Genomic DNA, 230,686 nt, shown 5'->3' with positions numbered 1-230,686 from the left:
GGTGGACAGCTTATAGAAGGAGCAAAAACAGGAAACTATGAACTAATTACAGAAACTGCAAAGAAATTTGTTGAAAAGGTAAGAGCCGCTAGAAATTAATATTAAAGGAGGTGTGCTTATGGCAAAGAAAGTAGTAACTATGGGCGAATTATTATTAAGGCTTACTACACCTGGCCATAGTAGATTTGCTCAAGCTAAGTCTTTTGATGCAATATATGGAGGAGCAGAAGCTAATATAGCAGTCTTTTTAGCTAATATGGGTATGGAGTCATATTTTCTAACTAAACTTCCAGATAATGAAATCGGAGATAGCGCTTTAAATTTTGTAAGAAATTATGGAGTAAAGACAGATTATATTGCCAGAGGCGGAGATAGAATAGGTATATATTTCCTTGAAAAAGGCACATCTGTTAGGCCATCTAGAGTTGTATATGATAGAAAATATTCTGCAATTTGTGATATAGATGTAAATGATATAGATTTTGAAGAAGTATTTAAAGATGCAGAATGGTTTCATCTTTCTGGTATAACTCCAGCACTTGGAGAAAAGTGTATACTATTGGTGGAAAAAGCTGTTGAGTATGCTAAGAAAAAAGGTGTACATATAAGTGTAGATCTGAATTATAGAGCTAAACTTTGGAGTTATGATAAATTTGAAAGTGTAATTTCAAGATTTATAAATGATATTGATGTTTGTTTTGGATGGCTAAGTAGTGAAGAAGAAGGCGGTAAACACGAGATCGCTGACTTTGCAAAACAAGGAGTAGATTTAGAAAAATTCAAAAAGACATTTTCAAATATGAAAAAAAGGTTTAATATAAAGTATATGGTAACTACTTTAAGAGAAAATTATTCAGCAGATAATAATGCACTTTCTGCTTTGATTTACAACGGAGAGGAATTATATCAATCCAATAAGTACGATTTTACAATACAAGATAGGGTTGGTACAGGAGATGCCTTTGCTGCTGGGTTAATTTATAAATTAGCTAATGGAGTAGATTACAAAGATGCTTTAGAATTTGGAGTTGCATCAGGTGTATTTAAGCACACTATAGAGGGAGACTTTAATATTTGTACAGAAGATGAGATAATGGCTCTTGTAAAAGGAAATACTTCTGGCAGCGTTCAAAGATAATTTTGTTATATAGATTTTAATATAAGTAATCTTTAAAGAAATAACTAGTCAATAGACTGATATATTTTGAAGTATACTGTGTTAATAGGTTCTGACCATAGAACCACTATGGTCAGAACCTATTGCATTGAATGATATAAAATATAAGTGACATTTTTGATTTATTATTTATTTTCAGATGTTTAGGTAGGAGATTTTTATGAAAGATGGTAGGACTAGCGATAAGGTATTGGAAAAAATAGAAGAAAAAATATTTAGTGGTGAATGGAAATCTGGACAAAAAATTATGTCCGAAACTCAACTTGCAAAAGAATTAGATGTAAGTAGAGTTTCTGTAAGGGAAGCCTTGGAAAAATTAGTAACATTAAATATTATAAATAAGAAGCAAGGTGGAGGTACTTTTGTAAATGATTTAACTCCTTTAATATATTTGAATGGCCTAATTCCTATGCTCATTTTGGATATGGATAGTTATGTAGATATACTAGAGTTTAGATTAATTACTGAGCCTGAATCAGCTAGATTTTGTGCTGAGAGATGTGGCGATGATTTAATAAAGGAGTTGGAAGCATGTTACGAAAATATGGTCATGTATAAAGATGATATTAATAAGTTTACAGAAGAGGATCTTAAATTCCATACTAAAATTTCTGAGGGTACTAATAACTCATTAATTATCAAAGTAAATAAATTATTGAGAAATGTACTTAAATACCATCAAAAGCTTTTATATGAAAATCTCGGACCAAAGGGCGGAGTTACGGAGCATAAGCTTATTTTGGAGTCAATAAAGAATAGAGATTCAGAACTTGCGGCCATTTATGCAAGAAGGCATGCACAAAGAACTTTAAATGATTTAAAGAAAAATAAATTTAATATATTATGAAAATGAAAACAATAATGAAACATCCTTATAGTATTAATTACACTATAAGGATGTTTTGTTATATGGAACTAATTTCTGTAATATGAAAAAATATATTGACTAAAGATTATTTCAAGGGTATCATATAAATGAACTTGTAATACAAATTATCTGTTATATAACAAAAATATGACAAAATAATACTTAATATATGGGTAAAATGATGATTTTATAATAAAAACTATTAAAAGTTGTATTATAAGTAATGAGATGGAGGTGATTTTTCATGTTTAAAAATAAGGGAAAAGGTTTAGAAAATATTTAATACTATAATATACACTTGAAAATTGACAATCTCAAAGAATAAGACAATTCAAATAGTAATATAAAATCATTTAGAAAATGGACATGCTAAAAGTATTTGCTTGTATTTTTATTAGTTAATAAAATAACAATATGTGTAAGTTGTAATTAAAATTATACCATTATTTAATATTAGCTAATGGTTGATGTTTAAATAAAATAGTTGTTTTATTAATGAAGATAATTGAGTGCAACATATATAAAGAAATACATTATAAGTTTAGACAAAGACTGTTTTCACATATTTAATACTAAGCATTAGATACATATGAGGCAAACATTATTTTATACGTGCATATTTGCATGCTTTTATACAATTTTGTTAGAGAATGCCTATGATAAAAGAAATTTAAAAACTAATGAATTATTTTTGGAGGGATAATTATGCCGTTATTAATAGTAGTTATCGGAGTAATATTGTTATTATTACTTATGATAAGGTTTAAATTAAATGCTTTTATATCGTTAATTATTGTAGCTTTATTTGTTGGAATATTAGAGGGAATGCCTGCAGTTAAAGTAGTAAATTCAGTGCAAAATGGTGTTGGTAGTACCTTGGGACATTTATCCTTAGTTATAGGCTTTGGAGCAATGTTTGGAAAAATTATAGCAGATTCTGGTGCAGCGCAAAGAATTTCTAGAAGTCTTATAAATAAGTTTGGAGTAAAGAGAATACAGTGGGCAGTTGTTCTTACAGGATTTATTATAGGAATAGCTATGTTTTATGAAGTAGGATTTGTATTACTTATACCAATAGCAGTTTCTATTGCAGAATATACTGAATTGCCACTTATATATATAGGATTGCCTATGGCAGTTGCACTATCTGTTACATATGGATTTTTGCCACCTAACCCAGGGCCTATAGCAATAGGAACTATATATGGGGCAAGTGTCAGTTCAATTTTGATTTATGGTCTTATAATAGCCATACCTACAGTAATAGTTGCTGGTCCTGTTTTAGGCAAATTTGTAAAAATAAAAGGTAGTAAGCCAAGTGGTGGTTTGTTTAAGGGAAAAATTATTGATGAAAAGGATATGCCAAGTTTTTCAACTAGTGTCTTAACAGCTATAATTCCTCCTATATTGATGGCAGTTGCAGCTATAGGTGAAATTGTTATACCTAAGACATGGCCTATAAAAAACTTTCTAGAGTTTATAGGTAGTCCAGTTATGGCTATGCTTATATCTGTTATAGTAGCTATGTTTACCTTGGGTTTAATGAGAGGTAAAAAAATGGAAGAGCTAATGAAAGATATAGCTGAGTCAGCAAGCGGTATTGCTATGATACTATTGATAATAGGAGGCGGTGGTGCCCTAAAGCAGGTGCTTATAGATAGTGGAGTAGGCAATTATATAACTAGTATAATGGCAGGAAGTAATATATCACCGCTGATCTTAGCATGGACTATTGCAGCTGTATTACGACTTGCTTTAGGTTCAGCTACTGTAGCATCTTTGACTACAGCGGGACTTGTATTACCACTTGTTGCTGCATCACATGTTAATCCAGCCTTAATGGTATTAGCAACAGGTTCAGGCAGCGTTATATTTTCCCATGTAAACGATCCGGGATTTTGGATGTTCAAGGAATATTTTGGTCTTAGTATAGGAGAAACAATAAAGTCTTGGTCAGTTGCTGAAACTGTAATTTCTGTTATGGGTTTAATAGGTGTATTGATTTTAAATGCTATATAAAAGCATTTATGATATGAGATAAATAGTCGGATAAATATTTATCCGATGACTATCCACTCTAATACTACCATCTTCTTCAAAGTGGTAGTAAAGAGTGGCTACGTCCCTGGATAACGACTTCTAAGCATCAGATGGAATAAAAACTCCACCTGATGCTTAGAATTCTGTTTATATTATTGTTGAAGTGAATATTTAAAATAATAAATTAGAATTTGCTATTATAAAATTAAAAAATTAGATGTATTCTATATAAAAATTAATTATAAAAACTTAAAGAAACATATTGACTAAAAAACGTTTACAGAGTATTATATAAGTAAAGTTGTAATACAAATTAGTTGTTATATGACTGCAATACGTAAAAGAATTAATTATATGTTTAGAATAATGACCTTAATAGTATAGAAATTTTGCAGATTGTAATACAAATAATTATTAAACATGAGGTGATTTAAATGTTAAAAAGTCAGGAAATAAGACAAAAGGCTCCAGAAATTGATTCATTAAGACTTGGATCAGGTTGGAAGGTTGAAGATCTTTCCAAACCACAAATAATAGTTGAGAGTAGTTATGGACATAGTCATCCAGGCAGTGCTCATTTAGATTCTCTAGTAAATGAAGTATTCGATAGTATCTATGAAAACGGTGGTAGAGGTGCTAAGTTTTTCGCTACAGATATATGTGATGGAGAGGCTCAAGGACATGATGGTATGAATTACTCACTTCCATCTAGAGATATAATGGCAAGTTTAATAGAAATACATGTTCAGGCTACCCCTTATGATGCAGGTGTATTTACAACAAGCTGTGATAAAGCTGTTCCAGCACATTTAATGGCTATTGCCAGATTAAATATGCCAGCTATATTTCTACCAGGTGGATGTATGGGACCTGGACCTAATCTTTTAACTCTTGAACAGATTGGTAAATATGATGCTCAATATAAAAGAGGAGAAATAACTGAAGAACAATATAGATACTATAAGCATAATGCCTGTCCTACTTGTGGTGCCTGTTCGTTTATGGGAACTGCAGCAACAATGCAGGTTATGGCAGAAGCATTAGGTATAGCGCTACCAGCAACAGCATTGATTCCAACTACTTTTGATGATTTAAAAGGAGCTGCAATAAAAGCTGGAAAGCAAGTATTTAAATTAATAGAGAAGAACATAAGACCTTCAGATATAATGACTAAAGATGCTTTTGAAAATGCAATTATGGTACATGCTGCTATTGCAGGTTCAAGTAATACATTAATTCATATGCCAGCTATAGCTCATGAATTAGGTATAGAAATAGAACCAGAACTATTTGATGAAATTCATAAAAAGGTTCCATATATTCTTAATATAAGACCAAGTGGATTTTATCCAGGATCATATTTCTGGAATGCAGGTGGAGTACCAGCAATAATGGAAGAAATTAAAGAGTTTTTACACTTAGATGTAATGACCGTTACAGGTAAGACTTTAGGTGAAAACTTAGAAGATATAAAGAAAAGCGGATATTATGAAGAACATGCTAAGCTTATTGAAAAGCTTGGAGTTAAAAAAGAAGATGTAATAAAGACAAAGGAAGACCCAATACAAAAACAAGGAGCAATAGCTATTCTTAAAGGAAATTTAGCCCCAGGAGGAGCTGTAGTAAAGCATTCAGCTGTATCTAAAAAATTAATGAAGGTAGTTTTAAAGGCTAGAGTTTTTGATTGTGAAGAAGATGCTATAAATGCAGTATTAACTAAAGCTGTAAAACCTGGTGATGCTGTATTTGTAAGATATGAAGGACCTAAGGGATCTGGAATGCCAGAAATGTTCTATACTACAGAAGCAATTGCATCAGATGCAGAATTAGTAGAATCTATAGCTCTTATTACAGATGGAAGATTTTCTGGAGCAACTAGAGGACCAGCTATAGGACATGTTTCGCCAGAAGCAAGTGAAGGTGGACCAATAGCATTTGTTGAAGAGGGAGATCTTATAAAAATAGATATACCTGAAAGAAGCCTAGATATAATAGGTGTAGCTGGTGAAGAAAAAACACCACAAGAAATTGATGATATATTAAAAGCAAGAAAAGAAAAATGGGTAAAACCAGCGCCTAGATTTACTAAAGGTGTTTTGGGAATATATACAAAATGTGCAGTATCACCAATGAAAGGTGGATACATGGAGTAAATCTGTATATAAAATTTGATTAAGAGCTTGATTTAATTCTAAATTCGGTAAGTAATTTTTCAGACATTAATATCTCTATAATTCTTTCTAAAATTTTTTAGAGAAGAGTTTAGCCTAATTAACGGTTGATTTACTTACCGAATTTAATTTAAGCTTCATTGAAAATGTTTACTTAAAAATTTTATTATATAAATTAAAAATTATTCAGGGGGGATTTTTATGCCATTATTTATTGTACTCATAGGTGTTATATTATTATTAGTACTTATGATTAAGTTTAAGTTAAACGGTTTCATATCATTGATTTTTGTAGCCTTAGTTGTTGGAATCGCTGAAGGAATGTCACCGGCTAAAACCGTAACTTCCATACAAAATGGTGTTGGAAGTACATTAGGGAGCTTAGCATTAATTTTAGGTTTTGGAGCTATGTTTGGAAAACTCATAGCAGACTCAGGAGCAGCCCAGAGAATTTCAAGAAGTCTTATAAACAAATTTGGTATAAAAAGAATACAATGGGCAGTTGTACTTACAGGATTTATTGTAGGAATAGCTATGTTCTATGAAGTTGGATTTGTACTGCTTATACCATTAGTATTTACTATTGCTGAATTTGCTGAGTTACCACTTTTATACATAGGAATTCCTATGGCAGCAGCACTTTCTGTTACACATGGATTTTTACCACCTCATCCAGGCCCAGTAGCGATAGCTACTATATACGGGGCAAGTGTAAGTATGACCTTAATTTATGGAATTATAATAGCTATACCAACAGTAATAGTTGCTGGTCCATTCTTAACTAAATTTGTAAAAGGCTTTGATCATAATGCAAATAGTAAGCTATTTAAAACAGAAATTGTTAGTGAAGAAGAAATGCCAAGTTTTTCAACTAGTGTCTTAACAGCTATCATTCCTCCTATATTAATGGCATTTTCCGCTATATGTGAGATGACATTGGCAAAGACTTCACAATTAAGGCAGTTTGCAGAATTCGTGGGAAGTCCTTTAATGGCAATGTTTATATCTATAGTAGTTGCCATATTTACCTTGGGAATAATGAGAGGTAAAAAGATGGAAAATGTAATGAAAAGCGTAGCCGAGGCTGCCAGTGGAATAGCTATGATATTATTAATAGTAGCAGGAGGTGGTGCTTTAAAACAAGTTCTTATAGACAGTGGAGTTGGTAAATATATAGCTACAATCATGGCGGGAACAAATATATCACCTTTAATTTTAGCATGGACAATAGCAGCTATATTGCGTTTATCCTTGGGGTCAGCAACAGTTGCAGCTATGACTACTGCAGGCATAGTATTACCTATGATTTCTTCATCAAGTGTAAATCCAGCATTAATGGTGTTGGCAACAGGTGCAGGTAGCCTTATATTCTCTCATGTAAACGATCCAGGCTTTTGGATGTTTAAAGAATATTTTGGACTTAGTATTGGAGAGACAATAAAGTCCTGGTCAGTTATGGAAACAATAATTTCAGTTATGGGTTTAATAGGGGTATTGATTATAAATGTAATAATATAGATAGATATGAAACAACCTAGGGTATAAACACTCTAGGTTGTTATTTTTTATATAACTTTTCAATAATCGTCCTTTGGTAGTGAAGCATTCTAAGGAATTTTACTGCATTCTACTTTTCAAAATACATTTTTTAAATTTATAATCAAAAATCATTCCACGCTTATTTAGGAAAGTTAAACCATTCGTCAGCTAATAGTGCATACTCATATGTGTCACTCCAAATGGGCTTTCTTTCTTCATCATACTTAAAAAATATGTTGTTTAGCAAATGTCCTTCTTTTCGCATTGCTAATCGTTCTAACAATTTCCAGGATGCTATGTTTTTAGGATTACACATAGCAACTATTCTGCGTGCATTTAGCTGCTTAAATCCATAATTTAAAATCTCTTTGCAGCTTTCTGTAGCATAACCTTTTCCATAATATTCAGGATTAAAAACATAACCTATTTCCCATGTAAGAAATTCTTTAGGCTCTTGCTGCTGAAAATACACATTACCTATTAATTTATTATTCTCTTTTAAGCAAACAGCCCAAAAAGCATTTTGCTGTGAACGTCTTAGTGCTTCTTGTTTACATTGGTCTTCATTGTAAATATAATATGGCTCATCCTTAACCACTGATTCCTGAGAAAGATATTCATATAAATCCTTCCAATCATCTGCCTTAAAATTTCTAATAAAAAGTCTTTCTGTTTCCATTAATGTCATATTATAACCACTCCTCTTGTTTAATAGGAGGAATAGATGAATTATATATTTATTCCTCCACTTTAGTCGGAGAACCACCTCATAATTTTATTCATAAAAACCACCCCTTTCTTACTGTATTTGTTAAACTATACCGACAATAGTTAACTATTTCCATTATAGATTATGGTTTTAGTCTTGTACATATAAAACTAGTAACTGGCAGTTAGATTTTGTTTTATAAAATTACCATTGTATATTCTTTATCATTTCTATGCTAAGGATTGGATTGTAAGTTATGTTAAAGGTGCAGCAAGGATTGATGATGTAATATTATTCCAAATACTTTTAAACCATTGAAATATCTGATATAATAAAAGGAAATGCATGCTTCCGTAGCACAGCTGGTAGTGCAACTGATTCGTAATCAGTAGGTCGCAAGTTCAAATCTTGTCGGGAGCACCATAAAACCCTTGATAACACTGAATTTCAAGGGCTTTTATATTTCTTCGGAATTGTTTAAAAAGTTGGTTTGTTGGCAAATATAATTAGAAAATAACTTTTCAATAGATATTATACTAAGAATTTGCCATGTAAAGTAAGAGGAAATGTGAGGAAAGAAAGTCATAAGAAATGATAATAACAAAAGAGATGATAAACATACTAATCAATAATATGGTATCATCTTATATATAATTAATACGGACTAGTAAGATTATGCGAACGTTATTAGGAATAGGAGTAGAAAAATGAAAATAGTTTCAGAAGATAGAAAATCATTTATCGAGATAGTATTTATTGAATCTGAAAAAGAAAGAATGCCAAGTATTAAAGTATCTGTATCTATTCAAAATGAGGCATTTGCAGGAGCACTTAACTCTACTTGGATCGAAATTGATGAATTAAATAAATTTCTATTAAACATGGATGAAATAGATATTAAAAGAAGTGGTAAAGCCCATTTATGTAGTATGAGTCCATGTGAATTTATATTAGATTTTGAGACGTTTGATAAATTAGGTCATATAAAGGTTGTATATTCAATAACAAAACTCATAAGTTATCCTTTTTTTAGAGAACTATCTTTGAATGGAGGATTTGATATTGGCCTAAGCGAGTTTTCAAACATTGTAAAGTCATTTAGAAAGTTAATAAGTGAGTAGAGTTAGTTCGTAAAGTTCTAATATTGTTCATCAACTAAAAAAGGCAGTACTGCCTTTTTTTATTCCTACTTTGCCCCTGATTACACGGATGCTCCCATTACCCCATGTTATCATTATTGTACTAGCCATTTAAGGCGTAATTATTTCCAGTGAATAATCTTTTGTGCGTTATATATAGAACGAAAACTTATTACATTTTAAGAGATGTGGAAAAGTGATGGAATGGGTGTTTTGTGCAATGAAATTAGTAAATAAAATAATGTTAATTTATTAAACCGTAAATTTTTCGTAATAAATAATGAAATACAGTAAAAAATTCTGTGAAAAGCATAATAAAAAATAAATTATACATAAGTTTCAGAGAATATTGAAAAAAACCGTTTAATAATATAGTATGTATTCATACTATATTATTAAAAAACACATAAATGAATATTAAAAAATTAAAAATATACATATAAAAATATGAGTTTCTTAAATTGATAGGGGGTAAGTTAAATGAAAAATTTAGGATATTACAATGGAGAGTATGATTTGATTGAGAGCATGAAAATACCGATGAATGATCGTGTATGTTATTTTGGTGATGGAGTTTATGATGCTACTTATAGTAGAAATCACAACATATTTGCATTAGATGAGCATATTGATCGTTTTTTTAACAGTGCTGGTTTATTACAAATTAAAATTCCATATACAAAGGATGAACTAAAAGCTTTGCTTAAGGAAATGGTTAAAAAAGTTGACTCTGGAGAGCAATTTGTATATTGGCAAGTTACAAGAGGAACGGGTATGCGTAATCATGCTTTCCCAGGGGAAGATGTAAAGGCAAATATTTGGATTATATTAAAGCCATTAGAAATAAAGGATATGTCACAAAAAATAAAATTAATAACTTTAGAAGATACTAGATTTTTACATTGCAATATAAAAACTTTGAATCTATTACCAAATGTAATTGCAGCACAGAAGACTGAAGAAGCTGGATGTCAAGAAGGGATATTTCATAGAGGTGATAGAGTAACTGAATGTGCACATAGCAATGTATCTATTATAAAAGATGGTATTTTTAAAACAGCCCCAGCAGATAATTTGATTTTACCAGGTATAGCAAGAGCACATATTATAAAAATGTGTAAGAAATTTGATATTCCTGTAAATGAAACACCATTTACTTTAAAAGAATTAATGGATGCAGACGAAGTTATAGTTACAAGTTCAGGTCAATTTTGTATGGTTGCATGTGAAATAGATGGAAAACCTGTAGGTGGAAGAGCATCAGAAATTGTTAAGAAATTGCAAGATGCATTACTGGATGAGTTTTTAGAAGAAACAAAGTAAATTTGGGGGGGAGTATATGAATCAAGAAGAGTTAACAATATTAAATATAGGAGAAAATTTAGATAACATAATGAATTTAGATCCAAGAGGATATAGAGTATGTAGAATTTTATATAGTGCGGCAAGAGAGTATACTAAAGAACCTTTGGTAATGAATAGTTTTAGGTACTCTCAATAAAAGTCTTATAAATAGCTAATTTATAAGTAATTTTCAGTTCCAAAAGTATTACTAAAAACAAAGTACCAAAACAATTCTAATATATCCTTTATGATACTTATGTTTGGATATTATTGGCTTAACGTGGTTTTAAGTCGGAAATGTTGGCGACACCTCAATAAGTTTGAACTAAAAATTATGATTATACTTTGTATTAATATGCGTCAGCTAGATCATTTCTACATTTTAACACATCATTCTGTATAATCTGTAACACTTTTTCAGGCTCTTCAAATATTGGAGTGTGGGCAGATTCCTTAAAAAGATAGAATCCCTTTACAGGTGCACTAATTTTTTTAAGGTAAGCTTCTGACATTGAATAGTTTACTGTATAATCATATATTCCTGAAAAAAAATATACTGGAATATCAAGTTTGGTTATAGAGTTTCTTAAATCCGTCTTGTAAAGTTCATCTCTTAAAACAGTAGAATTTGAAAATGCTTTTCCAATCCATATATTTATTTTTTCTCTCAGAGTATATTCCCTATTTAGCATAACTGGCATAAAAATTCCGGTGACTACTGAGTTCATTTTATGTGTCGTACCAATTCCGGATCTATGCATCACATCATCCCTTATTTTATTGTATGCATCTGGCAAATAATCCATTGTTTCAATAGGTGTTGATTCAAGCTTTTTTATAGTTTTTTCATCTCCTATTCCCTTGTAATAATTAAGCATATACTTATATGCAATTTTTTCCGATTCCATTTGATTTGATATTTGTCCCACGCCGATATAAGCTTTGTATAGATCAGGTGATTTTGCTGCTGCCTGTATAGCTATGTATGATCCCCAAGAGTGTCCCATAAGGTATATTTTATCCTGTCCAAAATGTTTACGTAGATATTTTGTTATTTCTATTGTATCATCCACAAACTGTTTTGTTGTCATTGCTTTTGCTGAGATATTACTACTATAGGATAAACCTGCGCCACGCTGATCCCACCATACAACTGTAAAATATTCCTCAAGTCCAGTAGGATATGTTTTGGTTAGTGGATATTCAGGCATACCAGGACCTCCATGAACAAAGAGCAGTACTGGATTTGATTTATTCTTACTTTTAATAACCATTCCCATCCTTACTCCATTTATCTTGACATAAACTTTTTCTGAAATACTACCTTTTATTACATTTCCGTTTTTATCTGTCAACGGTTCCATTTTTCCAGGACTTTGTATTAACAAAATAACTACAAGAGCAATTAGGATGCCTAAGGTAATTGAAAAAACTAAAATCAATATTATTTTTCCAACCTTTAATGCTGGAACTTGACTAAAAGAAATGTTTTTTATGTATTTTTTCATTTTCACTGTTCCTTTCAATTTTATTAATTGTTTAACTACATCCTAACAGTCTCACATATCACATACAATAGCAGTTGTCATGTCCTACAAATACACTGTCATAACTTACAAAAGCCACCTTATGGTAGCTTTTTACTATTACCCTCTATGATTCATGTTTTTCTCTGTTCTTTCTCTCTGCTAATTTTTTATTTATATAATCAGCATCCTTTCTTACACCTACCAAGCGCAGTAAATATCCAACTGCATATACCGGAATTGTATATATAAATACAAACCATTCCATTCCTTTAAAATACCAATTGAATTTAATCCCAAAAGCAAAAAATAGAAGTACTACGACTACATATTCAGCAAGTATGGAAATCACAGGCCTATTATCTAATAATAATCTAATCAAAATCTGTACTAGACATATTACAGAAGCATAAATTACAATAGATCCAATGACTTTAAAGTTTCTCCATAACCCATAAAAAAAAGCATCAATGCAAAACACCCAAAATATAATAAGCATACTGACTGCAAGACTTGAAATAATATATTCTCTGAAAATTTTACTTTTACTCCTCATAATGTTCAGTCTCCCCATCCAAGAATTTTTTAACTGCTGGAATATAGGTTCTTGTAATAATAACATTTTCACCATTAATCAGTGTTGCTTTCAACCGACTATTAAAAAGTGTTGTTACACTATCTAGTACATCAATATTCAAAATACATGATTTATTTATTTGAACAAAACCGAATTCCTTCAATTCATCAATTAACTGATATAGTTTTTTGATACTTCTAAAAACCTGATCTTTTGTATAAATAAAAGTTTTTCGTTCGATACTTTCAATATAAAAAATATCATAAATATTGAGGACTATATTTTTTCCGTTATCACTTCCAACTATTTTCACATCCACACTTTTAATTCTCTGTATAAGCTGCTCTACTTGTGCATTCATAACTGGGTACCTAATTTGTACTTCTAGATTACTCTCCTCATCTTCTACAAGTATTATATCCACTGATGTACTCCTTTCTCATTAATTCATTTTAATTCATTCTCCAGGTTGCCTACAAGGAATGTATACCTTGTGTAAAATTATAAGTTTAGCTTAACTAATAAATAGATTGTACTATCATATTCCATAAAATAGTTGCTTTTTATAGATATTCTCAACATTGCTGTTATTGCTAAATTCTTCTATTACTTTATATAGCGTTGGCTTGGTAATATCAAACATGCTGCATATATCTTTAATAGAGTTTTTCTTCTCCTGATATAGGTCAAAGATGGTTTTCTTTTTAATTGGGTAGACACCGAAATAAGTGTAAAAACCGGCAACTTCATGGTATTTTTTAATATTATTACCAGTTTTATTAGTTGATTAATTTGATTCATATTCTTTAACTCTTCTATAAAAAGTATTACTTTTCATAGAAACAAGCTCCATAGCTTTTACTGCAGTTATTTCACCTTGTTTCCACTGAGTATAAACATTTTTAAAATTTTCATCTATTGGGGTTTTTCTTCTACCAAACTTAATACCTTTTTTAATAGCAGTTTTAATACCTTCTTCCTGTCTTTCTTTTATTCTTTTACGCTCATCTTCTGCCATATAACTTAGAAGTTGTAAAATTAAATCAGAAATTAAATTTTCTAATCCGTTCATGTCCTTATACTTTCTTGTATCTAACAAAGGCATATCTAAAACTACTATATTTATTTTTTAGTTTTTATAAGCTCTCACCATTCATCTAAGATCATTTGTTTATTTCTTCCCAATCTATCCAGAGACTTAATATACAAAATATCTTCGTCTCTAAACATTCGTTTCATTAATTGATATTCAGGTCTTTTAAAGTCTTTACCACTAGCTTTCTCAATAAAAATATATTCATTTTCTATTCCAAGCTCTTTAGCTGACGCAATTTGTCTATCTAAAGATTGATCCTTACTACTAACCCTTGCATAAAAAAACTTCTCATTTTATGGCTCCTTATGTAATAGTTATATAATAGTTATAAATTTGTTTCAAAAAGTATACTTCTTGACATAGTCTTATATTTATATTTTTTAGTGAGACAATAAAAAAATTATTCTTTGATTCCAATTCTTATATGTTTTAAATTATCTGTAAAAGAATTTAAGCTTTCACAGTCCAAAGATCCTAGTAGTCTGCTTAATAAAGCGAAATGCTTTGGACAAAGCTCATCCATAAGTTTTACGCCCTTTTCGGTTATTTTAATTGTCAGCATTCTCCCATCAGAAGGATGTTTACATCTTTCTACAAGCATATCTTTTTCTAGACCATCTAAAAGTCCACTAATTGTTGCTCTTGTAACATTTAATTCGTTGCTTAATTCAGATGGTATTAATTGATGATTATCCTTGTTGTACAAAGTCATAAGTACAGAAAATTTGCCATCAGATACCCCATATTTTTGAAATTGACTATCAACTATCTTTAAAATTTCATCTGTAGTTCTAATTAAATATAAACATGCCTGAATAGCATTTATATTTAAAGGTTTATTTTTATTAGAGTACTTTAGTAAATCTTCTTTTTTTGGTATATCTTTTAAATCGAAATTAAAGTTTCCCATAATATCCTCCACAAAAAAATATATTGACAAAATTAATTAGCCGCCTTATTATTATAATAAATTAATAATTTGTTTTTGTCTATATTTTTTTGATCATTTAGTTAGGTGCCTTACTATATGTTTATTAGCTGCAAATATAATAATTTGTTTTAGTAAAGATTCTTAAATAAACGAAAGGAATGATAAAATTATGAAAATGTTAGCAATAAATGCAAGTCATAGAGGAGAAAAAGGATTTACTCAGTTTTTAATCAATCAAATTAGAAGTGGAGTTATTGATGCAGGATCTGAATTTGAAACAATAGTTCTTAATAAATATAAAATTAATCAATGTTTAGGTTGTGAATTGTGCCACACAGAAAAAAGTTACTTGAAGTGTATTTATGAAGATAAAGATGACATGAAAGGTATTTTGGAGAAGATGTCTAAGTCAGATATTATTATATATGCTACACCTATTCATGTTTTCAATATGTCGGGATTAATGAAAAACTTTATTGATAGGTTTAACTCTACAGGGGATATAAGCAAGGTTACTGTATCTAAAAAGGGAATATTTTTTCATCACATAAATGCCAATATTTGCTCGAAACCTTTTGTTTTATTGACTAGTTGTGGAAACATTGAAAATGAAGCATCAAAAAGCTTAGTATATTATTTTAAAACTTTTTCTAAATTTATGGATGCACCAATGGTTGGTGTCCTTGTAAGAAAGTCTAGCTTTTTATTAAGAAATATGGATGAAAAATCAATTCCTAAAAAAGCTATAATACTTAATGCGTTTCGTGAAGCTGGAAGAGATTTAGCTACAAGAGGCACAATCAGTAAAAAAAGCAAAAAGTATGCTGAATTAAATATTCTACAATTTCCTCTTTTAATAAAACTTTTAATGAAGATAAGACCTTTAAAGTCAACACTTGTTAAAAGTGGATTGATTAAATTAAAATGAGCAATAAATCTGTAAAATAAGAAATTATAGACATCAAATGATTTCCATATATCTATACTTTTCTTATTTTACGGTACATTACTTACAGCGGGTAATTGCATTTAAATATGTAATATATTTAAATTTTCGCTTTGTGAAAATGTAAAACCGACTATGATTAAAAAGGAGAAGAAAGCTATGATTGAAGAGAGCATGCAACTCCAAGGAATTCATCACTTGAAATTTACTGTCTCAGACCTTGAGAATAGTCAATCATTTTATGAGAGGGCTATAGGCGCACGACGCATCACAGCTTATGATCATCGCCATAGTGATGGTTCGCTCTACGCTATAATTTTGGAAATACCAGGCTTAGGTACATTACTAGAGCTCAGACTTAACCCAAGTCGTGCCAAGAAAGATTGTGGATTGGATCCAATAACGATAGCTGTAAAAGATAGAACTGCATTGGAGAGTTGGATTGAACATTTTGATACAGTTGATATCGAGCATTCATCGATTCTCACTGCACTCATAAGCTGGCTAGTTGTGTTCGAGGATCCTGATGGGCGCCGATTGAGACTTTGTACACTAGAGACACACAGCCCTGAAATACTATCAGACGAGACATCCTCTTGGCTAATAGAGACATTAACCGATAAATAATTTTCTCAATAATAAAAATTTGTAATATTAGCCTAACTTTAACTTCCAAGTTTCTATTTTAATTCAATCCATTGTAATATGACTGTTGCAAATAACAATCCTAATATACTTTTTAAATCTATTTTTATCACTTTTTTATTATAAAATATTTTATAATTATTTACTAATTATGTATAAAAAAATCATACTATACTATTCATTAAGTAGTAAATGGCGTATTTGGTAGGATTGGAAAGTCTTGAAAGTGTTAACTCTGCACAATCACAATTCTGTGGAATTGGAAATATAAAAATAATATTATTTCATATAATTAATAAATTTTATAAAGGTGGTATTTTAATGTCTAAAAACTCAAGTAACAACAAATTATCTAAGTTTCTGATGAATATAATTATCGCTTTCGGAGGTGCTCTGGCAATTATACTGATTTTAACCTTTGGTAATTTCTGGCCTTCTGTGAAAATGAATCCTAAGAATCTTCCCATAGGAATAGTATCCCTCGATAAAGACATCAGCCATCCACAGGAAAGCAATATTGGTAAGAGTTTTGTTGATGAGATAGACGGGAGTGGTTCTGACGCAGTAGAATGGAAAGTTTATGACAATAAAGATTCCGCTGTGAATGCAGCAAACAACAAAGATATATATGCTTATATCGTAATTCCAAGTGATTTTACATCCTCACTAATGGCCCATATATCCGGAAGCAATTCGGTTCCAGTTATAAAGACTTATGTTAATGAAGGAATGAATTATTCAGGCGTATTGGCAGCTCAAAATATACTGAATGCAGTGACTGCAAAGATGCAGAGTGGGATTCAAACTCAGATGTTAAGTATGGCAACGCAGAAGGGCAGTGCAATACCAACCAATATGACAAAAAATTTACAAACACCTTTTACTGTAGAAAATGTGAAGGCTCATACTATCGGAGACGGTGGCTCTGGCAGTATTCCAATGATGCTTTCCGTATTTTTGTGGATGGGCAGCTTAATTAGTATGTTGATGATTTGGAGAGGAGCAAGAAAAATTGAAAATAGAAAGGAAGCTGTTCTCTTTCAAGTGCTTTCAGGCATCATAGTTTCTGTGCTTTTTAGCTTTATAGATTTGTTTATAGTTGGAAATATTATGGAACTAACTGTATATAACTACTGGTCTCTTTTCGAATTTGCATTTATTGTGGGACTTTCATTTTATCTTTTACAAAGTACTGTTCTAAACTGGGTTGGAATGAAGGGATGGCTTATACTTATATTAATATGGCTGTTCGGCATGCCTGCTGTAAATCTACCAGTTCAATTCTTAAATAATTTTACTAAATATGCTGTGTATAGTTGGTCACCTTACCGTTTTTCATCTGAAATATTTAGAGATATAATGTATTATAATTCTAAAGCTGATTTTTCAAGTATGGCTTACATTATTATAATATCAGGATTAGTTTTCCTTATTCTTTTAATGCTTTCCATGTTTAAGGTTGATAAAAATATGAAGAGTGATGATAGGAATGAGGTTTCTTCCGAAGTTTCTTAAGAGAAGCATATAATCCATAATGTGGCCTATTTTTACATGTATGTCGGCTGTACCCGGTTCTAAGAAGTTTGTATTAAGCAAAAATAATATATGTTAATAATAAAATTTCACGGGTAAAATGACGGGTATTGTGACGGGAAAACACAATTATTTAGTTTTGATTGATTAATAATGGATGAAAAGTTATAGGTTATAAACCGATATAAACAAAGGGTTTATGGCATTGAAATAAATTTATTAAAACACATAAAAATTAATGTTAACTGATTCGTAATCAGTAGGTCGCAAGTTCAAATCTTGTCGGGAGCACCATAGATAAACCATGTAATATCAATAGATTACGAGGTTTTTAATTGTATTTAGAATACCACAGGTTTTACGGGTGGTGATGATTTAAATTTACAAAATATAGTTGACAAAGTTAAAATTTTTAATTACAATATAAAACATACTATACAAATAGTAATACTATATATAGATTATCAAATACGATGACGAGAAGAGTAACTTATTGGTGACGTGAAGAGAGGTTTTCATATGGTGTAAGAAAACTAAGGAGGAAATAAGTGAATTGCATCTTTGAGTATTGAATTCGAAATAGTCTTATGGCCATGCATAGGAAACTAAGAGTAGAATTCATCAGGTACGCCTGTTATAGCGTTGAGACATTTATGTGTCAAACATACTTATATTAAATTAAGAATGATAAATAGAGTGGAACAGTGGAAGTTTACTTCTGCCTCTGTATTAGAGGCAGGAGTTTTTTTATTTCAAAACTGAGGAGTTATGAATATGTTATTTAGGAGGTTATATGGAGATAAACAATATTTTTGATTTAGTTAGTATATTTGTAAAAGCTTCACTGGTAACAATAGAGGTGGCATTTTTATCTATTATAATAGCTTTTATTATAGGATTAATATGTAGCATAGCTTTATTTTATAAAATACCTGTATTAAAAACTATTATCTACATTTATGTTGAATTTTTTAGGAATACACCTTCATTAATACAAGCTTACTTTATTTTTTTCGGGTTACCTAAAATATTTGTGCGGTTAGATAGTTTTGTTTGTTCTGTAATAGTGCTTTCTCTCTTAGGAGGTGCATACATGTGTGAAGCTATTTATTCTGGTATAAAAGCAATTTCAAAAAATCAAAAAGAACTTGCAATGGCAATAGGGTTATCAAAATTTGATACTATAAGATATCTTATTTTGCCTCAATCAATTTCCATTTCCATTGCTGCTATAAACAACAATGCTATATTTTTAACTAAAGAAGTTTCTGCTATGAAAATAATTTTGCTGCCAGAAATAGTTTATCAAGCTTTTGCTATTATAAGTTTACGCTCAGACTTGATTATTCCTGTTATTATAATGATGATTATTTCTTATTTAGTTATTTTAATACCAATGTCTTATGTGTTTTCTATAGTAGAAAGGAAGGTGCGCTTTGCAGAATTTGGGCATTGATTATATAATAAAAGCTTTTCCAAGGATAATAGGTGGTTTTGTCTTAACTATAAAAATATGTATTATTGCTTTAATACTATCTATTTTTTTAGGATTTATAATTGGTGTAATTATGACTTCTAAAAATAAAATAATTAATGTTGTATTAAGAATATTATTAGAAGCATTTAGATTAATTCACCCTATAATTTGGTTGTTTGTATTCTTTTTCGGCGTGTCTTATATTTTTAATGTACAAACTGATAATATAGTTGTATCAATTGTAGTTTTCACATTGTGGGGTACATTTGAAATAGGTGATTTAGTAAGAAGTTATATAAAAAGTTTACCGATAAGTCAGTTTGAATCAAGTGTTGCTTTAGGATTTACAAAAATGCAAATGTATTTATATATACTTTTGCCACAAATAATAATAAGAATTACACCATCTATAGTTAATTTGGCAACTCGTCTTATAAAAACTACTACCTTAGTTTTTTTAATAGGTGTTCCAGAGGTATTAAAAGTTTCTCAAAACATTATACAGGTGGTATATAACAACAATCCTAATAGTTATATATCTTTAACTATGTACTTTTTCCTACTAATTATTTACTTTATTATTTGTTATCCTTTAGCATTATTTTCAAAATATTTAGAGAAAAAAGTTTCAATATTATAAAAAGAATTTTTACATAAGGGGAAAAGATATGCTGTTAAGAGTAAAAAATCTAAAAAAATCGTTTAAAGAGAATACTGTGCTTAATGATTTTAGTTATGATGTAGAAAAAGGCGAAGTAATTGCTATATTAGGTCGTTCTGGTTGTGGGAAATCAACACTTTTGAGATGTATTAATGGATTAGAACAAATTGATGGTGGAGAAATATATTTAAATGAAACCTTAATTACAAAACCTAATGCTAAATATAAACATTGGAGCGAAATAAGAAAAAAAATAGGAATGGTATTTCAAAGCTATGATCTTTTTCCACATATGAATGTTTTAAATAATATTATTTTAGGTCCTATGAAGGTAGAAAAAAGAAGTAAAGAGGATGCTACAGAAGAGGCTTTAAAACTTTTAGAAAGAGTAGGTTTATTAGAAAAAAAATTAGCTTATCCTAGAGAACTATCTGGTGGACAAAAACAAAGAATAGCTATTTGCAGGGCTCTTTGCATGAATCCTGAAATAATATTGTTTGATGAGGTTACTGCTGCATTAGATCCAGAAATGGTAAGAGAAGTTTTAGATGTAATTAAAGGACTAAGAAAGCAAGGGCTTACTATGCTTGTGGTTACACATGAAATGGCATTTGCAGAAAAAGTAGCTGATAAAATAATATTTATGGAAAATGGAAAAATTATAGAAATGAATACACCAGATAAATTCTTTCATTCTCCAAGTACTGTTGAAGCAAGAAGATTTTTAAATTTATCTGATGACTATTTACTGTAATAATGTAATAAAATATTTTTAATATTTTATATAAAATTTATAATTGAGGAGAGAATAAAATGAAAAAAATTTTAATGACAATTTGTCTTGTATTGTTAGTAGGACTAACAGGTTGTTCTTCAAATCCAAGCAAAAAAATAAATGCTGCACCTGGTTCATTAGAGGCAATTAAGAATGCAGGTACAATAAAAATAGGTATTTTTTCAGATGATGCACCTTTCTGCTATCAAGACGCTGATGGAAGTTTTAAAGGCTATGATGTAGAACTTGGTAAAAGAATTGCAAAGGAATTGATTGGCGATGAAAATAAAATCACTTGGGTAGTTATGAACCCAGCTAACAGAATACCTTATTTGCAAACAGGTAAAGTAGACTTAATGCTTGCAGATTTTACAGTTACAGATGATAGAGCTAAAAGTGTAGATTTTACATTACCTTATGAAAAAGTTTCTATAGGTGTGGTTTCTAGTGAAAAAGCACCTATAAATTCTGTAGATGATTTAAAGGGTAAAACATTAGCTGTTAATACAGGAACCACAGCAGATGGATATTTTTCTAAAAATTCCCCAGATGTAAAATTGTTAAAGATAGATGCAATTACTGATGGTTATCAAGCTTTAGTTTCTGGTAGAGCAAGTGCTTTTGCACAAGATAATACATTACTACTTTCATGGGCAAAAAAGAATCCAGGTTATGTAGTTGGTATAAAAGAATTAGGCAATAAAGATTATATAGCTGGTGCTGTTAAAAAGGGAAATAAAGAATTATTAGACTATGTAAATGGTTTAATTAAAGGTAAATTAAACGATGAACAATTCTTCCATAAAGATTTTGATAATACATTAAAGTCAAGTTTCCCAGCAGATTTTACTGCTGATCAAATTGTAGTCGAAGGTGGAAAAACAAAATAAATAAAAATAAATAATACAAATTTTGTATTTAGGTTCTGTAGAAAAAATTGTGTAAACCCAATAAAGAGTACTCCTTCTTGGCAATAATTCAGAAAGGCTAAACACCAAATTATTACAAGGAGGAGTTTCTTTATGTCGAATTTATCTAGTTATAATAATATAATTTCATGATACCAGATATAACGTTAATGAGTGTAAGTGCTTATAGAATATAACAATATATAACTATAAATAATCCAGTAAAAACTACTTTCTAGGATTCGTAATCAGTAGGTCGCAAGTTCAAATCTTGTCAGGAGCACCAGTAAAATACAAGGGTTACAAGTTATAATAACTTGTAACCCTTGTATTTTTATTATATATTTTATTATAGTATTATTAGTATTTAGTACTTTTACACTTAAAGGCAATACTCTCTTACTATTCTATAAACATAATAGATATATTTACATAGTATTCCAAATATTAGTTGATAATACATAAAATTTATTATACTATTTATGTATTAGATAATTGAAGTGTTAATTCAACATTGTAATATAAAGCGTACTTAATGGCTATTTCCTGCAGTTTGCATAAAGTAGCGATTACCAATTAAAATATTTCTTTTCTACACAACTCCGGAAGTAAGACTTGGCGAATGCAGTTTATATTTTATTTTTTTTGGTTAAAGTACCAACCTATGTTTCGGGTAGTTTTTATATATAGCATGAATGTAATTGAACATTAATGAATAATATATTATGAAAACAGTTTACCAATTTAAGTAAGCCCCAATATAGGAGGTATAAAATAAATGAGTTACACTAATCCATATGGCCAACCACAAGGAATTGCGATACGTAATACAAATAAATTAAGGGAGATATTAATAGCTGAAATTGATGCGATAAACGGTTACGCTGACCATATTGCAAATTCAAACATGGAAGACATTAATGCAGCTTGGAAAAGTATCATGGGAGATGAAAAAAAACACTATGGTATGATTCTTTCATTGCTTCGTAAATATGACCCATTACAATATCAAGCATATAAAGATCATATTGGCAATAAATTAGGCCCTAAGTCACCTATGCAAACATATACACCAAACTACGATAAACAGATAATCTTAAATAATGTAAGAGACGACATAAAAGGCGAATTTGAAGCTGTTATCCTATATGAACAGCAGTTAGCTAGTATCCCCTATAATGATGTCCGTTATGCATTGTATTCAATAATTAATGAAGAAAAGGGGCATGCCGAGCATTTAACACAGCTATTATTAAAATATGATACAGATAAATATAACGGTCTTGAATAAAAAAAATATTAAATTATTACCATTTTTTTCGTTAACTTGCCGGTGATATATTTTTATAATTTGATAAATTGATCAAAGCGTTGATATTTCGGGTTTTTCTTTATACGTACTACAGAAAGTAAATACTATATTATGGAAACTCACTTTTACTATCTAACAAGGATTCTTATACTACCCTTATATACAACAAGAAACTTTTATTTATATATATAGTCATTTCTATGTAAACAACGTATATATTGCTTATTTACTTGTTAATGATTATAACTATAGATACATTACGTAATACTTTTGGTTATCATGCATATCAAAATGGTACATCTTTGGAGTTACTTATGGATATATTCAATCATTGTTCAAAATCTCAAACTTTAAGATATATAGTAATTATAGAAGAGCAGAAGAAAGAAGTTTTTTTGCAGTCCAATTTAGGTTAAAAAATAAAGACAAAGTAAAAATGTTTTTTTATTTTACTTTGTCTTTATTTTAATGATAATTATATTAATTATTTATGATAAAAAATCAAATTTCAATGGGCTTCTCTCTACTAATCTAGGATAATTATATTTTGGGTAGCCTACCATAACAGCTCCAGTTATTTTTTTACCTTTAGGTATATTAAATAACTCAAGCATTGGAGAATTGTCTTTAAGAGCAATCCTTTCAAATACACCTGCCCAGCATGAGCCTAATCCAAGAGTTGGTGCATACAGCTCCATATATGCCAGTGAAAAAATGGTGTTTTCTCTCCCTCTTGGGAAATCTGCATCCGCAATTGCCAGAACAAGACTAGGTGCTCCTCTTAAAATAGTATCTACTCCCTTTTCAGTATACCCTTTAATAAAATCATCAAATTTTTCACTCAAAACTTTATCATTTTTTAATTCCTCGGCAGTAATTTTAACAGCTTTATCAAGTATTTTTCTATCATCTATGATAATATAGGATACGCCTTGTAGATTATGTCCACTAGGAGCAAAATGGGCAATATTAACAAGCTCTACTAACTTTTCTCTTGGAACTGAAGTTTCTTTATAAGATCGTATTGAACGTCTTGAACGAAGAAAATTTTCTGCTTCTTCAGGACTTAATTTTGGAAACTTTTTTGATTGACTAAGGGTGTTTTTACATTATCCATAGCTTCTCTTGGACAGACAGCTACACAATGCCCACAGGCAATACATTTTTCGGGGCAAATATCTTCTGGGCCATTTTCCCCAATTCTCAATACTTGCACGGGGCACTCCTTTACACAAATTCCGCATTTGATACATTTCTCTTTATCTACATTTATTAAATTCATTTTCTTATTCCTCCCAATAATAATCTCTGATGAAATTTAAATCAATAAAATTATTTTGCAGTTTTATGAACAATAGCTGCTATAATTTGAGTTGCTATTCCAAAAATACAAACTCCATACCATCCAAAGTGTGCGTAACTATAAGATCCTAGAAAAGAACCCAATGCTCCTCCTAGAAAAAAGCTTACCATATACACAGTATTAATTCTGTTACGCATTTCTTCATTTAAAGAATGCACTCTGGTTTGATTGGAAACATTACCTGATTGGGCTCCTAAATCAAGTAATATAACTCCTAAAATCAATCCCCATACTTTAAATCCAAATAGAAGAAAGAATATATAAGAAATTATTATAACAACTAAACATATTCCTATAACAAATCTAGAACCTTTCTTATCAGCCGTTTTTCCAACTAAAGGAGCTGCCAAAGCACCGCTGACTCCAACTAATCCAAATAAACCCGCTGCCTGGGGGCCCATGTTGTAATGAGAGCTTCCAAGTAAAAATATAAGTGATGTCCAGAATGCACTGAAAGCTGCAAACATCAGGGCTCCATTAATAGAAGCTTCTCTTAAAACAGGTTCCTTTTTTATTAAATGAAACATTGATTTTAATAATTCAGTATATTTAATGTTAGAAACAGGTTTACTTACTGGTATTAGTTTTCTTAAAGCTATCATAAGAATTATCATCATAATTGCTGCAATAATATATACTATTCTCCATCCTAAGTATCCACCCAAAATACCGCTAAAAGTACGTGATACTAATATACCAATTAATAAACCACTCATTACTGTGCCTATTATTTTACCTCTCTCCTTTGGATCTGATAACTGAGCAGCCAAAGGTATAATAAGCTGAGGAATAATTGAAGTAAATCCAACTGCAAAAGAAGAAATTATAACCATTAATATATTATGAGAGAAAAACATACTTATAAGAGATAGTATTGAAAATAAAAGCATTATAGTTATTAAATTTCTTCTTTCTTTTATGTCTCCAAGGGGTAATATAAATATCATCCCAACTGCATATCCTATTTGTGTAAGCATTGCTGCAAAGCCCACACTAGTTTCACTGACATTAAATGTCTTAGCTATATCTGCCAGCAATGGCTGTATATAATATAAGTTTGCTACAGTGAGCCCACAAGCTATAGCCATAACCATAATCAATAAATTATTTAGTACAGGTTTATTTTCCACAAAATTATTATTTAAGCTTTCCATAATACTCCACCCCTTTAACGAATAAAATTAGTAAATATTTTTGTTTCCATTTCAGGCTTCTTTACAATTCCTTCACCATTTTCAATAAGCTTCATAAGCCATGCCATATTTTTACCAAGTATCCTCATTATTTGAATCCCTTCTTCATCCTGCATTGCCTCCCCTGGTGCTGTCCCGTTAATAACATTCCAATAATTTGAAGTTGGTATAAGCATTTCAGAATGATTAATATAGTTATTTAACTGATCGAAGGTTGGAATTCCACCTGCACGTCTTACTGCTACAACTGCTGCACCAACCTTATGTCTTAACATGCTATCATTGGCTTCTGCCACACGAAAAGCTCTATCTAAAAATGATTTCATTGCTCCAGCAATGGATGAATAGTGAACAGGGGACCCTAAAATTATTCCATCAGCTTCTTTCATCTTTTCAATCCATTCATTAACTGGATCAGTAGTAATAACACACTTTCCATTTTTATTTTTTGTACAATTTTTACAAGCAATACATCCTCTAATAGACTTATTTCCTACATGAATTATTTCTGTTTCTATACCTTCTTTTTCAAGTTCATCAATAACTATTTTTATTCCATGATAGGTATTTCCTGCTTTAGCAGGACTTCCATTAAAAGCTACAACTTTCATTAAAAATTCCTCCCTTTATAACCTTGATTTTTTTACACTATAATAATTTCAATTTCCTGTAGACAATACTAAACGTATAGTTTATATATATAATATACTAAACGTTTAGTATTGTAAAGTATATTTTTTTGTTTTTTTAATATATAATATACGTATAGTTTTAAAATACATTTTTAATATAACAGGAGGTATAATTTACAATGGATAAAAAATTAGGACGCCCTCGTAGTGAAAAAACAAAAACAGATATTCTTAATGCGTCATATGATTTATTAATAGAAAATGGATTTGGAGCAGTAACCGTTGAAAAGATTGCTGAAAGAGCTGGAGTTAGCAAAGCTACTATTTATAAATGGTGGCCAAATAAAGCTGCTGTTGTTATAGATGGTTTCTTAAATGCTACTAATGTGAAGCTTCCAATACCTGATACAGGGTCAACTATTGATGATATGTTCATTCAAGTCAATAATTTTGTAAAATTTCTAATGAGCAGAAAGGGAAATGTAATTACTGAAATAATAGCTGAAGGACAGTTTGATCCAAAGCTCGCTGATATATATCGTAAAGCATATTTTAAGCCTCGCCGAAGTATTTCAAAACAAATTTTAGAGCGTGGAATTTCAAGAGGAGAATTAAGAAAAGACCTGAATATGGAATTAAGTATTGATTTAATTTGGGGGCCTGTATTCTATAGATTATTGATAACTGGAGAAGTACTTGATGATATTTTTGTAAGAAACTTGATAAACTATGTATTTGAAGGAATCAAGATAAATTCTTAGAAAAGCTAAAAAGGTTCAATGTAAGCCAAGTAAACCAAATAAATAGCATAAACAATTATAAATATTTAATTAAATAACCAAAATATATAAAAGAATAGGCTATCTGTACAGCAATTGATGAGCAATCTTTTTATATTGTTCATTAACTAAAAAAGCAGTTAAGCCTTTTTTTATTAATACCTTTAGTATGTATATTGGCAATACTATTACATGTAAAGAGAGTTCTGATTTTAAAAGAAATACTTAATGATTTATAATGCTGGAAAATAAGTTCTTTTGCTATAAATTTTCTCCTAATCCAAACAATTGTTGACTCATTAAAATAAATTTTTGCACAGATGGAGACAGCCCTTCACTATTAAAAATTCCCATAATAAGAGGTTCACAACCACTTTTGGGCATGATAAATGGAATATCTGAGAATTCTGAAATGGGAATTGATTGAAGTTCTAGCAGCGGATGATTTTTTGGTAAAACTGCAAAGATTTTGTCCTTGGTTAAAGGAATTATGTTATTAGATTTTTCTAATTTGGCTGTAAAACTTATGTCAATAACTCCATTGGAAAGCCATTCTGAAACTTCTTGATTATCCCCATCAAATAGTAGAATATCTATACCAGAATATTGTTTTTTAAATCTAGAAATTATTTTGGGTAGCAAGCGAGCAGTAGCACTTGGGAAACTGCCAATTCTAATAGTTCCTATATCAAGACCTTTTTCCATAGCTGCTGCCTGTTTAATTTGAGATACCTCTTTTAAAATATTTCTAGCTGCTATTAAAACACGTGCCCCAAAATCAGATACCATTACTCCCTGTTTTTTATCACGTATAATCAATGGCAAACCAAGTTCCTCTTCCATAAGTGCAATAGAATGACTAACAGCAGATTGACTCATATGTAGTTCTTCTCCAGCTTTTGTAAAACTTCTATTTTCAATGACCTTAATAAAGACTTCTATTTGAGAAAGTGCCATGAATTTCACCTCATGTATAGTATAAATATTATCAATTTTATTTATTATGTATTATAACATATAATTTAGATATGATCATAATTGATAAAAAAATTTAAGATAATTAACGATTATGATCATCTTATAATGGAATTAAACAAGGAGGTATTTTATGCTTGGTAAATTACTGAAAGAAGGAAATAATAAGCTGGCTGAAAAAGGCATAGGTATTAAGAGTGGTGCAGAAACTGGCAATGTAATAAGGATAAACTTCTTATGATGATGATTGAAAAGAGCAAAATAAAAAGAAATAAAATGTGATAAATTTATTAAAAATCTTTTGTAGAATATAAAAGATTTATTGACAAAATTATTATACCAACATATAATAAACATATTGGTATAATGGGGCATTCATAATTGTTAACCAGAAAACTGGAGACTAGATTCTCACTAAATTTGACTTAGTGAGGTTTCTAGTTTTTTTATTTTTAGAATAAAGTATTGTTATCCCATAAAAAATACTAACTATATAATGTAAAGGTTTTACATTAAACATATTAAAAATAGTATATTGGGAAATAAATTACAGATTTTTAATTTAGTTAAAGACTATAAATTGGGGGGATATGTAAATGACATATATTGAAAGGCCTAGGTTTTCCTGTGCTCTTGGTGGTGCTTTAAGTACTATTAGTGCATTACCAAGAGTAGTTCCAATAGTTCATGCTACATCCGGGTGTGGAGCAAATCTTTTTGGTGCATATATGGGAGGCAGCGGATTTTGGGGATCGGGATACTGTGGAGGCAGTTCAGTGCCTACTTCAGGTATAACTGAAAATGATATTGTGTTTGGAGGATCTTCCAGATTAAATGAGCAGATAGAAACCACTCTGGAAATGATTGATGCAGATTTATTTTTAGTGACAACTGGATGTATGACAGAAATAATTGGAGACGATGTGGAAGCAGTTCTTAGAAATTTTAAAGATTCAAAAATTCCTATATTATCAATAGAAACAGGGGGATTTAGAGGAAATTCATATAATGGGTATGAAGGAGTATTAGAAAAATTATTTAATGACTACTCAAATGAAAACACAAAGAAAAGAAAAAATTTAGTAAATATTTTTGGATTAATTCCAGCTAGTGATCCTTTTTTTAGAGGGGATTTAGTTGAAATTAAAAGATTATTAGAGAAGCTGGGACTAGAAGTAAATACTTTTTTTACTAATGATCAAACCATAAATAATTTAAGAAATGCATCAGGAGCATTATTAAATATTGTTTTATCAAGGACCTATGGAATTAGTGTTGCAGAAAGTTTTAAGGAAAAGCATGGCATACCTTATTATGTTAGTGAGATTCCAATAGGCCCCACAGCTACAGCAGAATTTTTAAGAGATATTTCTAAGCTATTAGAGATAGATAATAAAAAAGTGGAAGCTTTAATAAAGCAGGAAAATGAAAATTATTATAAGTATATTGAAAGAATATCGGATGTATATGCAGATTCGGATTTTCAACATTATGCTATAGTTGTAGGAAATGCAAATAATACCCTATCAATAACAAAATTTTTATATGAAGATTTGGGATGGATACCTAAATTTTCAGTAATAACAGATGAACTTGATGATAATCAGAAAGCAGTTTTAAATGATAGATTTGAAAAGCTTAATGTTGATAAAGAAATTAAATTAATATATCAAACAGATGCTTCAAAAATTGAAGAGCATTTAACAAATATTATTGAAGTGCAAAAATCTGAAAAATACCATGATGCTCTTTCACCTCTATTTATACTAGGTAGTTCTTGGGAAAAAGATTTTGCTAATAAAGTTGGTGCAAAAATATTAAGTGTAAGTTATCCAATATTAAATAGAGCAATATTAGACAGAGGATACGCAGGATATAATGGCGGGCTGCATTTAGTGGAAGATTTATTAGATGTTATCTTTACAGGGAGGTAGATTAAATGAGCTATTTTGATAATAAAGTTGCTCCTAAACGTGAACATAGATTGAATTTTGTGGGGAGTGCCTTTGGTGGCAGCACTTGTGAATTATTAGGTTGTGCTAAAGAGGGGTGCTTAAAGAATAAAAAAAGAAGTTTTTCTCAGGCAACTGCCTGTCAGCTAGGTTTAGTACTGGGAATGGCTCTTACAATGCCAGATACTATATTTATAATTCATGGTCCTGTAGGTTGTGGATCACAAATTCATTCATCGGATTTTCAAGTTAGGTCTGGAACAAAAGCTAGGGGTGGAGTTCCTAAGCCTTTAATATGGTTATCTACTAATCTCAATGAGAAAGATGTTATTAATGGAGGAGAAGCTAAACTGAGAGAAACCATATTGGAGGCTGATAAACGTTATAAACCAATAGCCATTATTGTTATGAATACCTGTTCACCAAGTATGATTGGTGATGATATTGATGAGGTGGTAAGAAGTACACAAGAGACTGTGAATGCAAAAATAATGCCAATGCACTGTGAGGGAATTAAATCTCAAGTAGTTGCTAACGCCTATGATACTTATTACCATGGAGTGGGTAGAAATTTGGATTTGTCTCCAAATTTATTAGATAATACAAAAGGAAACAGTGGAAAGTTCCAATTGGAAGAAATTAATTATAAAAAATCTAAAATTGTTAACCTATTCAATTTTGGTTCTCTGACCTATCCTGACGAGGTAGAGACCATAAGATTATTAGAGACATTAGGTCTTAAAGTAAGGGTTTTTCCGAATTTTGCTCATCCTAATGATTTTAGAAAATTGTCAGAAGCAGCTTTAAATATAAGTCTTTGTAATGTTCACGATGACTACTTTTTAACGTTTTTAAAGGAGAGGTTTGGTACTCCATATTTTATTCACAATATGCCTGTGGGTATAAAAAATACAAGTGAATGGTTTATAGAGGTGGCAAAACAGCTGAATTTAGAAGAAAAAGCAAAAGAAGTAATTGCTGCAGAGGAACAAGAAGTTTTTTCAGCAATAGAGCCTTTTAGAAAAGTTTTAAAAGGGAAAAGAGTGCTGATAACTGGAGGTATAATAAGGGTAGTATCTGATGCTATGCTTCTTGATGAATTAGGCTGTGAGGTCATAGCAGTTAGAGCCCACCATTATGACAGTTTAAGTACTGAACTTTATACAAAATTTAATGAGAAATTTCCATCGGTAGATGTAAGTGTAGCACCAAATCAAGCTTTTGAGTTAATTAATATAATAAATAGAGACAAACCAGATATATGTCTAACTCATGCAGGAGCCGGGGTATGGGTATCTAAGCTTGGAGTGCCATCCTTACCTCTATTTGGAGGATCATTTAATTATTTTGGATATAAAGGTGCTTTTGAAGTAGCAAGAAGGATGACAAGATTATTAAAAAATTCTTCTTTTCAGCATAGACTATCTGAGAATACAAGTTTACCTTATAAAAAAGAATGGTATGATAAAAATCCATTTGCATATATAAAAGACTAAACAATTAAATTAAATATGAGCATATATGCAATTCCAAATAATATTGAAACTATTATTATATCAATATTAAAATAAATTTGTTTTTTCACAGTATCACCTCATTATAATATAAGTATTTACAAAATATGGAATGAATATTCAAAAATTTTATGGAATAATTAATAGCTGAAGTCTTGTTCAGTAAATTTTATTTATAAAAAATTCACTTGACACTGGAACTAATGTTCTATATAATTATGGTATAAATTTACATTTATAAAACTTAATGGGGTGGTTTTACGGATACTATGGTATTGACAGAAAAACAATTAAAAGGGTTGAAATTAATACAAGAATACATGGATAAGCATAAATATGCTCCAACAGTGAGGGAACTGGGAGAAAAGATTGGATTAAGTTCTGCTAAATTAGTGCATTCATTTGTAAAAGATATTGAGGCAAAAGGATACATTTCCAGTGTAAACGGGTGCCCTACAACAATTCAAATATTAAAACGTATATAAATAAAAAACCAAGTTGATTTATTTTTGCTTGGTTTTATTTTTTTGAAGTTTAATCCAATTAACTTATGTAAAGTCATTATTACCTATATCATTTAATGTCATGAATTAGATATAGGAATTAGTTATTGAATTCTATTAAATAAATGTGTAAAATCAAAATAGACAAGATTTATGTAATAAAATTATATTTATTGAAAAATAGTGTCGTAAATATAAACCTTCAAAATCGTATATAAGTTGTGATTAAATTTGGAAGAAAAATCAAAGCAAATGGATGAAATAAAAAAATATTATATTTAATATGGGTATATCCATTAATAATGAGGTATCCTTAAAGCAAGTATTGGATATAATAATTGAGATGACAAAAAATACTAATACTGTTTTTAATGTAACAAAAATATATTATTAGCATTTTATTAAATAGTTAAAAAATAAAGGAAAACTTGTTAAAATTAACAATAAAAATCAATAGGATTCAAATTTTTATAAAAAAATATGATTAAATTTGATCATATGTGTTGTTTATTGATTGATTTTGTATTATGATAATTGTATGACAATCATAAAAACAATAGTAAAGGTTGTGAATAAAAAATGATATATACAGTGACTTTTAATCCAGCAATAGATTATGTCATAAATGTAAATGACTTCAAACCAGGAAAGGTTAATAGAGTGGTCAGCGAAGAGAAGTTTGCTGGTGGAAAAGGTATAAATGTCTCAAGAGTGTTAAATAACTTTGGAATAAAAAGTAAGGCCCTAGGTTTTATTGGAGGTTTTACAGGTAAATTTATAATTGATTCCTTAGAAGCTCAAGGTGTAGATACTGATTTTATACAGGTTTCAGGTGACACAAGAATAAATGTTAAGCTTAAATCAAATGAAGAAACAGAAATTAACGGCGGTGGACCAGGCATAACTGAAGCAGATCTTGAAAAACTATTTAAAATAATTAGTAAATTAGGTAGTGATGATTATTTGGTGTTATCTGGGAATGTACAAAGTTCAGTACCGAGAGATATATATTCTGTACTTCAGGAAAAATGTGCATCTAATAAGGTTAAGGTTATTGTTGATACTACAGGGGATGCTTTGGTTGCTACATTAAAAAATAAACCATTTTTAATAAAACCTAATAATCATGAATTAGGTGAAATATTTAACGTAGTTCTTGATAAAAAAGACGATATTATAAAATATGCCCAAAAGCTTAGAGAAATGGGTGCTGAAAATGTAATTATTTCTATGGCAGAAAAAGGAGCACTTTTAATTACTGATAATGGAGTTTATCATGCTTCACCAGCTAAAGGAACTGTACAAAATTCAGTAGGAGCAGGAGACTCGGTAATTGCAGGTTTTCTAGCAAATTATTCTAAAAATCCAGATATAATAGAATCATTTAGATGGGGTGCAACTTCTGGAAGTGCAACGGCATTTTCAAAAGACTTATGTAAAAAAGAAGATGTAGAACATTATTTACCGCAAGTAATCGTAACCAAGTTATCATAATTTTCTATAGAGCAAATTATAAAAATACTTTATGGATAAAGGATTTTTATAATTTTAAGTATTTGTGTAAACCTTTTATGGACAATGTAGTTAATTTGGTGAAAATAATGTAGTAATAATTTTAATATATCTTAATCCATTATTCTTTTCTCATTATATAAAAGTATACAAAGAATTGAAGAGAATAATGTTTATATATTAATTATATAATATGGTTAAACCACAGAAAGTTATAGACTAATTTTCACTATACCATCTATAGTGGCTTCAATGTGAAATCTTGGCAATACATAGTATATATCTTTTATTAAATATACTTTTTGTGAGGTAATCATAATATGGGAGGAAGAAAATGAAAATTACAGAACTTTTAAAGAAAGACACTATCATTCTAGATCTTAAAGCTAGTTCAAAAGCAGAAGTAATTGACGAATTAGTAAATAAGCTCGATAGTGCTGGGAGATTAAACAATAAAGAAGACTATAAAAATGCTATTTTAAAAAGAGAATCAGAATTTTCAACAGGTATTGGAGATGGAATAGCTATACCACATGCTAAAACAGCAGCAGTAAAGACACCAGCCCTTGCTTTTGGCCGATCTATTAAAGGTATAGATTATGATTCCCTAGATGGAAGCCCAGCTAATATATTTTTTATGATTGCAGCAAGTGAAGGGGCTAACAATACCCATTTAGAAACATTATCAAGATTGTCCACAATGCTTATGAATCCAGATTTCAAGGCAAAGCTTCTTGAAGTTAAGTCAGAGGATGAGGTTTTAAGTCTAATTGATAGTGAAGAGGAAGAAAAATTAGAAGAAGAAAGTTCAGAAGGTTCTGTTGTAGAAGAATCAGAAGGATCTAAAGGTTTAGTATTAGCTGTAACTGCTTGCCCTACAGGTATAGCACATACTTATATGGCAGCAGATGCCTTGAAAAATAAGGCTAAAGAAATGGGAGTAGACATAAAAGTAGAAACCAATGGTTCTACAGGTGTAAAAAACAGATTGACAGAGGACGAGATAAATAGGGCTTCTGGTATAATTGTAGCAGCAGATAAAAAAGTTGAAATGGCTAGATTTAATGGTAAAAAGGTAATTCAGGTTCCTGTAGTCCAGGGAATAAAAAGACCTGAAGAACTTATAACACAAGCACTAAATGGAGATGCGCCAGTATATAAACATGAAGGCGGCGGTGATAAATCATCATCTTCTGGTGGTGAAAAGGGTGGTTTCTATAAACATCTTATGAACGGTGTTTCAAATATGCTTCCCTTTGTTGTAGGTGGAGGTATACTAATAGCTATATCCTTTATGTTCGGAATAAAAGCTTATGATCCTAAGGATCCAAGTTATAATTATATAGCAAAATTACTTCATGATATTGGTGCTACGAATTCATTTGCACTTATGGTGCCTGTACTTGCAGGTTTTATCGGTATGAGTATAGCAGATAGACCTGGATTTGCACCGGCAATGGTGGGTGGTTTTATTGCAGCTAACAATGGTGCAGGATTTATAGGCGGATTAATTGCAGGTTTCTTAGGTGGTTATGTAGTAGTGTTACTTAAAAAGCTATTTGCAAAATTACCTCAGTCCCTTGATGGTATAAAACCGGTTTTAATTTATCCACTGCTTGGAATACTTATTACTGGTGCCATAATGTTTATAGTAATAATAGCTCCTGTAACAGCGTTTAACCTATGGTTACAGCATGTATTGAGTTCTATGGGAACAGCTAATAGAGTTTTACTTGGTTTAGTTTTAGGTGGAATGGAAGCTATTGATATGGGTGGTCCAATAAACAAAGCAGCCTTTACTTTTGGTATTCTTATGATAAGTGCTGGTAACTATCATCCACATGCTGCTGTTATGGCCGGTGGAATGGTACCTCCTCTTGGAATTGCATTGGCTACTACCTTCTTTAAAAATAGATTTACTAGGCAGGAAAGAGATTCTGGTTTGACTTGTTATATAATGGGATTATGTTTCATAACAGAAGGAGCAATACCTTTTGCGGCAGCAGACCCTGCTAGAGTAATACCAGCATCAATTGTTGGATCAGCAGTAGCTGGTGGACTTTCACTATTATTTAACATAGGCTTGCCAGCACCGCATGGTGGAATATTCGTAGTTGGAATAGTAAATGGAAATCCGCTGCTTTATATTCTATCTATTGCAATTGGTGCTGTAGTAACTTGCTTGTTACTTGGAATATTAAAAAAGCCTATCAAAACTGATGAAGTTGAAGCATAGTAAAAATTTTATATACAATCAATGGATCTTATTTAGTGGGAGAGCTTGCATTCCTACTAAGTTTAGATGAATTATCCTGTGACGTGCCGCTGCTATTTTTGGCTTTAGAAGCGGAGTAGTACAGTTGCTAATATGGAAAGAATAAAAGAAACCGTACAGAGATTTAATTTATATAAGTCTCTGTACGGTCTCTTTTTTAAAATTAAAACTATGCTATAATAATGGAAAAGTGATATGTAAGAGGTGATATATTATGGAACTTATACGCAAAGATCCCTATTATATTAAAAATATAAAAAATCCATCGGAGGAGATTCAGCTAGAAGCAGTTAAGGATAACGGAAATGTATTGAAATTTATAGAAAACCCATCTGTAACTGTTCAGTGGACAGCTCTTAAGAACAATGTATGGGTTATTGAATATATAAAAAATCCAACAGAGGAAATGAGTATATTTGCTGTAGAGGGTGCCTGGAATACCATTAAATTTATAAAAAGTCCCTCAGATAAAGTTTTAAAAAAAGCTGTATCAATAAAGGGATGGGCCCTTCAATATATAAAAAATTCAACAGAGGAAATTAAGGAAATTGCAGTAAAAAAAGATTGGGATGCCATAAAGTATATAAAAAGTCCATCGGAGAGAATTCAGTTAATAGCAGTTTCAAAATATTTTGGAGCATTAAAATATATAGATAATCCTACGATGCAGGTAAAAAGGAAGGCCATAGTTGAAAATGCGGAAGCTATTAATTATATAGAAAATATAAATGAAGATGGTATGAAAATCTTTTTAGAGGATAATGTGGATATAATTAAATATGTAGGAAGCAGAATTGATGTAGAATGGGCAAAAGAAATTCTTAAAAATAAATTTAAAAGCGAAAATATAGATAGAGAATATGTTTTAAAATTTATCAATTGTGATGTACTAACTATAGATAAATTAAGTTTTATCCATGATTATGGCAGCGAAAAGGCAAAAAGAATTTTTGTTGACTATAAGTTATCGTATTAAGGAGAATTAGCATGAATTTTAATGATGCATTAAAGTGTGTAGAATTGGTTATAGAAAGTGGTGCAGTTCCGCTGCTTATAGGAGAAAGTGGTATAGGTAAGACTACTATTGTAAAGAATTTATGTAAAAGTAATAATTATTATAATATTAATATAGATGGAAATATGTTAAAAGAGGGTGAAATAGGGGGACTTCCTACAGTGGAAGATTATTTAGTACATGTAAATGGAGGAGATATTAAACTTAAGAGAACTGTTTATGCTGTTCATATAAAGCTTCAAGAAATAGAAAGAGTTTTAAGTAAAGATCCAGGTAGAACCATAATATTGTTTATAGATGAAATAAATCGCTGTGAGCACAGTGTACAACAGGAACTTATGAATATAATACTTAATAGAGAAATAAACGGTTTTAAAATACCTGATCAGGTAAAAGTAGTAGCCGCTATGAATCCTTCTAACAAGTATGGAGAATACAATAATACTGATTATCAGGTAATAGATATGGATGCAGCCCAGGAAGATCGTTTTACCTGGATAGAAGTAGAATCTGACACAAAAGCCTGGATTAGTTGGGGAATGGAAAAGGTAGGGGAGACTACAAATATTCATGAGGATATACTTAATTTTGTTTCTACTTTCCCTGAATATCTACATACTCCTAGTTCGGTAGAAATGGTTAAAGCAACGCCAAGAAGTTGGGAAAGGGTATCAAATGTATACAGAATATATTTGAATAAAGGTGAAAAGATACCTAAAAATATTATTTATAATGTGATAAAAGGTAATGTGGGAAGCAGTATAGCGCAGGAATTTATGAATTTTATAAATAACAATAAAAGGTCTCTTATCACTGCCGAGCAAATATTTTTAGAAAGTACACTTAAGTCAGAAATTATAGAGGAAATAAAGAAAGAAAATCACTCAAGGTTATATTTAATAGCTAAAAATGTTTTTCAACATATAAAGAATAGTAATAATAAAATACAGGAGATAGATATATTTTCTAAATTGCTTCAGTACTATCCAGCAGATTTAAAATTAGCTATAATGAAAGAGCTAAAAGAAAGCTATGCAGATAATATTTATGAAGACTTTTTAATGAATAAAAATTTTATCGAAGGCTTTTTTTCTATATATGGTGATTTTAAGGAGTAGGGGGATATGGAAGAAAATAATTTTGAAATATTAAGAAAGCGACTGTATGGAGAAACACAGACAGGGGAATATAATTCGGAAAAATTTAATAAAGATTTTTTAGAATTAATAGAAATGTGCAATTTATCGCTTATGAAGGATGAAGATAATTTTTTTGGATTATTTCTTATTCAATGCAAACGGGAAATAAATTTTAAGCTTTCCACTGCTGTAGAAACAAAGTTATCTGGTACTTATTTTTCCATGTATTTTAATCCAATTATGTTTTTAGAATGTACTTTAAAGGAAATGAAAGCTCTCATTAAACATGAGGTATATCATATCATGAGTAAGCACTATGAAAGAGCAAAAAATTTAAAATACAAATATAGTCAGCTTGCCATTAATCTTGCAATGGATATATCTATAAATCAGTATTTAATGTATTTACCTTCTTGGTCAGCAAAACTTGAAAATGTGAAATTAGCTTATAATATAGATCTTGAAGAAGAACAGACCATGGAGCAGTATGCAGCTAAAATACAAGCGGCTCTAGATAAGAAAATTAAAAAAGATAATAAATCTGAGCAGGATTTTTCAAAGGTGCATGAAATTTGGGAAGATATGAATGAAGATGTCAATATAGAACAAATGGATGAAATAATAAAAAAAACGGCAGCTAATGCTTACAGAGGCAAAATACCTGAAAGTATAGATATTCTTATGAAGTCCCTTAATAAGGTTCCAGAAATAAGCTGGAAGGATTATCTTAGGAGAAGTATTGGTGTAATTCCAGCAGGTCATAAAAAAACTATAACAAGAAGAGATAGAAGACAGCCTGAGAGATTAGATTTAAGAGGAAAATTATCAAATAGGATAGTAAAAATTTTAATAGCCATTGACATTAGTGGAAGTATGTCTGATAAGGAAATAGAAAATTCAATGACAGAAATTTTTTCAATAGTTAAAAATTATCCTTTTGATATATTCATAATAGAATGTGATAGTGAAATAAGAAGAATATATAAAGTAAAGAGTATAAAAGATGTGAAAGAAAAGGTTAATACTAAAGGAGGAACTAAGTTTTCGCCAGTATTTCAATATATATATGATAAAAGACTTAAGGATTATGTTCTAATTTTTTTTACAGATGGGTTAGGAGAAAAAGAACTTAAAATTTTACCCTATAATTATAATACCATTTGGGTACTAACAGGAACGGATCAAGAGCTTTCTATTGAAAAACAAATAGGAATAGTAGTTAAATTAAGTAATTCAATAGATAAAAAAGAGACAGCTAATGGATATGATCTTATTCGAGAGGCTATGAGAGATACAAGAAGTGAATGGGCTAAATAATAACTTGTCCAATATAAAATCCCCCTATAATATTACAGGGGGATTTTATATTGGACAAGTTATGTCTAACTTAAAGTTAGATTAATCATTCTTTAATTCAGCCATACAATTTTTGCAAATATTTTTTCCTCTGTAATTTATAACATCTCTTGCATCTCCACAGAAAATACAAGCTGGTTGATACTTTTTAAGGATTATATGTTCACCTTCTACATATATCTCTAGAGCATCTTTTTCACCTATTTCTAATGTTCTTCTTAATTCTATTGGAATAACTACTCTACCTAATTCATCTACTTTTCTTACAACTCCTGTTGACTTCATCACAAGATCCTCCTTAAATAACAAAAATCGACTTATTAACTAATTAAATGATATCAAGCATTAAGTATAAAGTCAAGTAATTTTTGATGGAAAGTATAAATGTATAATAAATAATTTAGAATTTCTTTAAATCACTCGATAGTTTTCGACAAATATATAGTATATCATAATAAATAAGTCGATAATATGAATAAAGATCTATTATTATTAGTGCTATAATATATAATGAAAGATTTTTATTAGTTGGAGGTATAAAAATGAAGGTAATAGACTTTCACTGTGATACTATCTCAAAACTTATGGATAACAGAGAAATGTCAGAACTAAAGTCAAATAATTTTAGCATAGATATTGAAAAATTAAAAAATGGAGATAATTTAGCTCAGTTTTTTGCTCTGTTTTTAAATTTAAAACACGTGAAAGACCCTTTAGAGTATTGTCTTAGTATGTTAGATAAGCTTTATATGGAGATGAAAAAAAATGAGGATTCAATAGCTCTTGTAAAATCCTATGATGAATTAATAAATAATAAGAAGAAAAATAAATTATCTGCATTTTTAACCATAGAGGAAGGTGGAGTTTTAAAAGGTGAACTCTATAACCTGAGAAATTTTTATAGGTTAGGGGTAAGGCTTATGACTTTGACCTGGAACTATCCCAATGAAATAGGATTTCCAAATTCTAAAAAAGAGTATATGGGAAAAGGATTAACAAATTTTGGTTACCAAGTCATAGAGGAAATGAATAGACTTCATATGATTATCGATGTATCACATCTTTCTGATAAAGGATTTTATGATGTATTGAGGTTATCTAAGAGACCTTTTGTTGCATCTCATTCTAATTCAAGATTTATAACCGCTCATCCAAGAAATTTAACAGATTCTATGATAAAAGAGTTATCAAATATAGGTGGAATCATGGGCATAAATTTTTATAATAGATTTTTAGGAGAAAGTAGTATTAGTAAAATTGACGATATGCTCCTTCATATAAAACACATTTATAATGTAGGGGGAATAGACGTAATAGCGTTGGGTAGTGATTTTGATGGAATAGAATGTGAAGTTGAAATCAAAGATACATCAGAGATGTATAAACTTCAAGATAAGCTTAAAAAAAGCGGCTTTAGTGAAGATAATATAGAAAAGATATTTTATAAAAATGCTTTAAGAATTATAAAAGACATTTAGTTTGCAAGATAATCGTTGTAGTAACTTCACTAAATAGCTTTCATAGGCTGATGTTCTTACAAATATAATAATTAAAGCTTATAGATGATTTCATGAATTTTTCCATCAATTTAAGATTAATAGAAAACTAATTAGAAAAATTTATAAAAAGTGCTTGATTAATAATAATAATTATTATATAATAATAACTGTTGGCGATGAAATTGCCATTTGAACTTAATAAAAATTAAATAAAATATAAATAGAATTTTAGGAGGAATTTGTTATGAAAAAATTTGTTTGTTCAGTTTGTGGATACGTATTTGAAGGAGCTGAAGCTCCAGAAAAATGCCCTCAATGTGGTGCAGGAAGAGATAAATTTATAGAAAAAACTGATGATAAAGAAGAATGGGCAGATGAACATAAAATTGGAATTGCAGCTGGCGTAGATGCAGAAGTAGTAGAAGGTTTAAGAGCTAATTTTACTGGTGAATGTACAGAAGTAGGTATGTACCTTGCTATGAGCCGTCAAGCTGATAGAGAAGGATATCCTGAAATAGCAGAAGCTTATAAGAGAATAGCTTTTGAAGAAGCAGAGCATGCATCTAAGTTTGCAGAACTTCTTGGAGAAGTTGTAGGAGCTGATACTAAAAAGAATCTTGAAGTCAGAGTAGAAGCAGAATATGGTGCTTGCAAAGGTAAAAAAGAATTAGCAACTTTAGCTAAGAAGCTTAATTATGATGCTATTCATGACACTGTACATGAAATGTGTAAGGATGAAGCTCGTCACGGAAAAGCTTTTAAAGGATTATTAAACAGATATTTTAAATAAAAATAAAAAATGGCTTTCTCAATTAAAGAGGAGGCCATTTTTTTATTTTCAGATGTTTAAGGAATCTTTAAAGAAACAACTAGCATCTTTGTCCTGTTATTTTTTTAATATCCAATACGAACTATATAATTTAAGCTTGTATTAATATTCGTAAGTTGTATTGACTAGTTTACATTGCTCTGCTAATATGTTAAAGGGAGGGATATGAGTTGAAAAATAATTATGACCTTGTTATAGTAGGCGCTGGTCCCGCAGGGATTTTTACAGCAATTGAAATTACAAAAATCAAACCAGAATTAAGTGTTTTAATAATTGATAGAGGAAGAAGTATTGAAAAGAGAGTTTGTCCTGCGAGAAAGACTGGTAAATGTGTAAACTGTAATCCTTGTGGCATAACCTTTGGCTGGTCAGGGGCAGGTGCTTTTTCCGATGGTAAACTATCCTTAAGCCCAGAAGTTGGTGGAAGAATTTTAGACTATTACTCAGAAGAAGAAGCTCAAAAATTAATAAATTATTGTGATGATATATATCTAAAATTTGGTGCTAGTAAGACTGTTTACGGATTAAATACTGAGAGAGTAGATGAGATAAAATATGAAGCTAGTAAACATAATATTCGTCTTATTGAGTGTCCTGTAAGACATTTAGGTACTGAACTGGCATATGAAGTTTTGAAAAAAATGTACCTACACCTTATGGAAAATACTAATACTGAATTTGAAGAGCTAACAGAAGCCACAGATATAATAGTTGAAAACGGTAAGGTTAAGGGAATAAATATAAAAAATAAATCCGTAGAATTTAAAATTGAAACTAAAAACTTAGTTGTTGCGCCTGGTAGAGGTGGGGCAGAGTGGCTTACAAAGGAAGCAAAAAATCTTAATATAAAGACTACGAATAACGCTGTTGATATAGGAGTAAGAGTTGAAGTACCAAACTCAATTATGGATCATTTAACTAAAGATTTATATGAAGCAAAACTTGTTTATTATTCGGATACCTTTGGAAATAAAGTTAGAACTTTTTGTATGAATCCTGGTGGAGTAGTGTCAGAAGAGCATTACGATGAAGGAATGGCAGTAGTTAATGGCCATAGTTATGGAGAAAAGGAATTAAGGACAAATAATACTAATTTTGCTATGCTTGTTTCTACTACTTTTACTGAACCCTTCAATCAGCCAATAGACTATGGTCAATATATTGCAAAGCTTGGTAATATGCTAACTGGCGGAGGAATAATGGTTCAAAGACTTGGTGATTTGTTAATGGGAAGAAGAACAAGTGAATCGAGGCTTAAAAAATCAACAACTATACCAACTATGAAATCAGCAGTACCTGGTGATTTAAGTTTTGTGCTTCCACAAAGGCACTTAACTTCAATAGTAGAAGCTTTAAAAGCTTTTGATAAAATTGCACCAGGCTTATATAGTAAAAATACTCTTTTATATGGAGTTGAAGTAAAATTTTATTCAAGTAAGTTTGAAACAAATGATAAATTTGAGACACAAATAAAAAATTTATATACTATAGGTGATGGAGCTGGAATTACAAGAGGGCTTATGCAGGCATCCGTTACAGGTGTTATAGTTGCTAGAAATATAGCAAAACAGAGTTAAATATTTAACCCAAGGGGAAAGTGAGGAATTATTATGTCAGCATTTATTGTTTTAGGAGCTCAATGGGGAGACGAAGGTAAAGGTAAGATGACAGACTATCTTGCAGAGGAAGCAGATGTAGTTGTTAGATTTCAAGGTGGAAATAATGCAGGTCATACTGTTGAAGTAGGAGATAAGCAGTATAAACTTCATCTTATACCATCAGGTATATTATATGAAGATAAGCTTAATGTTATTGGCAATGGTGTAGTTTTAGACCCTAAAGCTATGTTTGAAGAAATAGAATATCTTGAAAATTTGGGAGTTAAGGTTACCCCTGAAAAATTATTAATTAGTGACAGAGCACAGCTTATAATGCCTTATCATAGAGCTTTAGATGGTGCTAAAGAAAAAGTAAGAGGTAAAAATGACATAGGTACCACAGGAAAGGGAATAGGCCCTTGTTATACAGATAAAGCTGAGAGAAGTGGAATAAGGGTATGCGACTTAATGCACAAAGAAGTATTTAAAGAAAAACTTAAAGAAAATATAGCTGATAAAAATGCTGTTCTATCTAAAATATACGATATGGATACCTTTGACTTTGATGCTATATATGAACAATACATAAATTATGCAGATAGAATGAAAGCCTTTGTAGCTGATGCTTCTGTAAGAGTGTACAATGAGATAAAACAAGGCAAAAAAGTGCTTTTTGAAGGAGCTCAGGGAAATCTATTGGATATAGACTATGGAACATATCCATTTGTTACATCTTCCAGCACAATTGCTGGGGGAGTATGTACTGGAGCAGGTATAGGACCTACTATGATTAATAGCGCTATAGGAATTGCCAAGGCATATACAACAAGAGTAGGAAAAGGTCCTTTCCCTACAGAGCTTTTTGACTCTATGGGAGAACATATAAGAGATAAAGGTCATGAATATGGTGTAACTACAGGTAGAGCTAGAAGATGTGGATGGCTTGATACTGTAATTCTAAAATCTGCAGCAAGAGTTTCAGGGCTTACGAGTTTTGCGGTAACTAAGATAGATACTTTGGCTGGAATAGATAAAATAAAAGTATGTGTTGGATATGAAATTAATGGTGAAATTATAGATTATGTACCAGCAAGTCTTGAAGATTTAGCTATTTGTAAACCTATATATGAAGAATTTGATGGTTGGGATAACAGCATAGAAATTGCAAGAACCTATGATGAGATTCCTGATAATGCTAAAATTTACCTAAAGAGAATAGAAGAACTAACAGATACAAAAATTTCCATAGTTTCAGTGGGACCAAGAAGAGATCAAACTATTGTAGTTAGTGAAATATAATTGTATAATATTTATATATTATAATTAATACTAATAAGAATGTACTTTATTAGTATATTAAATATGTTATAATAAGAATACTAATTATATATGAGAAGAGAGGTATGTATTATGGAAATTAATAAAGATACAACTATAGGCGAAGTAGTAAGAACTTATCCTGAAAAGGCACAGGTATTAATGAGTTTTGGTATGGGCTGTATAGGATGTCCATCATCTCAAGGAGAAACATTAGAACAAGCTGCATTAGTTCATGCGTTAGATTTAGATGATTTATTATTAGCATTAAACAAATAAATTTATAAACATAAATTTTAGATGATATAGGCGCTGAGTTTATCTTAAATTCAGTGCTTATTTTTAATTATTTCTAGATTTAGTGTATTTTTTACAATAATTATCCAGTATACTGGTTTTGGACTATATATTCTGTGTTGATGTAGGCTTATAATATAAGTATAAAATGTTACAAATCTTCAATTTATTTTGATATAAATTATCTGCAGCATTTTCAATTTATTTTGTGGGGGGTAAATAATGTGAAAAATATATTTTATGAAGAATCTTATAAAGTTCGTCATTATGAAGCAGATAGAAATGGAAGGGCCTTTATTGCAACTTTTGTAAATTATTTTGAAGATTTATCACTAAATCATTCTGAAAGCTTAGGCATGGGGATAGAATATCTCTTGGAAAACAATATAGCTTGGGTTGTGTATAAATGGGATATAAGTATAAGTAAATATGCTAGGCTTGGTGAAGAATTAAGGATACGAACTTGGGCACATTCAGTGAGGCGGTTTTATGCTTATAGAAAATTTGAAATTATAAATTCTTTAGGAGAAATAATAGTTACAGCTAATTCATTGTGGTTTATGATAAATATGAAGAGAAGAAGGCCTTGTAAAATACAAGGGGAAATAATAGAAAGATTTGGGCTTACTGAAAAGGATAATACTCCAATTGAGTTTGAAAAACTAAAGGAACCTACTAATATTACTGATGAAAAAACTTTTTTTGTCAGATATAGTGATATAGATACAAATAAGCATGTAAATAATGTTAAGTATGTATCCTGGGCATTAGAAACAATTCCAAAAGAAATAATTAATAACTATAAGTTAAAGCAATTAAGAATAGACTATGATAAAGAGACTGCTTATGGAGAGGCTGTTAAAGTTTTGGGAGAAACTATAGAAATTGATAATGGATATATAGTCTATAATTCTCTTTTAAATTCTAATGGTGAAAGATTGAATTTGGTAAAAACTGTATGGAGTAAATAGAAAATATAGATTATAACCAAGGATTATATCTAAAATTTTTAATTTTTAATTTAGAAAATAATATAAAAATTTTAAAATATAAGTATATATGTTGTAATAAGTTATCTTCACTAATAAAATAGTATTTTATTTAAATATTATTCACTACCTATTATCAATTGAAGTATGATTCTAATTGCAACCTATATTACAATATTCATTGTACAAAGAGTAGATTAGAAGTTATGGATTTGAAATGACAAAGGGAGAGAAAGAATTTTGAAACATGATATTATTATAGTTGGTGGTGGTGCTTCTGGAATTATGGCAGCGATTACTGCTAAAGACCTAGGAAAAGATGTGGCAATTTTAGAACGAAATGATAGAATAGGGAAAAAGTTGCTGACTACAGGAAATGGAAGATGCAACATAACTAATAGGTGTATTGATTATTCAAGATATCATAGCAATAATGATGGCTTTTTTAACTTTGCTCTAAATAATTTTGACTATAGGAATTCAGAATTGTTTTTTAATTCCATAGGATTACATCTTACGCTCTTAGATGAGGGTAAAATGTATCCCATGTCTCTTCAGGCATCTTCAGTTTTAGATACAATTAGACTGGCACTAGAGGAACGAGGTATACCTGTATATTTAAATAACAAGGTTAAAGATATTAAAATAAAGAACTCAGAATTTCATATTTCCACAGATGATAAAGAAGAAAGTTTTCAGTGTAATAAATTAATACTGGCTACTGGTGGAAAGGCTGCACCTAAAACAGGATCGGACGGCATTGGTTATTTTATTGCAAAATCTTTTGGACATATGATAATTAATCCTATTCCAGCCCTGGTACAATTAAAGCTTAAATATAAAAATCTAAAGGCATTATCTGGCATTAAATTTAATGGATACTGTGAAGTATTAGTAAAGGGAGAAGTAAAAAGAAGAGAATTTGGAGAAATTCTATTTACTGACTATGGCATATCGGGGCCACCTATATTGCAACTAAGTAGCATTGCAGCAAAAGCCCTTCAGCAGGGAAAGAATGCAGATATACGAATTGATATGATGCCTCAATATAAAATGAAGGAGCTTATAGATTTTTTAGAAAATCATTGGGGAATATTTAGCTATAGAACTGTGTTTAATTCACTTATAGGAATTATTAATAAGAAAATGATTCCTATAATTTTAAAGGAAGCTGAATTAGATAACATGCATAAGCTCTGTTTAGAATTAAGTTGGAAAGAAAAGAAAAATATTTATAATTTTCTAAAAAACTGGACTTTTCAGGTTATAGATACAAATTCCTTTTCTAATGCTCAAGTTACTGCTGGAGGAGTTGATACTAAATACGTGGAAACTGAAACTATGAAATCAAAAATTATAGATAATTTATATTTTTGTGGAGAAATATTGGACGTAGATGGTGATTGTGGAGGTTTTAATCTTCAGTGGGCCTGGAGTTCAGGATATATTGCAGGAAAGAGCGCAGCAGATACTTAACTTAAATTCGTAATTTGAAGATATACAAAAAATTTTTTGGCAAAATAATATAAGCTACAGAGTATTTATAAATTAAATATTTATACAAAAAGCTATGAATATACAATTTATAAATTGTATATTACAAATTGTAGATGCTTAAATGTTATAAGGATATTTATATTTGTTTAGCTTATAATAATACTAAATAAATAATTTGTAATTTAGCTTACAATAATTACAGTTTTTTATAAACAGATTTCTAAGTATCGGTATTTATGATACTTACTAACAGAGTTCTAAGTATCAGTATTTTTGATACTTATAAATCGTTGTCCTTTAGGGTAAATCGTTATCCAGGGACGTAGCCACTCTTTACTCCCACTTTGAAGGAAAGTGATGGGAGTATTAGAGGGGATAGTCATCGGATAAGATAGCATGGTTACAATTGTATATTAGGAGGGCTGATATTTATGAAAGCTGAGGAATTAATGAAATATAAGAATTGGGTTGTAGTGGGCGATGTTTCAAATAGCATAAAGTATGCTTATAAAATATTACAAGAATTAAAACAGAAGGGATATAATGCATCTGGTGTTAATCCTAGAGGCAAATCGGAAGATGTATATATAAATCTAAAAGATGTTAATTATAAAATAGATGTTGTAGATTTATGTATAAATCCTGTAATGGGTATTGGAATGCTGAAAGAAGTAAGAGATTTAAATATAGATAAGATACTCATCCAGCCAGGTGCGGGAAGTAATGAAATATTAGATTATTGTAGAAAAAATGGTATTGCAGCAATAGAAGGCTGCGCATTAGTAGAACTTTCACGTAAGTTAAATAATTAGATAGTTGATAGCAATATATTTCAAGATAAGATGTATCAGAAGGTATAGGATTATGAGTACATTAAGGATGAATTCAAGAATATAAGAAACCTAGAAGAAACTGCTTTGATAAATTTGGAAGTCATTGATATATTGAGATAATATATGACATTTTATTTTTATTATTTTAAGAAATATTAAAAAATACGAAAATTTATGTTGACATTAAACGGTTTTTTTTGTATCATATTTATTGTTGGGTCGCGAGATCTGGCAATAAAATTTAATAAGGCCCCTTGGTCAAGCGGTTAAGACACCACCCTTTCACGGTGGTATCATGGGTTCAAGTCCCGTAGGGGTCACCATTTTGTGGGCGTTTAGCTCAGCTGGGAGAGCATCTGCCTTACAAGCAGAGGGTCACAGGTTCGAGCCCTGTAATGCCCACCACAAAATATGGCCTGGTAGCTCAGCTGGTTAGAGTGCTGGCCTGTCACGCCAGAGGTCGAGGGTTCGATCCCCTTCCAGGTCGCCATATTTTTAAGCTGGCATAGCTCAATTGGTAGAGCAACTGACTTGTAATCAGTAGGTTATGGGTTCAATTCCTATTGCCAGCACCAAAACTTCTTAGATTATTTCTAAGGAGTTTTTTTGTTATATAAAGAGATTAAAGTAAAAAACAAATAATTAGAACTTACATGGAAAAATCATCATATAGAATAAGGAACATTGGAGTTATTTAGAAGAGTGGTTTAACTAATAATTTAAGAAAGTTGCGAACTAACTTGAGGGTTTGTTCATTAAGCAGTGAAATCTTTAACGTGGCTTCGCTAGTTAAAAGTGATAGATTTGGCTAAAGCCAAAAGTGAAGGATATTTTTTCGACCTTTCTCTACGAAAAAATTTTAAAATAAAAAATAATTAGCCTTTCATAATAATTAAATTTTTAGTTACAAAGCTTTTTCACAGCACATCGGAGAAAAAGCATCCTTCACTATTCACCACGTGAATTCTTTCACTTTTAATCGAGGCGAAGCCAAGATTAAATCTTTCACCTTGACACTTCAGCGGCAATCTTTCACTTTTTCACCGCGTAAGCCGGGTGAAAAGCTTTCACTTGTCAATGCTCAAAAATTATCATGTATTATCTTAACTAACCTTATAGTTACTTCGTCTTTTTTTACAATTGCTAATTGAAATAAATATACTATTGGGATATTATCTTTGTTTTGAAAAATTAATTTTCACTCTTATATCTTCACCATAAAATTTAAAAAGATTGAAATTACCGAATAATCTCGACGTAATTCTCTCTGAATATGTCCTAGAAAGTTTCTCTAAAGAATAATTAGAAGAAATAAGCATTTTTTTATTTATTAATAGTCTTTTATTTAAAAGATTGAACAATTCTGTAGAGGAAAAGTCTGTTATTTGTTCTGTACCTAAATCATCCAATATCAATAGATCACAATTTAACAGTAAGTCTTCTAGAGTAGAATTATTTTCAAATTTAATTTGCTTTAGTTCCTGAATGAGATCATCAGCAGTTCGATAAATAACCAAAAAGCCTCTATCTAATAAATCTTTGGCAATACAATTAGATAAAAATGTCTTACCAGTACCGGAATTGCCATAAAAAAGTAAATTAGTATTTGAAGCTGAAAAATTTTTTATGTAATCCATAATAAATGGTATTATTTTTTCTTCTATATTTTTTCGTGGACTTTTTGGTTCTTCACCTGTTCTGCTGGAGGAATAATAATTTATATTGAAATGTTCAAAATTATTATCTTTTAATATAAGATCCAAATGAGAATCTTTATAATATAGTTTAACAAGCTTTTGCTTATAACAAACGCATCTTGTAGATCCAATATAACCTGTATCCTTGCATTTGTTGCATTTATAACGGCGAGAAACGTAATCTATAGGATAACCGTTGGATGCCAGAAGCTCAGACTTTTTTATTCTGAGATCTGTAATTTTTTCTCTAAGTTCTTTTAGATGTTGTTCTCTATTATCTACATCTTTAAAAGATATAACTGATAAATTTATGCAAAGTGTAGCTATCTGACGTTCTATATTTGAAACATCCGGAAGTTTTTCTGAAATTTCCAATTTCCTTTTTTTTAATGCTGCATCTTCATTTTCTTGTATACGAGAATAGATTTTAGCTATTTCTTCCTTATATCCTCTAATCATTCTTATCCCATCCTAATAATTTCTTTTCAAGTTCGTCATAATCATAGGACCTTTGTTCATAATTATTGAAATTAGTTTTTGGTCCTGAATTTGAAGCTGATTTTTTAAATTTAGTTTTCTTAAAATCTTTGGTATCTATATCTTCAATAGTTTTAATTCCATCTTTAAACCAATTACTTAAAATAGCATCTATATATTTAAAATCTGCTTTGTTTATTCGCGAAAAAGTGATGTCACAAGCTCTATAAATAACATCTAAAGAAAATTTATATGAATTTATCCACTTTTCCAATATTTGTTGTTGAGGTTTCATAATTTCTGCATCTTTAATTCCTAGATAAGATAATATTTTTCTTATTTTTATCCATTTGTCTTCATGCTTTTTTATATAAGTTTGTGCATTTTCTATAGTATTAATTTTAGCATCATGCCAGGATATGGCAATTCTTTCTATATATCTATAGTCGGTTTTACCTTTAGATGTACAGTACTCAATGAGCAGAAGAATTAATTCAGGTGGAAAACTGAAGTCATTTATCCAACTGATATACATTTTCATTTCTTTAGTTGAAAGTGGTCTAGCAACAAGATTTTCGATATCTTGAAGCATATCTTTAGTAGAATTATTATCCAGTTCTTTTAATAAATCTATATTCTCATTTTTATCTAAAGTAGGTTCATCTAAATCCAAAAAGTCTATATTAAAATTGCCTAAGTTATCTATTGGAACAAGTCTTACTACACCCTCATCGTTCCAATAATTCCAGGCATTCATTAAATCTGTTTCAAGAAGATGAAGAGTTCCGGCAAACATTGCGGAATTTACACCAGGTTCTCCAGATATACAATATTTTATTCCTAAAAGATATACTTTTACATACTCGCCTCTTGCTTTAGGCATGTACTTATCTATAAATACATTACTTATAGGCGTATAGTTATTTACTTTGTTTTTAAACATAAAAGTACTCACAATACCACCGCCTTTCAAAATTAATTATACAATATATAGTATCACTTATATTTATTATAACAAAATATTGAATCGAATTTAATATTTAAACATAAAAATTATGTTAACAAACCAATCATATTATAATCTACAGTTAAAAGCAATAATAAAGTTTTTACTAATTATAACCATTAATTACTAAAAATTTCAATGTCATACCATTTCACAAAAGAAGTACACGAGATAAAAATTGGCTATTATATGTTGTAAAAAATTTATGTAGAGAATGATATAAACTGCATAATGGAAAATTATTTGCAGTTCACTTTTAAATATAATATTTTAAAGATGTAGTGTGAAAATATATTTAAATATTATATTTTTTATAAAATATGTCAATAATATCTTAATGCGAGAGGAGAGATTGCTTTGAAATTAAAAAATAAACATAGAACTGTTGTAAAGGGGTTAATACTTATAATTTCTACTATTAGCTTTTGTGTATTTAGTTATTGCAGGACTATGGCCTTTGAAAATACTACTAATGTTTCATTTAATCAGGTAGAGAAAACAAATAATATTTCTACTGAAAAGAATAGTAGTGCAAAGAATATAAATGATAAGAATAAGAGTACAAGTAAAAATGAAAAAGAAATTCCTAAAGATAATATAGAAGCTGCGAAGGAATCTAAGGTAAAAGAAATAACTAAAGTGTCAAATTCAGATAAAGCAAAGGCTAAAAGTGAATCCAAACCGACACCAACAAATGTTAAAGGAAATACAAAGTCTGCTGCTAAAGTATCAGTTAACAATATTAAAGGTCAGGAAGTAGCTGTAAGTTCTCATGAAGTAGCAGGAAATAATAGACAGCAGGCAGCACTTCTTGTATTACCAGCCAATGGTAGAATAAGTTCCTTTTTTGGATACAGAAAGGTAAAACTAAATGATGGAACTGTGGAAGCAGGTATTCACGAAGGTATAGATATAGCCGTACCTTTAGGGACCAAAATAGGAGCTGCTATGAGTGGTGAGGTCGAATTTGTAGGAGTACAAGAAGGTTATGGGAATGTAATAATATTAAGGCACGCTGGAGGGCTGGAGACTGTTTATGCTCACTGCAGCAAGATTGAAGTAAACAAAGGAGATAAGGTGAATACTGGAGATGAAATAGGAAAGGCTGGTAGTACGGGTAGAAGCACAGGACCTCATATACATTTTGAGGTTAGATTAAATGGAACGGCTGTAGATCCATTTAAATATTTAAATAATAATGTTGTGCATAGATAATTCCAAAAGGCTAAGTAGAATATTGTGTATATATTTATGATATAATTATATGTAAATATATGCACAGTTTTATTTTTTGCAAAAACTGTAATCTAAAAGATGGGGTGAGAAAATGAGAGCTGAAATTTTATCGGTGGGAACAGAATTGCTTTTAGGAGATATATTAAATACTAATGCTCAATATATCTCTAGAGAATTGGCCAATTTAGGTATTAATGTATATTATCAAACGGTAGTTGGAGATAATCCAGAAAGATTAAAGAATGCATATAATTTTGCACTAAGCAGAGCTGATATTGTAATTACAACTGGAGGACTTGGACCAACAAAAGACGATTTAACAAAGGAAATAGCAGCAGAATATTTCAATAAGAAATTAATTTTAGATAATAAGTCTCTAGAAGAAATTTTAACTTTTTTCAAGAAGATAAATAGAGAAGTTAGTGAAAATAATAGAAAACAGGCATATTTTCCAGAGGGATGTATTATTCTAAAAAATAATAACGGAACAGCACCAGGATGTATTATAGAAGAAAATAATAAAATAGCCATATTGCTTCCAGGACCGCCAAAAGAGATGGTACCAATGTTAAATGAAGGAGTAATACCTTACTTAAAAAAATTCCAAGATGGAACTCTTATATCCAAGGTTTTAAGGATAACAGGTATAGGTGAGAGTAGTGTTGATAATTTAATAGGATATATAATAGATAGGCAGACAAATCCTACAGTGGCACCTTATGCAAAGGACAATGAGGTAACTTTAAGGCTTACTGCCAAAGCTAACAGTGAGGAAGATGCATATAAACTAATTGTACCAGTTGAGAAGGAGATAAGAGATAAATTAGGGGATATAAATGTTTATGGAGTAGAGAATGAATCTGTAGAAGAAATAGTGGCTAAACTACTTATAGAAAATAAACTTACTATAGCTACAGCTGAATCTTGTACAGGTGGGCTTTTAGCAGGAAAATTAATCAATTATCCTGGCGTATCTTCTGTTTTTCTTGAGGGAGTTGTAACTTATAGCAATATTGCAAAAATTAATAGATTAAAAGTTAAAGAGGATACCCTAAATAAATTTGGCGCTGTTAGTAGTGAATGTGCAGCGGAAATGGCAGAGGGAATAGCAAAAGCAGCAAGTACTAATATAGGAGTTTCCACTACTGGGATTGCAGGGCCTGGTGGTGGTACTGATGAGAAACCAGTAGGACTTGTTTATGCTGGAATTTACATAAATGGCGTAGTAAAAACAAAGCAGTTAAACCTGGTGGGTAACAGACAAAAGATTAGAGATAGAGCTGTAGCTTCTACTTTAGATTGGCTTAGAAGGGAATTAATTGCTTATTTAAATAAAGACAGTAACTAACTAAAAATTACTTTTCTATAACATATTAAAAGACTTCTTAGATTAAAACTTTTTTAATCTAAGAAGTCTTTTAATATGAATGAATTAGCAGCATAATAAAATTAAAAATTATAATTATAATCTAGGAAGCAGGTAATTTATTTAAGATATTTTATTTGTTTTCCGTATATAAGATATATTTGATAATATTTTTTTTGCTATTTCTGGCTTGTTCATTGTATATATATGAATTCCATCTGCACCATAGGAAAGAAGATCTATTATCTGCTCTGTAGCATAGGCAATGCCAGCTTCTTTTAGTGCTTCTGGATTATATTCATATTTGGTTAATATTCTTATAAATTTATCAGGTAAATTTGCCCCACATAGGGAGATCATTTTTAATAACTGATTTTTATTTGTTACAGGCATTATACCTATAGATATAGGTATATTTATATTAAATTCTTTAATTTTTTCATTGAAATCATAAAAATATTCGTTATCAAAAAATAGTTGTGTAATCAAAAATTCAGCACCCATGGACACCTTTTGTTTAAGGTGTAATAAATTCTCTCTAATGCTTTTACATTCTATATGACCCTCAGGATAGCAGGCAGCACCAATAGAAAAACTTTGCTTTGTCTTGATATGATTTATGAGATCACTTGCATATTTATATTCAAGCTTATTCTGTTTATAAGATTCAGATGGAAAATCTCCTCTGAGGGCTAGAATATTATTTATATTATTTTCCTTTAAATTATTTAGTGTATTTTCTATATCATTTTTAGTTGAAGTAATACAAGTAAGGTGAGCTAAAGCTTCTATATTATATTTATTTTTAATAATTGAAGCAATTTCCATAGTTTTATTATCATTAGATCCGCCAGCTCCATAAGTTACACTTATAAAATCAGGTTCTAAACTGGATAATATATCTATTGTATTATATATACTTTCTATATTAGTTTCCTTTCTAGGAGGAAAAATTTCAAAAGAAATCAAAGGTATTTCCTTATTGTACATATCTTTTATTTTCATAAAAAGCACTGCCTTTCTAAAATAAATTCTTCTATAATTGATATTAAAATAATTAGTTATGTATGAATAGCTATTCAGATTATAGCAAAATTAGTTACCTAATTAAAATTAATTAAGGACTGTCTTTCTTTTAGAAAAACAGTCCTGTTAAACTTTAAAAACCATTTTCCTATCTTTCACAACACATAAGTCTGCAGGAATTAACACGACTACATCACAGATGTCAGTTGTTGGGTTTCATAGGGCCAATCCCTCCACCTCTCCAGATAAGAACGTTTAATATATATTTGAAGATACTTTACTTAAGATAATATTAATATAAGGATTAAGTTATGTCAATGGATGCTAGTAAACAGTATATAGTGGGCAACTATTATATAGAAAGTATATTTAAAGTGTAAGTTTTTATCTCTTAGTAATATCATAAATTTAGTTTACAGTGTCAAAATAAAACAAAAGGTTAGAAATAATAAAGAAAACCTAAAAATTTATTTTCATAAACTTAGAATAAATATTGAGGATAAGCTCATATAATTGTAGGGATAAGTTTTGCTTGGAGGAATTACTATGGTTTGTCCTAATTTAGAAACATGTCCTTTTATTAATAATTCAGATGAGAAGCTTAAGGATGATATTATTAAATATAAGAGTAAGTTTTGTAATGCAGATTATGAAAAGTGTGCCAGGTTTATTCTTAGTAATACTACAGTGGAAGTTCCAATTGATTTGGCTCCAGATGAAATAAAGCGCTTGGAAAGACTTATGAAAACATAATACTTAGACAAATCTAAGCCTAATTATAGTTGTAAAAGATATAAATATAATAATATTTTTAGAGGAGTGAATAGCAATTGGTTAAAAATGATAATTTTGCTGTGACTAGTATGATTCTAGGTATAATAAGTGTAATTTTTGATTTAATTCCTGGAATTAATTTTCTAGGAATAATACTAGCTATATTAGCAATTGTTTTTGCAGTTATAGGCAAAAATAAAATCAAAAACTCTAATGGTGAGCTTAATGGTAATGGTATGGCTACTACAGGACTAGTTCTAGGAATTATAGCTGTTGTATTATTTATATTGTTTTTAGTGGCTTGTGGAGCATTAATTGGAGCCACATCAAGTACAAATTATTAATTAAGAAAATAATATTTTTTCAAGATGAAAGATTAATATGCTATAAATGTTGCAACATTGTTATTTTTAGTTAAATCTCTTCTGCGTAGCTGTTATTGATTTAATTTACAATTAAGATATATATTAAAATTTTTATTGAGGGATTTGTTACAAAAACTTATATAATGAAAATTAGCACTATGGAAATCTATTGAAGAACAATAGATTTCCATAGTGCTTTTCTTATTTTAAGATAATATTTTGTTGTAATTTATTCATAACTTAATGCATCTATTGGGTTTAATTTTGATGCTTTGTTTGCAGGGTATAGGCCAAATACCACACCAACAGTTACAGAGAAAGCAAAAGCAGCTAATATTACTGTTCCGGATAATTGTATTGCAGTATGGTTATAGGTTTTTAATAATTGGCCGCCGCCAATGCCAATCAATACACCAATTATACCACCAATACCGCTTATGAACACTGCTTCAATGAGGAATTGTAAAAGTATGGCTTTCCTCTTAGCACCTAATGCTTTTCTAATACCGATTTCTCGGGTACGTTCCATAACAGACACCAGCATGATGTTCATAATACCAATACCACCAACTACTAGAGAAATAGCTGCTACACCTGAAAGCATATTAGTCATACTTTGCTGTGTAGAGGTTGCTGTTTGAAGTAAACTGGTTTCATTCATTACTCTAAAATATTTATTTGTAGCTGTAGTACTTGAACTAATTGGCAGACTATATTTTTTGTCTAGAAAAATTTGAAGATAAGACATGGCATTATCTACAGAGCTAGAACTTGATGCCTGGACGTAAAAGGTCTTTACTTGTGTTGTTTTTAAAAGCCTTTGTGCTGTTGTAAGAGGAAGTAATATTGTATTATCTGACGAACCAGCAGAACTTGTTCCCATTGAGGTTAAAACACCAACTATATTAAAATCTACACCGTTCACGCTTATTGTTTGTCCTACAACATTAGTAGTGTTAAAAAGTGAAGTAGCAACCTCTGTGCCAACTACAGCTGAGTGATACCTGTTGTCTAAATCTGACTGATTTATAAATCTTCCGCTTTCAACTGACATATTTCTAATTGTTGCAAAATTTGGCTCTACAGCTTGAGCAGAAGTACTAGTAGTTTGATCATTAGCTGCAAGGTTAACATTTTGGGTTAATGTTGGAGATATATCTGCAATTCCAGGTTTAGTTTTAAGTTGATCTAATTCCTTAGTTGTAACAGGCTCATTTCTATTCCCAACAACACTTACAGTTATAAGATTAGTACCCATGCTTTGTATGGAGTCTTGAACCTGTTTAGTAGTCCCTTGGCCCATGGCAACAAGAATTATAACTGAAGCTATACCTATAATTATACCAAGCATAGTAAGAATAGATCTTATTTTATTACCAATGATAGATTTGATAGCCATTTTAAATAGCTGAATTACCTTCATTTACATATTCCTCCCATCATCAGAAATTATGTGACCATCCTTTACTTGTATTCTTCTTTCTGCTTTTTCGGCTATAGCAAGATCATGAGTTATTAATACAATTGTTCTTCCAGTTTTATGGAGATCCTGTAATAATGCAAGGACTTCTTTACCAGTTTTACTGTCCAAAGCTCCTGTAGGTTCATCTGCCATTATTAATGAGGGGTTAGTGGCAAGAGCTCTTGCTATGGATACTCTTTGCTGCTGACCACCAGAAAGCTCAGTAGGTTTATGATGAGTACGCGTTGATAAACCTACTTGTTCCAAGGCATCAATTACTCTCTGTTTTCTCTCTCCTGAATTTAGACCCAAATAAATTAGTGGTATTTCCACATTTTCGTAAACATTTAGTTTTGTAAGTAAATTGTATCTTTGAAATATAAAGCCTATTTTTTCGTTTCGTATTTCAGCAAGTTGATCATCATTTAAGCTTTCAACGGGTTTACCATCTAATATATAATTTCCCTGAGTAGGTACATCAAGACAGCCTAAAATATTCATCAATGTGGATTTTCCAGAGCCTGATGGACCAACGATAGCAGCAAATTCTCCATCTTTTATACTTAGAGAAATATTATCTAGTGCGTAAACTTTCTCTTTGCCCATTGTGTAAATTTTACTGAGATTTTTTACTTCAATCATTTATAGTTTCCTCCATAATTAATTTTTATCTAATAACTAGCCGCAGAATGCAAGCTTCTAAAAGTTAGAGATAACAGCGGACGTTCCTAGATAATTACTCTTAGATTTCAGATAGAGTAAAGTTCTACCTGTCTAAGAATTCTGGTTATGAGGTAAATATACTAATTTCCAGAACGGCCACCACCACCGGAGCCACTGCCGCCGCCGAAGCTGCCGCCACCACCGCCGAAACTGCCACTGCCGCCGCCGAAGCCGCCACCACCGCCAGATCTACCTTGTGAGCCTGAGCCACTAGAAGATATATTTGGTAGCTGAACTAAGACTTTTTGACCTTCTTGAAGACCACTTGTTATTTCCACATCGTTTTGGTTTTCTATTCCAGTTTCAATTTCAACAAGTTTTCCACCAGAGGAGGAAGCTCTATTGCCGCCACTATAAGATCCACTTTGCCCGTTTCCACCTCGTTGTCCACCGTTTCCACCGCTTCCACCATTTCCACTGTATCCATTGCCCTGACGGCTACTTCCTGAACTATTAGATGTGCCAGAAGCGCTTGAGGTAGGTTCCATGACATATTTTTTACCATTTCTGGTTTGTATAGCTTCAGTAGGAACCATTAGTACATTATCTTTATTTTGTACTTGTATATTTACATTACCATTCATGCCAATTTTTATTCCAGATGGATTATCTATGGTAACCACTACATTATAAGTAGTTACATTGTTTGAAGTTTGTCCTGTATAAGCAATGCTAGCTACTGAGCCTGTAAATGTTTTGCCCTGTATATCGTCAAAAGTAATATCAGCTTTTTGTCCAAGCTGTATCTTGTTTATATCAAGCTCATCCACTGCTACGTTTAATTGAAGATGATTAGTATCTTGTACTGTTGCTATGGTTTTACCACTTTGAACTGTATCACCATTTTGATTATTAAGAGCTACTACAGTACCACTTATTGGTACTGTTAAATTTAGATTATTTTTAGTTGTAATATCGTTATTTAAAGTATTTTGAAGCTGTTGAATAGTTGTATTCTGATTATTTATATTTTGAGTTTTTGTAGCATTATCATTACTCAGAGAATTTTGTAATTGTTGAATAGTTATATTTTGATTATCTATGTCTGATTGTTTAGTCATTTGAGAAAGCTGTGTTTGTGCTTGAGTAAGCTTTAATTGATCAGTTTGTGCCTGATAATTTGCCTGGTTGGTTATTTGAGTAAGCTGTTGTTGTGCTTGAGTAAGTTTCATTTGGTCAGTTTGTACCTGATTGTTTATACTTGAATCATTTACGTATCCCAAGGAGTCCCCTTGTTTTACAACACTTCCAAGTTGTATCGGAAAATTAGTTAAGGTACCATTCCCACTAGCTACAATATCTTTTGATGATGATGAAACCACTGTTCCCGTACCTGGAACGCCTACAGAAAGAGAACCTTTTGTTGCAGTCATTGTTATAAATCTGCTCTGGCTAGTAGTTTTGCTATTAGAATATTTGCTATAGGCATAGTAAGAACCACCAGAAATTATAGCTACAACTACTATTGGTATAATTAATTTTTTTAATGAAGTCCTATTCATTTTTTATTTCCCCCCTGGATTTTATGTTTTTATATATTGGAGTGTAATAAATTTACATTAGTAAAACAATAAGTCTATATTATAGGTGCATTGTTACAATTTCATGACAATATTATTAATAGATTATTATTTAAAAATATTTTTTGTTGTACTTGTTTTATTATGAAATATATCTATTAATAAATTGTAATTACTAAAGATAGGTCTTTGTTATGATATAATGTATAAGGATAAAGAAAAATAATAAATTTATAGAATACTTATAGGAATTAGTAGGAAAAAGTATTTACTTGAATTGGAAAATGTATAATTGTAAAAACATATTTTAACATTCTATCTTGACGAAATAGTACTTTTTATATATACTTTGATTATCAAAGTATATAATAATGAATATAAATATTTAACTATACAGAAAAGGAAGAGATAAGTATGAAATTACCTCCTTTGATAATAGGAGATTTAAAAGCTGATATCCCAATAGTACAAGGAGGAATGGGCGTTGGTATATCACGTTCCAGATTAGCTGGTACTGTTGCTAGTTGTGGTGCTGTTGGAGTTATTTCATCAGTACAGATTGGTTTTGATGAACCAGATTTTGAAACTAATACATTAGAAGCAAATGAAAGAGCTTTAAGAAAGCATATTAGAAAGGCAAGGGAAATTAGTCCAAAGGGAATAATAGGACTAAATCATATGGTTGCAATAAACGATTATGATATTTTGGCAAAAGTTGCAGTAGAGGAAGGCATAGATTTAATAATATCAGGGGCAGGACTTCCTATGACGTTGCCGGGGATTGTTGAAGGTTCTAATACTAAAATTGCTCCGGTAGTTTCATCTGGAAAAGCTGCAAAGGTCATCTGTAAAATGTGGGATAAAAAACATAATAGAATACCTGATTTAATTGTAGTTGAAGGTCCCAATGCCGGTGGACACCTTGGCTTTTCCATAGAAGAACTTAAGGATGAAAAGAATATAGATTTAGGAGAAATATTACAATCTGTAATAGAAGCAGTAAAGCCTTTTGAAGATAAATACAAAAGAAAGATACCTGTAATTTGTGCAGGTGGAATATATTCAGGAGAAGATATTGCAAAGTATATAAAATTAGGAGCAGCGGGAGTGGATATTGCTACTAGATTTATAGCTACAGAAGAATGTGATGCACATATAAAATATAAGCAGGCTTTTATTGATTGCAAAGAGGAAGATATTGAACTTGTAATTAGTCCTGTAGGAATGCCTGGAAGAGCTATAAGAAATCCATTTATTGAAAGAATAAAAAAACAGAATGAACCAATAACGAAATGTTATAACTGCTTAAAACCATGTAATCCTAAAAATACCCCATATTGTATATCAAAGGCCCTTATAAATGCTGTAAATGGTGACATTGATAATGGCCTATTATTTACAGGCAGCAATGCTTATAAAATAAATAAGATTGTTACAGTAAAAGAACTTTTGGATGAACTTGTATCTGAATGCGAAAAATATCTGGAATAGTTGACAAGTCAAGCTTGCTACACTATATTTTGACTGTTAAAGTAGGTAACAATAAAAATTATTTAAAAAGCGGTGATATAGTTGGATAAGACGTTAACTGTGATGAATGAATTAATGGTAGATATCTTTAACGGTATACTAACTATAGAGCAAACGGCGTTGAAAGAGGGGTCATTTAAAGATATATCAGTTACAGAGATACATACTATAGAAGCTATAGGCATGTATACAGCAAGAACTATGTCTGAAGTAGCTTTAGATCTGGGAATTACTGTAGGAACACTTACCAAAGCTATAGGTAATTTGGTAAGAAAAGGTTATGTACAGAGAGAGAGATCTCAGGAAGACAGAAGAGTAGTTAGAATTACATTGACTAAAAGAGGAAAGCTTGCTTATAGAATTCATGCAAAATTTCATAGAGATATGATTAAGGAAATAGTAAAGGGAATGAGTAATTCAGAAGAGGAACTTCTAATAAATGCTTTAGAGAAAATTAATTACTGTTTTAAGGATAAATACAAAATAGAGGTAAGGGCCAATAGGGAGTGATTATGTGAAGAGTGTTAAGATAATAGGGACTGGAAGCTATGCACCTAGTAAGATAGTAACAAATTCCGATCTCTCAAAAATAGTTGATACCAACGATGAATGGATTTCTAGTAGAACAGGAATAAGAGAAAGAAGAATAACAACTGGAGAGGATACATCAGTATTGTCTACAAAAGCGGCATTAGAAGCTATAAAGAATGCCAATATAGATCCTTTAGACATAGATTTGATAGTTGTAGGAACTGCTTCACCAGATAAATTTATACCTTCAACTGCATGCCTTGTTCAGGCTGAAATAGGTGCAGAGAATGCAACTTGTTTTGATATAAGTGCTGCTTGTACAGGATTTATTTATGCTCTAAATATAGGAACTCAGTTTATAAAAACTGGTCAGTGTAAAACTGCGCTAGTAATTGGGGCAGAAGTACTCTCTAAGATTGTGGATTGGTCGGACAGAAGTACCTGTGTCTTATTTGGTGATGGAGCAGGTGCAGCTATACTCCAAAGTTCCCATGATGAAAATGGGATATTATCAATATATACAGGCTCTGATGGAAGAAATGCAGCAGAGTTTTTAGGTTGTTCAGCGGTTCCAGTTAGAAATCCCTTTATTAAATCAGCAGAAAAACAGGAGAGCCTAGTTACTATGAATGGGAAAGATATATTTAGATTTGGTACTAAAATTATACCTAAGTGTATAGAAGAGGTTTTCAAAGAACAAGATTGTACCATTGAAGATATTAAATATATTGTACCACATCAAGCTAATATGAGAATTATAGATTCTGCAGCCAAAAGGTTAGAAATTGATAGTGATAAATTTTATATGAATTTAGATAGATATGGCAATACATCTGCGGCAAGCATACCACTTGCTCTTAATGAGATGGCAAGAAATGGACTCCTTCATAGAGGAGATAAAATTATTTTAGTTGGTTTTGGCGGTGGTCTAACCTTTGGAGCAGCACTTATAGAATGGATGATTGATTAAACGGAAGAAAATTATTAAGGTCAGATACAGAGGTTAGATATTTATTGAGGATAATCAATTTAAATTTTGATCTTTATATCTGACCTATTAACATAACAGCTATAAAAATGAAAATATTTATATAATATGAGGAGGATATCATGATTAAATCCGTATTTTGTGAAATGGCAGGAATAGAGTATCCTATTATTCAGGGTGCTATGGCATGGATTGCAGACAGCTCATTAGCAGCAGCAGTATCAAACGCTGGAGGACTTGGTGTTATTGCAGGGGCTAATGCTCCAGTAGATTATATAAGAGGTGAAATTAGGAAAACTAAAGAACTGACAGATAAGCCTTTTGGAGTTAATATAATGCTTTTAAGTGAAAATGCTGAAGAACTTGCAAAAATGGTCTGTGAAGAAGGGGTTAAGGTTGTCACTACAGGGGCTGGAAATCCAGGAAAGTATATTGAAATGTGGAAATCTTATGGAATCAAGGTTATACCGGTAGTAGCATCTGTTGCCCTTGCTAAAAGAATGGAGAGAAGTGGAGTAGATGCAGTTATAGCTGAGGGCTGTGAGTCTGGAGGACATGTTGGAGAACTTACTACTATGACCTTAGTACCGCAGGTAGTAGATGCAGTTAATATTCCAGTAATTGCGGCTGGTGGTGTTGGAGATGGAAGAGGTGTTGCTGCTGCATTTATGCTTGGAGCTGTAGGAGTACAAGTTGGGACGAGATTTTTAGTAGCTAATGAGTGCACAGTACATGAAAATTACAAGGAAAAAGTTATAAAGGCAAAGGATATTGATTCAGTAGTTACAGGGAGACCTACTGGCCATCCTGTGAGGGTTTTACGTAATAAGCTAACTAGACAATTTCAGATTCTTGAAAAAGAGGGAGCTGGAATTGAGAAATACGAGGAATTAGGGAGAGGAGCTCTTCCTAAAGCTGTAAAAGATGGAGATATAAATATGGGGTCTATTATGGCTGGACAGATAGCAGGACTTGTATGTAAAAAGCAGAATTGTAGGGATATAATAAAAGAAATGTTTGCAGAAGCAGATAAGACATTAGAAAATATTAAGATATTATAGATAAGCATTTTAAAGAAATGGAGAAGTATTATGGGAAAAATAGCATTTTTGTTTTCTGGTCAAGGTTCACAATATGTAGGTATGGGAAAGGAACTTTATGACAGTTTTAAAGAGAGTAAAAATATATTTGATGAAGCAGATAAAGCATTAGAGTTCAAAATAAGCGATCTTTGTTTTCAGGGTAATAAGGAAGAATTAGATAAAACTGAAAATACTCAACCTGCTATTTTGACAACCAGTATAGCTGCACTTAAAGCCCTGGAGACTAAGGGGATAAAAGCTGACATTGCAGCAGGACTAAGTTTAGGAGAGTACTCTGCCCTTGTATATGCTGGAGTTCTTAATTTTCAGGAGGCTGTAAAGCTAGTAAAAAAGAGGGGTAAATATATGCAGGAAGCAGTACCTCAGGGTAAAGGGGCTATGGCAGCAGTTTTGGGTCTTGAGGGTGATAAGGTGAGAGAGGTTTGTACAGTGGCAAGTACTAAGGGGATAGTAGAACCTACTAATTTTAACTGTCCTGGACAGATTGCAATAGCTGGGGAAGTGGCAGCTGTGGAAATTGCAGCAGAACTTGCTAAAGAAGCGGGAGCAAGGAAGGTAGTAATGCTGCAGGTCAGCGGACCTTTTCATACATCAATGTTAAAGCCAGCATCAGAAAAACTTGCAGTAGAGCTTGAAAAGGTAGTTATAAATACATTACAGCTTCCTGTAATAACAAATGTCACTGGAGATTACATTGAAACAGATAAGGAAATTAAAGACTTGCTTAGAAGACAGGTTATGAGTTCTGTTCTATGGGAAGATAGTATAAATAGAATGATAGAAGCTGGTGTAGATACTTTTGTGGAAATTGGGCCAGGAAAAGTACTAAGTGGTTTTGTAAAGAAAATAAATAGAAAGCTTAAAACCTTTAATGTGGAGGATTTGGAAAGTTTAAATAAATGTGTAGAAGGTATTAGAGAATAGGGGGAAGTTTAATGCAATGTTGTAGTTTAAAAGATAAAACTGCTATAGTAACTGGAGCTAGTAGAGGAATTGGAAGAGCTATAGCACTTAGGCTTGCAGATATGGGAGCTAATTTAGTTTTAAATTATAGAAGCAGTATACAGGGCACAGAGGATATCATAAAAGAAATAGAGGAAAAAGGCGTAAAAGCTATAGCTGTTCAAGCAGATATAAGTAAATTTGAAGAAGCGGAAAAACTTGTAAAGGCAGCAGTTGATACTTTTAAAAGCATTGATATATTAGTTAACAATGCAGGTATAACTAAAGATGGACTTCTACTTAGAATGAAAGAAGAAGATTTTGACAGTGTTATCAATGTAAATTTAAAGGGTGCGTTTAACACTATAAAGCATGTAAGTGGTATAATGTTAAAGCAGAGGTCTGGAAAAATAATAAATATTTCTTCTGTAGTAGGAATTACAGGAAATGCAGGTCAATTAAATTATGCAGCTGCAAAGGCAGGTATTTTGGGACTTACAAAATCAGCAGCCAGAGAGCTTGGCAGTAGAGGAATTACAGTTAATGCTGTAGCACCTGGTTTTATTCAGACAGATATGACAGAAGTACTTTCTGATAAGGTTAAGGAAAATATAAAGGGAACTATCCCTTTGAAGACATTAGGATCACCAGAAGATGTAGCAAATTTAGTAGGATTTTTAGCCTCAGATATGGCCGCATACATAACTGGTCAGGTTATAAATGTAGATGGCGGTATGGTAATGCAATAAACATAACTTAAAAAATATAAAGGTAGGAGAAGTGTATGGGTAGAAGAGTAGTTATTACTGGTATGGGAGCAATTACTCCTGTAGGAAATGATGTAGAAACATTTTGGAATTCAATTAAAAATGGAAAATGTGGAATTGGCGAAATAACATTATTTGATACTACTGACTTTAAAGCTAAATTAGCAGCTGAAGTTAAAGATTTTAATCCTGAAGATTATATTGATAAAAAAGAAGTAAGAAGAATGGATAGATTTTGTCATTTTGCCATGGCTGCTTCAAAGGAAGCTGTAGAGGATTCTGGATTGAATCTTGAGGAATTTAATCCTGAAAGAGTAGGAGTTATATTAGGCAGTGGAATAGGCGGTATAGGCACTATTGAAGAACAGGAGAAGAAGCTTAATGATAAGGGTCCTAATAGAGTTTCACCTATGGTTATACCTATGATAATAAGTAATATGGCATCGGGATATGTGGCAATTCGTTATGGTGCTAAAGCCATATGTACTACTATTGTTACGGCTTGTGCTTCTTCTAATAATGCCATTGGAGAATCCTTTCATAAAATAAGAAACAATGAAGTTGATATAGTGATTTCAGGAGGAACTGAAGCAGCAATTACTCCTATATCTATTGCTGGATTTATATCAATGACAGCCCTTAGCAAAAGTACTGACCCAGAAAGAGCATCTATACCATTTGATGCTGAAAGAAATGGCTTTATAATGGGAGAAGGATCAGGAGTACTTATATTGGAAGAACTTGAACATGCCAAGAAGAGAAATGCTAAAATTTATGCAGAAGTTGTAGGCTATGGTTCAACCTGTGACGCTTACCATATTACCTCACCATCACCAGATGGTGCAGAGGGAGCAAGAGCTATGAAAATGGCTATAGATGAGGCTGATATTGAACCTAAAGAGGTATCCTATATAAATGCTCATGGAACAAGTACCCCACCAAATGACAAAACTGAAACAGCAGCTATAAAAAATGTATTTGGAGATTATGCATATAAAATTCCTGTAAGTTCAACAAAATCAATGACAGGACATTTACTTGGTGCTGCCGGTGCTGTGGAAGCTATTATATCTGTTAAAGCATTGCAGGACGGATGTGTACCACCTACTGTAGGATTAAAGGTTAAAGATCCTGAATGTGATTTAGATTATGTTACAGACTTAGGTAGAAAGGCAGATTTAAACTATGTATTATCAAATAGCTTAGGATTTGGCGGTCACAATGCAACTATTCTATTAAAGAAATGGGCTGGGAGGTAATTTAAGTGGATTATAAATCAATACAGCAGCTTATTAAAACAGCTGGAGAAGAAGGACTTACATTTCTAGAGATTGAAACTGAAGGTATTCGTATAACTATGAAAAAAGGTTCAGGAAATGACGAAACTGAAAGTTCTGTAAGTATTACTGATAGTATGGAAGACATAGAAGATACTAAAGAGGAAAATACAATTGCAGAAAAGCATAGTAAAATTGTAAATGATAATGAAACTGTTAAACCAACTGTGGATGAAAAAGATATTAAAATTGTTAAGTCACCTATAGTGGGATCCTTTTATGCATCAGGGGATCCAAAGGAACCAGCTTTTGTGGAAATAGGAGGTAAGGTTAAAAAGGGAGACACACTATGTATTATAGAAGCTATGAAGCTAATGAATGAGATACAATCAGAATTTGATGGAGAAGTAGTGGAAATATCAGTTGAAAATGAGCAGATGGTAGAGTATGGACAGAACTTGTTTAAGATAAAAGTAAAATAGATAAAATTTGAACTATAAATTTATGCTACAGCGTATATGTATGTTACTACGCATGGAATGAAAATAGTTTATACATGAAATTACAGAGTTTTTCTAATTAAAGTGGAGGAAAAATTATGAGTTTAGATATAAAACAAATAATGGAGATAATACCACATAGATATCCAATGCTTTTAGTTGACAGAGTTGAAGAGGTTGAACCTGGTAAGAGAGTTGTTGGATATAAGAATGTTACTATTAATGAACATTTTTTTCAGGGACACTATCCAGGTAATCCAGTAATGCCAGGTGTATTAATAATAGAAGCATTAGCTCAATTAGGCGGAACAGCTATGTTAAGTATGGATGGGTACAAAGGTAAAACACCTTTATTTGCAGGAATAAAATCTGCTAAGTTTAGAAAGCCAGTTGTACCTGGAGATGTATTAAAACTTGAAGTAGAGATTGTTAAAATTAAAGGACCTGCAATAGTAGGAAAAGGTATAGCTACAGTAGATGGTAAAAAGGCAGCAGAAGGTGAGCTTCTGTTTATGGTAGTATGATTATCATTTTAAATAAAAAATTTATCTGATAACTAGCCGCTGTAATACTCCATCGCACTCTGTGAAAGCGATTCACACAAAATCAAAGATTTTGGTTATCTGCTTTTTTAAAGCTGGAGATAGCAGTGTCACGTTGCTAGATAACGACTTCTAAAATTCAGTGAGAGTAAAAATTTTCTCTGGATCTAAGAATTCTGTTTATAAGAACTAAACTTTAGAAATGGAGAGTATAGATATGCTTAAAAAGATATTAATTGCTAATCGAGGAGAAATTGCAGTTAGAATAATAAGAGCTTGTCAGGAAATGGGTATAGCTACCGTTGCAGTTTATTCAGAAATTGATAGGGAAGCAATGCATACTCAAATTGCAGATGAAGCGGTTTGCATTGGACCTGCAAAATCTAAAGATAGTTATTTAAATATGCAAAATATAATAAGTGCTACGGTACTTACTGGAGCACAAGCTATTCATCCTGGCTTTGGTTTTTTATCTGAAAACAGTAAGTTTGCCAAGATGTGTGAAGAATGTAATATTACGTTTATAGGACCAGATGCAGAAACTATTGATAGTATGGGAAATAAATCAAAGGCAAGAGAAATTATGATTAAAGCTGGAGTGCCAGTTATTCCTGGAACAGAAGGTGCAGTTAAGGGTTTAGAGGATGCCTTTGAAGAAGCAAAGAAAATTGGATTTCCTGTAATGGTTAAGGCTTCTGCTGGTGGTGGTGGAAGAGGAATAAGAATAGTTAAAGAGGAAAGTGAATTTAAAAAGTCCTTTGAAACTGCAAGAGCAGAAGCAGAGGCATCCTTTGGAGACGACACTATGTATATAGAAAAGTTTGTAGAGGAGCCTAGACATGTGGAGTTTCAGATATTAGGAGATAATTTTGGAAATATAGTTTATCTTGGTGAAAGAGACTGTTCCATTCAAAGAAGAAATCAAAAGGTTCTAGAGGAAGCTCCATCACCAGTTATGACAGCGGATTTAAGAAGAGAAATGGGAGAGGCAGCAGTTAAAGCTGCAAAAGCCGTTAGCTATAAAAATGCAGGTACAATAGAATTCTTATTGGATAAGCATGGTGACTATTATTTTATGGAAATGAATACTCGTATTCAGGTAGAACACCCTATTACTGAAATGGTTACAGGTATAGATTTATTAAAAGAACAGATTAAAATTGCATCAGGTGAGGAATTGTCTTTTAGTCAAAAAGATATTAAAATTACAGGTCATGCTATAGAATGCCGTATAAATGCGGAAAATCCTGATAAGGGATTTATGCCTTCACCGGGAGAAATAAAATATCTTTATACTCCAGGAGGTATAGGGGTAAGGATTGACAGTGCAGCTTATCAAGGATACATAATTCCACCTTCTTATGATTCTATGATAGGTAAACTTATAGTACATGGAAGAGATAGAGAAGAGGCAATAGGCAGAATGAAAAGGGCTCTTGGAGAATTTATTATAGAAGGCGTAGATACAAATATAGATTTTCAATACAGAATAATCAATAATAAAGCATTTAAAGAAGGAAATTACAATACAAGTTTTATAAATAAAGAGTTTAATTTATAGAATTATGTTTTGATTTTTGCAATTATACTTTAAAATTAATAGTAGCATAATATTATTTATTTTCCATATTATTTTTTTAAGCAAAGGATAAAAAATATATGGTGAAGGTTAGGTGAAATTTATGAGGTTATTCAGAAAGAGAAAATATATTACTGTCAGTAATACAGAGATAAAAGATGAGAATATAGTAGATGTATCGGAAGAAGAATTGCCCATAATACCTGATGGTATGTGGGTTAAATGTTCTAAGTGTGGTAGAATACTATATAAAAAGGATCTAAATGAAAACTTGAAGGTATGTGTGAATTGTGATGCTCATCTTAGGCTCAGTGCAAGAGAAAGAATAAAGACTATAATAGATGAGAATACTTTCATAGAGTTTGATTCACAGATGAAACCATCAAATCCTTTGAATTTTCCTGATTACGAAAGTAAAACTAAGGAAGCGGCAGAGAAAACAGAACTTAATGATGCCGTTGTTACAGGTATAGGAAGTATAAATGGAAAAAGTACAGTGATAGCTGTTATGGATAGTAATTTTATGATGGCTAGTATGGGTTCTGTAGTTGGGGAAAAGATAACAAGGGCAATTGAAACTGCTACAAGTAAGTCTCTTCCTATAATTATATTTACTGCATCTGGGGGCGCAAGAATGCAGGAAGGTATATTTTCATTAATGCAGATGGCAAAGACCAGCAGTGCTATTGCCAAACACGATGAAGCAAGTCTTTTATATATTACAGTTCTTACAGACCCTACCACGGGTGGGGTTACTGCAAGTTTTGCCATGCTTGGAGATATAATAATTTCAGAACCTGGAGCCCTTATAGGTTTTGCGGGAAGAAGAGTCATAGAACAAACTATAAAGCAAAAGTTACCAGAGGAATTTCAACATGCAGAATTTTTGCTAGAACATGGATTTATAGATAAAATTGTTGAAAGAGCAGAACTTAAAGATACCCTTGGAAAAATTTTATCAATATAGGAATTGAGGTGATGTGCATTGGATAATAAGGATATAAAAACGCTATCTGCTTGGGAAAGACTTACCATTGCAAGAAAAGTAGAAAGACCTACGGCACTTGATTATATAGATAATATATTTGATTCCTTTATAGAACTTCATGGGGATAGGCTCTTTGGAGATGATGCTGCTATTGTTGGAGGTCTGGCTACTATTAATGGAGTATCTGTTACGGTAATAGGTCAGCAAAAGGGAAGGGATACTAAAGAAAACATAAAGAGAAATTTCGGTATGCCAAACCCAGAGGGCTATAGAAAAGCTCTCAGACTAATGAAGCAGGCAGAGAAATTTAAAAGGCCGATTATTTGCTTTGTAGACACACCAGGAGCCTATTGTGGTATAGGTGCCGAGGAAAGAGGTCAAGGTGAGGCTATAGCTAAAAATCTTATGGTAATGTCTTCTCTTAAAACTCCCATAATATCTATATTTATTGGTGAAGGTGGAAGTGGTGGAGCACTTGCTTTAGCAGTGGCAGATCAAGTGTGGATGCTTGAAAATTCTATTTACTCTGTACTTTCTCCAGAAGGTTTTGCTTCTATTTTGTGGAAGGATGCAAAAAGAGCTAAAGAGGCCGCAGAGGTTATGAAGATAACTGCGCAGGATTTAAAGGGATATGATATTATAGAAAAAGTTATAAGTGAACCAGAGGGTGGAGCGCATACAGATTTAAATCTTATGTGTAATAATATAAAAAATACATTGCTTGAAGAACTTCCCAAACTTATAGATAAGGATGAAAAGATTCTTTTGCAAGAGAGATATGATAGATTCAGAAAAATAGGTAAAGTTATTGAATAAAATAAGTATTAATAACAAAAAAGACTGCCATTAGGCAGTTTTTTTACATTCTAACTTGTTATGGTATAATGTAATAACTTCAAAAGTTACTATATATATTGCTATCAATGAATCTTACTCAGTGGGAGTTTGTATTCCCACTGAGTTTAGATGAATTATCCAGGGAAGTGCTACAGCGGCTAGTCATCGGATAAATCTAAAATAAAAATGCTATTTTCTTATAGCTAATTTATCTAATATTTTTCCAATATTGTTAGCACTATACTTTAGCATATCTACTTCATCTTTAGTAAGAGGTACTTCTAACTTTTTACTTATGCCTTCACTTGAAATAATACAAGGCATACTTAAAGCTACATTTTTTATACCATATTCCCCTTCTAGTGTTGTAGAAACTGGAAGTATACTAAATTCATTAAGTAATATGGCTTTTACAATTCTATTAACACTCATGGCAATACCTGAACTTGTGTAGCCCTTTAATTTTAGTATTTCTAAGCCTATATCCTTAGCTTCTTTAACTACTTTCTCATGATCTATAGGGTCACAGGATTCAAAAACTGTATCAAATTTATCAGCAGGAATACTTGATATACTTATGCCGCTCCAAGCCGCAAAGGCACTGCCGCCGTGTTCACCAAGTAGATATCCGTGTACATTTTTAGTATCTACAGAATAATTTTTAGCGATTATTCTTCTAAGTCTTGCAGTGTCAAGGAGAGTACCTGTGCCTATAATTTTTTCTTTTGGGTAATCAAAATGATTTTGAGCTAAATAGGTTACAATATCTACTGGGTTCGTTACAATAATTATTACTGCATCTTTAGTATATTTAGTTATAGAACTCATAACTTCATTCATTACAACTACATTTTTATTTGCTAATAGCATTCTATCTAGAGTTTCCCCTGGCTTTAAACTTGGGCCAGCTGTCATTACAATAATCTGGGCATTTTTGCAATCTTCATAATCTCCAACTCTTACTGAAACATTAGGGCTATAGGCAAAGGAGGTAGTGTGACTTGAATCAAGGGCTTCTCCTTGTGCTTTGTCTTTATTGTTATCAATTACAACTATTTCTGATACTAGTCCTAGTGTTAGGAGTGAATTCATAACAGCAGCACCTACCATACCAGCTCCAATAACTACAATTTTATTTTTGCTAGGTTTCATTTTTATTCCTCCATGTTGTTTGAAAAATTAATATTTGGTTATTTAATAATTGGTGATTAAGTATCTTAAAAAAACAATTTGTGGCTTAATCATAGTATAGATTTAATTTCACCATTATGTCTATAATCATAATATAAGATACATCATGATAAACCTATAATGCAAGTATTTATTTTTAGATGACTGGGAAGTTCATAAGGCTTTACAAATAAGTATAAAAATATCAATACTTCATATGCTTACTTGCCAAATCTAGATTTAATACATATCATGCAGTATTATAATATTTCAAATTTATCGAGAAAACTGTTAAAATATATTAGATATAAATTTTAAATTGAAATAGCTATTTTACTAGTGAATATAATTTATTCTAACTTATATGTAGTAATAGATTAGTTTATGAATTATTAAGAAAATGTTTTAATATGCTGTACAGATAAAAGCTTAATAAAAAAGTTAACACTTTTAATTAAATTTATAATATCCTTTTAATTGCCACATTAAAAAGAATAATAAGGTAATGCCTATAAAAAATATAAGAAAAATAGAAGGGAAAACTAAAATATGAGAAAAGTTATAATAGCAGAGAAACCTTCGGTAGCCAAAAATATTGCAGATGCTTTCCATATAAAAATGAGAAAGGATGGTTATTTTGAGGGGGATGACTATTTAATTACATGGGCATTTGGTCATCTTTTGCAATTATATGATGCTAAAGATTATGATGAAAATATGAGAAGTTGGAGACTTGAAAAGTTTCCGTTTATTCCAGAAAAGTTTCAGTATAAAGTCAAATGTGATAGTGTAGATAGAGCTTCTGTGGATAAGGGCGCTCAAAAACAACTCAATATAATAAAAAATTTAATAGATAGAAATGATGTAGATGCAATTATATCAGCAACAGATTTTGATAGGGAAGGACAGGTTATTGGGGATGAATTATTTTTATATTTAAATGAAAAAAAACCTGTATTTAGAATATTATTGAATGAGTGGACAGCAGAAGAAGTAAAAAAAGGAATGGCAAATTTAAAGCCTAACAAAGAAATGCAATCATTGCAAGATGCAGGTATTAGTAGACAATGGGCAGATTGGATTTTAGGAATAAATTTAACATCTGTAGCAACATTAAGATATAATCCTAATGATAAGAAGATATTAAACATAGGGAGAGTTTTGTTACCAACTCTAAAGATTATTTATGACAGAGATAAAGAAATAGAAAACTTTAAATCATCTACTTATTATAAATTAATAGCAACTTTTAAAACAAAAGATAATGAAGAATTTGAAGGAATTTATTATGAAAATGACAATGAAAAATTTGATGATAAAGAAATTCCAGAAAATATAATTAAACTTTTAAAAGATAAAAATGCAGAGATTATAGAAAAGCAAGTAGAGAAGAAAAAAGACTATGCACCACTGCTATTTAATCTATCAAATCTTCAAGGATACATCACAAGCAAGTACAAAGGCTGGACATCTGATAAAGTATTGAAAGTTGCTCAAGCACTTTATGAAAAAAAATTCACAACATATCCAAGAACAGGCAGTGTTGCATTAGAGGAGAGTTTAAAAGAAAGAACTAAAAAAGTTTTAGATGTATTAAAAACAGGATTACCATATGAAAGCCAGATTAAGTTTGTTGATAATAAAAGAATATTTGATAATTCAAAGGTAGAAAGTCATAGTGCTATAGTTCCAACCTACATGAAACCCACTGGATTAAGTAAAGATGAAGAAATTGTTTATAATGCAATAAAAAGTAGATTTATAATGCAGTTTCTACCAATAGCTGAATATGAAGAAACTAAACTTGTATCTAAAGTTAATGAGAGTACAATTAAAGGAATATTCATATCAAGGGGAAAAGTTCAAACAATTCAAGGATGGCATATTGTTGAGAAAATGGAAAGCAAGGATACTATTTTACCAATGGTATCAGAGAAAGAAATTGTAGATGTAGTTGATAGTAGAGTAAATGCGATTACTAAAAAACCACCTAAACTTCATACTGAAAAGACGCTTTTAAGAGTTATGGAGACATGTGGGAAGAGTTTTAAAGATGAAGAAGATTCAGAAGAGATGATGGCTGCAATATTAAGTGGATTTAGTATAGGAACTCCAGCTACAAGAGCTGAAACAATTAAAAAACTAAAAGATGCATCATATATTAAGGCAAAAGGGAAAAGTCTTACCTGTACAGATTTAGGTAAAACCTTAATAGAAATCTTTCCAGCAAAAGAACTCTTAGACTTAGAATATACTGGAAGGCTTGAAAAAACACTATCAGATATAGAAAAAGAGAAATTTAAAAAAGATGATTTCTTGAATATGATTAAAGAATTTACTATCAATGCAATAGATTCTATAAAAAAAGATACATCGATGTTAAAGAATTTTAAAGTAGAACTGGCAGAGGGAACAGAATGCATAGGAATATGCCCTATATGTGGGAATCCCATAGTAGAAAATGAGAAGGGATTCGGATGTACTAATTGGAAAAATGGATGTAGGTTTACAATTTGGAAGGATGATAAATATATCCAATCTTTTGGTAAAAAGGTTTCTAAGGAAATGGTTAAATTATTACTTAAAAATGGTAAAGTTGGATTTAGAAATCTAAGGAGTAAAAAAGGGACAACATTTTCAGCCTATTTTAAGTATATATTAAATGAAGAAACTGGATATTATAATTGGAAAATTGAGTTTATAAAATAAAAAGGTTGGCTTAAATTATATAAGGATGAAAAAAAGGATGAGCTTTTACCCAAGGTAGAAAAAGATGATAAGGTTCTTATGAAAAAAATTAATGAAATAGAAATATAGCTACCATTAATAATTAAGTTTATTATTATAGGTGAATCTTAAACAAAAATAATATTTTTAGATATTATTTAATGTTTTGCTAATAAAATCTATATATTAATGATAAATTAATATATACAACTTGATTTTTGCGATAAATTGGTTATAATTTATAGTAACATGACTAAATAGAATTTAATTGCTACTGAATTTGAAATCTTTTTATGTTATATCTTTTATTCAAGGAATCTTGCTGAGAGTATTTAGGCATGGTAAAGAAATAACTAGTCAGTATGATAGCCTACTTTGCATCATACTGCGTCAACAGAACCTTCAGATAGCATTATACTATCATCAAACCCTGTTTCCTTGCATGATTTAAAACATACGTCACATCTTTGACTTACTGTTTATCTTCAGATGCCTTATTAGAAATAAGAGTACTAAAAAGTAAAAAAAATTCTGGGAATGGAGTATAATAAAATAGATGGATTTTAAAGTGGGGGATACAATGTTATATATTTCAGATGAAACTATAGATAAGTTTATTAAAGAGGATATACCATATATTGATTTAACTACTTTGGTTTTGAATATAGGAAAAGAAAAGGGCAATATAAAATTTGTTTCCAGAGAAAATGCTGTAATTAGTGGTACGGAAGAGATAATTAGAATATTTCATAAACTTAATATTCAGGTTAAAGCACACATAGCCAGTGGAACTGCCGTTTTGCCAGGGCAGACTGTTTTAGAAGGTGAAGGTTATGCAGAGTCCCTACATATGGCCTGGAAGCTTTCTTCAAATATACTTGAATATTGTTCGGGTATAGCAACTAGAACTAGAAATTTAGTTGATGCGGCTAAAAGTGTTAATCCTAAAATTGAACTTTTTACAACAAGAAAGATATTTCCTGGGACTAAAGAACTATCAATAAAGGCGGCTATAGCGGGAGGCGCATATCCTCATAGGCTTGGCTTATCTGAAACCATATTGATTTTTAAACAGCACATGAATTTTATTGGTGGAGTAGATGGATTAATCTCAAAGCTTGAAAATATAAAGTCTAAGACTTGTGAGAAAAAGATTATTGTTGAAGTGGATTTTTTAGAGGATGTCATAAAACTTGGCAAAGCTGGAGTGGATGGTATACAGTTTGATAAAGTTCCTCCTAGTGAGTTAAAGCATATGGTTGAGGAAATAAGAAATATTGACAGTAGTATAACACTTATAGGAACTGGCGGAATTAATTCTGGCAATGTTGAAGAATATGCAAAAACTGGCGTGGATGCTATTTCAACTACATGGGTTTATTTTGGTAAACCTATTGATGTGGGAACTAGCATAACAAAAATTTAGCAACATAATATTTAAATTGTAAATTATATTAGGTCATCTTTAAAAAATAGCTGTCCACTAGATTAATGTTGTTATTTATTTTTATATACCTAAATTAAAAAAAGAATAGATTAGTATGTATCTAAGACATCCTGTGTTGCGTATAATTATATGTATAAGTTAAAAAAATTATAGTATTTTAGGAGGTAATTTAATATGGATTTAATGCAGGATAGTATCCTATTGGATGACGATTGTAATTTAAATGATTTGAACTTCTTGGGTATAATAGCATGCAGTGTAAGGCAGACTTTTAAAGAGGAGCTTGAGAAGGCAGTAACAGAATATAAAAATAAAAAGGAGATAACCTTAAAGGCTTACGTTCCATCAGGCTGTAGTTGTAAGGCTGATCTTAGCAGTATATGGGAAGCAAATAATATAGATGATTTTCCAGATGTTATGGCAGCTAATGGCTTTAAGGATGAATTTAAAAAAGGATTTATGAATACCCTAGCAGATAAAGGATACTTTAAAGCTGTCAGAGGTGAAAATATAAATAAAGAATTTTTAGAGGCAGGATGTGTTGATCCTAAGGATGTATATAATATGTATGCCGTTTCTCCAAGTGTAATACTTGTAGATAAAAATAAATTAAAGGATCTTCCGATGCCTAAATCTTGGGATGATTTATTAAATCCTATTTATAAGAACAATATAATAGTAGGGGGAACACCAGAGGAATTAAGTGATTCAGCTGCATTGTATATTTATAAAGAATATGGAGAAGCTGGAGTAAAAAAATTGGTGCAGAATACAAAGAATCTTTGGCATCCATCTAAAATGTCAAAGACAGCCGGAACAATGAATACTGAAGGTGCAGCAATTTATATTATGTCATGGTTTTTTGCTAAAACATGTCCTAATACAGAAAAAACTGCTATAGTGTGGCCAGAAGATGGAGCGCTTATTAATCCTATGTGTGTACTTGCAAAAGAATCTAAAATTTCACAAATGGATGCTCTTATAAATTTTGCTTTAGGAGAAGAACTTGGCAGTAAGCTTGCAGATAGTTATTTCCCATCCTTGAACCCAAAGGTAGATAATAAATTACCAGAAGGTGCAAAATTTAAATGGTTGGGTTGGGACTATATAAGGGAAAACAGCATGGATGAGATAAGAAATACAACAAACACCATGTTTATAAATGAATGGAAAAGTAAAATTAAAAAATGGAGAGTGTGATTGATATGAAATTAATTACCGTATCTGGGCCTCCATCTTCTGGAAAAACTTCAGTGATTATAAAGACCATTGAACTTTTAAAGGAAGAGGGAACTAAAATAGGTGTTATTAAGTTTGATTGTCTATCATCCTATGATGATGTGTTGTATGAAAAGATTGGTGTTCCTGTAAAGGTAGGATTATCAGGAAATCTTTGCCCCGATCATTTTTTTGTAAGCAATATTGAAGAATGTGTAAATTGGGGAATAGAAGAAGGCTTAGATATACTTATAAGTGAAAGTGCAGGACTTTGCAATAGGTGTTCACCGCATATAAAAGAGATACCTGCTGTATGCGTTATTGATAATTTATCTGGTATAAATACTCCTAAAAAAATAGGTCCAATGCTTAAATTTGCAGATATAGTAGTAGTGACAAAGGGAGACATAGTTTCTCAAGCAGAGAGAGAGGTATTTGCCTTTGAAATAAAGCAGGCTAATCCTAAAGCAAAAATAGTTTTTGTCAATGGAATAACAGGGCAGGGAGCATATGCTTTAAGTAAAAACTTAAAGGATGGCAATGTTATAAGTGAAATTACCAACAAAAGATTAAGATTTCCTATGCCTGCTGCAGTTTGTTCCTATTGCCTTGGTCAAACTAAAATAGGTAAGGAATATCAGAATGGAAATATTAAAAAAATGGTTCTTTAAGGTGGGATGCTTATGGACAATACTATAAATGAAGAATTGTTATCTATGGTAATAACAGATTTAATTAATAAATATCCTTATGCAATAAATTTTTTTGACTCTATTGGATTAAAAGAATTTGATAGGAAGCTGACAATAAAAGAATTGGAAGCCAGTTTTTCAGATGAAGTTTTAGATAATCTTGGTATTGGAAGAGAGCAGATATCCGATAATTTTATTGCCTTTATGAAGGACATGGGTAAATTAGATGATAATGAAAGTGATGGAGTACATTCTGTAACTATAATTGGAGGATATAATAAGCTTAAGGAAAGAGAAAACATAAGTATAACCTTAAAAAAAGGAGAAATAATTTCAATAGTAGGTCCTACGGGTTCAGGTAAAAGCAGATTGTTAGAAGATATTGAATGTCTGGCTCAGGGCGATACCCCAACTAAAAGGCAAATACTTGTGAATGGTAAGGTACCAGAGGAAGATAAACGTTTTTCCATAGAAAATAAGCTTATTGCACAATTATCGCAAAATATGAATTTTATTATGGATGTAAGCACTTCAGAATTTATTACAAGACATGCGAAAAGTCGTAAAATTGAAAATGTTGAAGAAATAGTAGAGGCTATAATAAAATGTGCCAATGATTTGGCAGGAGAAAAATTTTCCCCGGAGGTTCCAGTTACACAACTCAGTGGAGGACAGTCTAGAGCACTTATGATAGCTGATACTGCACTACTTAGCAAGTCTCCCATTGTACTTATAGATGAAATTGAAAATGCAGGAGTAGATAGAAAAAAGGCCATAGAGTTCTTGGTAAAAAAGGAGAAAATAGTTTTGATGTCCACTCATGATCCTATTCTGGCTCTAATGGGAAATAAGAGAATTGTAATAAAAAATGGGGGCATCAGCAAGATAATAAATACAAGTGAAGTTGAGAAAAACAATCTTGAGCTGCTTAGTAAGTTTGATTATAAAATATTAGAATTGAGGAACTTGCTTAGGACAGGTAAAGAAATTGATTTTAATGTAAAAGAATATCTAAAAATTGAATAATTAAAATAGAGATTAGTACATTTCCCTATAATTTAAAACCATGTAAAACTGAAGCCTTTAGATATGTTTTGCATGGTTTTAGTTATAGTGTAGAAATTGTATTATTGATAAAGTGCGTTGTGTGAAATTTTTGTTATATTACTTAGTTTAGATGAATTACATTATTCATAATTGAAGGTTGCATTTATGCTGGCACTTATAGTAAGCCGCCCGGGTATAATAGGTGTACTTGCAGCAAAAGCTAATGTATTTCTTCCACTAGGTGGTGTGCAGTCATAGTTTCCTTCTATGACAGTTATAGGTATTTCATCTAATATTACACCTAGGCTATTGCTTATAGCCCTAGCCTTTATTAGTGCATCTTCTACTGCAAGATTTAGAGCTTTTCTATAATAAGGTGTTATATCTGATAAAAAGAAATTTATATTATTTACTATATTTGCTCCATTTACAGTAGCAGTATCTACAATCTGACCAATATTAGTAATATCTTTTGTTGTAACTCGTATATTATTTGTAACTCTATAGGATCTAAAAATTTGTCTTCCATCAACAAAATCGTATTGAGGTTCTATTATATAGCTATCTGTACTTATATTTTTTTCACTGATACCTATAGCTTTTAAAGAATTAATAACCTTTGTAGCAATAATGGCATTTTCATTTTGAGCAGTTTTCAAATTTATATTTTCAGTTTGAATGCCAAGTACAACATTGGCTGTGTCTGGGGCAGCCGTTATAACGCCTTTACCATCTACCCTTAGAGTTTTATCTTTATTGTTTTTATGGCAAGAACTATGACGGGTATAGGGAGTGGCGTAGTAATTATTTTCAGGTTCATAGTACATAGCTTTTATTCCTTCCTTACAATATATTGATTCATTTTTATTATATGAATTTATGAAAGGATTTGTGAAGAAGGCTAAAATTATTTTAAACTATTGTATATCTCATCAAGATTAGATTTCATACTTTGTATGTAATCTTTATTGTCTTCCTTACTCTCAAGTGTATAAATTTTTTCAGCTTTAGCACCTACTTCTTTTGCTAAAGTATTTGAAACTTTTGGGCTTACCATATTTTCTACAAAGATAGTTTTTATATTATTTTCTTTACAATAATTAATAAGCTTCTCCATTTCCTGGCTGCTTGGTTCTCCTTCTGCAAATACATCTTCTACACTGTTTTGTTTTAAATTAAAATCTCTGCAAAGATAAGCAAAAGCAGCATGACCGGTAACAAAGCTTTTATTTGGCAGGGTATCTAATTTTGATTTATAATCATTATATAGAGATTCCAGCTGATTTTTAAAGTCTGTATAATTTTTTTCATAATAATCCTTGTTATTAGGATCTGCTTTTATTAGAGCATCTTTTATATTATTTGATTCTAATTCAGCCCCCTTTAAGCTGAGCCAAAGATGAGGATCATATTCTCCATTTTCTTTAATTGAACTAGGATCAGAATTTTTTATTCCATCTGCACCTTTAGAGGCTTCTACTGCTATTAAGTCTTTGTTTCCAACTGATTGTACTGCCTTATCTGCCCACTTTTCCATGCCTAATCCATTATATACAAATACTTTTGCAGAAGAAAGTGTTTCAAAATCTTTTATCTTGGGATCAAATTCATGAGGCTCTGTTCCATTAGGTATCATGGTGGTTATATTAACTTTATCCTTCCCTATGGCATTTACAAATTCTTTCATGGCATTAAATGAAACAACTACATTAAGTTTGCCATTGTTATTTTTAGTAGAATCACTGCTAATATTAGAACTACTTTTGCAGGAAGCTAGTGTTAGCAGCATTGATAATACTACAATAAATAAAATAATTTTTTTTAACAAATTAATCACCTCGTTTTATATGTAAATGCAAGTAAATTGCATTTACATATATTTTACACTTTATTAGTACTTTTAGTCAATAATAGTATTTTTGATATTACATATGTTGGTAATGATTAAACACAAAATATTGAGATTTTAAAACTTATTTATTAAGGTTAGAAGTAAAGACATAGTTAATTTTAGATTATATGGAATTCTAATGAGCTACATACTACGTAGATCTAGGAAGTTATATGGACATTTAATTTTCAATAAAGTAAACTATTAATATGATATAAATTTACATTAAATTACTCATGTACTCTATATAATTTACACTACTAAAAAGCTATTCATGTATGCGAAAGCTGGACTTTATAGAAATATTATTAAGCATTATTTATATGCTGCAATAGATTATATTCATTATAAAATATATATTTATTCAGCTGTTATTAATTAAATATACAATTTTAATTGCAAATTGTATATAATGCACTAAAAATTTATTTGAAAGGGAGATACATATGGATGAACAATTTGCTAATTTTCTGACAAACATACTTATACTGATAGCTATTTTTATAGCAGCAGTATTAATAAATCAAGCAATACGTATAAATTATATTTATCTTGTTGGATTAATACCACTAATATTTATAATTTTTATGATTTTTTATGTAAGAAAAAAATTAGTATTAGAAGGATTATATCAAACTTTTATTAAGGAATGGGGAGAAAAGGTAGATAGAAAGAGAAATTTAAAAAAAATACGAAGTGTTTTTGATTATATGAGCGAAGAGAGAGAGGATGAGTTTTATCTAGATGATCAGACCTGGTCAGATTTAACTATGGATGAAATTTATAAGCAAATGGATAGAACCTTAAGCTCACCAGGAGAAGAACTTCTATATAAAATACTCAGAACTCCTTTATTTAAAGAAGAGGATCTAAAAAAGAGAAATGAAATTATAAATTTGTTTCAAGAGGATAAAAAATTCAGAGAAGAAGCTGGAATGTATTTATTAAAGTTAAATAAAAAGAAAATGAATGATGTACCGGATTTATTATGGAATGATATAGATGCAGATACAAGACTAAGACCTGTCTGTATGATAATGGCTATAGTTCCAGTAGTATCATTGATAGCTTTCTTGGTTACAAGAAATATAGGGCCACTTTTTATCATTTTAATTTCCTTAGTTGTAAATTATATATTACATAATAATATTAAAAAGAAAATAACCACATATGTTTCTTGTATAGGTTATTTAAACGCCATAATAGTTACTGCCAGTGACATTTCAAAACTTGATAATGAAAAGTTTAAAGAGTATAAAGATTTGTTAGGTGAATTGAGTAAGAAAGTATTTTTAATAGTTAAAAGATCAGTTGGTGTAGGAAGAATAGAGGGATTGGATCAAACTGGTATTATGGAAATCCTATATGCAGTATTACTATTTGAGGAAAATCAGTTTTTTTCTTGTATAAATCTTATAAAAAAATACCAGGAGGATTTGAAAAAAATATATGTTACTATTGGAGAAATAGATGCGCTGCTTTCTATTGGAGCCTATAGGCAAGGATTAAAGAATTATTTTCATCCAGAGTTTACTAGTGAAGATAGATATTTAGAAGCTAGAGATTTAGTTCATCCACTTATAGAGGAGGCTGTGTCTAATTCCATTAGTATAAAGGAAAAAGGTATAATTTTAACAGGTTCTAATATGTCAGGAAAGTCTACCTTTTTAAGAACTATTGGTGTAAATGCTGTTTTGGCACAAAGCATATATATAACAACAGCTTCATATTATAAAGCAAGTTTTTTTAAGATTATGACTTCTATAAGTCCTGAGGACAATATAATGGGTGGTAAAAGCTATTATTTTAGAGAAGCAGAAGCTCTACTTAGGATAATTGAAGAAGGAGGAGAGGATTATTCACTTCTCTGCATAATTGATGAAATATTTAGAGGTACAAATCCCGTGGAGAGAATTAATGCATCTATAGAAATATTAAGGTATCTTGAAGTACACAATTCCCTTGCAGTGGTGGCTACCCATGACATTGAGCTCACAGATATGTTAAAAGACAAATACAATCTTTTTTATTTTACAGAGGATATAGATAAGGCTGGAATGGTATTTGATTATAAATTAAAGGAAGGGGTCTGCAGAACCAGGAATGCAGTAAAACTTCTTAAGTTTCTAAATTATCCTAAGGAAATTGTTGAAAGGACAAATAGGCGTATTGAAGAAAGTTCTAAGGTGTAAATTAAAAACAGCCTACTAAAAATAGAGTTTATAATACAGGAATAGAAGAGTGTATCTTTGGAATAAAATTCTGGAGATACACTCTTTTATTATAAGAAGTTTTTAAATCTAGTACAAAAGCAGTAAACTAGTCATTTTTAACATGAATTATTATACAATTATCATAACATATGGTAAAATGGTTTACGAAATATACATTTGTATGATATAGGAAAATTCTACAGAATAATATATTTTTACGTTATTATATATATTTAATTCATATATACATTGACAGGCGATGTATATATATTTATAATGTAAGTATCAATTAAAAATATAGAAAAGGTAACAAATAACTACATAAGGGGGGAAATGGATGAGTATAATATTGAAATTTGTTTTAAAAAATATAAAAGAAAAAAAACTTAGAACTTTTCTTATTGTAATTTCTATTATGGCTTCCACCGCTTTGTTCTTCGCGGCAAATGGAATAGCATCTACATTAAAGGAAACACAGATTAATATTGCAAGAAGTGTTTTCGGAAGTGCAGAAATAATGATTACTGCAGGTCAGGAATCACCTTCTCCATATTTCTTAGCAAATAAGGCGGAACTTTATAGAAATAGCTTAGATTACGTAGTTGGTGAGATGAATGTCAATGCACAATATAGTTATAACAATGATGAAATTGTACCTATGTCACTTACAGGTGTAGATTATGATGATTTAACACTTATGAATCCTCTTCAAATCATAGATAGTTCCTCTATAAAACCATTTCAAGGTAATAAGATAATAATAAGTAAAAAATCAGCCGATAAGTACAATATTAAAATAGGGGACAGGATAAAACTCAACATTAAAAACAGTAATGACACCTTTACGGTTTCTGGCATTGTACAATCTGAAGGCATATTTAAAACAGAAGATAAAACTATGTTTGGAGTAATTCCAAAATCTACAGCAGAGCAGTTAAATGATGCAAGAGGAATGGTATCCACAATTTATTTAAAAACTAAAGACACATCAGATACAGATGACCTTATAAAACAACTTTCAAATTCCTATAAAAATTATAATGTTCAGCCAACTATAGATATGAAGCAAATAAATGAAAATACCAATGCTACAAGTACTACTTTTTTAGCTATGCTCATAATTGTTTTGACCATGAGTGTGTTTATAATATATACAGTTTTTAAAGTTATAATAATTGAAAGACTTCCTATAATAGGTACCTTTAGAAGTATTGGAGCTACCAAATTTATGACGGATTTTGTGCTTATAGCTGAGAGTATCATATATGGAATAATAGGTGGACTAACAGGAATATTAGTTGGAATAGGTATAGTAAAATTAGCTGCTATGGGTCTAAGTAGTCAAGCAGGAGGAATAACGGTAACTATAAATTATAATACAAGTCAAATACTTATGGCCTTTGGATTTGCCGTAGCAGTTTCCATTTTTAGTGCAATAATTCCTATAGTTAGAGTTTCCAGACTTTCAGTGAAGGATGTAGTTTTGAATACAGTAGATACTACTCAGAGAAAAAAGCTATGGAAATTTATTTTAGCTGTAGTATTAATTTTGCTTGCAGTTGCTTTACCAAGACTATCAATTAAGGGAGGCACAACTATTACATTAGATTTAGTAGGTATGGTGCTGGGAACTATAGGAATTGTAATGATTGTTCCCTACTTTACAGATTTATTTGTTATAGTACTTGAAAAAGTATATGCTCTTATATTTAGAAATGAGGGAATATTAGCGGCAAAAAATCTTAGGAATAACAAAAATATTTTAAACAACATATCTCTTTTAACCATAGGAATATCTGCATTATTTATGCTTAATGTGGTAAGTTTCAGTTTAGGACAGGAATTAGTAAAGGCTTACGAAATTTCTAAATGTGATATATCTGTATTTAGCTCAGGGGGAGAGCTAAATGGAGATGTTTTGAGTAGAGTAAGAAGTAATGAGGGGGTTGCAGAGGCCGCTGGTATGTATTCGGCTTTTTCTACGAAGGTAGAGGGTACTAACAACAGTATTATGAGTATATACGGTTATAATCCTAAATATTTTAATGATTTTATGGACGTAAATTTTCTCCAAAATCAAAATGATATTTTGGGAAATTTATATGATAACAGAGAAATTGCAATAACGGAAAGCTTAAGACAGAGCTTAAATGTAAATGTAGGTGATGTAATTACCTTAAAGACTGCCAATGGAGATAGAGATTATAGAGTTTCAGGTACCTTCAGCACTCTTATGAATAATGGAAGTATGGCTATAGTTTCAGAAAAATATTTACAGCAGGATTTTAAATTAAGCCAGTACGCCATTATATTTGTCACCACAAATGAAAGTCCAGATAAAGTAGCAGCAGTTATAAATAAAGAATTTAAGGGAAAACAACTGCAGATAAGTACATGGAAGAGTATGGAGGAACAGAATGCTAAACAGATTAATCAGATGCTGATGATAATTAAAATATTCCCTGTAGTATCCCTTATTATAGGAGCCTTTGGAGTATTAAATAATTTTATAATAAGCTTTATAGAGAGAAAAAGGCAACTGGCGGTTTTTGCATCTGTAGGCATGAGCAAGCTTCAAACTATAAAAATGCTTTTTGTAGAGGCACTTTCAGCAGGTATTATAGGAGCCATTATGGGTGTGCTTGGAGGGCTTGTATCTACTTATATTATGCCTTATGTATTAAAATCTGCAAACTTTCCAATGCCAGTGCACTATGAACCACAAATTTTTATAACCTGTTTGATTTTAGGTATGGTTATAACACTTATTTCCTCAATAGTTCCTGCATTAAAATCCTCAAAACTTAATATTATCGAGGCTATAAAATATGAATAAAAAATAAAAAATTATAAAGGGAGTTGATTTAATGGAAGCTTTGCAGAGGAAGTCTGCTTTAAATGAAATAATAATTGAAGCAAAGGACCTTAATAAAACCTACAAACTTGGAACACAGGAGGTAGAGATACTTAAAAACATTAATCTTACAATAGAAAGAGGAGAATTTGTATCCATAATGGGACCTTCAGGTTCAGGAAAGAGTACTCTCCTGTATCTATTAGGAGGATTAGACAAACCTACCAGCGGCAGTGTTAAAATAGCGGGAAAAGAACTTTCCGTAATGAATGATAAGGCTCAAAGTATTATGAGAAGAAGAGATGTAGGTTTTGTATTTCAATTTTACAATCTTATACCAAATTTAAATGTAGAAGAGAACATAATGCTTCCAATACTATTAGACGGAAAGAGGCTTAAGGACTACAGAGATAAACTTGAAAAAATATTAGAGGTAGTGAGTCTAAAGGACAGAAGAAATCATACCCCAAGGGAATTGTCCGGTGGGCAGCAGCAAAGAGTGGCAATTGCAAGAGCTCTCATTAATGAACCAGAGGTAATTCTTGCAGACGAGCCCATAGGAAATTTGGATAGTAAGACGGGAAAAGAAATTATGGAGTTACTCAGAAAGATAAATATAGAAAATGGGAAGACCATTGTGCAGGTTACCCATTCTCCTGATTCAGCAAATTATGGCCAAAAGATTATTTATGTAAGAGATGGAAAGGTGGTAGAGGAATAATGAAAAAGGGAAAAATATCATTATTAATTATATCTATAGGATTAGCAGTGGCATTGACAGCTTGTCAGCAGTCAAGCAGCTCAAATACAACTAAGAAACCTGCAGCAAAGCAAAATAACAATACTATAGAAGCTTCTGGGACAGTACAGGCATCTAATGTGGAAAATATTATTATAGATTTTCCTACAACGGCAATTCCAAAGATAACAAAGATAAATGTACAGGAAGGGCAGCAGGTAAAAAAAGGTGATAAACTTGTACAATTAGATATGAATGATTATAATGCTACAGTTAAGGGAAAACAAAAAGCTGTAGATGCAGATATCAGTGCTAAAAATGCAGATGTAGAAAGTAAAAAAGATTTGACCACAGATAATGCAAAAAATGCTTATCAGGCAAAAATTGATGCAGATCAGGACAAGATAGATGCAGACCAGATAGAACTTAATGCTTTAAAAGCTAAATTAAATAGAACTTATTTAAATAATGAAGGGGTAGTATCAGATATAGATAATGCGGTAGTTACTAATATTGCATATAAAGTAGGAGATCTAGCTGCTCCTGAAAAGGCTCTGCTAAGTCTAAGTGATTTAAATAGTCTTTATGTGCAGGCAAATGTCAGTGAAGAATTCATAAAAGATGTAGCTGTAGGAAAAGCAGTTCAAATAGTACCAAATGCCGACCCAAGTGCAAAAATAACAGGAAAAGTTACCAGTGTAGCAAATGCTGCTACTCTAGATAAAAATGGAGACACCTATATTCCTGTAAATATATCTATAGACCAAAATAATGGAAAGCTTCTGCCAAATTATAATGTAGATGTACAAATAGATAAAAGCAAGTAAAATACACTAGTATATGTTAGATTATTTTAAGATGTTCAAGAATTAAAAAAATATAGAAGCCAAGTCTGGCTTCTATATTTTTTTGTATAAATGCTAACTTTACAGGTAATCCAGTAATCATTGATAGTAGTTTGTTTTTATTAAGAAAATTTTTACAAGTAATCTTATCAGTATGAATATTTGTAGAAATTACTTGTGGAATATAGGATAGATTTTTATTATGTGTCACTAATAAGATAATTGCATAGAGTAATATAAATGTGCTCTAAAATGTTAATAAGGTGCAACTTGCACCTTATTGGAACAAATACTATAATGAAGTTATCTTGTTGTAAGTTATTCAGTGATTTAGGCATCTGAAAATAAATAAGAAGTCAAAGATGCGACGAATATTTTGAATTCAACAAGGAAACAGGTTCTGATGATAGTTGGGCTATCAGAAGGTTCTGTTGACGCAGTGGAATTCAAAATAGGCTAGCATACTGACTTAGTTATTTTTTGAAGATGCCTTAAAGAATATCAGTTGAAAATTTAATTAATATTCATTGATATAATAAGTCTTTTAGATATATTTTTCGAAATGATTAAGATATAGATTGGAGTTGTAAAATTATGCCCTCAGATGATATAAGTTTAATTATATTAGAAACTAGTGATATACATGGAAATATGATACCAATAGATTATGCTAATAATGAAAAAGCTAAAAACGGAATATCAAAAATTGCAACAATAATTAGGGAGGAAAGAAATTTAAATGAAAATGTTATACTGATAGATAATGGTGACATGCTTCAGGGTACTCCTCTTACCTATTATTATGCAAAAGTAGATAGTAAAGATAAAAATCCTATTATAGAAGTATTGAATTTTTTACAATATGATGCAGCTGTTATAGGAAATCATGAATTTAATTATGGTATGGATATTCTTAAAGATTCAATAAAGCAATCAAATTTTCCATGGCTTTCTGCTAATATTATAGACAAAAATTCTTTAGAACCTACCCTTGGAAAACCCTATATAATAAAGAATTTTAAAGAGGGGCTAAAGGTAGGAATACTGGGGCTTACTACGAAATATATACCTAACTGGGAAAATCCAGATATAATTGCCGAGTTAGACTTTCAAGATGTGGTAAAAACTGCTGAAAAGTGGATTGATATTTTAAAAAAAAAGGAAAGGGTAGACGTGGTGGTAGTCTCTTATCACGGAGGCTTTGAAAGGGATTTAGATACAGGAAAACCAACAGAAAGTCTCACTGGGGAAAATCAGGCTTATGAGCTTTGTAAAAAAGTAAAAGATATAGATGTATTATTAACAGGTCATCAGCACAGGCTTATTTATAACAAGTGCATCAATGGGGTAGTTGTGGTTCAACCTGGAAATGCCGCTAAAGCTATAGGTAAGGTTGAAATTAATATGAAGAGAGGCAAGAATGGCTGGGAAGTAATAAACAAGAGCTCTAAATTAATTTTTAGTGAGAATAAGGCCTCACAAGTTGAAGTTGAGAATATAATAAATGATATAGAGAAAGATACTCAGGTATGGCTGGATAAAGCTATTGGAAATATAAATGGGAATATGGTTGTTAAAGATTACATGGATATAAGAACTAAAGATAATGCCTTAATAGAATTTATTAATAAAGTACAAATGGATAGTGCAGGAGTGGATATTTCTAATACAGCTTTATTTGATAATAAATCTAAAGGTTTTAGAAATAAAGTGACAATGAGAGACATAGTTTCAAATTATGTATACCCTAATACGCTAAAGGTAATCAAAATTAAGGGCTCTGATATTAAAAAGGCATTAGAAAAATCTGCATCATACTTTGCTAACTATGACGGAGAAAGTATCAAGGTAAATCCCAAGTTTTCCATTCCAAAACCACAACATTATAATTATGATATGTGGGAAGGAATTGAATACGAAATAAATGTATCAAAACCCATTGGAAGCAGGATAACAAAATTGAATTATAAAGGTAAGCCCTTAGATACGGAAAAAGAATATGAGGTTGTAATGAACAATTATCGTGCTGGTGGTGGAGGAAATTATGATATGTTTAAAGGTAAGCCAGTAATAAAGGATATACCTATTGATATGTCTGAATTAATAGCTAATTATATTTTATCCAGAGGAATTATAGAGGCTACAGTAGATGGAAATTGGAAAGTTGTTCATGATTGACAAAATAAGTGAGGTAATTGCAAGCATAAACTTCATAAGATATATATAAGGCTTTCTTCATATGTTATATTTTGATTTACAGTAACTATAGGATATCTTCAAATAAATAAACAATTAGTACGCTAGTCCATTTTGCATTTTTAACTTGCTATTTATTTGAAGATGCCTACATAAAAAACAAATTGATTAAGCTGTAGTTGTCGGTGGGGTAAAGACTCTTTGGTTTAATTCAGCATCTAGCATGTACAATGCAGCTTTATCATCGCCTATTCTCTCTAATCTCTTTAATATAGTAGAAACAGTCTTTTCTTCTTCGGTTTGTTCATCAATAAACCACTTCAAGAAGCTTATAGTTGCGTGTTCTTTTTCATTTGTAGCTATATCCATGAGGTTGTAAATTCTTTCAGTTACAATTTTTTCATGATTTAATGTGGCTTTGAAAGCATCAAGTATTGAACCAAATTCATTATTTGGATTATCCATGCCTTTAATTACAACTGTGCCATCCATATCAACTATGTAATTAAAGAATTTATTAGCATGAAATCTTTCTTCTTCAATTTGTACTTTGAAAAAGTTTTCAAAACCAGTTAAATCTTGTGATGCACAGTATGCCTGCATTGCTAAATAAATATGTGCTGAATAAAATTCATAGTTTACTTGATCATTTAAGGCAGAAAATAATTTTTCACTTATCATAATAATCACCCTCTCAAATATTGATTTAATAGTTATTAGTAAAAATGTAATAATATCTACTAATATAGAGTATATATATATTTTAAAGCAATAATGAATAAAATACAAATTAACTTTTGGAAATAATTTGTTGACTAAATATTACAAAATGTGTACTATACAAATAACACACTAATAATATAATGTATAATTATATTTAGTCCATCAATTGTTACAGCAGTTATAACAGGAATATTTTTTACTAAAGCTGTATATGCTATTTTATTAAGTTTCAGTATAAGCTCTATAATAATTATAATTTTGATTATAATATTTAAAGGATGGATTGTTTTGAAAATAGGAGCGTAGATAATTACTTTAAGGTAAAGAAGGGATAAATTTGCTTGATGTATGTCTATTAGGTTGTGGAGGCAGTATGCCTGTTCCAAATAGATCACTTACTTCCATGCTGGTAAGTTCTAATGGCAGTAAATTGTTAATTGATTGTGGCGAGGGAACTCAAGTTTCTATGAAAATATTAGGTAGTGGCTTTAAAGCTATAGACATTATCTGCTTTACTCATTATCATGCAGATCATATAGCAGGACTTCCTGGGCTTTTGTTAACTATCGCCAATTCAGGCAGAATAGAACCACTTACTATAGTAGGACCTTCAGGATTAAAAAAGGTTGTTGAAGGTATGACAGTTATAGCACCAATGCTTCCCTATGAATTAAAATTAATAGAAGTACAACAGGATTTCTATGAACTTAAATTAAATGATATGATAATTCATGCTATAAGTTGTGAACATACTCTTCCTTGCTTAGGTTATAGTGTAGAGATAAAGAGAAGAAAGAAATTTAACAAAGAAAAGGCTCAGTTAAATGATGTGCCTATAAAACTATGGAGTATTCTTCAAAAGGGTGAAAGCATTCAATTTGGCAAAAGAGTATTTACGCCAGACATGGTTTTAGGCGATGAGAGAAAGGGTATAAAAATTTGTTATGTTACAGATACAAGACCTATAGCTTCTCTTGTGGATTTTATAAAGGAGGCTGAACTTTTTATATGTGAAGGTATGTATGGTGAAGATGATAGCTTAGAAAAGGCCATTAAAAATAAACATATGCTTTTTAGTGAAGCAGCAGCTTTGGCAAAAGAAGGTAATGTAAAAGAACTTTGGCTCACTCATTTTAGTCCATCACTTAAAGAGCCAGAAAAATATTTGGAACATACAAAAAAGATATTTGACAATACTATAGTGGGAAAAGATAGACTTTGCAGGGATATAAATTTCACCTGATATCTAGCGAATATAACTATAGGGAGGTAAAAGAGGCACGTTCCTAAATAACTTGTCTAATCTGAATAGTAGAAACAAATTTCAAATTAGTAAGGTTTGTTAATGCAATAACATTTAAATAAAAATAAAAACCTCTGAGAATTTAAACTCAGAGGCTAATATTTATACAAGCATGCAGAGCATGAAAAGCTAAGAATGCCTGAGAGCGAAATTTGGTTTTAATAATTTTGGATTAAGCATATGAAAATAAATAGTAAGTCAAAGACGCTGACTATTTATTTGAATGTGCCTTACTTTATGATTATAGTTATGTGCAGAAAATCGAATTTTATTCATTACTGAACAATTTATTTATTTCTATTATACCTTCGCCTTGCTGCCATTTTGGAAAACTTAATAATTTGCAAGAAGCTTTAATAAGGGAAATAATATCATTATAATTTAAATTTTTATTACTTTCCAATAAGAGAGCACAAATTCCACTTACATAGGCAGCTGCACAAGAAGTACCTGTAAAACTGGTATAGTATTTTTCCATTTTATGAGGATAAAGTTTTACCCCATCTCTTTCTGAAACGTAGTTTGTATCAGATTTTAAAGAATATATATCAACGCAGGCGGCGGAAAGATCTGGCTTCATAAGCTTGCCGCAGGGACCGCTAGCGGAATAATGATATGATTTAATTGTAGAAGCAGTATCAAGGCCACCAACAGTTAAACAGTTATCTAATCCAGCAATTCCTCTTATAGAACTTTTTATATTTTCGTTATTTCCACTTGGAACTACTACTACAATGTTGTTCTCCTTCGCCTTTTCAAAAGCATTATGAAAAAGTGATAATATAAAATCCTCTTCTGTACTTATCTCAAAAGGTAAGCAAAGTATTCTTATGTTAAATTCCTTACAGTCATAAAGAATTTTGTCTATGGCTAAAAGTATGTTTGATATATAAGCTTTTCCCAAAGAATTAAAGGCCTTTATACAGTATATGCTGCTGTTTGGAGCTATGCCTTTGTACATGCCATTTGAATTAATGCCACTGCCAGATATTACTCCACTGACAAAAGTACCGTGGCCATTATCATCATAAGGATAATTAAGTCCGTTTACAATATCTATAAAATTTTTGATTCTTTTAAAAGGACTCAATAAATCAGGATGTGGATATATACCGCTATCTACTAAAGCTATGCATACATCTTTACCTGTAAATTTCAAATTTTTAGATAAACTTATCTTATTAGAGGCGGATATACTATTTGCGCAAAGATAAGCAAAATTATCTAAGGTAATAAAATTTACCTCTGGATATTCTATTAAACGCTTAATGGTATTAGCAGATATGTTTGCACATACACAGTTAACAGAAGGGATTATACAGATTAATTCCCCTCTAAGAGATTTTATTTTTGATTGAAATCTATCCAATAAGGCAGTACAGTGAATAATGACCCTATAATTTTTAAGCCTATCTTTTTCAATAGCAAGTCTCAGGTTGTTATCAAGTTTTTTTCTCATAGAAAACATCAATTTTCCTCCGTAAGATGACTTCCATTATTATTATATTTTAAAACTTGATATTTGCTATTAAATAATCAGAAAAATTTTCAACATTTCCATTTAAATACTACTATACCTACTATCATAATGATTACACCTAATATTTCATTAGCTCCGAAGGCTATTTTAGGAGTATCAAAGAATCCAAAAGCGTCAATAATAGCTGCAGCCAAAAGTTGAGCAATTAATATTGTTGAGATTGCACAGGTAGTTCCCACAGAAGATATTCCCTTCATAACAGTATAGACAATTATGACACCAAGTATTCCACCTAAAAGATACATTTTGTTTACATCTTTTATATTTTTAAAATTGCCCTTGCTGGCAAAAATCAATACTATGGAAGTAAAAATTAATGCACTTCCCTGAACAATTACATTTGTTTCCCAAAGACCTATTTTCTCGCTTAGCCTTGTATTAAAAACTCCTTGAAGACTCATACAAATTCCTGATAAAATTGATAAAAATATGCCAATCATAAAATCACCATCCTGAAGATTAGTATGCCCCAATATATGTGTATATATAAGTAAAAAAAACACTATAAAAGCTATTTGATAAACTTTATAGTGCATGTATATTGTTCAATTAATTTTAGGCATCTTCTAAAAATAACTAAGTCAGTATGCTAGCCTATTTTGAATCCTACTGCGTCAACAGAACCCTCTGATAGTCCAACTATCATCAGAACCTGTTTCCTTGTTGGATTCAAAATATTCGTCGCATCTTTGACTTATTATTTATTTTTAGATGCCTTAATAACCGATATTTTGTCTTTCATGATTTATAAGGTTCTTCTTTAAATAAGCTTCTTCTATTTTATCTTCTGTAAATCCTAAGTTTAAACCTAAACTCAAGAAATCTTCAAAAAGAGTTATATAGTGATCAATTGAAGAGCATATTAAGAAATCATTAATATCAATGAAAAGATCTAAAAACTGTTCTGTTATTTTGTCTCCATAATTTGCAGCCGCAAGTTGTATATGTTCAAAATTTTTATCTATACCTATACTTAATATAAAATGCAGACAATCCACAAATTCTTCTAGAATGATTTCCTCTGGAGAAGGACTTTTTTTGCTCCAATATTTGAAACATCTAGTTTCGTTGGCTAACTCGCCTACCTCTACTTGAAGTGCAAGAGCTTTTTTAGAGAATAAGTTGTCGGCCTTTAAGTTATGCTCACTTAGTATTCTGCTATCTAGCTCTTTTTGTAGATTAAATAGTTTATTCAAATTCATTAATAAAGCCGCCTTTCCATAACTGGTATATAACATATATTTTATATGAAAGTTATAAATAATAAAAGGTTACATAAACGATTACATAAAAAAATAATTAAATTCATGATAATTTAATATTAAAAGATAATATTACTTATTAATTAATTAAATTTATATATAAATTAAGAAAACCTAGTTAAGATCTATTACCATACTAGGTTTATATTAATACATAAGTCTTATTTTATCCGATGACTAGCCGATGTAACACTCCACCGCACTCTGTGAAAGCGATTCACACAAAATCTAAGATTTTGGTTCTCTGCTTTTCTAAAGGTGGAGATAACATCGGCACGTCCCTGGATAATTCATCTAAACTCAGTGGAAATACAAACTTCCACCGAGCAAGATTCATTGATAGTCATCTGATAATATCAGATAAAGATAACTGTAACCGAATGAGTTATATATTCATCTGAATTTAGTTATTGCAGGCATAATTAAATTCAGATGAATTGATTTTAATTTTCTAAAATAGGCAATGTATTAGCACCCTTAGGCATTAGTATGGTTTCCAAACTTTTGCCTTTCTTTTCGTAAACTATGTTAAGGGCCTCATACATAGTACTAACTACTTTTATGTTTGCGTTTTTCACCAAATTCTCATCTATATCAGAAACCATTATAAAATCATATTTTTCTGCCAGTTCGCAGACGTAGTATCCTATGAATTTTGATATACTGTATCTTTCCCTAAGGGATTTTTCCCTATCTAAAATATTATCATAATTTAATATTATATCCTTAATATCAGAGTCTCCACCAAGGCCTTCCCTACATTGAGATATAAGGATTAAAGCAGCACCATCCTTAGCAGCTTCATTCATATTAATCAGTGTTTTACTACTTTGATATAAATTTATATCTTTAGGATATCCACCAGCACTTCCAATAACAAGATCAGCTTTTCTATGAATTTTAACGCCATCTATTCTATTTACCAAATCTCTACCCATGGCATGAGCTTCTACATAATCACCTGAAACTGCAGCAGCAATATTACCATCCGAACCCATAATTACATTAAACATAAAGCTAGGCTTAACAAATGCAGCAGCTTCCAGCATATCATTATGCACAGGATTATTTGCAATGCTTCCTGATCTAACCAGTGGATTACTCCCATCACCTATATTCTTGCCAAGGGAAAGAGCGTGATTTGCCATAATAGTATCATAGCCAGATATTCCAGGAAGAATAGATTTTTTACCACCTGCCCATCCAGCAAGCAAATGATAAACTATTGAACCAGTTATTACTATATGGTCACATTCCATAGCTATTTTATTCATCCATACAGGGGTTCCGTAACTTGTTTCACCTAGGTATACTAAATTATTCTGATCAAGACAGTCATGGTCAATAACATCAAATCTTTTATGTAATTCAGCGCCCAATAGGTTCTCATGTTCTTTTTCAGTCTGTTTCCTATGGGTGCCTGTAGCACTTAAAAAAATAATATCCTTATCTGGTATGCCAGCGCTATTAAGTTCTTCTACAATTGGAGATAAAAATTTATAAGGTCTTTGCCAAGCTCTGGTAACATCTGAAATTACAATACATATCTTCTCACCATTATGGACTATATCCTTTAGCCTTGGACTGTTTATAGGATTAGCAAGAGAATCTAATATTATCTCATCTTCAGTTTTACCTAGATTAAATGGATTACCTTCTATTATCTGTACAATATTGTTTTCATCAATAGGAAAAGTAATATGTGTATCGCCATATTTCATATCAATGTTTTTCATATAATAAACTCCCTTTAAATTTAACTTTAGAGTCATCAATAAAATAATTATAAATTTATCTTATTATTTCTTGATGCTGCTTTAGTGTATAAAAATTAATATACAGGAGTACAGTATTTAGAATATTTAGGATTTTTGCTTGAAGTTATTTCAAAGAACAATTCTTTAATTTTCTTTGATATTTCTCCCTGCTTTCCATCACCTATTACTCTGTTGTCTACTTCAATTACAGGGGTAACTTCCATAGCTGTTCCACTGAAGAAAACCTCATCGGAAGCGTATAATTCAGTTCTTGTTATACTTCTTTCTACTACTTCAAGATTTAATTCATTTTTTGCAAGCTCAATAACAGTATCTCTTGTTATTCCTTCAAGTATATTGTCACTTGGAGGAGGAGTTACAAGTTTTCCCTTTTTAAATATAAATAAGTTCTCTCCAGGACCTTCACATATATTACCGCTGCTAGTTAGAAATATAGCTTCGTCATATCCATTTTGTTTTACTTCAAGGGAAGCAAGAGCAGAATTAAGATATGCTGCAGTAGCTTTAGTTCTTGGAGGAAGCATATTATCTTCAAGTCTTTTCCAGGAAGTTATAGCTACCTTAAGTTCTTCTTTACCAGTATAGCTACCTAAAGGTTGACAATATATTACCAATCTATCGTCTTCATCCATTAAAGTTGGGCCTATATCTTCTCCACCCTTATAAGCTATAGGTCTTATATAAGTTGTAGATTTAAAATTATTTTTCTTTAAAAGTTCTACAGTTAAAGTACATAACTCATCTACTGAATAAGGTAATTTAATGTTAAGAGTTTTACAAGACTGTAAAAATCTTTGATAATGTTCTTTAAGTCTGAAGGCATAAAGTTGTTCATCTTCCTCAATCCAATAAGCTCTGATTCCTTCAAAGCAGCCTAAACCATAATTGAAGGCTTTACATCTAATGCTTATACTTACCTCGCTTTCAGGAACTATTTTACCGTTGTAAACTACATAAGAATTATTCACAAAAAAACCCCCTTATAAAATTTTATTATTTAGGGCATCTTCAAAAAATACCTTGACTTGTTATTTATTTTCAGATGCCATATCAAAAAAAGAGCAGACAATGTCCCTTATGGGGCGAAGTCTGCTCGCGGTACCACCCAAATACTTACTTGAAAATCATAACGGACATGCCGGCTTAGCTTACTAAGAATTCAGCTTGCAACTCAAGGGTGATTTTCGGTAATATTTAGTCTGCGGGTTCTCACCTAACCCCACTCTCTTTAAAACATTTATATTACTTACTCTTCCCAATCATAGTCTTTATATGTATAATTATTTATGTAACCAATTATATATTCGCTTTACGCTTAAATATACTATCTAGGAAAAGTTATGTCAATACTTAAATGGGAAATATATTTAATCATCAATTTATCCCGGGAAAAGGGGTTTATAATTGATGATTTAATATTCTTTTAATGAAAAACTTTTAACTGTCATGGTTTTTTTATTATTAATAGGTTTCCAAAGTTCAAGTCTATCTATTCTTGCTACTTTTTTGGGATTAGCATTTCGTGTATTTTCACAGGCAATTCTATATTCATCTGTAGACCATTTTCTAATGGCATAGTTTGTGCTAGCTAAGGAGACATGTAAGTCCCAATTATTGATATCTTCTCTTACTTTAAAATGATGAATTTTTAAATTTTCATTAATATGCCTTACTAATCTTGTTATGTAACCTTTATTTTCTACCTTTAAATTTACTGATTTATATGGAGGATCAAAACAAATAACTCCATTAAGTTCTACTCTAAACCTCTTGTAAGGCTTCATTACATCTGATACTATTTTATCAAGTTTATCAATATCAGGGTCATCGATGACCTCAAGAGTAATATGCAGCACAGGAAGTTTCCTATATAACTTATATTTTTTACATATATTCTTTTGTATGCTTTCAACAAATGAATAAGAATCTTTATCAAATAATGCCACTAAATAATACTTCATTTATATTCCTCCATATGTGATATATAAAACGATTCGATAAACAGAGTTCTTAGTGTCACGTGGAGTTTTTATTCCACCTGATGCTTAGAAATCGTTATCCAGGGACGTAGCCACTCTTTACTTCCAATTTGAATAAGATGGAAGTATTAGAGTGGGTAGTCATCGGATAAATTAATTATAACACATAAGGCATTCGAATAGAAATAACAAGTAAATTTTTGAATTTTGTTAGCTAAACTATATAATCCTCATTAACAAATTGTTGGTTAGTATCCAGATAAAAGCAATAAAACCATAACCTTAGTTATATATTTAACAGTATAAACTATATAATTAAATAAGAGAACTTTATAATATGAATTATCTAACTTTAAACTTATAAAAATGGTATAAAATGATAGGTTTATTATTTAAAAATTAGTTACAAAAAAAACTGCAATTATGCTATAATATAATTCGTGGTTATCTTAAATAAGAATTTATGTAAAATTTATATATATATAGTGAGGATGGATAAGGGAATGGACAAATTAATTATAAAAGGCGGTAAAGAGCTTTTTGGAAGTGTAGAAATAGGTGGGGCTAAAAATGCGGCAGTAGCAATTCTTCCTGCAGCTATTATGGCTAGTAAAGATATATGTGTAATAGATAATATCCCTGAAATAGAAGATATTCAATGCGAAGAGAGAATTATTGAAAGTCTTGGATGCAAAATTACTCGAGTTAAAAACTCAGTTACTATAGATAGTACTATGTTGAAAAATGTGAATGCAAATACTGATGATGTGAGGAAAATGAGAGCTTCTTATTATCTAATAGGAGCACTTCTTGGAAGGTTTAAAAAGGCAGCGGTGGAACTTCCAGGGGGATGTCCTATAGGTGTTAGACCCATTGATCAGCATATAAAAGGATTTGAAGCACTAGGTGCCAATGTTAATATTGAGCATGGTACAATAACTGTGGAGGCAGATAGACTTATAGGAACAAATATATATTTTGATGTTGTAAGTGTAGGTGCAACCATAAATGTTATGCTTGCAGCAACTCTGGCTGAAGGAACTACAGTGCTTGAAAATGCGGCTAAAGAACCACATGTTGTGGATGTAGCTAATTTCTTAAATACTATGGGAGCTAATATAAAAGGTGCGGGAACAGATGTCATAAGAGTAGTAGGGGTTGAAGAACTTACAGGATGTAATTATAGCGTTATTCCAGATCAAATTGAAGCAGGTACATATATGGTTGCAGCAGCAGCTTGTGGAGGCTCTGTAACTATAAATAATGTTATACCTAAACATCTTGAATCTATATCAGCAAAGCTTGTAGAGATGGGTGCAGAAGTTATTGAACTTGATGATTCTGTCACTGTTAAGTCAAATAAAATTTTAAGAGGTGTAAACATAAAAACTCTTCCTTATCCTGGGTTTCCAACAGATGTGCAGCAGCCTATGAGTACACTTTTATGTGTTTCAGAGGGAAGAAGTATAATAAATGAAAGTATATTTGAGTGTAGATTTAAGCATATAGATGAGCTTAAGAAGATGGGAGCTTCCATAAAGGTTGAGGGGAGAATTGCTATAATAGATGGCGTTAAAAAGTTAACAGGAGCTGTGGTTAAAGCAAGTGATTTGAGAGCAGGTGCAGCTATGGTTATTGCAGGTCTAATTGCTGAAGGTACTACAGAGGTTACTTCCATAGAACATATTGATAGAGGGTATCCTCATATAGAAAATAAATTTAAAGCCTTAGGGGCCGATATAATAAGAGTACCTATAAAATAGAACATAGGATTTTTTAGGGTGTAGGAGAAAATTATGAAATTTTGTTCACTTTACAGTGGGAGTAGTGGTAACAGTATATTTATTGCATCTGAAAATGCGAAAATATTAATAGATGCAGGTCTTCCGGGAAAGCATATAGAAGAGGCACTAGCTAAAATAGGAGAAAACCCTAAAAATATAGATTGTATATTTGTTACCCATGAACATATAGATCATGTAAAGGGAGTAGGTGTACTTTCAAGAAAGTATGATATACCTGTGTATGCTAATGAACCTACATGGAAGGGCATGTTTAAAAGTGTTGGGAAAATAAAAGAGCACAACATTAAAATTATGGATAAAAATAATGTATGCATTAAAGATTTAGATGTAGTAGGCTACGATATACCTCATGATGCAGCAAAGCCTACAGGCTATTCTGTAATCTGTAAGGGCAAAAAAGTGTGTGTAGCTACGGACCTAGGATATTTTTCGGAGCAAGTAAAAGAACAGCTTGTGGATGCAGAGGTAATACTTTTGGAAAGTAATCATGATGTAGAAATGCTTAAATTTGGACCATACCCATATAATTTAAAGCGGAGAATACTAAGCAATATAGGTCATTTGTCAAATGAGGATTGTGGAAAAGCTATTATGGATATAATGGGTTATAAAAGGAAAAAAATTATTTTAGGACATTTGAGTAAAACAAATAATTATCCAGAGTTGGCCTTTAAGACCGTAGTAAATGTGTTGAATGATGCTGGTATAAAAATAGAAAAAGATATAGAAATAACTATGGCAAAAAGAGATATGCCAAGTGGGTATACTGAATTCTAGCACTTTAATTTTATGACTTATAGGCTCATGAAAAGCTCACAATGGCATGATTTAAATGATGATCCAGGCGAGGAAGAAGATAAAGCTTATTTATAAGAGGAGAGTTTCCATGAAAAAAGTATTAGGTTCTAGTATGGGTGTTGTATTGGTATGTTCTAGTTTAATGTTGAGTTCCTGTTCATTAAGTAGTGATAAAGCTAATGAAAAATTAAACAGCAAAGTAGAAAATGTGAAGCTATATAAGGAAAATGGGCAGGCACTGGATTTAAATTTATATTTTGATGCATCACAAAGCGAAAAGAAAGCGGAGATAGGTGAAGAGGAAAGATTAATTAAAAAGGATGAACTTATAGGAGAACTGATTGTTAACGAACTTATAAAAGGACCGGGCTTAGAAAGTAAGTTAAAACCTATTCTACCTAAGAGTACTAAGCTTTTAAGTTTTTCTATAAATAATGATATTGCGTTTATAAATCTCAGCGGCGATGCCAGGGTTCCTATGACCCCAGTTAAGGAAGAGGCGGTATTAAAGAGTTTGGTAACATCTTTAGAACAGCTATCCTCTGTAAAAAAGATAAAAATACAAATTGACAATAAAGATACAGATACCCTTGGTGGGAATTTTGATATATCAAAGCCTTTTGGAGAGGATGATATAATTGGAAGAAGAAAAAAGTAAATATTTTTGTGAAGAGCATTTAGATAGGGCTTTTGACGACTATCTTGTAGATAATGAAGAATTTCCAGATGTAATTGAAGTAACAGAACATAAATGTGATTATTGTGAAAAACAGGCTAAATATAAATTAGGTAGATAAAAGGAGAAAGTACATATGAGTTTATATAAAAATTGGACAGATATGGTAGTGGAGTATGTAAAAACTAGAGGGGAAGCAGCTTTTTGGCAGGAATATGGGGCTATTGAAACAAAAGTATATACAAAGGTATTAGCTAATCATGACAAACATATAGATGGAAAAATTGAAGATTTGGCAAAAGAATTTGAAATTGATAATATTTTTTTCATGGGCTTTTTAGATGGAATAAATGATAGTTTGACTGAACCATTGGATTTAGAGAAACTTAGTGAAGATGATAATATAGTAATAAATATAGATTTCGAAAAATTGTATTTTAATATGCTGGAAGCAAAGGCAGACTATTTATACGAGCTTCCTCAATGGGAAGGAATTTTTTCAAAGGAAAAGAGAAAAGAAATACATAACAATTGGAAAAATTCAAAAACTGTAGTGAATACAAATAAAGTCGGCAGAAATGAACCATGTCCTTGTGGCAGCGGTAAAAAATATAAGCAGTGCTGCGGTCAAAACTAGCACTTTGTGGTAAACTTCAAAATGAGATTTTATAATAGGAAAATGAACTATAAATCTATATTTGCAGCGTTACTATTAATATGTAATTTTCTTAAATAATTAATTGAAGTCCCAAAGGGTAAAATTTAAGTAAGATTTATTTGTGGATACTTATAAGATAGTAATAGGAGGAATAGGGTATGCCAAAAATAAGTGAAAGATTGAATGGTTTTACAGAATCCGTTATTCGTAAAATGACGAGAATATCAAATAAATATGGTGCTATAAATTTATCACAGGGATTTCCCGATTTTGATCCACCAAAGGAAATTAAAGAGGCTCTTGTAAAAGTAGCGGAAGAAGGGCCACATCAATATGAAATTACCTGGGGTTCACAAAAATTAAGAGAAGCATTGGCAAAAAAACAAACAAAATTTATGGGTATTTCAATAGATCCAAATAAAGAGATAGTTGTTACCTGTGGAAGTACTGAAGCAATGATGGTTTCAATGATGACAGCTTGTGATCCAGGAGATAAAGTTATAGTATTCTCTCCTTTCTATGAAAACTATGGAGCAGATGCTATTCTATGTGGGGCAGTGCCTATATATGTTCCCTTAAAACCACCAGAATTTAATTTTGATAAAGAAGAACTTATAAGGGCATTTAAGCAAAAACCAAAGGCAATCATATTGTGTAATCCATCTAATCCAACAGGAAAGGTTTTTACCATAGAGGAACTTCAGTTTATTGGGAACCTAGCTAAAGAATATGATACTTTTGTAATTACAGACGAAGTATATGAACACATAGTTATGAAACCTTATAAACATAATTACATGGCAGCATTACCAGGAATGTTTGAACGTACAATTTCCTGCAGCTCACTATCTAAAACCTATGCCATAACAGGCTGGAGAATCGGATATGTTATTGCTCCAGAAGGCATAATTGAAAATGCTAAAAAGGTCCATGACTTTTTAACCGTTGGAGCAGCAGCACCACTTCAAGCAGCGGTTTTAGCAGGGCTTAATTTACCCGATGAATATTATGAATCTCTAAGAGAATTGTATACTAAGAAAAGGGAGCTTTTCCTTAAAGGACTTGATGAAGCAGGACTAAAGTATACAAAACCTGAAGGTGCATATTATGTCATGGTAGATATATCGGAATTTACTAATGGCAGCGACATGGAATTCTGTGAATGGCTAGCAAAAGAAGTGGGAGTAGCAGCAGTGCCTGGTTCAAGCTTTTTTAAAGAGGATGTAAATAACTACATAAGATTTCATTTTGCAAAGAAGGATGAGACTTTAATTGAAGCTGTTAAAAGATTAGCAACTCTTAGAGAAAAGGCAAAGAGTAGAAAAATTTAGACTATAAGGATAGATTTTAAAATAAGGTTCAAGCAAGGTGTGGTATGTGAATTCAGAATATTTTTTAATGGACATATCATACCTATGGACCTTATTTTTAAGTTTTTTGATGTGAAAGTTTTTATATTAGATTTTTAATTCGTAGTTGTAATTAATTACCCACATAAGTGTTCTTTGAAAATTGAATAATTATGGTGTCTATGATAAAATCAAACTAAAAATTTTTATATTTTACGATATGAGGTAAATGAATATGAAATATCCATATGAAAACAAGAACAATCCAATATTATCTTTTTCTGACATGAGTCGCCACAATCTGCAAGCTGACTGCGAAAACTGTTTCGGCTTTTGTTGTGTTGCACTGTACTTTTCAGCTTCGGAAGGCTTCCCTGTGGACAAAGATGCTGGTAAGCCTTGTATTAACCTACAATCAGACTTTCGCTGCAGCGTTCACAAAAGTCTCAGGAAGCTGGGGCTTAAAGGTTGCATTGCCTATGACTGTTTTGGTGCGGGACAAAAGGTTGCCCAAGTCACCTATGGTGGACATGACTGGCGGCAAGTTCCAAAATCCGCGAAGCAAATGTATGAGGTCTTCCTGATTATGCGGCAAATCCATGAAATGCTCTGGTATCTGGCAGAATCACTCACGCTGCAACAGACCTGTCATATCCAAGGTGAACTCAGCTCCATGCTCAATGAGACTGAACGACTCACTCTCCTAAGCCCTGACTCTCTCATAGAACTAGATGTGGCAGCACACCGAGGAGATGTTAATACTCTACTTCTACAGACCAGCGAACTAGTGCGAAGCGAAGTCCAACCTGGGCAGAAGACTTCTTCAAGGCACCAAAAGACTCTTGGTCGAGGACTAGACCTTATTGGTGCAAACCTCAGAAAAAACGATCTTAGAGGTGCAAATTTGAGAGGAGCCTATCTTATTGCGGCTGATCTCAGAGGCGTGGATTTGAGTGGGGCTGATCTCATCGGAGCTGATTTGCGAGATGCTGACCTTAGAGGAGCTAACCTCACCCATAGTATCTTTCTCACTCAAGCCCAGATTAACACGGCGAAAGGTGATTCTGACACAAAGTTACCCATATCACTTACTCGACCAATATACTGGTCAAAATGATTATAGGAGAATAGAATTGTGAATATAACTCTAATTACAGTAGGAAAAATAAAAGAAAAATATCTTAGAGATGCCATAGATGAATATAGGAAAAGGCTTTCTAGATATTGCAAACTAGATATAGTAGAAATTCAAGACGGAAAGACTCCCGATAATGCATCCTTAAAGGAAGAAGAAAGCATAAAGGATAAAGAGGGAGAAGGCATATTAAAATATGTGAAGGATAATATGTATGTGGTGGCATTGGACTTGAAGGGAAAAATGTTATCTTCCGAGGAATTATCTGATTTTGTTAAAGACCTAGGCATAAAGGGAGAAAGTAACATGGCATTTGTTATCGGTGGATCACTGGGTTTATCCTCAGCAGTTTTAAATAGAGCAAATTATAAGCTGTGTTTTTCTAAGATGACATTTCCACATCAGTTAATGAGAGTTATATTGCTGGAACAGATTTATAGAGGGTTTAGGATTATGAAGGGTGAACCGTATCATAAGTAACGGAGGTTTTTATATGTTTCCTCATACGCCTCACGTTGGGGCGGTAGTATTGATGTCACTGGTGGAGAAATAGATGTATTGAAAGTGTTGTAAAATAAAGGGTTTCCATGTATTGGGATTTCTGTGGTGGAATATGAGCGGAGATTCCGATGTCAGGGAATCCTTATTTTTGTGGTTTGAGAGAACACATCCACCTAAAAAAATGGATAGGTTGAGTTGACAGATCAGATTATGGGTATTTTTGATATGGTTGTGGAGACAGGATAGATGTAATATTTGATTTATGGTACAAGATTAAACGAAATTATAATCGGTAAAGTAGAAAGGCAAACTTGGTGACGTCCTTTTGATGATGCTATATGTAAATCAGTAGCAGTGAAGAATAAGAAAGCCTACATAAGCAAAACAGAGTTTTATGAATTCGAGTATTGATGAACAGAGAATATCTCTACCTTTAACATTAAAAATAAAAGAGATTGGGCTAATCAGCAACGTGATTGTCGTAGCAATTAAGAAGAAATGAGATATTTACGGATTATAAATTAATTTATAAAGAGGAAAATTCATATGAAGATTAAGTCTAGTAAAGTGTTAAAATTGCTGCGAACTTTTAATATCATCACCAATGGTATATGGTTTGGCGGAACAGTATTCATCGGTGTTTTACGGCTGTATGACCGGGCGCTGATCAGGACAAAGACCGGCATCTACGACACATACATCAGTTACAAAAGTATGAAGAGTGCCGCGAAAACGCATTTTCAGATTTCTGTTTGGCTATAAGCATGTTCCAATAAACAGCGGATGTCGAGGGTGTGGGATTGATGGAGGTGCGAAGGTTTGAGTCCTGTAACCACGACTAAAAAAGGGCTGTCATGCTCCAGATATTCTTTAGCATGACAGCCCCCACAATAACCATTTGATATGATTCAGACTCAGATAACTGCTAAACCTTGGGTGCCAAAGGTAGGCAGGCCCATATGATCTGCAACTTGCAGTAACATGAGTTGCCCATTCTCGCCAATATAGAATACGGAGATCGAACCTTGGCTTCCGTTCAGAACATAGAAGTTGAGTCCATCCCAGCTTACGCCGTTGTCTATAGGTTCTCCCATTGCCATTCCCCCGGCTGTGCTACGGATGCTCCCAATAGCATTCAGCGTTCCGTTCATGTTAATGCGATATGTGGTTACAGTACCGCTTGCGGTATTTGAAGTATAAGCATACCGCCCGTCCCGCGTGGGAGATACCCAGCAAGTAAGCATCTGCCTATCAGAGACAGAACCGCTGATTACGCGAAGTTCTCCGTCCGGGATAACGGCATAAGAGGACATTGCGCCAGAGGCTTCCGCGACCAGTAATAGCCCAGATGAGAGAAAACATGAGCCGAACGGATTTGTACCGTTGGAATTATTGAGTTGGGGTCCGGATAAAGTACCGTCGTTTTTCACATGAAATACGCTTAAACGGTTGGTGGTGAGTTCTGAAACTACAAGCTGATAGCCGTTTGGGCTGAACAGTACGCACGACGGCTGCGCGTTGATTGTGCTAAGTTTTCGTGTAGAGCCGGGTATTCTGGCAAGTTGCCCCCTGTTACCAATGCGAAAACCGGTGATGTTAGATTGATAACCATTTTCTTTGCTTCCAACGTTGGAGACATACAGCAGATCTTCATATACAGTCAGGCTGTTGGGCTGCAATCCGCCAGAAGGTACAACTTCGACAAGAATCAGTTCTCCGCCAGCTGTGACCATAAAGCTTGAAATACTATGGCTGCCGGCATTTACAGCAAAGAGAAAATGCCTGTCTCGGGATAGGACGAGCGACCCTTGCGATGTCAGCGGATCAGCGTGATCTGGTGTTGCGGGGGAAACTTTGTTTGGGCCGGAACCTAAGCCATATGTGTCGTAAAAACCCATAGGTGACAATGCGCCGTTCTGGACCCTGTGAAAAGCGGCTATCTCATTTTTATTAGCCGAATTCGTCATGACATAGACCATTCCTATGGGAAGGCAATTTCTAACTGAATACATCAAAGATCCTCCAAAATAATTCTTTATACAGTATATGCATATTAAATATAAGGTGTGGAGTGTTCTGAATAAAATAGACACATAGAATGTACGATTTTCTTTGAAATTCTTGGTATTTTATAATAGACACTTCCAATGTAAATCATTTTAACTAATGCAAATATAAGTAAGTAAAATTATATAGATATCTATCTGTAAAAACACATTACTAAAATTATGCAGCATCTTTTAATTTTAGGTAATAATCTCTTTTATATTCTTTAGGTGACTTATATTCTAATGTTGAATGCAATCTTCTTGAGTTATAAAATAATTCTATATATTCAACTACTGCTATTTTAGCTTCATCTCTGGTTTTAAAGCTACGTCCATATAGCTTATCTTTCTTCAGAGAAGAGAAAAAAGATTCAGCACAGGCATTGTCATAACAACATCCTTTAGCACTCATACTTTGAACAAAATCATTATTTTTTAACATATCTTGATAATCATAGGAGGCATACTGGACACCTCTGTCAGAGTGAAATATCAATCCTTCCTTAGGATGTTCTTTATTAATAGCAGAGTTAAATGCATCAATAACTAATTTTCTAGTCATAGTAGCATCCATGGACCATCCAACTATTTCTCTATTAAATAAATCTACGACAGTAGCAAGATAGAGCCATCCTTCATGCGTATCTATATAAGTTATATCACCTACATAGACTTTATTTGGTTTATCAACTGTAAAATCTTGTTTTAACAAATTAGGAGCTACATTAAAATTATGATTTGAATAAGTAGTTGCCTTGTATTTTCTTTTAAGTTTACTAAATATATGATTTTGCTTCATCAATCTGCAAACTCTATTTTTTCCACAGGCTACGCCTTCTTTATTTAATTGTGCTGTAATTCGGCGAAAGCCGTAGGTACCTCCTGATTCTCTGTGAATTCTTCTTATTTCTATAGCAAGCATAGAATCTTCTTTTTTCCTGCGAGGTTGTGGTCTTTTTAACCAAGCATAGTAAGAGCTCCTTTTAATATCTAATACATTACACATCTTCTCCACGTGAAATTTGGAGCTGTGATCTTTTATGAACTTGTATCTTATTTCACGGGCTTTGTGAAGATGGTTATAGCTTTTTTTAATATAGCGTTTTCTTCTTCGAGGTCTGCCATTTTCTTTTTCATTCGTCTTATTTCTTCATCTTCCGGTCTTAATTTACCCTTACCAGGAAAAGCGTCTTCTCCATGAATTCCATATTGCTTTATCCATCTTCTAACTGAAACCTCACTAACACCTATGTCTTTTGCTACTTGAGTTACTTTCTTTCCTTGTTCTGTAACAAGCTTAATTATTTCTTTTTTATACTCTACTGAAAATTCTCTCTTGTTTCCCATTTCATCGGCACATCCTTCCTTATGCACTTATTATACATACTTTTCTATGTGTCTATCAAATAGGATATACTCCAGTGGTTCTATTTTTTGCTGAGTTCGATCATATTTTCTCCTTCAATTACGATTGTATTGACAAAGTATGGCAATATATTATTATATGTAAAGTATGTTTATGAAATTGGGTTTATATTATAGTAAAGAATAAGAAAAAAGGAAGAAGCCCGCAGTTTAGGAATGTGCATATTCTTTTTTTATAAACCAATTCAAGAGTGTAAATATACAATTTGAACAGAACTTTTTAAGAATGGATTTCATATTATGAATTGTAACGATTTTCGGAGGAAAATTTAATGTATTGTCCTTACTTAAAAAATTCAAGATATAACTATACTAATGGAGAAAATCAATGTTATTATAGTCAACAATTTATGGATGCTACACGCTATACACCAACGCAGGCACCAGCACTTCCCGGCGCCCAGGAGATTTCGATTAACGACCGTGTGTACACAGCTGACCAGGATTCCAACACGGTGACCGTGATCAACCCGAAGACCGGTACAGTGCTGGGTACGATCCCGTTCGGCAGTGTACGCATGGATACCAACGCAGATGTACTAGGCGCGATGTATGACGGAGAAATAAACGTCCACGGCTTGGGATTCTCTCGCGACGGACGTTACCTCAACGTGGTCTGCGTAACCACCAATTCCGTGCACGTCATCGATACTTCCACCAACAAGATCATCCGCACCATCTACGTTGGCCGCGCCCCGCACGAGGGATTCTTCTCTCCCGATGGACGCTACATTTGGGTCGCAGAGCGCGGCCAGGATACCATTGCAATCATCGACTGGCGTAGAGGACAGATCGTTGATCGAATAGTTTCGGAGGATGGCCCTTCTAAGGTGGTTTTCAGCCCGGATGGCAGACTGGCCTACGTCAATCACCTGCGGGCTGACGTTCTCGATGTCATCGACGTGGACACCCGCCAGATTATCCAAAGAGTAACGCTCCCGACCACCGCCGGAGGTTCGTCGGATGAAGCAATCTCCCCTGATGGCAAGGAGATCTGGGTGGGAATGCCGAACAGCGGCAAGACCGTTACGGTGCTCAACGCAAACACCTACCGTGTAGAAGCCCTATTGGACACCGGTCTACGGACCAACCATCCCAACTTCGTCACAGTAGATGGCATCAACTATGCCTACGTAACTGTAGGCGATTTAAATCAGACTCTGGTCTACAGCCGCTCGACCAATGGCGGCCCGCCCACGCTGGTCAAGCGCATCCATAACCACGGCAACGGCCCGCACGGCATCTGGCCCAGTTCGGATAACACCCGCATGTACGTTGCTCTGCAGTACTCTGATGCCGTTGATGTGATTGATACCAAAACCATGACAGTGATTGATACCCTGCGCATCGGACAGTCTCCTATGGCGCTGGTCTACGTCGCTCGCACTAGTTCCGGAAACACCGCGAATCTGAGCCGTCAGGGTCTCGATATGCGGATCGAGAACCTCCCCGTTGAGATGCAAAACTCTACGGGAGCGGGAACAGCTCAGATACGAGCCCTTCCCGGAATCGATGAGATCGTCATCGACGTACGAGGCCTTCCCGCTAACCGTTCATTTACCGTGTACGCCTTACGTGGACAAGAGAGCACTGCGTTGTTGACGGCGACTAGTAACACTTACGGAGCAATACCAGAAACACTAGCTTTTGTCCAATTCTTCGCTAACCATTACGACAAAATCATCTTACGTCCCACCTCGGTCTAAAACTGAAATGATAAATGGATTTAGACATAATAGTTTATATTAATATATATCAAGAATGACATAACATCTTACAACATTTTATTGCAGATTGTATGCTCACCCGCATCCAATCTGTTTTTTTCTTGTTAATTTAATTAATTAAATAAAATCATATGATTTATTTTGCAAGTGTATAGTAATTAACTTAGTTCAAGTTGGGGGAATAATATATTATATAATAATTTCAGATAGAGCCTGTTTTATTAAACAGGATGACTGTGTCACAGATATTTGCATTCCCAAATTGCAATGCGGAGTTTACAGAAATTTGCTCGAAATAGGAACTATATTGTTTGGTTCGATATGAGAACCACATAAGAAAATTTCTTGATGTTCAAGGTTTTTTTATGCAAAATATTAATTATTTTTTATTTTTGGCTCTTGATGAACTAAATTCTATTAAGTTCAAAATATTCACCTATATGGTAAATATAAATGTAATCAAACTGCAAAAACAGCACTAATATATGTGAATATTAATGCTGTTTTTATGTTATTACTTATGCGATTTTTTAGTTTTGCACATTAAAACGGAAGACGTTGTAAATTAGCTTTGCCTGTCTTTTTTTTATACCAGAAGTTATGACGAATACAAACGTAAGTTTATTTACAAAAACATATATTTTTATAAACAAACACACGGTTGCTTTTTATTGTAATAAATAAAAAACCCCCTAAATATTTTATATTAAGGAAGTTCCATGTGTTTATAGACTAGCCAAACTGCTTAGCCAGTTCTATATTACCAAGCGCCTCAAGGTAATGTCCTATTACGACAAGTTCATGTCCAATTGCAATATTAGCTCTAGGCTCAATAGGACCAGTAGCAGTTCCATTTTGTATCTGTTGTTCAGTTTCTCTTAGTTTATCATCTGCAACTTTAGCTGATATAATACTAGCTATAAGAACAAGTACACTTGATGTGGCAGCTGTTTGAGCTGAATCCCCTGACGATGTCTCTTTAAAAATTATTTGGGTATCCTGTATAGATGAAATTATTGAAACAATATATGCAACTATATGAATTATAGAACCTAATATCTGTTGCTCATTTAGTTCTAAATCATATATATTTGTGGGTGTAAGATTCTTAATCGTATTTTTCATTGTTACACCTCTCTAAAGCTTAAACTTTATCTATTTAGTATTAAAATATGCTATCATGTTATTTGCTGACTCAAATTCCTAAAATATTAAGAGAATTTCATGTATGACAATTAAAGAAATTATCCAAGAAATAATGAAACTTAAAATAATATTTATTATCATATAATCACCTCATATGATAATAATTCCAAATATAAATAATAGATATACTTAAAATTTTTTATATAGCTAAATGTAACTTAGTTAAAAACGACTTTAGTTAATCAATTATGACTTGTAGATATATTGACTAAAAAATTTTTGTTAGTTTTATTTAAGTTAATACATAATAGAATCAGTTTAAAATATGAGCATGCCAATTAGGCTAAGTGTGTCCTGAAAGAACGACTGTGCAAAGAAAAGAATAACGTAGCAGTCGGATGTGCTTTGAAAGAGATGGAGGTGGGCCCTCCGGAGCCGGCATACAGGTGCAGGTTTCAAACCACCATTGGGTGCTGCAACCAAAAGTTGTGGTGCTGAGCGCGTATGGAAAAGGCTGCAGTAGCAGTCAGGTGTGCATCGTGAAGCTGAACGAAAGTGAATAGCCCGTGAAGCGTCGCTAATGGGTTCATTGCAGTCAAAACCAGATGATTTAGCCGCAACTGGGATAAATTCGGTGGGTGCCTGTTTATTGACCGAATGGCTGTCGGCGTAAAGGCTGCAGGAGCACGATATAGGCTCTTATAAGGAACAGGAGAAAGCTGAACCTTGATGATAAGCGAAAAATCCAAGCGCTGACACGACAAGGATGAAAGTAGCGATGCAAGGTTTAGTTGCGGAAGAATTCGTAGTAGTGATGAAAATGCTGTAATAGCAGTGGAGCGAAGGGATTCTGTTATCTGCACTTCGGAAAATAAACAACCAGAAATGGGAGGATTTAATGAAAGAAGGAAAGCCGTTTGAGATTTCAAAACATCAAGTAATGGAAGCGTACAAATGCGTAAAAGCGAATAAAGGCGCAAGCGGCACTGATGGAGTAAACTTCACTAAATTTGAAGAGAATTTGAAAAACAATCTATACAAAATTTGGAACAGGATGTCATCAGGATGCTATTTTCCCGCCTCAGTCAGAGGAGTGGAAATAACGAAAAAGGATGGAAAGACAAGATTGCTTGGAATTCCAACCATTAGCGACAGGGTTGCTCAGATGGTGGTGCGAATGAACTTTGAACCACAAGTGGAGCCAATATTCTGCGATGATTCGTATGGATACAGGCCGAATCGTTCTGCATTGGATGCAGTGGGTACAGCTCGTGAGCGGTGCTGGGAAATGCCATGGGTCATTGATTTTGACATCAAAGGGCTATTTGACAACATTGACCATGAACTGATGATGAAAGCAGTATGCAAACATACTGATAACAAATGGGTAATTATGTATATTGAAAGGTTTCTGAAAGCGCCAATTGCGATGCCAGACGGAACTGTCCAAGAGCGGAATGCCGGTACTCCACAAGGAGGGGTAATCAGTCCAGTACTAGCAGATCTGTTTATGCATTATGCATTCGATTGGTGGATGAAACAAAAGCACCCTCAGAATCCTTGGGAAAGATATGCAGACGATGCTGTAATTCATTGTCGGACAAAGGAAGAAGCAAAGGTGTTGCTGGTTCAGCTTAAAGAACGCATGACAGAATGCAAATTGGAAGTACATCCAAATAAAACAAAAATTGTATATTGTAGAAGCGATGTATATCCAGAGCACCATGAACATGAATCCTTTGACTTTCTTGGATACACTTTTCGTAGGCGTATTGTGAGGAGCAGACATGGAAACTTTTTCAATAGCTTTACACCGGCGGTCAGCAAAGGCGCAAGCCAACATCTGAGGGACAGTGTCAGAGAGATACGAAGAAAGCATAAAGTTGCTTCACTCGAAGAGTTGGCTGAGCAGATGAATCCTGTTCTTAGAGGTTGGATGAATTATTTTTGCAAGTATAGTGCAGGTGAGGCAAGAAATGTTCTCAACTATGTAAATCTCACACTGATCCAGTGTATTAGGTACAAATACAAATCGACAGGAAGAAAGCACTTAAAGTCTCATAAATTGCTTGGTCGCATTTGTAAGGAGCAACCAAATCTATTTTACCACTGGCAGATGGGGCTCCGCCCGTCGGTTGGATAACAAGAGCCGAATGAAAGGAGACTTTCACGTCAGGCTGTCTAACAATGCCAATAAGTAGTATAATTAAGATAGAATATTAAAGAAAAGAAAGGTTGTTGATTATGGCTTATTTGGCAGGTGTTGATAGAAATCAAACTACTTATTTGGTTACGTCATTAGATGATTTTATTGAAAATGATAATCCAATTAGAATTATTGATGCATTTGTAAATTCATTAAACTTAAAGAAACTTGGATTTGTTGTTTATGATTCAAATAAGCAAGGTCAATGTCCTTATGATCGTAAAGTATTGCTTAAATTACATGTTTACGGATATATGAATGGAATTAGGTCTTCTAGAAAATTAGAAAGAGAGACTGGAAGAAATATAGAAGTAATGTGGCTACTTAATTCATTAAAGCCTGACCATGGAACTATTTCTGCTTTTATTAAAGATAATAAGAAAGCCTTTAGAAATGTACTTAAAGAATTTACATTATTATTAAAAGGCTGGGGTTTAATTGATGGAAAACTAATAGCTATAGATGGAACTAAGTTAAAGGCTCAAAATAGCAAGCACAATTATATAACCGAATCAGTGCTCCAAAAAAAGATTGAATATGTAGAAGAAAAAATCGAAGAATATTTAAAACAGATAGAATCCAATGATGCTGCTGAAAATTTGAATAATGCAATATCGAATAAAAATGTAGCAGATTTACAATCAAAAATTGAGTCCTATAAACAAATGAAAGAAGCATATGAACAACAAAAAAAGGAAATGAAAGATCAAAAAATTAGCCAAATTTGTAAAACAGACAGTGATGCACGTGGGATGAAAAACAATGGGAAATTTGAGGTTTGCTACAATGTCCAGACTTCAGTTGATAGCAAAAATAAATTAATTGTAGATTGCGATGTAGTAAATGATATAAATGATTTAAATCAACTTTCAAATATGACTTTAAGAGCAAAGTCCTTATTGAGAAAAAGAAAATTGAAAGTTCTTGCAGATACAGGATATTATAATGCTGAAGAAATAAAAAAATGTTTAGATAAAAAAGCAATTTTGTATATAAAAAAATCAAAGTCCAATAATACAACTGGACAAAATGAATATAGAAAAGAGAATTTCAAATATAAAGAAAATACAGATACTTACATTTGTCCAGAAGGAAATGATCTTGCTTTCTCAGAATATAGCTCAAAAAATGGAATAAGGTACAAGCGATACAAATGTAAAAGCTGCAAAGAATGTTCTAAAAAAAGTCTATGTACCACAGCAAAAGAAGGACGAAATATTCAACGTTGGGAATTTGAGGAATTACTAGATCAAGTAGCTGAAATAACACATAGGAATAACAATATCTATAAAAAAAGACAATGCATTGTGGAGCATCCATTTGGAACTGTGAAACGAACGTTGGGATATACATATTTTCTACGCAAAGGATTGGAATCGGTTAATGCTGAGGCCGCCTCTATTTTTGTTGCCTATAATTTAAAACGTATAATAAATATTCTTACGGTGCCGATACTGATTGAGAAATTCAGCCAATTATCCATAAGGTAATTGGCTAAAAAAAAGCTTAAATTGCTAAAACTGAAAAATGTAAAACTTATAGTTCTGATAAAATTTATCATTAACAGTATAAAAACTAATTGTTAGACAGTCTGACGTTCGGTTCTGTGAGAAGCTCAGGGTGAAATTCCCTGGGTTTACTCGACTAATGCGAGTGCGACAAGAAGCGGCTTCTTCTTGAAATGTTAGTACAGATGTTAGTCTGGTGTTCCAGTAGTAGGGATATTCCCATCCGAAACTGCGTTGGAGGTAACTCTAAGGTGGGTTGCATGAGGAAAAGCCTAATTGGCTACTTAGTATCCATGGTAACCACGGGCAAGGGAAAGGTTGGTATGGTTTATGATTAAGCATCGTCATTAGCAGCAATGGTTGGGATATGTTCTGACGTAAGGACAGTAAAAAGAGAAAAATTAACATGGAATAAAGTAACATGAAAAAAAGGATAGAAAAAAACATAGCCAAGCCCTAAAATATAAGTTAAATTCGGACAAACAAACTTATAAAAAAGGAGAATTGGCTATGCTTAACAATCAAGAATATATTACCGCAGAATTAGGAAAAATGCTATATGAGATTTTACCCATATCATCCAAGAAACTAAAAAATTTAGTATATATTGTTTTGGGAATATTGTTATCAAAATCAGTTATAATCTCAGAAATATCAGAAAAGCTAAAGGATTACTATACAGAAGCCAATGAAGAAAGTAAAATAAAAAGAATTTATAGATTTTTTTCAAGTTCAACAATAAAGTCAGACTACCTATATTATAATTTTATCGATGAAATTATGATAAATTATATAAAAAGAAGTACCACTAATAAACTGGTTGTAATATTTGACCATACAACACTGGAAGATAAATTTTTAATACTTAAATTTTCGCTGAAAGTGGGAAAAAGAGCAGTTCCACTATGGTATAAAATATTTGAATATAATGAAAAAGATAATAAAAATTTCAAACATATAAAACAGGGAATAGAAGAGATTAAGGATCTTATAAGTTCATATAATTATGAAGTTGTATTGCTGGCAGATAGAGGTTTTAAGAGTATAGATTTATTTAAGTTTATAAATAAAATAGGATGGAAATATTGTATAAGATGTACCAATGATATGCTTGTAAATATAGAAGGGAAAGAAAAAATAAAATACCTTAGAGATATAAAAACTCTAAAAAAAGGCGTAAAAAAGTTTAATGGAATTTTACTAAGTGCTGAAAAATATAGATGCAATTTAGCAGTTTGTAAGGCAGAAGAAGCAGCGGATACCTGGTATATAGTAACCAATCTTGATAGTAAGAATGCTGTTAATGAATATAAGAAAAGATTTATTATAGAAGAAATGTTTAGAGATTTAAAATCCAGTGGCTTCAATATGGAAGATACATGGACAAACAGTCTTATATATTTTGAAAACTTATATTTATGCTTATGTATAGCATATACATGGATGATAATATTAGGAGCAGATTGTTCTAAGAATAAGAAGAGTAAGATAATAGGCGCAACTAAAAAGATAAGAAATAAAATAGTTAGAATATACAGCTTATTCAGCAGTGGATTGACATGGTTTAACAGATGTTATGATTCTAATAGAAAAAAATATGCCTTAAAATTTAATTTGATACTTTATGACATCTAATATGGCAAAAAAAGTAAATATATTCTTTAATAGTAAGGCACCAGTATACCCATTCTCTATTACATTAATTTCATGTTTATGATTATATTATCTTTATAAGCATATTATTGCATTATTACTATTTGGAAATATAATCTTGTAAATGATTTTTATGTTTATTATTCTTATTTAATGCAATTCACTGTCCGTAAGTCAGGGGATATGTTAGCCATTGTATTACAGATTAGAAAATGTAGCTTCCCATGTACATATGTTACTACCTATATATCTGTCGGTGTATTGAATAAACCTAACCCATCCATTTCTAACAGAAGCTGAACTTGGTAAGTCCTATGGAGTCCATTTTGGTAGGTCAACCGCAAGGAAGATACAATCTCCAGAGGATAGAGGAGCGTTGGAAAAAGCAAATGCCGCTATGGTGCAAACCAACAGGAATAAGAAATAACTGGGCGAATAATGTTAACATGCAAACCCGAAAGGGTGCTGACTTCCAACTGGTAATCAACACGGAATAAAACGAAAAGTAAGATTTCAAAAGTGAGGTAACAGATGCGAAAAACTTCAATTTATAGGAAGTCCACATTATCTCTCGATATCCAATGGAAACTAATTGACTGGTTTCACATTAACAGGTATGTAGAAAGATTGCAACAGCGGATATACCGTGCCGAATGTCTTGGTAACAAACGTAAAGTAAGAAATCTGCAAAGACTCTTAGTAAGAAGTAAGGCTATGATGCTGATATCCATAAAAAGGGTTACACAAATTAACAAAGGGAAAAAGACAGCTGGTGTAGACGGAGAAATAGCATTAACTAATAAAGATAGATTAGAGCTATTCTATGATTTATCAGAATTAGAGATAGAAAAGCATAATCCTAAACCGTCACATAGAACTTACATTAAAAAGAAAAACGGAAAGTTAAGACCACTTAGTATTCCGACTATATGGGATAGAGTGTATCAAAATATTATAAAAGGAGCACTAGAACCGCAATGGGAAGCAAGGTTTGAACCAATATCATATGGCTTCAGGCTTAAAAGAGGGTGTCACGATGCTATTGCAAGGATTTTTCAGTCTTGCCGTAGCGGTAGTAGAAAAAGATGGATTTTTGAGGGGGATTTTAAAGGCTGTTTTGATAATTTAAACCATGATTACATTATGGAACAGTTAAAAGAATTCCCATATAGTAACTTGATAGGAAAATGGCTAAAAGCAGGATACGTTGACAATAGTATATTCAATGAAACACAATTTGGTTCGGGGCAAGGCAACATTGTATCACCGCTACTTGCTAATATTGCATTAATGGGTATGGAGGATATACTTGGAATAAAGTATAAACCAGTGAAAAGTAATGGCGAAATTGTAAGTTATACAAATGGAACCAAATATACATTAGTGTTCTATGCAGATGATTTTGTGGTAATGTGTAACACACAAAAAGATGCAGAAGATGTCTATGAACTATTAAAACTATATTTAGAAAAAAGAGGTCTGGAGTTATCGAAAGAAAAGACAAGAATAGTAACAATTGATGAAGGCTTTAACTTTCTAGGTTTTAATATTAGAATGTATAAAATATTTCAGGGTGAAAAACTGCTGATAAAACCATCAAAGGAGTCTATCAAGAAAAGTAAAGAAACTATTTCAAATGAAATAAAGAAGCTGAAAGGTAATAACGTTAGTTCAGTAATAAACAAACTTAATCCCATAATTATAGGGATAGGTAACTACTGGTCACCATCAGTGGCAAAACAGACGTATTCATATATTGACCACCATATTTGGGGATGCACATTTATATTTTTAAAGTATTTGCATCCAAAGAAGAGCAAGACTTGGATAATAAATAGATACTACAAACCAGATATAGCAGGACAAAGCAAAAATAGATGGATACTGACTGACCCCAAAGAATATAAACAACTTACAAAAATGTCATGGATACCAATAGTCAGGCATATACTCATAAAATTTAGGGTAACTCCATATGATGTTAGTCTTAGGAAATATTTTGAGTGTAGGGACGAAAAGGAATTTAGCAGAAACTGTATTAAAAGCAAACAGAAGATGGCTAAAATACAGAATTATAAATGTGCTATATGTAAAATGAGTATCACAGATTACAGAGAAAGGTTAGTAGTACAAGAAAAAATCCCAGTGATACACGGCGGAACAAGGAAATATAATAATTTACAACTGGTACATGGATATTGCAATAGACAGTATTATAAAATGTTTCCGTTAAAAGGTGAACTTCCAACAAAGCAGCATAAACAGGAAAGTTACAAAATCATAAGGCAACTAAGATTAGCAGAAATATCATAAAGACAAACGGATAAATGAGAGCTTGAGCTGTATGTCGTGAAAGTGACATGTACAGTTCTTAGGCGAGAAGGAGGGAGTAATTCCTCCGACTTAGCCGACAGGTAAAATGAAGATAGAAAAATATCTATATGTCAAAGAGTTTTAGAATATGATATCGTGAACCGTACCATAAATAAGTAGATTATCCTCAAAACTGTTGATATGTCTGGCTTCAAGAGCGGTATTAGTATTCTAAAGCGGATTATAAGTTAAATAGATTTTAAGATGTGTATTTTTATATAAAACTTTGATAAAATATAAATAAGAAACGTTTAGTATTAGTAACTTAAGCATTCTTAAAACATCTATTTTGTTTTAGGAATGTTAGATGAATAAAATAATGATTTGATTAAGAAAAAAGCACACTAATCGTTGCAGTTTGAGTGCTTTTTCTTTGCCTTCAATTTTTTTCTACATGACAAAGGATAAGTCTTCCTATATAATAATAAAGTGCTAAAAATTTTGAAGAGAGGTTAAAGAATGCCATGAAAAGAATAAATGAAATTTTTAGTGATTATGCAGCAAATGGTAACATAAATACTGCCATTGTAGAATCGGTAGTATTAAGCAAAAAAAGCAAACGTCTAGATATGGAAATCAGTTCAGATAAATATATTGAAATAAGAGAATTTGAAGATCTTAACAGGTTTATAAGGAAAAGATTTGCCTTAGAAGATTCTATAATTTCTGTAAAGTATACTGATGGAACGGATAAAAAGCCCATAGAAGAGGAACTTAAAAATATTGTGTTTTTACTGTCAGATAAACAGCCTGTCTTAAAAACAGTGCTAAATAATAGTGAAATTAAAGTAGATAAGAATACCATAAATTTTAATTTTAAAATTGCGGTATCAGGTTTTTTAAAAGCCATGAATTATGATAAGCAGCTTCATAAGGCAATAAAAACCCTTTACGGTACTACATATAATATAAATTTTGTTGATAATATAAGCAGTGAAGAATTAATACTTCAAGAGGAAGCACGTGAACAGGAAATACTTGCTATTTCAAAGGAAGTTAAGGCTGCTCTAAGCAATAATGCTCCTAAATTACCTAAGGAAGCTGCAGATAAAAAACCGGAAGTAAAAGCAGAAACCGATGGTGGTAAAAAGGTTGATTCATCCTTAATATTAGGCAGAAACGCTAAGATTAAGGAACCTGTAATAAAGATTACTGACATTACACCGGATGAGGGAAGGGTAGCTTTAGAGGGTGAAATATCCAATATGGAAGCAAAGGAATTAAAGAGCGGAAAAACATTAGTTTCCTTTGATCTATATGACGGCTCAAGCTCCATGACTTGTAAGTCCTTCTTGAAGCCCGGTGAAGATGGTGAGGTATTATCTAGGCTTAAAAAAGCTAAGGGCGTTAGGCTTGTAGGAAATGCAGGTTATAGCAAATTTTCCGGGGAAGTTGAGATGATTGCCAATACTATAATAGAAACAGCAGGCGTAAGGAGAGCTAAGAGGCAGGATAATGCAGAGGTGAAGAGAGTAGAGCTGCATATGCATACACAGATGAGCCAAATGGATGCTATGACCAGTGCTACTGATTTAATTAAAAGAGCCATGAGTTGGGGGATGAAATCTATTGCCATAACGGATCATGGAGTGGTGCAGGCCTTTCCAGAAGCCCATAAGCTTTTAGGAAGAAATAATCCTGACATGAAGGTGATATATGGAGTGGAAGCCTATTTAGCACCGGATAAAAAGCCATCAGTAACAAATCCCAAGGGACAGAGTATTGATACCACCTATTGTGTGTTGGATTTGGAAACCACAGGCTTTTCACCAGTAACTGAAAAAATTACTGAAATAGGAATAATGAAACTTCAAGATGGAAAGGTAATAGATAAATTCAGTTGCTTTGTAAATCCTGAAAAACCGATTCCAGCAAGGGTTATTGAGATTACTAATATAACCGATGATATGGTAAGAAATGCTGAAACCATAGATCAGGTTTTCCCTAAGATGTTGGAGTTTATTAAGGGGAGTGTATTGGTTGCTCATAATGCTGGATTTGATGTGGGCTTCTTAAAACATAATGCTAGAGTTTTAGGCTATGACTTCGATTTTACATATGTGGATACTCTATCCTTAGCTCATGAGGTTTTCCCTGATTTTAAAACCTATAAATTAGGAAGAATTGCTAAGAACCTTGGTATAAAAGTGGAAGTTGCTCACAGAGCCTTAGATGATGTTGATACTACCGTTAAGGTGTTTGAGGTAATGCTTGAAAAGCTAAAGGAAAGAGGCGCACAAGCCCTTGAGGATATAGATTTATATGGTTCAGATGAAGAGGCTAAAAAACAAGAATATAAAAAGCTTAGAACATATCATGCAATAATATTTGCAAAAGATTATGTGGGCTTAAAGAATTTATATAGGCTTGTATCTTACTCCAATTTAGATTATTTCTATAAAAGGCCCCGTATATTAAAGAGTATGTACAAAAAATATTCAGAGGGCTTAATTCTTGGCAGTGCTTGCAGTGAAGGAGAATTGTATCAGGCAATACTTCTTGGAAAACCTGATGAGGAAATTGAAGCTATTGTAGAGGAATATGATTATCTGGAGATTCAGCCTCTAGGGAATAATGATTATTTAGTAAGGCAAGAGCAGGTACCTGATAGAGAATATCTAAAGGAAATTAATAAAAAGATTGTACATCTTGGAGAGAAGCTGAATAAGCTTGTAGTGGCTACGGGTGATGTTCATTTCATGGATCCTGAGGACGAGATATATAGGCGTATACTGGAAGCAGGACAGGGCTTTAAGGATGCAGATAATCAGGCTCCCTTATATTTAAGAACTACTGATGAGATGCTTCAGGAATTTTCATATTTAGGAAGGGAAAAGGCCTATGAGGTGGTAGTTACAAATACTAATAAGATAGCAGATATGTGTGAGCAGATAAGTCCAATATCACCAGTAAAAGCCACGCCACATATAGATGGCTGTGAGCAGACCATTAAGGATATTACCTATGAAAAGGCCCATGAACTGTATGGAGATCCCCTTCCTGAACTAGTTAAAGAAAGACTGGAGAAGGAGCTGGATTCCATTATAAAAAATGGCTTCTCCGTAATGTATATAATCGCTCAAAAGCTAGTATGGAAATCAAATGAGGACGGATATCTGGTTGGTTCCAGAGGCTCCGTTGGTTCCTCTGTAGTAGCATATATGACTGGTATAACGGAAGTAAATGCCCTGCCGCCTCATTACAGGTGTCCAAAATGCAAGTATTCGGATTTTACGGATTACGGCATTAAAAACGGTTTCGACTTACCGGATAAGTCTTGTCCAGTATGCGGAGAACAGCTGGCCAAGGATGGAATAGATATTCCCTTCGAAACCTTCCTGGGTTTCAATGGAGATAAGGAGCCGGATATAGACTTAAACTTCTCGGGAGAATATCAGGCAAAGGCCCATAAATATACAGAGGTTATCTTTGGAAAGGGCACAACCTTTAAGGCCGGAACCATAGGTACTATAGCGGAAAAAACAGCCTTTGGATACGTAAAAAAGTATTTTGATGAAAAAAATCTTACAGTAAATAAGGCAGAAATCATGAGAATCTCAAATGGCTGTACAGGAATAAAAAGAACTTCAGGGCAGCATCCTGGTGGAATCATAGTTGTGCCTAAGGGAAGAGAAATTTTCGAATTTTGTCCCGTTCAGCATCCTGCTGATGATTCAAATTCGGATATTATAACAACCCATTTTGACTATCACTCCATTGATCAGAACCTATTGAAGCTGGATATACTGGGTCACGACGATCCAACGGTTATAAGAATGCTGCAGGATATAACCGGAGTAGATCCCCAAAAGATACTTATGGATGATAAGGAGACAATGTCTATATTTTCGTCTACGGATGCTCTAGGTGTAACACCGGAGCAGATAAATTCCAAGGTAGGAACCTTCGGGATTCCTGAGTTTGGTACCAAGTTCGTACGAGGAATGCTTTTAGATACAATGCCAAAAGCCTTTACAGATTTGATATGTATATCAGGACTTTCTCACGGTACTGACGTATGGCTGGGAAATGCCAAGAACTTAATTGATCAAGGAATAGTTACTTTAAGTGAGGCAGTATGTACAAGAGATGATATTATGATTTATCTTATTAAAAAAGGCCTGCCACCAAATACTGCTTTTAAGATAATGGAGACAGTGCGTAAGGGAAAGGCGCTTAAGGAACCAAAATGGCCAGAGTATGAAGCTTTAATGAGAGAGTGTGAGGTGCCGGAATGGTACATAGATTCCTGCAAAAAGATAAAATACATGTTTCCTAAGGCCCACGCCGCAGCTTACGTAATGATGGCTTTCAGAATAGCATGGTTTAAGGTTCACATACCTAAGGCCTATTATGCAGCGTACTTCACTATTAGGGCAAAGGCCTTTGATGCAGAATTTATGATCTTTGGAAAAGAAAAGGTTAAAGCAAAGATGAAGGAAATTGAAAGTATGGGAATGCAGGCGCCTCCTAAGGATAAGGATATGTACGATGACCTAGAATTGGTTTTGGAAATGTACGAAAGAGGTATTAAATTCCTTCCTATTGATTTGTATAAGTCCCACGCTACACAATTTCTGGTAGATGAGGAGGGCTTAAGGCCGCCTATAAATAGTATATCAGGTATGGGAAATGTAGCAGCAGAAGGTATATACAATGCAGTACAAGAGGAAACGCCTATAAACTCTATAGAAGATCTAAGGAAACGTGCTAAAATAGGGAATTCCGCTATAGATTCACTTAAAAAGTTTGGATGTTTAAAAGGTCTTCCTGAAAAAGATCAATTGAGCTTTTTTGATGGGATTTAAACGTTGAAAGCTAATTGTGCTGGTTGATAGTGCCAAGTACTATTTAACTAAAGTAAATCACTTTTATGCAGTGATAATAAGTAAAGCAGCTCTGGGAACTTCCTAGGGCTTTATTTCTATTAGTTAAAAAATGTCATTTAATTAGCAAAAGTCTACGTTATACCTGGTACGGTGAACCGTAACATAAATGACGTAGACTTTTCTTAAAAAAGGCTCTGTGTTTTGTCTAACAGAGTCTTTAACTTTAACTAAAAAATAACTAATCAATTTTAATATAGAACATACTAAAAATACAAAGCCCTATACCGCTTATTATTGGTAAAATATATGGTGGTATGAGATTTATCAGAACTCCTGCTATGATTAGTGCAACAGGTAGGATTATTTTTCCTATGCTTATCCCTATGCTGAGTACTCTTCCTCTAAAGTCATCTGAAATAGTTTGCTGCAGTATATAAAAAATCGGTATGTCCATGGAGGATATGGCTACGCCTGCTAATATCATGATTAAGATGAAATATATTAAATAAACGGTCTCATTATACACTTGATAGTGCAGTATAACTGAAAAACCTATTGCTATCATACAAGCTGATAATAAGATGCTGGTTAATTTTATGATTTTTTTGTATGAATATTTCCCCATAGTTCTTTTAATCATAAGGGCACCTAAAATCATTCCTACAGGAAAAGACGCCTCTATTATTCCAAAGAATTTAGTGTTTAATTTCAAAACATTATTTATTATATATGGCATTGGAACAGTTATTGAAAGGCCAATGAAAAAATTCAATGCAATAAAAATTCCAAACATATTTAAAATATTTTTCCTAGCTTTTAGATAGATAATACCGCTAATTATATCTGTAAAAAAATTAATCTTTTCTTTCTTTTTACTATTACCATTATAGTTGAACTTAAAATCCATGAACAGCTGAAGTAATGCGGATATGGCAAAAGAAAAACCATTAATGAAAATAAAGAAGCGTATATCTAAGAAGGCAAAGACTATCCCACCAACCATTGGGCCCAATATGGAAGAGGAGGAGTCAATCACTTTATTTATGGAATTCATAGAAATAAGGCTTTTTTCTGACACTAGATTTGGCTTTGCTGCTTCAAGACTTATTCCATAAACAGTAGTAAATACATTTAGGAGAAAGATACTTACATAGATCATTGATAGATTTAAAGCATAACCCATAGTTAATAGATATAGACCTATCAGTATAAGACTGTTTAGTATATCTGTAATTATAGCAAGAAGCTTCTTATCAAGCCTATCAGCAAGTACACCTGCAAATGGGTTTACAAGTACAGTAGATAAAATGCTTAGTATTAGAGTTGTGGCAAAGCTTAAGCCTGAACCAGTGAGCTTTAAGACATATAGCCCAATGGCAAAATTGTAAATAGACGTTCCAAATAGAGATATGCAGCTTGCTATTGAAAATAAAATTGCATTTGATAGCTCTTTATTCTTTGGAAGATTCTTTAATGATAAGATTGATTCTAACATTTTAAACTCACTTTCCTTTAGGCATCAGTTTATTTTTTTCAAGATGCCCTAATTAAATTGTAAGTCATGGCCTTATCACCAGAACAATAGGTAAATTAAAAAAAATTTATGATAAAATAAGTAAAAGATAGGGTTGACCCTACCTTTTTCCAAGAATTAAATATGAATATACTTTTTCGCCATCTATAAAATAACTTTCATACTTTCCGCCTTTTTCAATATGGTTTGATATATTTTCTTCAAATATATTGTAGTTAAGATTTGAAATCTGTTTCTTAACATTATTTAGCATAAAATTTTTTCTGTATTTATCTTCTATTAAGCTGTTTGATGCAAAATTTTCAAATAAAATGTAGGTGCCTACTATATTGGCACTATCCTTTATATAATTATCTACTAGTTCTAATAGAAACTCTTCATTATCAAAACTGTAATTACTTGTTCCAGAAATATCTAGAAGTATATCTATACATTTATCCTTTATTGGAATCTGCTGAAAGTCTGAACAAATGAATAGAATGTTCTTTTTACAATTTGCAGCTTCCAATATATTTTTTAAGAATATGTGTCTATTTATATCATGGTCAACTGCAATATATATTGAATCATCAGGTAGGTTTTGATAAATACTTCTTAAAAAGAATCCCATTCCTGAGCCTAATTCAAGTAGTACCTTATTTTTGAAATTAATAAAATCTATTTTTTTATATATCCAATCCATTCCGCGATAAATATTATCAAGATAATCTATATCAGTAGCACTTATATAATCCATAATATAATTAAAGTTAAACTTAATATCATAATTTATTTCCACATTAGTAACCTTTAATATTCCAGCTTCAATTAGATATTCTTCACTACAAGTGCATACCAATTTTCCATTTATAATTTGATTATTTGTTATACTTCCCTCACGAAGTTCTAAATCCTTTCCACATTTTAAACATTTTAAAAGATTCAGTGCTCTAAAGTCTATGCCTATAACAAACTTATTTCTGATTTCTATTTCTGAAAGCTCACTTAATTTCGTTTCAAGCCTTTGCTTCATTTCACTAAGGTATTTCATTTGACTTTCTAGTTGCTTATTTTTATTTATAAAAAGCGTTCTAAAACATTCATCTTCCTGATATTGAGTGAGCTTAGCCAATCTTTTAAACATAAGAAGTGACTTAATTTCGCTTAATGAAAACCCCATCCCTTTAAGAGATAGTACATCTTCTAAATCTCTTTGACATCTAGCATCAAAGTCATATTGTCCACCCTGTTTTTCAGGTATTATTAAGCCCAAATCCACATAATGCCGCACAGTATCTATTGTTATATTATTAACTTCAACAAATTTACCAATTTTCATATTGTCACCTCAATAAATAACAAGTTTTAATAATAAATAATTATATCATAAGTGGTTAATCAATTCCAAATGAAAAGTAAATCAATCACTAAGGTACCAATAGGAGGAGAATATTTATAATTTTAAACAAACGTAAACTTGGAAGTCAAGGACTTGAAGTTTCAGCAATAGGCCTTGGCTGTATGGGCATGAGTCAATCTTATGGTCCTGCAGATGAGAGAGAGTCCATTGACACACTACATCGTGCCACTGAATTAGGATGTAACTTCTTTGACACAGCTCAGGGCTATGGTCCTCTCACAAACGAGGAGTTACTTGGAAGAGCGTTCAAGGGTCGACGAGATCAGGTGATAATCGCCACAAAATTTGGCTTTAAATTCAAAGATGGAAAGCAGGTGGGCACTGAAAGAGCTAGCAAACCTCAGCATATCCGTGAGGCGGTGGAAGGTTCTCGATAACGCTTTGGCACTGGGTAAGGTCTCTGGGAATCGTTACCCCGATTGGATTATGACAACCATTGATCACTAAGTAATCCTAAGTGGATGTATAACTATTAATAGAAAATATTAGAAAACAATTCTACAAAAAAGGGATTCTTGAAGTCGCAGGTTCAAATCCTATTACTTGTTTTAAAACACTTTGATAATTTTGTAAATGGATAATCTTGGATAATTTGTTAACCAAAAAATTGAATTGTAAACAAATTTTTTATTAATTAATCATATTTACAAACATTTCAATATGTAGTATGATGAATGTATATTTTTGATGAAAGGGAGTGTTTTAGTGAGTTATATTGTTTTATCTAAGTAATTTAATATATGTCTTAAGAATTTCAAAATTTTCTATTTATTTAGGTGTATTTTATGTTGGAATTTTGAGACTAATGCTTAGTAAAACATGGTTCACGTACTCCTAAAGTAAATGTGATTTATTGCCGTGCTATGTCACGGTTTTTTTATACTATAATACTATGAATCATATCTGTTTGATGAATAAATAAGATTATAGCTATAGAATATTTTTATGGAGGATTTTTTGACTGTAAGTGAACAGTTTTTGTTTGCTTACAGTTTTTTTGTTATTTAAGAATATATTTCAATATAAAGTTACTAAGTTAAATCTCGAAAATTTCCAACTATATCAAAAAGAAAGATATGGAGGAATAAAAGAGTGGACGAAAAAATTATTATAAAAAATTTAACCAAGACTTATACTACTTTTGAAAAAGAAGAGGGATTAAAGGGAAGCATTAAATCATTAATAAAAAAGAAAGTGATTGAAAAAGAAGCAATAACTAACTTTCATTTAGAAATTGAGAAAGGTGAATTTATTGGATTAATAGGGCAAAATGGAGCAGGGAAGACCACCTTAATAAAAATGCTAACAGGAATTATTCAACCTTCTAATGGAGAAATATCAGTATTTGGATTTAAACCTTATGAGCTTAAGGATGAATTTAAGAAGATCTATTCAGTTGTAATGGGGCAGAAAAGTCAACTGTGGTGGGATTTGCCAGCAGTAGATTCATTCCTATTAAATAAAGAGTTATATAATATTCCAGATAATCAATATAAAGAAATTCTTTCATTTTTAGTAAATCTATTAGATGTAGAAAATTTATTAAAAATCCAGGTAAGAAATTTATCCCTAGGTGAAAGGATGAAGATGGAACTAATTCTAGCATTAATACACAATCCAAGTATACTTTTTTTAGACGAGCCTACTATTGGATTAGATGTAATTGCGCAAAAGCAGATTAGGCAATTTTTAAAAGAGATTAATAAAGAAAAAGGAATAACAATTATACTAACAAGCCATTACATGGAGGATATTAAATATTTATGTAATAGAGCTGTGGTAGTTAGAAATGGTTCGAAAATTTATGATGGTAGTTTGAATTCTATTATGGAGAGATATCAAGTTTATAGAACTATTTCAATATCTTTTGAAAATATAGCTCAGAAAGAATTGGATTTAGAGGTTAAGTGGATTGAAAAGCATAATTTCAAATGGGTATTTAAAATTAAAAAAGAAGAGGTTAAATTTGCTATCAAAGTTATAATGGATAATTGTGATATTGAAGATATAAGTATAGAAGATGAAGAAATTGGTGAAATAATTGAAAAAATCTACAAAGCAAAGGAGCTTTAAAATATGAAAAAATATTTTGAAATAGCAAAAATAACTTTTAAAGCTGAACTTGCATATAGATTTGATGTAATAATAGGAATTTTATTATCAGTCTGTAGAATAATTCTTAGCTTCATACTTTGGAGTGCATTGTTTAAGAGTAAGGATACAATAGCAGGATTTTCATTTAATATGATGATAACCTATTATATTGTTATTTCATTCTTAAGCAAACTAGATATGTCAGAATCTATAGTGAATCAGTTATCCAATGAAATTAGGCAGGGCAAATTCAGCAAATATCTAGTGCAACCAGTAAAGCCATTATGGTATTTTATTTCTTCTACTTGTGCTAAAACAGTATTTACATTTTGTATAAGTGGTGCTGTTACAACTGTTTTTGCTTTGATTTTCAAAAAATATCTAAGCTTTAATACTAGCTTGCCCATAGCTTTAGCGGCGTTATGCATAAATATCTTAGGGCTAATATTCTTAATGCTTTTAAACTATTTTATAGGAATACTTAGTTTTAAATTTTATGATATTGGAGCATTGAATATTATAAAAAATAACATTTTTGAATTTATTACAGGAACATTTATACCTTTATCATTATTTCCAATATGGGTACAAAGCAGTATGAAGTTATTCCCATTCTATTATATATACTACTACCCAGCTGCCATTATTGTAACTGGAGATAAGCAAAGTGTATTATCAGCTATAACTATATTAATATGTTGGAATTTATTTATGCTTGTAACTATTAAAATAACATATAAAGAACTTAGAAAAAGATACGAAGGAGTTGGTATCTAATGATAAAGAAATATAGCAGGATTTTTATTTATTTACTTAAATTAAGACTTAGCAGAGAAATGGTATATTCTTTTAATTTTTTAACAACACTTTTTGTAGATGGTACATTTTTTGTTATTCAAATGCTAGCCTTCACAGCCATTTTTTTAAATGTTGATACTGTAAATGGATGGAATAAATTTCATATGATTATTTTTATAGGAACTTTTACAATTTTAGACGGATTATATATGGCAACTTATTTCTTTGGTGTTCTCAGTATCAGTGAAAAAATAAGAAATGGTGAATTAGATATTTATATAACTAAGCCTGTAAATACATTATTTTTAATTTCCTTTGAAAATATAAATATTGGTTCTATACCCATTGTAGTTCCGGGCATAATAATGGTTGCATATGGAACTGTAAAACTTGGCATAGAAATAAGTGCAATGAAAATACTCGGATATATTGTATTATTATTTATTATGTATATAATCATGTATAATCTAATGGTATTACTAAGATGCTGTTCTTTTTGGTTTACTAAAGTAGATAACATTAATAATTTAGAAAATGAATTAGTGAACTTTAGTTTTAGAGTTCCTGGAATAATGTATAGAGGCATAGGTAAAGTAATATTTTATTTCATTTTACCTTATGGTCTAATTGCAACTATTCCAACAGAATTTTTTACAGGAACAATGAATATAACAGGATGGATCATATCTATAAGTGTGTGTATAGTATTTACATTGTTAAGAAGGCTAATATGGAAACGAGGTTTAAAAAGATACTCAAGTGCAAGTAGTTAGTTCATATATAGATATCCAAGTTCAATAATAAATTATTTATAGTAACTTTTGGCATTAACAAGAGGTTTTATAATAGAATGCATTTTATCTGAACTACAATGAAGAAATAGTTTTTCGATAAATTCTTTAAATTTATCAATAGATTCTCGAGCTTTACACTGAAAACATGTATCTTTAAGCCATTTCCATACGTTTTCTTGTGGGTTTAGCATAGGAGAATATGGTGGTAAATTAATCAGAAACAATTCTTCGTTATGCAGCTGTGCAAATTCTTCGATATTTTTTGCTTTATGGATATTGTAATTGTCCCATATTAAAAATATCTTCTTACCTTTGTTTTGCTCAAGAAGTTGCTTTAAAAACTCAAGCATTTCTATAGAAGTAATGGAATGCTTTGCTGGATATATATTGATTAAAGTATTATAGTTCTTAGATATTTCTGTAGCACCAATAATGTTGAAACCTGCGTGTGTGTTATTACTTTCAACTATAGGGGATTGCCCTACCGGGCTCCAACTTCTGCGATTAACAGATTCTATCCTTATTCCTGTTTCATCTTCAACATATAGGACGGAGTCCTCTGTGTTCTCAATGATAGGTAGTAAGTCAGCTATTTTTTTTAAAGATAGCTTGCAAATAAGGATCTCCTTTAGTTGGTTTATATTGACCTCTTTTAAAAGAAAAACCAAGACTTATTAGTAGTTGTCTTATCCATTCTGCAGAATAAGACTTGCCATATTTTTCTTTAATATATTGAGTCAATAGGGCTGTTGTCCAGCTGGAACGCATAAAACCGAAGGTTTCAGGTGATTTACTTAGGACTACGTCCTTTAAATCCTGAAGCATTTCATCTGTAAAACTACTTTCAGAACCACCACGATTATCTATAATTGAATCTATACCATATTCATTCCATTTATGAATATAAGTAGTTATAGATGCACGTGTTCTGCAAATAGTTTTCATAATATCATCAGTATGAATTCCGTTATATCTCATTATGACAGCACTTAAAAGAGATTTGGTGTACTTACTCTTTGAACTATTAATTATTTCATTTAATTCATTTATTGTATATCCGTGTAAAGTTTTAACTTCTACTAAATGCATTGCCATATATTTCACTCCAATACTATATTTATTACTTATAGTATTTGAACTTTTATATAAAAAATTCATAAACCTTTATTTATGATATTCGATATCTATAGTTGAAAATGTAGAGAGGCATTCATATTGTGTCTCTCTTAAAAGTCTACGTTATACCCGTTACGGTGAACCCTATCATAAATGACGCAGACTTTTTAAGTATAAGCATTATAAGACTTGAAGTTTAGATTAATGCAACTATAATCAATCTTGTTGATATAAACTTAATAAAATGGGACTTACTGCGATAAAGTAAGTCCTTGATATATATTAAGCCACTGCCTGCACCTGTTCCATTACCAACAATATAAGAAAAAAATTGTTGGGGAGCAGAGGGCTTTTTCATAAATGGCTCCAGTAGTTTATCAGTTAAAAGACCACCCAGGATGTAACCAACAGGTATAGAGAAGTATTGTAAAGTATTTCTCGCAGAAAAAACTCTTCCTTGCATTTCTATTGGAATTTTTGTTCTCATTATATATTCTACATTAGCTGTTAAAAATGGAACTAAACAATTTCCTGTAAAAACAGCAATGGCCCAGATATAATAGTTACGGCCAATTCCCAGTATACTATTACAAATTGAGTAAGATTGAAGTATTAAATACTATACTTATAATAATTCATTACAGACTTTTCCTCAAAACCACAAGCTTTATATAAATTTAGTGCAGTATTGTTTTTGCATTCCACATCCAATTCTATATTATATATATTTTTTCCATTTATTAAGCGTAAAGCTTCCTTTAGTGCTGATTTTCCATAGCCTTTACCTCTGAAATCAGGCAATATTCCAAAACCACATATAAAAGCTGAATTATCACTGTATTCCACTCTAATTTTCCCTATAATTTCTTTCTTTAATTCAACCATATATGTGACCTGGTTTACGATTTCCTCTTCCTCTGGAAAACTCTCACTTTCTTCTGCATCATTAAAAAATAGTGCATTCTGTCTTGCTATTTCCTTCCAGTCAAACTTCTCTGCTTTTCTTAAACTAATAGAATTTATGCTTTCTGAAGAAGCTTTGCTAAGCAACTTCATTCTATACTCTGAAAAGTCATATTTCCCTCCAAAAGCCTTTATAAACTCAACTCCTGAGCGGGATTCACCATCTGATAATAGTAGTAGCTTATTAAACCCTCTATTCTGGCACTCCTCTATTGCAAGTTCAAGGAGCTTTTTAAATAACCCTTTTCTTCTCCAATCCAGGTGAGTTATTCCATTGATTTCACCTATATTACTTCCAAAGCTTGAAATACCAAGGTAGGCCACCAAAACCTCATCTATATAATAAAGAAATTCATTAATGTTTTTTAATCCTATTTCAGAATTTCTACGCATATTTAGCTTATAATCTAACTCTAACTTTAGATTGGTTTTGTCCTTTGAACTGCAAAGTTTCTCAAGTTGACTTATTTCTTTATACTCCTTTTCTGATATATATTTCTTTAAACAAATAGCTTGATTTAATACTTTTTCAGACATTTTAAAATCTCCTTTTTCTGTTATTTAAATATTTCTAGTCTCTAAAAATGGGCAGAAAAATACCGCAGAAAGCAACCTCAAAACTGGTCACTATCTGCGGGCATAAAAAACAGGAACACCTTTAGTGTTACTTGTCCTTAATAGTCAGTATATTATGAAAGGTTATCGATAATTGCGGAAACACAAACAAAGGATACAACAACCCTTGAAATCACATTTTCGCCCATATTTAGTTTTATGAAGCAATCACCTTTACATTAGCTATCATATAACATTTCTCCTTTCATAAGAACATATTGTATTTTACAACAGATCTTTTTATGGGTAAAATTATATCATTACAAGAAATTTATGTCAATTAATAAGCTGAAAAAGATTTTCGTTATGCCCATTACGGAGAACTGTACCATAAATGAAGTAGACTTTTTATAGTAATTATGCTACTACCATATATAACTGCGTATGTAACCAAAACCGGTTTTGATAATAACAATCCCATTATTATCATTGTATAAAAGGATATTTATAAAGAATTATTTGACAATAGTTTGATATAAAACTATAATTAAAATATGGAAACAAAAGATATAATATCGTTAATTTCAAAAGTAAGAGAAAGTGCAAATAGGTTTATTACAAATGAAATGGATAACTGGGGAATAAAAGGGCTTGTACCATCTCACGGTGACATACTTGTTTCACTTCTAAAAATTGAAAAACTAACAATGAAGGAACTTGCAGAGAAGATAGATAAAGATAAGTCAACAGTAACTGCACTTGTAGATAAATTAATAAAGCAAGGATATGTTGAGAAAACAAGAGATATTGAGGATAATCGTGTAGTGTTTGTGACTTTAACTGAAAAAGGTAAAGAGTTAAAGCCTATGTTTAATGCAATATCACAGGAATTATTGTCTATCGTGTACAAAGACATTTCACAAAATGAAAAGGAGGATTTGCTTAAAACTTTAACAAAAATAAAAAATAATTTTTAATTTTTTTAATGAAATAGTTTGACATAAAACTATTTGATGTCATAGCAAAGTATTTTGTTATAAGACTAGATATGCTAAACAGGATTACATTTAGCAGAATTGAATTAAGATAAATAGAGGAGAGATAATATGGAAAAAATAAAAATTCACAGAAATATTGCTAAGTTGAAGAGTATTGACATGTTTTATTTTGATACAAAAAACGAAGGGCCAGCTATTCTTTGCCTTCATGGAAGATGGGGAAGGGCAGAAACCTGGTTTGATTTTATTGAGCACTATGGAAAGCAATACAGAATTATCGCACCAGATCAAAGAGGACACGGATTGAGTAGTAAACCTATAGCGGAATATACCACTGAAGAAATGGCTGGGGATATCATTGAACTATTAAATTTTTTAAAGATAGATTCAGTCATTTTAGTAGGTCATTCCATGGGTGGAGCAGTAGCTGGATATTTAGCAGCGGTATATCCTGAGTACGTAAAAGCAGTAGCCATACTTGACAACTCTGCAGCAGGACCTGCAGAGCCAAGCAAGTTACCGTTGGATAAAAGTCAACTCAGTGATCCTTTGACAAAAGATTGGCCCTTACCATTTGCAACACTAAATGAAGCAATGAATTTTATTAAACAAGCTGCGGATTCAAATTTAGAATATCAATATTTTATGAATAGCTTGGTGGAAACTGTAGAAGGATATCAGATGATGTTCAGTCCTAAGGCTATGGCTATTGGCATTGCACATAAGGAAGATTGGTTTCATCTATTACCAAACATAAAGTGTCTAGTACTGTTAATCAGATCAAAAAGCCACGAAGCAATACCAGACGAAGAATTTATAAAAATGCAATCTCTAATCCAAGATTGCATTGCACATGAAATGTCAAATCCTGATCACAATGTTCATTTGGGAAACACAGAAGAATTTTACAAATATTTTGATGAATTTTTGAAAAGAATATAGACCCTTTCAAGACTTTAGGTGACATGTACATGAATTATGGGTTGCTTTTAATAATAACTATAACTGCTTGTTTACAATAAAAATCTAGTAGGGTTAGTCTAGTACAATAAATAACTAGAAATTGATAGACACTTATTATCAGGATATACTACAATTGTATATATAAGTTAAATAAATTTCAAAGTAGTTATTACTTTTATGGGATGCGTTTGGAAAACTTATATAGTTTCAGATAAGAAAGGGGTATAGTTTTTATGAGAAGATATGTTATTTATGCTTAGCAAGGGCTATAGCATAATAATTAATGGTTAATAATATGAAATAGCCTTTGCTTAATCCTAAGATAATACTTATATTTAGGAGGGCATTATGAGCTATATTAAAGCAACAGATGTGTTGCCAGGAGAATTGTTGGATTTAATTCAGAAATACATTGAAGGTGAATACATTTATATTCCAAGAAAAGAGTGTAACAAGAGGTCTTGGGGAGAAATAACCAAAATCAAAAAAGAAACTAATGCAAGAAATGCAGAAATTTATGAGAAATACAAAAAGGGCGTATCAACGAAAGTTCTATCTGAAATGTATTATTTATCCACAAAAAGTATCCAAAGAATTATTTTGAAAATAAAAAGAGAAAAGCAACAAGTAAATGCGCCATAAGGTAGAAGCTTAATGGCGCATTTTTATTTCAGAAAAATGGTGTAGGTTGATGCACTGATATATCGGATGATATCATTTGAATAGAGTTAAGGCTGGTTATAACAGGAGGAAAAATGATGGACGGGATAAAAAATATGAAAATTGAAACAAGCAGGTTAATTATTAGACCATATATGGAAGATGACTTAATTGATTGTTTCCGATTAATGCAAGATAAGGAACTATTTAAATATTTGGATATGGATGTTATGTCCTTTGAAGAATATAAGGGATTATTTAATTGGTTAATTGATTCATACAATAAAGGATTTGATGAAGATTTTAAATACTCCTTCAATATTACGTTAAAGGAAAGTGGCGCTCATATTGGATGGTGCGGTGTAGGTGTAAGTAATTGCTTGCCTCACTATAAGGAAATCTACTATTTGATAGGAAGGGACCATTGGGGAAAAGGGTACGCCAAAGAAGCAACTGTAGCTTTGCTTGAATATAGTTTTAATACTATAGGTCTAAATGAAATTGCAGCTCTTTGCAAACTCGAAAATATTGCATCCAAAAAAGTTATTGAGAATATGGGACTTAAATACCGATATATGGTAGAAGGGCTTCCTGAGGAGCTAGACTTTTATAACGGAGAACCATTTTTTTCACTTACAAAAGATGAGTATATAAAACACAGTATATAAATAGAGGTGAAGACTACCTGAAAAAGATTTTGAGAGGATGACGGCAATGGAAGAAGTATTGATTAATTGTAACAAATATACTTTTATAAAGGAATTTAAGGACAACACATTGCTTAGAAATAGCTATAATGCATTAACACAAAAAACATATGGATTTGATTTTGAACAGTGGTACCAAGGTGGATATTGGGGAAGCGGCTATAAGCCGTATTCACTACTGGAGGGCGAAAATATTGTCGCCAACGTTTCGGCTAGCATTGTTGATTGTTTGGTTTTAGGAGAATCTAAAAGATATATACAAATAGGAACGGTAATGACTGATTCTGCATACCGAAATCAGGGACTAGCTAGGTATCTTATGAAAAAGGTCATAGAAGAATGGAAGAATAAATGTGACATGATATATTTATTTGCTAATAATAGTGTATTAAATTTTTATCCTAAATTCGGTTTTACAGCTGCGAATGAATATAAATATTCTAAAACAATTACAAAGGATAATGAAGTTATAGTTGCAGAAAAGTTAGATGTGCCTTTAGATAATAACAGAGAGTTGGTTGAGGAAAGAGTTGCTAATTCAATTTCAATATCAAGGCTAACAATGCTGAAAAATGTGGGATTGATAATGTTTTATTGTACTTCATTCATGAGGGATAAAGTTTACTACTTAAGAGAACAGGATGTGATTGTAATTGCCGAATTTAAAGGTGATACATTATACCTTCAGGATATATTTTCGCTATCAGAGGTTGATTTAGATAATATTATTAAGTCACTTACAAATAAAGAAATAAAAACAGTAGTTTTAGGATTTACACCTAATGATGTAGATGGCTATTATGTAAATTTATTGCAAGAGGATAATACAACTTTATTTGTCATGAAGGATAAATCAGACTTATTCCGAGATAATAAATTAATGTTTCCTATATTGTCTCACGCATAATGAGCATTATTCTTGGTAGTCAATAAAAAATTTATATCAGAAGATTTGTATAGAACTCACTAAATTTATTTATGGACTAGTGAACAAGAGTAAAATATTATGAAGCAAAGATTATTATATAAGCAGGGGAGAGGAACAATATGAGAATAGAAACAGAGCGTATAATAATTCGAGATTTTGAGCGAAAAGATGCAGAAAACCTTTATCGGATTGTAAGAGAGAAAAACATTTTTCGATTTATGCCTGATTGGGCAGAAAATAATGATTCGCCACAAGCCTTTTGGGGATATATTGATTGGCACCAAACTCAAAAAAATTCAACAGATGTTTATGAGAATAAAAGATATGCAATTGCCTTACCTGATACAGATGAGATGATTGGAATGGTAGGCATGGGGCTTGAAGATACAGTAAACGAAGTTGAAGTAGCCTATTTTATGTCGGAAAAATATCAGAGGAAGGGATACACAAAAGAAGCTGTAAATGCTTTAGTGGATTGGTGCTTCAATGTGTCAGATATAAAGTATCTTATATTGACCATTGATTGTGCAAATATTCCTTCTTGTCACCTTGCAGAGAAATGCGGTTTTGAACTATTTGAAAAACGGACACCAATTGGACATAAACAACCCAATATGGAAAGTGATAGTTATTTCTACTATAGAAGATACAGAAATTTAGCATAACCATTAGCATATTTATTACGCAACTTCTTATCTGATTGAGGAAACTCCAGCTATTTTTGTCTTCGCCGATAAAGAAATGGTCATGAGGATTATCCAAAATTTAACTCGCAAATGTGTTCAACACTGTAATGGGAATATAGAGGTACGGTTACTACTGGCTATGGAAAATGCGGTTATATCTTTCAGAAATCCTGTGAAAAGTACTTTTGAAATTGATGTGAAACGGATTTTTGACCGTTTCTATACCGGTGATAAAGCAAGGAGCAATAATACGGGGTTGGGATTGTCTACCGTAAGGCTGCTTGCTGAACAGATGGGTGGCAGTGCAGGCGCGTCATTGCAGAATGGATTGATTGATATTCAAGTGAGGCTGCCATTGTACAATAAGGAACTATAATTAAATGAACCAATTGAAGAATTACAGCAGATGTTGAAAATGTGGAAAATAATGAGGAAACTAAATTCAATGTATTTGAGGAAAAATATTATGATAATAAGAATAAATGAATTAACGCTAGTATTACTTTATCTTAGTTTGCTTGAATATGCCTTAAGTATAGAAACGATAAATTTTATAACATCTACTTACCACCAATCATATAATAAATTGAAGTATGTAAAAGGTGGTAAGCTGGTTGATTATACATGTTGTAAGGCCGGGAGAGTCCCTCTACTCTATTTCTCGTTTATATAAAGTTTCTCCTAATAAAATAGCTGCAGATAACGAACTAAATAACCCTAATAGACTAGTAATCGGTCAGACTTTGGTAATTCTTGAAGGAACAAGAAGACATACTGTAGCTCCCAACGAAAGCTTGTATACAATAGCAGCTGCTTATGGGTTAACCGTTAATGAATTGCTTGCTGCAAATCCTCAAATAACTAATGCTGTTTTGATATATCCAGGACAAATACTCAATATACCATCTAGAACAAGGAAGTTTGGGACTATTGAAGTAAATGGATATGCTTTTCCAAATATAAGTATGGAGGTTTTGAAAAAGACCTTGTCTAGTTTGACATATCTAAGTATATTCAGTCATGAGGTAAAGGAAGATGGTTCCCTCAGTGAGATTAATGACACTCCTTTAATTGAAGCAGCAAGGCAGGCTAAAGTGGCGCCTCTTATGGTTATAAGTAATCTTTTGCCAGGAGGTGGATTTAGCAGTGATCTGGCACGTAGGATTTTGTCAAGTGAACAGCTGCAGGATACACTGCTTAATAATGTTATTGCAACATTAAAGGCAAAAAATTACTACGGATTAGATATCGATTTTGAGTATATATATCCGGAAGACAGGGAACTATATAATAATTTTCTCAGGAAGGCTGTGCAAAAATTAAAGCCTTTAGGGTATTTAGTTACAACTGCATTGGCTCCTAAAATATCAGCTAATCAACAGGGGATTTTATATCAGGGACATGACTACCCTGTTCATGGGCAATTGGTATCTCATGTCATACTGATGACTTATGAATGGGGATACACTTATGGGCCTCCAATGGCAGTAGCACCTATTAATTCTGTTAGAAGAGTTTTAGATTATGCTGTTACTGCTATACCTAGGGATAAAATATTAATGGGCATACCAAACTATGGATACGATTGGACACTTCCCTATGAGAGAGGCACTGGAGCAACTACTGTTTCTAATGTAGGTGCAGTTGATCTTGCAGCGAGAGTAGGTGCAGAAATAAAATATGATAGGTTGTCTCAAGCTCCATACTTTAATTATTATGCTAGTAATGGAAGAGAGCATGTAGTTTGGTTTGAGGATGCCAGAAGTATCAGAGCAAAGCTTCAATTAGCTAATGAGTTTAGGCTTGCAGGTGTAAGCTATTGGACCATAGGACGATACTTTCCTCAGAATTGGCTGGTTTTAAATTCTTTGTACAATGTTAAAAAGGTTATTTGAGCTAAATAACCTTTTTCGCATGTAATTAGAATATGATGCTCTTTTTATCTGTTTTTTTATAAGTCAACTACTAGAAATTTTACATAACTATCTACAGTTTATCATATCTAGGGATTGTAGTTAAGTACTATTCATTTCCAAACTATAGGGGATATGAGAATTCTTTACCTTAAGTTAAAGATTATTATAAAATAATATGATATGATAAATATTGTAATTTATTGAGTTAGAAGGGAGAGAAAAAAACGAAATTATTAGAAAAAGTAAATAAAATTCCTGCAGGAACAATGATTGTACCACTATTTGTAGCTGCTATTTTAAATACATTTTGCCCTTCAGTTTTGAGAATAGGAAGTTATAGCCAAGCTTTAATCTCTAATGATGGATTAAGAGTGATGATGTTTTTGACATTACTCTTTACAGGGACCCAAATGAGAGTTAGTGACATACCTGAATCTTTAAAACGTGGAGGAAGCCATGTATTATTTAAGTACTTGGCAGGTGCTGGAGTCTATCTTCTCATATTGCATTATTTCGGATATAAAGGAATATTTGGGACATGCAGTTTGGCGATTTTATGCGCTTTAACAAATAACAATAGCAGTCTGTATATGGGACTAGTACAAAGCTACGGAGATCACGCAGATCTTGTGGCAAGACCAATATTTAATTTTAATTCCGGTCCTATGTTATCTCTATTAACTATTGGAATTTCAGGAAATAATGGAGTTGGATGGCAAGAATATGTAACTATTTTATTGCCTCTATGTATTGGTATCATATTATCTACTATTGATAACCAAATTAAAATAGTAACAAAACATGGAATTGCAATAATACTACCGGTTATGGGCTTTATTCTAGGGTCAAATATTGATCTTTCGAAAATTATAGTTTCAGGCTTTGGTGGAATATTCCTCTTTATTATGGTACTGGTTGTAACCGGACCAGTTGCGCTTATTGTGGATAGAGTTTTGTTAAAAAGGCCAGGTTATGGTGGTATGGCCACTGTATCTGTTGCTGGTAATACAGTGGCAGTTCCGACAATGATTGGACAATTAGTGCCAAATTTTAGTAGCTATGTAAAGCTAGCAACTGTACAAATATCTTGTGCGGCTGTTTTATCAGCCATTTTGTGTCCATTTATTGTACATTGGTTTGCAAAACGTTTTGGATGTCCAAAATATGAAGAAAACTTTGGCAAAAGTAAAATAGAAATGGAGGCTTAATCGTAATCGTATAAGCCTCCATTGCTTATAGTATTATTTTTTATATAAGAGTTTTGACCTCTTGTTTTTGCTATATTTACTGCATTATTTTCACTAATTCAGAATTTGGGATTATCAAAATCCGTAGATAAAAATATACCTTGGAATGAATACACTGAAAAAGAATTGCAATTGGATGAAGCATTTATAAAGGATTATAAATCAGAAGAGGATGAAAATAATGAAGGAAGCAATATTTGAATTGAAAATTTCTTCAGTATATAATAAAAATGTAAAAATTAATCTAGGGTATAAATTAAGATAATAACAAGTTAATATATACCTCAGACATGTTTAGGAGTTGATTGAATGGAATACACAGAAATCGATAAGACAAATCTTAAAAAATTGTCTACAGTTGCATTGGGAACTTGGGCCATTGGTGGATCTGATTGGGGTGGTACTGATGTTAAACAATCCATTTCCACAATTCACCATGCTTTAGACTTAGGGATTAATGTGATAGATACTGCTCCAGCCTACGGTAGAGGGGAATCAGAAAAAATAGTTGGAGAAGCCATTAAAAATATATCGCGAGATTCTTTTTATATAGCTACTAAAGTTGGATTAGACTGGTCCAAAGGAGATGGTCTGGTTTATCGTAATAACACCAAAGAAAATATTCTCAAGGAAATAGATGACTCCTTGCGACGTCTTCAAACAGATTACATTGATATTTATCAAATTCATTGGCCAGATCCACTTACACCTATTGAAGAGACTGCAATGACAATGAAAAGTCTTCTTGATGCAGGAAAAATTCGTGCCATTGGTGTCAGTAATTTTAGCGTTGAACAAATTGAAACATTTAAGAAATTTGCACCTGTTCACACAGTTCAACCACCTTATAATATTTTTGAACAGGATTTCAAGAATGAATTATTACCTTATGTTAAAAATGAAAATATGACAGCCTTATATTATGGCAGCATTTGCCGTGGTTTGCTTAGCGGGCGGATGACAGCTGATAGTAAATTTAATGGTGATGATTTACGTAATGCCGATCCAAAATTTCAACCTGATCGTTTCCCTAGTTATATTAATGCTGTAGAGGCTCTAGACAAATGGGCAAAAGAAAGCTATGGAAAATCTATTATTAGCCTAGCCATTCGTTGGCTTATTGATCAGCCTATTTCTGGTATTGCACTATGGGGTGCTCGTCGTCCTGAACAATTGAATGCCGTTGAAGGCGTTGGCGGTTGGAGATTGACAGAAGAAGATTATAAAACTATTGAATCAATTGTAAATAAATATGTAAAAGAACCTGTTGGGCCTGAATTTATGGCTCCCCCTGTACGTACATTATAATGATGAAGTAGAGATTGAAAAATTGTTATACCTAATGATGAAGTTATAGAAATTCATTTCATACCTAGACTAAATAAATACGAGGTATTTAAAAGTTTTAAAGAGAAATTGGATGACACCTTGTTTATAAAGTCTAAAAATAATTTGTTAAAAGAAGTGATCTTTCCTATGACATCTCATACATAAAAATATTCAAGTTTTATAAAGAAGTAGGTATTAACTTGCTTTATATAATGAACTGTGTTATGCTTAGTAAGAACTTAAATTAATAGTTAATAATGGAACACAAATATATTTCAATTAGTACTTAATAAATATAGTATGTTGATATCGAGATTTTATTAGTGAGTTATTGCCATGAGTTTAAGAATAATAAAATTTCGGAGGTATACATTTATATGAATGGTACAGTAAAATGGTTTAATGGAGAAAAAGGATTTGGATTTATTACAGGAGAAGATGGAAAAGATGTTTTTGCACATTTTTCTCAAATAAATTCAGATGGTTACAAATCACTTGAAGAAGGTCAAAAAGTTTCTTATGACGTGGTTAAAGGACCAAAAGGACCTCAAGCAGAAAATATTACTATTATCTAATTGATGAATATTTTACCCCTTGAATAGTTATCCTATTTGAGGGGTTTTTCAGTTGTCTATAATTAGATTTTAAGACAAGACAAAAGTATTGACTAAGATAAAAAATAATAAACAGGGCGGCCCGTTTGATTAGATGCAATAAGGCATAAAATTGGCAGTCACTTATAAAGGAGAAAAATGTTATTTGAAAATTTAAATATTATTGACCCTATTTTGAAAGCTTTAAAAAGCGAAGGGTACACTAGTCCCACGCCTATACAGGAACAATCTATTCCAGCTATACTTGAGGGAAATGATTTGGAGGGATGTGCCCAGACAGGTACCGGAAAAACAGCAGCTTTTGCTATACCTACATTGCAGCTTCTTTATAGTAAAAAAAGAGCTGAAAAGGGACCTTTAAGCATTACAGCCTTAGTATTAGCTCCAACTAGAGAATTGGCTATCCAGATTGGAGAAAGCTTTACTTCCTATGGAAAATATACGGGGCTAAAGAATACTACTATTTTTGGCGGAGTTTCACAAAAATCTCAGACAGATGCATTAAAGGCAGGAGTAGATATTTTAATTGCAACACCCGGCAGGCTGCTAGATTTAATGCAACAAAAATATGTAAGTTTAGAGCATATAAAGTTTTTTGTGCTTGATGAGGCAGATCGAATGCTTGATATGGGGCTCGGACATGATGTGAAAAGAATTATAGCAAAACTTCCTAAGAACAGGCAGACAATGTTATTCTCTGCTACTATGCCTCAGGGAATTTCGAAATTAATAGATTCTATTCTCATAAAGCCAGTAAAGGTAGAAGTGACTCCTGTTTCATCTACTATTGATACTATTAAGCAGGCAGTGTATTTTGTTGAAAAAAGAAACAAGAAGTCTTTGCTTATTCACCTGCTGAAGGATAAAGCTTTTGAATCTGTTCTTGTATTTTCTCGAACAAAACATGGTGCAAATAAAATAACCGGGGACCTTATTAAAGTGGGAATAAAGGCTCAAGCTATTCATGGGAATAAGTCACAGAGTGCAAGACAACTTGCTTTAAGTAATTTCAAGGAAAAGAAAATAAGAGTTTTAGTAGCAACGGATATAGCTGCAAGGGGTATTGACGTAGAAAAATTGTCTCACGTAATAAACTTTGACTTACCGGATGTACCAGAAACCTATGTTCATAGAATCGGACGTACAGGAAGAGCTGGAGCAGAAGGTGCTGCACTTTCATTTTGTGATCCTGAAGAAAGAGAAGCTCTAAGAAATATTGAAAAAGTTATATCAAAGTCAATACCGGTAATTGAAGATCATCCTTATCTTATGAGTAATTCAAGTACAGTTATAAGAACTTCAGGTGAAGTAAAAAATAAGGATCTTAGAAAGAAAGTATATGACGGAAAAAAATGCCAGAACAATTATTTTAGGAAAGCTAAAAAGAGCAGCTAATAAAATGTTAGTTTAATGTATTAAAAACCATAGTATTCTTTTAAGGTAAGTTTACCAAAGAAGGGCTATGGTTTTAATTTTATTTTATTATAATTAGTCTCCCGCCTATAAAGGAGAGGATAATTCCGCATATTAAATTAAAACAAACTAAATATAAAAATGTTTGCTTATATATAGACAAATATATAGTTTTCATATACAATACAAATTAAGAATAGAATGCATTAATATTGAAAGGAATAAAATTTTATGGATATAAAAGCAAATGAATTATTTTGGGGAGCTACAATAGATGAACTAAAAAGTGGTTTCGCGGAAGAAGATGGAGAATACAAATGTATAATTTGTGAAGAGATATTCCAAAAGGGGCGTATATATGAAATAAATTCAGAATTATATGATGCAGGGAAAGCAGCAGAACTTCACATAGAAGAAAGGCATGGTTCCATGCTTCAATATTTATTAGAAATGAATTCTACTTTTACAGGATTATCTGACATTCAGAAAAAATTATTAAACTTAATAGCAGAGGGGTTATCGGATAAAGAAGTCGCTGGAAAACTTGGAGTTGCTCAATCAACTATTAGAAATCATCGTTATAAGCTGAGAGAAAAAGAAAAGCAGGCAAAATTATTTTTAGCATTGATGGATTTACTCTCAAAGAATACAAATAAAAAGATTAATAAATTAGATAAAGAAGTTATGTGCGATGCCCATAAGACAGCAACTACCCTAGATGACAGATATAATATCACTGATAAGGAAAAAGTTGATGTTATTAAAACCTATATTGATGAAAATGGAGCATTAATAAATTATCCAGCTAGAGAAAAGAAGAAAATCATAGTATTACAGGAAATAGTGAAGAATTTTTCTAAAGGTAAGATTTATTCCGAAAAAGAAATTAATAGAATTTTAAAGAGAATATATGAAGATTATGCAACTATAAGAAGAGCTTTAATTGAATATGGATTTATTGAAAGAACAAATGATTGTAGTAACTATTGGGTAAAGGAATAAATTAATGTGGTTAAAGGATTGTGTATGGCATGATAAAAAATTATTTGGAATTAAGTAAAATTGAAGCAGAGAAACTAATTGAATTTATAAATAGAAATGTAGAAAATAAATTATCCTTTGAAGAGATGGATAATTTATTTAAATCTGAGGAATACGATTTTGGCGGAGGAGTTATTTTAAAAATCAATGAAGAATACATTGTTGGGAAGGCACTAATAATATTAAAAGAATGCAGTAAAAAGGGAATAGCCTATGTAGTTAATTTGGATATAAATGAAGAGATAGAGAATAAAAAAATAGCTGCAGGTGAAATAATAGAGGAAGTCAAAAATATTGCTAAAGAATATGGAGCACGGGAAATATTTTTAGGAGCAAGAGATAATAGAATAATTAGAATTTTAAATTCTCTAAACTTAAATAAGCAATATTCGGCAATAAAAATGACTTTAGAGGATAGAAAAATCAAATATTCTTCTCTAAAGCTAGTTACATTATCAGATAATAATAAAAAAGAGTATTTAGCGATTTATAATGATTCATTTAAGGAAGTTCCAAATGGGACAACGCTAACAGAAAGAGAAATTGATGATTATATAAATAAAGCATATGAAAATAAATACTACTTCATAGTTTTAATAAATAATGCTATGGCGGGTTTTTTGCAGTTTAATATTAAAGATGGTGTAGGTGAATTTGATTTAGGATTAATTAAGGCTGCCAGAGGGAAAGGATACGGAAAGCAGCTTTTAGAAACCGCTATTAATTTTCTTGATTCAAAGGGAATAACAGAAATTAGCTTGACTGTTATCACAAAAAATACGTTGGCTTACAATATGTATAAGAAAAGAGGATTTAAAGAAAATAAATTGATTAGCCATTGGTTTGTACTTGATTATGAATAAATGACTAGACTTTGTGAACTTGGAACTGTATGATAAACTATATTATGAATGACGTGGACTTTTTAGCTTTTGCTATAAAATAATTATTTTGAAAAGCTTTAACTATACTCGATTAAACTTTAGTAAAGATAATAAAGCTTCAAGAGTTAGGATACCTGTCCATTCAACTTTAGAAACTTCCCATTCTTTTAAATATCTACCCCATTGCCAGGTTGGAAATATCTTACCGTATTCTTCAAGCTTGTTTACTAAATAATCTAAGTTTTCATTTATAAATTTTTCTTCAATTCCAAAATAATTTTCAGAATTAAATTCTATAAACTTTAATGGAGTGGGTACGTAATTTATCCATTCAGATTCCTTTGTGTTAACTAATTGGGAAACAGCCAATTTTAGTGTGTTTTCAATTTGGATAGCAAATTCTTTTTCTATAGTACTATACATGCGAATATAACAAAATATTTCATGTTCTGAGTTAAATTCTTTATGTTCATTCAGTTTATTTATAGAGTAATTTATTAATGAATAAATATCTAGATTGTTAAGGTACTTTTTATATTTATAAAGATATCCTATTAATTCTGCTGAAGGATTTCCCCATGAGTAATCAATAACTGTCATATTAATATCATCTTTAAATTCCCACCAAGGTGCATGAGGATACTGGTTAACATTGCATGGGACACTATACCAACCATGCCTATTAATATCAAAAGTTGTCTCTAGATATTTAACAGCTCTAGCTATCATAGTTTGTGCTCTGGCACTATTAGCTAAAATATTTAAATATCTTAAACCAATTGATGTTGCCATAGGAGAGGAATGCACAAGTTTAAAATCAGGTTCTATACCTCTACCAAATCCTCCATCTGAATTTTGATATGTTTCTAATGAATCCAATATATCATCATCATTTGAGTCATTAAAATAATAATTGAATATAGATCTTTCCAGTGGTCTAGCTTCTTCATTCATATATCTATTTAATCCATCAAAAAGAGTTTTTGATAGTTTTTTCATGTTTAAACCCTCCAACTATTAGTGAACTTTTAACATATTGTTTTTATGTAGTTTATATAAGAGATTATACCATATTTTGCTATAAGCCTAGTACACAAAATGACGTACATAAACCCTTTAATACTAGATTATTTTGTTTTTGAAGTACAATTTTATTTATGATGAAGTAACAAATTGGATTTGATGAAATATTGCATGGAATTTTATATTGTCATGGAAGTATATTAAAATAGGCATAAAAAGGATGCTATTTACTACACCCTTTTTATACATAAAGTTTTTATTTAACTGGTATATATACGTCAAATTCTCCATTATCCATAAATCTTGTGTCATATAACTCAAATTGAGGTCTATAATCCACCTCATATTCTGAGTCTGGAAGCCATTTGGTAAATATATTATTATAAAAATCACCTAAGTCTTTTATAGCTCCTTCATAAGTATATACAAGGTACTTACCATCTGGAACAACCCCTGTTTCCATACCTTCTGGTACATCCTGAAAGCTATCTACCTCTGCACAAGCGGTATAGTGGAATCTACCTTCTGAATCCATTTCATCATCACAGATACCATAACACAGCATAGATTCACTTTTTTGTTTTATGTCTTTGTAGCGGTTATTAAATACCTCCCAAAGCTTTGGAATTTCTCCATTGCTATTATTTCCAAAATAGGTGATACCTACAGTCTTAAAGCTTTCTACGCTTACTAATTTTCCATCCATAATTAATTATCTCCCTTCAATTTATTTTAGGCATGTGAAGATAAATAGTAAGTCAAAGATGCCACATATATTTTGCATCATACAAGGAAAAGGGTTCTGAAGATAGTGGTGCTATCAGAGCGTTCTGTTAACGTAGTATGATGTAAAATAGACGACTAGCATACTGACTTTTTATTTATTTGAATATGCCTTATATGTTAATTATATCAAGCAATCCCTGACAACATTATGTCAGGGATTTATTCTAGTTTATATAGATTTAAAATTTTATTAGCTTTTTTCAATACATATTCCCTAAGTTCTGTAGGTTCTAAAACTTCTATTCTGTCACTGAAAGGAAAAATTATATTGCAGGCGGTTTCAAAGCTTATCATATCAATATCATAAATCCATTGGTCTGCAAGTTTTATGGAAGATTGTACATTAAAGCCTTGAAGAAGTTTATTCTTTTCCTCATAAAATTTAAGCTTAACAACATATGCAGCAGGATCTATTTTAAGAGCTGCTTGTTTTACAAATTGCTGTTTATTTTTACTCCAGAATTCTTCCAGTTGAAAGTTTTCAGGCATGCTGAAACTTTCATCAAGTACTTCTATATTTATAATCCTGCTGCACTTAAAAATTCTAATTTCCTTTTTTACTTCACAAAAAGCTGCTACATACCACTGAGAATCTTTTACTACCACACCATAAGGTCTTATAATCCTCTCTGATACTTCGCCATAATATTTTTTGTAGAACACCTTTAACTTTTTTAAATTCAGTACTGATTTTTTTATTACATCTACATTATTATTTTGCAGCTTCTTTCCCCACCAAGGATCTGAATCAATAAAGAATCTTTCCTTAGCTTTAATAATTTCTTTTCTATGTTCTTCTGATAAACTGTTTTCAAGCTTAATAATAGTATTTTTTAATTGCTGTGCTGTTTCTGTATTTTTTTCTGGTTTGATACCCATACTTGAAAGTAAAATATTAAAGACATCTCCTGTCTCTAACATATTTGAATTGATTTTATAGCCTTCCATAAAGGAAAAACCACCATTAGGACCTGAAGTTGAAGTAATAGGAATACCTGCTTCACACAATATATCAATATCTCTGTATATGGTTCTTTCTGAGGTCTCAAGTAATTTAGATAAATTCCCTGCCTTCATTATCCCACGTGAATCAAGCAGCATAATAATTCCTAAAAGCCTGTGAAGTCTCATGAACGCACACTCCTATATCAATGAATCTTACTTGGTAGGGGTTTGTACTCCCACCAAGTTTAGATGAATTATCCAGGGACGTGTCGCTGTTATCTCCAACTCTTTAGAAGATGGAGTATTACAGCGACTAGTCATGGGATAAATAATTAACAGTAAATTTTTCTAGATAATTTTAGTATTAGTTTTGGATAGTAGATTAACTACTTCTTCATGAGGAGCAGCTTCGGTAACTACTGTATCAATATCGTATAAAGTGGCAAATTTAAAAGTTCCATCAATATAAAATTTACTGTTTTCCATAACTAAAAAGGTTTGTTTACTCATATTAATAATAGTTTTTTTAGTATTGCCATCTTCTACATCAAAAGTGGTAATACTTTTATCAAGTATATTAACTCCACAACTTCCTATAAAACATTTAGTTGGCTTATAGTTAGATATGATTTCCATAGTCATGGAGCCTGTAAATCCGTCTAAGTCTTTGTTTAATACTCCACCTGTACATATGACATTAATATTGTTGTCTGATTTACCTAATACTGAAACAATGTCAACCATATTAGTGACTACGGTTAATTTTTTCTTACTCTTTGCAAGCTCATCTGCTAGTAATATGTTTGTGGAGGATATATCCAAAAAAATAGTTTCATTTTCATTAATTATATCCACTGCTTTTCTAGCTATAATTTGTTTTGAAGGTACGTTAACTGTCCTTCTCATTTTAATAGCTTCATTTAGAGCAGATTTTCTTATGGGAACAGCACCGCCATAAGTTCGTTCAAGAAGACTTTTTTCTTCTAATAGCTTCAGATCTTTTCTAATACAATCTTCTGTAACGTTGAATTTATCACTTAAGTCTTTTACTACCAGTTTACCCTCTCTATGTAAAATTTCAAGTATTTTATCATGTCTTTCTTGTGCAAACAATTTTTATCCACTCTCCATCAAAATTAGAATATAAATTTTATTATTAAATTATATCATAAATATAAAGTAATAAAAAATAATAATACTCAATACTATAATTTGCAGTTAAAAATTTATTATTGAGAAATAGTTATATTAGACATGTGAAAATAAATAGTAAGTCAAAGATGGGTCGTATGTTTTGAATCATATAAGGAGATTCTAATTATAGTGATGCTATCTGAAGGTTTTGTTGACGTAGTAGGATACAAAATAGACTAGCATACTGACTAGTTTTTTTACTAAATAAGTGTTGAATTTTTGACAAATTAAGCATACAATACAAATGAAGAGTAAATAATAAAAAATAATAAAGAATAATAATGGGAGGGTAGAAGAGTGAAGGGAAGAATTGAAAAATTAAAAGGCCAATTATTTGAGCATAAAAGAGAAATTTCCTTGGAAAGAGCTCTATTATATACGGAAAGCCATAAGCAGACTGAAGGTGAAGCTGTAATTGTAAGAAGAGCAAAGGCCACAGCACATATTCTCGATAATATTAAAATTTCAATACGTGAAGATGAATTAATTGCTGGTAATAGAACCATTAAACCAAGAAGCGGTATAATTTCTCCTGAGATGGATCCCTATTGGATATATGAAGAATTGGATACTATTCACTGCAGACCTCAAGATTCATTTTATATAAGTGAGGAAGATAAGAAAATATATAAGGAACAGTTATATACCTATTGGCAAGGTAAGTCTATGAAGGACTTTATAAATTCTAAAATTAGCAGCAGTGTAAAGGCAGCTGTAAAAGAAGCTGTAATTAAGCTTAACCAGACAGATAAGGGACAAGGACATATAATTATGGACTTTGAAGGTTTGCTGAAAAATGGTATAGAGGCTGTGCTATTAAAGGTTAGAAGAGAATCCTCACAGTTTCCTCATAATAATTTTTATAAGGCAGCCATAATAGTACTTGCTGCCGCTGAAAGACATATAATGAGATATTACAGCTTAGCACTAAGCAAGACAGAAAATGAAGAAAACGGTTTACGGAAGACAGAACTTTTTGAAATTGCTAGAATTTCTAAAAAAGTTGCTTTTGAAAAGCCAGAAAGTTTTCAGGAAGCGCTGCAGCTTCTATGGTATGTAAGTATAATAGCTCAGTATGAATCTAATGCAAGTTCATTATCCTTAGGGCGATTTGATCAATACATGAATAGGTTCTATACACAGGATCTAGATAAGGGTATTTCCAAGGATAAACTTAGAGAAATACTTGAGTGCTTTTGGGTAAAGACAAATGATGTGGTACTGATAAGAAGTGCTTCCAGTGCCAAATATTTTGCAGGATTTCCAACGGGTTATACCATAGCTTTAGGAGGCCTATTAAAAAATGGTCGTTCTGCTGTAAATGATTTATCTTACCTTTGCCTGGATACTTATCATGATATACTTCTTCCGCAACCCAATTTAGCTGTAAGAATAAATGAATTTACAGAAAGAGATTTCTTAAATAAAACTGTAGAGACTATAAAGCTTGGCACTGGTATTCCACAGGTATTTAATGATGAGGTGATTATTCCGGGTTTTCTAAACAGAGGAGTTTCACTAGAGGATGCCAGAGACTATAGTATTGTAGGCTGTGTAGAGTTATCTATACCGGGAAAAACTTATGGGCTGCACGACATAGCTTTGTTTAATCTTCTAAAGATAATGGAAATAACACTAAAGGAAAATGTAGACAGGGAAAATATAAGCTTTGAGAATATATTGAAGCTAATAGAGGAAAAGGTGGATAGATATGTAAAACTCGTAGTAGAAGGCTCAAATATAGTTGATATAGGCCATAGAGAATATTCTCCTGTGCCCTTGCTCTCCTGCTTTATAGACAATTGTATTGAAAATGGCAAGGATATAACCCATGGAGGAGCAAAATATAATTTTTCTGGTGTTCAGGGGATAGGTATAGCAAACCTTAGCGATTCGTTATATTCACTTAAGAAGAGTGTATTTGAAGAAAAAAGGATAAGTTTTAAAAATCTTGTTAATGCACTTAATAATAATTTCCAAGGGCAAGAATATGAAAAGCTTAGGGTAAGACTCATAAATAAATATGATAAATACGGAAATGACAATGATGAGGTTGATTATTTGAGTTCAGATATTTTAAGGCATTTTGAAGTGACTATAGAAAAATATGAAAACCCAAGAAATGGCTTCTTTACTCCAGGAGCATACACAGTATCTGCTCATGTGCCACTAGGAGCGGCAGTAGGGGCTACCCCGGATGGAAGGAGAGATGGGGAGCAATTGGCAGATGGTGGGTTATCACCTATGGTGGGCAGGGATAAATTAGGACCTACTGCTATATTAAAGAGCGTAAGCAAGCTGGATAATTATTTGACCTCCAATGGTAGTCTGCTAAATGTGAAATTTAGTCCAAAGACCTTGGAAGGAGATGAAGGTGTAAATAAGATGGTGAATTATCTCTTAGCCTTTATGAAGCTGAAACCTCAGCATATACAATTCAATGTTGTATCAGCAGATACTCTAAAAAAAGCTCAAAAGTACCCGGCAAATTATAAAGGACTTGTGGTTAGAGTGGCTGGCTACAGTGCTTTCTTTGTAGAACTTAGCACTGAGATCCAAGATGATATTATTGCACGAACAGAACATTTATTATAGGATGTGTTAAGCATGAAGGGATTAGTTTTTAACATACAGAGGTATTCACTGCATGATGGACTGGGCATTAGAACTGTTGTATTCCTAAAAGGCTGTCCTCTGCATTGCCCGTGGTGTTGTAATCCAGAATCTCAAAGTTTTGAAATAGAAAAGGTTAAAATAAATAATTTATGTATTCACTGTAAAAAGTGCAGCCATGATGTCAGTGAATGCCCAACCGGGGCAATTGTGGAATTTGGCAGGTATATGACTGTGGAAGAAGTTGTTGCTGAGATTAAAAAGGATATGATATTTTATAATACTTCAGGTGGAGGGGCAACTATTTCAGGAGGAGAGGCCTCAGCACAGCCTCAGTTTACACTGGAGCTTTTAAAAAGCTTAAAGAAGTGTGGAATTAATACAGCTATAGAAACCTGTGGTCAGGCGTCAATGAATAATTTACTGGAAGTGTCAAAGTATCTGGATTTCATTCTATTTGATTTAAAGATAATGGATAAAACTCGGGCTAAAAAATTGCTTGGAGCAGATATAGAATTAATTAAAAGTAATATTAGGATTTTAGTGGAAAAGGGTACAAAGGTTATTCCTAGAATTCCACTGATTCCAGAATACACTATGGATAGTGAAAATATTGAAAGAATCGTTAAGTTTGTAAAGGAGTTAGGTTTAAAGGAGGTGCATATATTGCGATTTCATCAATATGGCAGCAATAAATATGAGTATATAGGAAAGAAATATGAATTAAAAGCTATAAAACCACCATCTGAAGACAAAATAGAAAAAATAAAGTCTCAAATGGAGGAAGAAGGATTGAAAATAGTTGTTGGCGGGTTATAATAAAATAATATTAATCTCAACAAGATAAAAACCTCGTTACTCCATTTACGGTTATGGTGTAGTGAGGTTTTTTGGTTACGAGAGGTTATATTAAGCTTATTATTTGTACGATAAATATGATTTTTATCAATTTTAATCTATACTGCTAAGAGATACTTTTTCTAAGTCTCTGCTGGAAATATAGGCTGCTTCAATTACCTTTTGAGCTTTTAATGCATCCTTAAAAGTTGGGGTGATTGAGTTTTGTTTATTAAAAAATAGTTCATTGGCAAAATTCACTAGAGAAGCCATATGGCAGTCCTGATGAAAGCCAAAGGAATTTCTTTCTCCAGGATAATTTTGCAGTATGTGCTTTCTGCCTTGGGCACTTTTAATTTCAACTGAGTTTCTATCATAGTTATATATGTCTATTGTGTAGGGGCTGTTGGAATTCATCTTTATGCTGCCCTTACTGCCATATATAGTAAAAGTAGTAGGCTCTTCTAGATCAGCAAAGATTCTTGAAACTTCTAAGCTTCCTTCCAAACCATTTTCCAGTGAAAAGCTGCAATGTGCTATTTCATCTACTTCTGTTCTTTCTTTAAAGAAGATTTTAGTTTTAGCATTGACAGATTCAATATTTCCAAGAGTGAAATGTATAACATCAATAAGATGAACACCTAAATCCAGTAAGGCACCTCCACCTGAACCTGGATTGGTTCTCCAGCTCCCTTTTTTATTAGGATTGAGATAGCTTTTATGAAAAAGATTTATTTTAAAATCTATGATTTCTCCTATAAGGTTTTCTTCCACAGCTTCCTTAATCAATCTTACTGCGGGCATGAAACGATACATAAGTGCAGTAGCATTTCTAACTCCACTTGCTTCTACAGCGCTAGATATCTCAAGTGCATCTTTGTAAATAGAGGCTAAAGGTTTTTCACAGTATATGGACTTATTATATTTAAGTGCTTTTAATACAATATCCTTATGACTGTCATTGGGGGTACATATATCAACAAAATGTATATCTGGATCTTTTAAAACATCTTCTAATGATATTGCATTGATACTGCCAGGAACTGTATATGAAAGGGGGGTTTGTGTTACTACATTTTTTAAGTTTAAATTAAAGGGTAAGCCTAGAGCTAAGTTTGCTATGTAAGTACCTATGGCATGGGTTTTTGCTATTCCGCCAAAGCCTACAATAGCATAATTTATATTGGGGATATTATCATAAATTTTATTAGAAATGGCATTATTGCACATATTATCACCTCCGTTAAATTATATCATGGAAAACGATAACAAACAATAATGACAAGGTTTGATAATAGATTGAAAACAGAAAGCTTCCATTGCTAAAGTACCTATAGAATCAGCTTAAGGTGATGTATAAACATCAATAAATATTTATTAAATTTGAAAATGGCTCATTTGTTTATTAAAAATTGAATTTTAATAACATATAGTAGAGAACTGCCTCTCAATACATATCTATGCATTGGGAGACAGCTCTCTGTCTATAGAAAATTACTAATACAAAATTTTAGAATAATTGCTACTATTATTTCAACTATATCTTATATCAATTTTACAATATCAAAATTACCTCTGAGTAAAGTCCAGTTCTGAGGGAATGGGAACCCCAATGCCCAGTAGCTAATACCTTTTAATCTGTAGTCTTTAACTGTATCAAATTTAGCTTGAGCACTTCTGGCATCTTCAAACCAAACTTCGTGCCGCCTTCCTTGATTATCCGTATATCTGAAGAAAGGTGATTGACTAACGGGATCATAATTTATTCTGACTCCATATCTCACAGCTCTTGATATAGCTTCCTGCATACTGAAGGTTTCTGCCTCCATGCCCTGCACATGAGGAATAATCCAATCTCTGGCATAGATCTGAAAGCCAAAGAAAATCTTATCTCTTGGTATAACAGTAACTGCATAATCAAGTACTTGTTTTATCTGGTTTAATGGTGAAATAGCCTGAGGTGGTCCCGCTCTATATCCCCATTCATAGGTCATAAGTACAACAAAATCCACAATTCTTCCATGGGCTTCGTAATCGTGAGCTTCATACAATAATCCCTGTTGACCTGCACCTGTTTTTGGAGCTAGAGCTGAGGATACAAAGAAATTTTCAGCGTGCAGTCTTTGAACTGTAAGCTCAAGAAATCTATTATAATTCTCTCTATCAGCTGGAAGTACATTTTCAAAATCGATATTTACACCTTGATAGCCTTTATCTTTCATTATATTGATAATGTTAGTAATAAGCTTATCTGTAACAGCTGGGGTTGATAGAACTACATGGGCAAGATTATGGCCTAATTCTGTTGATGTAAAGTTTGTTATTGCCATCATTGGCACTACATTTTTAGCATAGGCAGCGTTAATTAGTGCAGAATCATCTATAGGTTCCAGGGTTCCATCCGCTTTAATTCTATAGGCAAAAGGAGCTAAATAGGTCAAATAAGTTCCTTCATCCCTTACAACGGATACACCATTTGCAGTAAAATCATAAATATAGCCATTTACATAGATTGGAGTCTTTTTTCTGGGAATAATAAGTACAGTGCCTGGATATATAAGGCTGGAATCTTGAATACCATTTGCATCTATTAAGCTTTCAAGGGAAACTCCATATCTTTGTGCAACTTGTGATAGGGATTCACCGGGCTTTACTGTGTATCTAATTGGTGGAATATTTAACTGAAGTCCTGGATAAATATTCTCAGGATTGCTAAGTTTATTTTCCTGAACAATTTCCTTTACTGAAATACCATAATTTTGTGAAATTTCCCATAGGGATTCACCGGATCTTACAGTATGAACTATATATTCTGTTGGGATTACTAAAGATTGACCAATAAGCAGCTTGTTAGGGTATTGAAGTCCATTAGCACTAATTATCCTAGCCATTGATACATTGTAATGATTTGATATTTGCCATAGGGATTCACCCGATTTAACTACATGAATAAGCATAAAAATCTCCATATTAGTACTTTATACTTATTAATTTATGAAATATAAAGAAAAAGGTGATTATAATATATAGTATGTAGGAATCAAAAAAGTAAAATTCTTTGAATTTGGTAATATGGAAAGTCCAAAGGGAAAACAGGAGTTAAAATTAAATAAAGTGCATGGTTATTTTCAACAAATAGATTGTTAAGAAAAATTTTTAAGTTCATTTGATGAACATTTAATACTACCTTTTTTGGATTTTTGATGATGAGTATGGAATAGCTTCCTAGGAACAGAAAATAATATAATTTCACATAATACGTTAAAAGAAATATAACCAGATTATTTAGAAGAGCTAGAATTAGTTTAACCACCAACTAGTATAATATATTGCAGCTAGTTGGTGATTATAATTTACTTTTAAATATCAATGGGGAATAGAGGGTAGTTTTATTTGCCACATGAATAAATTTATTGATATTCTTGCACTACTATGAAGAGATTACTCAAAGGCTTTTGCTAATTCATGCTAAAAAGTAATTTATCAAGTATTTTATTAATACTAGCCTCATTTAGAGAACTAAAGCACTTCTCTGAAATTATTACATAGTTACAGCTATTGGATTTGTTTTTTAAATAGCTGTAAATTATTTGAGCTTCATCGATGTCCTCTTTACCAATTCCTATTAAATTTTTTGAGCCTTTATCTTTAAAGTAAAATAAAATATTATTTTTCATAATAGATTTTAAATTTTCAATATCTTTCAGTATATATTTTTTACTAAAAAGCAATTTATTTCCCTTGATAAGAAAAAATTTAATTATGTTATCACCTAAAGGCTCAAGCAAAGCAATATTTTTATTTTCTTCTGCAAATTCTATAACTTTAAATTTATCAATTAGATAATTTACTGCGCTTATATAATCTCTATATTTAGCAGCTTTTTCAAAATCAAAGTTATCTGATAGACTATTCATCTTGTGTTCCATTTCCGTAAGAAGACTTTTATCGTCCCCTCCCAGCAATTTTATTATTTTATCAAATATATTTAAATATTGTTTGATTGGAGTATTATCCAAACACATACCAATGCATAACCCTAGAGAATAATTAAGGCAGGAGGAAGTTTTTCTGAAATTATTGCTGCAAAGTATTTTACAGAATTCCTTTATGCCATCAATTCCTCTTTCTACTGTATTTCTACTTGTATAGGGTCCAAAATAAATATTTCCATCAATTTCACTGGACTCATTGGAGATTTCAATGCCGGGATATTTTTCATTTACTATTATCTTTATATAGGAATAGGATTTTGGATTTTTCATTTGCCTATTATAAATAGGTTTAATTGTCTTTATCAATTTGCATTCCAATATAAAGGCTTCAAATTCCGTATCTGTAAGTATATAGTCAAAATCCTTTAGATTCTTAACTAATTTTATCACCTTTGGAGAATGTGATTTTGAATTTTGAAAATATGAACCCACTCTGTTTTTTAGATTTTTTGATTTACCTACATAAATTATACTATTGAGAGAATCCTTCATAAGATATACCCCTGGGGAAGAAGGTAGTTCTCTGATTTTTTCTTTTAAATTCATAATATCTCCTCCCAAAATATATAATTTTTTGCAAGTATGACCGTGAGTAATAAGGCTGTAACACATATTTATATAATTGTATTAATCGAAAAATAATTTTGAGTGAAGTATATCTAAGGCACGGTAAATATCTTCCAAATCCTCTTCAGAAGCATCTTTGATACGATTAAGAAATTTGGTTTCTATGTGATTAAAAGCTTCATTTATCATTATTTTTCCATCCTTTGAGAGACGAATAAATTGTTTTCTTCGATCTTCTATATCATAAAGTTTTTCTATTAAATTTTTTTCACTTAATTTTTTTAATTCACGACTGGCATTTGGCATGGACATATCTTGACACTGGCTAATTTGGCTAAGGGTAACTGGTTCACTAACAGCAATATATTGAAGAATACTAAATTGAACCTGTGTAATAGTGTCTGATTTAGCATCCTTTGAAAACTCATGAGTAATACGATGTACTGAAGTTATAAATGCCACTAGTTTATTAAAAAGAGTTTTTTTATTCAAAATTATCACCTCTATGATATAACATATCAAAATAGATATCAAAAAACAATTATCATTTGACAAGTAAAATTATTTATGATACTATTTACTTATCAAATGATAATTAAATGAGGTGAAATGATGAAAATACTAGTAATTTATACACATCCAAATCATAAAAGTTTATGTTATGCGTTTTTACAAAAAGTAATAGAAGGAAGTGGTGAAAATTCTAATATTAATGAGGTACAAGTATTAGATTTATACGAAGAAGGTTTTAATCCACTACTTGTATTTAATGAGAGTAAACGAAGAAGGGATATGTATTGTGACCCTAACTTAGAAAAGTATAGACAGCAAATTATGTGGGCGGACAAAATTGTCTTTGTATATCCAATCTGGTGGGGAAGACCGCCTGCTATGCTTTTAGGATATATAGATCAAATATTTGCATCAAACTTTGCCTATAAGGATAAGGGTGGACTTTTACCAGAAGGTCTTTTAAAAGGGAAGTCTGTAGTATGTATATCAACAATGAGAGGGCCCACAAATTATCCATTATTTTTCTTGCATAATGCTCATAAAATTTTAATGAAAAAAGCGTTATTTAACTATGTAGGAATCAAAAAAGTAAAATTCTTTGAATTTGGTAATATGGAAAGTCCAAAGGGAAAACAGGAGCAAAAATTAAATAAAGTGTATGGTTATTTTAAACAAGTAAATTGTTGAGGAAAGCACCTATTAAAATGGAAAAATGATCAAAATAGGGGTTTTCTGAAAAAAATAAATATTCATTAAATTTGAGAATGAATTTATTTAATTATTGAAAAATGGGATTTTAATAATCAGCTTAATAGTAGAATAGTTAAAGGGCTGTATCACAATGTGTAGACATACATTGTGATACAGCCCTTTAGTATATTTATATAAAGAAAAAATAATATTTTAGATTAAAGTATTTTTAAATTAAATAATAATAAAAATTTTTAGATTTTTCTTATATTTATGTGTGATATAATTTAATTGTTTTCAGTTTTTGGTAATAAATTAGGTCTAAAGTTATTTTTAGATTTTATTTTTGAAAATTTTACTGTTACATAAAATAATTGAGGTGAAGCTATGGATTTTAAGATACTGGTAGTAGAGGACGAGTTTTCAATAAATGATATATTAACTGTTGCTCTCAGCAGCGAAGGTTATAAGGTTAACAGTGCCTTTTCATCTAAAGAAGCTAGAAAACTAATGGAAATATATAAGCCTCATTTGATATTGCTTGATATTAATCTGCCTGATGAAAGTGGTTTTGAATTGTGCAGATATGTTAATACCAAGTATAAGCTGCCCATTATTATGCTTACGGCCAGAAATGATGTAATTGATAAGGTGCTGGGACTGGAGCTGGGAGCAGATGATTATATTACAAAGCCCTTCAATATAAAGGAAGTAATGACCAGAGTAAAGGTGGCACTGAGAAGGGTTGAAAAATACAGCAGCCTCCTGCAGGAAGAAAATTCAATTAAGCTGAATAATGATATAATTATAAATTTACACAGTAGAAAAGTGCTGAGAAATAATGAGGAGATTAAGCTAAAGCCTAAGGAATATGAACTTTTGGTGTTTTTATTGAAAAATAAGAACAGAGTTTTTTCAAGGGAAGAGCTTTTGGATAAGGTCTGGGGAATGGATTATGAAGGGGAACTTAGGACTATTGATGTTCACGTCAGGAGACTTAGGGCAAAGCTTTACCTTGATAGTGGACAAACTTTTATTGAAACCATATTCGGTGTGGGGTATGCCCTGAGGTGAAGATATGAGGAGCAGTATAAAGATAAAATTTACAGTTGGATTGACTATAATACTAGTAATCATGGGAGTAGCATTGAATTTACTTATACGTCAGGTATTTGAAAATAATCTTGAAAATGCTATAAGAACTTCCATGAGGGATATTATGAATAACTCAAGAGAATATATAAACTATAGGATGATTTACAAGAGATTACCTTTTAATAGTCAGGGGCTAACCATTGAGGCAGGAGAAATATCTGACTATTTTATGTCCACTTACAGCAGCCAGAGTCAGGTCTTAGATATGAATGGATATGTATTGGAAGATGGAAGCAGTCTAAAGGCCAGTGCTAGTACAGATAAAGCTGCTAAAACTGCCAAGGAAGGTAAGGCAGCTATCAGTATTGAGCATAGCAAAAATGATGTGAAGGCTATGTTATCCTTCCCGTTATTTTACAATAATGAATATACGGGCATAATTATAATAAATAAAAGCTACAGTGATTTATACAGCTATAATAATATGGCAATAAATTTGATTACATTTATAGAACTTTCCGTTTTTCTAATTATTTTTCTTATTTCCTTTATATACCTATCCTATATAATCAAGCCTTTAAAGAATTTATCCAATGCCCTGAAAAGTCTTGGAGAGGGTAATTATGACACTCAGCTTATAGTAAAAAATGAGGATGAAATAGGCATGCTTTCCAGTGAATTCATGAATATGAAGCTGAAGATAAAAAATCAGATTAATATAATAAATTCAGAGAAGGAGAAGACATTAAAGCTGGAAAGGGACAGAAAGGAGTTTTTTAATAATGTAACTCATGAACTTAAAACTCCACTGACAGCAATTTCAGGATATGCTCAAATGCTTTTGGATGAAAAGCTGGAAGACCCTCAGTTTAAGGAAAGAGCCATGCAGCGTATTTATATGGAAAGCGAAAGAATGCATGAATTGGTTCTGGATTTAATTAATGTATCTAAAGGCGTATCCTTTGCAGATGAGGAAAAAAAGCTAATAGATATGTCAAAGCTGATAAATGAAATATGTGATGATATGGAGATAAAGGCTGAAAAATATTTTTTAAGCTTTAATAAACATATAAGTACAGGCTTTATCTTAGGTCAAAATAATAAAATGAGGCAGCTTGTTATAAATATTCTGGATAATGCCATAAAATACTCCTTAAGGGATGAACAGATATTTATAGAGACCTTCAGTGAGGATAAGTTTTTTGTTCTCCAGATTGCAAATAAAGGTGAAATGATCCCTCAGGAGGTTTATAACAACATTTTCGAACCATTTATAAGAGGAGCACAGGCAGAGAAAAGTTCCAGCAGGGGATTAGGCTTGTATATATGCAACGAAATTGTGAAGGAGCATAATGGATATATTCACATAGAAAATGGTGAAGTAATTAGAGTAATAGTAAAAATTCCTTCCTCCGGAAACACTTTGGAAACAACTTAATGAAAGATGGAAAATACTTATTGATATCATTAAGTTAAATTAAGGCATGTGAAAATAAATAGTAAGTCAAGAATGTGAGTATATTGAATAGTTATTTATTTGAGAATGCTTAAACTGGAGGGGGTATTTTTATGAAAGTATATTGGTATAAAAAGGTTCTGCTGTTTTTGTTAACTTTTGTATTTATATTTGGAATAACTGCATGTTATGATGATAAAAAGATCATTTTAAGCAATGATGTGAAAAAGGATGTTACAGCTCAGGAAAAGAATACAGTAAAATTGGAGAAGATCAAGGAACTGCCAATGGATAACTCAGAATATGATCCATTGTACTGGAAAGATGACGAAAATTTTATTGCAATTAATGCTATAGGTAATTCTAGTAATAATTATAATATATACAATGTAAATATAAATACATCACAGACAACTAAAATTGCCACACTAAATGATGCCTACATTACAGGTAAAGCTTATCCAGGTTATGCTGATATAAGGGATACAGATAAAAGGTTACTATTTATAAGGGATTTTAAATTATGGATTTATGATATTAGCAATGGTACTTCAAAGATTATATATGACTTGTCAGAAGTAAAGGGTGAAATTGAAGAAAAGTATTCTCATTATAGTGTGGAGAGAAACTATGACAAATCTGGCAAACCAACAAGTATTTCAACTTATCCAAAGAAGGAAGGGGATAAAACACTTTTTAAGGTTGAGTATTCTTCTGATTTTCATATGGGACTTGCGGCAGACTTTGTAGGAGGTAGTAGTAAATATGTATATTTGAATTCTCTTAGTGGTCTGAAAATATTGGATCTAGATACCGGAAAGGTAGTTAAATTATCTGCAGAATCTTCTGATAATGAGGCGATAAATAAAGCGGATTCTTTTGGGGGAAATTTTCAAGTAGTATTATATAATAAAATAAAGGATACTTTCTACACTAGTATTTATAGGGCGAGAAGTACATCAGTTACTGAAGATAAAACTGATGTTTATGAATTTTTATTAAAGGAACCAAATGTTTTCAAAAAAGTTATTATATTACAAGGATATGGTTTTGAGAGAGCTGTAATATCAAGTGATGGGAAAAATATTTATTTTAATAACAGTAGAAGTACTGGAGCAGGGGAAACGGTTAAAAGTATTATAAAATATGATACAATAAAGAACACATATTCCAAATTATTTGAGGATAGACAGGATGGGGGAGGTTCTCCTATCAGATATAATTATAAATTAGGCTTAATTTACTATGAGTATCCTAATGAAAGCACAAAAACAGGTAATCAGCGTATGTATTTTTTAGGTACTATAAAGGATGGAAAGCTAAAGGTTATTGAAAATCTTGTCCCAGAGGAGATAACTGATATGACACCAGGCTTTACGAATATTATCTACAATGAAAAAGGTGACAAGTTTATTTTTAGAGTACATTTTTTTGGAAAAGATAATAGTATTAAGGGTAAAACTTATATTTATGCTGTGAAAAATAGCTAAAATTACAGAAAAATAAATTTTACTTTAATTGCTTTTTAATTTTGAATAAATAGCAGTATGATTATGAATAAGTTATCTTAACTAGTGGAAGTATAAATTTCCATCAGTTAAGATAACTTACTCGCATGTAAAAATATTTATTCTTGACATTACTTTGATATCAAAGTATAATAAAGCCATGAAAGCAGATAGAAGTATATATTTAATAGGAAGAATACATGAAAAGGCAAATGAGTTTATTTTAAAGGAATTAGAGAAAGTAGGGCTTAAAGACATAGCACCTTCCCATGGGGATATTTTAGCAACACTATTTCAACACGATGAGTGCACTATGACTTATCTTGCAGATAATATTCATAGAGACAGGTCTACAGTGACAGCCCTTGTAAACAAGTTGATTAAGCTGGGATATATTTCATCAAGGAAAGGTCCTAAGGATAATAGATCAACTATGGTATTTTTAACTGAAAAGGGGAGAGAATTAGAAACTGGTTTTAAAGAAATTTCCTTAAAGCTTTATGCTGTAGAATATAAGGGAATCAGTGAAGCTGAAAAAGAAATTTTTAAGAGTATATTGAATAAAATTCATGGTAATTTTTAATATATAACTGCAATGAACAATAAATACCGATACGGAGAACTCTGTTAGTAAGCATCACATGAAATAAAGACTGCACCTGATGTTTAGAAATTTGTTTGTTGCAGTTTATATAGACTTCACAAGCTTAAAGTTGAGCTATTTAGGCGTTTAATGAGTGAACTCAATGTTTTTTTAATAAGCGATATATTAAGTTTGAATTTAGTAATCGTATTGATTATCAAATATTTTTAAGTATATATTTTGATATCAAAATAAAATTGCTAATACTGATTACTATATTATCTGTAGTCTTGTATAAATAAAGCTATGACAAGGAGCTTTGTACCTTGTGTATTATATTGATTGGAGGAATTAAGTATGAATAATTTAGTGATTTTTGCACATCCCAATGAAGAGAGTTTCGGAAAGGCTATGGTAGATTCAGTAGTAAAGGCATCTGAAGAAAAGGGTGCACAGGTAAGAGTTAGAAATTTATACCAAATAGGTTTTGATCCTATACTTAAATCAGAAGATTTTGCTGCTTTTCAAAGTGGAAAGATTCCAAAAGATATTGCTGCAGAGCAGGAGCATATTAAATGGGCTGATGTTATAACTTTTGTTTATCCTGTTTGGTGGACATCTCTGCCAGCTATATTAAAAGGATATGTGGATAGGGTATTTTCTTATGGCTTTGCTTACGAATATGTAGATGGAGCTCCAAATGGTCTGTTAAGGGGTAAAAAAGGGTTAATATTCTCTACTACGGGTACTCCAGATGCCATATATTCTGAAAATGGAATGCATAATTCAATAAAACAGACTACAGATCAGGGAATATTTAATTTTACTGGAATTGAAGAAGTTGTCCATACTTTCTTTGGAGCAGTTCCCCATGTAAATGAAGAAGTTCGTAAAGGTTATTTGCAGGAAGTTGAAGAGGTAGTTAATCAAAATCTATAATAAACGATATTTAAAATTGCAATATATAAGTAAAATTTTACTTATATATTGCAATTTTTTAACTTTAAATAAAGATAAATTCAAATTTCAATTGTGAAAGTAATCTAACAAGCTATTGATAATATTTAATTATTAAAAAAGCTTTCACATTCACATGTGAGGGCAGGAATAGCAATGCTTGTAAGGATTACTGGCCTAATATAAGTTGAAAATTGGAGTTACTATTAGTATAAATAACCTTCTCTGTATAGAAGTTCAGCAGTTAAAAGTGCTCCCCCTGCTGCACCACGTAGTGCGTTGTGAGAAAGACATACGAATTTATAGTCAAATACAGTGTCTTCTCTAAGTCTTCCGATAGTTACTCCCATTCCCTTTTCTAGTTCTCTATCCAGTCTTGGCTGAGGTCTGAAGTCATCTTCACAATAAGTTAAGAAGTTTTCAGGAGCTGTAGGAAGCTCTAAAAGCTGAGGTTTTCCTTTGAAAGTTTTAAAGTGTTCAAGCATGGCTTCTTTTGAAGGTTTATTTTCAAAGGAAACAAATACAGCAGCAAGATGTCCGTCAGCTACAGGGACTCTTATACACTGAGAAGTTATTGTAGGATTTTCAGCGCATACTATTTTATTATCTTCAATATGACCCCATACTTTTAAGGGTTCCTTTTCACTTTTATCTTCTTCACCAGGAATATAAGGAATAACATTATCAAGTATTTCAGGGAATTCCTTAAAAGTTTTTCCACTGCCTGATATTGCCTGATAAGTACAAACAAGTATTTTAGTTGGTTTGTAGTCTAAAAGTGCACTTATTGCAGGTACGTAACTTTGGATTGAGCAATTTGGCTTAGCTGTGATAAAGCCTTTTTGTGTTCCAAGTCTTTCTCTTTGTTTGTCAATTATTTTAAGATGGTCTGAGTTTACTTCAGGTATAACAACAGGAACATCATCAGTAAATCTATGAGCAGAATTGTTTGATATTACAGGTATTTCGTGCTTTGCATAAGTTTCTTCTATTTTCTTTATTTCTTCTTTAGGCATATCTACTGCACAGAATACAAAATCTACTTCGCTGGCAATTTCATCTATTTCATAAATATCTTTTACAACTATATCCTTAATATAATCAGGCATAGGTATACTAAGTTTCCATCTGTCCTTTACAGTGTCATAATATTTTTTGCCAGCAGAACGTTTGCTTGCTGCAACAGATGTAACTTCAAAATAAGGATGGTTATCAAGAAGGGTTACAAATCTTTGACCCACAAGGCCAGTACCACCAAGTAAACCTACTTTTAATTTTTTACTCATTAAAAATCCCTCCAGAATAAATTTTGTTAAAAAATAAAAGCCAGGGCTAAACCCAAGGCTTATTTATTCATATAAATTAAAAAAGAATAAAACTTGCTCAGGATAGCGCTCCACAAAAATTGTGACAGTCATACATATATTATATGCAAAACCAGTAATATAGCGTTAAAGCAATAGCCATTTACTTCGGCGATGATTCCTTTCCCAATACTTCATAGTGCTTACCTCCATAAGGGTACTCTTAAGCATCGCGCCTCTATCTCTAAATCTCATATTTACATTGTGATTTCTATTGTACACTAAAAATCAATATTAATCAATTATTTATGCAAATTTTATTTTTACAAAATGTAGAATTAAAACTAAATTTTTAATTAAAAATAACAATGTAACGTATAGAAACTCTTTAACGTCATTATTATTGTAAATACCTAACTAGGAGAAAAGGAGTTAAACTTATGATGGAGGTAGAAAAAAATTGTCAGATTACATTGATAGCTTAAATCAAGATAAGATGCCCATAGAACATGATAATGAAATGGAAACATCAGATATGGAAGAACTTCTTGAAACTGTAAGATTGGTGCGGAGTTTAAAGGAACCGGTTTTGCCAGAAGAGCAATACGAAAAAAGATTAGCTTCTAATATTAATAAGCATTTACTTAATAAGAAAGATTTGAAAAAAACCAGAAAAGGATGGTTCTTTGGATTGGCATCTGCTGCAGCTGTTGCATTAATAATTATATTAAATATAACAGTAAACCAAGACAAAAAAGTAGTTAAAATTGACTATACTTCTCAAGACAAGCAAAAGAAGGTTTCTATTTTACAGGAAAGGGCCTTTGGTGAATTTAAACCAGCATCTATGTCAGCTTTAGGAAAGATAAATAATAGCATAGCTGAAATTCAATCACCAAAGGAAGGTGAAGCAGGTGTTCTCTTGGGAGGTGGAGCTTATGCGGGCACAACTGATATGGATTCAATAAGGTGGAGACAAGATGAGATTGAATATGACGTAGTTGGAAGTGTTCCTTTGGAAGAATTATCATTATTTATAAAAGAATTAACCAATGGCAACGTGGATTTATCATATGGAAAACAACAATTAGATTTTGGAAAGCCTAAAGTTGAAGTCCCAGTGGATTTAGCAGCAGAAGAAGGAGATCAGAAAAATGTTGATTCGGGACATTCACCATGGAAATTGGATCCTGCCTTTGTAACTCAGGTTTTTGTAAGCCTAAAGGTTTCCCCAGAGGGAATTCAAGGGGATTATCCTATTAAATATGAGGATATAAAGATAATACAAAATAATGGTAAAGAGGCAGTGGCAGAAGTAAGCGGGAGTAAAACTCCTATAAAAAGGGTTTATCTAAAACGAATTGTGAGACAGGATAATACGGGAATATGGACTGTTGTTGGATATGATCCAGCGGATGGAAAATAATAGAGCTATATAAAATATTAATTATTTAAGAAAGGATTTAATACTGAAGGTAAAATTAATTTCGGTATTAAATCCTTTATTTTAATATTCTATGAGTTATAGTGATGTTTTCTCCAAATTAACTCTTCTATTATCTAATGGATTAAGATTAATGTGATGAATAGTCTCAGTATCATCAGGATTCATAAGTAATCTATCTAGATAAATTCGTCCACTAGGAGTATTAGCTACTACACAAATATCATTGTGACTTTTATATTTTACCCAACTATAATCATCAGTGATTACAGTATGTAAATCTTCTTTAGATATTAATGCCTTAGAAAAAGCTTTGCCATTCTTATCTCTTAAGATTATAGCAATGGTTTTTTTATCTACAATTTCATAATCGTTCTTAGTGTTTCTTTCAACTATTTCTAGATTGCATTTTCTATTATCTAAAGTATCACCGTTTAAATGCTTAATGGGAGTTTTAGGACTAGTATCTAAGATTATACTTTGTAGATTTTGTTTTATTGGCTTAGAATTTTTATTAGTTTTAGTTGAGCCTATGTTTTGAGCTAGGTAGCTATTAAAGTCTTTATGCCACTCAGCAAACCAAGTACCCATATTTTTGACTTTTTCTATATCATCTGCATCTATCTTAGCTATAAGTTCAGAACCGTCCTTTTTTATTAGAGATATTAGAGCTACATTATCTTTAATTTCATATTTATTTTCTATATTTTTGTAATTTATATTTATGTAAAACACCTCTTCTATTATTTATAACATGGAAATAAGTATAACAGAGTGAGAAACAAAATGATACTATTATAAAATAATGTTATGATGTTAATAGTAAACTTTATTTTTGTAAAAGTAAATATTATAATTAAAACAATATAATTTACAGTATTTCACACAAAATTACTAATTTAAAAGGGGCGTTATATATGGGTTATAAAGTTCTAATTACTGAGGATATAGATAAAGAGGGAAAAGATTATCTTAAAAAGTTTGGATATGAAATAAAATTAGCAGAAAGTATATCAGAAGAAAATCTTATAAAAGAAGTTAAGGATTGTGATGCCATACTTGTACGTATGGCTCCTATTACAGCAAAGGTTATAGATGCTGGGTTAAAGCTTAAAATTATATCAAAACATGGTGTAGGAGTGGATAATATAGATGTTGAGGAAGCCACAAAGCGTGGTATACGAGTTACAAATTCCCCAGATTCAAACAAAAATACAGTGGCGGAATATACAATGGGTCTTATTATCTCATTAGCAAAGAAATTTTTTCTATACGATAGAGAACTTAGAAAAGGGAATTTTCACATAAGAGACAGTTTTAGTATGGATCTTGAAGGAAAAGTACTTGGAATTATTGGCGCAGGTAGTATAGGTAATCTGGTAGCAACTAAGGCATCAAAAGGATTTGGAATGAAGGTAATAGAATTTAAAAGGCATATTAATGGAATAAAAGAATCAGAAGATATAGAATTTACGGACAACCTAGACTACCTTCTTAAAAATTCACATTTTATAAGCCTACATGTACCTCTTACAGAATCCACAAAAGGACTTATAGGGGAAAGAGAACTTTCACTTATGAAACCAGAAGCTTTTCTTATAAATACAGCTAGAGGTGAAGTTGTGAATAATAAGGCATTAGTGGATGCACTTTTAAATAATAAGATTGCAGGTGCAGCTATTGATGTATATGAAGGAGAAGTACCATCAAAAGATAATCCTGTTTTCAAGTTGGAAAATGTAATTGTAACACCACATACGGCTGCTCATACAGTTGAGGCAATGAAGAGGATGTCACTGCATCCAGCTATAGGCATACAGGAAATTTTAAGTGGTAAAGAACCCTCCTGGCCTGTGAACTAATGATTAAGTAAACAATCCACACTGTGAATAATAATTCATTTGTAATGTGGATAGTTTACAAATATGAAATATATCATAACTTGTACTTTTGATTTTTTAGCAATATAATCATTATATATTGTAAATGTAAATAAGGTAACTGAAAATAGATAAGTACATATTGTGGTTATTTATTTAAAAAATCCTAAAGGGAAAGGAAGAGAATAATATGATTAAAGTTGTAGCAAAAGGTTATGTGAAGGCAGGAGAAGTGGAGAAGTTTAAGGAATATGCTGCTGAATTGGTTAAAGAAAGCAAAAAAGAAGAGGAAAACATATCTTATGGTTTATATCAGGATACAAGCAATCCACAAATATTAACTTTTATAGAGGAGTGGAAAGATCAAGCTGCTCTAGACCAGCATATGAAGACACCACATTTTGTAAGAATATTTGCAGAGCTTGGTAAGCTTCAAGAAAAAGAAACAGACATAAATATTTATAATCTTGCTATTTAATGTTTTAAATTAACGTATATTGATTCTAATAGTTCTGCTCTAAGAGTGGAACTATTTTTATTTAATTAATAGCCATTGCTTATTTAAATGTATTAAATAATGAATTGAAAAAGCGTAAATGAGTAAAATATATATTAGTTTAATCTATAAAAAGGGAAAATAAAAGATAATTTGATAAAATTGGTATTTTAGGTTTACAAATCTAAATAGGTGTAGTAAAATTAGTATTAGATAAAGAATATTAATTAATATTAAATATTAAATATAAAGTGAGGTGAAAAGGCTTATTTATTAAAAGTGTATTATGTCATAGGTACATAATAAAATCTAACTATAAATAAGCTAAAGTATATGAAAGTTGCTTTTCAGGGAAATGAAGTTACATTACAAGGAAAAGAAGTAAAGGTGGGAGATACGTTCCCAGATTTTATTACAGCTAATAATTCATTAGCACCAATTTCATTAAAGGATACTAAAGGGGTCAGAATATTTTTGACTGTTCCTTCTGTGGATACTCCAGTATGTGATCTTGAAGTTAGAACTTTTAATGAAAAGGCTGCTGAAATAGAAGGCGTTACTGTGTACACTGTATCTATGGATTTACCTTTTGCTCTAGCAAGATGGTGCGGTGCAGAAGGCATTGAAAAAGTAGTTACTCTTTCAGATTATAAAGATAGGACTTTTGGTGAAAATACAGGTACTTATGTTAAAGAACTGGGTCTTCTTGCAAGGACAGCTTTTGTTGTAGGAAGTGACAACAAAGTTACTTATGCAAATTATTTAAGTGAAATAACAGATTATCCTAATTATGATGAAATATTAGAGGCAGCTAAAAAAGCTAAATAATATAGAAACATATTATAATGAAAGTTTATTCTATAAAAAGTTATAATCTTAATTATAGGAAATAAGAAGAGCCTTTTATAGCAGGTTCTTCTTATTTTTATATATAAATTTTAATTGTTCAGGGTAAATCATATTTTACAATTGTGATTTAAAGAGTTATTTTAAATATGGTGATGAAAATGAATAAAGATATAAACTTATTTCATAATCTATGTAAGTATATTATGAAAAATTATCAGGTAATGAATAGCAGTAAAATGACGGCTAATTTGATTTATGAATGCTGTAGAGAACTTGAAATGGATGTTCCTGCCGTAGAAGGACTAATATTCGTAGAAGTAAACGGATATAAAAGGCAATATGCTCACTGCTTTAACGTACAGGGAACAACTATTATAGATGCTTCTGTATATGAATTTGCTCTAATAAATAAAAGAATAGAAAATTTATTTCCAATGTATATTGTAGGCAATATTCCAGCTCATATAGAATATTCAATTATGAAAGAGATAAAATATGAAGACCAGATTAGATTTAATAAGAAGATTATAGATAAGATTATTATAGAAGCTAAGAATTATAATGATGTGACAATTGATAGATTTTCAGAAAATGAGGATAGTAAAAAAGAAAATTTATTTTATTTGAGATCTATTTCAGGGGTGTAATTTACCGCTTTGCAATTGATCCCTGGGGTGTAATTTTTCCCAATTTTAGTTTGCAATCTTCTTAAATTATGAATTGAAGTACAATTAAATTTAAATTATTAAAGGTTGGTGATTAACATGGCTATAGCACAGGCAACAATAGTACCACTGGGAACGGGTTCTACCAGTGTAAGTAAATATGTAGCTGGTTGTCATAAAATTTTAAAGGATGAAAAGCGTATTAAATACGAGCTTACACCTATGGCAACGGTTTTTGAGGGCGATTTGGATGTGGTCTTAGAAGTTATAAGAAAAATGCATGAAGTACCTTTTGAAAATGGTGCTCAAAGAGTTCTTACTACTATAAATATAGATGATAGAAGGGATAAAGAGGCTTCTATGAATCAAAAGTTAAATTCAGTGAGAGAAAAATTGGATTAAGATTAATCAGATAAAATTTTTTGTATTCAATTTTACTATTTACAATATGAACGGATCATCAGAGGAAGATGGTTCGTTCATATTGCTTTTAAAACAAACTAGTAAAATTGTATAATACTTTTAATTATAGCTAGTTGAAGTACTAAAGTGAGTTGTTGCTGATAGTGACAGTTTTTTTATTGAATTTATTCAATTTTGTGCTGTTTTTTATACTGCATAGGAGATACACCTGATATTGCTTTGAAGGTTCTGCTAAAACTGGTTAAATTATTATATCCAACTAATTCACCTACAGAACGTATATTGTAATTATTGTTAGAAAGCATCTGCTGCGCTGCTGAAATTCTCTTTTTATTTAAATAATCCATTATAGTGAAACCTGCTATATTCTTAAATAGATGTACCAAATGAGATTGGCTTATATAAAATTTATCTGATAGCAAAGATAGAGTTATATCATTCATATAATTATCATTTATATAAGAAATAATTGATAATACTTTTTCATCTTTTATATTGTTATCCTGTCGGAAAGTGTTATGCCTGACTTCTCTGTTAAGTATAATAAGCAATTCTTCTACAAGCAAGTTGATTCTTATATCTGAAAACACATCGTTAATTTTTTTTTCATAACATAGTGAATTAAAAATATTTCTTACATCGTTATTAGTTATAGGAATTTTGTTAATATTTGAATTAAAAAATTTTAAAATACTATTCTTAATATAGGCCTTATTGAAAAATTTTTCTTTAAAATTTATAACTATTCTTTCATAATATTTACCCCCGGTATTAGTGACTCTATGAAGATCAAATGGTGATATAAATATTAAATCATATTTTTGGATAGGATAAATTTTATCTTTTATAAAATAAGAAACATTGCCTGAAAGAAAGAAGATTATTTCATAGCAGTCATGATAATGTACATGATGCATAGTAAAAGGTGACTGATCCTTGGATCGAGAAATATATACATTTTCATTTATTTCAAGAAATTCAGAATTCATCTTTAATCCCTCCTATAATTATATTATACATTATGGTTAAATAATAAAGCAATATATGTAAAAAAATATAAATGAAAACGATAATAGTAATGAAATTATAATAAAATAATTATATACTAAAGGCAGTAAATGCAAAATACTTAAATAAGTTTTGGAGGGATAGTTATGGAATTTAAACTTAGTGCTTTTGGAGATGAAATATCTCAAAAGCTTGGTAATCAATTAAAGGTATTAAAAAAATTTAATATTGATTTTATCGAAATAAGGAGTGTAGAAGATGTTCAGCTTCTAGAATACAATACTTCCATCATTAAAGAATTTAAAAAAGTTCTAGATGACTATAATATTAAAGTATCTTCTCTAGCTTCTCCCATTGGAAAGATATCTATAAGAGGTGATTTAAAGACACATCTTGAAAAATTCAAAAGGGCCGTTGAAATAGCAGAATACCTTAATACGAAATATATAAGGATATTTTCATTTTATATTGATGAAGGCTCTACTCCAGGCAACTATAAGAATCAAGTCATTGAAGAACTTACAAAGTATACAGAATATGTGAAAAACTCAGATATAGTTCTGCTTCATGAAAATGAAAAGCACATCTTTGGAGATACCTTAGACAGATGTTTATATATTTTTCAAAATTTAAAGACGGATAAATTAAGAGCAGTATTTGATCCTGCAAATTTTGTCCAATGTAACCAACATGATTTATATAAGACTTACCTTAAGCTAAAGCCCTATATTGAGTACTTCCATATTAAAGATGCTGTATATCTTGATGGTGAAGTTGTTCCCGCAGGACAAGGCAATGGTGAACTTTTTAATATACTTAACGATCTGTCTAAAAGTAACTATAACGGATTTATATCTTTAGAACCTCATTTAAATAATAGTTTACCAGGTGGTGGTGAAGAGAATTTTCAAATAGCATACGATGCGCTTTTGAACTTGATAAGTAAAATTGAAAGCAATTTGGTAATATGTCAAGAACAAAATGAAAAGAAAAAGAAATGATTTTGGAAAAAAATGGTAACCTTAACAAGCATACGTCAAACTCAGAACGTATGTTCGTAAAAACTATTTATTTATCTACCCTATTTGAAGAGTAGAGTTGATTTTTAGCCAGCAATCCAAAAATCAAACGAATCAATTTACGAGATGTTAGTGCGAGTGCTCGTTTATGCTGATGTGTAGTTACTTCAGCAAATTTCTTCTGATAGAATTCTTGATATTCAGGAATATATCTTACGATACTTCCAGCAGCTTCTATCAGATAATAGCGCAAATAACGGTTGCCTGCTTTGTTCATTGGTGTGTTTTCAGCCTTAAAGCCACCAGATTGATTTTCCTTCCATACGATGCCAGCGTATTTAGCAATGGCATTGTTATTAGGGAAAGCATGAACACTACCTAATTCTGAAAGAATACCACTAGAGTAAACAGGACCGAACCCAGGTATTGACATTAAAATTTGGTATTCCACGGGGTTCATTCCCATAACTGCTTTTTCAATAGCCTTGTTAATAGCTTTAAGTTCTTTCTCAAAAGCCTGAATACAATTAAAAGAGCAGGCAATTGAGGTTGTTAAAGGCTCATACAAACATTTATCAAGGCGGTATGAATTACGTGCAGCCTGCTGCAGAATTTCAGCAGTCATCTGTGGATTGGAAATCCGCTTGCGACTTTTTTTATTGACGAAGTCAACAAGATCTTCAATTGAAGTATTTGCAATATCTTCAGAAGAAAGAAAATCTGTCAATATAGATGACGCAGTAGCACCATATTTATCAGAAAAAGGATGATCATCACCTTGTAACAAAGCAAATCCACTAAACTTGAGAAATACATTGGATAACATGTAAGTCTTTTCCCTGGTTAAGCATTCAACAATATGAAGCCTGTGTCTTGTAAGTCTTTGCAGAGCAAGATATTGAGAACCCCGCCAGGGTTCAGTATGAATTCTGCCAACTCTTGCAAAATCAGCAATAACAAAAGAGTCAATGCTGTCATTTTTATCAAGAGAATTGAAGGAATCTTTGTAGTTAGCAACTTCCTTAGGGTTTAAGCAGTAAACATAAGGCTTGTAAGGCATAAGTCTTTCACTTGAAGATAAAAAATTGGCAATATGTACTCCGTAAAAGGAAGTAGATTCTAAGCCGATTATTACAGTTTTAAAAGTGTTCTTTTCTAACACTTTAACAAGCATGGATTCTAATTGTTCTGCACCAAATTGTGTATTAGGAACAGGCTCCATTTTAATCAAGAATTCTTGATCAAAATTAATAGCAGAGACAACATTTTGTCTCGCACCAATATCGATACCAACAAATAGAGTTGATAAGTAATCTAATTTCTTCATGAAATCACCACCTTTCAAAAATAATGAGGAAATTAGAAAGGAATTATCCTAATCCAAAGTACTGACTGCAACCTCGCGTAATCAGCATTTATCCAGACGAAAAACCTTGCTGGTGGCTACGAAAGGATATGCAACATTTGTGTAAGCAGAATATGATACTTTGGTCAGGCTGCAAGCTTTCTAGGCAATAACAATAAGTTTTGCAGGAGAGATAATGCAGTAACCTTTGCTAAAGTTCCATAAGGACTATTTTAGCATTAGGAAATCCTTTGATAAATAGTAAGTTAAAATGTATAGATTTGAAAGTTAAAGAATCAGCAATATTGAATTGGGAGAATCCCCATTAGAAAAATAGAGATGCTTTCTTAATCTATACAAAATATAAAAAATAAATAAGTCTATAACAGTTATTTAACTGACTATAAACTTATTATACGAGGGAGAGATAAAATTGAAAAAACATAAATTTGCCATAATAGGCTGTGGAGTAATTGGAAATGTGCATGCAGAGAGTATCAGTCATATTGAAAATGCAGAGCTGGCTGCAGTATGTGATGTTATAGAAGATAAAGCTAAAACTTTAGGTGAAAAATATGAATGCAGTTATTATACAGATATTGATAAAATGCTTAAGGATCAGGATATAGAAATAGTTAATATATGTACACCAAGTGGACTTCATGCAGAATGTGGAATAAAATGTGCAAAGGCTAAAAAGCATATAATTTGCGAAAAGCCTATTGAGGTTACTGAAGAGAAAGCAATTCATCTAATTAAAGCTTGCGAAGATGTAGGGGTAAAGCTTTCAGTAATATCTCAACATAGATTTGATAAGGGAATTATGGAACTTAAAAAAGCAGTAAATGAGGGAGATCTTGGGAAACTATATTTTGGCGGCAGTCATACTAAATGGTACAGAAGTCAGGAGTATTATGATAGTGGTGATTGGAGAGGAACCTGGGAGTTAGATGGTGGTGGTGCCTTAATGAATCAATCAATTCATTACATTGACCTTTTACAGTATATTATGGGCCCTATAGAAGAAATATATGGAACCTGTACATCTATTGGTCATGAGAGGATAGAAGTAGAAGATGAAGCAGTAGCTTCAGTAAGATTTAAAAACGGTGGTTTAGGAATGATAGAAGGCAATACAAATGCATATCCAGGACTGTTTACAAGGCTTGATATTTATGGAGAAAAGGCGTCTATAGTGATAGAAAATGATAAGGTTAAACTGTGGAAATACAAGGATGGATCTGAAAAAAAGGTAGCTGACGAAGAGCGAAATATAATAGCAGGTTCTTCTGCAAAAGATATAAGTAACTACTCTCATATATTGCAATTTTTAGATGTTATTGAAGCTATAGAAAAAAATAGAAGACCAAGTGTTGATGGATATGAGGGATTAAAGCCGTTGAAAATTATACTTGCAATTTATGAGTCTAATAATAATAGAAAACCAGTAAGCATAAAGGAGTAATATAATGAAAAAGTTTATGGATGAAAACTTTTTACTTTCCAATAAAGTGGCAGTTAGGCTTTATAATGATTATGCTAAAAATATGCCGATTTATGATTATCACTGCCATTTAAGTACAAAAGAAATTTATGAGAATAAAAGATATAGAAATATAACTGAAAGCTGGTTATACGGTGATCACTACAAGTGGAGAGCTATGAGAAGTAATGGTATAGATGAAAAATATATTACTGGAGATGCCGGCGACTATGAAAAGTTTTTAGCATGGTCAAAAACAGTACCAATGACTTTAGGAAATCCTCTATATCACTGGACTCATTTAGAACTTCAAAGATATTTTGATATTTATGAGGTTTTAAATGAAAATACAGCTGAAAAAATTTGGGAAAAAGCTAATATATTGATTCAAGGAGAGGGCTTTAGTGCGAGAGATTTAATAGTGAAATCAAATGTTAAAGTCATATGTACAACAGATGATCCTACAGATACGCTTGAATATCATCAAAAATTGAAAGAAGATAAGGATTTTAATGTAAAGGTTCTTCCAGCCTTCAGACCAGATAATTCATTGGAAATTAATAAAGAGGGTTATATACCTTGGATTAAAAAGCTAGAGTTGGTAAGTGGACAAACAATTACAAATTATAATGAATTACTTCGCGCCTTGGAAAATAGAATACAATTTTTCCATGCTGTAGGCTGCAGAATTTCAGATCATTCCTTAACTTATGTACCATATGAAGAGACCTCTAAAGAAGAAGCGGCGGTTATTTTTGAAAAAGCATTAAAGGGAGAAATTATAGATAAAGAAGAAGAAAACAAATATAAAACCTTTACTCTATATTTTCTTGGAACAAAGTATTCTGAACTCGGATGGACTATGCAGCTGCATATTGGAGCTATGAGAAACAACAATACAAGAATGTTTAGTAAATTAGGCGGAGATACTGGATTTGATTCTATAAATGATTCTGTTATAGCATATCCACTTTCAAGATTATTGGATTCTCTAGCAAAAGAAGATGCTCTTCCAAAGTCTATTTTATATACTTTAAACCCAAAAGACAATTATGTTATAGCAAGTATGCTTGGTAATTTTCAAGGAAGTGGTATACCAGGAAAGATACAGTTTGGTTCTGGTTGGTGGTATAACGACAATAGAGATGGAATGATAGAACAAATGAAGGCACTGGCTAATTGTGGACTTTTAAGTAAATTTATAGGCATGTTAACTGACTCCAGAAGTTTTCTTTCCTACACAAGGCATGAGTATTTTAGGAGAATACTTTGCAATTTTATAGGTGAATGGGTTGAAAACGGGGAATTTCCATATGATATAGACTTATTAGGGAAAATTGTTCAAGATATAAGCTTTAATAATGCTAAGAACTATTTTTCAATAGAATTTTAAAGAGAGAAGGGGGAAAATTATGAATATGACCTTTAGATGGTATGGGGATGATGATAAGGTTACCCTGGAACAGATAAAACAAATACCAGGTGTATCAGGTATTGTATCAGCGATTTATGATGTGACCGTAGGCGAAGTATGGTCATTGGAAAAGATAATGGATTTGAAAGACGAAATTGAAGCTTATGGATTAGAGCTTTTGGTTATAGAAAGTGTTCCAGTGCATGAGGATATAAAGCTGGGACTTCCAACAAGAGACAGATATATAGCTAACTACTGTGAAACATTAAGAAACCTAGCTGAAGCAGGGATAAAAGTAGTTTGCTATAATTTTATGCCGGTGTTTGACTGGACAAGATCCGAGTTAGATCATGAACTGCCAGATGGTTCAAATGCACTAATATATAAACATGAAACTGTTTTAAAGATGGATCCGCTGACTGGAGAGTTATCACTGCCAGGTTGGGATTCAAGCTATACAAAAGAAGGAATGAAAGATTTATTAGCACAATACAAAAGTGTAACTGAAGAAGATTTATGGAACAATTTAAAATATTTTCTACAACATGTAATTGCTGTAGCTGACGAGGTTGGTATTAAAATGGCAATACATCCAGATGATCCACCTTGGTCAATTTTTGGATTACCAAGAATAATAGCCAATAAAGAAAATCTTGAAAGATTCATTAATTTAGTTGACAGTCCCAATAATGGTATAGCCCTATGCTCAGGATCTTTAGGTGTGGATCCAAACAACGATGTACCTGAAATAATACGTTATTTTGGTAAAAAGGGTAGAATTCATTTTGGACACTGTAGAAACATAAAAATAACAGGAGAAAAGTGTTTTGAAGAATCCTCACATAAAAGTGCAGATGGTTCATTAGATATGGTTGAAATCATGAAAGCTTATCATGATATAGACTTTAATGGACCAATAAGACCAGATCATGGAAGAATGATTTGGGGAGAAACAGGAAGACCTGGATATGGACTTTATGACAGAGCCTTAGGAGCAGCTTATCTAAATGGAATATGGGAGACTTTAGAAAAGTCAAATTAGTAGTAAATGGGAGGAATGAACTATGGAATTACCATTTGAAATAGATTTAAAAAATAAAGTATCGGTAATCACTGGTGCTGGAGGAGTACTTTGCAGTTCTTTTGCAAAGGCACTAGCTAGATGTGGAGCTAAAATAGCAGTACTTGATTTAAATAAAAAGAGTGCAGATTTAGTTGCAGAAGAGATAAATGCAGCTGGAGGCTATGCAATTGGTGTTGAAGCTAACGTACTGGATGTATTAAGTCTTAGAAATGCTAAAGAAAAAATAAATGAAAAATTAGGTTCTTGTGACATCTTAATAAATGGTGCAGGTGGAAATCACCCAAAGGGAACTACTACAAAAGAATATTTATTCCAAGAGGATATAGAAAACAATAATGATGATGATGTAATAACTTTCTTTGATCTAGATCCTAAAGGAATAGAATTTGTCTTCAATTTGAACTTTCTTGGAACGCTGCTCCCCAGCCAAACCTTTGTAAAAGATATGGTAGACAAAAAGGATGCAGTTATAATCAATATATCTTCAATGAATGCATTTACACCATTAACAAAAATTCCAGCCTACAGTGGGGCAAAAGCAGCTGTTTCAAACTTTACTCAATGGTTAGCGGTACATCTTTCAAGAGTAGATGTGAGAGTAAATGCAATAGCACCAGGATTTTTCGTAACAAATCAAAATAGAGCATTACTTATGAATGATGATGGAAGCTATACTGAAAGATCAAATAAGATATTAAATGCAACTCCAATGAGACGTTTTGGAGAATGTGAAGAGCTAATTGGAACACTTCTTTGGCTTGTGGATAGCAAGGCTTCAGGATTTGTGAATGGAGTAGTTGTTCCAGTTGATGGTGGATTTTCCGCTTATTCTGGTGTCTAGCAAATATTAATAGCATATGAATGATTTGTTTTTCTCTGGTTAAGTTATTTTGATTATATTATTAAACACATATTATTGTTAATATAGTAGATATTTATCAATAATTGCATCACTGATGAATTAAGTGGAAAATTATTAATAGTATGATAGTAAAAAATAAACTTGCCAGAGAAGAAAGATAAATTATGTAAAATATTTTACTCAAAAGGCGATATTTGCATTTATTTAAAAGGTTTTTAATATTATTAAAGTAAACGTTTCCCAAAATCTTTATTAGAACTTTGATTTAGTTCCTCATCCTTATAAATGTATAATCTTTGATTCTAAACTGTATTAGCAAATCTTGTGTGTAATAATTTCACTATTTACTATAAATTTAAATATAAAAATACTTAATAAGCAGTTAAAGTATGCTAAGGATTTATTTTTGGAAAAAATCACCTGAAGACAATGCTGTCATTTATGATGGCTTAATTAGACATTCAATTAAATGTAAAAAAATAACAAATAATATAATATATGTTATTGAATTGTTTGTTATAAAAAAGAAAGGAAGACATAGCATGGAAAATAAACAAAAAAATAAATTAAATTTAAGAGAAAAAATTGCTTACGGAATGGGTGACTTAGGAAATAATTTTATGTTTGATTTAGGTCAGGCATATCTTCTGAAATTTTATACTGATGTACTTAAAATTTCGGGGGCTGCTGGGGGATGTGTTTTTTTAATATCAAAAATATTTGACGCTTTTGCAGATACAAGTGTTGGAACTATTATAGATTCAAGAAAAAAAGTTGGAAAGAGAGGAAAATTTAGGCCATTCATTTTATTTGGTACTATACCTCTTGCAATTGCCACTGTTCTATCATTTTTAGCTCCAAATATATCATATGAAGGTAAAATTGCTTATGCTTATCTAACATACATGATATTTGGCTTGGCATATTCTTTTATAAACATTCCATATGGTTCATTAGCCTCTGCTATAACTCAAGATTCTAATGAAAGAACTCAACTAGCTTCTTTTAGGAATGGTTTTGCTTCTGTAGGTGCATTAGTAACAGGAGTAGCTGTAATACCTTTGGTTCTAAAATTTTCTGATTCTAAAATGGGTTATCCAGTAATTGTTGGATTAATGTCATGCTTTGGGGTGCTATGTCATATTTTTTGTTATAAAAATACAAGTGAACATGTATTGGTTAAAAATAGAAAACAGAAAAAGGAATCTTTGAGTAAGATATTTAAATCACTTTTATCAAATAGACCACTAATGGTTTTAAATCTAATGAGTTTATTAACAATATCAGCTGGTAATCTAAAAGGGGCAATGGTGGTATATTATTGTCAATATTACTTTGGTAATATAAAGTTAACAGCTATTCTAAATTTTGTGAATATCGGTTTTTCTCTTATTGCTATTGTAATCGTTCCTTTAGTTGTAAAGAAATTTGGAAGAAAAACAACTTATTTAATTGGTTGTGCCATATCGATAGTTGGAGATGTAGCAAACTATATACTTCCAACAAACTTAACTGAATTTATGATTATATCAGGCATTGCTTATTTTGGAATAAGCTTTACAAATACCTTAAATTGGGCATTTATATCAGATGCTATTGAATACGGTGAATGGAAGACGGGTGAAAGAACAGAGGGAATTATTTATTCTACTTATAGCTTCTTTAGAAAAGTAGCTCAGGCATTAGCTGGATTTATTCCTGGTATAGTATTAACATTAGTAGGATATGCCCCAAATGTTAGACAATCAGCAAGAACATTAGCAGGAATGAAAGGATTGATGTTCTTATATCCAACTATTGTTGTAGGTTTATCTTTCTTTATATTTGCATTCTTATATAACTTAACAGATGAAAAGTACAAAAAAATCCTAGTTGAATTACAAATAAAAAGTAGTTCATCTGTAAATCTTGTAATAAAGTAAAAACATAGTTCATCTGTAAAGCAAGAAAATATGAATTTCATGCGTTTACCTTGGGATTATATTAAGAAATAGTTGACAAACATAGAAATTTAATATATATTAATGATAACCAATTAAACAAATAGGAATGATGTATAATATACATTTATTGATATATCTGACTGGAAAAACCAGAGGGTATACTTCTTGGGCGAAGTATACCCTTTTTTACACTTTTAAGAACATTAGTTCATTATCTTTCCTAAAGGCTTTAATGACTGGCTAAGTAGGAATATAATTAGAAACATTATAATTAAATAATGAGCTAAAGTGTTCATTGCTTATTATGAAATGAGGGGGAATCATAAATGGGGAAAATAAATTTAAAAATTCCTGAAGTTGAAGTTCGTGAAAAACGTCTTGGCTCTATTACTGGTTTTAATGGCAGCGCTGATGAACTTGTTAGATGTTCTCAGGCTGGAAAGCTTAAGGATTCTTCAAGAAGTTTTAGCCAGTGTATGGGATGTAGTTCAGGGCAAGCTTTTTGCCAGCTCTCCATGATAAAGGATGCGGCTATGGTAAATCATGCACCAGTAGGTTGTGCAGGGGATTTCTTTGGTTTTAATTTTGTATATAGAGTAGGACAGATGCAAAGAGATTTGCCTTCAACAAATGGAAGATATTTTAATACCAATATAGAAGAGAAGGATACTGTTTTTGGAGCAGGGGAAAAGCTTAAAACTACAGTAAGAGAAGCTTACAAAAGGGCAAAACCTAATGCTATATTTGTTACAACTTCCTGTGCTACTGGAATAATAGGGGAAGATGTGGAGACTGAAACTGAAGAATTATCTAAAGAACTTGGGATTCCAGTAGTTGCATGCTTTTGTGAAGGCTTCAGATCAAAAATATGGACTTCAGGTTTTGATGCAGCTTATCATACAATAGTGAGAAAGATAGTTAAGCCACCAAGAAAAAAGACTAACAAAGTAAATATTATAAATTTTTGGGGCAGTCATATTTTTGACGATATTCTCAATAGAATAGGTTATGAGGCTCAATATATTGTACCTTTTTCAACAGTTGCAGATTTAGAATATATATCAGAGGCAGCAGCAACTATTCAGGTATGTTCAACACTTGGAACTTATATGGGAGCAGCGCTAGAACAGGTATATGGTGTTCCGGAAATAAAATCACCACCTGCCTATGGAATAGCTGGTACAGATCAATGGTTAAGAGAGCTTGGGAAGGTTCTTAATAGGGAAAAAGAAATAGAAGAAATTATAAAAGAAGAGCATGAAAGAGTAATACCTAAACTCAACGAATATAGAGAATTACTTAAGGGTAAAACTGCCTATCTTACAGCAGGGGCTGCCCACGGGCATGCTATAATTGCACTGCTTAGAGAATTGGGGCTGGAAGTTCAGGGAGCAGCTATTTTCCATCATGATCCAATATATGATAATGGGGATAAAGCTTCCGATGCTTTAGCTCAAGATGTTAAGAATTATGGTGATATAAAAAATTATAATGTATGTAATAAACAGTCTTATGAATTGGTTAACATACTTAATAGAGTAAGACCGGATATTATGATTGCAAGACATGGTGGTATGACTTTATGGGGAGCAAAATTAGGCATACCTACACTGCTTATTGGGGATGAGCAATTTGGTTTTGGATACCAGGGAGTACTTAACTATGCAGGAAGAATTGCTGAGACTATAGATAATAAAGAGTTTGTAACTAATCTTGCAAAGCACAGCAGTATGCCTTATACAAAATGGTGGCTGGAGCAGGATCCATTTACTTTTCTTGGAGGTGGAGCACATGTCAAGAATTATTGAGCAGCCAAGGTACTCCTGTGCGCTGGGAGTACAGCAGACAATAGTTGCTATAAAAAGAGCCGTACCAATAGTACATGCGGGTCCGGGCTGCAGTACAAAAATAAGCAGGCTAATAGGCCAAGGTGAAGGATATGCAGGAGGTAGTACAATACCTTGTACTAATTCCAGTGAATCAGAAATTGTTTTTGGTGGAGAAAAAAAACTGAGAACGGTAATTGATGGTGCATTTAAGGTTATAGATGCAGATCTCTATGTGGTACTTTCAGGATGTACATCTGATATTGTGGGAGACAATATAGAGAGTGTTACTGGTGAATATCAAAAACAGGATAAACCAATTGCCTTTGCTGAAACTGGAGGCTTTAAAAGCAATAATTATATAAGTCATGATATTGTTGTAAATGCTATAGTTGATCAGTATGTAGATAAATTTGCAGAAGATAAGACTGTAGAAAAGGGTCTTGTAAATGTATTTGTAACTATTCCATATCAGGACCCTTACTGGAATGGCAATCTTGAAGAAATAAAAAGAATTCTTCAAGGTATAGGCCTTAAAGTTAATATACTATTTGGTAATGAGTCCAATGGAGTTGAGGAATGGAAGGCAATACCTAAGGCAGAATTTAATATTGTAGTAAGCTCCTGGGTAGGACTTAATATAGCAAATCATCTTAAAGATAAATATAATACACCTTATTTTCATTTCCCATATCTTCCTATAGGAGGTGGAGAAACTACAAAATTCCTAAGGCAAGTAGCGGATTATGCAAAGCTGGATAAAACTAAAGTAGAGGCTTTTATTACTAAGGAAGAAGAAAAGTTCTATACTCATATTGAAAGAACTGCAGACTTTATGCTGGAATTTAGATATGGTATTCCAAGAAGATTCTATACTATACTAGATGCCAGTTATGCTGTTGGATTTGCAAAGTTTCTCTTAAATGAACTTGGAATTATACCAGCTAAACAATTTGTAATTGATGATACTCCTGAAAAATATAAGAAGCAAATAATTGATCAATTTAAAACCATATCTGCATATAGGTCTGCAGAGGTTACTTTCTCTATTGATGGAGGAGAAATTCAGGAAGAAATAAGAAAAGAACCTCAAAATAATAGGGCATTAATACTTGGCAGCGGTTGGGAAAGAGATCTTGCGAAAGATATAAGAGCAGATCTTTTAATAGTAAGTGCACCAGTAAACTACAGATTAATTCTCAATTGTGGATATGCTGGTTACAATGGTGGATTGAGAGTTATTGAAGATATATATGATAGGGTACTTGATACCTATAAATAAACTGGAAAAAAATGCATCCCAGGGGTGTAGAAATTGGAAAAAACTACGCTGAGTAGTTTTAAGGATGCTTTGCAAAAATCTATCTCGGGAATAGATTTTAATTATATAAGAGTTAGATATAAGGTTAAAATTAATCTTATATCTAACTCTTATTTTTTTTGAAAAATGTAAATCTTTAGATTTGATGATTTTATATATACGCTATAAAAATATACATTGACAGGCGAGGTATATATACATATAATATAAGTATAATAACAAAACAAATTTATTATTTAGGAGAGGAGTGAGGGTATGTCTATAACTTCAGATATAATAAGAGGACATACAGAAACAATAATTTTATCTCATCTAGCAGAAAAAGACAGTTATGGCTATGAGATTAACAAATCAATACAGCAAAAAACAGATAATCAGTATGAGCTAAAAGAGGCAACCCTATATTCAGCTTTCAGAAGACTAGAGCAGGCTTCGTTAATAACTTCCTATTGGGGAAATGAAACAACAGGGGCAAGAAGACGATATTATTCTATAACTACCTTGGGAAAAGCTGCTTTAAGACAAAATAAGGTTGACTGGGAGGAAGCAAAGCAGTTAATTGATAAATTGATTTATGGGGGTAATGAAAATGTATGAAAAATTTCGTAAAAAGGTAGATGAGTTATTTGAAAATGCACCAGAAACTAGTAGGGCAAGGGAACTGAAAGAAGAGTTATTAGCTAATCTTATGGATAAATATAATGATTTAGTAGCCTCTGGAAAAAGTGAGGAAGAAGCCTTTAATATTGCAATTGCAGGTATTGGAGATGTAGATGATCTTATAAGAGGATTAAAGGAAAAGGATGTGCTTGACTATGCACAAATACAAAAGGACAGGAAAAAAAGTGCATTAATTTTATCTGTTTCTATAGGGCTCTATATTATGAGTGTAGTAATATTAATATTGTGTACTGAAGTTTTCCGAATTGATGATAATATTGCAGTGTGTATAATGCTTACAATGGATGCAGCGGCTACCTGTATTATAATATATAATGCAGTTTCACGCCCTAAGTATTTAAAAGCTGACGATACCATAGTGGAAGAATTTAAGGAATGGAAATCTTCTACTAATAAGGACAGGGAAATTATCAAATCTATAAGATCTATATTGTGGATGATCATTGTTGTTATCTATTTTGTTTTAAGCTTTCAATTTAGCAGTTGGGCATATTCCTGGGTTATATTTATTATAGGGGCTGCCATAGAGAGAGCTATCACTCTAGCATTTCAATTGAGGAAGTGATAATATGAATAGGAGCTTAATAAAAATATTAATTGGAATATGGTTAGCTATTGCAGTAGTACTTACAGGCTTCCTTGCATATGCTATACACTATAACAAAAGTGCGGGAGATGTTTTCAGCTTTTTCAAATGGAGAGATGTATCTGCGTCTACGGTTCAAAAGGATGAAAATATATCTTTGGACAATTTTAATAAAATAAATGTGGATTTTTCAAGCAGCGATATAATAGTACAGACTACAGATGAACCAAATCTTAGAGTTATCCAAAAGGCAACAAGTAAACTTAGTGAAGAAGAAAAGTTCACAATTAATAAAGAAAATGACAATATTATAATCAAAAGAGGTACTTTTCGTTCGGTATTTAGAATATTTGATTTTGGAGAAAAAATTGAGGTATATATACCTAAAACTTATACTAAGGATCTGGATATACAGTCATCTTCTGGTAATGTTATTTTTAACTCAGATATAGATTTAAATAACTTAAGCTGTACGATAGGATCAGGAAGTTTACAAAGCAAAGGTAATGTAAATGTAAATGTAGCTAATTTGAAAGCTAATTCAGGTAATATCAGTGTAAAGAGTTTAAGCAGTAAAAGCTATAAAGTGAATACTTCTTCTAGCAATATTGCTGTAGATTCTCTTTCAGGCTCTGGTGATGCAGCTGCATCCTCAGGAAATGTTAAAATAAATTATAAAGATATCAGTGAATATTCAAATGTTAGTTCACATTCTGGAGATGTTGATTTAGTAGTTCCAAATGGATTAAGTTTTCAATTTAATGGTAGGTGCAGTTCGGGTGATATAAGATCCAGCTTTGATTTGAATTACAAAAATAAGAAAAGAAATGAAGCAACAGGCCAGGTTGGTAATGGTCCTTACAAGAAAATAAATGCAAGCACAAACTCTGGTAATATAGATATCTCCAATTAAAAAAGAATACCAATAGTATTACCTTAATATATTAAATGTTGCAAAGCATTGAACTTATTTATATATAAAAAGCAGTATCAAATTTAACTTAAGGAATTTGATACTGCTTTTTTACTAGGAATAACTTTAAGTAAATTTTATATCCTATTTATGTGGATTAAAAGCTTTTACATTTGAAAAATCAGCTTTATTAAATTTCATGACGCAAAGAGCAAAGAAAATAGCACCCATTGCAAGTATTATGAACAGACCATCATAAGGTTTTATTATGAAACCATGAATATTAAAAGCCACTCCTGCCTTTACTAAAGCTTCTGTACTGAGATTTCCCATACTTAAGGTAATGTATCTGAAAATTGAAGTTGTATAAGTCAAGGGATTAATGTAAACAAGAGGACGAATTATTTTTGGCATAAGAGTAGTTGGTATATAGGCACCAGATAAAAAAGTTAAAGGAAAAGTAAATACAGTAATCATTATCTGGAAGGTTGTAGAGCTCTTTGCCAGGGAAGCTAGAAATAGGCCAATAGAACTAAAAGTTAAACCTACCAATGCCATAACTCCACACATTGCCAGAAATTGCAGTGCATTTAGCTTTAATCCCATGAACATACCTAGTATAATAACAAGTAGCCCCTGAATAAAGGCTATAGTTGTCGCTGAAAGAACTTGTCCTATTGATATTTGCCACCTTTTAATAGGAGACACAATAATTTCTTTCATAAAACCCATGGACATATCTTCAATTATACTTGTGGAGTTACTTAGAGCCGCTTGGAACACTGTCATAATAATTATTCCTGAAATCAGATAATTAAGTGGCTGAGCAATTCCAGCAGTAGAAGATTTCATTACAAAGGAAAAAACAAATAAAAAGAATACGGACATAATTATTGAAAACACCAGTCTAAGTCTATCACGTACAAAATTAGTTAAATTTCTTTTTAGAATAGCAAACATTCCACGCATAGTTATCCTATCTCCTTTCCAGTTACGGCTAAAAATACATCATTAAGAGTTCCTTTAGTTGTCTCAAAATCTATTATGGAGTCCTTAAATACGGATACCATTGATAATATTTCTTTTAGTTCTTCTGAATATATTTTAAATAAATCTTCAGTAAGTTTATATTTTATGGAGTTAGCTTTAAGGTATTGAATAAGCAAGTCCTTATTGGAAACTCTTATTTTAGTTACATTTGATGTGTATTGTTTTTCCAGGTTGTAAGGTGTATCATAAGCAGTTATCTTTCCATGATTCATTATAGCTACCTTATCGCATATTTCAGCTTCATCCATATAATGTGTTGTTAAAAAAATAGTGATATTTTTTTCCTTTTGTAGTTTATAAATGTAGCTCCATATATTTGCTCTGGTCTGAGGATCAAGTCCTGTAGTGGGCTCGTCTAGGAATAGAACCTTTGGATAATGAACAAGTCCTCGTGCCAATTCTACTCTTCTCTTCATACCACCAGAAAGACTTCCAACAGGAGCTTTTTTCCAGTCTGTAAGATCAACTAGATTTAATACAAAATCTATACGTTCTTTAATTTCGTTTTTGGGAACATTATAGAATTCACAGTGAAATTTTATATTTTCTTCAATTGTCAATTTACTGTCCAAAGTTGATTCTTGAAATACTATTCCTATTTCATTTCTAACTTTATCTTTTTGTTTAGATATATCATATCCGTTAATCTTTAGATCCCCCTTAGTCTTATCTAATATTGTACAGAGTGCGTTAATAGTTGTGCTTTTACCGGCACCATTGGAACCAAGAAAGCCAAAAATAGAACCTTCTTCCACAGTAAAAGAAATATCATCTACAGCAACGAAATCACCAAATTTTTTAGTGAAATTTTTCACTTCAATTATGTTTGACATAATGTTAAACCTCCTGTTTTATGTATTGTCTATGTGTCTTATACTAATGGCTTATTATAAATTTCACTTAAAGTGTTTCTAAAGATTTTATAAAATTTTTATAATTGATTTAAAGGATTTTTAATATTTACCTTTAAAATTATACATAGTTCGTACTTAACAAGTAGACTGTATAATTAGATAAATTTCTTACGATGATAACCAAGATTTATCAATGTTTTGTTGGATACTTATATATTAAAGACAAATATATTTATGAAGAAATAAGGTGATAGAATGAAGAAAAATGCAAAATTTATGGAAGCTATTCATAAAAGAATTGCTGCAGTACGTCAATACAGACATAGAGCAAAAAAAAATCATGAAAAATTTCATGAAATACAGGATGAAATCAATAGAAAAATTAAAAAAGAATATATGGAAGCCAATGGGTTTGAGTGGTATTATAAACATGTAAAATATTCACGTATATTTACTATAATTTTTAATATAATTGTTTGGTTTTTGATATTCAGGTACTTTGGTGTAAGAGCAGCTGCTGTTGGTTTCGCTGTGATTATTGGATTTGGTGGACTTCATCAATTTATATTTAATAGAAGTTTGGAAAAAAGGATACTAAAGCCTATAAGTCAATTAAAAAAGGGTGTAGATGAAATTTCAAAGGGGAATTATCAGGTTACTGTAGAAAATGAGGTTAGCAGTGAAATAAAGGATTTAGTGGATTCTTTTAATGAAATGGCAAAAAAACTTAGTGAAGGGGAAAGATTGAAGAAAGCTTACGAGGAAAATAGAAGAATGCTTGTAGCAAATATTTCACATGACCTTAAGACACCAATTACGGCAATTCAAGGCTATATTGAAACTATGCTGGAGATGGATGAAATAACACAGGATAAAATAAATAAATATCACCATATAATATATAATAATGCCATTTACATGAATAAATTAATAGATGATCTTTTTTTATTTTCAAAATTAGATATGGATAAATTAGAGCTAAATTTAGAAAAAATAGATGTTAGTGCTTTTATGGAAGATGTAATGGAGGAATTCAAATATGAGTTAGAGGATAAAGGCATAGAATTTTATTATGACAATGAATTACTTCAATCTTTTAATATAAGTATTGATAGAAAAAGAGTGCATCAAATATTCAGAAATATTATTGGGAACGCTATGAAATATGGCTTGAGAGATAATTTACAAATAAAGGTTAAATTATATCAGCAAGAAGATTATGTATGTATTGATATACATAATAATGGGCCAACTATACCAAAGGATAAGCTTCAGCATATTTTTAATAGATTCTATAGGATAGACTATGCAAGAACTAAGGATTTAATGAGTACAGGACTTGGGCTTGCCATAGCTAAGGAATTAGTAGAAGCTCATAAAGGTAAAATTAAAGTTGAAAGTGAGGAAATAAAGGGTACTTGTTTTACTATAATGTTTCCTAAAAATAAATAGTAAGTCAAAGATGGGTCGTATATTTTGAATCATACAAGGAAACAAGAGCTGATGATAGTAATGCTATCTTAAGGTTCTGTTGACGCAGTAGTTTACTAAATAGACTAGCATACTGACTAGCTATTTCTTTACGATGCCTAATTATGTAACTAAGTAAAGTTTGCTTAATAGGAGGATAGAAATGAAAAAGATTCTAATAATTGAAGATGATTTAAATATAGCGGAAATGGAACGGGATTATTTAGAGTTAAACGGATTTGAATCAGAAATTGCTCAAGATGGTATTGAAGGGCTTAAATTGGCATTACATGGATTGTACGATGTAGTAATTGTAGATTTAATGCTTCCGGGAAAAGACGGCTTTGAAATAATAAAAGAAATTAGAAAGAAATTTGAAATACCTATAATTGTGGTTTCTGCAAGAACAGAGGATATAGATAAAATAAGAGGTTTAAATTTTGGTGCGGATGATTATCTTACCAAGCCCTTTAGTCCAGCCGAGCTTATGGCTAGAATAAAATCTCATATAAGTAGATATGAGAGACTTAAAGGTCGTAATATATCTTCAGATACTATAAGTCATGGTGGATTAGAAATAAATACAGCCTCACATAGAGTTTCTGTTAACGGGAAAGAGGTTCAATTGACTTCCAAGGAGTATGGAATATTACTATTTCTTGCTTTAAATCCTAATATTGTTTTTACTAAGGAACATATTTTTGATAGAATATGGGGGGATGAATTTTGCGGTGATATGGCAACCGTAGCTGTACATATCCAAAAGATAAGAAAGAAGATAGAAAAGGATCCGTCAAATCCAGAGTTTATAGAAACACTATGGGGAACTGGATATAGGTTTAAATTATAAACAGAAAATTCGGATTAACTATTATATAGTGACTAATCCAGCAAATTAGCACTAATATTCAATTTCATTTATAAAAAAGCTCATATATAAATGAAATTATATTAGTGATTACAAGAATTATTTATTTGATTTAGGATTAAGATAAAATTTATTACAATTTAAGAAAAGGCGGTGAACCTCCGTTATTAATTTACTAAGAATAGAATGGAAAAGATTTAAGATAAATATAGAATATTATATTTTAGTAGATTTGAAATAACGGTTTAAATGAATACAGCAGAAAAAATAAATTATAATAATTCAAAAAGGCAGAAGTACTTAGGGGATAGAGGCTTTGTAGTATTTATTGCATTTCTCGGTGCATTTGTACCTCTGTCAACAGACTTATATCTGCCTGCTCTACCAAGTATGGTGGAAAGCTTTCATACTAATATTGCTTTACTGAATTTAACATTAATACTTTTCTTTATTTTTTATGCCGGAGGAATGCTGTTTTGGGGTCCTTTAAGCGACAAGTATGGCAGAAAACCAATACTATTATCTGGGCTAATTATTTATACTTTAGCGAGTATATTATGTGCGAATTCTGGTGCTGTTTATCAGCTTATTGTATTTCGTATTTTACAAGCCATTGGAAGTGGTGCTGCAGTTTCGGTATCAGTGGCAATGATAAAAGATTCTTATGATGGAAGAAAACGTGTATCTATTTTGGCTTTGGTTCAGTCAATGGCAATGTTGGCACCGGTAATTGCCCCTGTTTTAGGTGCTCTAGTATTAAAGGTAACTTCTTGGCATGGAGTATTCTGGATATTATCTATTGTGGGTATTATAGCAATAGTAGGTGGAGTGTTTATGCAAGAGACAATAGCTAAGCGCAGCAATGGAAATATATTTCAGACTGTTGGTAGAATTGGAGTAGTAATTAAAAATTTAAGATTTGCAGTTCTTCTTATTATTTTTTCAATTCAAATGCTTCCATTGCTGGCATATATATCTATGTCCTCATATATTTATGTGGATGGCTTTGGCTTGAGTGAGCAGGCTTACAGCTATTTTTATGCTTTTAATGCAATATTTTCAGTAATTGCACCATTATTTTATATGAGATTATCAAAGCATTATAAAAATAATCCGATTATTACTACTTGCTTTGGGATAATAGTTGTAAGTGGCATATTAATCATAACCATAGGAAAATTCTCACCCTGGTTGTTTGCATTATCAATATTGCCAGCTACTTTGGCAGGGAATTTAATAAGACCACCAAGTACTAATTTGATATTAGAGCAGCAGCGTGAAGATACAGGTACTGCTGCATCACTTATGAGTTTTTCATATACCTTTATGGGCAGTATAGGGATGATGCTTATTTCTTTGAATTTTGCAAACAGAATTTTTGTGATGGGTTCTATGTATGTAATTATTGCTATGATAAGTTTAGTACTTTGGATCTTAATACAAAAGAAATATTTTATGAATAATGTTTAAATTAGAAAAATGATATATAGAATTTTTGTTTAAATATAATACTGGGATAATAGATAGAAAAAATTTTTTCTATCTATTATCCCAGTATTTTTTGTATTAATTAAGCTAAAATCATAACATCAGTTGATTTAACAATAGCAGTTACTTCTGCGCCTTCTTTAATACCAAGTTCTTCAACTGAATCAAGAGATACTATTGAAGTGACTTTGTTTCCGCCAGCGATTTCAACAACTACTTCAGCAGTTATAACACCTTTCTTTAAACCTACAACTTTTCCTTTTAATTGATTTCTTGCACTTAAACTCATAATTAATTCCTCCTTAATTTATCTTTTATATTTGTTTTCCATTTTTGTTTTTCTTTTTGTTTTGTTCCTTACACTTATTATTATACATAAGTATTTTATAAATTCAAGTCATTGTTTATATTAGCTGTTAATTGTTTTTGTTAATTATTGTTTGTTTTAAATATGTGTTTGTAATTTCTTATAGTTTATATACAAAACGATTTTAATTAAAACTTAGTTAAAGTAATTTTAGAGAATCAGTTATAGATAGCAAAGAATTACAGGATGTATAATCATCTGTATAAGGAATATCTCAAAGGATATCCCCTTTTATTTTACAATATTTTTATAAATGTTACTATTTTTGTTGACAAGCTAACAGCGTTAGTATAATATAAAAATATACTAACGCTGTTAGCTTGGAGGGAAAAAATTGAATGAAATTTTGAATGAAAACTTAGAACTAAAAAATACAAAAGATAAAATAATTTGTGTTTCTATAGATGAGTTTGCCAACAAAGGCTATGATAAGGCATCAATGAGGAAAATTGCGGATAAGGTGGGGATTAAAGCTAGCTCAATATATAACCATTTTAAAAGCAAAGATGAGATACTTGAGGAGATATTTAAGTATTATAGAAATGTATTTTATCAGTATGACGTAATACTTAAAATAGATGAAGTATCTATTCAAAAAGATACTATCCCCAATATTTTAAAGCGAGGCTTGTATAGTGTTGTTAATACTATCAAAAATCCAGAAATCACTAATATTTTAAAGATTATTATTAAGGAACAATTTAAAAACAAAAAGATTAGAAAATTTTTTTTAGAAGAGTTTATTGAAAATCCAAGAATATTTATTGAAAAATTTTTGAAGGATCTTATGAAGAACAAGTTTATAAAAGAGGATAATGCATGCTTACTTGCACAAGAATTTCATGCTTTTGCAATTTATAAAATATATGAAGAATTCATGTTAAAGGACATGTCACATATTAATATCGATGAACTCCAACAGCAAATAAGTGAACATATAGATTTTTTTTGGAAAAGTATTAGAGATTAAATATGTTATAGGTGGTATGATTAAATACCAAATTTTTATATAACTAAGGAGCAACTATGAAAATAATAGCCATAATGGGGAATATAAGAGAAAATAGTCAAACCAAAAAAATAATTCAAATGTTTCAAGTGGAACTGGAAAGATATAAGCAAATTGATTTTAAGTACATAGAGTTAAGGAAAATGAACTTACAATTATGTAGAGGTTGCGCACTTTGTTTAGAAAGAGGAGAAGAGCTATGTCCATTAAAAGATGATTACAATATTATTTTAGATAAAATAAAGCATGCAGATGGAATAATACTTGCAACGCCTAATTATGCACTTCAAGTTACACATTTGTTAAAAAATTATCTAGATAGGTCAGCTTATATTATGCATAGACCTATTTTTTTTGGAAAAGTATTTACTTCAATTGTAGCCCAAGGTGCATATGGTGGTGAAAGTATAAATAAATATTTGGATAGTGTATCTTCCATGATTGGAGGAGTAGTTATTAAGGGAATTACAATTACAGTTCCTGAAGGATCGGCATACAACAATAGGAATGTTTGGAGTGATTTAGAAACAAATCGTGTAGAAAACTCCATAAAAAGATTAGCAAGGAAGTTTATAAAACAGCTATATGGAAATAGGTACCCTAAACCAACATTATTCAAGCTATTAATATTTAGATTCGCTAGAGGATCACATAAATATTCAAAATGTGATAATAGAGATAATAAGTATTTTAAAGAAAGAGGATGGTTTCATTCAGAATACTATTATGACACTAAAATAAATATATTTAAATGGGCTTTTGGAATGTTGATAGATATATATCAAAAACAAAAAAATAAATAATAATAGTGTAATAAAGGTAAACAATTTTATTGATGTAGACACAATATAAAATAGGACTTACTGTACTAAAGTAAGTCCCTGTTTTGTTCAAGATCTTAAGAGGGAAAGTAAGGAATTTAATTTATGGTGGTCCAAGCATGATGTACAGAGAAATAGTGAAATTTATAAGAAACTCAACCATCCAATTGTAGGAACGTTGATTTTTGAATTTAGTAGTTTTGAGGTTTCGGATGATCCTAGCTTAGAACTGATTGTTAACACTCCTTTTTCAGAAACAGATACTGATATGAAAGTAAAGTTGTTGCTAGGGAAATAAGGTAAATGTTTTTTTAAAATCATAGTTAAAAAACTACTGTTATACCCGTTACGATGAATCATACCACATGATGAGGCATTTCTTAAAAGTTTTAATATTATTGATTTATACAGCTTTTTTAACCTATAATAAATATTGTTCAACTAGAGCAGTAAAAAAGGCAAATTGAATAAAATAAATATCTTAAATGAAGTTACATAGGAATCAAATGTAAAAGGGTAAGAGTGTTTTAAAATGGATTTCGTAAATTATTCAAATAAAAAAGTATTACTTATAGACGATGAAAAAGATATAACTGACTTAATAGAGGATATTCTATTGAAGGAAGGCTTTAAGAATATACAAAAGGCACATTGTGGTCTGGATGGGATAATAATGTGCAGAGATGAAAAACCAGATGCAGTGGTACTTGATATAATGCTTCCTGATATTGATGGTATTGAAGTATGTAAAAGAATAAGAGAATTTTCTTATTGCCCAATTTTATTTCTATCTTCAAAAAATAGTGATATCGATAAAATTCTTGGACTAAGCATGGGTGGAGATGATTATATCACTAAACCCTTCAGTCCAAGAGAAATCGCTTTCCGTATCAAGGCTCAAATGCGGAGACAGCAGTATGCTGGTATAAAAGAAGTTAATGATAATAAAAATCAGAGCATAAAGTTTGGTAACATTACTATTGATACTGAGCATTGTCAGGTATATAAGTTGGATACAGAAGTTAGTCTAACAGCAAAGGAATATCAACTTCTCTTATATTTAGCAGAAAACCCCAATAAGATAGTTAATAAGGAAAGACTCTGTGAAGTAGTATGGGGAGAAGAATATATTGGGTATGATAATACAATTTCCGTCCATATAAGGCATTTAAGAGAAAAACTGGAGGACAATCCTTCTAAGCCTAAGCTTATTGTCACAGTAATAGGACTTGGATACAAGCTTGTAAAAGGGAATGATTAGAATGAGAAAATCAGGTTATAAAACAATCTTTCATTTATATTCTATATTTTTTATTGTTTTTTTAATTATAATTTTTCTTTGCGCAGGGATAGGGAGTTACCTATTAAAAAGCAGCATTAGTAATGAAAATAGCCAGATTAACTGGAGCAGCTGGCCCATATCCTTTACAGGGGATTTTTCTAAAAAAATTAATTTTAAGGATGGCAAACCACAACTAATGGCTTCAGGAATAAGCGAATTAAAAAAGTACAAGCTTTGTCTTCAAATTGTTGATAAAAATGGGGATGTGGTTACTAGTTATAATAGTCCTGCCAATGCTTCACTTCATTATGCGCCCATAGAAATGGTTCAGTTATATAAAAACGGAGGTAATCTAGGGGATTATACTATGTTTGTTGGAAGTGTTGATAATAACGGAGAAAAATGGACATACGTTATAGGTTTTCCTGTAAAGATATTAAAAATTACCATGTATTTGAATTATGATAAAGCTTCTCAGCTTAAGTTTGTCATATTGGGAATATTGCCAATAATTATGCTTCTTATCGCCGCTTATGGTATGCGTATGAATCGTACTTTATTAAATATTATAACAGGTATAAGAAGACTAGCCTCAGATTCTTATATTCCTATGAAGGGAAAGGGAATATACCAGGATGTATATGAAAGTCTTAATCTTTTAAATAGTAAGCTTATAGCTAGTGAAATTGAGAGAAAAAGGAATGAAACCTTGAGGGAAGAATGGATTGCAAATATATCTCATGATTTAAAAACTCCATTATCTCCAATAAAAGGCTATGCTGAGATATTAACTGATTCTGAATATATTGTTACTTCAGAGGACGCAAAAAAATATGGAACAATAATACTGAGAAATGTAAAAAATGTAGAAAGCATAGTTGAAAATTTAAATTTTACTTATCAATTAAAAAATGGCATGCTGCCTCTAAATAAGAAAGATGGGAATCTGGTGCGCTTATTAAAGGAAGTAATAATAAATATATTGAATCATCCGGAATATGAAGGCAGAAATATTATTTTTAACTGCATTGAGGACAGGGTAAATTTTAATTTTGACAGTACACTTCTTCGAAGAGCTTTCACTAATTTGTTATATAATTCAGTAATTCATAATGCCACCGATACTATAATAAGAGTTTCTATAAAAGCTGAGGATAAAATATATATTAAGATTGAGGATAATGGAAAAGGCATGGGAGAGGAAGAACTTAAAAAACTTTTTGAAAGATATTATAGAGGTACAAATAGCACTGTCAATGTTAAAGGCTCAGGCCTTGGAATGGCAATTGCAAAGCAAATAATAGAAGCACATGAAGGAAAGATTTATGTGGAGAGTAAGCTAAGGGTAGGTACAAGCATAAATATAGAATTCCCCAAAGAAACTTAAGATGAAATTAAGATGACTTAAAACTCAGATTAAGACCGTAAATATACAATCTAACTGAAGTTAAATTTAGGAGGGAATTCTTATGAATGTAATGGAAGTTAGAAATGTTAAAAAGGTTTACAGCTCAAAATTAAATGGAAACCAATCACAGGCCTTAAAGGACATAAGCTTTTCTGTTAAAAAAGGTGAATTTTTAGGTATTATGGGGCCTTCAGGCTCAGGCAAATCAACTCTTTTGAATGTTATATCTACTATAGACACGCCAACTGGCGGAACTGTAATCATTGGAGGTAAAAGTATAATTAATCTTGATGAAGATGAATTGTCAGAATTTAGACGCAGCAGACTTGGCTTTATATTTCAAGATTATAATTTGCTGGATACACTTACACTTAAGGAAAATATCATCCTTCCACTGTCTCTTGCAAGACAAGATGTTAGATTGATTGAAGAAAAGGTAAAGAAAATAAGTGCAGTACTTGGCATTGACAACATACTTGATAAGTCTCCTTATGAAGTTTCAGGTGGCCAAAAACAAAGAGCTGCAGCGGCAAGAGCAATTATAACGGAACCAGAGCTGATTCTAGCGGATGAACCTACTGGAGCACTTGATTCAAAGTCTTCAACGGAGCTCTTAGAGAACCTTTCTGAGCTTAACAAACAGAATGCTGCAACAATAGTTATGGTTACTCACGATGCTTTCTCTGCCAGTTACTGCAATAGAATTATATTTATCAAGGATGGACTTTTGAATTGTGAACTTGAAAGAAAGGGCAGCAGGAAGGAATTTTTCAATGAGATTCTTGAAACACTTTCTACTTTGGGAGGTGCTTTAAGTGACATTGTTTAAGCTGGGCGTTTATAATATTAAACATAATTTTGGTAGATATTTTTCATACTTTATAAGTACTTTATTTTCTGTTTTTATGCTTTTTACGTTCTTTTCCATTTATTTTAATAAACAGATACAAGCTTTTAGTAGTGGAAAAGTAAAAGTTGATACTGTATTTAAAGCAGCTTCAATTATAGTGGTAATTTTTTCAGCTCTATTTATTTGGTACGCTAACAGTTTTTTCATAAAAAGCAGAAAGAAGGAAATGGCGTTATACTCCATTTTAGGTATGAAAAAGAAGGAGATAGGCACTCTCTTATTTTGTGAAAATATGTCCCTTGGAATATTGTCAATTATTATAGGCCTACCCCTAGGCGCTATAGCGTCAAAATTTCTTTTACAACTTCTTGTAAATATAATGAAAGGCAGCGTTTCTGTATATTTTACAGTAGAGCTAAAGGCAGTCATTGCCACTACTATAATATTTGTAGCTTTGTTTGTATTTAATTCAATTAAATCCTCTGAGATAATATATAAGTTTAAGCTCATTGAACTTTTAAGTGCAGAAAAGGAAGCTGAAAAGGCTCCTGAAGCATCAAAAATCATGGCATTAATATCTATTGTAATGATTTTTAGTGGTTATTTTATTGCTTATAATAACCTCCTTAAAGGTGGAAGTAAAATGATGTACTTTGGACTTCTTGTATTAATATTAGTTGTTGTAGGGACCTACATTTTGTTCAATAATTTTATTGTAATACTGCTTTATGGGCTGAAAAAAAACAAGAAATTATATTATAAAGGAGAGAATCTTATAAGCATTTCTCAGATATTATATAGAATAAAAGCCAATTCCAATCTTCTTGCCACCATAGCAGTAATCTCTGCTGTTGCAATTACTGCACTGGGATTTTCCTTTAGCTTCTATATGTCATTGGAAACACAGATTTCATACAGTGCACCCTTCTCATTAATGTATAGAAGTGGAGATGAAGCTTTAAATAATAAAGTAGATAAAATAATAAATAAGCACAGTGAAGTAAAAGTTACCCATAAGTCGAATATTGTTCTTATAGATGGGACAGCGTTAACACCAAAATATAAGGGTAGCTACAGTAAAGATTTAAAGGCACCCTTTGGGGTTAATATAATGTCTATAAGTGAATATAACGAAATTGTTAATAATACAGAACTTACTAAGGCATCTGATGGTTTGGGGATAGTTAAAAATTTAAAATTTACAAACGATAATCAATGTTTTTTTATTGAAATGAGTAATGACACCAAAAGGGGAAGACTTAAAGGTGAGAAGGTTAGCTGTGAGACTTTGGGAAAATCCTTTGATTTAAATATTGTGGATTCTAATGATAAAGGTGTAATGGGTAATAATTTTCAAAGAACAACTATTGTAGTTACGGATGCTTTTTTCAAAAAATTAGTTGATATAAATAAAAATAGCAGCACAGTAATAAGAGGATATAGCTTGGACAATTCGCTTAAGAGTGAAAAACTTGTTACTGAATTAAAGCAAATAATCCCTGAAGATAGATACTTTGATTCATTTTATAGTGAGAATGCTGGTGCATATAGATTGTTGGGAAGCTATGTATTCATAGGAATGTTACTTGGAATTTTGTTTGTACTTTCTACAGGCAGCATACTTTACTATAAACAATTAATGGAAGCTTATTCAGATAAGGAAAGATATAATGTGTTAAGAAAAATAGGAGCCAATAAAAGGGAAATGAGACATATGGTTTCAAAACAACTTGCCTTAATATTCGGGCTACCGCTTTTAGTTAGTTTGCTTCACAGTTCTGCTGCTTTGTCTGTGTATATTATTAAACTAATGGGCACAAGCAAAATTGTAATAAAGTGTACTCTTATCATGGCAGCAGTATATATAGCAATTTATTTATGCTATTATATGCTTTCAGTTAAAGCATATATGAAAATTGTTCGTTCAAATAGCTAGAGACATAATTAAGGTTTCTAATAAATAATTGTACTCTACTAGCATAAAAATATTAGATAAAGGAATGTTGAATTCAGTTTTCACATTCTTTTATGCATTTTTTGCTTAAACAAACTATATTTTTAATTTCTCCTTTAAAATAGCTTACTACAAAGCCAGTAATTCCAATAGATAAACGGACATTAAAGGCTTTTAGCTCAAAATATTCTTTAGTTTTCTGAGAAAATATCCTGATATTAGTGGTGAAAAGCTTAAAAAAATAAGGTAAGCTTTTATTGCAGATATATCTTTAAATATAAGTATAATTACTATTAATATGCTTACACTAATGGCTCTTCCTCCATTAAGTACTATGTCTCTATTAATCATATATTCTATTCTACTATTTTCCTCTTTTGCACTGTCTATAACATTAAAAGTTGCAGAAGAAAGTTGTATCAAAAAAAATGGAAGACAAAAGGCTTCAATTATAGCATACATAAAAAGTGTACTATATTTTATATTTATAATTAATGGCCAAACGGCTAAAAAGGAACCTATAATTCCAATTAATATTGCAAGTCTTCTATGTGGTGGTTTGATTATTTTTTGTACAAGCACGTAGGAAAAAGATGTTATAAGCGAGGCAACTAGTGCAAATATTCCTAAGGTAAGTTCTCTTTTAAATACTTCAATTGCCAGTATATTTATGAGAAACATCATTACCGAATCCCTAAGACCCCGAAAAAATGTTGACTTTCTAATGATCCTCCAATTTTCATTATTACCGCCAAAGGCTCTTTTATAATCAAGTTTATCAGAATAATCATTACATTTAAAAACTGCGCTGATTAATACCAATAAAATAAATATAACGCAGGTAATTGTAAAAACTATTCTATATCCTGCAAGTCCTTTAAATCCATTAATTATAACTGCAGCAGTTATAGGTCCGATGATGGCTGCAAGTCCTGAAAAGCCACCATTTAATCCATTGAAAGTATCTCTGTTATTGATACTTGTAAAATCACAGCATAGAACATTAAAGGGAAGCCAATAAAAACCAGCTGCCATGCCAGAAATAATTCCAAGAGAGTATATATAAATAGTACCTTTATTTCCTATATACAATATGAGAGCAAAAAAAAGTGCGTAAATTAGCAGACCCAATCTTAAAGACCAAATTCCATTTTTCTTTTTTGATAGTATACCTGCAAAGACAAAAGTTATGGGGGTAGTTAAATTAATTATTAAATTGTAAAGAGCAATTACAATCAAATTATTTGTCTCTCTCCAAAAAAATACATTTATAAAAATACTGGATAATCCCATGGAAAAGGCAAATAATGAACTTGTCACAAGTAGAACCTTGGCATTTCTACACATAAGCAATTCTCCTAACTATCTTAATAAATATATTATGTGCATTATTGTTCTGCAAATACAAAGAATTAGAAATCTCATCCGTTAATTTAACTATAGAGGTATTAATATAATAAAAATTAGTGCCGCGGCTACTACATTTATGTTGTTGAATTGATATTTTCTATTTTTGTAAATAGAGTTACTTATAAAATTTTTTAGAAAATCAAGTATTATCAATAGGTTGCCAGATTGCTTGCTGAATTAAATATAAAAATTTATAAAAGTATATTGACTTATAGGGTTACTAGATCTAGAATATGACTATAGAGTCATATGACTGCATAGTCATGTCGATATCATATAAAAATAAATTTGTTCAGAACTTTAAAACAAAAGTTTGATATTCAAATTATGTACAGGGGGCAAACAAAAGTGCCAAAAGAAACTTTTTTTAATCTTAATGATGAAAAGAAAGAAAGAATATTGAGAGCAGCAATAAATGAATTTTTAGAGAAGGGATTTGAAAAAGGCAATATAGGGAATATTGCCAAAAAAGCAGAAGTTGCAAAGGGAAGTATGTATCAGTACTTTGAAAATAAGAAAGAACTTTTCCTATTTTCAATACAATGGTCTTTAGAATTTATTTATGAAAAATATAATAAATATGAGGCTGTTAAGGATAAAGATATTAATATTTTTGATTTTTCCTATGAAACCTCTAAAAACATGTGGGTACAATTGCAAGATGAAAAAGAAATGTGTATTTTTATTCAGAATGTATTCTTTGGAAAATATGGCGGTATAACAGATGAATCTATATCCAATATGATGAAAATTTCTGACAAGTATACACTTGAACTTATTAGAAAAGGAAAAGAAAATGGATCTATCAGAAAGGATATAGATGACAATATGATTTTAATTTTCATGACAGGTGTATCTATAAGATTTAAGGAAGATTTAATGAAGAGAGTTAGAAGTGAAGGCTCAGATATTATGAATAATGATTTTGAAAGCTTTGATAATGACATTAAAAGGCTACTTGAATTATTAAAAAATGGAATGGGGGCCAATTAAATGTTTATAAAAGTAGAAAATTTAAGAAAAAGCTATGTTACAGGAGAAATAACTACTGAGGTACTTAAGGGTATTAATATAGAACTGGATAAAGGCGAGATAGGAGTAATTCTTGGACCTTCAGGGTCAGGTAAATCCACTCTGATCAATGTAATAGGTGGTATAGATAGTGGTGATTCCGGTAGTGTAACTGTAGATGGTGTGGATATTACAAAGTTAAGTGATAATCAGCTTACAGATTACAGAAGAGAAAATATAGGTTTTATATTTCAATTTTATAATTTAATTTCCAATCTTACTGTAGGAGAGAATATTGAGGTGGTATCAAATATAAGTAAGAATCCACTAGACACAGATGAGGTGTTGAAGGCAGTGGGAATGCTTGAAAAAAAGCACAGATTTCCAAGGGAGTTAAGCGGAGGGGAACAGCAAAGGGTATCTATTGCAAGGGCAGTAGTAAAAAATCCAAAGCTGCTCTTATGTGATGAGCCCACAGGAGCATTAGATTTTTCTACCTCAAAGGAAATACTAAAGCTTTTGCAGCAGGTAAATAAAGATTTTGGTACAACTATACTTATGATAACTCACAATGAAGCTATAAGTAGTATGGCCAATAGAATCTACAAGGTAAAAAATGGTGGAATCGAAGAGCAAATAGTTAATGATACTGTTGTATCAGCAGAAAGAATTGAGTGGTAATGATTATTAATAAAAAGATAAAGCGAACTATGCTGGAAAATAAGTCTCAATATGTAGGTTCCTTAATGCTCATTATCATAAGCTGCTTGCTTTATACTATGTTTAATCAGCTCTCCAGCAATATGTCAACTGCCTTTTCCAATTTTCAAGAAAAATACAATCAGGAAGATGCAAGCTTTGTATCAGATAAAAAATTAGCAAATATAGAGGAATTAGAAAAGAAATTTAACATGACTATAGAAGAAACTAAAAGTATAGATTATTCGGTTTCTACAGATAAGGTTTTAAGGGTATTCAGTGAAAATTCAAAGGTGGATATACCTGCAATTATCAAGGGAGATAGTTTGAAAAATGGTGGAATTCTCATAGATCCTGCCTATGCAAAGGCTAATAATTTGAAAATTGGCGACAGCATAAGAATATATGATAGGAATTTTAATATTTCTGGATTTATGTCTTTGCCTAATTATATATATCCAATAAAGCAGGAAAGTGATTTGCTAAACGATCCTAATAATTTTGGAATAGCAGTGATTAGTAAAAATGACTTTAATAATATGAATGAAGGCAATACTTTTTATGCTATTAAGTTTAAAGGGGATAGCAGTAGTTTAGAGGATAGAATTTCTAAATTCAAAGACTATATAAGAGATGAAAATATAGTTATTTTAAAATGGACAAATACTAGTGAAAATCCAAGAATAACTTATGTTAAGGCAAAAATTGACAGTATAAATCAGATGAGCTCCTCAATGCCAATAGCTATAATCATTCTAACCTGCATATTAACAGGAGTGGTCATGGTGAGAATGCTGAAAAAAGAATCTATAATTATTGGAACCCTCTATGCACTGGGCTACAGAAAAAAGGAGATAATGAAGCATTACCTTATGTATCCATTATTTATTTCTTTATCAGGCGGAATAATTGGAACTGTACTGGGATTTATTGCTACAAGACCTATGATAGATTTTATGCTGGGATATTTTAATATGCCATTAAATACTTTAGCATTAAATAAAAAATATATTGCAATCAGTATAGCCTTACCTATAATCTTTCTTGTTATTTGTGGATATTTTATAGTAAATAAAACACTTAAGTATTCACCAGTGGATTTGATGAGAGGTGGCAAAGAGAGTAGTAAAGTTGGTTTTATTGAAAGAAATATAAGGCTTGATAAATTTAAGTTTTCTACTAAGTTTAAAATAAGGGAACAGCTTAGAAGTGTACCAAGAAGTGTCTTTCTCTTGTTGGGAGTTATTTTTGCAACTATGCTTTTGCTTCTGGGTTTTGCGTCAAAAAGCTCCATGGATTTACTGACTAAGGATACTTATGGCAATGTATATAAATATCAGTATGAGTATGTGTTTAATTCTCTCCAGCAACAAGCAAACTCTAGTGGAGAAGTTTTTTCAGTATCACCTTTTACTTTAAAGAATGACAGTAAAACAAGTTTTTCTGTATATGGAATTAACAATAATTCAAAGTTTATATACTTTAAAGACATGTCAGGAGCAAAATTAAGTACCAATGAAGTCATTATTACAAAACCTCTTGCAGATAAGCTTAAGGTTAAACCAAAGGATACTATACAAGTTGTAAACAGATTGGATTCCAGAGAATATAGTATTACTATTGATAGTATTGCTGATAGTTACGTAGGGAGCTACATTTATATGCCTATTGGGAAGTTTAATAGTATGCTTAAATTGCCAGAAGGTAGCTATATGGGATTATGGAGTGATAAAAAAATAGATATACCAGAGGGTAAACTTATAAGTTCTACTACAATTTCTGATGTAAAAAAGGCTCTTGATAACATGACAAAACCTCTTCAGTATTCCATTGGAAGTATAGCTCTTATATCCTTTGTCATAGGACTAATAGTTATATACGTAGTAACCTCTTTAATTATAGAAGAGAATAAAGGTAACATATCACTTATGAAAGTATTGGGTTATAAAAATAAGGAAGTGTACTCACTTATTTTAAATAGCTCCTCTTTTATAGTCGTATTGGGATATGTTTTAGGAGTACCATTACTTCTGGCATGTTTGAAGGTAATGTTTCAATCTGTCACGGAAGGCATGAATATGGATTTCCCAGTTACTATAGAGTATATTTATGTTGTTGTTGGATTTATAGTAATCTATCTCACTTATGAAATATCCAAAGTCTTAAGTAAAAAGAAGGTTAATAAAATTTCTATGACAGAAGCATTAAAATCTGGAAGAGAATAATTAAGGTATCTTCAAATAAATAATAAGTTAAATATATTAGTTATTTATTTGAAGGTGACCAAAATATGAATATAAGAATAGATAGCTGAATATTATTTTTAGTATGAACTTTATTTTGGAGATGATATAATTTGGAATCCAATATAATACTAGTGATAATATTAGCCATTTCAATAATAGGAAAAGCCAATTCTGTGTCAGTTGCTACAGCTATACTTTTAATTATTAAGCTTCTGAATATTGAAAAATATATTTTTCCTGCTTTAGATAAGAGTGGAGTATTTTGGGCGCTTGTGCTGCTTATAGCGGCTATACTTATCCCAATAGCAAATGGAAGCATAAGCCCCTTTAAAATTAAAGATAATCTTACTTCAGTGATAGGAATAATTGCACTTTTATTATCGTTCTTTACTACCTATTTAAGCGGCCTTGGATTAAAGTATTTAACTGTGCAAGGACATGGAGATGTAATGCCAGCACTAATTTTAGGATCAATAGCAGCAGCGGCCTTTTTAGGGGGAGTTCCTGTAGGACCTCTTATTACTACTGGTCTACTTGCATTAGTTATGAAGGTATTTCACAAAGAATAATTTAATTATTTAAAAATAAATAACAAGTAAAAATGAGTAAATATTTGTATTAGACAATGATGTAGAATTTGTGGTTATAGTTTTAATATGAACTCATATGCTTTAATATTTCAATATATCTTTGAGAAACTTCAGGATATACTGTAAGCATGGTATCTATGACATAATCTATGTTGATATCATCCACTTTTTTTAATGAAGTATTTCCAAAAACTAGAGAATCGTCATTACTTAAAGAAGCATACACTGTGTCTACAATTGGAGATTGCATAACAGAAGAATTTTCCGTACATTTTTCCGAGAAGTATAGTATATTGTCTATCACAACAAATTCCCCATAGACGTATTCTTTTTTAGAGTTATTAGAATTATCACATATACAGTCAAATTTAGTATGTTCTACATGTTTTAGATCCAACCTATTTTCATCTTCTTCCCTTGTGAGAACACATCTTACATCAAGTTCTAATAGCCTCTTTTTTATATGCTCTGAAAAGTTTTCTCCAAATTCTACTATGAATTGTTTCATTGAGATAGTCTTTTTTAATTTATAGTTTTTCTTATACATAATAACTCTCCTTTTTATTGTATTAAAAAACCAAAACCACCTTTAAAAGGTGGTAAACATTTCTTTATAAAGTATATAATAAAAAAATATTATGATTAAGCTTGTTTTTTAGGACCTACTATCATAAACATATTTCTACCTTCAAGTTGTGGAGCTTTTTCAATTACCCCTAAATCACCTATTTTAGTGATAAATATGTCTAAAACTTTATTACCCATTTGGGTATTATTATTTTGTCTACCTCTAAATCTTATAGAAACTTTAACTTTATCGCCATTTGACAAAAATTTCTTAGCATTATTAGCCTTAATATCTATATCATGCTCTTCTATTGTAGGACTAAGTCTTACTTCCTTTAAAACTACAATTTTTTGACTTTTTTTAGTCAATTTTAGTTTCTTGGATTGTTCATAAATATATTTGCTATAATCCATTATTTTACATACAGGTGGTTTCGCATTTGGAGAAACCATAACTAAATCTAAATCACTTTCTCGTGCAAGTTTAAGTGCTTCTTCTGTTTTAATTATGCGGCTATCTTCTCCAGACAATCTTATTTCTCTGCTCTTAATACCTTCATTCAAAATTAAATCTTTATTGATATATAACACCTCCAAAGTATAATGAGTATTAACCCATTATATTATAATAGCACTTAAAATTGTTTTTTACAACTGGTGTAATACTATTTTATTTTTTTTGTGAAATTAATTTTTGGATTGGGGATAACATTTGTATATTTATCTGGTGGCTAGCCATCAGATAAAATGAATTTTTACTCTGTGAGAAATTATAAATTTTTCTCCATAGATAACTGATTAAATAAAGTTTAATTAAAAATTTATTTAAATTAAACTTTATTTAAAAATACCTTAATATTTACAAACTTTATATCGAATACATATAAAGTGTTTTTTAGTGAGGTGAAAAGATGTTTCTTAAGAGATCCCTTGAAGAACGAGTAGAAAAAGCTAAGAGGAATCAAGAAGAATTAAATAAATTAATTGAAGCTTATAAACCGTTTATAGCGAGTATTTTACACAAGAAAACAGGAAAATTTTTGGAGTATGGATATGACGACGAACTTACTATTGGTATGATGGCTTTCAAGGAAGCAATTGAAGCTTATGATAAAAGCAGGGGTAAATTTTTAACTTTTGCTAAACATGTTATTATTCTTAGAAACATAGACCATTATAGAAAAAATGAAAAATTGAAAGATAAGATTTGCTTGCAAGAAATTAGTACAGGTGAAGATGATAGAGAAAGTAACGCTATGATGAGTAAAGCTATGAAAGAATATGAATATGAAAAAGAAAATGAGCTGAGAAAGTTAGAAATTTTAGAATATAAAAAAGAACTAAAAAAATGGGGTATAGAATTTTCTGAATTAGTACAAGTATCCCCAAAACAAGAAAATCTCAAAAAACTTTATAAAGATGTAGCACAACTTATTATAACCGAACCAGAAATGCTAAATAGATTGACAAGTGTAAGGAGACTGCCAATAAAGGAAATTCAGCGTAATATGCTTGTGCATAGGAAAAAGCTGGAGAGAGGAAGAATATATATTATTGCATTGGTAATAGTATTGATTGGTGATTATGAAGTGATAAAAGAATATATAAATTGAAGGTGAATATATGAATGCAATTATACTGGAGCTATTAAAAGATAAACTTATTGTATTGACAAAAGAAGGAAAATTTATAAGGATAGATAAAATTAGTGATGCTGTAGAAATTGGACAAGAGATTATAATAGATGAACAAAAAAAGTGTAAGAATCATATTTTGAAATGGGTTATTTCTATAGCGGCAGTAGTTACATTGGTAGTATTTATTTTTGGAGATTATATCGCATATTATAAGCCACAAGGATACATAAATATTAGCATAAATCCAAATGCTAATACTAATACAAACATTGTAATCGACTACAATGTTTGTGGATATTGTATAAAAATGAAAGCGTTAAATAACAATGGAAATATTATAGCTAAAAAAATAAATGGATTTGAGTATAAACCTACAAATATTGTGATTGATAATATTATTAACATTGCTGAACAGGAAAAATTTATATCAAATCAAGAAGAAAATGTGATTTTAATAACAATGATTGAATTTCATAAGAAAATTGATTATTTAGGATTAAATAATTCTGTAGGAAATTGTGTTAAAGAAAATAAAATAAATACAAGAACTATTTTTCTAACAGGAAATAAAGACGAATATGAAAAAGCAAAACAGTATAACATTTCAATGGATAAATTCCTTTTAATAAACCAGATAATAGAAAGCAATTCCATATACAAATTCACATTACAATATGGGCTTATATAACAGTTTTATTGAAATTAGAATTGCTGAGTAATTATCTTTAGAATGGCAAAAAAAGAGTTTAGCATGGAATTTCAATAAATTTCCATGCTAAATTGAGTTTATGCTACTAGAACGCTGGATTTAGCTGTTAAATACTATTTTTGAAATAGGTAGTGGATAAGAATTGGCCTAGGAATAAATTACAACTTCTTTTTCTATCTATTGATGGAACGAAGATGTTTTATTACAACATTTTGAAATATGGATTTGCCGCCAATAGAAAAAAGAGTTATTCCTTTATTATTTAAATTAGGAAAGACTTCACTTGAGTAAGTAATCTTACCATCATCAACAAATACTTCTATACTTGTTTTATCAACGAGAATTTTTAAATGAACATTCTTCTTACTTGTATCAAAGGTTGCTTTGCTTTCAATATATTTTTGACTCTTGTCTGGCTGCCCTGTAAAAGCTCTATTCACATAAGAGTATTGTCCTTCAACAAAAATACCGACATCAATATGACGACTTTTATCTGATGACTCTCGAAGCCTAAAGCCTATATTTTTGGCATCCGACCAACTTATATCCGCATCAAGTTGGTAGGCTTCGCTTTGAACCTTCAATGTTTTTGACCCAATAACTTCAATTTGTTTAAAATTATCAGTTGACGTTATTAGACTATCCAAGGTTTCAACAGGCTGTGAGATTAGACTATAGGTATTATCTGCTTGCTTTTTCAAGTTGATCTGGCGCACAATAGAATCCGTTCCATTGAAGCCATCTTGTATTGTTGGGGTATTGTTTGGATAATCCCAGTTATTCATCCAGGCTAGAGCATAACGTTTCGTAAATTTATCGGTGCTATTGCCGTTCTCAAAGGTCACCCCTGCATACCAGTCAAAGCCATAATCCAGCCATTGTGGTTCAATTTGATATGGGATAAATTCTTTTCCGTTGTAACTACCCATCCAATAGGCATAAGTATTGGGTTTGCCAGAAGATTTACCATTGGCGCTGGCACCTAGAATCCACTTATATGTTCCGTCGTTTGCCTGCATCATAAAAAGATCTGGACATTCTACAATACCTATATTTTGCGTAAAGAAACCACCTGTATAGTTCCAATTTTTCAGGTTGTAAGATTCATAAAAGCCAATTTTCGTACCTTCTGCCAGGAGCATTACCCATTTGTCGTTCTGAGAATCCCAGATGATTTTTGGATCTCTAAAATCTTTTGTACCCGGATTTGGTATAATGGGTTGGTCACCATAAGATTTAAATGTTTTTCCTTTGTCTGTACTGTACCAAAGACATTGTTCCTGCTGATTGCCACTTCCGGAAGGTTGTGTTACCATGGCCACAATGGCCCCTTCCCCAAAGCCTGCAGTATTTTTGGTGTCAACAACCACGGATCCTGACCATATATCCCCATTTTTATTTGTATATTTAGGAATAGCCACTCCCTCATCTTTCCAATGTACTAAGTCTTCTGATGTGACCTGCCGCCATTCCGTACCATTACCATTTGGATAATCATGATTATAGAGATAATAGTAATGATACTTTCCATCAAGAAATATAGGCTTTTGTGGATCATTCTTCCATTTATCAGGTGTTGTAAAATGATATATTGCCCGATAGTTTGGTTTTTCATGAATAACTGTTCTATCTATCTTCTTATTTGTATGATAGAAAAATAAGGAGATAGATGATAATATTATTAAACAGATAATTATTAAAATAGCTAATTTGTTATATTCGATCTTATGAATTTTTCTTTTTTTCAAGTTAAACACCTCCACTTTGCTCGTTTATATTCTGGCTACGGTGGGAAGAAGTATACATATTTGTTTTTTTAGATGCTTTTAATATATAAGAAGGTATAAATTTATTTATCTGATGACTACCCATTCTAATACTCTCACCTTCTTCAAGTGGGAGTAAAGAGTGGCTACGTCCTTGGATAATTCATCTAAACTTAGTGGGAATACAAACTCCCACTAAGTTTAGATGAATTGATAAAAAATGCCGATAAAGTATCGGCATTTTTATGTTCTTTAAATTAAATTTTTAGTTATTCCAGTGTAAGCTTTTTAATTTATTTATTGAACGTGTTTTTTTCTTTATCAATGGTCAATTGTCCTTGTGGAAGGATACTGTTTGGCACAACAGATGTTTTGTCTCCTTTAATGTTAAGTAAGAAGCTTGGAGCAAAACTTGAATGATGGTCAGAATATAAACCTCTGTTTGTTATATAACTTGTAATTACTACATTATTTCCTTTTTCCTGTGGTACAGCAAAGTGAGAATAAGTAAATGTAGGGTCAGCAGGGTCAAGATTCATACTTAATACAAGTCCGCTGCCATTTAACGGTTTATATGATCCGGTTAAGGAATTTGAAACGTAGCCTAACATGTATACATCCTTATCGCCTATTCCATCAATAGTCATTTTAGCACCTCTTGAATCTGTAAATAAATACCATTTGCCATTCATTTTAAATACATTAGCACGTTCGATTTCATCTGTTACTGTATTGGAAGTAATTAATGGTTTCATCACTTTTTTAAGTGTATAATCATTATTCAATTCAATAATACCTAGTGCTCCATTTGCTAATGATGCAAGTTGTTTTTTAGGTCCAATTAATAGTTTGTCTTTTTCTGTCTGGAAGAAAGTTTCACTTCCACCATAGAATGCTTTATTAAATAAGGATTCATCACCTTGGTATCCATCATCTGTTCCTGTATTAGCTTCAAAAACAAGATATTTATGACCATTATCTTCAATGTAGTGAGGATCTCTTAACGTGTGGTTATCACCAGAAAGATCAGCACCCTCATCGATAAATTGTTGAACGTTCTGATAAATTGTACCGTCTCCGCCATCAAAGATTGATTTTAGATCTTCTACGCCATCAACTTTCAACGTATTGGCATTGGCCTCAGATAAATTGATTTGAGCCGTTGTTAAGGTTTGTTTACCATAATGTCCGGAATCTGGTGCCCAGCTATCTCGATCTGTATAAAATAAGCGAACTTTTCCATCAGATGTTAAGGTTGCAGAGCCTGACCACTCTTCTGCCTGATTTTTTAGGAAAGGATCATTTGGAACGAATTTATCACTATCTTTAAATACTCTACCAGCACTTTTCCAGCTATCAATGGATGTGTCGCCTATTTTTTGATAGAATAAGTAAATATGTGTATCCCATCCTCTTTTAGGGTCTCCTGCTAAAGCAAAAACCAGATTGTATCCATGATAATTTGCTACTGTTCCATCAGCGTTTTGCAGCGGCCAGCTATCCCAAACATCTAAATTAATTAGGTTGCCAAACTCATCATAACCTTTTGCTGAAGGAATATTTTTTAATGTGGATGCATCGAATTGAGGAACTTTAAATTGTGCATTGTTTTGCTGTTCAGATATTTTTGACATATTGTAACGTGTAATATGAGAAATATCATAGGTGTTGTTATAATCAATATTGCTAGCAAGAGCCACAGATCCACCACCTGCGCCTACAAGTAAAGCTGTGGTAAAAGAAGTGCTTAAAATAATTTTCATAATTTTTGATTTGATCATTAGTTAGACCTCCTAAATATGTATTTTTTCTATTAAAATTAAGTTGAAGTAAATTTCTATTTAATTTTAGAATTATGTTTATAATAAAGTGAAATAGAAATTGCATATGATTAGCTATTGTAATAAATGGAAAGCGAACAAATACAAAATGGATACTGTGTTTGTTCGCTTTCTTAAAAATGGAGATACCAGTAATGAGTAACTGGATAATTTATCTAAACTTAGTGGAAGTATAAACCGCCACTAAGCAAGATGCATTGATAAATTTTTTGTCTGATGACTATTATTTATTAGTTGTAAGTTGTCCTTGTGGAAGGATGCTGTTTGGTACAACTGATGTTTTTGACCCTTTGATGTTAAGTAAAAAGCTTGGAGCAAAGGTAGCGTGGTGATCTGTATAGAAGCTTCTATTTGTCATGTAGCTTGTTATTACCACGGTGTTACTTTCAGGTTGAGGTACAGCAAAGTGAGAGTAAGTAAATGTAAGATCAGCAGGATCAAGATTCATGTTTAATACTAGTCCACTACCGTTTAATGGCTTGTACCCTCCAGTTAAAGAATCTGATGTGAAACCTAACATGTATACATCTTTATTGCCTATTCCATCAATAGTCATTTTAGATCCTCTTGAATCTGTGAATAAATACCATTTACCATTCATTTTAAATACATTAGCACGTTCGATTTCATCTGTTACTGTATTAGATGTAATTAATGGTTTCATCACTTTTTTCAAAGTATAATCATTATTTAATTCAATAATACCTAGTGCTCCATTTGCTAATGATGCAGTTTGTTTTTTAGGTCCAATCAATAGTTTATCTTTTTCTGTCTGGAAGAAATTTTCACTTCCGCCATAGAATGCTTTATTAAATAAGGAGTTATCACCTTGGTATCCATCATCTGTTCCTGTATTAGCTTCGAAAACAAGATATTTATGACCGTTATCTTCAACGTAGTGAGGATCTCTTAAAGTATGGTTATCACCTGAACTCCACTTACCTTCATCTATGAATTGCTGAACATTTTGATAGAGTTTACCGTCTCCGTCAAAAATAGATTTATAATCTGATACACCATCAACCTTAAGGGTATTAGAATCTGGCTGAGACATATTGATTTGAGTCGTTGTTAATGTTTGTTTACCAGCACCTGATCCTCCATCTTCTGGAGAGCCGGAGTAATCTGTGTAAAACAAACGTACTTTGCCATCTTTAGTTAAAGTGGCAGAACCTGACCACTCCTGAGTTTGATACTTAAGAATAGCATCATTTGAAGCAAATTTATCGCTATCTTTAAATACTCTACCAGCATTTTTCCAACTGTCGATAGATGTGTCGCCTATTTTTTGATAAAATAAGTAAATGTGAGTGTCATTACCGTTCTTAGGATCTCCTGCTAAAGCAAAAACAATATTGTATCCATGATAATTTGCTACTGTTCCATCAGCATTTTGTAATGGCCAGCTATCCCATACATCTAAATCTATTAAATTACCATACTTATCGTAATCTTTTGCTGATGAGATATTTTTTATAGTTGATGCATCGAATTGAGGCACCTTAAATTGTGCGTTATTTTGTTGTCCAGGTATTTTGATCATATCAGAATGAGTTATATGGGAAATTCCATAGGTGTTGTTGTAATCAAGAGTGCTGGCAAGAGCAACAGATCCACCGCCTATTCCTGTAAGTAATGCTGTAGTAAAAGAAGCACTTAGAACAAATTTCATAATTTTTGACTTAATCATTAATTTTCCCCCTAAAAAATAATTATTTTTTTCTTTTAAATCATAAATATAAGTTTTTTATTCTTATTTTTTATCTTTATATCATTCCCCTTTCTTCAATCTGTCATATACATACGCAAGGCTTTATTATTTTTTTGAGGTAAATTAAAATTTAAATTAAAATTATATTTTTTATCTTTATATATTGAAGTAAAAAAATAGAGAATAGCACAAATATGAGAAAGTCTATACCTTTTTTATAAATTTAAGGTATATTCAAATAAATAACTAATCAATATACTAGTATATTTCACTTGCCACTTATTTTCACATGCCTAATCCATAAAAAGGTATAGACTTATTTGTGTAAATCTCTATATTCACTGGATATTAAATATATATTTTATCTAAAATCCAATACTCTTACCTATTAATTGTAATCTTACTTTGTTTGTGTAAATTTTTTTAAGTTACCTTTTTGAATGATTTTTTTGTTTATCAATCGTTAGTTGTCCTTGCTCAAGGTTGCTGTTTGGCACAACAGATGTCTTGTCTCCTTTAATATTAAGTGAGAAGCTTGGAGCAAAACTTGAATGCTGATCAGAGAAGAAACCTCTGTTTGTTATATAACTTGTAATTACTACATTATTGCCTTTTTCCTGTGGTACGGCAAAATGTGAGTAAGTAAATGTAACATCAGATGGATCAAGATTCATGTTTAATACAAGGCCACTTCCATTTAAAGGTTTATATGATCCAGTTAAAGAATCTGAAGTGTAACCTAACATGTATACATCTTTATCGCCTATTCCATCAATAGTCATTTTAGCTCCTCTTGAGTCTGTAAACAAGTACCATTTACCATTCATTTTAAATACATTTGCACGTTCAATTTCATCTGTTATTGTGTTAGATGTAATTAGTGGTTTCATTACTTTTTTCAAACTATAATCATCATTTAATTCAATGATACCTAGTGCACCATTAGCTAATTCTGCCAAACCTTTTTTAGGACTTTGTAACAATTTAGTTTTTTCAGCTTCAAAGAATTGTCTAGTTCCACCATAATAGGCCCAATTGGATAAAGCATCCGCTCCTTGGTAACCAGTTTCTGTTCCAGTGTTCGCTTCAAAAACAAGGTATTTATGTCCATTATCTTCAACGTAGTGAGGATCTCTTAATGTATGATTATCAGAGTAATTTGGTGCTTCAATACCTTGTAAAACGTTTTGATAAATCTTTCCATCTCCACCATCAAATATAGATTTATAATCTTCCACTCCATCAACTTTCAATGTGCTATTATCTGGCTGAGATAAATTAACCTGAGCTGTTGTTAAAGTTTGTTTACCATAGAAATCTTTCTCTGGATTCCAGGCTTGTCTATCTGTATAAAACAATCTAACTTTTCCATCTTTAGTTAAAGTGGCAGAACCTGACCACTCTTCTGCTTGATCTTTTAGAAAAGGATCATTTGGAACAAATTTATCGCTATCTTTAAATACTCTACCCGCATGTTTCCAGCTATTAATGGATGTGTCGCCTATTTTTTGATAGAATAAGTGAATAAACGTATCACTTCCAACTTTAGGGTCTCCTGCTAAAGCAAAAACGATATTGTATCCATGATAATTTGCCACTGTTCCATCCGCATTTTGAAGCGGCCAGCTATCCCATACATCTAAATCTATTAAATTACCATTCTTATCATAACCTTTTGCTGAAGGTATGTTTTTTATTGTAGATGCGTCGAATTGAGGCACCTTAAATTTTTCATTGTTTTGTTGTCCAGGTATTTTGGACATGTCATAACGTGTAATATGAGAAATATTATCATACTTTGGTTTAAAATCTTTGCTATTGTTTTCTTTAGCAAGAGCAACAGATCCACCGCCTATTCCTACAAGTAATGCTGTAGTAAAAGAAGTACTTAAAACAAATTTCATAATTTTTGACTTAATCATTAATTACTTACCCCCCCAAATGATTATCTTTTTCAATATAAATATAAATTTTTTATTCTGATTTTTTATCTTGTATATCACCACCTTTTAAATCTAATATATACATACGTATATTTTTATTTTTGAGATATACTAAATTTTGATTAAAAATTAATTCTTATTATGGATTAAATGTTAAAAATATACATATATAACGATTGAATTTATGCTGAATATTTCTAATTTGTAAAAATAAATACATATTTTCTACAAAATACAAATAGTCATTACACGTGATGTTAACCTTTTTTACCATAATAGGAAATTAAATTTGTTTTAGAATATACATTAGCTTTACCTTGGTGATGATAATAGCATATTCTTGAATTGATTTGTATTTGTCTATTAGAAATTGGACTTACATCTAATCAATACTAAATGCCAGTTTAATTATTGTAGAATGCCAAATATAATTACCTGAGTTTCGTACGAATGAAACATTAATAATTTCAGAAAGATAGTTTCTAAAAAATAAATAGTGGATAATAGCAATCCTTAAAATATAATTTTCTTATCACAAAAAAATTAAGAGAGGCTTGTATCATCCACACGAGTAATCTTATCGTTACTCAAGATAATTGTAAAGAAGAAACTATTTCCATTTGGCTAGTTGAAGTTATGCACTTTGGCTTAAAAATGAATTTTTTCAAGCTTTTTGAGGAGTTTAAGCTTAAGTGAAGTATTGATAAAAATAAAAACCTTTTATACAATTAATGTAATAGGAGAAAATGGTAAAGGGAAAGGAATGGTAATAATTATGATAAAGCCTAAAGTATATATTGCAAAACATTTTCCAAAGGAAGTAATTCAATACATTGAAAAGTATTGTCAGTGTGAAAAATGGGAAGGGGAAGGAGAAATTTCTAGAGAAGTTCTTCTAGATAAAATTAAGGATACGAATGGAGTAATATTGACCTCAATAAAAATTGATAAAGAGTTTTTAGATAATGCGCCTAATTTAAAAGTAGTTAGCAATGTGTCTGTTGGGTATGATAATTTTGACTTAGAGGCTATGAAATCAAGAGATGTAATTGGAACAAATACTCCTAGTGTGCTGGATAACAGTGTGGCAGATTTAGTATTTGGATTAATGCTATCCTCAGCTCGTAGAATTGTGGAATGTGATAAATATGTAAGGCAGGGAAAATGGAAGTCTCAATATGATGAGAATTATTATGGAATTGATGTATATGGTAAAACATTGGGAATAATAGGCATGGGAAGAATTGGTGAAGCAATAGCTAAGAGAGCTAGATTTGGTTTTGATATGAAGGTACTTTATCACAATAGAAGTAGAAAAGTAGAAGCTGAGGAAAATTTGGGTGTAGAGCATTCAGATTTAGAAACTCTTTTAAAAGAATCTGATTTTGTAGTTTTAATGACACCATTTACAAAAGAGACCTATAGACTTATTAGTATCAATGAATTTAAATTGATGAAAGAAACAGCAATATTCATTAATGCATCCAGGGGACAGACCGTAGATGAAAAAGCATTGATTGAGGCTTTAAAAAGTGGAGGAATACGGGCAGCAGGCTTAGATGTCTATGAAAAGGAACCTGTTGATGCTAATAATGAGTTACTTACCTTAAACAATGTAGTTGTTCTTCCTCACTTGGGTTCAGCTACCTGGGAGACACGCAATAATATGGCTATGGTAAGCGCTGAAAATATGGTAAAAGTATTATTGGGAGAGACTGCTCCTAATATAGTTAAAGAACTTAAAGAATAATATAAAAATAGATAGAATTTATGGATATAATTAAGCAATATTAACAATTAGTTGGATTACTTGATAAATTCGAGATAAATTAATAAAAAGGTTTTTTATTGTATACTGAGTATATAGTAAAAAGCCTTTTTCATTTAACAATATAATATTATTAATAGCTATAGGATAATACTATAAACAGAAAGAGAATAAATACAAAACAAGCTTCTATTCAGTAAGATTCATTGATCAATGAATTTTACAAGTGGGAGTTTGTATTCACATTAAGTTTAGATGAATTATCCAGTGACTAGTCATTGAATAAAAAATAATTAAGCTCTATCAGTGAAATGCCGTATTAATTATCAATTGAAGATAGACAAAGTAAAAGTGAAAATAAATGAAAATTTATTAAAGTAAGGTGTAATTATTTTTAAAAATGTAAAAATAATTACTTAATCTTAAACGATTATCTATAATTTACCATAAATTATAGATAATTATTATTGACAAATAATCACCATAGATATAAAATATTTATAAATCAGAGTGAAACGCTCGGGATTAAAATTTTATTTAGGAGAGATTAATATGGGAGATAAACTTTTAGATATAAAAGATATTCATGTTGAAGCAGATGGAAATGAAATATTAAAAGGTCTTAATTTAACCGTCAATAAAGGTGAGGTTCATGTAATAATGGGTCCTAATGGAGCGGGAAAATCAACTTTGGTAAATGTAATAATGGGGCATCCTAAATATAAAGTTACAAGTGGAGACATAATATTTGAAAATGAAAGAATTAATGAGTTAAAAACGGATGAGAGGGCAAAAAAAGGTATATTTTTGTCATTTCAGACACCAGAAGAAGTTCCAGGAATAACAGTAGAAGGACTTTTAAGAAGTTCCAGAACTGCTATTACAGGAAAACCTATTAAGCTTATGGCTTTCAGAAAAGAGCTTGAGGAAAAATTAGAAACTTTACAATTTGATGAAAGCTATGCTTCAAGATATTTAAATGTTGGTTTTTCTGGTGGCGAGAAGAAAAAAAATGAAATAATTCAAATGATGATGATAAATCCTAAATTAGCTATACTTGATGAAACTGATTCAGGTCTTGATGTAGATGCGGTGAAAATAGTTTCAAAAGGTGTAAATAAATTTAAGAATGATGATAATGCTATACTGATAATAACTCATAACAGCAAGATATTAGAAGATTTAAAACCTGATTTCGTTCACATAGTTTTAAAGGGTAAGGTTGTTAAAACTGGAGATGCTTCCTTAATAGATGAAATAAATAATAAGGGATTTGGAGAATTTAAAGAAGTAGCTCTAGGCATCTGAAAATAAATAATAAGCTAAAGATGCATTAGTCAGTAAAAATTTAGATATCCCAATGGAAACAGAAATTTAAATGAAAATATCTTACAGGGAGGTAAGTCTCATGGAGAAGAAAAAGACTTTTATTGAAGAGTTAGACCGAGGTTTTTATGATATAAAAAATAAAGATGTATATAGTTATAAAGCTAAAAAGGGATTGACTAAAGAAATAATAATGAATATTTCTAAAGAGAAAAATGATCCTGAATGGATGACAGAGTTCAGACTTAAATCATTAGAAATATATAATAATATGGATATGCCAACTTGGGGACCATCTCTAGATGAATTGGATATGGATAATATAGTTACCTATGTTAAACCTAATACTGAAATGAAAGGCAATTGGAAGGATGTGCCTGAGGAAATAAAGGATACCTTTGAAAAATTAGGCATACCAAAGGCTGAGAGGGAGTCCCTTGCTGGAGTAGGAGCACAGTATGACTCTGAAGTGGTATACCATAGTATAAAGGAAGAATTAGTTAAACAGGGTATTGTATATACGGATATGGAAACAGCATTAAGAGAATATGAGGATATAGTTAAAGGGTATTTTATGAAATTAGTTCCAGCTAATGATCATAAGTTTGTAGCACTTCATGGTGCAGTATGGTCTGGAGGTTCTTTTGTATACGTACCAGAGGGGGTAGATGTAGAAATACCACTTCAATCTTATTTTAGACTTAATTCCCCAGGTGCAGGACAATTTGAGCATACATTAATAATAGTAGAAAAAGGTGCTAAGCTTCATTTTATTGAAGGCTGTTCAGCTCCGAAATACAATGTAACAAATTTGCATGCAGGATGTGTAGAACTTTATGTTAAAGAAGGGGCAACTTTAAGGTATTCAACTATAGAAAACTGGTCAAGAAATATGCTTAATCTTAACACTAAGAGAGCAGTCGTTGAGAAAAATGGTACTATAGAATGGGTATCCGGTTCCTTTGGCTCAAAGATATCTATGCTCTATCCTATGAGTATATTAAAGGGAGAAGGAGCTAAGGCTGAGTTTACGGGAATAACCTTTGCAGGAAAAGGACAGCATTTAGACACTGGTGCTAAGATGGTTCATGCAGCCCCATATACTTCTTCAACTATAAATACAAAATCTATATCCAAGAGTGGTGGTACTGCTATATATAGAGGTGCAGTAAAGGTATCTCCAAATGCACATCATACTAAGGCATCTGTATCCTGTGAATCTTTGATGTTAGATGATATTTCTCGTTCGGATACACTCCCAGTAATTGATATATTAAATGATGAGGTAGATATTGGGCATGAAGCAAAGATTGGAAGAATAAGTGACGAGGCTATTTTTTATCTTATGTCAAGAGGTATAAGTGAAGAAGAAGCTAAGGCAATGATTGTAAGAGGTTTTGCAGAGCCTATTGCTAAAGAATTGCCCTTGGAATATGCTGTGGAAATGAACAATCTCATAAAGCTTGAATTAGAAGGAAGCATTGGTTAGGTGGTGAAGATAATGAGTAATAAAACATTAAAAAATATAAATAAAATTCCTGTAAGAACATGGAGCTGGCTGGGAGTAAATGATTTATCAATAGATAGGGAACTGCCAGAAATAAAACCATATGATAAAACCATAATTGAGGATACATACGAAGAAGGTTTAAGGGTTATTCCTATTAATAAAGACAGTAATACTTTAAGAATATTGGATACTTTAGATTATGAAGGTATAAGTAAAGAGGCAACGGAGCAAGTTAAAAATAATTATAATACTGGTGTATTTATACAGGTTTCACCAGAAAAAAAAGTTATAAATCCAATATTTATAGATTATTCCATGGACAAGGAAAATCCTGTGGTTATAGATGATAATATAATAATTGCTGAAGAAAATAGCGAAATAACAGTAGTGGTTAAATATGATTCAGATAATAGTGAAAATTATTTTCATAACGGACTTACAAGAATATATGGTAAAGCAGGCTCTACTATAAATCTTATAAAAATACAAACTATATCTGACACAGCTGTTCATCTTGATACAAATACAGCACAATTAGAAGAAAGAGCGAAAATAAATTACGTAGTAGTTGAACTTGGAGCAGCTCATAGTGTAACTAATTATAAAACGGATTTAAAGGGATATAAGAGTTCTGAAAATTTATATTCCATTTATTTAGGAGATAAAGAAAGAAATATTGATATAAATTATTTAATAAATCATTATGGTAAGGAAACTAATAGCTCAATTGAAACCAGAGGTGCTCTTCTTGATAAAAGCAGTAAGATATTTAGAGGTACTCTGGATTTTAAAAAAGGGGCATCTAAATCTAAAGGACAGGAAGAGGAGTATGCAGTACTTTTAAGTCCTAATGTAAGAAACAGGTCAGTACCTATACTTTTGTGCACAGAAGAAGATGTTGAAGGGCAACACGCTGCCAGTGCTGGGAAAATAGATGAAAATAAGCTTTTTTATCTTATGACTAGGGGAATCAGCGAAAAAGAAGCAAAGAAGCTTATAATAGAAGCTGCTTTTAATCCAATTTTAAATAAAATTCCATTGGAAGATATTAAAAATGAAATTTCAGAAAGTATTAGGAGGAAGCTTATAGATGAGTAATAAATATATTGTGGATTTTCCAACTATAAATCAGACAGTTAATGAACATAGATTAGCTTATTTAGATAGTGCAGCTACTACTCAAAAGCCTTTATCCGTAATAAAGGCGGTAGATGAGTATTATAGTAAATTTAATGCTAATCCTCATAGAGGAGCTTATTATCTCAGCATAAAGGCAACAGAGATATATGAAAATACTAGGGAAATTATAAAAAATTTCATAGGAGCAGAAAAGGCCAAAGAAATAGTATTTACTAAAAATGCCACAGAAGGTTTTAATTTATTAGCTTATTCCTATGGGATGAATTTTATAAATGCCGGAGATGAGATAGTTATATCTATAGCAGAGCATCACTCCAATTTAGTTCCCTGGCAGCAGGTGGCAAAAGCTAAGGGTGCAGTATTGAAATATTTGTATTTGGATGAAGAAGGTATAATTTCAAAAGAGGAAGTTGAAAGTAAAATAACTGAAAAGACAAAGATTGTGTCCATTACTCAGGTATCTAATGTACTTGGAACCATCAATCCTGTAAAAGATATTATTAAAAAGGCTCATTCTGTAGGAGCAATTGCTATAGTAGACGGATCACAAAGTGTACCCCACATGAAAGTAAACGTGAGGGATTTAGATGCAGATTTTATAGTATTTTCTGGACATAAAATGTTATCTCCTATGGGAATAGGAGTAGTGTATGGAAAAGAAGAACTGTTAGAAAAAATGCCGCCCTTCATATTTGGAGGAGATATGATAGAATATGTATGGGAACAGGAAGCTACTTTTGCAGAAGTTCCTTATAAATTTGAAGGTGGTACACAGAATGTAGGAGGAGCTGTTGGAATAACTGCTGCTATAAAGTATCTTGAAAATGTAGGTATGGATACGGTGAATGACATAGAGAAAGACTTGGTAGGCTATGCATTGGAAAGATTAAGTGAAATACCTTATGTTACCGTATATGGGACAAAGAATGTTGATAAAAAAGCAGGAGTAATTTCTTTTAATGTACAGGATGTACATCCCCATGATGTGGCATCTATATTAGATGCTTCTGGTGTTGCAATTAGAGCAGGTCATCACTGTGCTCATCCCTTAATGAGATATCTAGGAGTAAATGCTACCTGCAGGGCAAGTTTCTATCTGTACAATATAAGGGAAGATGTGGATGCCTTAGTTGAAGGATTAAAAAATACAAGGAAGTGGTTAGGTTATGGATCTTAGTAGTGTATATTCTGAAATAATAATGGAGCATAATACCTCAAATCACAATAAGAGGCATGTTGAAGGTGCAGATGTAGTGGAACAGGGGCATAATCCCAGCTGTGGAGATGAAATTGAACTTGAATTAAAAATAAAAGACAATATAATAGAAGATGCAGGCTTTACTGGTGTAGGTTGTGCCATATCACAGGCTTCTACATCTATAATGATAGATTTAATAAAGGGAAAGACTTTAGAGGAGGCAAAACATCTGGTAGAAACTTTTCTAGGTATGATAAAAAGAGAGATAACCGATGAAAAGCAGCTGGAGATACTAGAAGATGCCCTGGCACTTAAAAATATATCTAATATGCCAGCTAGGGTTAAATGTGCAGTTTTAGCTTGGCATACCTTGGATCAGTCACTAAAAAAAGATAAAAATTGACAAAAATTGCGAAAAATCCTTAATGTGTATTATAACAGCATATTAAGGATTTTATTATTTTTAAAACAATTATTTGTTGGTAATTTATACAAGCATAAAGAATTTTACGTGGATAATAGCTAATTAAGAGCCTTGCTGCACTATATGTTCCAAAAGTGTGAATATTATAAATTTAAGGAATAGTCCTATTTTAATATATAATCTAGAAATTTGTTATATAATAGTTTATAAACTGGTTTTACAGTTTAAAGAATGATTGAAATTACAATAAAAAACGGAGGGAAAGTTATGGTAAAATCAATTCAATCACCGAGTAAATATGTACAAGGTTCAGGTGTACTAACTCAATTAGAAACTTATGTAGGAAGCTTAGGAGAGTCTTTTCTTGTAGTAGCAGATCCATTTGTTTTGGATGATGCAAAGGAAAAGATAGGGAAGAGTTTTGAAGGTACTGAAAAAGACGTTACAATTGAAAAGTTTGGTGGAGAATGTACTAAAAATGAAATTGACAGATTAATACAAATAGCCAAAGCAAAAAATGTACAGGCTGTAATTGCTATAGGTGGAGGAAAAACTCTAGATACAGTAAAGGCAATTGGATATTATACTAAAATTCCAGTTGTTATAATTCCAACATTAGCTTCCTGTGATGCTCCATGTACTGCACTTTCAGTTATATACACAGAAAAAGGGGAATTTAGTGAATATTTATTCCTGCCAGAAAACCCTAATATGGTTATGGTTGATACAGATATAATTGTAAAGGCTCCAGTAAAGTTCTTGGCAGCTGGTATGGGTGATGCTTTTGCAACTTACTACGAAGCAAGAGCTTGCTACAAGGCAAGTGGCAATAATTTAGTTGGTACTAAAATAACAAAGGCAGCTTTAGCTCTTGCAGAACTTTGTCATAAAACTCTTCTTGAAGATGGGGTAAAAGCAAAGCTTTCAAATGAAAAAGGAGTTTTAACTAAGGCGCTTGAGAACATAATAGAAGCAAATATATACTTAAGTGGAGTTGGAGCTGAAAGTTCTGGACTAGCTGCTGCTCACGCTATTAGTAATGGTCTTACTGTTCTTACAGAATTACATCGTGTATCTCATGGAGAAAAGGTTGCCTTTGGTACTCTAGTTCAATTAGTTCTTGAGGATGCACCTGTAGAAGAAATAAAGCAAGCCATAAACTTTATGAAAAATGTAGGACTTCCAGTATCCTTAGAAGAAATGGGAGTAAATGTTATAAATAAAGATGCCATAATGAAGGTTGCAGCATCTTCTTGTGCAAAAAATGATACTATGGGCAATATGCCATTTGAAGTTACTGTAGAAGATGTTTATGGAGCAATAATAGTGGCAAATGAACTTGGTAAGCAGTTTAGATAATATTTTTTACTGGTAATTGTTATATATTAGACAAATATGTTACAAGTTAAACAAGCATGTTATAAATTAAACAAGATTTTTAGAGATGTTTAATTTCATGATTGATTGAAGGTAAGATCCCTAGTATGGTGTGAAAAACATATTAGGGATTTTTTGCCGTATACGATTTTCAATTTATGTATGAATAAATATATTATTAGGATAATAGGGGTTAAGCCGACATACGTGAAAAACTGTGCCACATGCTTACATTAATATCCAATTGTTAGCAATGCGCCCTGGGATCATACATGTTTCATCAAGTCTATGTAAATTTGAAACATTTCAAATTTAATATTTATAACTCTATTGAAACACTTTTTGATAGTGTTATTAGGGTATACTCTTTTGAAACATATATTTAATTTAGTGGTATAATTTATACACAATTGAAAATTAAGGAGAACTTTTTATTATGGTATTTTTAAAAAAGTATAGATAATATATATATGTCGGCTGTCCCCCTACGTATACAAGTATGTTACAATTTAATAGTGCGTTGTTGAGCTCATGAGTTAATGCTTAAAACTATAGTTAACTTGCACGAAGTTTTTATATTAGGGAGAAAAGAGAAATGTACACTGGTAAAAAAGTTAGGTTGAAAGAATACAGAAAAGAAGATGTTAAATTAGTTCAAAGTTATGTAAATGATTCAGAGATAAAGAAACTCTTAAATCCAGGGATACCTTATTTATATACATTTGAAGATGAAGAAAAATGGTTTGAAAGTTTATCAGCAAAAAATGATCAATATAGTTTTGCTATAGAAACATTAGTTGATAATAAATATATCGGTGGTTGTGGAATAAATAGTATTGATTGGAAAAACAGTGCTGCCGTAATTGGAATATTTATAGGAGATAAAGAATATTGGGGAAAAGGTTATGGAACAGATGCGATGAAACTTCTTATTAGTTTTATTTTTGAACAAATGAATTTAAATAAAATTAAATTACAGGTTTTATCATATAATGAACGTGCGATTAAATGTTATGAAAAGTGTGGATTTACAAAAGAAGGTGTATTAAGGGAAGAAATATTTAGGGATGGTAAATATCATGATAATATTGTTATGGGATTTTTTAAAATTGAGTATTATAAAGAAATGAATAAAAGTGTCAACTAATCTTATCTACCAATATTTCAAATCTTTTTTGCAGTATTGTGTTGATTTCTGTGAGTCCCCACTCAATAAGCCCATGAAAGTCATCATTATAATAGTTTTCGTACATCTTATTATTATTTTCAAGGATTTCTTTAAAGGTAATCTGATGGATATAATTTACAAACAGTGATTTTAAGCGTACTATATCTATCTTTCAAAAAGTACACTTTTTGAAACACATAGAAGCATAAAATGTTTATAATAAAATAATTATATATTTTAAATCTCTACTGAATATTTTTAAAGAGCTTGTACATAATTATAGAATATGTAACTAAAAAAATATTTTAGAGAGAGGTAACTAAAATGAAAAAGATTGTTGTTAAAACTTCAACCAAAAAGCCAGCCAAGAAAAAAAATAACGACAAATATTTAATCTGTGTCGGTAAAAACTTTTAAGCTATAGTTTTTTTGATACAATATGCTTATCATTTAAAATCACATATATTGGGGTAATACCAGCAGTTGTGTTATGTACTGAAAAGCATATACCATTATATGTAATTTCCTTTATAGAATTAGATTTAAAGCATAAGTATTTGGAGTAAAATAAAGGTCATAAATTATAAATAACTTTACTTTGAATAAATTACTAAATATATTTACTTGCAAAATACCTTTTAAATCAACATATAAAAATGCACGATTTATCAAAGGTGGCGATAAATTTAAAGACCATGAAACAAATTAATTTAATTTGTTTTTTACGTATTTGCAACGCAATTAGTACGGTGATTTTTAAAATAAAAGGCAGAAGTGTATTTTATTAACTTTCAGAAAATAAGAATGAAAATTAAGAGGGTTTAGACGATATAAATAAATTTAATCTTTGATATTGGCTTCGAATAATTGTTGTATTTTAAAAAAAAATAGTATATAATAAGCATGTGATAATTTTTTAACAATCTTTTTTGTAGATTATGACTTACACCTAATATATAATTAAAACCCTTATATATTATGAATTTATCATTTCTAAATATTATGATATATCACTTTGACTTTGAAAAATAATTGTTAAGGAGGTGTTAACTATGGCTTATGTTATTAATGCTGATGAATGTCAATCATGTGGTGCTTGCAAAAGTGATTGTCCTACATCTTGTATAAGCATGCAAGATGGAAGCTATGCAATTGATGCTAGTGTTTGTGTAGATTGTGGGACTTGCCTAAATTCTTGTGGTTTTGGTGCAATTTCAGCTGAATAATTTATCGTGAAAAAACAACCAGAAGTTACTATTTTATTATAGTAATATATTTCTGGTTGTTTTTTTCTCAAATCATCATACATAGTTCCTCCCTCTTAATACAGAATATGACTATTTTATTAGTATGTTAAATTAAAGAGAAAATAAGAACTTATATAACAGTATAAAAAATATAAAAATAACATTTTACATAGTAAACTTTCATATTTAATTAATAAATTGACAAAATTGTTTTCGATTAATTTAAATATTTAGAAAACTTATTAAAAGCGTTGACAGAAGCCTTCTATTTGTTATAATAGATATAAAAGTTAGTTACAAAATTGATTAAAAGGAAAGTTGGTGAATTTATATGAATAAGCTTGTTAGTGGAGTAATTAATAAAATATATGGTTTTTATTTTAGCTGGGGCTTTTATTTTAGCGCTGGTTATTATTATTGCACAAAAAAATTTCATATATTTTCACATAATGAGTTTAATAGATTAGTTGCTGTTTAAGGAATAAATCAATTAAGTAGGATATTGATTAACAGGAAGACTCATTGAGAGTCTTCCTTTTTATTTTATAATAATATTAATAATAACTTTGATTAATAATAAGAAAACGAGTATAATATAATTGCTTTAACACTATACAGTGTAAAACAGATATTTGTTATTATAGAATTAAAATTAGTTTCAAAGTATCTTCTAAAAGTATATGAAAATAAATAGTAAGCCAAAGAACTAACTAATCATTTGTTTGAATATGCCTAAAATAGGAGATTTAAAATAAATTTAAAATAAATTTAAAATAAAAGGAGGCAATTATTATGATAATTGTTATGAAACCAGGAGTATCAAAAGAGAAAATAGAAATTTTCAAAGAAAGATTAGAAAAAAGGGGATTAATGGTTCATGTGGATTTTGGCG

The 230,686-nt window shown here is 31.4% G+C and carries 202 protein-coding genes, 6 tRNA genes, 4 pseudogenes, 2 riboswitches and 1 other annotated feature (2 of these 215 only partly in view); of the genes and pseudogenes, 152 read left to right on the top strand and 60 right to left on the bottom strand.

What is annotated here, in order from left to right; all coding sequences use genetic code 11:
• From CLOPA_RS23040 to CLOPA_RS23015, 6 genes are all read left to right on the top strand, one after another.
• Positions 1-99: the 3' end of a bifunctional 4-hydroxy-2-oxoglutarate aldolase/2-dehydro-3-deoxy-phosphogluconate aldolase gene (locus tag CLOPA_RS23040; protein WP_015617818.1), read on the top strand. Its footprint begins 546 nt before the window's first position; 99 of the gene's 645 nt are visible here — the last part of the coding sequence; its start codon lies off the left edge, out of view; the stop codon is at positions 97-99.
• Positions 100-118: 19 nt separating this feature from the next.
• Positions 119-1,138, top strand: a complete 1,020-nt coding sequence (locus CLOPA_RS23035; protein WP_015617817.1) for a sugar kinase — start codon at positions 119-121, stop codon at positions 1,136-1,138.
• Between the two features lie 199 nt (positions 1,139-1,337).
• The gene (locus tag CLOPA_RS23030) at positions 1,338-2,024 is read left to right on the top strand and encodes a FadR/GntR family transcriptional regulator (protein ID WP_015617816.1); all 687 of its coding nucleotides are present in this window, start codon (positions 1,338-1,340) and stop codon (positions 2,022-2,024) included.
• Positions 2,025-2,750: 726 nt separating this feature from the next.
• Positions 2,751-4,064 carry a gluconate:H+ symporter gene (locus tag CLOPA_RS23025; protein WP_015617815.1) on the top strand — a complete coding sequence of 438 codons (1,314 nt, stop codon included), beginning with the start codon at positions 2,751-2,753 and terminating at the stop codon, positions 4,062-4,064.
• A 455-nt stretch (positions 4,065-4,519) separates the two neighbouring features.
• Positions 4,520-6,238 (top strand): dihydroxy-acid dehydratase, encoded by a 1,719-nt coding sequence (gene ilvD, locus CLOPA_RS23020; RefSeq protein WP_015617814.1) that lies wholly within the window; start codon positions 4,520-4,522, stop codon positions 6,236-6,238.
• A 219-nt stretch (positions 6,239-6,457) separates the two neighbouring features.
• The gene (locus tag CLOPA_RS23015; protein ID WP_015617813.1) at positions 6,458-7,774 is read left to right on the top strand and encodes a gluconate:H+ symporter; all 1,317 of its coding nucleotides are present in this window, start codon (positions 6,458-6,460) and stop codon (positions 7,772-7,774) included.
• Positions 7,775-7,934: 160 nt separating this feature from the next.
• Here the strand turns inward: CLOPA_RS23015 and CLOPA_RS23010 are convergent, their stop codons facing one another.
• On the bottom strand, positions 7,935-8,483 hold the full coding sequence (locus CLOPA_RS23010; RefSeq protein ID WP_015617812.1) for a GNAT family N-acetyltransferase: 549 nt from the start codon (positions 8,481-8,483) through the stop codon (positions 7,935-7,937).
• Between the two features lie 368 nt (positions 8,484-8,851).
• Between CLOPA_RS23010 and CLOPA_RS23005 the strand changes: the two genes are divergently transcribed.
• The 4 genes from CLOPA_RS23005 to CLOPA_RS25430 all read left to right on the top strand — a co-directional run bounded on the left by CLOPA_RS23005 (position 8,852) and on the right by CLOPA_RS25430 (position 11,144).
• Positions 8,852-8,927: transfer RNA gene (locus tag CLOPA_RS23005), tRNA-Thr, on the top strand.
• A gap of 284 nt (positions 8,928-9,211) precedes the next feature.
• The gene (locus CLOPA_RS23000; protein WP_015617811.1) at positions 9,212-9,625 is read left to right on the top strand and encodes a hypothetical protein; all 414 of its coding nucleotides are present in this window, start codon (positions 9,212-9,214) and stop codon (positions 9,623-9,625) included.
• 498 nt (positions 9,626-10,123) lie between these two features.
• A complete protein-coding gene (locus CLOPA_RS22995; protein WP_015617810.1) occupies positions 10,124-10,966 on the top strand; it encodes a D-amino acid aminotransferase in 843 nt (280 codons plus the stop codon).
• A gap of 16 nt (positions 10,967-10,982) precedes the next feature.
• Positions 10,983-11,144, top strand: a complete 162-nt coding sequence (locus CLOPA_RS25430; protein ID WP_015617809.1) for a hypothetical protein — start codon at positions 10,983-10,985, stop codon at positions 11,142-11,144.
• 193 nt (positions 11,145-11,337) lie between these two features.
• Here the strand turns inward: CLOPA_RS25430 and CLOPA_RS22990 are convergent, their stop codons facing one another.
• The 7 genes from CLOPA_RS22990 to CLOPA_RS22970 form a co-directional block, all read right to left on the bottom strand.
• Complete coding sequence (locus CLOPA_RS22990) at positions 11,338-12,495, bottom strand: alpha/beta fold hydrolase (protein ID WP_015617808.1); 1,158 nt, start codon at positions 12,493-12,495, stop codon at positions 11,338-11,340.
• 145 nt (positions 12,496-12,640) lie between these two features.
• On the bottom strand, positions 12,641-13,069 hold the full coding sequence (locus CLOPA_RS22985; RefSeq protein WP_015617807.1) for a hypothetical protein: 429 nt from the start codon (positions 13,067-13,069) through the stop codon (positions 12,641-12,643).
• A complete protein-coding gene (locus CLOPA_RS22980; RefSeq protein WP_015617806.1) occupies positions 13,059-13,514 on the bottom strand; it encodes a LytTR family DNA-binding domain-containing protein in 456 nt (151 codons plus the stop codon). Before CLOPA_RS22980 ends, CLOPA_RS22985 begins: the two co-directional genes overlap by 11 nt.
• A gap of 114 nt (positions 13,515-13,628) precedes the next feature.
• Positions 13,629-13,784, bottom strand: coding sequence for a helix-turn-helix domain-containing protein (locus CLOPA_RS26335; RefSeq protein WP_278246067.1), 156 nt, complete (start codon positions 13,782-13,784; stop codon positions 13,629-13,631).
• 93 nt (positions 13,785-13,877) lie between these two features.
• Positions 13,878-14,195, bottom strand: coding sequence for a hypothetical protein (locus CLOPA_RS26900; protein WP_431602559.1), 318 nt, complete (start codon positions 14,193-14,195; stop codon positions 13,878-13,880).
• A gap of 41 nt (positions 14,196-14,236) precedes the next feature.
• The gene (locus tag CLOPA_RS26895) at positions 14,237-14,422 is read right to left on the bottom strand and encodes a recombinase family protein (protein ID WP_431602586.1); all 186 of its coding nucleotides are present in this window, start codon (positions 14,420-14,422) and stop codon (positions 14,237-14,239) included.
• A gap of 164 nt (positions 14,423-14,586) precedes the next feature.
• On the bottom strand, positions 14,587-15,096 hold the full coding sequence (locus tag CLOPA_RS22970; RefSeq protein WP_051115681.1) for a MarR family winged helix-turn-helix transcriptional regulator: 510 nt from the start codon (positions 15,094-15,096) through the stop codon (positions 14,587-14,589).
• Between the two features lie 190 nt (positions 15,097-15,286).
• Here CLOPA_RS22970 and CLOPA_RS23960 point away from each other — a divergent pair, with 190 nt between their 5' ends.
• From CLOPA_RS23960 to CLOPA_RS24625, 10 genes are all read left to right on the top strand, one after another.
• A complete protein-coding gene (locus CLOPA_RS23960; RefSeq protein ID WP_015617804.1) occupies positions 15,287-16,045 on the top strand; it encodes a flavodoxin family protein in 759 nt (252 codons plus the stop codon).
• A 153-nt stretch (positions 16,046-16,198) separates the two neighbouring features.
• Entirely contained in the window at positions 16,199-16,690 is a 492-nt protein-coding gene (locus CLOPA_RS22960; RefSeq protein WP_207637893.1) for a VOC family protein, read from the top strand.
• A gap of 210 nt (positions 16,691-16,900) precedes the next feature.
• A complete protein-coding gene (locus CLOPA_RS22955) occupies positions 16,901-18,223 on the top strand; it encodes a YhgE/Pip domain-containing protein (RefSeq protein ID WP_015617802.1) in 1,323 nt (440 codons plus the stop codon).
• Between the two features lie 204 nt (positions 18,224-18,427).
• Positions 18,428-18,535, top strand: a tRNA-Thr gene (locus CLOPA_RS25420).
• 499 nt (positions 18,536-19,034) lie between these two features.
• Complete coding sequence (locus tag CLOPA_RS22950; protein ID WP_015617801.1) at positions 19,035-19,697, top strand: amino acid ABC transporter permease; 663 nt, start codon at positions 19,035-19,037, stop codon at positions 19,695-19,697.
• A complete protein-coding gene (locus CLOPA_RS22945) occupies positions 19,678-20,358 on the top strand; it encodes an amino acid ABC transporter permease (RefSeq protein WP_015617800.1) in 681 nt (226 codons plus the stop codon). Before CLOPA_RS22950 ends, CLOPA_RS22945 begins: the two co-directional genes overlap by 20 nt.
• A 28-nt stretch (positions 20,359-20,386) precedes the next feature.
• A complete protein-coding gene (locus CLOPA_RS22940) occupies positions 20,387-21,133 on the top strand; it encodes an amino acid ABC transporter ATP-binding protein (protein WP_015617799.1) in 747 nt (248 codons plus the stop codon).
• Between the two features lie 59 nt (positions 21,134-21,192).
• Entirely contained in the window at positions 21,193-22,044 is an 852-nt protein-coding gene (locus CLOPA_RS22935) for a transporter substrate-binding domain-containing protein (RefSeq protein ID WP_015617798.1), read from the top strand.
• A 796-nt stretch (positions 22,045-22,840) separates the two neighbouring features.
• Positions 22,841-23,353: a ferritin family protein gene (locus CLOPA_RS22930; protein ID WP_015617797.1), complete on the top strand. Its 513-nt coding sequence runs from the start codon at positions 22,841-22,843 to the stop codon at positions 23,351-23,353.
• 257 nt (positions 23,354-23,610) lie between these two features.
• The gene (locus CLOPA_RS24625; RefSeq protein ID WP_242834246.1) at positions 23,611-23,790 is read left to right on the top strand and encodes a hypothetical protein; all 180 of its coding nucleotides are present in this window, start codon (positions 23,611-23,613) and stop codon (positions 23,788-23,790) included.
• A gap of 72 nt (positions 23,791-23,862) precedes the next feature.
• On the opposite strand, the pseudogene CLOPA_RS22925 reads toward CLOPA_RS24625, so the two are convergent.
• The 3 genes and pseudogenes from CLOPA_RS22925 to CLOPA_RS22915 all read right to left on the bottom strand — a co-directional run bounded on the left by CLOPA_RS22925 (position 23,863) and on the right by CLOPA_RS22915 (position 26,541).
• Positions 23,863-24,656: pseudogene (locus CLOPA_RS22925) on the bottom strand (nitroreductase family protein).
• A gap of 50 nt (positions 24,657-24,706) precedes the next feature.
• On the bottom strand, positions 24,707-25,891 hold the full coding sequence (locus tag CLOPA_RS22920) for an MFS transporter (RefSeq protein WP_015617796.1): 1,185 nt from the start codon (positions 25,889-25,891) through the stop codon (positions 24,707-24,709).
• Between the two features lie 14 nt (positions 25,892-25,905).
• Complete coding sequence (locus CLOPA_RS22915; RefSeq protein WP_015617795.1) at positions 25,906-26,541, bottom strand: flavodoxin family protein; 636 nt, start codon at positions 26,539-26,541, stop codon at positions 25,906-25,908.
• 200 nt (positions 26,542-26,741) lie between these two features.
• Between CLOPA_RS22915 and CLOPA_RS22910 the strand changes: the two genes are divergently transcribed.
• Entirely contained in the window at positions 26,742-27,323 is a 582-nt protein-coding gene (locus CLOPA_RS22910; RefSeq protein WP_015617794.1) for a TetR/AcrR family transcriptional regulator, read from the top strand.
• A gap of 279 nt (positions 27,324-27,602) precedes the next feature.
• Here CLOPA_RS22910 and CLOPA_RS22905 read toward each other — a convergent pair whose 3' ends face one another.
• Positions 27,603-28,298: a LysR family transcriptional regulator gene (locus tag CLOPA_RS22905; protein ID WP_015617793.1), complete on the bottom strand. Its 696-nt coding sequence runs from the start codon at positions 28,296-28,298 to the stop codon at positions 27,603-27,605.
• Between the two features lie 614 nt (positions 28,299-28,912).
• Here CLOPA_RS22905 and CLOPA_RS22900 point away from each other — a divergent pair.
• The 8 genes from CLOPA_RS22900 (at position 28,913) to CLOPA_RS22865 (ending at position 39,543) form a co-directional block, all read left to right on the top strand.
• Positions 28,913-30,250 (top strand): nitrogenase component 1, encoded by a 1,338-nt coding sequence (locus tag CLOPA_RS22900; RefSeq protein ID WP_015617791.1) that lies wholly within the window; start codon positions 28,913-28,915, stop codon positions 30,248-30,250.
• A 5-nt stretch (positions 30,251-30,255) separates the two neighbouring features.
• On the top strand, positions 30,256-31,764 hold the full coding sequence (locus tag CLOPA_RS22895; protein ID WP_015617790.1) for a nitrogenase component 1: 1,509 nt from the start codon (positions 30,256-30,258) through the stop codon (positions 31,762-31,764).
• Positions 31,765-32,051: 287 nt separating this feature from the next.
• Positions 32,052-32,267 (top strand): LexA family transcriptional regulator, encoded by a 216-nt coding sequence (locus tag CLOPA_RS22890; RefSeq protein ID WP_041711066.1) that lies wholly within the window; start codon positions 32,052-32,054, stop codon positions 32,265-32,267.
• Between the two features lie 597 nt (positions 32,268-32,864).
• The gene (gene pfkB / locus CLOPA_RS22885; protein ID WP_015617788.1) at positions 32,865-33,779 is read left to right on the top strand and encodes a 1-phosphofructokinase; all 915 of its coding nucleotides are present in this window, start codon (positions 32,865-32,867) and stop codon (positions 33,777-33,779) included.
• A gap of 352 nt (positions 33,780-34,131) precedes the next feature.
• On the top strand, positions 34,132-36,033 hold the full coding sequence (locus CLOPA_RS22880; RefSeq protein ID WP_015617787.1) for a PTS fructose transporter subunit IIABC: 1,902 nt from the start codon (positions 34,132-34,134) through the stop codon (positions 36,031-36,033).
• A 253-nt stretch (positions 36,034-36,286) separates the two neighbouring features.
• The gene (locus tag CLOPA_RS22875; RefSeq protein WP_015617786.1) at positions 36,287-37,048 is read left to right on the top strand and encodes a hypothetical protein; all 762 of its coding nucleotides are present in this window, start codon (positions 36,287-36,289) and stop codon (positions 37,046-37,048) included.
• An 11-nt stretch (positions 37,049-37,059) separates the two neighbouring features.
• Positions 37,060-38,205 carry an AAA family ATPase gene (locus tag CLOPA_RS22870; RefSeq protein WP_015617785.1) on the top strand — a complete coding sequence of 382 codons (1,146 nt, stop codon included), beginning with the start codon at positions 37,060-37,062 and terminating at the stop codon, positions 38,203-38,205.
• Positions 38,206-38,211: 6 nt separating this feature from the next.
• Positions 38,212-39,543 (top strand): vWA domain-containing protein, encoded by a 1,332-nt coding sequence (locus CLOPA_RS22865; protein ID WP_015617784.1) that lies wholly within the window; start codon positions 38,212-38,214, stop codon positions 39,541-39,543.
• Positions 39,544-39,624: 81 nt separating this feature from the next.
• On the opposite strand, the gene CLOPA_RS22860 is transcribed toward CLOPA_RS22865, so the two are convergent.
• Entirely contained in the window at positions 39,625-39,867 is a 243-nt protein-coding gene (locus tag CLOPA_RS22860; RefSeq protein WP_015617783.1) for an AbrB/MazE/SpoVT family DNA-binding domain-containing protein, read from the bottom strand.
• 257 nt (positions 39,868-40,124) lie between these two features.
• On the opposite strand from CLOPA_RS22860, the gene CLOPA_RS22855 reads away from it, so the two are divergent.
• The 12 genes from CLOPA_RS22855 (at position 40,125) to CLOPA_RS22800 (ending at position 49,016) form a co-directional block, all read left to right on the top strand.
• Complete coding sequence (locus CLOPA_RS22855) at positions 40,125-41,060, top strand: dipeptidase (protein ID WP_015617782.1); 936 nt, start codon at positions 40,125-40,127, stop codon at positions 41,058-41,060.
• A gap of 265 nt (positions 41,061-41,325) precedes the next feature.
• Positions 41,326-41,871 (top strand): NADH peroxidase, encoded by a 546-nt coding sequence (locus CLOPA_RS22850; protein ID WP_015617781.1) that lies wholly within the window; start codon positions 41,326-41,328, stop codon positions 41,869-41,871.
• A gap of 209 nt (positions 41,872-42,080) precedes the next feature.
• Entirely contained in the window at positions 42,081-43,487 is a 1,407-nt protein-coding gene (locus tag CLOPA_RS22845; protein ID WP_015617780.1) for an NAD(P)/FAD-dependent oxidoreductase, read from the top strand.
• Positions 43,488-43,520: 33 nt separating this feature from the next.
• Entirely contained in the window at positions 43,521-44,807 is a 1,287-nt protein-coding gene (locus tag CLOPA_RS22840; protein ID WP_015617779.1) for an adenylosuccinate synthase, read from the top strand.
• A gap of 111 nt (positions 44,808-44,918) precedes the next feature.
• A complete protein-coding gene (locus CLOPA_RS22835; protein WP_015617778.1) occupies positions 44,919-45,104 on the top strand; it encodes a DUF1858 domain-containing protein in 186 nt (61 codons plus the stop codon).
• A gap of 242 nt (positions 45,105-45,346) precedes the next feature.
• Complete coding sequence (locus tag CLOPA_RS22830; protein WP_015617777.1) at positions 45,347-46,093, top strand: acyl-[acyl-carrier-protein] thioesterase; 747 nt, start codon at positions 45,347-45,349, stop codon at positions 46,091-46,093.
• Positions 46,094-46,351: 258 nt separating this feature from the next.
• Positions 46,352-47,587, top strand: a complete 1,236-nt coding sequence (locus tag CLOPA_RS22825; protein ID WP_015617776.1) for an NAD(P)/FAD-dependent oxidoreductase — start codon at positions 46,352-46,354, stop codon at positions 47,585-47,587.
• 452 nt (positions 47,588-48,039) lie between these two features.
• Complete coding sequence (locus tag CLOPA_RS22820; protein ID WP_015617775.1) at positions 48,040-48,420, top strand: CoA-binding protein; 381 nt, start codon at positions 48,040-48,042, stop codon at positions 48,418-48,420.
• Between the two features lie 269 nt (positions 48,421-48,689).
• A tRNA-Glu gene (locus CLOPA_RS22815) sits at positions 48,690-48,764 on the top strand.
• A gap of 6 nt (positions 48,765-48,770) precedes the next feature.
• A tRNA-Val gene (locus CLOPA_RS22810) sits at positions 48,771-48,846 on the top strand.
• Between the two features lie 8 nt (positions 48,847-48,854).
• A tRNA-Asp gene (locus CLOPA_RS22805) sits at positions 48,855-48,931 on the top strand.
• A gap of 9 nt (positions 48,932-48,940) precedes the next feature.
• Positions 48,941-49,016, top strand: a tRNA-Thr gene (locus tag CLOPA_RS22800).
• Between the two features lie 597 nt (positions 49,017-49,613).
• On the opposite strand, the gene CLOPA_RS22795 is transcribed toward CLOPA_RS22800, so the two are convergent.
• Positions 49,614-50,597 (bottom strand): ATP-binding protein, encoded by a 984-nt coding sequence (locus tag CLOPA_RS22795; RefSeq protein WP_015617774.1) that lies wholly within the window; start codon positions 50,595-50,597, stop codon positions 49,614-49,616.
• Entirely contained in the window at positions 50,590-51,570 is a 981-nt protein-coding gene (locus tag CLOPA_RS22790) for a DnaD domain protein (RefSeq protein ID WP_015617773.1), read from the bottom strand. The genes CLOPA_RS22795 and CLOPA_RS22790 overlap by 8 nt, the downstream gene beginning before the upstream one ends.
• A gap of 408 nt (positions 51,571-51,978) precedes the next feature.
• On the opposite strand from CLOPA_RS22790, the gene CLOPA_RS22785 reads away from it, so the two are divergent.
• A complete protein-coding gene (locus CLOPA_RS22785) occupies positions 51,979-52,836 on the top strand; it encodes a M23 family metallopeptidase (RefSeq protein WP_015617772.1) in 858 nt (285 codons plus the stop codon).
• Between the two features lie 112 nt (positions 52,837-52,948).
• Entirely contained in the window at positions 52,949-54,205 is a 1,257-nt protein-coding gene (locus CLOPA_RS22780) for a competence/damage-inducible protein A (protein ID WP_015617771.1), read from the top strand.
• A 141-nt stretch (positions 54,206-54,346) separates the two neighbouring features.
• Here CLOPA_RS22780 and metF read toward each other — a convergent pair whose 3' ends face one another.
• Complete coding sequence (gene metF / locus CLOPA_RS22775; protein ID WP_015617770.1) at positions 54,347-55,228, bottom strand: methylenetetrahydrofolate reductase [NAD(P)H]; 882 nt, start codon at positions 55,226-55,228, stop codon at positions 54,347-54,349.
• Between the two features lie 166 nt (positions 55,229-55,394).
• Positions 55,395-55,501: riboswitch (SAM riboswitch) on the bottom strand.
• 294 nt (positions 55,502-55,795) lie between these two features.
• On the opposite strand from metF, the gene CLOPA_RS22770 reads away from it, so the two are divergent.
• Positions 55,796-56,002 carry a hypothetical protein gene (locus CLOPA_RS22770; RefSeq protein WP_015617769.1) on the top strand — a complete coding sequence of 69 codons (207 nt, stop codon included), beginning with the start codon at positions 55,796-55,798 and terminating at the stop codon, positions 56,000-56,002.
• Positions 56,003-56,079: 77 nt separating this feature from the next.
• Entirely contained in the window at positions 56,080-56,367 is a 288-nt protein-coding gene (locus tag CLOPA_RS22765) for a DUF4190 domain-containing protein (protein WP_015617768.1), read from the top strand.
• Between the two features lie 250 nt (positions 56,368-56,617).
• Here the strand turns inward: CLOPA_RS22765 and CLOPA_RS22760 are convergent, their stop codons facing one another.
• From CLOPA_RS22760 to CLOPA_RS22750, 3 genes are all read right to left on the bottom strand, one after another.
• Entirely contained in the window at positions 56,618-57,811 is a 1,194-nt protein-coding gene (locus CLOPA_RS22760; protein ID WP_015617767.1) for an ABC transporter permease, read from the bottom strand.
• The gene (locus CLOPA_RS22755; protein WP_015617766.1) at positions 57,812-58,492 is read right to left on the bottom strand and encodes an ABC transporter ATP-binding protein; all 681 of its coding nucleotides are present in this window, start codon (positions 58,490-58,492) and stop codon (positions 57,812-57,814) included.
• 161 nt (positions 58,493-58,653) lie between these two features.
• A complete protein-coding gene (locus CLOPA_RS22750) occupies positions 58,654-60,075 on the bottom strand; it encodes an efflux RND transporter periplasmic adaptor subunit (protein ID WP_015617765.1) in 1,422 nt (473 codons plus the stop codon).
• 432 nt (positions 60,076-60,507) lie between these two features.
• Between CLOPA_RS22750 and CLOPA_RS22745 the strand changes: the two genes are divergently transcribed.
• The 12 genes from CLOPA_RS22745 (at position 60,508) to CLOPA_RS25725 (ending at position 71,656) form a co-directional block, all read left to right on the top strand.
• The gene (locus CLOPA_RS22745; RefSeq protein ID WP_015617764.1) at positions 60,508-61,584 is read left to right on the top strand and encodes an NAD(P)H-dependent flavin oxidoreductase; all 1,077 of its coding nucleotides are present in this window, start codon (positions 60,508-60,510) and stop codon (positions 61,582-61,584) included.
• 81 nt (positions 61,585-61,665) lie between these two features.
• Complete coding sequence (locus CLOPA_RS22740; protein WP_015617763.1) at positions 61,666-62,133, top strand: MarR family winged helix-turn-helix transcriptional regulator; 468 nt, start codon at positions 61,666-61,668, stop codon at positions 62,131-62,133.
• 4 nt (positions 62,134-62,137) lie between these two features.
• Positions 62,138-63,124 carry a beta-ketoacyl-ACP synthase III gene (locus CLOPA_RS22735; protein WP_015617762.1) on the top strand — a complete coding sequence of 329 codons (987 nt, stop codon included), beginning with the start codon at positions 62,138-62,140 and terminating at the stop codon, positions 63,122-63,124.
• Positions 63,125-63,264: 140 nt separating this feature from the next.
• Entirely contained in the window at positions 63,265-64,203 is a 939-nt protein-coding gene (gene fabK / locus CLOPA_RS22730) for an enoyl-[acyl-carrier-protein] reductase FabK (RefSeq protein WP_015617761.1), read from the top strand.
• 30 nt (positions 64,204-64,233) lie between these two features.
• Positions 64,234-65,169, top strand: a complete 936-nt coding sequence (gene fabD / locus CLOPA_RS22725) for an ACP S-malonyltransferase (RefSeq protein ID WP_015617760.1) — start codon at positions 64,234-64,236, stop codon at positions 65,167-65,169.
• A gap of 11 nt (positions 65,170-65,180) precedes the next feature.
• Positions 65,181-65,936, top strand: coding sequence for a 3-oxoacyl-[acyl-carrier-protein] reductase (fabG, locus tag CLOPA_RS22720; protein ID WP_015617759.1), 756 nt, complete (start codon positions 65,181-65,183; stop codon positions 65,934-65,936).
• 35 nt (positions 65,937-65,971) lie between these two features.
• Positions 65,972-67,213: a beta-ketoacyl-ACP synthase II gene (gene fabF / locus CLOPA_RS22715; protein WP_015617758.1), complete on the top strand. Its 1,242-nt coding sequence runs from the start codon at positions 65,972-65,974 to the stop codon at positions 67,211-67,213.
• Between the two features lie 5 nt (positions 67,214-67,218).
• Complete coding sequence (accB, locus tag CLOPA_RS22710) at positions 67,219-67,713, top strand: acetyl-CoA carboxylase biotin carboxyl carrier protein (protein ID WP_015617757.1); 495 nt, start codon at positions 67,219-67,221, stop codon at positions 67,711-67,713.
• Positions 67,714-67,829: 116 nt separating this feature from the next.
• Positions 67,830-68,255, top strand: coding sequence for a 3-hydroxyacyl-ACP dehydratase FabZ (gene fabZ / locus CLOPA_RS22705; RefSeq protein WP_015617756.1), 426 nt, complete (start codon positions 67,830-67,832; stop codon positions 68,253-68,255).
• A 235-nt stretch (positions 68,256-68,490) separates the two neighbouring features.
• Positions 68,491-69,834: an acetyl-CoA carboxylase biotin carboxylase subunit gene (locus CLOPA_RS22700; protein WP_015617755.1), complete on the top strand. Its 1,344-nt coding sequence runs from the start codon at positions 68,491-68,493 to the stop codon at positions 69,832-69,834.
• Between the two features lie 121 nt (positions 69,835-69,955).
• Positions 69,956-70,819 carry an acetyl-CoA carboxylase, carboxyltransferase subunit beta gene (gene accD, locus CLOPA_RS25730; RefSeq protein WP_015617754.1) on the top strand — a complete coding sequence of 288 codons (864 nt, stop codon included), beginning with the start codon at positions 69,956-69,958 and terminating at the stop codon, positions 70,817-70,819.
• A gap of 18 nt (positions 70,820-70,837) precedes the next feature.
• Entirely contained in the window at positions 70,838-71,656 is an 819-nt protein-coding gene (locus tag CLOPA_RS25725) for an acetyl-CoA carboxylase carboxyltransferase subunit alpha (protein WP_015617753.1), read from the top strand.
• 210 nt (positions 71,657-71,866) lie between these two features.
• Here CLOPA_RS25725 and CLOPA_RS22685 read toward each other — a convergent pair whose 3' ends face one another.
• Entirely contained in the window at positions 71,867-72,829 is a 963-nt protein-coding gene (locus tag CLOPA_RS22685) for an L-lactate dehydrogenase (protein WP_015617752.1), read from the bottom strand.
• A gap of 567 nt (positions 72,830-73,396) precedes the next feature.
• Here CLOPA_RS22685 and CLOPA_RS22680 point away from each other — a divergent pair.
• The 5 genes from CLOPA_RS22680 to CLOPA_RS22660 all read left to right on the top strand — a co-directional run bounded on the left by CLOPA_RS22680 (position 73,397) and on the right by CLOPA_RS22660 (position 79,957).
• Positions 73,397-75,556: a type IA DNA topoisomerase gene (locus CLOPA_RS22680; protein ID WP_015617751.1), complete on the top strand. Its 2,160-nt coding sequence runs from the start codon at positions 73,397-73,399 to the stop codon at positions 75,554-75,556.
• 598 nt (positions 75,557-76,154) lie between these two features.
• The gene (modD, locus tag CLOPA_RS22675) at positions 76,155-77,000 is read left to right on the top strand and encodes a ModD protein (protein ID WP_015617750.1); all 846 of its coding nucleotides are present in this window, start codon (positions 76,155-76,157) and stop codon (positions 76,998-77,000) included.
• Positions 77,001-77,195: 195 nt separating this feature from the next.
• On the top strand, positions 77,196-78,221 hold the full coding sequence (locus tag CLOPA_RS22670) for an ABC transporter substrate-binding protein (RefSeq protein ID WP_015617749.1): 1,026 nt from the start codon (positions 77,196-77,198) through the stop codon (positions 78,219-78,221).
• 5 nt (positions 78,222-78,226) lie between these two features.
• Positions 78,227-78,910, top strand: coding sequence for a GTP-binding protein (locus tag CLOPA_RS22665; protein WP_015617748.1), 684 nt, complete (start codon positions 78,227-78,229; stop codon positions 78,908-78,910).
• A gap of 12 nt (positions 78,911-78,922) precedes the next feature.
• Complete coding sequence (locus tag CLOPA_RS22660; protein WP_015617747.1) at positions 78,923-79,957, top strand: ATP-binding cassette domain-containing protein; 1,035 nt, start codon at positions 78,923-78,925, stop codon at positions 79,955-79,957.
• 161 nt (positions 79,958-80,118) lie between these two features.
• Here CLOPA_RS22660 and CLOPA_RS22655 read toward each other — a convergent pair whose 3' ends face one another.
• Both CLOPA_RS22655 and CLOPA_RS22650 read right to left on the bottom strand, forming a co-directional pair.
• Positions 80,119-80,805, bottom strand: a complete 687-nt coding sequence (locus CLOPA_RS22655; protein ID WP_015617746.1) for an SIMPL domain-containing protein — start codon at positions 80,803-80,805, stop codon at positions 80,119-80,121.
• Between the two features lie 80 nt (positions 80,806-80,885).
• Positions 80,886-81,806, bottom strand: a complete 921-nt coding sequence (locus CLOPA_RS22650; protein ID WP_015617745.1) for a metal ABC transporter substrate-binding protein — start codon at positions 81,804-81,806, stop codon at positions 80,886-80,888.
• Between the two features lie 509 nt (positions 81,807-82,315).
• Between CLOPA_RS22650 and CLOPA_RS22645 the strand changes: the two genes are divergently transcribed.
• The 5 genes from CLOPA_RS22645 to CLOPA_RS22625 all read left to right on the top strand — a co-directional run bounded on the left by CLOPA_RS22645 (position 82,316) and on the right by CLOPA_RS22625 (position 90,698).
• Positions 82,316-84,061 carry a MutS-related protein gene (locus tag CLOPA_RS22645; RefSeq protein ID WP_015617744.1) on the top strand — a complete coding sequence of 582 codons (1,746 nt, stop codon included), beginning with the start codon at positions 82,316-82,318 and terminating at the stop codon, positions 84,059-84,061.
• 358 nt (positions 84,062-84,419) lie between these two features.
• Positions 84,420-86,918, top strand: a complete 2,499-nt coding sequence (locus tag CLOPA_RS22640) for an ABC transporter permease (protein WP_015617743.1) — start codon at positions 84,420-84,422, stop codon at positions 86,916-86,918.
• A gap of 31 nt (positions 86,919-86,949) precedes the next feature.
• Entirely contained in the window at positions 86,950-87,657 is a 708-nt protein-coding gene (locus CLOPA_RS22635; protein ID WP_015617742.1) for an ABC transporter ATP-binding protein, read from the top strand.
• Positions 87,657-88,502, top strand: coding sequence for an efflux RND transporter periplasmic adaptor subunit (locus CLOPA_RS22630; protein ID WP_015617741.1), 846 nt, complete (start codon positions 87,657-87,659; stop codon positions 88,500-88,502). The genes CLOPA_RS22635 and CLOPA_RS22630 overlap by 1 nt, the downstream gene beginning before the upstream one ends.
• Before the next feature lie 612 nt (positions 88,503-89,114).
• The gene (locus tag CLOPA_RS22625) at positions 89,115-90,698 is read left to right on the top strand and encodes a bifunctional metallophosphatase/5'-nucleotidase (RefSeq protein ID WP_015617740.1); all 1,584 of its coding nucleotides are present in this window, start codon (positions 89,115-89,117) and stop codon (positions 90,696-90,698) included.
• Between the two features lie 186 nt (positions 90,699-90,884).
• On the opposite strand, the gene CLOPA_RS22620 is transcribed toward CLOPA_RS22625, so the two are convergent.
• Positions 90,885-91,397, bottom strand: coding sequence for a ferritin (locus CLOPA_RS22620; protein ID WP_015617739.1), 513 nt, complete (start codon positions 91,395-91,397; stop codon positions 90,885-90,887).
• Between the two features lie 379 nt (positions 91,398-91,776).
• On the opposite strand from CLOPA_RS22620, the gene CLOPA_RS22615 reads away from it, so the two are divergent.
• Complete coding sequence (locus CLOPA_RS22615) at positions 91,777-92,682, top strand: ribonuclease Z (protein WP_015617738.1); 906 nt, start codon at positions 91,777-91,779, stop codon at positions 92,680-92,682.
• Positions 92,683-93,010: 328 nt separating this feature from the next.
• Here CLOPA_RS22615 and CLOPA_RS22610 read toward each other — a convergent pair whose 3' ends face one another.
• From CLOPA_RS22610 to CLOPA_RS22585, 6 genes are all read right to left on the bottom strand, one after another.
• Positions 93,011-94,210, bottom strand: a complete 1,200-nt coding sequence (locus CLOPA_RS22610) for a S8 family serine peptidase (RefSeq protein ID WP_015617737.1) — start codon at positions 94,208-94,210, stop codon at positions 93,011-93,013.
• Positions 94,211-94,290: 80 nt separating this feature from the next.
• Positions 94,291-94,722, bottom strand: a complete 432-nt coding sequence (locus tag CLOPA_RS22605) for a DMT family transporter (protein ID WP_041711062.1) — start codon at positions 94,720-94,722, stop codon at positions 94,291-94,293.
• Positions 94,723-94,998: 276 nt separating this feature from the next.
• On the bottom strand, positions 94,999-95,484 hold the full coding sequence (locus tag CLOPA_RS22600) for a dUTP diphosphatase (RefSeq protein WP_015617735.1): 486 nt from the start codon (positions 95,482-95,484) through the stop codon (positions 94,999-95,001).
• Positions 95,485-95,987: 503 nt separating this feature from the next.
• Complete coding sequence (gene larA, locus CLOPA_RS22595; RefSeq protein ID WP_015617734.1) at positions 95,988-97,280, bottom strand: nickel-dependent lactate racemase; 1,293 nt, start codon at positions 97,278-97,280, stop codon at positions 95,988-95,990.
• Positions 97,281-97,375: 95 nt separating this feature from the next.
• Entirely contained in the window at positions 97,376-98,290 is a 915-nt protein-coding gene (locus tag CLOPA_RS22590; RefSeq protein WP_015617733.1) for a branched-chain amino acid transaminase, read from the bottom strand.
• Between the two features lie 107 nt (positions 98,291-98,397).
• Positions 98,398-98,594: a binding site (T-box leader), on the bottom strand.
• Between the two features lie 140 nt (positions 98,595-98,734).
• On the bottom strand, positions 98,735-99,283 hold the full coding sequence (locus tag CLOPA_RS22585; RefSeq protein ID WP_015617732.1) for a 2'-5' RNA ligase family protein: 549 nt from the start codon (positions 99,281-99,283) through the stop codon (positions 98,735-98,737).
• 521 nt (positions 99,284-99,804) lie between these two features.
• On the opposite strand from CLOPA_RS22585, the gene CLOPA_RS22580 reads away from it, so the two are divergent.
• The 8 genes from CLOPA_RS22580 (at position 99,805) to rlmH (ending at position 106,202) form a co-directional block, all read left to right on the top strand.
• Entirely contained in the window at positions 99,805-101,064 is a 1,260-nt protein-coding gene (locus CLOPA_RS22580; RefSeq protein ID WP_015617731.1) for a UDP-N-acetylglucosamine 1-carboxyvinyltransferase, read from the top strand.
• A 33-nt stretch (positions 101,065-101,097) separates the two neighbouring features.
• Positions 101,098-101,883 (top strand): MBL fold metallo-hydrolase, encoded by a 786-nt coding sequence (locus tag CLOPA_RS22575; RefSeq protein WP_015617730.1) that lies wholly within the window; start codon positions 101,098-101,100, stop codon positions 101,881-101,883.
• Positions 101,884-101,992: 109 nt separating this feature from the next.
• Positions 101,993-102,562: a GerMN domain-containing protein gene (locus CLOPA_RS22570; RefSeq protein ID WP_015617729.1), complete on the top strand. Its 570-nt coding sequence runs from the start codon at positions 101,993-101,995 to the stop codon at positions 102,560-102,562.
• Positions 102,543-102,701 (top strand): CxxH/CxxC protein, encoded by a 159-nt coding sequence (locus tag CLOPA_RS24615; RefSeq protein WP_015617728.1) that lies wholly within the window; start codon positions 102,543-102,545, stop codon positions 102,699-102,701. Before CLOPA_RS22570 ends, CLOPA_RS24615 begins: the two co-directional genes overlap by 20 nt.
• A gap of 15 nt (positions 102,702-102,716) precedes the next feature.
• Positions 102,717-103,217, top strand: coding sequence for an SEC-C metal-binding domain-containing protein (locus tag CLOPA_RS22565; RefSeq protein ID WP_015617727.1), 501 nt, complete (start codon positions 102,717-102,719; stop codon positions 103,215-103,217).
• Between the two features lie 179 nt (positions 103,218-103,396).
• Positions 103,397-104,569 (top strand): pyridoxal phosphate-dependent aminotransferase, encoded by a 1,173-nt coding sequence (locus CLOPA_RS22560; protein ID WP_015617726.1) that lies wholly within the window; start codon positions 103,397-103,399, stop codon positions 104,567-104,569.
• Between the two features lie 253 nt (positions 104,570-104,822).
• On the top strand, positions 104,823-105,704 hold the full coding sequence (locus CLOPA_RS22555; protein ID WP_015617725.1) for a pentapeptide repeat-containing protein: 882 nt from the start codon (positions 104,823-104,825) through the stop codon (positions 105,702-105,704).
• Between the two features lie 18 nt (positions 105,705-105,722).
• A complete protein-coding gene (gene rlmH / locus CLOPA_RS22550) occupies positions 105,723-106,202 on the top strand; it encodes a 23S rRNA (pseudouridine(1915)-N(3))-methyltransferase RlmH (RefSeq protein ID WP_015617724.1) in 480 nt (159 codons plus the stop codon).
• A 935-nt stretch (positions 106,203-107,137) separates the two neighbouring features.
• On the opposite strand, the gene CLOPA_RS22545 is transcribed toward rlmH, so the two are convergent.
• Both CLOPA_RS22545 and CLOPA_RS22540 read right to left on the bottom strand, forming a co-directional pair.
• A complete protein-coding gene (locus tag CLOPA_RS22545; protein ID WP_015617723.1) occupies positions 107,138-108,235 on the bottom strand; it encodes a lactonase family protein in 1,098 nt (365 codons plus the stop codon).
• Positions 108,236-108,449: 214 nt separating this feature from the next.
• Positions 108,450-109,618, bottom strand: a protein-coding gene (locus CLOPA_RS22540; protein WP_278245982.1) for an IS3 family transposase whose coding sequence is annotated in 2 segments (ribosomal slippage) — positions 108,450-109,354 and positions 109,354-109,618 — 1,170 coding nt in all. Because the reading frame shifts where the segments join, the coding sequence is not laid out codon by codon here.
• A gap of 428 nt (positions 109,619-110,046) precedes the next feature.
• Here CLOPA_RS22540 and CLOPA_RS22530 point away from each other — a divergent pair.
• A complete protein-coding gene (locus CLOPA_RS22530; protein ID WP_172638628.1) occupies positions 110,047-111,402 on the top strand; it encodes a YncE family protein in 1,356 nt (451 codons plus the stop codon).
• A 753-nt stretch (positions 111,403-112,155) separates the two neighbouring features.
• Here CLOPA_RS22530 and CLOPA_RS22525 read toward each other — a convergent pair.
• Positions 112,156-112,548 carry a hypothetical protein gene (locus CLOPA_RS22525; protein ID WP_015617721.1) on the bottom strand — a complete coding sequence of 131 codons (393 nt, stop codon included), beginning with the start codon at positions 112,546-112,548 and terminating at the stop codon, positions 112,156-112,158.
• Positions 112,549-113,467: 919 nt separating this feature from the next.
• On the opposite strand from CLOPA_RS22525, the gene ltrA (CLOPA_RS22520) reads away from it, so the two are divergent.
• The 5 genes and pseudogenes from ltrA (CLOPA_RS22520) to polC form a co-directional block, all read left to right on the top strand.
• On the top strand, positions 113,468-114,712 hold the full coding sequence (ltrA, locus tag CLOPA_RS22520; protein ID WP_015617720.1) for a group II intron reverse transcriptase/maturase: 1,245 nt from the start codon (positions 113,468-113,470) through the stop codon (positions 114,710-114,712).
• A 101-nt stretch (positions 114,713-114,813) separates the two neighbouring features.
• Entirely contained in the window at positions 114,814-116,265 is a 1,452-nt protein-coding gene (locus CLOPA_RS22515) for an IS1182 family transposase (RefSeq protein ID WP_015617719.1), read from the top strand.
• Between the two features lie 528 nt (positions 116,266-116,793).
• Positions 116,794-117,918 carry an IS4 family transposase gene (locus CLOPA_RS23955; RefSeq protein ID WP_015614406.1) on the top strand — a complete coding sequence of 375 codons (1,125 nt, stop codon included), beginning with the start codon at positions 116,794-116,796 and terminating at the stop codon, positions 117,916-117,918.
• 549 nt (positions 117,919-118,467) lie between these two features.
• Positions 118,468-120,249, top strand: a complete 1,782-nt coding sequence (gene ltrA, locus CLOPA_RS22505) for a group II intron reverse transcriptase/maturase (RefSeq protein WP_015617718.1) — start codon at positions 118,468-118,470, stop codon at positions 120,247-120,249.
• A 518-nt stretch (positions 120,250-120,767) separates the two neighbouring features.
• Positions 120,768-125,117 (top strand): annotated as a pseudogene (gene polC, locus CLOPA_RS22500) (DNA polymerase III subunit alpha); the annotation flags it as partial.
• A 259-nt stretch (positions 125,118-125,376) separates the two neighbouring features.
• On the opposite strand, the gene CLOPA_RS22495 reads toward polC, so the two are convergent.
• Entirely contained in the window at positions 125,377-126,633 is a 1,257-nt protein-coding gene (locus CLOPA_RS22495) for an MFS transporter (protein WP_015617716.1), read from the bottom strand.
• A 139-nt stretch (positions 126,634-126,772) separates the two neighbouring features.
• Positions 126,773-127,990 (bottom strand): MerR family transcriptional regulator, encoded by a 1,218-nt coding sequence (locus CLOPA_RS22490; protein WP_015617715.1) that lies wholly within the window; start codon positions 127,988-127,990, stop codon positions 126,773-126,775.
• A gap of 110 nt (positions 127,991-128,100) precedes the next feature.
• Between CLOPA_RS22490 and CLOPA_RS26695 the strand changes: the two genes are divergently transcribed.
• The 4 genes from CLOPA_RS26695 to CLOPA_RS22470 all read left to right on the top strand — a co-directional run bounded on the left by CLOPA_RS26695 (position 128,101) and on the right by CLOPA_RS22470 (position 131,736).
• Positions 128,101-128,448, top strand: coding sequence for an aldo/keto reductase (locus CLOPA_RS26695; RefSeq protein WP_347460087.1), 348 nt, complete (start codon positions 128,101-128,103; stop codon positions 128,446-128,448).
• 715 nt (positions 128,449-129,163) lie between these two features.
• Entirely contained in the window at positions 129,164-130,144 is a 981-nt protein-coding gene (locus CLOPA_RS22480; protein ID WP_015617714.1) for an ABC transporter ATP-binding protein, read from the top strand.
• 3 nt (positions 130,145-130,147) lie between these two features.
• On the top strand, positions 130,148-130,942 hold the full coding sequence (locus CLOPA_RS22475; RefSeq protein ID WP_015617713.1) for an ABC transporter permease: 795 nt from the start codon (positions 130,148-130,150) through the stop codon (positions 130,940-130,942).
• Positions 130,942-131,736: an ABC transporter permease gene (locus CLOPA_RS22470; protein WP_015617712.1), complete on the top strand. Its 795-nt coding sequence runs from the start codon at positions 130,942-130,944 to the stop codon at positions 131,734-131,736. The genes CLOPA_RS22475 and CLOPA_RS22470 overlap by 1 nt, the downstream gene beginning before the upstream one ends.
• A gap of 32 nt (positions 131,737-131,768) precedes the next feature.
• Here the strand turns inward: CLOPA_RS22470 and CLOPA_RS26330 are convergent, their stop codons facing one another.
• From CLOPA_RS26330 to CLOPA_RS22455, 4 genes are all read right to left on the bottom strand, one after another.
• On the bottom strand, positions 131,769-132,425 hold the full coding sequence (locus CLOPA_RS26330; protein ID WP_051115680.1) for an IS630 family transposase: 657 nt from the start codon (positions 132,423-132,425) through the stop codon (positions 131,769-131,771).
• Complete coding sequence (locus tag CLOPA_RS26325) at positions 132,343-132,852, bottom strand: helix-turn-helix domain-containing protein (RefSeq protein ID WP_051115610.1); 510 nt, start codon at positions 132,850-132,852, stop codon at positions 132,343-132,345. The genes CLOPA_RS26330 and CLOPA_RS26325 overlap by 83 nt, the downstream gene beginning before the upstream one ends.
• A 217-nt stretch (positions 132,853-133,069) precedes the next feature.
• A complete protein-coding gene (locus CLOPA_RS22460; protein WP_041711059.1) occupies positions 133,070-133,360 on the bottom strand; it encodes a hypothetical protein in 291 nt (96 codons plus the stop codon).
• A gap of 125 nt (positions 133,361-133,485) precedes the next feature.
• Positions 133,486-134,373 carry a GNAT family N-acetyltransferase gene (locus tag CLOPA_RS22455; protein ID WP_015617710.1) on the bottom strand — a complete coding sequence of 296 codons (888 nt, stop codon included), beginning with the start codon at positions 134,371-134,373 and terminating at the stop codon, positions 133,486-133,488.
• Positions 134,374-134,945: 572 nt separating this feature from the next.
• Here CLOPA_RS22455 and CLOPA_RS22450 point away from each other — a divergent pair.
• From CLOPA_RS22450 to CLOPA_RS22385, 15 genes and pseudogenes are all read left to right on the top strand, one after another.
• Positions 134,946-135,368, top strand: coding sequence for a MarR family winged helix-turn-helix transcriptional regulator (locus CLOPA_RS22450; RefSeq protein WP_015617709.1), 423 nt, complete (start codon positions 134,946-134,948; stop codon positions 135,366-135,368).
• Between the two features lie 129 nt (positions 135,369-135,497).
• Complete coding sequence (locus tag CLOPA_RS22445; RefSeq protein WP_015617708.1) at positions 135,498-136,331, top strand: alpha/beta fold hydrolase; 834 nt, start codon at positions 135,498-135,500, stop codon at positions 136,329-136,331.
• 369 nt (positions 136,332-136,700) lie between these two features.
• A complete protein-coding gene (locus CLOPA_RS22440; protein WP_015617707.1) occupies positions 136,701-136,994 on the top strand; it encodes a CD3324 family protein in 294 nt (97 codons plus the stop codon).
• Positions 136,995-137,107: 113 nt separating this feature from the next.
• A complete protein-coding gene (locus CLOPA_RS22435; RefSeq protein ID WP_242834245.1) occupies positions 137,108-137,680 on the top strand; it encodes a GNAT family N-acetyltransferase in 573 nt (190 codons plus the stop codon).
• Positions 137,681-137,726: 46 nt separating this feature from the next.
• Positions 137,727-138,626 (top strand): GNAT family N-acetyltransferase, encoded by a 900-nt coding sequence (locus CLOPA_RS22430; RefSeq protein WP_015617705.1) that lies wholly within the window; start codon positions 137,727-137,729, stop codon positions 138,624-138,626.
• 140 nt (positions 138,627-138,766) lie between these two features.
• Positions 138,767-139,312 carry a GNAT family N-acetyltransferase gene (locus tag CLOPA_RS22425; protein ID WP_015617704.1) on the top strand — a complete coding sequence of 182 codons (546 nt, stop codon included), beginning with the start codon at positions 138,767-138,769 and terminating at the stop codon, positions 139,310-139,312.
• A 76-nt stretch (positions 139,313-139,388) separates the two neighbouring features.
• Positions 139,389-139,709 carry an ATP-binding protein gene (locus CLOPA_RS22420; RefSeq protein WP_051115679.1) on the top strand — a complete coding sequence of 107 codons (321 nt, stop codon included), beginning with the start codon at positions 139,389-139,391 and terminating at the stop codon, positions 139,707-139,709.
• A gap of 238 nt (positions 139,710-139,947) precedes the next feature.
• The gene (locus tag CLOPA_RS22415) at positions 139,948-141,228 is read left to right on the top strand and encodes a LysM peptidoglycan-binding domain-containing protein (RefSeq protein WP_015617702.1); all 1,281 of its coding nucleotides are present in this window, start codon (positions 139,948-139,950) and stop codon (positions 141,226-141,228) included.
• A 251-nt stretch (positions 141,229-141,479) separates the two neighbouring features.
• A pseudogene (locus CLOPA_RS22410) lies at positions 141,480-142,457 on the top strand (2-keto-3-deoxygluconate permease); the annotation flags it as partial.
• A 105-nt stretch (positions 142,458-142,562) separates the two neighbouring features.
• Positions 142,563-142,697 carry a hypothetical protein gene (locus CLOPA_RS26590; protein WP_278246015.1) on the top strand — a complete coding sequence of 45 codons (135 nt, stop codon included), beginning with the start codon at positions 142,563-142,565 and terminating at the stop codon, positions 142,695-142,697.
• 108 nt (positions 142,698-142,805) lie between these two features.
• Entirely contained in the window at positions 142,806-143,804 is a 999-nt protein-coding gene (locus CLOPA_RS22405; protein ID WP_015617700.1) for an aldo/keto reductase, read from the top strand.
• A gap of 398 nt (positions 143,805-144,202) precedes the next feature.
• Complete coding sequence (locus tag CLOPA_RS22400; protein ID WP_015617699.1) at positions 144,203-144,400, top strand: cold-shock protein; 198 nt, start codon at positions 144,203-144,205, stop codon at positions 144,398-144,400.
• Between the two features lie 177 nt (positions 144,401-144,577).
• Positions 144,578-145,834 carry a DEAD/DEAH box helicase gene (locus CLOPA_RS22395; protein ID WP_015617698.1) on the top strand — a complete coding sequence of 419 codons (1,257 nt, stop codon included), beginning with the start codon at positions 144,578-144,580 and terminating at the stop codon, positions 145,832-145,834.
• Between the two features lie 249 nt (positions 145,835-146,083).
• Positions 146,084-146,854 (top strand): DUF2087 domain-containing protein, encoded by a 771-nt coding sequence (locus CLOPA_RS22390; protein WP_015617697.1) that lies wholly within the window; start codon positions 146,084-146,086, stop codon positions 146,852-146,854.
• Between the two features lie 29 nt (positions 146,855-146,883).
• Positions 146,884-147,756, top strand: a complete 873-nt coding sequence (locus CLOPA_RS22385; RefSeq protein ID WP_015617696.1) for a GNAT family N-acetyltransferase — start codon at positions 146,884-146,886, stop codon at positions 147,754-147,756.
• A gap of 102 nt (positions 147,757-147,858) precedes the next feature.
• On the opposite strand, the gene CLOPA_RS22380 is transcribed toward CLOPA_RS22385, so the two are convergent.
• From CLOPA_RS22380 to CLOPA_RS22365, 4 genes are all read right to left on the bottom strand, one after another.
• Positions 147,859-148,776 carry a hypothetical protein gene (locus CLOPA_RS22380; protein WP_015617695.1) on the bottom strand — a complete coding sequence of 306 codons (918 nt, stop codon included), beginning with the start codon at positions 148,774-148,776 and terminating at the stop codon, positions 147,859-147,861.
• A 280-nt stretch (positions 148,777-149,056) separates the two neighbouring features.
• Positions 149,057-149,506, bottom strand: a complete 450-nt coding sequence (locus CLOPA_RS22375; protein ID WP_015617694.1) for a GyrI-like domain-containing protein — start codon at positions 149,504-149,506, stop codon at positions 149,057-149,059.
• 239 nt (positions 149,507-149,745) lie between these two features.
• Complete coding sequence (locus tag CLOPA_RS22370) at positions 149,746-150,717, bottom strand: helix-turn-helix transcriptional regulator (RefSeq protein ID WP_015617693.1); 972 nt, start codon at positions 150,715-150,717, stop codon at positions 149,746-149,748.
• 162 nt (positions 150,718-150,879) lie between these two features.
• Positions 150,880-151,644, bottom strand: coding sequence for a DeoR/GlpR family DNA-binding transcription regulator (locus CLOPA_RS22365; RefSeq protein ID WP_015617692.1), 765 nt, complete (start codon positions 151,642-151,644; stop codon positions 150,880-150,882).
• Between the two features lie 378 nt (positions 151,645-152,022).
• On the opposite strand from CLOPA_RS22365, the gene CLOPA_RS22360 reads away from it, so the two are divergent.
• Both CLOPA_RS22360 and CLOPA_RS22355 read left to right on the top strand, forming a co-directional pair.
• Entirely contained in the window at positions 152,023-154,320 is a 2,298-nt protein-coding gene (locus tag CLOPA_RS22360; protein WP_015617691.1) for a formate C-acetyltransferase, read from the top strand.
• 12 nt (positions 154,321-154,332) lie between these two features.
• Complete coding sequence (locus CLOPA_RS22355; RefSeq protein WP_015617690.1) at positions 154,333-155,157, top strand: [formate-C-acetyltransferase]-activating enzyme; 825 nt, start codon at positions 154,333-154,335, stop codon at positions 155,155-155,157.
• 132 nt (positions 155,158-155,289) lie between these two features.
• Here the strand turns inward: CLOPA_RS22355 and CLOPA_RS22350 are convergent, their stop codons facing one another.
• The 4 genes from CLOPA_RS22350 to CLOPA_RS22335 all read right to left on the bottom strand — a co-directional run bounded on the left by CLOPA_RS22350 (position 155,290) and on the right by CLOPA_RS22335 (position 160,238).
• Positions 155,290-156,405 carry a Gfo/Idh/MocA family protein gene (locus CLOPA_RS22350; protein WP_015617689.1) on the bottom strand — a complete coding sequence of 372 codons (1,116 nt, stop codon included), beginning with the start codon at positions 156,403-156,405 and terminating at the stop codon, positions 155,290-155,292.
• Between the two features lie 314 nt (positions 156,406-156,719).
• Positions 156,720-158,132, bottom strand: a complete 1,413-nt coding sequence (locus tag CLOPA_RS22345; RefSeq protein ID WP_015617688.1) for a LysM peptidoglycan-binding domain-containing protein — start codon at positions 158,130-158,132, stop codon at positions 156,720-156,722.
• Between the two features lie 501 nt (positions 158,133-158,633).
• Positions 158,634-159,716 (bottom strand): UvrB/UvrC motif-containing protein, encoded by a 1,083-nt coding sequence (locus tag CLOPA_RS22340; protein ID WP_015617687.1) that lies wholly within the window; start codon positions 159,714-159,716, stop codon positions 158,634-158,636.
• Positions 159,717-159,797: 81 nt separating this feature from the next.
• Positions 159,798-160,238, bottom strand: a complete 441-nt coding sequence (locus tag CLOPA_RS22335; protein ID WP_431602585.1) for a MarR family winged helix-turn-helix transcriptional regulator — start codon at positions 160,236-160,238, stop codon at positions 159,798-159,800.
• Between the two features lie 111 nt (positions 160,239-160,349).
• Here CLOPA_RS22335 and CLOPA_RS22330 point away from each other — a divergent pair, with 111 nt between their 5' ends.
• The 6 genes from CLOPA_RS22330 (at position 160,350) to CLOPA_RS22305 (ending at position 166,521) form a co-directional block, all read left to right on the top strand.
• A complete protein-coding gene (locus tag CLOPA_RS22330; protein ID WP_015617685.1) occupies positions 160,350-160,937 on the top strand; it encodes an NAD(P)H-dependent oxidoreductase in 588 nt (195 codons plus the stop codon).
• A 390-nt stretch (positions 160,938-161,327) separates the two neighbouring features.
• Entirely contained in the window at positions 161,328-162,014 is a 687-nt protein-coding gene (locus CLOPA_RS22325) for a response regulator transcription factor (RefSeq protein ID WP_015617684.1), read from the top strand.
• A gap of 4 nt (positions 162,015-162,018) precedes the next feature.
• Positions 162,019-163,473, top strand: a complete 1,455-nt coding sequence (locus tag CLOPA_RS22320; protein WP_015617683.1) for a sensor histidine kinase — start codon at positions 162,019-162,021, stop codon at positions 163,471-163,473.
• A 131-nt stretch (positions 163,474-163,604) separates the two neighbouring features.
• Positions 163,605-164,981 (top strand): hypothetical protein, encoded by a 1,377-nt coding sequence (locus CLOPA_RS22315; protein ID WP_015617682.1) that lies wholly within the window; start codon positions 163,605-163,607, stop codon positions 164,979-164,981.
• Between the two features lie 178 nt (positions 164,982-165,159).
• Positions 165,160-165,582, top strand: coding sequence for a MarR family winged helix-turn-helix transcriptional regulator (locus tag CLOPA_RS22310; protein WP_041711056.1), 423 nt, complete (start codon positions 165,160-165,162; stop codon positions 165,580-165,582).
• A 357-nt stretch (positions 165,583-165,939) separates the two neighbouring features.
• Positions 165,940-166,521, top strand: a complete 582-nt coding sequence (locus CLOPA_RS22305) for an NAD(P)H-dependent oxidoreductase (RefSeq protein WP_015617680.1) — start codon at positions 165,940-165,942, stop codon at positions 166,519-166,521.
• A gap of 224 nt (positions 166,522-166,745) precedes the next feature.
• On the opposite strand, the gene asd is transcribed toward CLOPA_RS22305, so the two are convergent.
• Positions 166,746-167,825: an aspartate-semialdehyde dehydrogenase gene (gene asd, locus CLOPA_RS22300; protein WP_015617679.1), complete on the bottom strand. Its 1,080-nt coding sequence runs from the start codon at positions 167,823-167,825 to the stop codon at positions 166,746-166,748.
• A 95-nt stretch (positions 167,826-167,920) separates the two neighbouring features.
• A riboswitch (Lysine riboswitch) is annotated at positions 167,921-168,092 on the bottom strand.
• Between the two features lie 211 nt (positions 168,093-168,303).
• Between asd and CLOPA_RS22295 the strand changes: the two genes are divergently transcribed.
• Entirely contained in the window at positions 168,304-169,269 is a 966-nt protein-coding gene (locus CLOPA_RS22295; RefSeq protein ID WP_051115678.1) for a hypothetical protein, read from the top strand.
• A gap of 96 nt (positions 169,270-169,365) precedes the next feature.
• On the opposite strand, the gene CLOPA_RS22290 is transcribed toward CLOPA_RS22295, so the two are convergent.
• Positions 169,366-169,992, bottom strand: a complete 627-nt coding sequence (locus CLOPA_RS22290; RefSeq protein WP_041711668.1) for a hypothetical protein — start codon at positions 169,990-169,992, stop codon at positions 169,366-169,368.
• 212 nt (positions 169,993-170,204) lie between these two features.
• Here CLOPA_RS22290 and CLOPA_RS22285 point away from each other — a divergent pair, with 212 nt between their 5' ends.
• The 5 genes from CLOPA_RS22285 (at position 170,205) to CLOPA_RS22265 (ending at position 173,579) form a co-directional block, all read left to right on the top strand.
• Complete coding sequence (locus tag CLOPA_RS22285) at positions 170,205-171,149, top strand: hydroxyacid dehydrogenase (RefSeq protein WP_015617677.1); 945 nt, start codon at positions 170,205-170,207, stop codon at positions 171,147-171,149.
• 208 nt (positions 171,150-171,357) lie between these two features.
• Positions 171,358-171,645, top strand: a complete 288-nt coding sequence (locus tag CLOPA_RS22280) for a putative quinol monooxygenase (protein WP_015617676.1) — start codon at positions 171,358-171,360, stop codon at positions 171,643-171,645.
• 351 nt (positions 171,646-171,996) lie between these two features.
• A complete protein-coding gene (gene tpx / locus CLOPA_RS22275) occupies positions 171,997-172,491 on the top strand; it encodes a thiol peroxidase (RefSeq protein WP_015617675.1) in 495 nt (164 codons plus the stop codon).
• Between the two features lie 179 nt (positions 172,492-172,670).
• Positions 172,671-173,159 carry a hypothetical protein gene (locus CLOPA_RS22270; RefSeq protein WP_155241962.1) on the top strand — a complete coding sequence of 163 codons (489 nt, stop codon included), beginning with the start codon at positions 172,671-172,673 and terminating at the stop codon, positions 173,157-173,159.
• 117 nt (positions 173,160-173,276) lie between these two features.
• On the top strand, positions 173,277-173,579 hold the full coding sequence (locus CLOPA_RS22265; RefSeq protein ID WP_015617673.1) for an MTH1187 family thiamine-binding protein: 303 nt from the start codon (positions 173,277-173,279) through the stop codon (positions 173,577-173,579).
• A gap of 185 nt (positions 173,580-173,764) precedes the next feature.
• Here the strand turns inward: CLOPA_RS22265 and CLOPA_RS22260 are convergent, their stop codons facing one another.
• Positions 173,765-174,589 carry an AraC family transcriptional regulator gene (locus tag CLOPA_RS22260; protein ID WP_015617672.1) on the bottom strand — a complete coding sequence of 275 codons (825 nt, stop codon included), beginning with the start codon at positions 174,587-174,589 and terminating at the stop codon, positions 173,765-173,767.
• A 165-nt stretch (positions 174,590-174,754) separates the two neighbouring features.
• On the opposite strand from CLOPA_RS22260, the gene CLOPA_RS22255 reads away from it, so the two are divergent.
• Positions 174,755-175,609, top strand: coding sequence for a sugar phosphate isomerase/epimerase family protein (locus CLOPA_RS22255; RefSeq protein WP_015617671.1), 855 nt, complete (start codon positions 174,755-174,757; stop codon positions 175,607-175,609).
• Positions 175,610-175,676: 67 nt separating this feature from the next.
• On the opposite strand, the gene CLOPA_RS22250 is transcribed toward CLOPA_RS22255, so the two are convergent.
• Entirely contained in the window at positions 175,677-176,954 is a 1,278-nt protein-coding gene (locus CLOPA_RS22250; RefSeq protein WP_015617670.1) for an IS110 family transposase, read from the bottom strand.
• Between the two features lie 451 nt (positions 176,955-177,405).
• Here CLOPA_RS22250 and CLOPA_RS22245 point away from each other — a divergent pair, with 451 nt between their 5' ends.
• The 10 genes from CLOPA_RS22245 (at position 177,406) to CLOPA_RS22200 (ending at position 189,085) form a co-directional block, all read left to right on the top strand.
• Entirely contained in the window at positions 177,406-178,437 is a 1,032-nt protein-coding gene (locus CLOPA_RS22245) for a Gfo/Idh/MocA family protein (protein ID WP_015617669.1), read from the top strand.
• 4 nt (positions 178,438-178,441) lie between these two features.
• Complete coding sequence (gene uxaC, locus CLOPA_RS22240; RefSeq protein ID WP_015617668.1) at positions 178,442-179,848, top strand: glucuronate isomerase; 1,407 nt, start codon at positions 178,442-178,444, stop codon at positions 179,846-179,848.
• 19 nt (positions 179,849-179,867) lie between these two features.
• Positions 179,868-180,911 carry a mannonate dehydratase gene (gene uxuA, locus CLOPA_RS22235; protein WP_015617667.1) on the top strand — a complete coding sequence of 348 codons (1,044 nt, stop codon included), beginning with the start codon at positions 179,868-179,870 and terminating at the stop codon, positions 180,909-180,911.
• Between the two features lie 22 nt (positions 180,912-180,933).
• Positions 180,934-181,794: an SDR family oxidoreductase gene (locus CLOPA_RS22230; RefSeq protein WP_015617666.1), complete on the top strand. Its 861-nt coding sequence runs from the start codon at positions 180,934-180,936 to the stop codon at positions 181,792-181,794.
• Between the two features lie 563 nt (positions 181,795-182,357).
• Positions 182,358-183,737: a glycoside-pentoside-hexuronide (GPH):cation symporter gene (locus CLOPA_RS22225; protein WP_041711664.1), complete on the top strand. Its 1,380-nt coding sequence runs from the start codon at positions 182,358-182,360 to the stop codon at positions 183,735-183,737.
• Positions 183,738-184,084: 347 nt separating this feature from the next.
• Positions 184,085-185,566: a nitrogenase component 1 gene (locus CLOPA_RS22220; protein WP_015617664.1), complete on the top strand. Its 1,482-nt coding sequence runs from the start codon at positions 184,085-184,087 to the stop codon at positions 185,564-185,566.
• Entirely contained in the window at positions 185,550-186,866 is a 1,317-nt protein-coding gene (locus CLOPA_RS22215) for a nitrogenase component 1 (RefSeq protein WP_015617663.1), read from the top strand. The genes CLOPA_RS22220 and CLOPA_RS22215 overlap by 17 nt, the downstream gene beginning before the upstream one ends.
• 294 nt (positions 186,867-187,160) lie before the next feature.
• Positions 187,161-187,502 (top strand): PadR family transcriptional regulator, encoded by a 342-nt coding sequence (locus tag CLOPA_RS22210; RefSeq protein ID WP_015617662.1) that lies wholly within the window; start codon positions 187,161-187,163, stop codon positions 187,500-187,502.
• Complete coding sequence (locus tag CLOPA_RS22205; RefSeq protein WP_015617661.1) at positions 187,495-188,151, top strand: permease prefix domain 1-containing protein; 657 nt, start codon at positions 187,495-187,497, stop codon at positions 188,149-188,151. The genes CLOPA_RS22210 and CLOPA_RS22205 overlap by 8 nt, the downstream gene beginning before the upstream one ends.
• A 4-nt stretch (positions 188,152-188,155) precedes the next feature.
• The gene (locus CLOPA_RS22200) at positions 188,156-189,085 is read left to right on the top strand and encodes a DUF4097 family beta strand repeat-containing protein (RefSeq protein WP_015617660.1); all 930 of its coding nucleotides are present in this window, start codon (positions 188,156-188,158) and stop codon (positions 189,083-189,085) included.
• A 144-nt stretch (positions 189,086-189,229) separates the two neighbouring features.
• Here the strand turns inward: CLOPA_RS22200 and CLOPA_RS22195 are convergent, their stop codons facing one another.
• Positions 189,230-190,054, bottom strand: coding sequence for an ABC transporter permease (locus tag CLOPA_RS22195; protein WP_015617659.1), 825 nt, complete (start codon positions 190,052-190,054; stop codon positions 189,230-189,232).
• Between the two features lie 2 nt (positions 190,055-190,056).
• Positions 190,057-190,968: a daunorubicin resistance protein DrrA family ABC transporter ATP-binding protein gene (locus CLOPA_RS22190; RefSeq protein WP_015617658.1), complete on the bottom strand. Its 912-nt coding sequence runs from the start codon at positions 190,966-190,968 to the stop codon at positions 190,057-190,059.
• A 276-nt stretch (positions 190,969-191,244) separates the two neighbouring features.
• Between CLOPA_RS22190 and CLOPA_RS22185 the strand changes: the two genes are divergently transcribed.
• The 3 genes from CLOPA_RS22185 (at position 191,245) to CLOPA_RS22175 (ending at position 194,797) form a co-directional block, all read left to right on the top strand.
• Positions 191,245-192,441 (top strand): sensor histidine kinase, encoded by a 1,197-nt coding sequence (locus tag CLOPA_RS22185; RefSeq protein WP_015617657.1) that lies wholly within the window; start codon positions 191,245-191,247, stop codon positions 192,439-192,441.
• A 181-nt stretch (positions 192,442-192,622) separates the two neighbouring features.
• Positions 192,623-193,309 (top strand): response regulator transcription factor, encoded by a 687-nt coding sequence (locus CLOPA_RS22180; RefSeq protein WP_015617656.1) that lies wholly within the window; start codon positions 192,623-192,625, stop codon positions 193,307-193,309.
• A 267-nt stretch (positions 193,310-193,576) separates the two neighbouring features.
• Positions 193,577-194,797 carry a multidrug effflux MFS transporter gene (locus CLOPA_RS22175; RefSeq protein WP_015617655.1) on the top strand — a complete coding sequence of 407 codons (1,221 nt, stop codon included), beginning with the start codon at positions 193,577-193,579 and terminating at the stop codon, positions 194,795-194,797.
• Positions 194,798-194,897: 100 nt separating this feature from the next.
• Here CLOPA_RS22175 and CLOPA_RS22170 read toward each other — a convergent pair whose 3' ends face one another.
• Positions 194,898-195,104: a TOBE domain-containing protein gene (locus tag CLOPA_RS22170; RefSeq protein WP_015617654.1), complete on the bottom strand. Its 207-nt coding sequence runs from the start codon at positions 195,102-195,104 to the stop codon at positions 194,898-194,900.
• Positions 195,105-195,516: 412 nt separating this feature from the next.
• Here CLOPA_RS22170 and CLOPA_RS22165 point away from each other — a divergent pair, with 412 nt between their 5' ends.
• From CLOPA_RS22165 to CLOPA_RS22140, 7 genes and pseudogenes are all read left to right on the top strand, one after another.
• Positions 195,517-196,152, top strand: coding sequence for a TetR/AcrR family transcriptional regulator (locus CLOPA_RS22165; RefSeq protein WP_015617653.1), 636 nt, complete (start codon positions 195,517-195,519; stop codon positions 196,150-196,152).
• Positions 196,153-196,208: 56 nt separating this feature from the next.
• Positions 196,209-196,994 (top strand): flavodoxin family protein, encoded by a 786-nt coding sequence (locus CLOPA_RS22160; RefSeq protein ID WP_015617652.1) that lies wholly within the window; start codon positions 196,209-196,211, stop codon positions 196,992-196,994.
• A gap of 94 nt (positions 196,995-197,088) precedes the next feature.
• Positions 197,089-197,310, top strand: a pseudogene (locus CLOPA_RS25715) (helix-turn-helix transcriptional regulator); the annotation flags it as partial.
• A gap of 234 nt (positions 197,311-197,544) precedes the next feature.
• A complete protein-coding gene (locus CLOPA_RS22155) occupies positions 197,545-198,273 on the top strand; it encodes a response regulator transcription factor (protein ID WP_015617651.1) in 729 nt (242 codons plus the stop codon).
• 1 nt (position 198,274) lies between these two features.
• Complete coding sequence (locus tag CLOPA_RS22150) at positions 198,275-199,681, top strand: sensor histidine kinase (RefSeq protein WP_015617650.1); 1,407 nt, start codon at positions 198,275-198,277, stop codon at positions 199,679-199,681.
• Between the two features lie 82 nt (positions 199,682-199,763).
• Positions 199,764-200,531: an ABC transporter ATP-binding protein gene (locus CLOPA_RS22145; protein WP_015617649.1), complete on the top strand. Its 768-nt coding sequence runs from the start codon at positions 199,764-199,766 to the stop codon at positions 200,529-200,531.
• Positions 200,518-202,488, top strand: coding sequence for an FtsX-like permease family protein (locus CLOPA_RS22140; protein WP_015617648.1), 1,971 nt, complete (start codon positions 200,518-200,520; stop codon positions 202,486-202,488). Before CLOPA_RS22145 ends, CLOPA_RS22140 begins: the two co-directional genes overlap by 14 nt.
• A gap of 192 nt (positions 202,489-202,680) precedes the next feature.
• On the opposite strand, the gene CLOPA_RS22135 is transcribed toward CLOPA_RS22140, so the two are convergent.
• Complete coding sequence (locus CLOPA_RS22135; protein WP_015617647.1) at positions 202,681-203,853, bottom strand: MFS transporter; 1,173 nt, start codon at positions 203,851-203,853, stop codon at positions 202,681-202,683.
• 411 nt (positions 203,854-204,264) lie between these two features.
• Here CLOPA_RS22135 and CLOPA_RS22130 point away from each other — a divergent pair, with 411 nt between their 5' ends.
• The 4 genes from CLOPA_RS22130 (at position 204,265) to CLOPA_RS22115 (ending at position 208,441) form a co-directional block, all read left to right on the top strand.
• Positions 204,265-204,909, top strand: coding sequence for a TetR/AcrR family transcriptional regulator (locus tag CLOPA_RS22130; RefSeq protein WP_015617646.1), 645 nt, complete (start codon positions 204,265-204,267; stop codon positions 204,907-204,909).
• Complete coding sequence (locus tag CLOPA_RS22125) at positions 204,910-205,608, top strand: ABC transporter ATP-binding protein (protein WP_015617645.1); 699 nt, start codon at positions 204,910-204,912, stop codon at positions 205,606-205,608.
• A complete protein-coding gene (locus CLOPA_RS22120; protein ID WP_015617644.1) occupies positions 205,608-207,851 on the top strand; it encodes an ABC transporter permease in 2,244 nt (747 codons plus the stop codon). The genes CLOPA_RS22125 and CLOPA_RS22120 overlap by 1 nt, the downstream gene beginning before the upstream one ends.
• 131 nt (positions 207,852-207,982) lie before the next feature.
• On the top strand, positions 207,983-208,441 hold the full coding sequence (locus tag CLOPA_RS22115) for a DUF441 domain-containing protein (RefSeq protein WP_015617643.1): 459 nt from the start codon (positions 207,983-207,985) through the stop codon (positions 208,439-208,441).
• Positions 208,442-208,523: 82 nt separating this feature from the next.
• Here CLOPA_RS22115 and CLOPA_RS22110 read toward each other — a convergent pair whose 3' ends face one another.
• Positions 208,524-209,009: a hypothetical protein gene (locus CLOPA_RS22110; protein WP_015617642.1), complete on the bottom strand. Its 486-nt coding sequence runs from the start codon at positions 209,007-209,009 to the stop codon at positions 208,524-208,526.
• Between the two features lie 95 nt (positions 209,010-209,104).
• A complete protein-coding gene (gene infC / locus CLOPA_RS22105; RefSeq protein WP_015617641.1) occupies positions 209,105-209,620 on the bottom strand; it encodes a translation initiation factor IF-3 in 516 nt (171 codons plus the stop codon).
• Positions 209,621-209,940: 320 nt separating this feature from the next.
• Between infC and sigI the strand changes: the two genes are divergently transcribed.
• Together sigI and CLOPA_RS22095 are read left to right on the top strand one after the other, a co-directional pair.
• The gene (sigI, locus tag CLOPA_RS22100; RefSeq protein ID WP_015617640.1) at positions 209,941-210,642 is read left to right on the top strand and encodes an RNA polymerase sigma-I factor; all 702 of its coding nucleotides are present in this window, start codon (positions 209,941-209,943) and stop codon (positions 210,640-210,642) included.
• A 10-nt stretch (positions 210,643-210,652) separates the two neighbouring features.
• Positions 210,653-211,354, top strand: a complete 702-nt coding sequence (locus tag CLOPA_RS22095) for an anti-sigma factor domain-containing protein (RefSeq protein ID WP_015617639.1) — start codon at positions 210,653-210,655, stop codon at positions 211,352-211,354.
• A gap of 194 nt (positions 211,355-211,548) precedes the next feature.
• Here the strand turns inward: CLOPA_RS22095 and CLOPA_RS22090 are convergent, their stop codons facing one another.
• The 4 genes from CLOPA_RS22090 to CLOPA_RS22075 form a co-directional block, all read right to left on the bottom strand.
• Positions 211,549-213,132, bottom strand: coding sequence for a glycoside hydrolase family 32 protein (locus tag CLOPA_RS22090; protein WP_431602584.1), 1,584 nt, complete (start codon positions 213,130-213,132; stop codon positions 211,549-211,551).
• A gap of 302 nt (positions 213,133-213,434) precedes the next feature.
• Entirely contained in the window at positions 213,435-214,922 is a 1,488-nt protein-coding gene (locus tag CLOPA_RS22085; RefSeq protein ID WP_015617637.1) for a glycoside hydrolase family 68 protein, read from the bottom strand.
• A gap of 283 nt (positions 214,923-215,205) precedes the next feature.
• On the bottom strand, positions 215,206-216,672 hold the full coding sequence (locus CLOPA_RS22080; protein ID WP_015617636.1) for a glycoside hydrolase family 68 protein: 1,467 nt from the start codon (positions 216,670-216,672) through the stop codon (positions 215,206-215,208).
• Between the two features lie 449 nt (positions 216,673-217,121).
• The gene (locus CLOPA_RS22075) at positions 217,122-218,615 is read right to left on the bottom strand and encodes a glycoside hydrolase family 68 protein (protein WP_015617635.1); all 1,494 of its coding nucleotides are present in this window, start codon (positions 218,613-218,615) and stop codon (positions 217,122-217,124) included.
• A gap of 796 nt (positions 218,616-219,411) precedes the next feature.
• Here CLOPA_RS22075 and CLOPA_RS22070 point away from each other — a divergent pair.
• The 10 genes from CLOPA_RS22070 to aroF form a co-directional block, all read left to right on the top strand.
• Positions 219,412-220,386, top strand: coding sequence for a 2-hydroxyacid dehydrogenase (locus CLOPA_RS22070; RefSeq protein ID WP_041711661.1), 975 nt, complete (start codon positions 219,412-219,414; stop codon positions 220,384-220,386).
• A gap of 570 nt (positions 220,387-220,956) precedes the next feature.
• The gene (sufC, locus tag CLOPA_RS22065) at positions 220,957-221,712 is read left to right on the top strand and encodes a Fe-S cluster assembly ATPase SufC (RefSeq protein WP_015617633.1); all 756 of its coding nucleotides are present in this window, start codon (positions 220,957-220,959) and stop codon (positions 221,710-221,712) included.
• Between the two features lie 100 nt (positions 221,713-221,812).
• The gene (gene sufB / locus CLOPA_RS22060; protein WP_015617632.1) at positions 221,813-223,219 is read left to right on the top strand and encodes a Fe-S cluster assembly protein SufB; all 1,407 of its coding nucleotides are present in this window, start codon (positions 221,813-221,815) and stop codon (positions 223,217-223,219) included.
• A gap of 12 nt (positions 223,220-223,231) precedes the next feature.
• Positions 223,232-224,338 (top strand): Fe-S cluster assembly protein SufD, encoded by a 1,107-nt coding sequence (gene sufD / locus CLOPA_RS22055; protein ID WP_015617631.1) that lies wholly within the window; start codon positions 223,232-223,234, stop codon positions 224,336-224,338.
• The gene (locus CLOPA_RS22050; RefSeq protein ID WP_015617630.1) at positions 224,331-225,557 is read left to right on the top strand and encodes a cysteine desulfurase; all 1,227 of its coding nucleotides are present in this window, start codon (positions 224,331-224,333) and stop codon (positions 225,555-225,557) included. The genes sufD and CLOPA_RS22050 overlap by 8 nt, the downstream gene beginning before the upstream one ends.
• Positions 225,547-225,981, top strand: coding sequence for a Fe-S cluster assembly sulfur transfer protein SufU (sufU, locus tag CLOPA_RS22045; protein ID WP_015617629.1), 435 nt, complete (start codon positions 225,547-225,549; stop codon positions 225,979-225,981). Before CLOPA_RS22050 ends, sufU begins: the two co-directional genes overlap by 11 nt.
• Before the next feature lie 288 nt (positions 225,982-226,269).
• Positions 226,270-227,361: a glycerol dehydrogenase gene (locus CLOPA_RS22040; protein WP_015617628.1), complete on the top strand. Its 1,092-nt coding sequence runs from the start codon at positions 226,270-226,272 to the stop codon at positions 227,359-227,361.
• A 613-nt stretch (positions 227,362-227,974) separates the two neighbouring features.
• Positions 227,975-228,526 (top strand): GNAT family N-acetyltransferase, encoded by a 552-nt coding sequence (locus CLOPA_RS22035; RefSeq protein ID WP_015617627.1) that lies wholly within the window; start codon positions 227,975-227,977, stop codon positions 228,524-228,526.
• Between the two features lie 1,073 nt (positions 228,527-229,599).
• Positions 229,600-229,773, top strand: coding sequence for an indolepyruvate ferredoxin oxidoreductase subunit alpha (locus CLOPA_RS22030; protein WP_015617625.1), 174 nt, complete (start codon positions 229,600-229,602; stop codon positions 229,771-229,773).
• Positions 229,774-230,586: 813 nt separating this feature from the next.
• Positions 230,587-230,686: the 5' end (the start) of a 3-deoxy-7-phosphoheptulonate synthase gene (aroF, locus tag CLOPA_RS22025; protein WP_015617623.1), read on the top strand. It continues 932 nt past the right edge of the window; the window shows 100 of its 1,032 coding nt (coding positions 1-100); it begins with the start codon at positions 230,587-230,589; its stop codon lies off the right edge, out of view.

The sequence above is a fragment of the Clostridium pasteurianum BC1 genome (genome assembly GCF_000389635.1).
Lineage (GTDB): Bacteria > Bacillota > Clostridia > Clostridiales > Clostridiaceae > Clostridium_I > Clostridium_I pasteurianum_A.
Note: the sequence above shows the minus strand (reverse complement) of the source record. Positions and strands in the feature narration are given on the sequence as shown.

Coding starts and splice junctions, on each gene's coding strand:
- CLOPA_RS22920 (WP_015617796.1), bottom strand. CDS start 25,891: ATGGAAAGCTTAAATAATAATTTTGTGGAAAATAAACCTGTACTAAAT.
- CLOPA_RS22150 (WP_015617650.1), top strand. CDS start 198,275: ATGAGAAAATCAGGTTATAAAACAATCTTTCATTTATATTCTATATTT.
- CLOPA_RS22880 (WP_015617787.1), top strand. CDS start 34,132: ATGAAAATTACAGAACTTTTAAAGAAAGACACTATCATTCTAGATCTT.
- CLOPA_RS22355 (WP_015617690.1), top strand. CDS start 154,333: ATGAAGGGATTAGTTTTTAACATACAGAGGTATTCACTGCATGATGGA.
- CLOPA_RS22585 (WP_015617732.1), bottom strand. CDS start 99,283: ATGAAGTATTATTTAGTGGCATTATTTGATAAAGATTCTTATTCATTT.
- CLOPA_RS22635 (WP_015617742.1), top strand. CDS start 86,950: ATGGAAGCTTTGCAGAGGAAGTCTGCTTTAAATGAAATAATAATTGAA.
- CLOPA_RS23010 (WP_015617812.1), bottom strand. CDS start 8,483: ATGACATTAATGGAAACAGAAAGACTTTTTATTAGAAATTTTAAGGCA.
- CLOPA_RS22395 (WP_015617698.1), top strand. CDS start 144,578: ATGTTATTTGAAAATTTAAATATTATTGACCCTATTTTGAAAGCTTTA.
- CLOPA_RS22985 (WP_015617807.1), bottom strand. CDS start 13,069: ATGAGGAGTAAAAGTAAAATTTTCAGAGAATATATTATTTCAAGTCTT.
- CLOPA_RS22075 (WP_015617635.1), bottom strand. CDS start 218,615: ATGATTAAGTCAAAAATTATGAAATTTGTTTTAAGTACTTCTTTTACT.
- CLOPA_RS22580 (WP_015617731.1), top strand. CDS start 99,805: ATGGACAAATTAATTATAAAAGGCGGTAAAGAGCTTTTTGGAAGTGTA.
- sufB (WP_015617632.1), top strand. CDS start 221,813: ATGGAGAAGAAAAAGACTTTTATTGAAGAGTTAGACCGAGGTTTTTAT.
- CLOPA_RS22525 (WP_015617721.1), bottom strand. CDS start 112,548: ATGAAAAATACGATTAAGAATCTTACACCCACAAATATATATGATTTA.
- CLOPA_RS22860 (WP_015617783.1), bottom strand. CDS start 39,867: ATGAAGTCAACAGGAGTTGTAAGAAAAGTAGATGAATTAGGTAGAGTA.
- CLOPA_RS22895 (WP_015617790.1), top strand. CDS start 30,256: ATGAGCTATTTTGATAATAAAGTTGCTCCTAAACGTGAACATAGATTG.
- sufC (WP_015617633.1), top strand. CDS start 220,957: ATGGGAGATAAACTTTTAGATATAAAAGATATTCATGTTGAAGCAGAT.
- CLOPA_RS22970 (WP_051115681.1), bottom strand. CDS start 15,096: ATGGGAAACTTTAATTTCGATTTAAAAGATATACCAAAAAAAGAAGAT.
- CLOPA_RS22530 (WP_172638628.1), top strand. CDS start 110,047: ATGGATGCTACACGCTATACACCAACGCAGGCACCAGCACTTCCCGGC.
- CLOPA_RS23000 (WP_015617811.1), top strand. CDS start 9,212: ATGAAAATAGTTTCAGAAGATAGAAAATCATTTATCGAGATAGTATTT.
- CLOPA_RS22080 (WP_015617636.1), bottom strand. CDS start 216,672: ATGATTAAGTCAAAAATTATGAAATTTGTTCTAAGTGCTTCTTTTACT.
- CLOPA_RS22670 (WP_015617749.1), top strand. CDS start 77,196: ATGGATTTAATGCAGGATAGTATCCTATTGGATGACGATTGTAATTTA.
- ilvD (WP_015617814.1), top strand. CDS start 4,520: ATGTTAAAAAGTCAGGAAATAAGACAAAAGGCTCCAGAAATTGATTCA.
- modD (WP_015617750.1), top strand. CDS start 76,155: ATGTTATATATTTCAGATGAAACTATAGATAAGTTTATTAAAGAGGAT.
- CLOPA_RS22215 (WP_015617663.1), top strand. CDS start 185,550: ATGTCAAGAATTATTGAGCAGCCAAGGTACTCCTGTGCGCTGGGAGTA.
- CLOPA_RS22180 (WP_015617656.1), top strand. CDS start 192,623: ATGAAAAAGATTCTAATAATTGAAGATGATTTAAATATAGCGGAAATG.
- CLOPA_RS22660 (WP_015617747.1), top strand. CDS start 78,923: ATGGACAATACTATAAATGAAGAATTGTTATCTATGGTAATAACAGAT.
- CLOPA_RS22260 (WP_015617672.1), bottom strand. CDS start 174,589: ATGAATTCTGAATTTCTTGAAATAAATGAAAATGTATATATTTCTCGA.
- CLOPA_RS22470 (WP_015617712.1), top strand. CDS start 130,942: ATGATAAAGAAATATAGCAGGATTTTTATTTATTTACTTAAATTAAGA.
- CLOPA_RS22170 (WP_015617654.1), bottom strand. CDS start 195,104: ATGAGTTTAAGTGCAAGAAATCAATTAAAAGGAAAAGTTGTAGGTTTA.
- CLOPA_RS22910 (WP_015617794.1), top strand. CDS start 26,742: ATGGATAAAAAATTAGGACGCCCTCGTAGTGAAAAAACAAAAACAGAT.
- CLOPA_RS22375 (WP_015617694.1), bottom strand. CDS start 149,506: ATGGATGGAAAATTAGTAAGCGTAGAAAGCTTTAAGACTGTAGGTATC.
- CLOPA_RS22665 (WP_015617748.1), top strand. CDS start 78,227: ATGAAATTAATTACCGTATCTGGGCCTCCATCTTCTGGAAAAACTTCA.
- larA (WP_015617734.1), bottom strand. CDS start 97,280: ATGAAAAACATTGATATGAAATATGGCGATACACATATTACTTTTCCT.
- fabZ (WP_015617756.1), top strand. CDS start 67,830: ATGAGTTTAGATATAAAACAAATAATGGAGATAATACCACATAGATAT.
- sigI (WP_015617640.1), top strand. CDS start 209,941: ATGTTTCTTAAGAGATCCCTTGAAGAACGAGTAGAAAAAGCTAAGAGG.
- CLOPA_RS22565 (WP_015617727.1), top strand. CDS start 102,717: ATGAGTTTATATAAAAATTGGACAGATATGGTAGTGGAGTATGTAAAA.
- fabF (WP_015617758.1), top strand. CDS start 65,972: ATGGGTAGAAGAGTAGTTATTACTGGTATGGGAGCAATTACTCCTGTA.
- CLOPA_RS23025 (WP_015617815.1), top strand. CDS start 2,751: ATGCCGTTATTAATAGTAGTTATCGGAGTAATATTGTTATTATTACTT.
- CLOPA_RS22430 (WP_015617705.1), top strand. CDS start 137,727: ATGGAAGAAGTATTGATTAATTGTAACAAATATACTTTTATAAAGGAA.
- CLOPA_RS22770 (WP_015617769.1), top strand. CDS start 55,796: ATGGTTTGTCCTAATTTAGAAACATGTCCTTTTATTAATAATTCAGAT.
- tpx (WP_015617675.1), top strand. CDS start 171,997: ATGAAAGTTGCTTTTCAGGGAAATGAAGTTACATTACAAGGAAAAGAA.
- CLOPA_RS22320 (WP_015617683.1), top strand. CDS start 162,019: ATGAGGAGCAGTATAAAGATAAAATTTACAGTTGGATTGACTATAATA.
- CLOPA_RS22270 (WP_155241962.1), top strand. CDS start 172,671: ATGAATAAAGATATAAACTTATTTCATAATCTATGTAAGTATATTATG.
- CLOPA_RS22305 (WP_015617680.1), top strand. CDS start 165,940: ATGAATAATTTAGTGATTTTTGCACATCCCAATGAAGAGAGTTTCGGA.
- CLOPA_RS22340 (WP_015617687.1), bottom strand. CDS start 159,716: ATGAATTTAAAAGAAAAAATCAGAGAACTACCTTCTTCCCCAGGGGTA.
- CLOPA_RS22560 (WP_015617726.1), top strand. CDS start 103,397: ATGCCAAAAATAAGTGAAAGATTGAATGGTTTTACAGAATCCGTTATT.
- CLOPA_RS22940 (WP_015617799.1), top strand. CDS start 20,387: ATGCTGTTAAGAGTAAAAAATCTAAAAAAATCGTTTAAAGAGAATACT.
- CLOPA_RS22750 (WP_015617765.1), bottom strand. CDS start 60,075: ATGAATAGGACTTCATTAAAAAAATTAATTATACCAATAGTAGTTGTA.
- CLOPA_RS22855 (WP_015617782.1), top strand. CDS start 40,125: ATGAAGGTAATAGACTTTCACTGTGATACTATCTCAAAACTTATGGAT.
- CLOPA_RS22460 (WP_041711059.1), bottom strand. CDS start 133,360: ATGAGAACAAAAATTCCAATAGAAATGCAAGGAAGAGTTTTTTCTGCG.
- CLOPA_RS22070 (WP_041711661.1), top strand. CDS start 219,412: ATGATAAAGCCTAAAGTATATATTGCAAAACATTTTCCAAAGGAAGTA.
- fabK (WP_015617761.1), top strand. CDS start 63,265: ATGATTAAATCCGTATTTTGTGAAATGGCAGGAATAGAGTATCCTATT.
- CLOPA_RS22030 (WP_015617625.1), top strand. CDS start 229,600: ATGGCTTATGTTATTAATGCTGATGAATGTCAATCATGTGGTGCTTGC.
- CLOPA_RS22155 (WP_015617651.1), top strand. CDS start 197,545: ATGGATTTCGTAAATTATTCAAATAAAAAAGTATTACTTATAGACGAT.
- CLOPA_RS22325 (WP_015617684.1), top strand. CDS start 161,328: ATGGATTTTAAGATACTGGTAGTAGAGGACGAGTTTTCAATAAATGAT.
- CLOPA_RS22255 (WP_015617671.1), top strand. CDS start 174,755: ATGGAATTTAAACTTAGTGCTTTTGGAGATGAAATATCTCAAAAGCTT.
- CLOPA_RS22610 (WP_015617737.1), bottom strand. CDS start 94,210: ATGTTTTCTATGAGAAAAAAACTTGATAACAACCTGAGACTTGCTATT.
- CLOPA_RS22200 (WP_015617660.1), top strand. CDS start 188,156: ATGAATAGGAGCTTAATAAAAATATTAATTGGAATATGGTTAGCTATT.
- CLOPA_RS22935 (WP_015617798.1), top strand. CDS start 21,193: ATGAAAAAAATTTTAATGACAATTTGTCTTGTATTGTTAGTAGGACTA.
- sufU (WP_015617629.1), top strand. CDS start 225,547: ATGGATCTTAGTAGTGTATATTCTGAAATAATAATGGAGCATAATACC.
- CLOPA_RS22315 (WP_015617682.1), top strand. CDS start 163,605: ATGAAAGTATATTGGTATAAAAAGGTTCTGCTGTTTTTGTTAACTTTT.
- CLOPA_RS22700 (WP_015617755.1), top strand. CDS start 68,491: ATGCTTAAAAAGATATTAATTGCTAATCGAGGAGAAATTGCAGTTAGA.
- CLOPA_RS22780 (WP_015617771.1), top strand. CDS start 52,949: ATGAGAGCTGAAATTTTATCGGTGGGAACAGAATTGCTTTTAGGAGAT.
- pfkB (WP_015617788.1), top strand. CDS start 32,865: ATGATATATACAGTGACTTTTAATCCAGCAATAGATTATGTCATAAAT.
- CLOPA_RS22455 (WP_015617710.1), bottom strand. CDS start 134,373: ATGTCTGAAAAAGTATTAAATCAAGCTATTTGTTTAAAGAAATATATA.
- CLOPA_RS22330 (WP_015617685.1), top strand. CDS start 160,350: ATGAAAATACTAGTAATTTATACACATCCAAATCATAAAAGTTTATGT.
- CLOPA_RS22425 (WP_015617704.1), top strand. CDS start 138,767: ATGAGAATAGAAACAGAGCGTATAATAATTCGAGATTTTGAGCGAAAA.
- CLOPA_RS22035 (WP_015617627.1), top strand. CDS start 227,975: ATGTACACTGGTAAAAAAGTTAGGTTGAAAGAATACAGAAAAGAAGAT.
- CLOPA_RS22420 (WP_051115679.1), top strand. CDS start 139,389: ATGGTCATGAGGATTATCCAAAATTTAACTCGCAAATGTGTTCAACAC.
- CLOPA_RS22555 (WP_015617725.1), top strand. CDS start 104,823: ATGAAATATCCATATGAAAACAAGAACAATCCAATATTATCTTTTTCT.
- CLOPA_RS22640 (WP_015617743.1), top strand. CDS start 84,420: ATGAGTATAATATTGAAATTTGTTTTAAAAAATATAAAAGAAAAAAAA.
- CLOPA_RS22990 (WP_015617808.1), bottom strand. CDS start 12,495: ATGAAAAAATACATAAAAAACATTTCTTTTAGTCAAGTTCCAGCATTA.
- CLOPA_RS22160 (WP_015617652.1), top strand. CDS start 196,209: ATGAAAATAATAGCCATAATGGGGAATATAAGAGAAAATAGTCAAACC.
- CLOPA_RS22745 (WP_015617764.1), top strand. CDS start 60,508: ATGAAATTACCTCCTTTGATAATAGGAGATTTAAAAGCTGATATCCCA.
- CLOPA_RS22545 (WP_015617723.1), bottom strand. CDS start 108,235: ATGTATTCAGTTAGAAATTGCCTTCCCATAGGAATGGTCTATGTCATG.
- CLOPA_RS22835 (WP_015617778.1), top strand. CDS start 44,919: ATGGAAATTAATAAAGATACAACTATAGGCGAAGTAGTAAGAACTTAT.
- CLOPA_RS22655 (WP_015617746.1), bottom strand. CDS start 80,805: ATGTACTATGAACCTGAAAATAATTACTACGCCACTCCCTATACCCGT.
- asd (WP_015617679.1), bottom strand. CDS start 167,825: ATGAGTAAAAAATTAAAAGTAGGTTTACTTGGTGGTACTGGCCTTGTG.
- CLOPA_RS23960 (WP_015617804.1), top strand. CDS start 15,287: ATGAAAATGTTAGCAATAAATGCAAGTCATAGAGGAGAAAAAGGATTT.
- CLOPA_RS24625 (WP_242834246.1), top strand. CDS start 23,611: ATGATTATAACTATAGATACATTACGTAATACTTTTGGTTATCATGCA.
- CLOPA_RS26325 (WP_051115610.1), bottom strand. CDS start 132,852: ATGGCAATGCATTTAGTAGAAGTTAAAACTTTACACGGATATACAATA.
- fabG (WP_015617759.1), top strand. CDS start 65,181: ATGCAATGTTGTAGTTTAAAAGATAAAACTGCTATAGTAACTGGAGCT.
- CLOPA_RS23035 (WP_015617817.1), top strand. CDS start 119: ATGGCAAAGAAAGTAGTAACTATGGGCGAATTATTATTAAGGCTTACT.
- CLOPA_RS22390 (WP_015617697.1), top strand. CDS start 146,084: ATGGATATAAAAGCAAATGAATTATTTTGGGGAGCTACAATAGATGAA.
- CLOPA_RS22310 (WP_041711056.1), top strand. CDS start 165,160: ATGAAAGCAGATAGAAGTATATATTTAATAGGAAGAATACATGAAAAG.
- CLOPA_RS22625 (WP_015617740.1), top strand. CDS start 89,115: ATGCCCTCAGATGATATAAGTTTAATTATATTAGAAACTAGTGATATA.
- CLOPA_RS22205 (WP_015617661.1), top strand. CDS start 187,495: ATGTATGAAAAATTTCGTAAAAAGGTAGATGAGTTATTTGAAAATGCA.
- CLOPA_RS22915 (WP_015617795.1), bottom strand. CDS start 26,541: ATGAAAGTTGTAGCTTTTAATGGAAGTCCTGCTAAAGCAGGAAATACC.
- CLOPA_RS22210 (WP_015617662.1), top strand. CDS start 187,161: ATGTCTATAACTTCAGATATAATAAGAGGACATACAGAAACAATAATT.
- CLOPA_RS22095 (WP_015617639.1), top strand. CDS start 210,653: ATGAATGCAATTATACTGGAGCTATTAAAAGATAAACTTATTGTATTG.
- CLOPA_RS22190 (WP_015617658.1), bottom strand. CDS start 190,968: ATGTCAAACATAATTGAAGTGAAAAATTTCACTAAAAAATTTGGTGAT.
- CLOPA_RS22400 (WP_015617699.1), top strand. CDS start 144,203: ATGAATGGTACAGTAAAATGGTTTAATGGAGAAAAAGGATTTGGATTT.
- CLOPA_RS22195 (WP_015617659.1), bottom strand. CDS start 190,054: ATGCGTGGAATGTTTGCTATTCTAAAAAGAAATTTAACTAATTTTGTA.
- CLOPA_RS22280 (WP_015617676.1), top strand. CDS start 171,358: ATGATTAAAGTTGTAGCAAAAGGTTATGTGAAGGCAGGAGAAGTGGAG.
- CLOPA_RS22620 (WP_015617739.1), bottom strand. CDS start 91,397: ATGATAAGTGAAAAATTATTTTCTGCCTTAAATGATCAAGTAAACTAT.
- CLOPA_RS22040 (WP_015617628.1), top strand. CDS start 226,270: ATGGTAAAATCAATTCAATCACCGAGTAAATATGTACAAGGTTCAGGT.
- CLOPA_RS22820 (WP_015617775.1), top strand. CDS start 48,040: ATGAAAGCTGAGGAATTAATGAAATATAAGAATTGGGTTGTAGTGGGC.
- CLOPA_RS22515 (WP_015617719.1), top strand. CDS start 114,814: ATGGCTTATTTGGCAGGTGTTGATAGAAATCAAACTACTTATTTGGTT.
- CLOPA_RS22600 (WP_015617735.1), bottom strand. CDS start 95,484: ATGAATTTGAATAAACTATTTAATCTACAAAAAGAGCTAGATAGCAGA.
- CLOPA_RS22110 (WP_015617642.1), bottom strand. CDS start 209,009: ATGTATAAGAAAAACTATAAATTAAAAAAGACTATCTCAATGAAACAA.
- CLOPA_RS22850 (WP_015617781.1), top strand. CDS start 41,326: ATGAAAAAATTTGTTTGTTCAGTTTGTGGATACGTATTTGAAGGAGCT.
- CLOPA_RS22890 (WP_041711066.1), top strand. CDS start 32,052: ATGGTATTGACAGAAAAACAATTAAAAGGGTTGAAATTAATACAAGAA.
- CLOPA_RS22385 (WP_015617696.1), top strand. CDS start 146,884: ATGATAAAAAATTATTTGGAATTAAGTAAAATTGAAGCAGAGAAACTA.
- CLOPA_RS22125 (WP_015617645.1), top strand. CDS start 204,910: ATGTTTATAAAAGTAGAAAATTTAAGAAAAAGCTATGTTACAGGAGAA.
- CLOPA_RS22760 (WP_015617767.1), bottom strand. CDS start 57,811: ATGAAGGTAATTCAGCTATTTAAAATGGCTATCAAATCTATCATTGGT.
- CLOPA_RS22630 (WP_015617741.1), top strand. CDS start 87,657: ATGAAAAAGGGAAAAATATCATTATTAATTATATCTATAGGATTAGCA.
- CLOPA_RS22265 (WP_015617673.1), top strand. CDS start 173,277: ATGGCTATAGCACAGGCAACAATAGTACCACTGGGAACGGGTTCTACC.
- ltrA (WP_015617720.1), top strand. CDS start 113,468: ATGAAAGAAGGAAAGCCGTTTGAGATTTCAAAACATCAAGTAATGGAA.
- CLOPA_RS22405 (WP_015617700.1), top strand. CDS start 142,806: ATGGAATACACAGAAATCGATAAGACAAATCTTAAAAAATTGTCTACA.
- CLOPA_RS22955 (WP_015617802.1), top strand. CDS start 16,901: ATGGCGTATTTGGTAGGATTGGAAAGTCTTGAAAGTGTTAACTCTGCA.
- CLOPA_RS22370 (WP_015617693.1), bottom strand. CDS start 150,717: ATGAGACTTCACAGGCTTTTAGGAATTATTATGCTGCTTGATTCACGT.
- CLOPA_RS22840 (WP_015617779.1), top strand. CDS start 43,521: ATGTCAGCATTTATTGTTTTAGGAGCTCAATGGGGAGACGAAGGTAAA.
- ltrA (WP_015617718.1), top strand. CDS start 118,468: ATGCGAAAAACTTCAATTTATAGGAAGTCCACATTATCTCTCGATATC.
- CLOPA_RS22285 (WP_015617677.1), top strand. CDS start 170,205: ATGGGTTATAAAGTTCTAATTACTGAGGATATAGATAAAGAGGGAAAA.
- CLOPA_RS22380 (WP_015617695.1), bottom strand. CDS start 148,776: ATGAAAAAACTATCAAAAACTCTTTTTGATGGATTAAATAGATATATG.
- CLOPA_RS22875 (WP_015617786.1), top strand. CDS start 36,287: ATGGAACTTATACGCAAAGATCCCTATTATATTAAAAATATAAAAAAT.
- CLOPA_RS22795 (WP_015617774.1), bottom strand. CDS start 50,597: ATGATTAGAGGATATAAGGAAGAAATAGCTAAAATCTATTCTCGTATA.
- CLOPA_RS22495 (WP_015617716.1), bottom strand. CDS start 126,633: ATGTTAGAATCAATCTTATCATTAAAGAATCTTCCAAAGAATAAAGAG.
- CLOPA_RS22135 (WP_015617647.1), bottom strand. CDS start 203,853: ATGTGTAGAAATGCCAAGGTTCTACTTGTGACAAGTTCATTATTTGCC.
- CLOPA_RS26900 (WP_431602559.1), bottom strand. CDS start 14,195: ATGCCTTTGTTAGATACAAGAAAGTATAAGGACATGAACGGATTAGAA.
- CLOPA_RS22230 (WP_015617666.1), top strand. CDS start 180,934: ATGGAATTACCATTTGAAATAGATTTAAAAAATAAAGTATCGGTAATC.
- CLOPA_RS22490 (WP_015617715.1), bottom strand. CDS start 127,990: ATGAAAATTGGTAAATTTGTTGAAGTTAATAATATAACAATAGATACT.
- CLOPA_RS22145 (WP_015617649.1), top strand. CDS start 199,764: ATGAATGTAATGGAAGTTAGAAATGTTAAAAAGGTTTACAGCTCAAAA.
- CLOPA_RS22220 (WP_015617664.1), top strand. CDS start 184,085: ATGGGGAAAATAAATTTAAAAATTCCTGAAGTTGAAGTTCGTGAAAAA.
- uxaC (WP_015617668.1), top strand. CDS start 178,442: ATGAAAAAGTTTATGGATGAAAACTTTTTACTTTCCAATAAAGTGGCA.
- CLOPA_RS22605 (WP_041711062.1), bottom strand. CDS start 94,722: ATGATTGGCATATTTTTATCAATTTTATCAGGAATTTGTATGAGTCTT.
- CLOPA_RS22865 (WP_015617784.1), top strand. CDS start 38,212: ATGGAAGAAAATAATTTTGAAATATTAAGAAAGCGACTGTATGGAGAA.
- CLOPA_RS22250 (WP_015617670.1), bottom strand. CDS start 176,954: ATGAAGAAATTAGATTACTTATCAACTCTATTTGTTGGTATCGATATT.
- CLOPA_RS22350 (WP_015617689.1), bottom strand. CDS start 156,405: ATGTGCAATAATGCCATTTCTAATAAAATTTATGATAATATCCCCAAT.
- sufD (WP_015617631.1), top strand. CDS start 223,232: ATGAGTAATAAAACATTAAAAAATATAAATAAAATTCCTGTAAGAACA.
- CLOPA_RS22445 (WP_015617708.1), top strand. CDS start 135,498: ATGGAAAAAATAAAAATTCACAGAAATATTGCTAAGTTGAAGAGTATT.
- CLOPA_RS22345 (WP_015617688.1), bottom strand. CDS start 158,132: ATGCTTATTCATGTAGTTAAATCGGGTGAATCCCTATGGCAAATATCA.
- CLOPA_RS22645 (WP_015617744.1), top strand. CDS start 82,316: ATGGATGAACAATTTGCTAATTTTCTGACAAACATACTTATACTGATA.
- uxuA (WP_015617667.1), top strand. CDS start 179,868: ATGAATATGACCTTTAGATGGTATGGGGATGATGATAAGGTTACCCTG.
- CLOPA_RS25430 (WP_015617809.1), top strand. CDS start 10,983: ATGAATCAAGAAGAGTTAACAATATTAAATATAGGAGAAAATTTAGAT.
- metF (WP_015617770.1), bottom strand. CDS start 55,228: ATGAAAATAAAAGATATGTACAATAAGGAAATACCTTTGATTTCTTTT.
- CLOPA_RS22185 (WP_015617657.1), top strand. CDS start 191,245: ATGAAGAAAAATGCAAAATTTATGGAAGCTATTCATAAAAGAATTGCT.
- CLOPA_RS22960 (WP_207637893.1), top strand. CDS start 16,199: ATGATTAAAAAGGAGAAGAAAGCTATGATTGAAGAGAGCATGCAACTC.
- CLOPA_RS22685 (WP_015617752.1), bottom strand. CDS start 72,829: ATGAAACCTAGCAAAAATAAAATTGTAGTTATTGGAGCTGGTATGGTA.
- CLOPA_RS22175 (WP_015617655.1), top strand. CDS start 193,577: ATGAATACAGCAGAAAAAATAAATTATAATAATTCAAAAAGGCAGAAG.
- CLOPA_RS22440 (WP_015617707.1), top strand. CDS start 136,701: ATGAGCTATATTAAAGCAACAGATGTGTTGCCAGGAGAATTGTTGGAT.
- CLOPA_RS22755 (WP_015617766.1), bottom strand. CDS start 58,492: ATGATTGAAGTAAAAAATCTCAGTAAAATTTACACAATGGGCAAAGAG.
- CLOPA_RS22435 (WP_242834245.1), top strand. CDS start 137,108: ATGATGGACGGGATAAAAAATATGAAAATTGAAACAAGCAGGTTAATT.
- CLOPA_RS22120 (WP_015617644.1), top strand. CDS start 205,608: ATGATTATTAATAAAAAGATAAAGCGAACTATGCTGGAAAATAAGTCT.
- CLOPA_RS22870 (WP_015617785.1), top strand. CDS start 37,060: ATGAATTTTAATGATGCATTAAAGTGTGTAGAATTGGTTATAGAAAGT.
- CLOPA_RS22475 (WP_015617713.1), top strand. CDS start 130,148: ATGAAAAAATATTTTGAAATAGCAAAAATAACTTTTAAAGCTGAACTT.
- CLOPA_RS23955 (WP_015614406.1), top strand. CDS start 116,794: ATGCTTAACAATCAAGAATATATTACCGCAGAATTAGGAAAAATGCTA.
- CLOPA_RS22575 (WP_015617730.1), top strand. CDS start 101,098: ATGAAATTTTGTTCACTTTACAGTGGGAGTAGTGGTAACAGTATATTT.
- CLOPA_RS22930 (WP_015617797.1), top strand. CDS start 22,841: ATGAGTTACACTAATCCATATGGCCAACCACAAGGAATTGCGATACGT.
- accD (WP_015617754.1), top strand. CDS start 69,956: ATGAGGTTATTCAGAAAGAGAAAATATATTACTGTCAGTAATACAGAG.
- CLOPA_RS22995 (WP_015617810.1), top strand. CDS start 10,124: ATGAAAAATTTAGGATATTACAATGGAGAGTATGATTTGATTGAGAGC.
- CLOPA_RS22225 (WP_041711664.1), top strand. CDS start 182,358: ATGGAAAATAAACAAAAAAATAAATTAAATTTAAGAGAAAAAATTGCT.
- CLOPA_RS22450 (WP_015617709.1), top strand. CDS start 134,946: ATGGAAACAAAAGATATAATATCGTTAATTTCAAAAGTAAGAGAAAGT.
- CLOPA_RS23030 (WP_015617816.1), top strand. CDS start 1,338: ATGAAAGATGGTAGGACTAGCGATAAGGTATTGGAAAAAATAGAAGAA.
- CLOPA_RS22950 (WP_015617801.1), top strand. CDS start 19,035: ATGGAGATAAACAATATTTTTGATTTAGTTAGTATATTTGTAAAAGCT.
- CLOPA_RS22050 (WP_015617630.1), top strand. CDS start 224,331: ATGAGTAATAAATATATTGTGGATTTTCCAACTATAAATCAGACAGTT.
- CLOPA_RS22570 (WP_015617729.1), top strand. CDS start 101,993: ATGAAAAAAGTATTAGGTTCTAGTATGGGTGTTGTATTGGTATGTTCT.
- CLOPA_RS23015 (WP_015617813.1), top strand. CDS start 6,458: ATGCCATTATTTATTGTACTCATAGGTGTTATATTATTATTAGTACTT.
- fabD (WP_015617760.1), top strand. CDS start 64,234: ATGGGAAAAATAGCATTTTTGTTTTCTGGTCAAGGTTCACAATATGTA.
- CLOPA_RS22680 (WP_015617751.1), top strand. CDS start 73,397: ATGAGAAAAGTTATAATAGCAGAGAAACCTTCGGTAGCCAAAAATATT.
- CLOPA_RS22905 (WP_015617793.1), bottom strand. CDS start 28,298: ATGGCACTTTCTCAAATAGAAGTCTTTATTAAGGTCATTGAAAATAGA.
- CLOPA_RS22085 (WP_015617637.1), bottom strand. CDS start 214,922: ATGATCAAATCAAAAATTATGAAAATTATTTTAAGCACTTCTTTTACC.
- CLOPA_RS22900 (WP_015617791.1), top strand. CDS start 28,913: ATGACATATATTGAAAGGCCTAGGTTTTCCTGTGCTCTTGGTGGTGCT.